This window comes from Epilithonimonas sp. (assembly GCF_032054305.1).
In the GTDB taxonomy this organism is placed as follows: domain Bacteria; phylum Bacteroidota; class Bacteroidia; order Flavobacteriales; family Weeksellaceae; genus Epilithonimonas.
Window position 1 is genome coordinate 115,343 of sequence record NZ_DAMBSX010000005.1, and the last position, 230,686, is coordinate 346,028.

A 230,686-nucleotide genomic window follows, 5' to 3' on the forward strand; every position below is an offset into this window, starting at 1 on the left:
GACACAATTCTTGGTGGAATAATGAAATCTTCCAGTTATTCAAAAAACACCAATGGATTTTTTGTGGCGTTAGTTTCCCAGGAAAAATCCCGGAAGATGTTATTGTTACGAATTCTAGAGTCGGATATTATCGTCTTCACGGAAAACCAATTCTTTATAAATCGCTTTATTCAGAAGAATTTTTGGATAATCTGGTTAAAGAAATCAAAGCAGCAAATCAAGAGTTTTATATTTATTTTAATAATACTTGGGGAACTTCTGCCATAGAAAATTCGTTATATTTAAAGAAAATTTTAGATTAAAATGAAAAAACTGGTTGTGCTTTCCGGCGCAGGAATTTCGGCAGAAAGTGGGATTAAAACGTTTCGAGATTACAATGGACTTTGGGAAAATCATCGCATTGAAGATGTAGCTTCGCCTGAAGGTTTTGCACGAAGTCCGCAATTGGTTTTGGATTTTTATAATGCCAGAAGGCAGCAATTGAAAGAAGTAAAACCCAATGCGGCTCATAAATTGCTTGCTGAATTGGAGGATTTTTTCGATGTTCATATCATTACACAAAATGTGGATGACCTTCACGAACGGGGCGGTTCAACAAAAATCATTCATCTTCACGGCGAACTGACAAAAGCAAAATCAATCAAAGACGACAGCGAAATCGTTGATTATATTGATGACATTAAGGTTGGAGATTTACACCCAGACGGTTCACAACTACGTCCGCACATTGTTTGGTTTGGAGAAATGGTTCCTGAGATGGATAATGCGATTGAGATTGCTTCTAAGGCAGATCTGTTTCTGGTCATTGGAACATCTATGCAGGTTTATCCGGCTGCGTCGGTTATCCGATATGTTCCTGAACATTGTGAAATTTTCGTCATCGATCCGAATATGGAAAATCCAAATGCTTTCACAAAAAACGAAAATCATTTCAAAACTTCTGCAACAGATGGAATGAAACAACTTATAGAAATTTTAATCAAAAAATATAAATAATGCAGGTAGAAATCAGAAAACTAAACATCGATGATTATGATGAATTGGCAGAAGCAATGCAAAAAGCTTATCCCGATATCGATGATAATGTCTGGAGCAAAAGGAATATCCAAAAGCTGACTTCTATCTTTTCAGAAGGACAAATCTGCATCATCGTTGATGGAAAATTAGCAGCAGCGGCTTTGTCGATTTGTGTTAATTACGAGCTTTACGGCGACCAACATACATACGATGAAATCACAGGAAACGGAACTTTCAATACACACAGTAATATAGGAAACGTACTTTATGGGATTGAAGTCTTTGTGGACCCAGAATTCAGAGCATTGAGGTTAGGGCGAAGATTGTATGACGCAAGAAAAGAACTCTGCGAAATATTGAATTTAAAATCCATCATTGTGGGTGGCAGAATCCCGAATTATCATCTTTACAGCAAAGAATTATCCCCGAGAGAATATATTACTAAAGTTAGAAATAAAGAAATTTATGACCCGGTTTTAAGTTTTCAGATTGGGAATAATTTCTCGCCCGTCAAAATCCTGAAAGGTTATCTGAAAGGCGACTCTGAGTCCGAAGAATATGCAGTTCTGTTGCAATGGAACAATATTTATTACACTGCGAAGAAAAACACAATGCAGGACAGCGTGATTCGACTGGGTTTGGTTCAATGGCAAATGCGACCGTTAAAGGATTTGGAGGACTTTTACAAACAAGTTGAGTTTTTTGTGGATGCTGTGGCAGGATATCAGTCAGATTTTTGTTTGTTTCCGGAATTGTTTAATACGCCTCTACTCGCGCCTTTCAATCATATGAATGAACGGGAATCAATGGAAAAACTATCTGAACTAACCGAAGAAATCAAAGAAAAAATCTCTGAATTTGCTGTCAGTTACAATGTGAATATCATTTCCGGAAGTATGCCGATTTTGGAAGAAGGAAAATTATACAATGTTAGTTATCTGCTTCACAGAGACGGAAAAATTGATGAATACCGAAAAGTCCACATCACACCCAACGAAAAGAAATATTACGGAATGACTGGCGGCAATGAAATAAAAGTCTTCGATACAGATTGCGGAAAAATTGGAGTCATTATCTGTTACGATGTTGAGTTTCCAGAATTACCGAGATTGCTGGCTGACCAAGGAATGAAGATATTATTTGTTCCTTACCTCACAGATACCCAAAATGCTTACACTCGCGTTAGACATTGCGCTGCCGCAAGAGCGATTGAAAATGAATGTTATGTTGCTATTGCTGGTTGTGTTGGGAATCTGCCGGGTGTAAATAATATGGATATTCAGTACGGTCAGGCAACGGTTTTCACACCTTCGGATTTTGCTTTTCCGTCTAATGCAATCAAAGGCGAAGCCACGCCAAATACGGAAATGACGATTATTGTGGATGTTGACCTTAATCTTTTAAAAGAGCTTCATTATAACGGTGCGGTAAAAACAATGACCGACAGAAGACAAGATCTGTATGATGTGATTTTGAGAAATCAGATTTAATTTTTTGAGGTATTTAACTTCAATCAGATTTAATCATCTAATTTTGTAAAAAATATATTTAATGAAAAAGAGCTATTTAATTGCTGCAGGATTACTATTTTCAATTTCTACACAAGCACAGTTCGGTGACCTTTTAAAAGTTGTTAAAGATAAAACAGGTGTTGACCTTTCTCAACCGAAAGTTCAGACTCCAACTACTTCTACTAATACAAGTACAACTACAAATTCCACAACCAATTCCAATGTCAATCTTGGTAGTTTAACCTCTTCTCAAATCTCATCCGGTTTAAAAGAAGCTTTAAATATCGGAGTGAAAGAAGGTGTCCAAAAATTGGGCGTTACAGACGGCTTCTTTAAAAATGAAGCTGTAAAAATCCTAATGCCTGAGAAATTAAGAAAAATCGAAACCACGCTTAGAAGTTTAGGGATGGGAAGCTTGGCAGACCAAGGTGTTAAATTACTAAACAGAGCTGCAGAAGATGCTGTAACAGAAGCCACTCCGATTTTTGCCAACGCCATTACTTCAATGACGATTACCGATGCAAAAAATATATTACTCGGAAGTAACAATGCTGCGACCAATTATCTACAAACCAAAACTCAAACTCAGCTTTTCACAGCTTTTAAACCAAAAGTTCAAGCTTCTTTAGGAAAAGTTGGTGCGGACACGGTTTGGAAAAATATCATTTCAAAATACAATACTTTCACCGGACAAGCTGTTACTACTGATTTAAACGAATATGTAACCACAGAAACCATCAATGGCGTTTTCAAAATGGTGGCGGAAAAAGAAACCGGAATCAGAAATAATTCTGCACTTAGAACGACTTCGCTTTTGGAGAAGGTTTTTGGAGCTGTTAAGAAGTAGATAAGTTAGAGAGTTAGAGAGTTAGAGAGTTAGAGAGTTAGAGAGTTAGAGAGTTAGAGACAAAATTAAAAATTCGCAGAGTTAACACTTTGCGAATTTTTTCATTCTTAATTATTCACTATTAATTAGAATTGCATTTCAGGGATTTCTCCTTCAATAATTAATTCAGCTTCTGTAGCTTTCACAATATCTTCAACAGAAATTCCAGGCGCTCTTTCCAGAAGCTTGAAACCTTTATCTGTTATTTCCATAACCGCTAGTTCAGTGACTACTTTTTTGACACAATTAACACCTGTCAAAGGAAGCGTACATTGTTTCAGAATTTTGGATTCGCCGGCTTTGTTGACGTGCATCATCGCTACAATAATATTTTCTGCAGAAGCGACTAAATCCATTGCACCACCCATTCCTTTTACCATTTTACCCGGGATTTTCCAGTTAGCAATATCGCCGTTCTCAGAAACTTCCATCGCACCAAGAATTGTCAAATCCACTTTCTGGCTTCTAATCATCCCGAAACTAAACGCTGAATCAAAGAAAGAACCTCCCGGAAGAATTGTAATAGTTTGCTTTCCTGCGTTAATCAAGTCTGCATCTTCTTCGCCTTCGAAAGGAAATGGACCCATTCCCAAAACGCCATTTTCACTCTGGAATTCCACAGAAATATCCTCTGGAACATAATTAGCAACCAAAGTCGGAATCCCGATTCCAAGGTTGACATACATCCCGTCTTTCACTTCTCTTGATATGCGTTGTGCGATTTGTTCTTTTGTCAGCATAGTAAAATGTTATACCGCAATATATCATTATTTCACGTGATAGAAAAATGCTTTTTCTTTCACAGTAAATATTAATAAAACAATCAGATTTATATCAGTAAATTTGCGATTCTAAATTATGAAAACATTATTACATTACCTCAAACCACACAAATGGCTGATTATTGTCTCGTTGGTTTTAGCTGCTATAAATCAGGTATTTTCATTATTTGCTCCAGCAATCACAGGAAATATTCTTGACCAATTGGTAACACATCCACACTTTTTCGACAAAGAAAAATCCATTCCCAGAAATCTGAATCAATTCCTCTATGGAACCGACATTTATCACGGTGCATTTTACTTTTTAGCTTTGTTAGTTGCAACTGCAATGGTGAGTAGAATTGCAAAAGCGTTTCAGGATTACGCTGTGAATGTCATTACTCAAAAATTCGGGGCCAATATTTTCACAGATGGATTACAACATTCTATGGCTTTGCCTTATCAGGAATTCGAAGACCAGAGAAGTGGCGAAACGTTGTCGATTTTGACCAAAGTTAGAGAAGATTCGGTGAAGTTTATTACTAATTTTATTAATGTCTTTTTTGGGATTTTAGTAAGTATCATTTTCGTTTCGATTTATGCGATTCGATTGCATTGGTCGATAATGCCGGTTTATATTGTCGGGATTTTCCTGATTGCATTTGTAACGAATCTTTTAAGCAAGAAAATCAAGAATATCCAGAAAACGATTGTTATCGAAACTACAAGTTTGGCTGGAAGTACGACAGAAAGTTTAAGAAACATCGAAATTGTAAAAAGTTTAGGTTTGACGAAGCAGGAAATCAACCGTCTGAATAACAATACTTACAAAATCCTAGGACTGGAACTGAAGAAAGTAAAAAGCATTCGTTCATTGAGTTTCATTCAGGGAACAATGGTTAATTTTCTTCAACAATTGATTACTTTGACGCTTTTATATTTGATTTTCAGAGATGTTGTAACGCCAGGACAATATCTATCATTGATGTTCTACGGATTTTTCATTTTCGGTCCGATGCAGGAAATCGGGAATATCATTATTTCTTACCGAGAAGCCGAAGCATCGTTGCGAAATTTCGATAATCTGATGAAAAAGTCAGTTGAAGAAAAACCACAAACGCCTAAACAAATAGGTTCAATCAATGAGCTGGAATTCAAACACGTTTCTTTCAAGCATCAATCGGCTCAATATAAAGCGTTGAATAACATTTCATTTGATGTAAAAAATGGAGAGACGATTGCATTTGTTGGTCCGAGTGGTTCTGGAAAAAGTACGTTGGTTAAGTTGCTTGTTGGATTGTATCGCGCTCAGGAAGGCAATATTTTTTATAATCACATCAACGGAAAAGAATTTGACTTTGATGAACTGAGAAACCAAATCGGATTTGTAACTCAGGACACACAACTTTTCGCAGGAACTATCAAAGAAAATCTCCTGTTCGTCAATCCAAACGCCAGTGAAGAAGACATCGAATTGGCTTTGAAAAAATCAAGTACTAAAACTTTATTGGAACGTGCTGAAAAAGGAATCGAAACTGTCATTGGCGAAGGCGGATTGAAGTTAAGCGGTGGCGAAAAACAAAGAATTGCAATTGCAAGAGCTTTATTGAGAAAACCAAACCTTTTGATTTTTGATGAAGCGACTTCTGCTTTGGACAGTATTACCGAAGAAGAAATCACTTCAACCATCAAAGAAATTTCTCAGCAAAAAGAGCAAATCACAGTTCTAATTGCCCACAGATTAAGCACAATTATGCACGCAGACCGAATCTATGTTTTAGAACGCGGGCAAGTCATAGAAACCGGATCCCACGAAAACCTGATTGCAGAAAAAGGCTTGTATTATGCAATGTGGAGACAGCAGATTGGGGAGAGGAAGTCTTAAAATTCTTTTTAAAAAATAGAAAGTTTTTTAGACTAAAAAATACTTATAAATTTACAATTCAACAATCTTTAACAATTTGAAATGAAAAAAAAATTATTTTTAATATTTTATTTTTTTTTATTAATTTCTTGTACCGATGACAAATGGATAGTTAACCCTGAAAATAGATTTCTAATAGAAAATAAAATTGATACTATCAGATATAAAACTTATGAACAACTATTAAGAAATGGAGAAATAAAAAAGATATCTACTTCTGACAGCATCGGTGATAATTATGTTCACTTCCGAATTCCATTAGTTTCTGAGGATGGTTTTTTATTTATAGAAAAAAAGCACGATAAGGATAAAAATCAGAATGTTATTATAAAAATCAACAAAAATGGAGTGATTCTAGACTCAATACTAATCAATAAAAATTCAGCAATCATTAATGATTATATTATTGAAAAAAATGTCTATTGCAGTTGGTTTTTAGACAATGATAAGATGTATAAAAATCTTGAAAATATTAATTATTTCTCGAAATCAGATACAACTAAAATAAAAACTCTAATAAATAATCTCGAAGAAAATAACTTTTCTATTTACATAAATTCAGATTATTCTGATGAAAATAAGATTGACACATGCAATTATATTATTTCATTTAAAAACAATAAACTTATTAAATATAATTATTCAAAAAACATCAAACCAGAATATTTTTTGAAAACCAGCAGTGAAAAATCAATACATATTGATACTAAATTAAGAACTATAAACTCAATTAAATCTGAAAATTTATTTACAATTGATAATTTTTATGCAAATTCAATTAATAGATTTATACGTGGAAATAAAATAAAATTTAATCTTTATATTAATGGAGGAGGCTTTCCACCTTGTGAAAAGTATATAGGCACTTATTTCATATCTTTATCAAATCAGTCAAAATTGGGATTGAAATTTAATAATGTATCATTATGTAATAATGATGCTATAAATGATTTTGCAAAAAAACACGAAGTTTATACAGAAGATTTTTTAAACTTCTATCTAATTAATATAAATCAAGTAAATTGGGCAAACCCATTTTTTTTCATAATTAATAAATAACTTAAAAATATTAAAATTATAATATTAATTAATACATCTTTCTCACAGTCCTCTGTTCTATCCTCTTCTCATAATTCTCGCCTTGGAAAATCCTTTGAACCATAATTCCGGGAATATGGATTTCGTTCGGGTCAAGTTGTCCGGGTTCTACCAATTCTTCTACTTCAGCAATCGTAATTTTTCCCGCTCCTGCCATTGGAAAATTAAAATTACGAGCCGAACCCTTGAAAATCAAGTTTCCTGCGTGGTCGCCTTTCCAGGCTTTTACGATTGAGAATTCAGCGTTGTAAGCGTGTTCCAAGATATGAGGTTTTCCGTTGAAATCTTTGACTTCTTTACCTTCCGCAACTTCTGTCCCAAATCCTGCTGGTGTGTAAAATGCAGGAATCCCAGCTTGTGCCGCTCTGCATTTTTCAGCAAGTGTTCCTTGTGGTGTCAATTCTACTTCCAATTCGCCGGACAACATTTGTCTTTCGAATTCGGCGTTTTCTCCAACGTAGGAAGAAATCATTTTCTTGATCTGCTTTTTCTGAAGCAATAATCCCAAACCGAAATCATCAACACCTGCATTGTTTGAAATACAAGTCAAATTGTTTACGTTTTTCTTTACCAATTCTGAAATACAATTCTCAGGAATCCCGCAAAGCCCGAATCCACCAAGCATTATCGTCATTCCGTTTTCTATATCTTTTACCGCTTCCTGAGCGTTTTTCACTCTTTTATCAATCATAAAACTGAGTTTCTTTTTGTTCAATTTGTTGGTTTATAAATATAGAAAAATCCGTCTATTGGACGAAAGAAAATAGAGAAAAGATGAGAGAATGATATTGTTGGAAGTAAAAACCACAAAAGAATTTTGTTACTTAATTGACAAATTTCTTTTATAAAAAGGCTTCGACTCCGCTCAGCCTGACAATCCGTTCAAGCAATGTTTGGTTCGTTAGTATTAGAAATGTCACACTGAGCGGAGTCGAAGTGTTTAAGAATAGAATTGAGAACGTAGAATTGCACGCAGCCCGACTTGAGCGGAAATCCTTTTTTGCTTATACTTAAGTTCTTTTTAATCTGAAATCTTATGCAAAAAAGATTGGGAGCGGAAGGCGGAAATAGCTGCCCAAAATATTAATCACAAAAAAAGCCATACACCAAAAATGTATGACTTTTCCCTAACAATTTTAAACTTTTATCGGTTGTCTATTGTAACGCTCACCGGCATTACATAAGATGTTGCTATCATTTTTTGACTCAATCTGTCCATATCGACTTTGTAAAGCAAATGTGACAAAACGTTTTCGATTTCCTTGCTCACGTTTTTACAGTCGCCTTTGGCGTGCACGTTGGTGATTTTTCCTTCTTCGGAAAGACTAAATCTTACGTCGGAATTCACGATTCCTTCTTTGTAATCCTGATTAGTAAAGTCGAAATTGTCTTTCAACAATTTCCTTAATTCTCCGAAACCGTCTCCTGAACTCAGGATAACTTCTTGTATTTTGTTGTCTGTCGTTTGAGCTTTTACTAAGGTTAGCGTTCCTAAAAATCCAAATAAAAATATTGATAACGCTAGCATTTTCTTGTTCATAATCAATTGATTTTAAGTTATTACTTATTTAATGTTACGACAAAGTTACGTAAATTTATATTTAATTAATATTAAATTAACATTGAGTGATGAAATTTAACATTAAAAAGCAAAAAAGGATTTTGAAATTCAAAATCCTTAATGTATGGTTTATTTATTTTGTCCTGGAGCGAAAGGCTTTGCAGACTTGGTCCCATAGATTTTTTTGGCTTGTCCTGGTGGCATTGGTTTAGTACCGTGTCTTGGATGTTTTGGAGGCTTTGGCGGTCTAGGTGGTGCACCGCAAGCTACAAAACTTAAAGAAAAAATAATTGTTGCCAAATAAAATTTAATTGATTTCATAACTTTTTCTTACAGAATCACAAATCTGATACCAATTACATTTCTTTTTTCAAAAACTTAGCTGTCAAACTTTTTTTAGATTTAATCACTTCTTCCGGTGTTCCTTCTGCAATGATTTGTCCACCATGTTTTCCACCTTCCGGACCGACATCAATGATATGGTCAGCGAGTTTAATTACATCCATATTATGTTCGATGATGATGAATGAATTTCCTAATTCTACCAACTGAGTGATTGCTTCCATCAGAATTTTCACATCTTCAAAATGAAGTCCTGTAGTTGGTTCATCCAGGATATAAAGTGTATTTCCTGTTTGTTTTTTAGAAAGTTCGGTTGCTAATTTCACACGTTGTGCTTCTCCTCCACTCAAAGTTGTAGATTGCTGTCCAATCGTGATATAACCCAAACCAACATCTTTCAGAGTTTTTACTTTGTTAAAGATTTTCGGAATTGGCTGGAAGAATTCAACAGCTTCATTAATTGTCATATCGAGAACATCAGAAATTGATTTTCCTTTGTAACGAACTTCCAAAGTTTCCCGGTTGAAACGTTTTCCGTGGCAGGTTTCGCAATGAACATAAACATCTGGAAGAAAATTCATTTCAATCACTTTCAAACCGCCTCCCTGACAAGTTTCGCATCTTCCGCCTTTGACGTTGAAAGAAAAACGTCCTGCTTTGTAACCACGGATTTTACTTTCCGGCAATTCAGCGAAAAGATTTCTGATATCCGTGAACATTCCCGTGTAAGTCGCAGGATTGGAACGTGGTGTTCTTCCGATCGGACTTTGGTCAACATCTACGATTTTCTCGATATTGTCAATTCCTTCAATACTTTTATATGGCAAAGGTTCTTGGATTGCTCGGTAAAAGTGACGGTTCAGAATCGGGTACAAAGTTCCGTTAATCAAAGATGACTTTCCACTTCCGGAAATCCCTGAAACAACCACTAATTTCCCTAACGGAATCGTCAGATTAACATTTTTAAGGTTATTTCCAGTCGCACCTTTCAGAACAATTGATTTTCCGTTTCCTTTTCTACGTTCAGCCGGAATTTCGATTTTACGTTTTCCCGTGATATAATCGGCTGTAATGGTGTTAGCTTTGGTAATATCTTTCGGATTTCCCTGCCAAAGAATTTCTCCACCGAATTTTCCGGCTTTCGGACCAATATCCAAAACGTGGTCGGCTTCCATAATCATATCTTTGTCGTGTTCTACAACTAAAACCGAGTTTCCAATATCACGTAATTCTTTCAGAGACTTAATCAACCTTTCATTATCACGCTGATGCAAACCGATTGAAGGTTCATCCAAAATATAAAGTACATTTACCAATTGAGAACCTATTTGAGTTGCCAAACGAATCCTTTGAGATTCTCCTCCAGAAAGCGTTCTAGAACTTCTGCTGAGACTCAAATAATCTAATCCAACATCCAAAAGGAATTGTAATCTGGTTTCGATTTCTTTTAGAATTTCGTGAGCAATCAATTTATTTTTATCACTGAATTTATCTTTTACCTCCGCTAACCAATCTTTAAAATCCAATAAAGACAAACCGTTAACTTCTGCAATATTTTTTCCGTCGATTTTGAAACTCAGACTTTCCTGACGAAGACGCGCGCCTTTACAAGTCGGACAAGTTTCTTCTGTTGTGAAATTTCGTTCCACTAAAACCGCATCATAATTTTCTCTTTCCTCAACAATATCTTCAAGAATTTTGACTAAACCTTCGAAGTTGATTTTTATTTTTTTCGAAATTCCGGCGTGTTTCAATTCTTTAGTAACATCACTGCTGTAACCATAATAGATGTATTCCAAAGCTTCTTTCGGAATATCTTTGAACGGCGTTGTCAAACCTAAATCAAAAACTTCAAGAATCGATTTGATTTGAGACAGAATCCATTTGTTGGATTTGATTTGTTCCAAAGGCAACAATGCACCTTGGTTTATGGATAATTTATCGTTTTCTACAAAATAATCTGTATTTACTTTTTTAATCGTTCCAAGACCTTTGCAAGTCTCGCAATGTCCTTTCGGAGAGTTGAAAGAAAAGGTGTTCGGTTCCGGCAAAGCCAAGGAATCTCCCGTAGAATCGTCCATCAAATTCTTACTAAAAAAATGAACTTCATCCTGTCCCATTTCTTGAATCGCGATGATTCCTTCTCCCATTTCCAAAGCTGTTTTCAATGATTTTGACATTCTCGCTTCAGAAGCATTTTCGCCGATAATCCAACGGTCGATTACAACCTCAATATCGTGGGTCTTGTATCGGTCTAATTTCAAATCGTATTCGATGTCTTGCAAAACACCGTCAATCCTGGCTTGTGAATATCCTTTTTTGGAAAGATGAATGAACAATTCGTGGTAATGTCCTTTTCTGGAACGCACAACCGGAGCCAGAAGATAAACTTTTTTCCCTTTGAAGTTATCTTTGATGGTTTCCAGAATTTGTTCCTCAGTATAACTTACCAAACGTTTTCCGGAACTCAATGAATAAGCATCTGAAACTCTTGCAAACAAAAGCCTCAGAAAATCATATAATTCCGTAATTGTTCCAACGGTTGAACGTGGATTCTTGTTCGTGGTCTTTTGTTCGATGGCAATAACTGGCGACAAACCTTCAATTTTATCAACATCCGGACGTTCCAATCCACCTAAAAACTGCCTTGCATAAGCCGAAAACGTTTCGATATAACGGCGTTGGCCTTCGGCGAAAATCGTATCAAAAGCTAAAGAGGATTTTCCGCTTCCGGAAAGTCCTGTGATAACGACCAATTCGTTTCTTGGGATTTTTACAGATATATTCTTGAGATTGTGTTCTCTAGCACCGTAAACTTCGATAAAATCCTGATTATCTTTCATTAGATTATTCTCATTCTGGGAAAACGCAAAAATACGGAAATTAACTCGTTTTTTAATCATCGCAAAGGCGCCAATTTTTGAAAATTAATAATATTTAGAAAGGCACAAAGTTTATCTTGGCGACTCTTAACAATGATAAAAAATAAAATATTTTGCGCCTTTGCGATAAAAATCAAACGTAAGTTTAATAATATTTAACATTGTTTTTTAGGGGATAAAACTTGAGCTAAAACTATCTTTGCAGTCTGAAATAAATTAAAAAATGAATAGTATTTTATCAAGATTCGTGTTCACAGTTTGTATTTTATCATCGCTTTACTCTTTCGCTTGGGGATTGACAGGACACAGGATTGTGGCAGAAATCGCACAACATCACTTGAGTTCCAAAGCTCAAAGAAATATCAAAAAATTGTTTGGAGACCAGAAAATGGCTTATTATGCTAACTGGCCGGATTTCATCAAATCTGATACAACAGGCGTTTGGAAAGAAACTTCCGCTTGGCATTATGTAAACATTAATCCACAAAAGAATTTCCAGCAGTTGAAAGATTCTTTATCTGTTCAGAAAGCACCGAATCTTTATACTCAAATCAGAATTTTATCTGACAAAATCAAGGATAAAAATGTTTCTGAAAAAGATAAAAAAGAGGCTTTGATTTTTTTGATTCATTTGGTTGGAGACCTTCATCAACCTTTGCACGTTGGGAGAGCCGAGGATTTGGGTGGTAATAAAATCAATCTGACTTACTTTGGACAAAACACCAATCTGCATTCACTTTGGGATTCCAAATTGGTTGATGACCAAAAATATACTTACACCGAGTTTGCGAATCTTCTCGACATCAAATCAAAAGATGAAGTGAAACAAATACAAAGCGGAACATTGGAAGAATGGTTGTTTGACAGTCATAAAATTGCGAATTCAATTTACTATCAAACGCCGAAAGATTCTAAGCTAAGTTATGCATACAATTACCGTTTTGAATCTACACTAGAAAGACAGTTGCTTTACGGTGGTTTGAGACTGGCGAAAGTTCTGAATGATATTTTCGGATAGAATTTTAAGTCTAAATATAACATAGAAAGTCCTTTTAAAGTTTAAGCTTTGAAAGGATTTTTAGTTTTGAATTGCACGCAGCCCGACTTGAGCGGAAATCCTTTTTGCTTATACACAAGTTCTATTTAATCTTAAATGGTCTGCAAAAAAGATTGGGAGCCCTTCGACAAGCTCAGGATAAACTGCAGGCGGAAATAGCTGCCCAAATAATTATTAAATCAACCAAGGATATTTGTGGAAAATGCCGTCGAAAAGCATTGCTAAAATTCCGAAGAAAATCCATAATCTAAGGAGATTCAGAGATTTGAATTTGTCATTTTTTTGATTTCGAAACAACATAAAAACGGTTCCAATAATGACAAGTGTTGTTACTAAAAAATACCACGCCATTATATTTTTGAATCCAATTCCGACGCTTAGAATTATAGAAATTGCCAACGCAATTATCAGAAGAATTAAAAGGATTGAGCGTGTATTTTGGAATCCAATTCGGTTAGGAATGGTGTCGTAACCGAACATTTTATCGGCGCTTTTCGTCAGTGTATCTTTCGTAACATCGATTATGAACAACATTAGAAAAAGGAAAATAGCCAGAAACAAAATCTTGAGCGAAAATGTCTGGTAATAAATCAACATTCCGAAGAACGGATAAAGCGTTAACGATACAAAAGTGAAATTGTTAAGAACGATGATTTTGCTGAGTTTATGGCTGTAAAACCACATCAGAAACTGATAAATCAGGAAGAAAACAAAAACCCTGTGCGACACAAAAAATGCCAATCCAAGCGACAAAGCGTTGAGAACAACATAAGCCGTGAGGAAATATTTTTCTTTCAAAAAGTTCTGTAATCTGGAACGGAAAGGCTTTGTTAGTTGGTCTTTTTCTTTATCATAAAACCGATTGATAATTCCGCCAGCCAAGATGCTGAGAACGGAACAAATAATAATCGAGTGAACTTTGTAATCAAAAACGAAATTCCTGAAACTTTCTTCTCTATTGAAGAGGAAAAACGTTGAAACATAAAGCGCAAAAAGGAGCAGAACCGCCACAAAAAAACGAGCGCCCAAAAGAAAACCCATCAACTGAGAAATACGGTAAAGAGCATTTCGTGAAGTCGGTGTTACTTCGTTTGTCATTGTTTCAATTTATTATAAAAAGCCTTTCAAAGTTAGACGATGAAAGGCTTATATTACTTTAAATATTTATTTTAAAATCTGTAAATCACTTCTTTGTGGAATCCTTCCAGCATCTCTTCCGCTTTTGCATAATCTTTTGCAAAACCAAGAATGTAACCTCCACCTCCGCTGCCGCAAAGTTTAAGATAGTAAGCGTTTGAATCCAGACCTTTTTTCCAAACATTGAAAAGATTTTCCGGAATCATCGGGCGGAAATGCTCGTAAGCCCAAACCGATAATTTCTTAAGATTACGGAAAAATGGATTCATATCTTTTTTCAGGAAAGCATCTATACAAGCGTTGTTATAACGGATAAATTCTTCTTTCAGAGTCTTACGGAAACCTTCATTCTTCAATTTTTCAAAGAAAATCTGAATCATTGGTCCAGTCTCGCCAGTTATACCAGAATCGATCAAGAAAATAGCGCCTTTGCCCAATTCTTCTTTCGGGATAGCAACTTTGTCCACACTTTCTTTACTTTCTATCAGAATCGGAAGGTTCATAAAGCAAATCAATGGGTCAATTCCTGAACTTTTTCCGTGGAAATAACTTTCCAATTCTCCAAAAATCACTTTCAGGTCTTTAAGTTCGTCTTTTGAAATCGTTTCAGGATTTCTTTTTATAAGAGAATATTTTTCGAAAATCGCTGCTACCAAAGCGCCAGAACTTCCAACACCATAACCTTGCGGAATATTAGAATCAAAGAATAAACCTTTTTCAATATCATTTTGGAAAGATTTAACATCCAGCTGATAGTCGGAAGGCAATTCTAAATCTGAAAGATATTTGGAATATTTCTCCAAAGATTGGTTTGATTTTTTTTCAAAATCGTTATCCAACTCTGAGAATTTCAATGTTCCTTTATAAAAACTGTAAGGCAAAGTAAGACCTTGAGAATCCTCAATGATGCCGTATTCGCCGAACAAAAGAATTTTTGCGTAAAATAAAGGGTTGGTCATATCGTGTTTTGATATTACAAATTTACAAAATATTTTCTTTCAAAAATTATCAATTTTAATACCGAAAATTTAAATTTATATTAATTATTCAAAATTAATCTTTGGGCGGAAATAATTTCAGAAAACCTTCATAAACACTTTTATGCAAAATGGTCGCGTGATCGTCGTCGGTCATTAATTTATATTCTAATTTTAAATTCTTTTTTCCGGAATTTTTAAGAATCTGATATAATCCGTCCGCTTCTTTTACCATCATCGGATGTTCTTGCTTCCCGACAGAAATATAAACGAATCGCTCGTCATCTTTCTGTTGAGAAATCAGTTCCGCAGCATTGTTGTATAGACTTTCGTCATCCCACCAAAGACTTGGACTAATGATGAAATAGTGCGTGAAAAGCTGTGGTTTATTCAACAAAATTTCTGTGGCAACCAATCCACCTAACGACTGACCAATTACATATTTCGTTTTATCCGTCTTATAATTCTTATCAATGTAAGGCTGTAATTCTTCCTCAACAAACTGAATAAATTTATCCGAATGTCCCGTTGTAGGATAATCTTTCTGCAAATCTTTCAAATCTGTATGAAAGGTGAAATCTCTTTTTCTATCGACATTCTCAATCCCGACAATAATAAAATCAGGCATCTTAAATGACAGATTGAAAAACTGCTGAAGTCCGACCATATGAAGAAAATCCTCGTTCATACTTCCGTCCAGAATATAAATTACAGGATAAGCTTTCGTCTTATCATAATTCTGAGGAAGATAGATATTCAGTATTCTTTTTTCCTTCAGAACCTTAGAATCTAAAGTTACCTTTTGACCGATTTTCAAATCCTCAACAACTGGTTTTTGAGCACTTAAAATCGTAAAAAGAAATAAAAATGTGAAACTTAATATTTTCAAAACAACTGTTATTTTGTATTATTTTTAACTTTAAGAAAACGAATAAATACCAATCCTAAAGCAAAGAAAATACTCATTGATAATGCCGCGAATCGCATATTATTGTAATGTTCAATCAATGTAGCAAAGATGAATGTTCCCAAAATAATTGCCAATTTTTCCAAAACATCATAGAAACTGAAATACGTCGTATTGTCCATAGAATCTGTCGGAAGTAATTTGGAATAAGTCGACCTAGACATTGCCTGCAAACCACCCATTACCAGACCAATAACAGCTGCAACACCGTAGAATTGATACTCTACATTTGGATTTTCTTTGTTAAGATAATAAGCTGCAAGACAAGCGCCGATCCACATTGCAACAGTGATACTAATCACATTTTTGTTCCCGATTTTCTTAGATAACCAGGAAAAGAATAATGCGCCAATAATTGCTTCGATTTGAATTAATAATAAGGTCATTATCAATTTATCCTGAGCCATATTGATTTCACTCTTTCCAAATAATGTTGCCATCAGGAAAATCGTCTGCATCCCAACACTGTAAAAGAAAAAGCTGGTCAGGAAATATTTCAGGTTTCTGTCTCCAAAAAGATGATTTCCAACCTTGAATAGTTCTTTGAAACTTTGTTTTACAATATCAATATAGAAGCTAATATTATCTTTGAAAACCTCAACAAAACCACCTTGTTCAGCGTGACTTTTGAAGATATTTTTATAATTAAGCAACACCAAATCTTTTGGCAATTGCTCCTTAACTTGACCAAATTGAGGTAAATGTTTGAATGTATATTGTGAAAATCCAAACCACCAGGCTCCTGTCAATAAGAAACTAACTCTTGTATAAATCGCTGCCTGTTTTGGTGTTTCTGCACAAACCTGAATCAAAACCAAACAAATCACCACTAAAATCACAGAACCGATATAACCGTAAACATAACCTTTTGCAGATAATGAATCCTGCTTGTCCGGCGATGCAATATCCGGTAAAAAGGAATTATAAAATACCAAACTTCCCCAGAATCCGACACTCGCTGTCACACTAAATAATAGCCCTAGCCAAACGGTTCCCATTCCTGTGAACATCGCTAATCCCATACAGGAAGTTGCTCCCAGATAACAGAAAAACTGAAGGAATGATTTCTTATTCCCAATCGTATCGGCTAAAGACGATAATATCGGCGATAATAAAACCACAATCACGAATGAAAGCGTCAATGAATAACCATAAACCGCATCCGGCTGATATTCTTTCCCGAAGATTTTAATTAAATTTCTTACAGGAACTTTTATCCATTGTCCCGTTTCTTTCACATACTCATCTTTTTCATAAGCAGTTGTAAGAATCGAATAATAAATTGGGAAAATGGTAGATGTAATTACCAGTGAATAAACCGAATTGGCCCAATCATATAATGCCCAAGCGCGCATTATTTTTGGGTTATTTTTGATTGAGTTTTCTGTGGTCGTTGTTTCTATTTCTGACATTGGAAATATATTATTTAGACAAAAATAAAAAAAGGAATCACATTAATGAGTAAAAAGTTGATTCCGATAAGAATTATTTAATACAAAACCCTTTCAAAGTTCAGAACTCTGAAAGGGTTTTCAATATTTATAATCAAGAATTATTGTAAATTCTCAATAACAATCGCTGTTGCGCCACCGCCACCATTACAAATCGCAGCTGCACCGTATTTTCCGTTGTTCTGTTTTAGAACATTAATCAAAGTTACAATGATTCTTGAACCAGAACTCCCAAGTGGATGTCCCAGCGATACTGCGCCACCGTTAACATTCACTTTAGAATCATCTAAACCAAGGATTTTGTTATTTGCCAAACCAACAACAGAAAACGCTTCATTGAACTCGAAGAAATCAATATCATCTTTTGTAAGATTAGCTTTTTTAAGAGCAATTGGTAAAGCTTTAGAAGGTGCCGTTGTAAATTTTTCAGGTTCGTGAGCTGCATCAGCATAAGAAATGATTTTGGCTAACGGTTTCAATCCTAACTCTTCAATTTTTTCTTTTGACATCAGAATCAATGCAGAAGCACCGTCATTCAATGTTGAAGCATTGGCTGCTGTTACTGTTCCATTTTCTTTCTGGAAAACCGTCGGCAAAGTTGGGATTTTATCAAATTTTACTGCTTTATATTCTTCATCTTCTGAGAAAATAACTGGCTCTCCTTTTCTTTGAGGAATAATTACAGGAACAACCTCATCTTTAAATTTTCCAGCTTCCCAAGCTGCCGCAGACCTTTTGTAAGACTGAATTGCAAAAGCGTCCTGCTCTTCTCTTGTAATGTTATATTCAGAAGCACACATTTCCGCACAAACGCCCATATGAACTTTGTTGTAAACATCGGTCAAGCCGTCTCTCAAAAGTCCGTCCTGCATTTTGATGTCACCCAATTTCACACCGTTTCTTCCGTCTAAATAATGAGGAACACTTGACATATTTTCCATTCCGCCTGCTACGATAACATCCACATCGCCAGCTTTAATTGCCTGAGCTGCCATTGTTACGGCTTTCATTCCGGAAGCACATACTTTATTAATGGTTGTAGAAGGTGTGTGATTGGATAAACCTGCACCTAAAGCAACTTGTCTTGCAGGCGCTTGTCCTAAATTCGCCTGCAAAACATTGCCCATATAAATTTCCTGAACCAAACTCGGGTCAAGGTTGATTTTGTCTAAAGCTCCTTTTACCGCAGCAGTTCCCAATTGTGTTGCAGGAACTCCCGACAGGCTTCCCATAAAACTTCCTATTGGCGTTCTGACCGCTGATACGATGAATACTTCTTTCATAATATTTTTAATTTTTTATTGTATTGATATTTTTTCTTGATGCAATTAAAATTAGAGTGACTCCCAAGAATTCGATGAACCAGCCCCACGATAATTTCACGATTCCTGCAAATGTAGATTGCCAAGACTTGAACGGTAAAAAGCTGAAATAATCTAAAGATTTTAGCTTAACAGCAACAATTGTGAAAACAAAAAGCACTATCATTAGAAATGCCATTATTTTCACGAATTTATTTTTGCCAATTAGAATGAAAACCAGCGTCAATAAAGAAAATCCCCAAACCGCCATCGCAAGTGTGTTATCGACTTTCCAATAATTCCAGTTTCCAACGATTGGAATATGAACCAGCGGCAAAAAACTGCCTGCCACAACCAAAAACAAACCGATTAACTGTAAATTTTTCATTCTTAATTCTTGTTCACCAATGTAAATAAAAATTCTTGACTTGCAAAAATGAATTAAGAAGATTTTAAAACATCACTTTGTCATTCCGTAGGAATCTCAGCAGTTTAGATTCCTACGGAATGACAAACATTCTGAATATATTATTCAACAAAAAAAGCATACTTAGTAAAAAGTATGCTTTTAATAAGAAAATAGTGTATAAGAATGTTCTATGAAAATTTAAAAATCAATATTGGCAATTTCGATTCCGATTTGGATTCCGTTTTTGTTTGGTAGATTGGCTTTGTTATTAAAAATTGGGGTAAAATCTTTTTTGATGAATAAGTTAACGCCACCATAGCCCAAACTGAATTTCCCTCCGAATAAGAACGCATTCACACCGTCGTCCAGAGTGTAATCGTACTTTTGGAATTTACTTCCTTCATCATAATACTTCACTTTGACAATACTTCTCGTATTGATCCCCGCATAAGCTCCTACCCCAATTTTCCACATCTTTTTTCTGACATCCAGATATTGTTTACCGTCGTAATCGGTATATTTTGGATTGAGGTAAAGCTGAAATTCTATCGGTAAAGTCAAATAAACATTTCTGAGTTTGGAACGTTTCAATCTGCCTTCTTCAAAATTCTCAAGAAACAACTGCGAATTTTCCTGCACAAAAACCTGCGGACGTTTCGGCATATAGGTGTCGGTTCTGTAGGCTAAACCATATCTTATAAACCAAGGACTTGTAAAAGTTCCCAGCTGACGGTCCGTTCTGAACTGAACTTCAACACTGTGCGAGTTCCCGATTCTCATCTCAGAATCATTCTCAAAAGGGTTGAAACTGCCTTTGTCCTTTGTAAGATTGGCAAATGCATAGCCAACGCTCAGCGTACTGCTTTTCAGATATTGCGCAGGAGATTTTCCGCTTTTTCTGATAGTCAGTCCCGAAGTGCTGAAAACAAAAACGTCTTTTTTTCGTAAAGTATCAAGTTTTGTATTATAAACCGAATTGGCAACTGCTGTTTTTGTAATATCTTCCAATTGCTGACGCTCGTTCTCAATTTTATCATTGATAATAGCCTCGTATTTTTTTGAAACTGTTTCTTTCTGAGCAATTTGCTCCGCTTTAGTTATCTTTCCGGAAAAAAAAGCTTCATCGATTTTATCCGTCTCCGTTTTCATATTAGCTTTCTCTGTTGATACGATTGAATTAACTTTCTCAGTATAAGATTTCATTTGATTATCAAGCGTAGTTTGTGCTGTAGCAAAGCCTGAAAGCATTGCTAAAAGTAGAATTTTGACTTTCATAATAGTTTATTTAGTTGTTATAGAATCTTTTTCGTAGAGTGTAATTCCAAAGAGTTTAATGCGTTTTGGATTAGGGAAATCAGAGTCATTTTTTGATTTTATCGTATTGATTCCCATTGCAGATTTTGGGGTCTCAATTTTGGCTTTGTCGATTTCTACTCCGAAAAGTAAATCCGACGAAGACACGTATTTTACTTTCTCTCTTGGTTTTTGAATATCAGTTTGAGCCAATTGCTCTTCTGGTGTAGGAACAATCTGAGGTTCTTCTTTTTTTATAATTAATTCTTTTTCAGAAATTTGATTTGAAACTGACTTTTCTTTATTAAATGATTGATTGCCTTTTAAGCTTTCAACCACAAACTTTTGATTATCAGAATCCGAAATTGAATTAACTGGATTTGATTTTACAATTTCAACATTTCCTGATTGTTCTGATGGAATTAAAGCTTGATTATCACTATTTTCAGTCTGATTTGCAAATTCCTGATTTTCATTAATATCAGTTTTATGATTAATCATCAGAAAACTTCCACCCAGACCAATCATCAATAAAATAACCGCCACATAACGTAACCAAATTATTTTCGGCTTCTTCTCCTTCGCAGGAACTTGGTCGAGTTTCTCTTCCAATCTGTCCCAAAGACTGTCAGAAATTTTCATTTCCTGTTGTTCGTATTTAGATTTCAGATTCTGCATTTTGTTTGGTGTTTTGTTGTTGATTAAAATAATCTTTCAGCCATTTTTTCGCTTTGCTAAGTTGGCTTTTGCTGGTTCCTTCGGAGATATTCAGGATTTCTGCAATCTCCTGATGCTTCTTTTCCTCAAAAACCGAAAGATTGAAAACCAGTTTGTAACCAATCGGCATTTCTTTGAAAATCATATCCAAATCAATGTCTTTAGCAATTTCGTCTACATCATCAATCTGTTCAGCAATCGAATCTTTAAATTCAGTTTCAGCATACAAAATGTGTTTGGTTTTCCGAATAAAATTAATCGAATCATTCACCACAATTTTCCTCAGCCAAAACGGAAACAATTCATAATTTTTACAATCTTCCAACTTCGTAAATGCCTTGTAGAAAGCATTCATCAAAACCTCTTCCGCATCATCCCTATTGTTAATGTAAGAATTCGCGACCGACAACATTTTTCTAGAAAACATCTCGAACAAACTCTTCTGAGCCAGCCGGTCATTTTTCTTTGCTTTGGAAAAGATATGTTGTAAATCTCGATTCATTTTCTCTTTCTGACTATAAGACGACAAAAATCCGAAATGGTTGCCTCAATTTTCTCAATAATTTAAATTTATTTTCCAACCAACTGATTATCAATAGTATAAAATTCGGTTTAAAATCTAAAGTTTATAACTTATAATTTAAAGTCTTTCTTCGTATTTTTGCAAAAATTAAAACAAACGTGGTAAATACAGACCAAGTAAAAGATATACAATCCAGGATAGAAGACCTTCACAAATTTCTCGGCATCGAGAAAAAGAAAATCGAGATTTCCAACGATGACGAGAAAACTGCTGCACCAGAATTTTGGGAAAAACCAAAAGAAGCCGAAGTGTTCTTGAAACAACTCCGTTCCAAGAAAAAATGGGTGGAAAGTTATGAAGAAATCAATTCTCAGTTTGAAGATTTACAAGTTCTTTTAGAATTCGCAAAAGAAGACCCAGATTCTGAAAAAGAATTAGATGAAACTTTTCCAGAGTTAGTCGAAAAAATCGAAAACCTGGAATTTAAAAATATGCTTTCTAACGAAGGCGATGAATTATCTGCAGTTCTTCAAATCACAGCTGGAGCTGGCGGAACCGAATCTTGCGACTGGGCAAGTATGTTGATGCGTATGTATACAATGTGGGCAGACAAACAAGGCTACAAAATCCGTGAACTGAATTTCCAGGAAGGCGATGTTGCGGGCGTAAAAACTGTAACCTTAGAAATCGAAGGTGAATTTGCCTTCGGTTATCTGAAAGGTGAAAACGGCGTTCATAGATTGGTAAGAATCTCGCCTTTTGACAGTAATGCTAAGCGTCATACGAGTTTCGTTTCCGTTTATGTCTATCCGTTGGTGGATGATACGATTGAAATTAACATCAATCCTGCTGATATTAGTTTCGAAACAATGCGTTCTTCAGGCGCTGGTGGACAAAACGTAAACAAGGTTGAGACAGCGGTTCGTCTTCGTCACGCTCCAACAGGAATTATCATTGAAAACTCAGAATCTCGTTCTCAGCTTCAGAATAAGGAAAAAGCAATGCAACTTTTACGTTCCCGGCTTTATGAAATTGAACTTGAGGAACGAATGAAAGCCAGAAATGAAATCGAAGCCGGAAAAATGAAAATCGAATGGGGTTCTCAAATTCGAAATTATGTGATGCATCCTTATAAATTGGTAAAAGATGTACGTTCAGGATATGAAACCTCTGATGTAGACGGTGTAATGAACGGAAACCTTACGCCTTTCTTAAAAGCTTATCTGATGAATGAAGGGCAAGGTTCTGTAGATGAACTGGATGAATTGTAATAAACATCTGAATTGCAGCAGCCCGACTTGAGCGGAAATCCTTTTTACGTAACGAAGTGAGGTGAAAAGATTGACTCCGTCGAACCACTTCGTTAGGTTTGGGAGCCCTTCGACAAGCTCAGGATAAACTATAGGCAGATCAAGCTGCCCAAATTATATTTAAAAATAAAAAGCCTCAGAAAATTCTGAGGCTTCGATTTTATATTTCTGTATTGAGGTCCCAATTTTCCAGATAGTCGTTGACGTGTTTCAGGAACATTCCGCCTAAACTTCCATCCACTACTCTATGGTCATAAGAGTGTGACATAAACATCTTCTGACGAATGGCAATTACATCTCCAAATTCAGTTTCTATAACTGCAGGTTTTTTCACAATTGCACCAACGGCCAAAATAGCAACCTGAGGTTGAGGAATAATCGGTGTTCCCATCAGGTTTCCGAAAGTTCCAACATTGGAAATCGTATAAGTTGCGCCTTGCGTATCAGCTGGCGTCAGTTTTTTATTTCTTGCTCTATAAGCCAAATCGTTGATTGCTTTTGCTAATCCAGATAAACTTAGTTGGTCTGCATTTTTAATCACAGGAACAATCAGATTTCCATCTGGAAGAGCCGTTGCCATTCCGATATTGATATTCTTTTTCTTGATGATTTTATCGCCATCAACAGATACATTAATCATTGGGAAATCCTGAATTGCCTTCACCACCGCACGAATGAAAATCGGCATAAACGTCAGTTTTTCACCATCCCTTTTCTGGTAAGAATTTTTGTTGGCATTTCTCCACGTCACAACATTCGTCACATCAGTTTCAATGAAAGAAGTCACGTGTGGCGAAGTATGTTTGCTGTTAACCATCGCATCTGCAATGATTTTACGAACTCTATCCATTTGGATGATTTCGTCGCCGTCATTGATTTGGAGAGCTTGAGGGTTTGAGGGCTTTGGATTTGATATTGGAGCAGTTTCTTGTTTGGAAGAACTTTCTAACTCTCTAACACTAAAACTCTCCGACTTAGAACTTCTGTTCTTCACAAATCCAAGAATATCTTCTTTGGTAATTCTACCTTCCAGTCCACTACCTTTTATAGTTTTAAGTTCAGATTCAGAAATTTTCTCTTCCTGAACAATAGATTTAACCAAAGGTGAAAGATATAGATCTGAATTTTGATTACTATTTGAACTAAAGTTATTTGACAATGGTTCTTCAAGAGTATTGATAACTTCCGGCTCAGGCTGAACGATTTGGTCTTTTACGGCTTCGTAAGACTTTGGTTCCGGTGCTTCTGAATCCGAAGAACCGCCTTCTGTTTCCAAAATTGCAATGGCTTCACCTATTTTAGCAACTTCATCTTTATGTTTAAGGATTTTGATAATTTTCCCCGAAACCGGAGTCGGAACATCAGAATCGACTTTATCTGTTGCAATTTCCACCACAGATTCGTCTTCTTTTATAAAATCGCCTTCATTAAAGATCCAGCTGATAATTGTCGCTTCCATAACTCCTTCGCCCATGCTTGGGAGCAATAGTTTATATTCTGCCATTTTACACTTTTTTGAATTTTCCCAAAAGTACATTTTTTTTTATTAATTATATAATTCTATTATTTAAAATTTATACGACTGATTTTTTTATAAATTTGATAATCAAAATTTTTAGAATTATACAATGAATATCTACTTAAGCGCAATTATCCACATCAAAGAAAACTCCATAATGGACGCTATTGAATTATTAAAAAAACTAGTCATCGAAACCCGCAAAGAAAAAGGCTGTATGCAGTATGACCTCTTCGAAGACAATAGAAATAAAGGAGTATTTTTCATTCACGAAAATTGGGAAACCAATGAGGACCTTCACAACCATCAGGTTTCTGAACATATGATGAAATTCCGTGAAAACATTGCCTCATTATTAGAAAATCCAAATATAGTTTATGTTGGAAACAAACTTTTTTAATTTAAAAAATAATCAATATTTAAGTTAAATATTTACCAAAAATTCAAAATATAGAAATTTATTTATATTTATTACATAAAAAAGGTTTTTTTTCAATATTTTTGCTAATCTCAATTTTAAATCTAATTTATAAATTTCAATATGAAAATAAATCAACTCAGTAAATGTGCTGGCTTAGGCGTTTTCTTTTTATTTGCCAATGTAGATGCACAATCTAGTAAACAACTGATAAGTAATTTTATTAAAGAAGATGTTAGTTTTCGTAATGTTGCAACACCAGAGTTCAAAATTCTGAATGAGGACAAGTCTGCCAGTTTAAGTTCCGACATTGTGAATGTTCAGCAATATCATGGGAACACGCCCATTTATAAATCTCTGGCCAAAGCAGTAATAAGAGATAACAAAGTCATTTCTTTCAATAACAATTTTCAAAAAGCGAATCTTACTGTTATTGCAGACAAAATAGATAAATCAGAAGCCCTTTCTACTGCACTTCGGGCGCTAGACATCAAAGAAGGAAATTTTGAACTTTTGGACCAATCCAATGAAATAGTCAACTCTGATGATGATAAAGTAGCTAACATTCGTTTCTTCTTTAGCAAAAATAATAGTTTGATTCCAGCTCAGTTATTCTTTATCAACAGTACAAAAGAGAACAAACACTTTTCTGTTTTGGTAAGCCTGGCAAATGGTGAGATCCTTGAAAAGAACAACATGGTTATCGAGTGTAACTTCGGTGATGCAGATCATTTCAGCCAATCAGAAGATAATTCGTCTCATTTATTGAGTCACCTAAATAGCAATCTTAACTCCAACAAAGCAAACAACCCAAAAGCAGCAACCAATGCCAGCTATAATGTATTTGCATTTCCTGTAGAAGCTCCTACTTTTGGATCAAGATCTATTGTAACAAATCCTTGGGATCCAACTGCCTCACCAGAAGGCTGGCATTCTAATGGAACCTCAAACTTTACCAACACCTATGGCAATAATGTTTTGGCTTATGTTGACAACAGTGGAACTAATACAGCAGGTTTCTCACCTGTGAGTAGCACAACAGGAAGCCTTACTTTCGATTTTCCTTTTGCAGAATCCCCGACATTAAGCCAGTACGAAAACAGAGCCTCGACTGTAACCAATCTTTTCTATGCGAATAACATGGTTCATGATATCATGTATAAATTTGGATTTACGGAAGCTACAAGAAATTTCCAATCTAACAATTTTGGGAAAGGAGGTGCTGGAAACGATGCTGTAAGAGCAGAAGCTCTTGATGGAAGTGGTTACAACAATGCCAATTTCAATTCAGGATATGAGATATTGAACAGTAACGGATCATATACTACACAAGCTCCAAGAATGCAAATGTATTTATGGAATTATTCCGTTCCGTTAAAACAAAGATTATTCTATACAGATCCTGTACTTGCGACCAGACCAGCTGTTAACACAGGCTCCGCCAACTTTGGAAAACAACTGATGGAAACAGGAATCACTGCAGATATCGTAATACCTTCTGTAGCAACAGGCTGCACAGCTCTTACCGCAGGCAGTCTTACTGGTAAAATAGCAATGGTGAACACTACAAGCTGTGCCTATAATGTGAAAGCTAAGACTGTACAAGATGCCGGAGCTATCGGAATGATCGTTCATAGAACAGCTTCTAATACGGTTACAGACATCAGTGTTGCAAACGTCACAAATGTATCTATCCCTTCTATAATGATTCCTAAGGATGAAGGTGACTTTATAACCTCAGAACTTAACGCCGGCAGAACAGTGAATGTTAATCTAAAAGACTTAGCTGTCGGTTACAAAAACTCTAGTTTTGATAACGGAGTAATCATACACGAATATGGACATGGAATCTCCAACAGATTGACAGCGCAAGGATACAGCTGCTTAACAAACTTGGAACAAATGGGAGAAGGATGGTCAGATTTTTTTGCCTTAATGTTGACCAATACACCTAGTTATACTTCTACTACAGGAAGAGGAATTGCTACATATTCTGCCAATAGCGCTCCCACAGCTTTGGGAATCAGAAGTTACCGATATACCACGGATATGAACGCCAATCCATTCACTTATGCCTATACAAACAGTACAGGTGGACAACCACACGCAGTAGGACAGATCTGGGCTACTATACTTTGGGATCTTCATTGGAAAATGGCTGAAAAATACGGATACAATTATGATGTGACAGCTGACCCTAACTCTGGGAGTGCAAAAACATTACAACTTGTAATGGATGGCTTAAAATTACAACCTTGTAATCCCGATTTCGTTTCGGGAAGAAATGCAATTCTTCAAGCTGCAGATTTAGCTGGGGGAGCAGACACTTGTCTTATATGGGAAGTATTTGCAAGAAGAGGTTTAGGCGTTAATGCTTCCGCAGGAACTGCAGCAAGTATTACCGACCAGGTGGAAAACTTTGCTGTTCCTGCCAACTGTATACTTGCAACCGAAGACATTGCAAAAAATAAAGCTTTTGGAATCTATCCTAATCCTGCAAAAGGAGAATTCTTCATCAAAGCAGCACCAACTGTTGGTAACGAAACTATCAAAGTGGAAGTTCTTGATATGAACGGAAAACTGGCAAAATCTCTTGAAAGAAAGAAAAACAGCTCTGATTCTATCTCCACAAAAGGACTTATCAAAGGGACTTATCTTGTAGTAATTACAGAAAACGGAAAATCTAATGCAGAGAAGTTAATCGTAGAATAACTCTCTAATATTCTAATATTACAAAACCTTTTCAGAAAAATACTGAAAAGGTTTTTTTTATGATTTTCCTTAACAAAATTTATCATTTCAAAAGTTTGGTATCAATATTGAAAAAGTAACTTTGTTAAAAATTTAATTATAAAAATAAATGAAGAATTATTTAAAGACATTTTTGACTTTAAGTTTTGTGGGAAATAGTTTTATTGCCTACTCTCAGACCATTGATACTAAATCCAAGACAATTTTAGATGATATAACTAAAAGCTATAAGAGTAAAAAGAATTCTTATTTCAAATTCTCTTACTCTACTGGAAATGGTAAAACAAATCAAAACCAGACCGGGATTTTCTACTCGGACAATACGAGATATAAATTGAAAATAATGGGAACTGAGCAGATATTTGATGGCAACAAGCTTTACAATATCAATGATGATGACAAAGAAATCACCATCTCAAAAGCCAATGATGACCAAGTTCATTTTTCCCCGTTAAGCTATTTGGATTCATATAAAAAAGAATATAATGTGAGCTACTCCGGGAAGAAAACAATTAGTGGAATTCCGGTAGATATAATTAAAATGACCCCAGTAAAGGCTAATGGATTGAAAAGTGTTACCTTATATGTCAATTCTCCTCAGAAAAAACTGATCAAGCTCGAACAACTTTCTACGAATCATGAAATTGCGGTCATAACAATTAGCAATTATAAAGAAAACCAAACATTATCTCCTTCATTATTTAGTTTCGATAAAAATAAATATCAAAATTACCTGATAACTGAATTATAAATAAAAAAATGCATTACGCTCGTAATGCATTTTTATTTTATTTTTTCATTTTATATTCGCTTGCGCCAGGATAAGGTTGCAGGTAACCTAAATTCCAATTGGATTGCAACAAAGATTCTACGAAAAGGTCGTCTCTATATTTATGAGGGTCATAAGGTGTTTTCAAACTTACATCAGCAATATTGCCTTTCACATTCCACCAAAAAGCGCTCCAGCCGCCTCTCAATTCTTTGATGATCTCATAAACAGTTTTTCCAGTTGCACGATTCATTAATTTAGCAAAAACCTGTCCTTCGGAAGTTGTCAATCCTCTCAATTGTTTCTCATAGCTTGCCGCCAATTCGGTTTGCCTTTTTTTAATGTATCTGCTTCTGTCAGAACCTTTCATGTTAGCACTTTCTTTCTGGATATCACGATATTGTTCCAACGCAGCTAAAAACAATGGATAAACGCGATTCAGTTTTTTATTCAGGAAAAAATAAAAATTTCTATCCAATTGATTATTGAAGTGCGGATTAGCCCTTAATGTCAATTCATCCATTACGATTACTTGTTCCCCATTTATCTTATATATCTTAGCCTTTTGAGCCTCGTCATAATAATATTCGTTTCCATATTCATCCTTTTTCAATTTGTTTTTTGGAATATCATCAAAAGATTTTATCTGCAAAGTATCTTGTTGTGAAAAGCAAAATACACCAACAAACAGAAAAAGAATTGGAATCAATTTATTAAAAATCATTACTTTTACTCGCATAAATCATTAACAAAATTTAACATCAAAAACCATTCCTTTTATATATGAAATTCGAAGAGAAATCAATTAAATTTTTAGAAGAATATCTTAACACTGCTTCCCCGACTGGTTATGAACATAATGGACAAAAAATCTGGATGGATTATATCAAGCCTTATGTTGATAAAATTGAAGTCGATAATTATGGAACAGCTTACGGAATAATCAATCCGGAAGCAGATTTCAAAGTTGTTATAGAAGCACATGCTGACGAGATCAGTTGGTATGTCAATTATATTACAGACGATGGATTGATCTACGTTATCAGAAATGGAGGCTCTGACCAAATCATCGCACCATCGAAAGTCGTAAACATCCATGGAGAAAAAGGCATCATTAAAGGTGTTTTCGGCTGGCCTGCAATCCATACAAGGAGTGCCAACCAAAATGAGCCAACGCCAAAAATCGAAAATATCTTCATCGATTGCGGAGCAACTTCCAAAAAAGAAGTAGAAGAATTGGGAATTTTCGTAGGTTGTATGATAACTTACCCAGATGAGTTTTTTGAACTGAATGACAGATATTTTGTTTGCAGAGCTTTGGATAACAGAATTGGTGGATTCATGATTGCCGAAGTTGCAAGACTTTTGAAAGAAAATAAGAAAGAATTACCTTTCGGATTATATGTTACCAACTCTGTTCAGGAAGAAGTTGGACTTTATGGCGCAGATATGATCGCTGACACCATCAAACCAAACATTGCCATTGTGACAGATGTGACCCACGACACAACCACGCCAATGATCGAAAAGAAAAAAGAAGGTGACCAAAAATGTGGTGATGGACCTGTGGTTTTCTTTGCTCCAAGTGTTCATCACACGATTCGTGAGTTGATTATCGATACAGCAAAAGAAAAAGAAATCCCTTTCCAAAGAGCTGCTGCCAGCAGAGCAACAGGAACAGATACAGACGCATTTGCTCATTCCAATGGTGGTGTTCCAAGTGCCTTGATTTCTCTACCTTTGCGATATATGCACACAACAGTGGAAATGGTTTCAAAAGAAGATGTTGCCAACGTTATCAAATTGATCTACGAAAGCCTTCTGAAAATCAAACCAACAATGAAACTGAAATACCATTAAAAAAGAGTCAAGAAACAAGAACCTAGAGTCAAGATTAAATATAATGCACAATTTCGAGAAATTAATTTTTTGGCAAAAATCAATTTCATTAGCAAAACAAATTTACGTACACTGTAAAGACGTTAATTCTGATGAAAAATTTGGATTAATTTCTCAAATCAAAAGATGTGCAGTTTCTATCCCATCAAATATTGCCGAAGGTTCTGGCAGGAACAGCAACAAAGAATTCAATCACTTTTTGGGAATTGCTTTAGGTTCAGCATTTGAATTACAGACACAATTAATATTAGTAAAAGAATTAAATCTCCTTTCAGAAACGATTACCGAACAGCTTCTGAAAGAATTATCTGGAATTCAAAAAATGATATACACTTTTAAAAATAATCTAATAAAGTCTTGAATCCTGATTCTTGACTCTAAAATCTAAATAAAAATGAAAAACAAACTTATAGCACCATCGCTTTTGTCCGCAGACTTTGGAAATCTGCAACGGGATATCGATATGCTAAACAATTCCCAGGCAGATTGGCTTCATGTAGATGTGATGGATGGGCGTTTTGTCCCAAATATCTCTTTCGGGTTTCCAGTGATGAAAACAGTTCAGCAACACGCCAAAAAATTCGTGGATGTTCATTTGATGATTTTGGAGCCGGAAAAGTATGTGGAAGAATTCATAGATCATGGAGCAGACTTGGTTTCCGTGCATATCGAAGCTTGCACGCATCTTCACAGAACCATCCATTTGATTCAGAGCAAAGGTGCAAAAGCAGGCGTGGTTCTCAATCCCGCAACGCCAGTTTTGATGTTAGAAGATATTATTGCAGACGTAGATTTGGTTTTATTGATGAGTGTGAATCCGGGATTCGGCGGTCAAAAATTTATCCCGAATACCTATAAAAAAATCAGCGAAACCAAAGATTTGATTTTGAGCAACAATTCTACCGCATTAATCCAAATTGACGGCGGTGTGAATCTCGACAATGCATCCAAACTTTTCGAAGCTGGCGCAGACGTTTTGGTGGCTGGAAACGCCGTTTTCTCTTCAGAAAATCCTGAGAAGACGATTGAATTATTGAAGATTTAGGAGCTTAATCCCGCTGTCCACTATATCTTTTTTGTCTTAGACATTTTGTCATCGAAAGAAAATTTTCAGCAAAGACAAAAAAGGATGCCGTTCCCATCGGGGCTATTTAGAAATTATCACCAAAAAATAGGCTATCAGTTTTGATAGCCTATTTTATATTTGATTTTTCAGAAGAAATTAGAAAATCTCTCTCCCTGAAAAATGAAATTGAGCCTCGATAAGAGCATTCTCGTCAGAGTCAGAACCGTGAACAGCATTTTCTCCGATGCTTCTTGCGAAAAGTTTTCTGATAGTTCCTTCAGCAGCTTCAGCAGGATTTGTAGCACCAATTGTAGTTCTGAAATCTTCTACCGCATTATCTTTCTCAAGAACCGCAGCTACAATAGGTCCAGAAGACATAAAATCAACTAGTTCTCCATAGAAAGGTCTTTCAGCGTGTACCTCGTAGAATTTTTTTGCATCAGCAACAGTAAGTTGCGTCAATTTTAAAGCTTTGATTTTAAAACCAGCCTCGCTGATCTTTCCAAGAATCGCTCCAATGTGTCCATCCGCTACTGCATCTGGCTTGATCATGGTAAAAGTGATTTTTCCTGACATTTTTTAATTTATTTTTTTAAGAGTTGCAAATTTACAATATTTTTTACTTATTTTTGCAAACGGAAATTCTTTTTCAAAGAGTCGTTTTTTCTGGCACAGTATTTGTTACTTTAATTTCGATTCTCATGTTTAATTTGAGTTTTCATGGTTATTAGTTTTTACCCCAACTTCGGTTGGGGTTTTTTGTTTTTAAAAATTATATGGCGTAAAAAACCGCCAAACAAATAATTTGTTTGGCGGTTTTTATTATAATTGATTTAAATCAATTTGATATTTATCACGCTTTCGATCAGCGAATTGCAGCAGCCCGGCTTGAGCGGAAATCCTTTTTTGCTTCTACTCGATTTCTATTTATCTGAAATCTTCTGCAAAAAAGATTGGGAGCGGAAGACGGAAAAAGCTGCCCAAACCCTAACGAAAGGTTCGACCAAGTCAAATATTAGTCACCTTGATCTACAAATGCCAATTCATCTGGATTTTTCACTGGATATTTTTCTGTAAAACATCCGAAACAATGATTTGGCGAACCTAAAATATTAATCAGATTGTCGACACTTAGAAATTCTAAACTGTCAACATCCAGATATTTTCTCAATTCTTCTTTGTTCATATTGGCAGAAATTAAGTCATCCTTTGTCGGAGTATCAATTCCTAAAAAACAAGGCGCAATGATTGGAGGAGAAACACTTCTAAAGTGGATTTCCTTCACACCTGCATTTTTCAGAATCTTAACCAGACGCTTGGAAGTAGTTCCACGAACGATAGAATCATCGATGATCACCACTCTTTTATCCTTCATCTCAGAAACGATCGGATTGAGTTTCAGATTTACAAAATGTTCTCTCATCTCCTGAGACGGAATAATAAACGAACGCCCAATGTAACGATTCTTGATTAAAACGGGTCTAAAAGGAATACCTGAAGCCTTGGAAAACCCGATCGCAGCGGGAACTCCAGAATCTGGAACTCCAATCACGATGTCTGCATCTACAGGCGCTTGTTCCCAGATTTTCATTCCAGATTTCTCACGAACTTCGTGAACATTGATTCCTTCCAATGTAGAATCTGGTCTTGCAAAATAAATATATTCGAAAGCACAGATCTTGTTGACACAATCATCCTTAACCAAATAAGACTGCAAACCTTCTTCATTATCGCTTGTATAAACAATTTCACCAGGCAAAATATCACGCACATATTGCGCTCCTACTCCATCCAGTGCACAACTTTCCGAAGCTACAACAAAGGTATTTTCATCAATCGCACCTAAAACCAAAGGTCGAATTCCATTGAAATCTCTGAACGCAAAAAATTTGTTTCTTGTAATCCCAACTACAGAATAAGCACCTTCAATTTTTTCCATCGTTGCTTTTATTGCGCCACGAAGTCCAAGGTCAAGATTTTTTTGAATCAATCTTAAAATTACTTCAGTATCAGAAGTGGCACGGAAAACCACACCTTCTTCTTCTAATTCTTTTCGAAGTTGCTTGGCATTGGTCAGATTTCCATTATGAGCGATTGATAATATGATCTGGTCATATTCGTTCTTTGCAAAAAATGGCTGGAAGTTGTATTTCTTTTTATCTCCCGCAGTCGTATATCTGGTGTGACCAATAACTGTACTTCCCATAAACTGCTCCGGCTCTTCTATCGTTTTGAAAACGTCTAAAACCAGACCTTCATCTTTTACAGAAAGTATTTTCCCGTTATTTCCAACGGCAATTCCGCAAGCTTCCTGACCACGATGCTGCAAAGCAAAAAGTCCGAACTGGGAAAGCGAAAATGTATCTTGGGTTTCTATAGAATGTAATCCGAAAACGCCACATTCTTCCTCCATTTTGTCGAAAGGATAATGTTCATCCTTTTCTTCTCTGGAAAGATGTTTGGTGTCTTCGAATTCCTGATAGCGATTTTGAAATGCGTATTTCGGTAACGTGCTATATTTTTGAAATTCTAAATCCATTTTTATTTGATCTCGGATTTTATTTTTCTAAAGCTGTTTGTAATCTATTGTAAATCTCGACATAAGCCTCCGTGATTTCGCCCAAATCTCTTCGGAATCTGTCTTTGTCAAGCTTCTTCATTGTATCCTTGTCCCAAAGTCTGCAAGTGTCGGGAGAAATCTCGTCTGCCAAAACAATTTTGCCGTCGGAAGTTTTCCCCAATTCGATTTTGAAATCGACAAGAATCACATTGGCCTTATCAAATAAAGCAATCAATAATTGATTGATCTTATCTGTTAGGGCATACATCTCATTCAGTTCTTCATAAGTTGCTGCGCCAAGAAAAACAGCGTGATGGTCATTGATCAGTGGATCTCCCAATTCGTCTTTTTTGTAACAAAGGTCAAAGATAGTTACCGGAGATTTTAAACCTTCTTCTACGCCTAATCTCTGAGCCATACTTCCAGCAACGTAATTACGAACGACCATTTCCAACGGAATGATATCCACTTTTTTCACCAACTGCTCTCTGTCATCCAATTTTGAGATGAAGTGCGTTGGAATTCCATTTTCGATAAGATAACCAAATATTAGTGTAGAAATCGCATTGTTCAGTTCGCCCTTTCTATCGAACTGTCCGCGCTTTTGTGCGTTGAAAGCCGTAGCATCATCTTTGTAACGTACAACGACTTCGTCAGGTTTATCGGTAGCGAAAACCTGTTTAGCTTTACCTTCATAAAGCATTTCTTTCTTTTGACTCATAATTACTTTCATTTTTTTAAACGGAATTTGCCACGAAGCAATTTCCATTTAAACTTTTTTACTATTAGATTTATGCACAAATTTACGAATTTTATATTTCTTTTTTATAAAATTATAAATTCAGTAATAATTATTGATTAACACACACTTGTTAGGTATTGATATTGATAAAACCAAAGCATTAAATTTAATTTATGACACAAACTTTTGGCGAAAAAGTGATTGACTTCAATCTTAATTTAAAATATTCCGGCTTGCTTCCAGATGGATTCCGAGTTTTGAATCCTTATTTGGATAATCCCGAAACTTTGGATGTGATGCAACAATTTTATCACAAATATTATAATGATTCGGAAATAAGGAAATTCATCATCGGAATCAATCCAAGCAGACACGGCGCTGGAGTGACTGGAGTTCCTTTTACAGACACGAAACGGCTGAGAGACATCTGCGGAATCGAGATGAAATCAGCCTACACTCACGAGATTTCTTCAGTCTTTATATATGACATGATTGAAGCATTTGGAGGTGCGGAACTTTTTTACCAAAATTTTTATATCAACTCTCCTTTCCCTTTGGCAATCATTAGAAAAACAAAAAAAAACAAATGGATCAATGCGAACTATTATGATGACAAAACTCTCTTCGAAATGGTAAAGGATTTTATGATTGATTCTCTGAAAAAACATATCAGTTTAGGAATCGATACTTCGAAGGTTTTTGTTTTGGGAAAGAAAAATGCAGATTTTATTCAGAAATTGAATCATGAAGCAAAATTGTTTGACGAGTTGAAAATATTGGAACATCCAAGATTTATACAACAATACAAATCGAAAGAGAAGCAACTGTATATTGACAAATATATTCTTACCCTTAACAATTTTGACAAATAAAAAAGCATTTCAGAGTTGAAATGCTTTTATAAATTATTCTCAATGAATTTACTTCTTAATAAACTTGACTGATTTTCCATCGATATTCAGAATATAAGCGTTCGGAAGAAAAGACTGAACATCAATCGATTTTTGATTAACGAAAGGATTATTGATTTCCTTTATAAGTTTACCGGAAAGGTCATAAATCTTCGCCGATTTTGCTTTACTGATTTCTCCATTCACATTAAGCTGGCTGACAACCGGATTTGGATAAATGCTGAAATTTATATTTTTATTTACAATATCACTTACAGCTAAAACGCCTAAACCCTGGCAATAATCTGACGAATAACTTGTCCATTCGTTGATATCAAAAGTAGCTGTTGGATTGGTAATTTCTGACTTTCTGTAAAGCGATTTGTTGGCATTGGAATTATCTTGACCTTTGATACCAATCGCATCAATAGTTCCTGACTTATAAGATAGATCCACATAATTACTTCCCGAAAAAGTCAGAGAAGGCGCAGCAGTTACAAATTTAGCACTCGAATTATTGAAACAACTAAAGTTCGCATTTGGATTGATGACAACAAAACTTTGGTTATTTTCTATCTCACCTTCCAATTCAAATGGCTCTCCAAAATAATAAGCCGTTCCTTTATATTGTATATATAATTTGTAACCTTGAAGATTTATCTTGTGACCAGTTCTATTGGCAATTTCAAACGCTTTATTATTACTCGTTCCTTCCAGATATTTTACAATTTGCAAATCTTTCGCAAAAACATCATTTGCCAAAGTTGTAACACTCATTGTATTACTCTGCGAACTTTCCAGATAAGCATTATCATAAGCTTTTACGGTAAAATTATAAGTTGTATCTGGCGTCAAATGGTCGATTGAAACCGTAGTTGCCTTAGATTTAGCGACTAAAACTCCATCTTGATAAATATTATAACCCAAAACATCATTTTCCGGACTTGCTTGCCAGTTTAGGTTGATGAAATAAGCAGAATTTCTTTCCAAAGAAAGTTGAGATGGTGCAGAAGGCGCAACATTATCAGATGTCTGATTCCAAATCAAACCAACCCATTCCGGATGGTCGATGAATGGATTTCTATTTTTTTGAATATTGAAAACCGAGTTATTTCTATCAATTTCTCTCTGAGAAACCGGGTCTAATTGATGCCAATTCAATAACATCGCAACGTACCAATTTTCGTAAGCTTTCTCTTCCGTTCCGTCCAAAGGATTTTGGTCTTTTGTCGGGTCAGCCGCATTCGTAGTGAAATTGAAGCTTCCTAATTTCCCCTCATATCTCACAGCATAATAAAGTAAACTTCTCGCAATATCACCTTTGAACTCGTCAATCGGTTCAAAAACCCTTCCTGTATAAGTTGCATTCGGTGTTCCGTTAGAAGCTTGTTTTGAGCCGTTTGTAAAACTATAATAAACTGTAGAACCAGCTTTTCCATAAGGATAATTACTCCTCAACTGATTGATTCTCGCATCTGTAGGAACTACAAAAAACAAATCAGAATACATTGGGTAAGCACTATTGAAGGAACTTTGCGGCATCATATGCTCACGATTCCAGCCAAGACCTTCCGCATTTGCACTTCCTATAATATTGCTAAGCGTGTAATGATAAGCCGTAGTTCCTGTGGGATTATTGGAATAAATATCTAATAAATAAGTCGAATTACTTGCATCATAGTCATAGTATTTATCGATATCAGTCTGTCCGTAAAGCGTTTTCAAATCATCGTAATGATAATTATAAGTCTTGGTCGAAATGATATCGTGAAGTTTGCTCTTCAAAGCATAACCGGAAAGATTCTCTGTCCCAGAATAATAACCTTCCGGAGCTTGTGCGGATAGAATAGCAGGAAAAGCAATGATTGCGAATATGTATTTTTTCAGCATATCGATATTTTTAAATAGCGGGTCATAAAAATATCATTTTTTCATAATATATGGCCTATTATTTTAAAATTGATTGTTAATAATTATTTACATTGATTGACTCAACAAAAAATCCTCTTCGAAAAGAGGATTTAAATATTTTATATAATTGGAAATTTATTCACCAACAATAATATTATGAAGGGTCACTTTTAAACTTTCTAATTGTTCTTTTTTCGCATCTAATTTATCAAATGTATCTTTTAATAAAGGATTTTCGCGAGTTGGAGAATTGAAGAAAGCCAAATTATTTTCCAATTGTACCACTTCTGATTCCAAATCAGCAATTTGATTTTTTATTTTTCTGGCTTTGTCAGTCAATTGATTTTCAGTAAGATTCTCTTCTTTCAAATCAAACTCATTGATTTTATTGAGTTTCAGTTTCTCTCTCAGTGTTTTGTTGAATTCTGTATTGATAGACAATTTATCTTTAGGAACTTTCCCAATCGCATTCCAAGAGTTCTTAATAGTTTCAATTTTTTCTACAGCTCCTTCTTCATTATTCAAGGCTTTCAACTCTTCAAGAAGCGCTTTTTTGTTCTTATAATTTTCCTTCCAGTTATCGCCTGTAGCGTTATTTTTATCTCTGTAATTTTTGAAAAAGGTGTTGCAAGCATCACGGAAATCATCCCAAACTTTGTTCGCCTGACTTCTAGGAACGTGACCAATTTTCTTCCAGTCTTCCTGAAGTTTTTTGAAAAGCGGAACCACGATGTCCCAATCTTCCGAATTCATATTGTCCTGAGCAGTTTTTATCAAACCTAATTTCTCTTCAAGATTATGAACCTGAGAACCTTTCAAATTCTTATAAAAATCATTTTTAGCGGTGTTGAAATCTCTCAAAACTTGCTTAAAGTCCGTCCAATTTTGATTAGACAACTTTTTAGGAACTGGTCCTAATTTCAAAAATTCTGCACGCAATTCTTCTACTCTTTTTATGGCTTGTTGCCAGAAAGAATGATTAATATTTTGAGGAGCTGAAAGTGTTTTCAATTCTTCAATCACCCTATTTTTCTTATCAAGATTTTCCTGTTGTTCAGATTCCAAAACTGCGATCAATTCAGATTTTCTCTCGTGGATCTTATTGGAGATTTCTTTGAACTCTTCCCAAGTTTTCTCACGGAACTCCTCTGCAACCGGTTCAGCTTCTTCTTTCCAAAGCTTGTGTAGATATTGCAATTCATTCAACGCTTTTTGAACCACTTTTTCGTCCAGCAATTCTTTCGCTCTTGAGATGATATGTTGTCTTTTTTCAAGATTATGAGCAAATTCCTGCTCAAGATATTCCTTATTCAAATCCAACATCTCATTGAACATTTTCAAATGATGGAAATAATTATTATTAAGATTTTTGAATTCAGATTTTGCAACCTGACCGGCATTTCCCCAAGCTTCCTTCACTTCTCTTATCGCTTTGAAAAGATTAGTTCCCGGTTCAGAAGTGGTATAAAGATTTTTCAATCTTTCGATAATTGTCAATCTTTCTTCAAGGTTTTTCTGATGTTCAGCTTCCTGAGATTTATGGAATTTGTCTTGCTTTTCTCTATAAATATTGATCAGCGCAGACAATTTGGAAGATTCTGGATGATGATTGTCAAAATGTTCTTCAGGATTGCCTTGTTCCACAAAATCGTGTTTTTTATCTTCGAGTTCGTCGGCGATCTTGTGATTCGCCTGCTCTCTCAAAGCATTGAATTGTTTAGAGAACCGATGTGCATCATCTTTGTTTACGATAGATTCCATCTCGGCCAAAGTTTCTTTCAAAGATAGATTTGAAAAATTTTCTTCAGTAACTTCGATTTCCTGATGTTCATTGGCTGGAGTTTCTAATTCTGAATTTTGTTCTACCGATTCTTCTTTTACTGATTGATTTTCAGTAGAATTGATTTCAGAATTAAGATTTTCGTTCTCAGGATTTTCGTTTTCAATACTCATAACAAAGCAAATTAATTGACAATAACAACTTTTAAATGCACTAAATTAACTGCTTTTGCAGAAAGCACCAAATATAAATTCCAATTTTCTCAAAAAAACATTAAATATTCACTAACAATTTCATCAAAAATTTAAAAATCAACAATTACTTGACAAAGGCTTTTTGATGTCGTATCTTTGCACCTCGCAAAAAATTAATATCAGGCATTGCCTGTCCTAAAATAAAATCCGTAAATTTTATGAAAACATCTGATTTCAATTTCGATTTGCCAGAAGAACTATTGGCAGAACACCCCACAGAAAACCGTGACGAAGCAAGACTAATGGTTCTTGACAGAAAAACTGAGACTATCGAGCACCGTCTTTTCAAAGATGTCATCGAGTATTTCGACGAGAAAGACCTTTTCATCTTCAATAATACCAAAGTTTTTCCTGCAAGATTATTCGGGAACAAAGAAAAAACCGGAGCTAAAATCGAAGTTTTCTTGTTGAGAGAACTTGATGCTGAAACTCGTGTTTGGGATGTTTTGGTTGACCCAGCCAGAAAAATCAGAATCGGTAACAAATTATTCTTCACAGAAGACGAATCTTTGGTTGCTGAAGTTATTGATAACACGACTTCCAGAGGTAGAACATTGAGATTCTTGTTTGATGGTTCTTACGAAGAATTTCGTGCAAAATTGACAGAACTTGGAGAAACTCCACTTCCGAAATACATCAAAAGAGACGTTGAGCCAGAAGATGCAGAAAGATATCAAACAATCTATGCTAAAGTAGAAGGTGCTGTTGCTGCTCCAACTGCAGGCCTTCACTTCTCAAAACATTTGATGAAAAGATTGGAAATCAAAGGAATCGATTTTGCAGAAATCACACTTCACGTTGGTTTGGGAACTTTTAATCCAATTGAAGTTGAAGATCTGTCTAAGCACAAAATGGAATCTGAAGAAGCAATTATCGATGAGAAAAATGCAGAAATCATCAACAGAGCCGTACAGGAAGGACGCAGAGTTTGCGCCGTTGGAACAACTACGATGAGAGCTTTGGAAACTTCTGTTTCTTCTAACAAAAAGATTTCGGCTTACAGAGGTTGGACTAACAAGTTCATCTACCCGCCTCACGATTTTGGTGTTGCTAATGCAATGATCACCAATTTCCACACGCCTAAATCTACTCTAATTATGATGATTGCAGCTTTTGCTAACAAAGATTTCATAATGAGAGCTTACGAGGAAGCTATCAAAGAAAAATATAAATTCTATTCTTACGGAGACGCAATGTTGATTCTTTAAGATCTGAATTTTTTAAAAAATAGAATGCACAACTTTTACGGTTGTGCATTTTTTTATGTCTTATATTTTATCTAATTTCATCCTATGAAAGCACTTTCTTTTTTAGCATTATTATCCATCACATTTTCCTGTTCACAAACTCAGGAAAATTTTTCCACAATCAGTTCTTTACCGAAAAAAATAAAAGAAGCTTCGGCTTGTGAAATATCGAAAGCTTCGCCGTTGATCTGGACTATTGAGGACAATCATAATCATAATGTTCTTTTTGGGTTTAATGAAAAAGGAGAATTAATCAAGAAAATTACTATTTCTAATGTCGAAAATAACGATTGGGAAGATCTGACTTCGGATGATGACGGCAATATTTATATCGGTGATTTTGGCAATAATGATAATGAACGACAAAACCTGGCCATTTATAAGATCAACGCTTCGGATTTGAATAAAGATGAAGCGAAAGCCGAATCTATTGTCCAGTTTTATTATCCCGAACAAACCGATTTTCCGCCAAAGAAAAAAGACCGCATTTTTGATGTAGAGTCATTTTTTATTCATAACAACAAATTTTATCTTTTCACAAAAAACAGAAGTTCTAAGTTTGATGGGACAACGGTTCTTTATGAAGTTGACAACAATTCAACGCAAAAATTACCTGCTAAAAAAACAGGAAGCTTTGTCACTTGTGAACAATTTAATCATTGCGCAGTTACAAGTGCAGACATCAGCCCGAATAAAGATAAAGTTGCGATTTTAAGTTCCGACAAAGTCTGGATTTTCACCAATTGGAAAGGCAATAATTTCTTCTCCGGAAATGTTGAAAAGATTGAACTGAACCATCATACTCAGAAAGAAGGTCTTTGTTTCAAGGATGAAAACACCATTCTAATGACTGACGAAGGTGACAAAAAAATTACAGGAAATCTTTATCAATTGAAGTTAAAATAATTTAGTTTCATTTGGATAAAATTCTTCTTGTAAACGAATAAAGCAACATATCCGTAAGAACTTCCTACCTTTTTCTGTAGTCATTTTTCAACAAACCTTCAAACTCGAAATTACAGAATTCCGCAACTTTTTTGCTGGCGATATTGTCTGGTGCGATTTTCATAAAGATTCGAACCATATCTTTTTCATTCATACAGAAATAACGAAATGCTTCCAAAGCTTCATAAGAATATTTGTTACCAGAAAAATCATTGAAAATAAAATAGGCCAACTCACCTTTCGGAACCGACCAATCGATTTCTCTGATAGAAAGATGTCCAATCAATTCATCCGATTCTTTGAGAAAAATCCCGAAATAAAAACCTTCATTCTTTTGGCAACTTTCAATCTTCTTTTGGAAATATAATTTTGCTTCTTGCAAAGTTTTGGTGGCACTCAGAGTTTTGGAAAAGTAATCTTCCAAGTAAGTTTTATTGTTTTGAAATTTAGTATAAAATTCTTCTACAAAATCTAATGAATAGGGTTTCAGAATAAGACGTTTGGTTTCTATCATCTTACTATTTTAAAAAGTTCCGCCAATTCCAATCACCAATCTTCCTCCGTCAGAAGAATTGAAATAAGAAGCATTGAGAGAAATTGCATCAACCGCATTCAACCAAAATCCACCACCGTAAGAGTTGTGCCATTTGTTGGAACTTTCGTTCGGATTCCAAACTCTTCCTAAATCAAATCCACCAAAAAATCCATAACTCAAAGGTAAGATCGAGTTCTTGATCTTCCCGATTTCATACTTCAAATCCGTAGTTTGAAATAAAGAATTCTTACCATAAAAACGATTGAACCGGAAACCTCTCAAATCATTATTCCCGCCCAAAGTTGACATCTGATAAAATTCGTAACCGTTTCCTAAAAGCCATTTCGCTTTCACATAAGAGGACCAAACCAATCTCTTATTTGTTGTTAAATAATGTAAAAATCCAAGTCCAGTTTCGAGCGAAGTATAGTTTCTGTCGGTATTTTCAAGATTCATATTGTAAACTGCTCTTACATCGAATTTCATTCCCAGTTTCGGATTGGCTTTGTTGTCATAATTTTCATAATTAAAAGAAACATCCGCTCCACCAAATTGCTTTGAATGGAAAACATCCTCGTTCACTACATTTGGCAAAGAAATATAACGGTCAGCAGTTCTATCGATTTTTAGAACTTCATATTTCAGTTTTGCTGAGAATGTTGACGCATTTTTATTCCAATTAATAGATGGAGAAAACACAAATTCTTTCGCTCTCACATTGGTAAATCGGTTTCCAAACTCTTCATTCAAATTGACTGTTTCGTTCCCTATTCCGTAGAAATTTCTGATGTAATGCGAACTTGTAACTCTCGCATCCAAACCATAAAACCAACCGCCTGTCAGTTGCGGAAAAATCATTTGATAAGAAAATTCATAACCTTTGGTTCCTGTAAAATAATTGGCTTTTAACTGATGTTTTTGAGAAAAAGGATTTTGCACAAAATTGTTCACAATATAAGTTCCGACAACGCCAAAAGAAAGTGCGTCATCCGGGTTGAAACCAAGATTTGGCATTACCAATGTACTGTTATATTTTGGCTTTTTGTAATTATATTGATTAACGTCATAATCGTCGGTTAAGATCACATTAGCGTTTCCTTTATTTTCAAAGTTATTTTTTTTGCTTTTGTAATCGTAGATTCTCAAGTTCTTAGCATTAGAAACGGTATATTTATCTTCATCCAAACCTCCTAATAATCTAACTTTGATGCTCGATTTTGATTTTCCATCCACAATAAATTCATCATCATCAGAAAGCGCATAAATCCAGATCTCTTTGGTTTCTTTTCCAGAATAGATCTTGGAAGATTCCAACTCTTCACCTGATTTTTTCAAACGATAGATTTTGACTTCGGTCTCGTTGTTTGGTAATCTTGTGACAACAATTTTATCCTTTTTATCTGTTCCGGTCAGCATCACTTTTCTTTCCAAAAATTTAAAATATTCTGAAGCATATTTTTTCAAATCGCCTTTACGAACCAACAATTTTTGAATCAGATCTTCTGAAACTTTATCCTGAGTTTCTTTTGGAAGGTTTTCAAATGCTTTTCTGATGTCATTCTCAGTTAAATTGTTTTGAATAAAATCCGCAACTTCCAGCCAATCTTTCTCACTAGAATTTTTTGTAAAAGCCAGATCCAAAGGATAAGGTTCACGATTGAACCACTTCACATCTTTGATTTTTTCATCAAATCCCTGCATATGTCTCAAATCCGGAATCCTCATTAATAAAGACAAAATCAATCCATCATATTTAGAAAATGCCTGGTCTCTGTCTTTCGGAATCGGGCTGTAAATCACGTCTCCGTTTTCCTTTTTCGCTTCAAATTTCCATTGGTCGTGATGTCTGTCCCAATCGCCAATCAGCATATCGAACAAACGTGCTTTAATCCAAGATTTTTCATCTATTTTATACTTTTCGTCCTTGGCAAGATTCAGGATGACCTCGTCTGTTCCGATAACTTTATTTGGGTTTTCATCGGTTTCCATTGGTCGGTCTTCGAGATAATATAACTCGTCGCCAAAAGTCTCATTGAAGTTTTTCAAAGTCTTCTGTTTCGGAATGTAAAAAAGTTCTGGTGTTGTATGACGAATTCCCAATTTATCTGACATTTCACCGATTGCCAAAGGTGTGTAAGGATGAGAAGTTGTATAAAAATCCAGTAGAAATTTATCCGCATAACTCCCGTCAAAATCATCTACAACGTATTGATTTTTAAAAGCAACAGCCTGCAAAAATCTAACACCACTTTTTTTAAGTGCTCTGATGACATATTCATTTCCGGTTTTGGTTTCCAAACGAAGCGATTTGGTTTGATGTCCACCTCCTGCTCTATCGGTTTTCACTCCACCAAAAAGCGTGTCCAAAGCCAGATTTTTCACATTGATCTTTTTAGAATAATAATCTCTGTAATGTTTTCCCCAAAGAAATTCGTAGAGTTTACTTTTCTTCGTCATTGATGAATCATAGATTGAAGCTTTCGTATATTCCGAGAAGTTTTTCGGATAATCTTTGGAAGTTTTTCCCTCTGTCCCAAGAACCGTTTTTCGGAACAACAATTCTGATTTTTGCGGATTAAGATTATAAAAACTCACTTCCGCATTTCCGGATTTTGAAATTTTCAGTTCAGCATAACCATTCTTTCCGAATGAAAAATCATTTTCTTTAACTGCTTTTGCAGATTCGGTTTTAGAACCTGCACCACTGATAATTTGTCTGATGTCACCTTGCTCGATATATTGCAGATTATGGTCGTGGCCGGAAACTACAATTACATTTTTTCGCCCGCCAATCAAAGTTTTGAGTCTATCTGACAAATTTTTATAATTCTGATTGCTGTTATCCTGATGTGTGATTCCGCCGGTAGCTCTTGTCAAATTAATAAGTGAACCTAAAACCGGCAAAGGAACTTTATTTTCTAAAGGGAAAATCTGCTTTTCCCAAGAATAATATCCGCCGTGAGAACCTTGTGTAATCAAAGGATGATGTGTTGCAACGACGATTGTTTTGTTTTGATTTTTATTAAGCTGGTCTTCGAACTCTGTGTAAAAATCTTCTCGGGTTTTGATGTCACATTTTTCATTGATATTCGGATTTTTGTTCCAGTCTGCTAAAACCCATTCTGTATCAATTAAAATCAACGTCAGCTTTTTGTTGATTTTTCTGGTTTCAATTGGACAACCATTTCTTGGAGCAAAAGTATTTTTGTCTCCGAATTTTTCTGTGACATAATCTTCTTCACGCTTCAGACCTTTGATTCCGTTGTTGTACCAATCGTGATTTCCTGGAATAAAAATCGTTTTTCCTTTGAATTGATTGGACAATGAGATTTGATTATCCATTTTTTTCTCAGCCAAACTCCGGTTTTTATCATCTTTTTTCGGCATTCCTGCTGGATAGATATTGTCGCCAAGAAAAATAAGCGTACTATTCTCAGAAGCCTTGGACAGTGAATCTTTCAAAATATTCATATTATGGAAAGCTTCATCTTTGTCAAGATTTCCAGCATCACCAAGCAAATAAAATGTATGAATAATGCTGTCTTTTATGGTTGAATTCTTTTCAAATTTTTTGGCATTATTTCCATAATCAGCTTGTTGAACTGCGCAGGAAATCGTAGTTAATGAAATTAGAAAGAAATAATAGATGTTCTTCATTTTTATATGTCGGCACTTCGCGCCTTTATTAGATTCTTTATGGGTTTTCTACCGATATTTTGGTGCTTCGAACCTCGATTTTTAGGCAAGACAATAAAACTTAAACAAAGTCAGTTTAATGTTTTTAAATAAATATTGATAAAATTACTGAAACTCTAACAATATTTAACAAAATTAAAAATTTAAAAGCCATTATACTTTCTTAAATTTGTTTTAAATTGACTTTATGGATATTTTGAAAATCTCGGAAGATTACGCAAGAAATTTGCTCAAAGATAAATTATCTTCTGTTTATACTTATCATAACCTTGACCATACCATTCAAGTTGTGGATAAAATAAAAATTCTTGCAAAAGAAGAAAACATCGAGCCGGAAGATACAGAAAATCTGATTTTGGCAGGCTGGTTTCACGATTTGGGTTATGTTGACGATGCAGACAATCACGAGGAAGAAAGTCAAAAAATAGCTTCTGATTTTTTAAGACAACATCAGTTTCCCGAAGAAAGAATTGCGAAAATCGGTGAATTGATCTTGGCAACTGACAAATTCTACAAACCAAAAAATCATCTGGAAGAAGTCATAAAAGATGCGGATCTTTATCATTTGGCTTCGGATGATTATTTCAGGATCTGCGAAAATCTGAGACAAGAGATCAAAGAGGTCCATCATCAGAAATTCAGCAAGCAGCAATGGTCTGAGCTTAATATTGTTTTCTTTTCGAAACATCAGTTCTACACCAAATTCGCCAAGGAAAACTGGCAACCGATAAAGGAAAAAAATGTGGATAGAATTCTTTCCAACATTCAAAATCTGAAAGAAGAAAAAAAGAAAAAAGCTTCTGAAGATAATGACAAAGCACTTCTGAACAAGAAAAAACTGGAAAAACTGGAATCGCCGGAGCGTGGTATAGAAACGATGTTCCGTGTGACGCTGAACAACCATACAAAATTGAGTCAAATCGCTGACAGCAAAGCCAATATTTTACTTTCGGTAAATGCGATCATTATTTCGGTAGCGTTATCGACTTTGATCCCAAAACTGGATGCGCCGAGCAATTCGCATTTGATCATCCCCACTTTCATCATGATAATGTCGAGTGTTGCCTGTATTATTCTGGCAATAATGTCGACAAGACCAAAAGTTTCCAGCGGAACGTTTACCAGAAAGGAAATTGAGGAGAAAAAAGTGAATCTTCTCTTCTTCGGCAACTTTTACAAAATGCCTCTGGAAGAATACCTTTGGGCCATGAAGGAAATGATGGCTGACCGACAATATCTCTACGATACCATGATAAAAGACCTCTATTATCTTGGAATTGTTCTGAACAGAAAATATAAATTACTACGATTGACCTACACGGTTTTCACTATTGGGATCATTGCTTCTGTAGTAGCTTTTGTGATTGCTTTCAGAAGTGTGACAATATAAGATCACTCAGAGCCAAAAGACACAAGTCCCTCATTGATAGCATATTTCATAAGTCCTACAATCGATTTTGTCTTGGTTTTGATGAATATATTCCTTCGATGGGCTTCGACAGTTCGTTCGCTAATGAATAGCTTTTCTCCGATCTGCTCATTACTGTATTCCCTTGCAATAAGTTTCAGAACCTCAAGTTCTCTTGCGGAAAGAAGAGGTTTTGTTTCTTCTTTATGATCCATGAACTCATCTGGGCTCATCAGATTGTCCATAATAATATTTTGCGCACTCGGACTGAGATATTTTCCGTCTCTGTAAACGATTTTCAGAGCATCTACAACTTCGTGCATATTTGTTCTTTTCAGAACATAGCCAGATGCGCCGGCTTTTATCATTTTGGAAATAATGGAGATATCATCGTGCATTGTAAGTGCGACCACCTTTATCTTGGGATATAGTTCCTTTACTTTTTTTGTGATTTCTATTCCCGAAGAATCCGGCATATTGACATCCATCAAGATGACATCAATGTTATTAGTTTCCAGGAAAGTCACTGTTTCCTGCATCGAAGTGGCACCCGCTACAAAGGAGATACTTTCCTCATCTTCCAGAAGAGACCTAAGACCTTCTATCATCAGTTGATGGTCATCCACAATTAAAACCCTTATTTTTTCGCTCAACATATTTTTATTCGATTGGGATTAGAATACTTATGATCGTCCCTCTATTCAATTTAGAATCAATATCGATCGTGCCGTTCAGATTTTCTATCCAAGATTTGATATGTGACAATCCAAAGCTGGATTTATCCCTCAACGATTCTGTATCAAAACCCTTTCCATTATCTTCTGCCATCAAAGTGATCTGATGATTGTCCTGCGCTACCTGGATGAAAAGCTCAGAAGCCTCTGCGTGTTTTATTGTATTATTCACGATTTCCTGCAATGTACGGTAAAGTACATTTTCTATCAGGTCATCTAATTTATGATTAAGTCCAAAGGTATCAAAACTCATTTTCAGTTTATTACTTTGATTGACCCTGTCCGAGATGTTTTTCAAAGCACCTTTCAGTCCTTGCTCCGAGAGAAGTGATGGTGCAAGATTGTGGGAAATGTTACGGACTTCATCAAAGGCATCATTAATACTTTCCATCAAGGAATTCAGGAGTTCATTCTTTTTTTCATCGGAAATATCTTTTCGTTTTTGAAGGACGCTTGCATTGAGCCCTGCAAGAGAAAGCAGATAACCCAAGCTATCGTGCAATTCCCGTCCAATCCTTTTTCTTTCCTGGACCTCTGCTTCCAGAGCAGCATTGGATTTTTTCTTCGTCAACTCGATAATTGTTTTCTGGAGTTTGACCTTTTGCTTGTTTTGATGATTTCTGTATAAAAGATATAAACCGCCGAAGATCATTAAGAACATTAGAGACAGAAAAAACAACCAAATATTTTTGTTACTGATTGCCAATTCCTTTTTTTCCAGTTCCAGTTGCTGCATTTTGTTGAGCTGATTGAGATAATCGACCTCTACATCATAGATCTGGTTGACAACCGTATTATTATTAAGCTCTTCTTTGATTTTGACGTGGTTTTGATATTCTTTCAGGCTGGCTTGGAAATCCCCTTTCTTTTCATAGATGCTGGAAAGAAGCTGATGCGCATCGGCCTTCAGTGACTGGCTTTTTTTATCAATGGAAACCCGCATCACATCATTAGCATAGCGTAAAGCCTCTTCTATTCTATTCTGTCCAAGCAAAACTCTGGATATCCCAACTTTTGAAACCGCAAGCAAATTGATCAAATTTGCCTTTTCTGCAATATGAATACTTTTGGAATAGGTTTCATACGCTTTATCCAGATTATTCTCCGTAAGAAACATGTTCCCCATGATCTGGTAAGACACACAAGTGCCGTAGATATTCTTCGTCCTTCCCGAAAGATAAATGGAACGATTCAGATTTTCCAAACCCAGCTTCATTTTCTTTTTGGAAAAATTACAGATGGCGATATTATTAAGAATAGTCGAGGCCAGAATTGTGTCTTTATTGGAATTGCTTGCATTGAGCGCTTTTTGAAAATAGTTCAATGCTTTTTCCTGATTATTCAGATTGAGATAGGTAAGCCCGATATTATTAAGAGTTCCCGTTTTTTTCTGTTGATTACCAGCCAGATCATAGTTCTCCAGGGCTTTTATAAAATAGATATAGGCAGAACGGTAATTTCCAAATTCGTTATAAATAGTTCCCAAGTTGTTGTTCAGATTGGCAATCTCGTAGTAAAAATCAATCTTCTCTGCCAAATCCAGCGATTGTTTATAATACTTTATCGCTTCGGAATAATTGGTCTCAAAAGCATATGAAGAGCCAATGTACTTTAGACAGATAACTTTTGATCTTTCATCTTTGGGAGAAATCGACTGTAAGATCTTGTTGGATTTTTCACGGGCAAGCGATGGATTCTCATAAACCAATTTGTGGATTTCTTCAAATTGTTTTTTGAACGGTTCCGAGAGATTCTGCTCATTCTTTTTATCCGAAGAATGACATGACACCATGAAGACAACCAATAAAAAAGCTATGATTTGAAAGAAAAGAAAATATCTTTTATTCTGCTGTTTTTTATATATTTTGATTCGATTCATTTTATGTCAGTTCCAAAAAAGCCATACAAATATGAGGTTTAATCCTGGAATTAATTCCATTTTCCATCGATTGACACATAAAATAAGTGGCAGTACTTATTTTATTATCAAAAAATTAGCACAAATCCCGAATTGTTTTAGAAAAATTTATGAATTTAATTTGTAAAACATTAATCACATAAAAAATTGTAATTATGAAGAAAATTTTTACTTTATTATCAGCTTCACCATTTTTTTTGTTGTTCTGTGGAAATATCTATGGCCAGCAAACGATCTATTCAGAAAATTTCAGCTATGCGCCGGGTGGTATTCCAGCAGGTTGGGTGATAGATGCCGAACAACCACCGGGATGGTCTATTAATAATTCTCAAATCTCCGGCGGTACAGCCCCCGAACTTTATATGACATATGGTATGCAGGTTGGGCTTAGCCGTTTGATCTCACCTAAAATTGATATTACAGGACATAAGCAGCTTGCTATATCTTATGACCAGTATCTTATCAACTTTGCAGGTGATGCCGGCGAAACTATTGGTATAGATGTCACTTTTGACGGTGGACAGACATGGCAACCGCTTTGGGAAAAGCCCTTAGGCGTACTTAATATTCCACAGGATAGATTTACATATTTTGTAACAGCACCGGAAAATGCTACTCAGATGCAATACGCCTTTCGTTATGATGGCAATAATTTCTTCATCAATGGCTGGGCAGTGGATGATGTAAAAATTGAAGATGTCGCCAACAAGGACCTTCTAGTAACCAATATAACAGGAAATAACGCTATAAATGCAGGCAAACCGGCCATGTTTGTGGCAGAAGTTACAAATGGAGGCAAGGAGGTACAGAGTAATTACACCATTAAACTTAAATCTAATGATGGAACCGAGCTGGCAAGCACATCCGGAGAACCAATTAATTTTGGGGAGAAATCTCATATCATTCTAAATTGGACACCACAAAGCAGCGATATTTCCCAAAAAACAATTTATGCTGTTGTAGAAAGTACAGACGATGTGAATCCAGGTAATAATCAGTCGAGAACTCTATCCGTGAACGTTCTGAAAGATGATATCAAAAATGTTCAGATTGGCAACGGTTCATTTGCTTTGCAACATTCTATTCCCTTCAATTTTTTCACACATTATAGTCTGGGACAGACCATGTACACGTCGCAACAAATAAATAACAGCAATTCAAAAATCACGGGAATCCAATACACCTGCCAATTTGATGAAGATAACAATGATATCCCTATCCAAGTTTATCTTGCAGAAACAGATCAAGAAGACCTTTCTTCTGACTGGCTTGACCCGGCATCATTTACACTTGTTTATAACGGAAAAATGAATTTCAAAAAAGGATTCAACAATCTTTATATCCCGTTGGAGACAGAATTCAATTACACTGGAAAAAATTTGGTGGTCTATACTAATAAGAGTCACCCGCAAATGGTACTTTGGTCAACTTTTATAAGTACATTCTCAGAATCGCCGATCTACTCCAGATACAGCGACAGGGATGATGAACCTTTTGATGCAATGAATCCTCCACAAGGCTATCCTGTACTTTACACACCAAACATAACACTTTTTTATGCTGATGGGACCATGTCCGTAATCGATGACAGTTCAAAATCTGCATCTGTACAAGTCTATCCGAACCCTGTGAAAGACATTTTGAATATTAGAACTGAACAGAATGAAAAAGTTCAGGAAATCCGAATAATAAATGCTGCAGGACAGCTTGTATCCCATAAAATCTTTGGCAACGAAAAACCAGAAGTGAATGTAAAAGAACTTAATGCCGGATTCTATCTGATCCAGATTATTACTTCCAAAGGAATAACTGCTAAAAAGATCTTGGTCGAAAAATAAAAATTGCTTTTTGCTATCATAAAAAAACAGATTGCTCTGACAATCTGTTTTTTTTACATTTATCCTTATATTATCTCAAATACAAAATGGATAATGAAATCCGTTAGATCTCCTCAACAAAATCATAATCCACATCCTTCGTATCATAATTCACCGCAACACGCAAAGCCCGTAAACCATTGATGCCCTGCAGATCTTCAACTTCCAATTCTTCGATTGCTGAAAGTAAATTTTGATTCTGAAGGATTTTTATCAATTTCAGATATTCTTTACGTTCCTTATCCTGAGAATAAATGATGCTGATCTTCCCTGGTTGAGTGATGCGTTCATCAGAATTTTTAATTAAAGATTTATCGATACGTTTTTTAATCATTTCGTAGCGCGCATTGTAGCTTCCATCCACATCAAAACGTTTTTCATCCATTCTGAATCTGATGCTGATTGGCGTGCTGTAAACCAAAATCAAAGACGAGACCTCCAAAGAATAATCAAGCGTATCTTTGTATTTTTTGTACTGTAATTCACTTTCGCAAATCACACGCAATTGCCATAATCTTAGATTTTCAAGGAAAATTGAGTCGTAAGTCAAATCCGGTTCAATAGACGAACCAATGTACATATTATGCTCAACGCCATCCGTTTTGAAACGCTCGTAATAGAAAGGAAATCTGTGCTGTTGTTCTTCCTGACGCTTGTCCAGAATATCCGCTAAAAACTTGTTAATGGAAGACAAGCTATCATCAAATTTCTTTCTGAAGTTATAAACCAATTCGGTTTTAGAATCCAGCTGTTTGTGATAATCGGTTACGATTTGATTGTAATTAACATTTTGAAGTTTAATAGATTCCAACAGCGGATGAACTTCCTGATGAATAAAATTCTGAACCTGACTTTCTGTATCGGCGCGCAGATCTTTGCTCAATTTTTTTTGAAATTGAACTAATTTTTCATTGATCTCAGTCAAATCATTATCAGAGATCAGATTTTTGAAAACATCAGAAATCAGCATCAGATTGATTTCCAGATCTTTTTTGATGGCCAGATTTCTGGAAACCGAAGAATTTCTAATGTCGGTTTGTCCAAAAAGTGGCGTCAGATTCTCGAAAGTGATTTTTCGGTAAGGCAAATCAAATTCCTCTCTGTAAAAACCGATGTGACGTTCCGCTTCTTGTCGGAATTTCCAATAAACACTTGGGTGTATCGATGTGTACTCTCTTTGAATAATTGCTTGGATTCGTGTTTCGATGCCGTCATAAAGTCTGTCCATCGTATCTTCCAGATATGGCATTACGATTTCCATTTTTTGAGCATTGATGCTGTTCAGCATTTTCTTCCTTGAGACTAATTCGATAATCCCGAGAATTTTTTTATCCTTGATAATCGGTGCAAAAATCGCACTTTTGATGCCCGCTTCGTAGAAATGTTTCGCCATCTGGCTATCCGGAAATTCTCTGTAAGTCCTTTCTATATCAGAAATGCTGAAAAATCTCTTGGATTCTACCAGTGTGTTGAAATTTTTCTCACAAAGCAGTTCGTTCTTACAATCCTGCGAGTTTTCCAACAGAATATAGCTTTCAATCACGCTATTGATAGGACTTCGGACAAATTTATTTTCATCGTGATTAATAGATGTAAAGCCAACTTCCAGATCAGAAACCTGAAAAATAGAGCGGAAAACTTTGTTGAGTTCTGGCTTAAGGTTTTTGTCGTCCTCCAGATTTATCAATTTACTTTTAAGGTTGGAAATGGCGATCTCTGTGGTTGCATCAAAGAAATTAACGACAGCAAAACCTTTCAGTTCCCAACTTTCTGGCGGAAATTTTTCTTTCCATAGTTCATAATCTTCAAAATTATCGAGCAATTCTGAAATTTCTTCCGGTGTTAATCTTTTGAAATTCTCCAATGCATTGACGTCCATAAAATCAGCGTTGGTCAGAAATCTATAATGCTTGACCACACCCTCTTCATTTGGAATATCAAATATAAACGGCATCGAAACATTCAGCGGAACATCATAAAAATCATTCAGGATGATGCAACAGCTCATTACATAAAAGCGATGCGGGTCCATATCTTTGATGATCATATCGAAATTGTCACCTGCTTTTTTGATAATCGTTTCAAAACGTTTTGTAGGATTGAAAAAGAAATTATAAAAAGGAAAACTGATGGCTTTGATCTCATTTTCCGTCAACATTGGAGGGAAAAGGTCACGGAGAAGTTCTTTCATCAAGACCTCATTTTCCTCGAAAAAATCAAGATTGCTGATACCATTCAAGAGTTCTGGAAATCCTTTGGTCTTATCCAAGATTCTCTGATGTGAAAGCGCATATTCTGGATTACCGGAAGCTTCTGCTTCCATTTTCTGGATGAGTTTTTCGAAGGAAAAATTCAATATAAATGGGCTGTCGTAAAAGGCTTGGAACTTCATCGGGTAAAAATCAATGCAAATGTAAGAATTAGGAATATATTAATAAAGTCGATTTAAAATTCATAATACTTTAATTCTATTCGATATTAATTACGCTACATTTCGTAACAAATTATCAATGTAAAACTTAGCATTAAAATTATTATTTCAAATTTACAAATTTTAAGATTATTAGATATATCTATCGTTTCATTAGCCGATTTCAAAATTGTTACAATAACCGTATCTTTGCAAAAATTTCCCAAAGACATTGAAAGATATCCGCACCTTTTCCCTCGACCAGTTAAAAGACCATTTCAGTACAATTGGTGAAAAACCTTTTCGTGCAAAACAGGTTTATGATTGGCTTTGGAGCAAAAATCTGCATTCTTTTGATGAGATGACGAACCTTTCCAAAGATTTGAGAGAAAGTCTGATGCGTGATTTTTTCATTAATCCAATCGCCGTTGATCTATTACAAAAATCGACAGATGGAACGATAAAAAACGGCGTGAAATTACACGACGGTTTAATGGTAGAATCGGTTCTGATTCCGACAGAAAGCCGTTCTACAGCTTGCGTTTCCTCACAAGTTGGATGCTCTCTGAATTGCGAATTCTGTGCAACCGCCAAACTAAAAAGAATGCGAAATCTGGAAGTTGCAGAAATCGTGGACCAAGTCGCGTTGATTGACAGACAAAGCAAAGAATATTTTGACAGACCGCTCACAAACATCGTATTTATGGGAATGGGCGAGCCGATGATGAATTACAAAAACGTTGTCGAAGCCATTCATAAAATCACGAAACCGGAAGGTTTGGGAATGTCGCCAAGAAGAATCACGGTTTCCACATCCGGAATTCCGAAAATGATAAAAATGCTGGCCGATGAAAAACTGAAAGTGAAACTGGCACTTTCTCTACATTCAGCCATTGAGCATAAACGCAACGAAATAATGCCTTTTTCTGAAAAATTCCCATTGACCGACATTATGGATTCGCTTCAATATTGGTATCAGAAAACCGGTTCTCCAGTCACTTTTGAATATTGCGTCTGGAAAGGAATCAACGATGGTGACGAGGATATCAAAGCTTTGATCAAATACTGCCGACAAGTTCCGAGCAAAGTAAACCTTATCCAGTATAATCCAATTGGTGAAGGAAAATTTGACCACCGAAGTATTGAAGCCGAACAAAAATATGTTCGTGAACTAGAAAAAGCAGGAATCACGATTGTGGTTAGAAAAAGCCGTGGCGGCGATATCGATGCGGCATGTGGACAATTGGCAAACAAATCAGCCGAATAACGAATTGTTATTTTAACAATTACAAAATATTGAGCATAGAAATAGATTGTATATTTGTTAGACAAAGAAAAATAATTTCCCTTTATCAATAACCTGACAAACTAATAAAATGGAATTCATTTTTGGTGAAAACGCATTGGAAAGTGTTTATGTTTGGGCAATCCCGCTTCACGCCACAGTTATCCTGACAGAGATGATTTACAGCCATGTAATGGAAGCCCAACTGTACAGCAGGAAAGACCTGGCGACCAATATTTATCTTGCGTTGATGAACTTCGGATTAGATCTGCTAATGAAGGTGTTTGCGATGGCCGTGATGTTCTTCTTTTACCGATTCCGTATTTTTGACTTTAATATTTCTACTTGGTATTATTGGGTTTTATGTTTTTTGGCAACGGATCTGGCTTATTATTTCCATCATTTGGCAGACCATCGTTCACGTGTATTTTGGGCAGTTCATATCACGCACCATAACTCAGAATATTTTAATCTGACGACAGGTTTCCGAAGTCCGGTTTTTCAACCGCTTTATCGCTATCTTTTCTTTTCGCCATTGGCCTTTTTAGGGTTTGATCCATGGACAATAATGGTTTGTTATGCCATTGGCCAGGTCTATGGAACCTGGGTCCATACACAAGCCATCAAAAAAATGGGCTTCTTTGAATATATTTTTGTGACGCCTTCGCATCACCGGGTTCATCACGGTTGCAACATCAAATATCTGGACAGAAATATGGGAATGGTTTTTATTTTTTGGGATAAATTGTTCGGAACTTTTGAACCGGAAGACCCGAATGTTCCCGTAAAATTCGGGATATATCCAAAGATGCCGGATGATGGCCCGATGACTACCCTACTCTATGAATGGCGAAAAATCTGGAAAGACCTGAAACAGCCGAACCTGACCATCAGTGACAGATTCAATTATATTTTTAATTCTCCTGGCTGGCGGCACGATGGCACCGGAAAGACTGTAAAACAATATCAAAAAGAATATTTTGCAAAGAAAAAGAAAGCCGAAAATCGGTCTTAATTCTGTAATTATCCAAGCCTTTCAATTTTGAATTTTAATCAAATGAAAAAATTATTTGTCATTCATTTTTTGTTGATCTCACTTTTTGGATTTTCCCAGAAAATTAAAAAACTCGATATCAAAAAATATAAAATTGCTATTTTGAGCGACTCACTGCGAGAATCTTCCGGACTGACAAATATGGATGGAAGATTATTTTCCTTTAACGATAGTGGTAACACCAGCGAAATTTTCGAAATAAAACCAGGCAGCTCGCACATCGAAAAAACTTACAAAACTGGTCTTAAGAACATAGACTGGGAAGCGATGACCAATGATGGAGAAAATTTCTACATAGGAGAATTCGGGAATAATCTGGGAACGAGGAAAGATCTGAAAGTTTACCGGATTGCCTTTAGAAATGATTCTTTGATGCTAGATTCTATTAAGACCATCCCGTTTTTTTATCCTGAGCAAACTGATTTTACTCCGAAAAACATCAATAATAATTTTGATGCGGAAGCAATGATTTTCCTTGATGGCAACATTCATCTTTTCACAAAGGAATGGGTTACGAATACAGTTTCTCATTACGTCATCGATAAAAATCTGACAGAAAATCAGCCGGCGCAAAAACTGGAAAATTATGACACAGGATTTGTTGTGACGGATGCTTCTTTTTTTGATAATAAATTATACGTTGTTGGTTATACCAAAAATGCTTCGGTTTATATGATGATTTTTGAGAAAGATGAGGTAGGAAATCTCTTTTTCAACAAACCTGTAAAAAAGTATTCTTTAGGTAGAGCTTACAATGTCGGACAAATCGAAGGAATTACGGCAACTGAAAAGGGAATTTACATTTCGGGAGAACGATTCAGTATTAAAATTAAAAAAGTGCCTCAAAGTCTTTATTTCATTCCGTTTAAAGGTTTAGAATAATTATATTTGTAGAATAGTAAAATTGGATGTAAGATATCATAATTTGAATATTAAGCATTATCTGATGCTTCGATATTACAGAATTCTTGATATTTTTACAAAGGTTTTTCCGGTGAGACGATAGACCAAACCCCAACATAGCCCCGATTGCAGTGAAAATCCTTTTTGTTTTTCTCCGGATAACAAAAAGATTGTAACGGAAAGCGGGTTAGTAAAGTGAATCAAGTGTCAAATCGTCTTGCTCCAAAAATATAATATCTAAAAGCGAACAGTGGCAAATACAGTAGAACTAATCAAAGCTCCGATTTCTGACGAAATGAAACTTTTTGAACAGAAGTTTTATGAATCGATGAAAAGTAATGTTGCTCTGCTGGATAAGGTTACGCGTTTTATTGTGACGACTAAAGGGAAACAAATGCGTCCTATGTTTGTTTTTCTCTGCGCAAAACTGGTCGGAAATGTGAACGAAAAAACATTCCGTGGCGCAAGTATGATCGAGCTGATCCATACGGCGACTTTGGTTCATGATGATGTTGTGGACGAGAGTTTTAAGCGCAGAAATTTCTTTTCTATCAATGCACTTTGGAAGAATAAAATCGCTGTTTTGGTAGGCGATTATCTGCTTTCTAAATCGGTTTTACTTTCTACGGATAACAAGGATTTTGATTTACTTTCCGTGATTGCAAGGACGATTCGGGAAATGTCGGAAGGCGAATTGTTGCAATTGGAAAAAGCCAGAAAACTTGATATTACCGAAGATGTTTATTACGAGATCATCCGTCAGAAAACAGCAACTTTGATTGCGGCATGTTGTGAAGTTGGCGTTTTATCTAATGGTGTAGATGAAGCGACTGCGAAAAAAATGCAAGAATTCGGGACTTACACGGGAATGGCTTTTCAAATCAAAGATGACCTTTTTGATTATCAGACCAGCAATATCATTGGAAAACCTGTGGGAATCGACATCAAAGAACAGAAGATGACCCTGCCTTTGATTTATACTTTGAAAAACGCAAGTCCTGAAAATTATAAAAAATATTTCGGAACGATAAAGCGTTATAACAACGATTCTAAAAAAGTTCGCGAATTGGTAGAATTCGTAAAGTCTTCCGGAGGAATGGATTATGCTATCCAAACCATGAAAGATTATCAGCAAAAAGCTCTTGATATTTTAGCCGAATTTCCTGACAATGAAGCTAAAGAATCTTTGAAACTGATGCTGGATTATGTTATCAGCAGAAAGCTTTAATTCTTATTTTTCTTCTTCCCGATATTCCAAAATATCCGCAGGCTGACAATCCAAAGCTCTGCAAATCGCTTCCAACGTACTGAAACGAACCGCTTTTGCCTTTCCTGTTTTTAGAATAGAAAGATTGGAAAGGGTTAAATCTACTTTTTCCGACAACTCATTCAATGACATTTTTCGTTTTGCCATCATCACGTCCAGGTTTACGATAATTGGCATAACTTAAACTGTTAAATCGTTTTCTTCCTGCAATTCTACGCCTCTTTTGAAAATCTGAGCAATAATGTAAATAATAGCTCCGGTAAAAATAAAGGCTTCACTATCTACCCAAAACTGGTTTAAGCTATCCGGAACAGAACCGTGGTGATTTAAATTTTTAACAAACTGTCTGGCAATGTAGCTTATAAATCCTATTGAAAGGGTATAATAACTAATTAATGAAATTTGTTTTGCCACAAAAGCACTGAAAGGTTTTGACAAATTCATTTTATGCATTAGCCTAATCACTGTGTAAAAAAGCACAGCTTTTAAAATTGAAATGATTAAAATAAGGCTGTAAACGCTAAAAAAATTGTATCTACTTTCTTTATACATTTGAATTAAATCTAATTTTTGATAAAGATTTTTGATAATCTCAGGATTATAAAGATGGAAAACGAAATTTACTATTAATCCTCCCGCCTCAATAGACAAGCCGACGAATATTATCCAAGCTATGGCATATAAACCCCAAAATATAAATCTGTTTGTTTTTGACATTTTTTAGTTTTAAAGATTATTCAAATGTAATAAATATTTATTGATAAACAATAAATATTTTATCTTTATCAGATAATTTAATTTTTAACAAAGTTAAATTTCAGCAAAGTCTTTTAATTCCGTAATTTTGAAATATGAACAATTCGCCACTTGCCGAAATCCTCCGCCCGAAAACTTTGGACGATGTTTTGGGACAAGAACATCTCACAGGAAAAAATGGGACAATCAAAAGAATGTTGGAAAACGACACTCTCAATTCACTCATTTTCTGGGGACCTCCGGGAACGGGTAAAACGACCCTTGCCGAAATCATTTCTGAGAAATCCGGAAGAAAATTTTATAAACTTTCAGCTGTTTCTTCTGGCGTAAAAGATGTGAGAGATGTGATTGATGAGGCAAAAAAGCAGAATCTTTTCTCTGGAAAAAGTCCGATTCTGTTTATTGATGAGATCCATAGATTCAATAAATCTCAGCAGGACTCTTTGCTTCACGCCGTTGAAAAAGGATGGATTGTTCTGATTGGCGCAACTACAGAAAATCCAAGTTTTGAAGTTGTATCGGCTTTGCTTTCACGTTCGCAGGTTTATATTCTGAAAGCTTTGACTTTTGAAAAGCTGGAAGAATTAGCAGACATCAGTGTTTCAAAATATAACGAGATCAACAATACCAAATTCTTTCTTGATGAAAAAGAAGCTTTTATCCAATATTCCGGAGGTGATGCGAGAAAACTCATCAATTCGATAGAATTGGTTCTGAATCAATTCAGATCGGCTAAGAAAAATAAGATTTCTAATAAAGATGTCTTATCTGTTCTTCAAGAAAACATGGCTTTGTACGACAAAAATGGAGAGCAGCATTACGACATCATTTCAGCTTTCATCAAATCTATGCGTGGTTCCGACCCAAATGGTGCTGTTTATTGGTTGGCGAGAATGTTGGTCGGTGGAGAGGACATTAAATTCATTGCAAGAAGAATGATGATCTTAGCGGCAGAAGATATTGGTCTAGCCAATCCAAATGCGCTTATAATGGCGAATAATTGTTTCCAGGCCATCAATGTCATCGGAAATCCGGAAGCAAGAATCATCCTAAGTGAAACCGCAGTTTATCTTGCCGTGTCTCCAAAAAGCAATTCGACTTATAATGCGATCAATGAAGCAATGGCTTTCGTCAAGAAAACCGGTAATCTACCCGTTCCTCTTCATCTCAGAAATGCACCAACCAAACTGATGAAAGACCTGGATTATGGAAAAGACTATCAATATGCCCATTCCTATGAAGGTAATTTTGTTGATCTAGAATTCCTACCAGAAGAAATCAAAGGAACTGCATTTTATCAACCAGCAAATAACTCTACAGAGAAAAAAATAAAGGAACAGCTCAAAGACAAATGGGGCGACAAGTACGAGTCTTGATAACCAATCGTTAAATATTCCTAAAAAATTCTTTTGTATCGGTGGTTTCGGAATGTTTTAATATATTTGCGACTCACAGATAGATATGGAACATTTTGAAAGTTGGAAAGACTTGCTTAACCCAGAATTTTACATCAAATTAGGTGGATTTTGGCTGATTTTATTCATTATTTTTGCAGAGACAGGATTATTTGTCGGTTTCTTTTTACCAGGCGATAGTTTGCTGTTTATTTCCGGGATCTATGCTGTTAAGATCATAGACACCACTTTTGGTTCTACAGGCTCAGATTTCCTGGACACCACCATTCTTGCTACTGCGGTTTCAATTGCTGCAATCATCGGAAACGAGATTGGCTATTGGTTCGGTTACAAAAGCGGACCATTGTTGTACGAGAGAAAAGACACTTTTCTTTTCAAGAAAAAATACCTCTTCAAAGCACACGATTTCTTCGAAGAACACGGAACTGTAGCAGTGATCTTGGCAAGATTCCTTCCGATTGTAAGGACATTTGCACCAATCGTGGCCGGAATCGTGAAAATGGATAAAAAGAAATTTTTCTTTTATAACATCATAGGAGCCATTTCCTGGTCATTCTCGATGATTTTTGCAGGTCATTATCTGGACAAATTATTTATGGACCAATTCGGGATCGACCTTAAAACGAAACTTGAATTAATTGTTCTTGTGATTGTTTTGGTAACAACACTTCCGATCATCATCAAGTTTTTCTTTACCAAAGACAAAGAAAGACCAACAGAGGAATAATTTTTGATAAAAATATTGAAACAACATATAAAAACCGGAGCTAGTTTCCGGTTTTTGCATTTAAATCCAAATATTAAAATGAAAGTATTTATCAACAAAAGGATTCCACAGATCGGAATCGACTTACTCAAAGACAATAATATCGAAATCATAACCCCACAAACAGTCAATCCGTCTCACGAAGAATGGCTGGAAAACTGCAAAAAAGCAGACATCATCCTGAATGTTGGGAAAAACAAATACGATAAATATTTCTTTGACAATTGTCCCAATATAAAAGCCATTTCATTATTCTCTGTGGGATTCGACCAGGTTGATATTGCCGAAGCTACAAAACGAAAAATACCTGTTGGAAACACACCAGATGTTCTCAGCAGAGCAACATCCGATGTTGCATTTTTATTAATGCAAATGGTTTCCAGAAAAGTCAATTATAACATCGAAAAAATAAAATCAGGAAGTTGGAAAGACTTTGATGCTTTGGAAGAATTGGGGCAAGAATTGTATGGAAAGACTTTGGGAATTTTAGGTTTAGGAAGAATTGGTTTTGAAATGGCTGAAAAATGCAAAGCCGGTTTTGAAATGAATATCATTTATCATAATAGAAGCCACAATGAAACTGCGGAAAAAGAATTGGATGCTAAATATGTTTCTTTTGATGAATTAATTCAAGATTCGGATATCATTAGTATTCATGCTAATTATACGCCAGAGCAAGCAAACCTTTTCAACCAATTGGTTTTTGAGAAAATGAAACCTAATTTGATTTTTATCAATACAGCAAGAGGCGGTTTCCACAATGAAACAGATCTATACGAAGCTTTGAAGTCAGGAAAAATCTGGGGTGTGGGTTTGGACGTTACCAATCCTGAACCTATGAGCAATGAAAATCCTCTACTTCAACTTCCGAATGTCTGTATCTTACCGCATATCGGGTCTGCCACAATAGAAGCCCGAAACGGAATGTCAAAATTGGCTGCAGAAAATGTCATCGCTTTTTCTCAAAATCAGCCAATGCCGAATTGTGTGAATCCTGAAATTTATCAATAGTTAAAATTGGTGCTTGGAATCATATTTGTTTATAAATCATCAACACTAAACAAAATATTATGGCACCAGAAGACAACATCAACGAACAAGACAGAAATCTAGAAGAACTCGACTATCCAAAATCAGAAGATATCTTTATCAGAGAAAAACATATTCCTTTGGATGATGGGAATCCAATCTTTAATACAGAAATAGATGATGACAAACTAGACAAAGGATTAGACATACCAGGAATCGAGGACGATGATGGGATGGAAGAGATTGGGTCAGAAGACGAAGAAAACAACTATTGGAGTACAAGCGACAACGATGACGACCACGAAGAACAAAACGATGATGTTCTTGGATAAAAAACAAAAACCTTACTGAATTCAGTAAGGTTTTTTATTTCTAGTTTTCGAAGATTGTGGATGGTTTTTTATTCTCATCAATAGCGACAAGCGTAAAATCACCTGAAACAGCTTTTTCTCGTGTATCGGCATACATCTCTTCTATGAAGATTTCGATATTAACCTTTACGCTGGTATTTCCTACATATTTAACTCGACCAATGAGCTCCACCAAAGTATCTGCAGGAATTGGTTTCTTGAAATCTATCCTGTCACAGCTTACTGTCACAAAAGATTTTCTGGCAAAACGAGTTGCGGTCATAAAGGCGACCTCATCCATCATTTCCATTACTTTTCCTCCGAACATTGTATTATGATGATTGGTCGTATTGGGAAAAACAACTTTAAAAACCCTTGTTTCGGAGTTTTTAATTTTATCCTCGTAATTCATTTATTTTGAGAGATTAAAAATTAGACATTTGAAATGAATCGAAATTTGGAATAACCTATTCATTTTTTTGTTCTGCAAAGATAATCCTTAATATTGATAATACTTTCCTCGAAATATCCATCCAGCAACAAAAAAACAATTTTCAGATAAACTATTCAAAGTGCTTGTCAAATAGGATTAATAGAATATAAAAAGTTTTTACTTTTAATTTCGAGAATCAAACATTTTTTATAAACGATTTAAAAGACTGATTTTTAAATAAGAAAGAGCAAAATTTATTATTTATAAAAGAATAATAAAAAAAATAATTTACATTTTTATTTCAAGGTATTATTTTTGATTATTCCGTAACAATAACACATTTCGATGAAGATATTTACTAAAATATGTTTATATGAGAAATGTTTTATCAATATTATTCTGGTTATCCAGTATTACAATATTTTCTCAGACATCTTTACAGGTTGTAGTAACTGATACTTCAGGCAATGAGAACTTTCATGTGAGTTGTACTCATGATCTTGATTCCAATGGCTGTTTATTACTCAATGTAAAATATCCTGAAATCAATGCGACAACAGGATATGATGTAACTCAAGAAAACTACACTCTACCTATCCCTATAAATCAAGGAACAGCCCTTAATGCAAATTATGACGATCTTTTTGCGACCAAGTTGGACCTTCCTTTCAAATTTTGCTTTTTTAATCAGTCATTCGAATCTCTTATCGTAGGATCCAACGGTATGGTAACTTTTGACCTTAGTCAACTTGGGAAGATCAACTACCCAAATGTCGATTGGACCAATCCAAATCCAAACCTTCCAAAAAATTCTATATTCGGGGTTTATCATGATATCGTTTTTTCTTCCGGAGATTCGTCTGAGATCTATTATTCGGTCATTGGAACAGCTCCCAACAGAAGATTTGTTATCAGTTTCTACAACGGGCGGGTTACCGGTTGTACAGACAGGTCATCGTCTCAGATCGTCTTGCATGAAACAACTAATATTATTGATGTTTTTGTTGAGAAAAAAGACCTGCCGTGTCCTACAAGAAAATTTGAGAATGCAATGATTGGCGTCATGAATGGTGACGGAACCATCGGGGTTTCCCCCTCAAATAGAAATACAGGTCTTTGGCAAGCTTATCAGGAAGCATGGAGATTTACCCCACAAGGTAATGCAATTGTTCCAGAAGTAACTTGGACGGACTCTTCCGGACAAAATGTAAGTTCCGGAATCCAAGCCACAGTCTGTCCAACACAGAATGAAACCTATACTGCCAATGTAAAATTCAACATTTGTGGAAGTGATTTTATAACCTTGAAGGATGATTTTGTCATCACCTTTGACCCCACATATCCTGTAGCTAAAAATTATACCCAGAACTATTGTGGAACAACTTCCCAAAATATCAATCTTGACGATTTCAAACCTAATATAACATCGCAGAATCCCACCAACTTCACTTTTACCTATCATGAGAGCAGAGCAGATGCTCAAAGTGGGCAAAATGCAATACCTGCAAACTATACACTTACCGCAAACAAGATTTTTTATGTAAGAATTCAGAACCCCAGCATTCCTACTTGTTACAGAATTGCGGTCTTGACATTAAACTTTCTCTCGAAGAATCTGGTAAAGGACACGGTAGAAATTTGCGATACCAACAATGATGGTATAGAAAAAAATTATAATCTCAGTTTGATTAATAAAGAACTATTTCCATCCGGAACAACCAATATTTCTTATTACCTTTCAGAATCAGATGCAGAAAACAATATCAATCCTATAACCAATATCGATATCACAACTTCCACCATCGTCTGGTTGAAGGTCAGCACAACTGGTTGTACATATGTCTTAGGACCATTGAAATTTAAGTTTAAACCTGGGGTCAACTTGAATTCGCCAATCGATTTCTCTTATAGTATGTGCGATATTAATGATGACAATACAGAACCCTTCAGTTTTGATGTGATCATCGGTCCTCTTATTTCCAATGACCTGGGTGTCGTCTTTAAAGCTTACCAGACCTATGCTGCAGCATTTTCCGGAACGGGAACAACCTTAAAAACAATTAAAGAAGGCCAATACAAGGTATACATCCGAGTCGAAATACCAAATGGCTGCTTTGCCATAGCAGAGGTAAATATGGATGTGACCTTCACAAAAGTTGAAGTTAAAAAGAAAGATGTCTATATCTGTTTCAATGGGACAGATGATATCAGCGTAGATCTTTTGACATTGTCTTCAGATATGCTGATATCTCCTTCAAGCGTACCGATCATATCATACCATTCTAACATGCAGGATGCTTCTTCCTCCCTTAATCCTATTCCAACAAATCAAACGATCACGGAGGATGGAAATTTTGTTACAAAAACTTTTTATGTACGATTTGAACAGTCTATTGATTGCTATACGATAAGGCCTATCAATATCCGTCTGGTTCACCCCATCATTTTTAATTCCAACGTAATGGCATGTGATTTTGACAACGACAATACGGAACTTGTACAGCTGGCACAATTTACACCCGCAATTATAGGAACTCAAACTGCCACTACACAATTCTACGATACATTGCAAGATGCACAAAGCGGTTTACGCCGAATCACCAGTACCACAGTTAATGGCACTAAACAGATATTTGTAAAAATCACCTCTTACGGCTGTTCGGAGATCTATCCTCTTAATATAGGTCTAACCTCTACTCCAATAGTTAATTCTGCCGTAAATATCGATATCAATAATATCTGTGACAATAATAACGACGGCACAGAAATATATAACCTGCAACTAGCACAGCCTCAGATTTACTCTGGATCAGACGTTACCTATACTTATTACAGATCTTACAATCCTGTAACCCATGTTTTTTCTGACATTATCAATACCCCCGACCGTTTTCCTGTACCGGGTAACGCTACAGTGTATGCCCGGGTAAAGTATAATAGCAACAACTGTTTTTCTGCTGCGCAGATCAATATCAAGATGTCTTTTTTACCTCCAGTAGTTTTGAACAGTGCGGTTTTGAATAAATGCGACCTTGATTTTAACCTGAATGAAACTTTCCAGCTGAATGATGCTATCCCGCAGTTATTCAACGCTTCAGAAAATGTACAACCTTTGTCTGATATGCAGGTCTCATATTATAGAACAGCTGCACAAGCCAACATCGGCGATCCTGCAAATCAGCTGGGCAATACCTTTACAACCAATATCTCAACCGTAGAGGTATGGGCCAGATTTGAGTCTAAAACATTGGGTTGCTATTCTACGGCTCCCATCAAACTAAACACCTATCTTCCACCTAAGGCCATTAATTCGACCATTAGGGTCTGTGATGAAAATCTGGATGGAAACTACGAAGTCAATTTGATGAATTTCACCAACCAAATGGTCGATATACCCAATGCTATCAACACTTTCACATTCTACCCAACTTTAACCGATGCACAGAGAGAAACAAATGCTATTACTGACCCGCAAAATTATATTTCAGCCCCTTTGCTAAGACCGATTTGGGTGAAAGTACAAAACATACCTGGTTGTAATGATATTGCGAGAATAGATCTGGTACAAGCCAATAAAATCAATATCCAAAATACAGTTCCTTATCAACTGGTGGTCTGTAAGGATGGAGATTCGGGAATTGCTAATCTAAGCCAGTTTGAACGTCAGATATATCCCGGAGCCGGAGCAAGCTTTTTATATTATCCTTCTTTACCTGATCTATATGCCGGAACCAATGCTATCACCAATCCGACGGATTATTCATTCAGTTCAATGACCGGACCCAATATCATTTATGTTAGAGTGGGTACTCCGGGACTTTGTCCTGACAAGGCAGAGATTCATCTGTCGATAAAACCGGCACCAGAGTTCGATATTCCTACACAATATATATGTCCGGGCGATAAGCTGGATTACACCGTATCCGTTCCGGGCTTTACCATCAAAAGCTATGTCTGGACAAATCCCGCAGGTCAGGTCATAGCAAACAATACTCCCAGCATTTCTGATATCGGTGAAATTGGCACATATAAACTTACTGTAACAGCTGACAACGGATGTTCCTACACTGACACTTTTGAACTCACATATTATGACGTCCCAGTCATAGAACGCCTGGAAGCCAATGGTAATACTTACATCATATTCGCATCAGGGTCCAAACCTATCCTATATTCGATGGATGGTGTTACTTGGCAGACTGAGAATATTTTTACCAATCTGCCTGTAGGAATCCAGACTTTTTATGTAAAGTATGAAGGCGAAGATTGTATAGTGAAACAGCAAGGTGTCATTCTCAACATCCCGAACGTCATCACGCCCAACGGCGATGGCTACAATGATCAATGGACCATCAGGAATCTTCATGTCTTCGGTGGCAAACCTACTAATGTCAAAATATATGACCGTTTCCAGGTCTTGGTTTTTGAGCAGAGCAGCAATACCGAGATTATTTGGGACGGCAAGATTCGGGGTCGAGTGATTCCTACGACCTCATATTGGTACATCATCACATTACCTGATGGCCAGCAGTTTACGGGCTGGATTGTTTTGAAGAACCGTTTAAACTAATATTGTGCAGGTTTTTAATGAAAGCTTTTGTTAATGTTTTGCATTTTGAATATCTTTAAAACCACAAAACAAACTTTAAACATTGAACCTTAAACGATAAATTTCAATGACATTCCAAGAACAAATACAACAGGGAATTCCAAACGAATTACCTCAAGCAAAACCATACGACCCAACCATCAATCACGCGCCTAAACGTAAAGAAATCTTAACGGATGAAGAGAAAAAACTTGCTCTGAAAAACGCCTTACGTTATTTTGAACCGAAATTTCACGCAGAATTGTTGCCTGAATTCAAGGAAGAACTGGAAAAATACGGAAGAATTTATATGTACCGATTCCGTCCGGATTATGAAATGAAAGCGAGAGACATTGCAGAATATCCTGGAAAATCGGAGCAGGCAAAAGCGATCATGCTGATGATTCAGAATAATTTAGACTATGCGGTGGCGCAACATCCTCACGAACTGATCACTTACGGTGGAAATGGTGCGGTTTTCTCCAACTGGGCGCAGTATCTTCTGACGATGAAATATCTATCTGAAATGACTGACGAACAAACTTTAACCATGTATTCCGGTCATCCGATGGGGTTGTTTCCTTCGCACAAAGATGCGCCGAGAGTTGTGGTGACGAATGGAATGATGATTCCGAATTATTCTAAACCTGATGATTGGGAGAAATTCAACGCGTTGGGTGTTACTCAATATGGACAAATGACGGCGGGAAGTTATATGTACATCGGTCCGCAGGGAATTGTTCACGGAACTACGATTACGGTTTTAAATGCTTTCAGGAAAATCAATAAAGAACCGAAAGGCGGTTTGTTCGTAACCTCAGGTTTGGGTGGAATGTCGGGAGCTCAGCCGAAAGCAGGAAATATTGCAGGTTGCGTGACCGTGATTGCAGAAGTCAATCCGAAAATCACCAAAATCCGTCACGATCAGAAATGGATCAATGAAATTCACGAAAATCTGGATGAATTAGTGACAAGAGTAAGAAAAGCTCAGAAAAATAATGAAACGGTTTCTATAGCTTACCTTGGAAATATTGTTGAGGTTTGGGAGAAATTTGATGCAGAAAATTTAAGAATCGATATCGGTTCAGACCAGACTTCGCTTCACAATCCCTGGGCGGGCGGTTATTATCCGGTCGGACAAACATTTGAGGAATCAAATACAATGATGGCAGAAAACCCTGAATTATTCAAACAAAAAGTTCAGGAAACCTTGAGAAGACACGCTTCCGCCATCAACAAACACACAGCAAAAGGAACTTATTTCTTTGATTATGGAAATGCTTTTTTACTGGAAGCTTCAAGAGCCGGAGCTGATATAATGTCTGAAAATCCTACGTTGGGAAGAGAGTTTAAATACCCAAGCTATGTTCAGGATATTATGGGACCGATGTGTTTTGATTACGGTTTTGGGCCGTTCCGTTGGGTTTGTACTAGTGGAAAACAGGAAGATCTGCAGAAAACAGATGAGATTGCCTGCAACATTTTAGAGGAAATGATCAAGAGTTCTCCCAAGGAAATTCAACAGCAGATGAAAGACAATATCACGTGGATCAAAGGAGCACAGGAAAACAATCTGGTAGTCGGTTCACAGGCGAGAATTTTATATGCCGATGCGGAAGGGAGAATGAAAATCGCAGAAGCCTTCAACAAAGCCATTGCCAGCGGAAAAATCGGGACGGTTGTTTTGGGCAGGGACCATCACGATGTTTCGGGGACGGATTCGCCGTACAGAGAGACTTCCAATATTTATGACGGCTCGAGATTCACGGCAGATATGGCGATCCATAATGTGATCGGTGACAGTTTCCGTGGGGCGACCTGGGTATCCATTCACAACGGTGGTGGCGTTGGTTGGGGCGAGGTGATCAACGGTGGTTTCGGGATGTTGCTCGATGGAAGCGATGATGCCGACAGAAGATTAAAATCGATGCTGTTCTGGGACGTGAACAACGGAATTTCCCGACGAAGCTGGGCAAGAAATGAAGGTGCTGTTTTCGCCATCAAAAGAGCAATGGAAGCTGAACCGAATTTGAAAGTAACATTACCGAATTTTGTGGATGAGAGTTTGTTTTAAACGTCATTGCGAGGAGGAACAACGAAGCAATCTGTTGAATTGATCATGATAACTCCAATAGATTACTTCGCTTTACTCGCAATGACAGAACATAGAAAAACCTGCCTCACAGCAGGTTTTATCTTTATTATTATATCTTACTATATCTTTGCTCACGGATTACAAATCCACGAAATAGAGTCCAAACCTGAATCTTTCCATATAAATTATGTTTAGAATCCTGCGGAATGACAAACTGTACGGGAATTAATTGATATTTTTGAAATATTGAAAATACCTCTAAACAATCAATTAAACTAATACTACAGAGATGAAAATATTTAAGCTTCCATTTTTAATATTTCCGGTATTAATTTTTGCTCAAAATAGTCTTCCAGATTTATATCTAAAAAATGGAATTGATAAGAATAATGATGTACAAAATTTATTAAAGCTTAAAAAGAACGAAATCTCAGTTTCTTTTTATACGAACGGAGGTCTGATTCCTGAATATCTAATCGACAATTTTATATTTAAGCAGAACAACCGTGTGGTACATCAAAAAGCTAAAATATTTTACAAAAAAGGGGGAAAATATCAGAACAATATTATTAATATTTCCAAAGAAAAAGAAGATGAGCTAAAAAAAATAATCAATTCCGATTTATTCTCAACATTTTCAAAATATTCTCAAGCGGACTTTCAGTATTCGCAAAATAATCATCAGATTTGTGCTAAGGGATATATTGACGATGCACCCGAAAACTTTATAATGATTATACAAAACGGAATGCAAAGCACAATTATGGTTTATTTGCCAAAAAACAACATAAATTGTAGTACTAAAGATTCTCCTTTGATGAAGTTTATAGAACTACATCGATTATTCGGGATTGAGATAGAAAGATAATATAAATCAATATGAAAAAACTAGGGATCATAGGCTGTGGCTGGCTAGGAACACACATTGCAGAGAGGGTATCAGACCAATACGAGATCTTTGCAACTACAACCACGGAATCTAAAATAGAAGATCTACAATCGAAAGGTTTCAACTCTACTCTAGCCAACTTCCCGGACAAATTGGATCCTGAAATGAAAGAATGGGATATGGCGTCACAGCTAGATGCGATCATCATCAGTGTTCCGTTTTCGGGAATCCGAGGGGCACAGATCTCTATGACAGAAAAACGACAGAACCTGTTAAACTTTTTGGGCGATTTTAAAGGTCAATTATTTTTGATGAGCTCAACTGGTGTTTATCCTCAAACTGAGAAAGAATTTACCGAAGATGATCAGCCGGCAAAGGAAGTGGAAAGCGAACAATTTATTTTGGATAAATTTCCTCAAACCAACATTTTAAGATTAGCCGGATTGATGGGTGACCAAAGGCTGTTGAAGAATTATAACATCTCCAATCTCGATCAGTTGGTGAATCATATTCACTATAAAGATATCTGTTCGGTTTTTGAAAAGATGCTTGAGAATAATTCCCAATCCAAAGTTTATAATGTCGTTGCACCCACCCATCCGAATAAAGAAGAAGTGATCAATTCCCAAAAAGGACTTCCCTACTCCGGTGAACGAACAACGAAAGGCAGAATAATCTCTCCCGACAAATTGATCAAAGAATTGGATTTTGAATTTCAGTATCCAGATCCGCGGTATTTTCATTTATCCTAATGATAGAAAATATAGATTTTTGATTGACAATTATTTCTATCTTAGCATAATGCAACCGATTGCGCAAAATCGCCATTCATGAAATCAATACTTCTATTAATATTAAGTTTAGCAACCGTATCTTGTTCTGCTCAGAAAAAAGATACGTTGGCTGATAAAGTGTTATTGTATCAACTTCCAATCGGTGGTTGGGGAAAACAATTGGGAACAAAAGCTGTAGATTACAGCTTACCTATCGATAAGGATTTATTAATTAAAATAAAAGCTTCGGGAGATGACCACGCCACGATAGATAACAATGCAACCTCAAAAGAAATTACGATTCTTATCAATGCTTATAACGAAACCAAAAATTTGACTTATCTCAAATCGGCTGAAAAAGGAATCGCTTATCTTCTTAACATGCAATACCAAAACGGAGGTTTCCCTCAATATTATCCCAACTCTGCTATCTACCGAAAACAGATCACTTATAATGATAATGCAATGATCAATGCGCTCAGCATTTTATACAATGTTGCAGAAGGCAAAAACGGTTTTGATGTCGCAGACCCAAAATTGAAGGAACAATCCAAAATCGCTGTCACAAAAGGAATAGATTGTATTTTGAAAACCCAATATGTTCAAAACGGAAAATTAACAATCTGGGGAGACCAATACAACGAAGTAACTTTGAAACCGGAAAAAGCCAGAGCTTTTGAACCTGCATCTTTAGCCAGCGCAGAATCGGTAAGTATTGTTAAATTTTTGATGATGCAACCTACTAATCCTGAGATAGAGAAAGCTGTAAATTCCGCAATCCAATGGTTCAAAGCCAATAAAATCGAAGGTTACAGCTATAATGTTGTAAAGAAAGACAACAAAGCCGTGAGAACTTTGCAGGAAGATAAGGATTCTGTGATCTGGGCAAGATTTTATGATCTGGAAACCAACAGACCAATCTTCGGCGACCGGGATGGTAGCATCAAATTAAATTACAATGATGTCTCCGAAGAAAGAAGAAATGGTTACAGCTGGTACGTGGACAGCCCACAAAAACTAATCGACAAAGATTACCCGACTTGGTTAGCAAGGAATCATTTGGCTGAATAATTTTGCAAGAATTTTTATTTGGAATCATTCTTGAACCTTTTCTGTAAAAATCGTTCATTATGGAAGCAAATACAATCAAAACCATCGCAAAATACGGATTAGGTGCCATGTTGATTTCTGCAGGAATCGGACATCTCACCTTCGCCAGAAAAGAATTCCAGGCACAGGTGCCGGAGTGGGTTCCATTGGAAAAAGATGACACCGTGGTCTATTCCGGCATCGTGGAAATCGCAATGGGAACAGCCATCATCGCAGCGCCTAAGAAATACGAATCATTGGTAGGCAAAATAGCAGCAGGATTATTCACGGCCGTTTTCCCTGGAAATTATACCCAGTACAAAGAAAGAAGGGATGCTTTCGGTCTGGATACTGACAACAAAAGATTTGCAAGACTATTCATGCAGCCGTTGTTATTACTTTGGGCTATAAAATCTACTGACAATAAATAAAGCAGGTATAAAAAAAGTCTTCGACTCCGCTCAGACTGACATCTTTAGCAAACGTATTAGAAGTATCATGCTGAGCGGAGTCGAAGCACCTGTAATATATTCAAATCAAAACTCAACTCTATGTTGGGTTTTCTTGATTTTCGCATAGAATAAATCTATGTTAACAAACACCAAGAATCAATCTTTATCTCTAAATTTATACTTCGAAAAAATCGAATTTAATTTCACATTAAATCAAAAACTATGAGTTCAGCACAAACCTATTTCAACAACTTATTCAAATCAGAAAACGAAATCCCAGAAGAATATAAAGTTCCGGTGATCCATCAGAGAGAATACCTTCTTAATGGAGAACTCGTCCAATGGAGCGGTGATGTTACCGAAATTTATTCACCAGTTTGTATCCCAACAGAAAACGGACTGGAAAGAAAACTTTTAGGCAGCATCCCGAATATCGGACCACAGGAAGCACTTGATGTTTTGGATGCCTGCGTAAAAGCCTACGACAACGGACTTGGCGAATGGCCAACAATGTCTGTAGAAGGCAGAATCAAATGTATGCAGAAATTCGTTTATCTGATGATAAAAGAACGTGATCTGGTCATCAAATTATTGATGTGGGAAATTGGGAAAACCTTGCCCGATTCTACGAAAGAATTTGACAGAACTGTAGATTACATCAATCAGACTATTGACGCTTTAAAAGACTTGGACAGAGAATCTTCCCGTTTCCAACAAGCGGAAGGGACGATTGCTCAAATCAGAAGAGCGCCACTTGGTGTTGTTCTAAGTATGGGACCATTCAACTATCCACTGAATGAGATTTTCACAACGTTGATTCCTGCCTTGATCATGGGAAATACGATTTTGTTCAAATTACCAAAATACGGTGTTCTCGCACATTATCCTTTATTGAAAGCTTTCCAGGAAGCCTTTCCAAAAGGAACAGTGAACACACTTTACGGAAAAGGCTCGGAAATCATTACGCCAATTATGGAAAGCGGAAAAGTGAATGTTCTGGCCTTCATCGGTTCCAGCAAAGTGGCGAATGGCTTGAAAAAACTTCATCCAAAGGTGAACAGACTGAGAGCAATTCTTAGCCTTGATGCGAAAAATGCAGCAATCGTTACGAAGAATGCCAATTTAGATGTTGCAGTCAGCGAATGTATTTTGGGTTCATTATCATTCAATGGACAACGTTGTACAGCTCTTAAACTGATATTCGTTCAAAAAGATGTGGCGGAAGAATTCACCCAAAAACTTTCGGCAGCCGTTTCTGCAATGAAAGGCGGATTACCTTGGGAAAAAGAAGTTAAGATCACTCCACTACCAGAAATCAACAAACCTCCTTACCTGAAAGAATGTCTGGACGATGCTTTATCAAAAGGCGCAAAAGTCCTGAATGAAAATGGCGGTCATAATGAAGCATCATTCTTCTTCCCAGCAGTTGTCTATCCTGTAAACAATGATATGAAATTGTATCACGAAGAGCAATTCGGGCCAGTGATTCCTGTTGTTCCATTCGAGAGCATAGATGAGCCTATCGATTATCAGGTGAATGCGGACCACGGCATGCAAGTAAGTATCTTCAGCGAAGATGCTTTGGAAGTTTCTAAATTGATCGATCCGTTTGTAAACTTGGTGAGTCGTGTCAATATCAACTGCCAGGCTCAGAGGGGTCCGGACGTTTTTCCATTCACAGGAAGGAAAGACAGTGCGGAAGGGACGCTTTCTGTTTTTGATGCGCTTCGTTCTTTCTCCATACGTTCACTGGTCGCGGCAAAAGTGACCGATTCCAACAAGGAATTACTGAACACCATCGTGAGAGACCATGATTCCAATTTCCTGAGCACAGATTATATTTTTTAATAGACTCCAAGATGATAGACTAGAAGAAAATAGACTTTTTTATAGCTGATAAAATCCGCAACCACCAATTGCGGATTTTTTCATCCATTTAACACTAAAAAATTGCTAAAATTTTGGAATCGATTTCAGTATTGCTTTTTTTACAGTATTTTTGAAGTCTAAATTTCTGAATTGAAAAAATTAGATAAATATATCATCAAGACCTTCTTCGGTCCTTTCTTTTTTATTTTCAGTGTATTGTTCTTCATTTTCATTGTGAACATTATCTGGACACAAATGTCTCAGCTGACGGGAAAAGGTCTTACGTACTGGGAGATCATAAAACTGCTTTATTATCTTGGGATGAATGTTGTGAGCATGGTACTACCTCTTACAATTTTACTTTCCTCAATTATGACATTCGGGGATTTTGGTGAGCGTTATGAACTTGCTGCTATGAAAGCTGCCGGTATTTCTCTGCTAAGGGTCATGATGCCCTTATTGATCACCGTTTCTTTTCTCGCAGGGATTTTATTTTTCTTTTCCAATAATGTGATTCCTGATTTTCAGCGAAAAGCAAAGAACATGCTCTTCAATATCGTATCTTCCAAACCGGCGATCAATTTTACACCTGGTGTTTTCATCGATCAGATATCCGGATATTCTGTAAAATTTGATAAAATATATGGCGAAAAAGGAGAAAAACTGGAAGGCGTCTTTCTTCATAAAAATGCTAGTATTTATGATGACCAGCGAACCATTATTGCCAAAAGTGGAAAATTTGCTCCAGCTGAAGATAGAAATTATCTGAAACTCCTTCTTTATAACGGATATGTTTTTGAAGACAATATCACCAACAAACCATATGAGGAAAGAAAAAAACAGCCTAATCAGTCAATTAAATTTGATACGCTTGTTTACCATTTTGACATTAGCGAACTGATCAATAATGCTATCGAACAGGAAAAAATCACAGATGACTACCGCTTCCAAACTTATAATGAGGTGAACGAAACTCTTGTGAAAAATAGAAAAGGAAACGTTGCATCTTTGAACTCCATCACTTCTCCTGTTATTTCTCAGACCAATAGTTATGTGGAATATATCGATAAGACCAAGTCCAAGGAAAAAATAAAGGAGCCTTATAAAATTGACACTTTAAAATCAGCAAAAAAACTTGAGGTACTCTATTCTGCCTACAATAAAATAGACGCTTTGAAAAGTAGTATAGAGTCCAATGAGAATGCAATCAATGATACTATAAAACTTCATAATAAGATCGTGATCTATCAGCAAAGAATCGTTTCTTATTCCTTTACATGTATCATTTTCTTTTTGATCGGAGCCAGTCTGGGATCAATAATTAGAAAAGGAGGTATGGGATTACCCGTGATCATCGCTATTGTTATTTTCATCATATTCTATGTTTTGAATTTATCTGTAGAAAATCTCTCATGGAAGGGAACAATGAATCCTTATTTTGCAGCATGGTTACCGAATCTTGTGCTTTTCCCCTTCAGCGTCTGGTTAACCTACAAGGCTCTTACGGATTCTCAGGTGTTTGATGTGGAAAAATACAAAGCTCTTTTCAAACCAATCATTGAGAAGTTCTCAAAACCAAAAGAACATGAGCGATATCAATAACTAAAAAACTAAAGTAAATAAACATCTTATCAAGATTATTTTCCTTATCAAAAGGAACTGATTTTGATAAGATTTTTAGTTCAGTTGAAATTCTAATCTCATTCTAATCTCTCTAATTACATTTTAATTTCTTTCCAAAAGCTTTCTAATTTGGTCATAATAGTTTTGTATCATCAAAAAGTTACAAATCACTAAAATCATAAAGTTATGACCAAGACCATTTTAATAGCAACAGATTTTTCACTGGAATCTTTGGATGTACTTAAAAAAGTTTTAAAAAATAAAACCGATAAGAATGATGAAAACCAATATAACATTCTTTTGGTTTCTGGGTATGATATGGGAGACTCTATCAGAGACCTTTTATTTACAACCAAGAGTTCTGTTTTCAGCAAGATCAGACCACAGGAGTTTTGCGATGCTTACAGCATTATCAATAACAAATATCCGAACCTGATCAACAAGATAACTTGCGACATCTTCACGGGAAATTTCCAAAGAACATTCAACAATTTTATAGAAGCAGCAAATGTAGATGAGGCCTATTATTCAACTTCAACAAGCAAGAATCTAAGCAAAAATCAGTTTGAGATCACTACTTACCTAAAGAAAAACAAACATGTTGAAGCTCAAGAAGTGGTAATTGCAACAACAGAATTCGTTCCGGAAAAAGGAAGATTGGCTGAAGTTTTCTTATAGGAATAATTAAAAAATCTGTATTTAATTAAAAAAACAAATAAAATGTTAAGAAATTATAGTAACAGCAGAACGTTGGGAGACAACATCAGACTGGGGACGCTGACTGCATTCACTGCAGGAACTATAAATATAGCATCTCTATTGATATTTCTCTCATTTACGTCCAATGTGACAGGACATTATGCGATATTCGCAGCAGAAATCAGCCAGGGAAACTGGACCCAGGTTGCAGTAGTGGCTTCATGGATCTTTCTTTTCTTCTTTGGAGGATTTGTGGCCAACTTAAGTGTCATCAACTTCAATAAGAAAAGTAAATATTTCGCCCATGCATTGCCGATTGTTTTGGAAATCCTTTGTCTTTTGGCAGTTGGAATCTACGGACAGTTCTATTACCAAAAAACCTTGGGAGAAACCGAAACCCTGGTAGCATTGATGCTTTTTGCAACAGGTCTACAGAACGGATTGACTGCCAGTATCTCAAACTTTTCGGTAAAAACAACACACCTTACAGGGACGACCACTGATCTGGGAATCTTATTCTCGATGTTTACTCAGAAAAAATTCAGAAAAAATCCTGAACTGATAGCAAGGGCAAAACTATTGATGAGCATTATGCTTGCCTATGTTTTAGGGGCTGTGTTCTCCGGGTTGACCTATTACCAACTTGAATTCCGAGTATTTTATGTGATATCCATCTGTTTGTTGGTCGTCATTGGTTATGATTTTTATAAGATCAACATCAGGCACTTCCGTACAGAATATAGATATTATAAAATTTTTCACAAACCAACCTTTATTGCCTTCTTATATTATAAAATCCATAATAAAGAAGAAGAAAGAACAACTAGTGTTGGTAATAATGCAAGACCACAAACCAAACTTGCCTTTGGAGAAAAGTAGAAAACACAATCAATATATCAATTTTTTGTAATAGTTCTTTATTAAAAAACCGCCAGAGAATTTCTTCGGCGGTTTGTTTTAATTTATATTGGTAATCTTTCAATTATTGTTCAACCCAAGTATGGTTTTCTCCGGCTAACTCGCCAAGATATTTTTCTGCATCCATTGCTGCCATACAACCACTTCCTGCAGCTGTAATTGCTTGTCTGTAATGGTGGTCCTGAACATCACCTGCTGCGAAAACGCCCGGAAGATTGGTTCTTGCAGATTTGCCTTCTGTGATGATATATTCGTTTTCATCTAGGTCGATTTGTCCTTTGAAAATCCCAGTATTTGGTTTATGACCAATCGCAATGAAAATTCCGTGAACATCAATTGTAGAAATTTCGTCTGTTAAATTATTAACAACTTTAGCTCTTTCTACCAAAAAATTTTCACCTTCAATTCCGATTAATTCGTGGTTATATTTCACTTCGATGTTAGAAGTGCCTAGGACTCGGTCAACCATAACTTTTGAAGCACGGAAATGGTCTTTTCTCACCAATAGAGTCACTTTGTTACAAATCTTAGAAAGATAAGTTGCCTCTTCTGCCGCTGTATCTCCTGCTCCAACTACAATTACATCTTTTCCTCTGTAGAAAAATCCGTCGCAAGTTGCACAAGCCGAAACACCGCCACCAGCATATTTTTTCTCATCAGCTAAACCCAAATATTTCGCAGCAGCACCTGTAGAAATAATGACACTTTTCGCCAAAATCTCACGAGAACCTGTGCTCAATTTATGGATTCCACCTCTTTCCTTGGCAAATTCTACTTTGGAAATCATTTCGTAATGAACTTTAGTCTCGAAACGTTCTGCTTGCTTTTGAAGATGAAGCATCATTTCCGGTCCTGTAATTCCATCCGGATAACCTGGGAAATTTTCTACTTCAGTAGTGGTTGTTAATTGTCCTCCAGGTTCCAGCCCTGTAAAAAGTTCAGGTTTAAGACTTGCTCTTGCTGCGTAAATTGCCGCTGTAAAACCAGCTGGTCCAGAACCTACAATGACGCAGTCTAAGATATTATTTTCCATTTTTATGATTAAATTATTTTATTTTTAAGGATATAAATTGATTCAAATTTCTTGTCGAAATTGGAGTTTTCAAATATAATTTCTTTGTTTTAAATCGAGTACAAATTTCGGGAATTAATTATTCAAAACCTATCTAAACTGTCAATGCGATTTATATGGATGATAAATAATTAATCTTTCTAAAAACCACCCCGTCAAAAATTTCTTTGAAATTTTCGCCACCCCTCCACTAAGAGGAATTTTTAAACTGAAACTTTCAGTTCATCGACTTTTATGATTTTATAAACCATTTCTTTATAGATTTCCTCATCTTCCATTTGTCTTACACCAAGACCTTTCGATTTCAAATCCATTTCACGAAGAATGGAAATCACTCTGGTCGCATGCTTCAAAGGATAAAATCTCGCCGCTTCCGAATAATCTTTGATAGCATAGGGATTCACACCCATTGTTGAAGCAATCGTCTGAGGCGATTGTCCTGACAAAGTATGATAAATAATGATATTGGAGAAGAAGTTGTATAGCGCACCAAAAGCCATTTGAATAGGATTCGATTTTTTGTTCTTTCCCATATAATAAGCGATGCTGAAAGCTTTTGCTAGGTCTTTCGTCGCTAATGCTTTCTGAAGTTCAAAGATGTTGAAATCTTTGCTGATTCCGATATGTTCTTCAATGATTTTTCCGTCTAGGATTGCACCGTCTTTCAGAACGATTTTCAGCTTGTTCAATTCATTAGCAATTCTGGAAAGGTCATTTCCAAGATATTCCGCTAAAAGGTGACTGATGTTGGGCGCAGATTTGATTCCCATTACAGACATCTCTCCTTGAATCCACGTTGGAAGCTGATAATCTTTCATCTTCTCACTCGTGAAAAGCATTCCGGATTTGGCCAAAGTTTTTGCTGCTTTTTTTCTAGCGTCTAGCTTTTTGTGTTTATGAGCAAAAACCAAAATGGTAGAAGGAACAGGATTATTTAGATAAGTTTCCAAAGCTTTAGATTCCTCTTCATTCAGTTTCATATCTTGTGCTTCTTTCACAATGATGAGCTGCTTGTCTCCCATCATAGGATATTGTCTTGCCAAAGAGAGGATCTCGAGATAACCTGTATCACGGCCATAAGCAATGGTTTGGTTGAAAGCTTTCTCTTCATCCTCCAAAACATCCTGCTCAAAATGCTTGACAGCCAAATCGATATAAAAAGCCTCGTCGCCCTGAAAAAAATAAACTGGTAATAGTTCTTTATTTTTAATATTTTTGAGGATAATATCTATTTCTTTCATCTTAAAGTATGCAGGTTCCGAAGCTAAATTTTGAAAATGAGTTCGATTTCCAAATCAAACAAGACAAAGATACATTTTTTATCTATGATTTGGTAAGGAAAAGCTGGCTCGTACTCACGCCGGAAGAATGGGTGAGACAGCATTGGCTCCATTATTACAGGTTTGTAAAAAAGAAAAATCTATCGTCATTAATCCTTGAAAAAAAGCTTGAACTGAATGGAACGACAAAGCGAATCGACCTTTTGATCACAGAGAAAGCAAAACCAAAAATATTACTGGAACTCAAAGCTCCGAGTATTGCTTTGAAAGAAATCCACTTTGAGCAAATTGCTCGTTATAATAGCTTAATTGGCGCAGAACAAATCATCATCAGTAATGGATTACATCATATTTTTGCTGAATTGACGGAAAATGGTTACCAGTTTCGGAAAACGATGGAATAATCTTAATAATAATGGTTTATAATTTTGGAATAAGTATTGATTATGACTAATCTGCATATAATACTTAATTCAAAACTGAATGACTGAAAAAACTACTCAACCATCTAAGCTAAAAAAAACATTGATGATTATCGGCGGCATTATTCTTTTGCTGCTGTTGATTTTTCCTTTTGCGCTGGACTTTTACCTGAAAAGAAAATTACCAGATCTCATCAATGACAAAACAGCTTATAACTTGAAGTTAGACGATTTTAATCTGAGTTTATTTTCAGGCGATTTGACTGCTAATAATATTTTCATTAATAATAAAAACGCTAAAGATTCTACAGTTACACAAATCAATGGAACTGTAAAAGAATTAAAAATCAATGATTTCAATATTTGGAAAGCGCTTTTCAAAAAATCTTATCACTTAAAAAATCTGGTTTTATCTGACCCAAATATCACCTTAATTTTTGCTCCAAAAAAGGACAAAAAGAAAACAAACTCTAAAAAAACAGATATTAAGTTAGAGAATATTATCATCAGTAATGGCAATGTGAAAATTCTTAATTCTCACAAAAAATCAATTTTCAATGGACAAAATATGAATATCAAACTCACAGATATTCAGCAAAGTGAAGATGATTCTAAAATCCCGATTGCTTTTAAGGAATTCAAAATCGATGCACAAAATGTAATTATCACTGCTAACGATTTTTATCAAATCAATGCCGAAAAAATCTCAGCAAAAAATAAAACGCTGGAGATTTTGGGATTTCATCTTAATCCGATTCAGGATGCTAAAAATTATAACGCCAAGAATATTTTCGATTTCGCTTCTGAGAAACTTTCTGCTAAGAATTTTATCATCAACCAAGATTCTTTGATTGTTGATGAAATCGATTTTGTGAAACCTGATTTGAAAGTAACTTCGACCGGAAAAAAAACGGTTGAGGAAAAAGCGGACAAAAAAAAAGAAATGAATCTGAAAATCGGTTTGAAGAATATCAATTTCAATCAAGGAAAAATACTGGTTTTACAGTCTGACTTGCAAAAAACGGCTTCTATTGACAACTTCAATTTCAAACTCAGTGATATTGTTTTTGATAAAAAGACGGTGAAGGAAAAAATCCCATTCAGATTCACGAATCATAATATCGAAGCCGAAAATATTTATCTCAAAACAGACCAATTTCAAGCTTTAAAAATCGAAAAAATCAAATCTGAAAATCAAGATATTACGATTGACAAATTTCAGATGCTTCCTATTGGAAAAAGTAGTCACAAGGATATTTTTGACATCAAAACTGATAAAATTTTAATCACAAAAAATCAGTCAAAATATATCGGTCAAAAACTGAATCTCAATTTCGCAGGAATCGATGTTGTGAATCCGAAAATCACAATCTATTCTTCAAAACATAAATCTGACAAGAAAAAGAAAGCAGAAACAACGCCCGATTTTCAAGCTTTAATTGGGAAATTCAATATTATCAATGGTCAATTCAGACAATATTCTGATGGGAAAGAAAAATTATCTGTCGCGAAATTTGATGTGAATTTGAATCAAATAAAATCAGATAAAAACATCCTCAAACAAGATATTCCGTTCGAAATCAAAAGCCGATTGATTACAGCAAAAAACATCAATCTGGATGCAGGAAAACATTATCATTTGAAATTAGCTTCACTTAAAAATTCAGGCAAACAAACCGATTTACAAAATTTTGAATTTCTTCCAAAATATTCCAGAAAAGCCTTCAGCAAAGTGATTGCAAAAGAAGAAGATCTTTACACCATCCGGACAAAACATATTGCGATTACGGACAAAGATTCTAAAATCGGAACAAATACGATTATCAATCTGGACAAAATCATCATCAATAATTTAGACTGTAATATCTACCACGACCTTGCTCCGCCCGATGATAACGCTGTGAGATACTTATTCAGCAAAAAATTGAGAAATATAAAATTTCCGCTTTTTGTCAATCAAATTCAGATTCGGAATTCGGATTTGACTTATGAAGAAGATGCCGAAAATGCGAATAAACCTGGAAAACTGACTTTTGATGACTTCAATGCAACCATCAAAAATGTGAATAATACGAAAATCAAAGGTTTGCCGACTTTAATCACAGTTGATTCTGATTTCAAATTTTATGGAACTGCGCCAACGACTGTGACCTGGAAATTTGATGTGAAAGATTTAGATGATAAGTTCACAATTGTTGGAAACATACAGAAGTTATCGGCTGATAATGTGAATCTTTTTGTGCGACCTTATTTGAATGTGACTTTGGATGGAAAAATCGATTATGTGAAGTTTGATTATTATGGTTCTAACGCAGGAATTGCAGGAAAATTCTATTTTAAATACAAGGATATGTACGTAAATTTCCTCAACAAAAAAAACGGAAAAGAGCGAAAAATCCTTTCGACGGTTGCCAATTGGTTTGTAAGAAACGAATCGACCGGCGAACCGGAACACGTCAATATCGAGAAGAAACGCGAGCCAGAAAGAAGCTTTTTCAATATGCTTTGGCAAGGGATCATGGAAGGCTTGAAGAAGTATGTGATCTAGTTTTTCAACCACAAAGTTGAAAAGGAGTTTCACAAAGTGCACAAAAAATTAAACAAAATTCGTGTTCCTTGTGTTAAAATATTTCCTTAAAGGTTAAAATCCCTCTTCGGATTGAAAAGATAGATCAAAAAGAAAAACAAAACGGAAACCGCCAAAAAGTATTGGTAATAATGAACCGCAGATTGTGAACTTATTGTAGTCGTTGTAGAACTTGAGGATCTGTGAAGTTCACTGATAAGATTATTAATGGCATTATCAAGATCATTTCCGTCGAGATAATTGCCTCCAGTTGAATTAGCGATATTTTTAAGCGCTTTGGTTTGTAACTTTGAAACAACAGTTTCTCCATACATATCAGATTTATAGCCCATCAATTGTCCGAAATAATATTCTGGAATTGGCGCGCCTTCTTCTGTTCCTACACCAATTGTCGTCACTCTTATTCCTTCTTTTTTTGCCAGATTAATTGCTTCGTCCTCGTGACCTTCGTTGTCTTCACCATCACTTATTAATACGATATTCCGGGAACCTTTGGTGATATTTTTGAATTTTTGAGCAGCAATTTGGATTGGTTTCAGAAAATCTGTTCCTTGGTTTTGGATAACGCTGGTTTCGATTCCTGAAAGATAAGTTTCGGCGGCAGAATAATCACTGGACAAAGGCATTACCGAATAAGCATCGCCTGCAAAAACAATGATTCCTACTCTATCATTCGTCATCTTTTGAAGAGAATTGATGATGATATTTTTCGCTTCGTCCAATCGGCTTGGCTGGATATCCTGAGCATTCATTGAGTTAGAAACATCCAAAACGAAAATCGTACTACTCACATTTTGCTGCACACTGATTTCTTCTTTTCCTCCCAAAAGGTCGATAATAGAAAATATCAAAAATAAAAATCCTAATAAATATAAAATCGGAAACAGCTTTGCAAATCCAGAAGTTTTCTCGAACAAGACATTCTGAAATCTATCTTCTGCAAAAACATTTCTTCGTTTGCTTTTCCAACGGATATAATGAATAATGAAGTAACCAATGACAGGCAACAACAGAAGCAACAACAGATACCAGTAATTTCCCAAATACCAATTCATCAGCTTAATTCAAAATTTTAAAAATTACCCATCTCAACAACGCATCCAGCAATAGAATTGCTAAAGCTATCCAAAGAAAAATTCTGAAATATTCTTCATAATTATACAATTTTGAAGTTTTGACATCGGATTTTTCCAATTGATTAATTTCATCATAAACATTCTGAAGACTACTGTTGGAAGTTGCTCGGAAGTATTTCCCTCCAGTCAGTTGTGCGATATCAATCAACGTATTTTCATCAATTTCAGTCTTTTGTTCTGTGAAAACAATGTCTCCAAAAATATTGGTTCCCGTTGGAAACGCAGCAAATCCATTGCTTCCAATTCCAACTGTATAAACTTTGATACTGTTATTTTTTGCTAATTCTGCGGCGATTTGTGGAGGCATTGCATTCAGAACGGTGTTCACGCCATCGGTCATCAAAATGATGATTTTACTTTTGGCTTTGCTTTTTTTCAAATGATTGACAGCAACTGATAAACCCTCACCAATTGCGGTTCCTGGTTGTAATTCGAGAGGATTTAATTGATTTAACTCATCAATAGCAACTTGGTGGTCGGTTGTCAAAGGAACTTTGGTATAAGCTTCTCCCGAATAAGCCACCAAACCAATCCTGTCATTTTCTCTTTTATTAACGAAATCAATCGCGATTTTTTTCAATGCTTCCAATCTGTCCGGGTCAAGGTCTTTCGCCATCATACTCAAGGAAACGTCCACAGAAAGCATAATGTCAATTCCTTTGGACTCATCTCTGTCTTGAGAAATTGTGTAAGTTCTGGGTCTTGCCAAAGCAATAATCAAAGCTGAAAGAATAAGATATTTCGAAATCTTCAGAAAAGTCATCACGAGCGAAATGTTTCCGCTCGGTTGCATATTCTTTACCGAAGGCACAGCAATTCCTCTACTCTTTTTCTTGCCCGAATCCAATATCAATAATGGAATGAACAAAATAAAAAGCAGTAAAAACCACGGACTATAAAACTCGAAATTCACGGATTAATTATAAATGATGATTGATAAATGATTTTATTTAAGTTTTCTAATTTTAGATTTGTCTGCATCCGAGAGTTCTGCAACAGAAACATTCCGAAGATTCTCAGCTTCCACATCTTTCGTAGAACGTTTTACAAAATCTCTGATTTCTGTAAAATCTTTAGCCATTAATTCCTTTGTAGGAATCGTTTTCGCAAATTTTACAAGGTCACCACGCAAGAATATATCTTCCACGATTTTTTCATTCTCCTGAGAAATCGCATTCGTATTTTTCATATAATCTATCAAATCGTCCGTCAGCAAAACATCTGCCGGAATCTGATATTGTTTGGTGATGAAAGTTCTTGTAATATCAATCAATTCGACATAGAAAGCACGGAAATTTTCATTCTCGATATAATTTTTCTTTCTGAGTTTTTCCAAATCTTTCAAAGTCTGATTCGTAGTAACAATCGGGCTCGATTTGCGTTTTCTTCCATATTTTATAATGCCGATAATTAAAACAATAATTGCAATAATCATCAATGCGACAAGAACGTAAAATTTATACAAATCCCAGTAATCCTGGACATTCAGTTCCACTTCTTTGTTCTTCATAATGTCATTGATCTGGTCACCTTTTTTGGCTGTATTAATGACTTCAACTTCGTAAGGAATGGTTTTCAGGATTTTACCTCCGACTTTTACCTGAATTTCCGGTATCGTAAATTTCCCTTCCTGAAAAATCGCAAATTTCACAGAACGCAGATAGATATCTTTTTGTTTGGCAATACTGTCATTGATCATTTCGAAGTGAAAAGGTAACAATTCATTTCTTGGTGAAGCCTGAACATCTTTTCCACCCAAATCCAAAATCTGAATTTTAAAAACCGCAACTTCGCCTAAAGCCAAAGTCGTTTTATCCAGATTAGATGACAAAGTTTGACCAAATCCAAAAGCAGAAATGAAAACAAAAAGCGGAAGAAATAATTTAAACAATTTATAAGGCATCGATGTGCGTGATTCTAAAATTTATTTTCTGAAATATTGATACAAAAATTTACTATAATCGTCAGAAGTATTGATATCTAAAAAATGGGCTGATGAATTTTCGAATTCTTCCTTGATGTGCATCATTTTCCGTTTTTGCTGTTCCGCAAATTCATAACGCCACCTTGCGCTGGAAGTATTCGCCCAGACTTGCTTCCCGGTTTCAGAATCACGAAACAATGTGTAACCAATATCCGGAATCTCCATATCTTTTTCGTCAAAAACCCGAAGTCCCAAAACCTGATGTTTTCTTGCTGTGACATTCAGGATTTTCTGGTCAAATTCGTCCTCGAAATCAGAAAAAACAAAAACCAGAGATTTTCTTTTGAAAACACTCATCATATAATTGAAAGCCGAATTTAAATCTGATTCGGCAGGAACATACTCTGCTGACAAAATATTACTTACAATCGACAAAACGTGTTTTCTACCTTTCTGCGGTGGAACGACTTTCAGAACTTTGTCAGCGTATAAAATCAATCCGACTTTATCGTTATTTCCAGCAGCCGAAAATCCTAAAGACGCACAGATTTCTGCAACATATTCTCTTTTCAGCTGGGTTTTGGTCCCATAATCCATCGATGCGGAAATGTCTACAACCAACATCATTGTTAGTTCACGTTCTTCTTCCATTACTTTCACGAATGGTTCGCGGAAACGCGCTGTTTTGTTCCAGTCAATTCGTCTTGTGTCATCTCCGAACTGGTATTGCCGAACTTCTGAAAATGTCATTCCCTGGCCTTTGAAAGCGCTGTGATATTGTCCCATAAGCGATGCTTCCGTTTTCTTTCGAGTCCGGATTTCTATCTGCTTTACTTTTTTGACGATATCTTTTATCTGCATAAATGGTTGATAGTTGTCGGTTGTCTGTTGATAGTTTTCAGACATCGAAATTTCTCCGACAACTGACAACCATCAACTAACAACCTGTTTAAGGTGCTTGGACCTTACTGAGAATTCTATTTACGATTTCGTCCTGAGTCACTTCTTCCGCTTCTGCTTCGAAGCTCAATCCGATTCTGTGTCTCAACACATCTTTTGCAATTTCTTTCACATCTTCCGGAATCACAAATGCTCTTCCTTTGATGAAAGCATAAGCTCTGGATGCAATTGCTAAGTTGATACTTGCTCTTGGTGATGCTCCGAAACTGATGTAATTTTTAAGTTCAGACAATCCATATTTTTCAGGATAACGTGTTGCGAAAACCATATCCAGAATATATTTCTCGATTTTCTCGTCCAGATAAATCTGATTGATAAGTTTTTTAGCTTCAACAATTTGTTCAAGATTAACGACTTGTCTGATTTGCGGAATATCCTGTGTAGAAATCATTCTCATTACCTTTCTTTCGTCTTCAAACTCAGGGTAATCTATTTTACACTTCAGCATAAAACGGTCGGTTTGTGCTTCCGGTAAAAGATAAGTTCCTTCCTGGTCAATCGGGTTTTGAGTCGCTAATACAAGGAAAGGTTTTGGCAAAGGCATTGTTTCATCGCCAATCGTCACTTGCTTTTCCTGCATTACTTCAAGAAGTGCGGACTGAACTTTTGCCGGCGCACGGTTAATTTCATCAGCCAAAACGAAATTAGCGAAAACAGGACCTTTTTTTATCGAGAAATCGTTGTCTTTGACATTATAGATCATTGTCCCCACAACATCTGCAGGCAACAAATCCGGTGTAAACTGAATCCGTGAAAACTGTCCGTGAACAGCTTCTGCCAAAGTTTTGATTGCTAATGTTTTTGCCAAACCGGGAACACCTTCCAAAAGAACGTGGCCATTTCCCAGAAGTCCTATCAAAAGACGGTCAATCATATATTCCTGACCGATAATAGCACGGTTGATTTCTTGTTTTAGAATATTAAAAAAGTAATTCTGTTCTTTTACTTTTTCTGTAAGCTGTCTGATATCTTCTGCTTGATTCAATTCTGACATAGTTGATCTTAATAATTGGTAAATTTCATATAAAAACCCGCAACAGCAAACACAACAATTGCTAATCTTGCGTTAAATATTTGTTAAAAGCATGGAGGTTGCAGGTTTAAGGATGGAAGTTACTTTGCAACTGCTTTAGTTTTTGCTAATAAATGTGGATAATTTGTCGTTTATTTATAATTAATATAACTTTGAACTAAATAAAGCTTTATTCAAAAATGAATTATCATTTTGCCAATCATAGACAGGTCAGAAAAAACCTGCTGAATATTTTACAAAACACATCCGAAAAGGACCTGCTTACAATTCCCGATGGATTCAATAATAATATCTACTGGAATATCGCCCACTGTATTGCCCAACAACAATTGTTATGCTATTATCTAAGTGGAAACCAATTCAGGATCGATAAATATTGGGTAGAAACTTACAAAAAAGGAACTTTTGCCAATGTGGATGTGAAACCATCTGAAATGGAGGATTTAGCTTATCTACTCATTGAAACGTCAAAGATTCTGATGAAAGATTTTGACAATGACTTCTTCCCAGATTATACGCCATATTCCACAAGTTTCGGAATCGACCTGAAAAATATCCAGGATGCAATCATTTTCAACAACATGCACGAAAGTATCCATTACGGTTATATCCTTGCTCAGAAAAGAGCATTAATTGGAGAAGGATTGAGTTTATAAGTGATGATTTAAAATGATTTCAATGAGTCTGCGATTTATTTTTCCGATTTTAATTTTAACGATTTTATCATTTTCAAAGTCAGAAAATGACAGATTCAAATATTATCAGCCAATCAGTAAAACTCAAGAAATCGAGGTTTTTTATCTCACCTGGTCAGACACCAACTTGCCCAATTTCATAAAAACATCGGATTACAAAAAGTATATTGACAAGACGGAGTTGATCGATCATTGTTTTTATGTCGACTCCAAAGACCCGGAAAAAAGAAAGTTCAAAATTCCTGTGACAACGGATAAACTGATCAAGAAAATTCCGTTGACATTAAAAGGAAGACTCTACAAAACGAAACAGTTTGATGAGACTTTCCCTACTCCATTATTCGAAGATCTGAGAAAAACCGGCGATTTGAAATTTAAAACTGATGAGTTTCTGGTTTTTGTTTTGGATTAAGAATCAAACCCGAAAAATCACAAAATTTATAATAAATATTTGATTTTTTAGGATTTTTCCTCTCAAAACATTTCTTTTTGTTCTTACCAAATTGACATGAAAGTTCCTTTTTGTGACTTTTGTGATTTAAACTTTACAATTTTATTAAGATAAAACTAATCTCAAAAACCTTACTTTTGCAAAACAAATTTTTATAAATGAACGAACAGAAAAAAGATGATTTCATCTTCGGATTAAGGCCTGTGATGGAAGCTCTGGAAGCTGGTAAAACAGTCGACAAGATCTTTATTCAAAATGCTTTACAGGGCGAGATCTACATCGAACTAAAACAACTTCTTGCAAAACATAATCTGCGTCCCAACTATGTTCCCGTAGAAAAACTGAATCGTTTTACTAGGAAAAACCACCAAGGTGTAGTGGCCTTCATTTCTGATGTTCCGTTCTACAAAATTGAAGATGTTTTACCTCAACTTTTCGAGGAAGGGAAAACACCTTTCATCCTGATTCTTGACAGATTGACCGATGTCAGAAATTTCGGTGCGATTTGCAGAACTGCAGAATGTGTGGGAATCGATGCTATTTTGATTCCGGAAAAAGGTGGCGCACCAATTAATTCGGATGCTATCAAAACTTCGGCTGGTGCTATTTATAACATCAAGATCTGTAAAGAAAAGAACTTGGCGCATTCGGTCGATTTCTTACAACAAAGTGGTATCAAAGTTTTCTCGGCGACAGAAAAGGCGCAGAAATTGATATACGATGCAGACTTCACAGAACCGTGCGCAATAGTGATGGGAAATGAGGAAACAGGAATTTCCAAAGAAGTGCTTCATCATTCCGATGAAAAAATAAAACTTCCGATAGAAGGTAAAACCCAGTCTCTGAACGTCTCTGTAGCGTGTGGCGCAATTCTTTATGAAGCCGTGAGACAGAAGATAATCAATAATTAAAAATGAATAATTAATAGATCAATCAATTTAGCTTTATTCATTTATCAAATATCATTTATGAAAAAAATAACAGCGCTTGCGCTAATCGCAATAACATTAACAGCTTGTAAAAAGGAAACCAAAACCGTTACAAGAGTTGACCCAAAAACGGGAAAAACAGAAACCGTAACCATAGAAGTTTCTCCGGAAGAAGCTGCAAAACCAAAAGCTATTGCTGACAGCAGTGGGATTTATAAACAGAAATTCATTCTGGAAAAAGGAATAACTTATCCTTTAGTTTCTTATCAGAGAGAAATTCAGCAGCTAACTTCGCCTGATGGAAAAACAGTTTCTGGAACTAGTGAAACAACAGACGAAATGTCTATAACTGTAAACGATTTCAAAGATAATATCTATGATCTGACATTGAATATGGTTGGAAAAAGAATGTCAACAACAGCTAATGGAAAAACAGTTGCCATCGACACCAAAAAAGAGGCTCCAAAAGAAGAAAATCTAAGAATGGATTATATCGTGAGCAAAGGTTTGGCAGGCAACAAACTGAATGTAAAGATGGACGTTTATGGAAATATCAAATCCATTACAGGTTTTGAAGCTGTTCAAAATAATCTAAGAAAATCAATTGCTGGAACTGTAAAAGATACCAAGCAACAGGATGCTTTTGTAGAAAGCTTTAAAGCTGGTTTCAACGAAGAAATGATGAAGGAACAATTGAGTAAAAACCTTAAATTGATACCTTCAAAAGGTGCAAAAATCGGAGAAAAATGGACCACTTCTGAGGATATCGACCCAAGCGGAAAATTGAAACAGACTTTGACTTTCACTTTGGTAAAGGTTGAGGATGGAAAAGCAGAGATCAGTGTAACTGGTGTAATTCCTACTAAATCTGATAAACAGAGTCAAAACGGAATGACTCACAGTATGACTATGGGCGGTTCTGAAAGCGGAAAGATCATCATTGACGAAAATACAGGTTGGCTTCTGAATCAGAATCTTTCTGTGAAAACCAATCAGAAAGAAACTTTGTCAGACGGAAAACAGACACAAAGTATGACGAAAAACTCTACAACGTCTATCATCATTAATCCTTCTTACAAATAAAATCAGGAAATGAAATACATTTTCGAATTCATATTAGCAACTATTATTATATTCTTTGTTTGGAATATTTTGAAAAGATTGTTTTTCAATGCATTTTATAAGAACTTCCCAACATTGAATCCTAAAAATCAACAGCAAACCAACACTAAAAAAATGCCTAATCAAAAGGTAAAATGGGATGCGGAAACTGTAGATTATGAGGAAATAAAGGAAGAGAAAAAACCTTAGTTTTAATCTTAATTAAAATAAATACAAAACCTTTCAGATTTTTGAGTCTGAAAGGTTTTTTAATATTAAATTTGGAATTCGAAAATTTAAAGCAATCATTGTATGTTCAAAAACAACAAAAATCTAATATTCGTTCTTGCAAGTCTTGTCATTTTCATTTTGCTGGCGGTAGTTTATGCCAATCCTGTCATCTCAGGAAAACGATTGATGCAGCACGACATCGTATTTTACAAAGGTGGCGCAGAAGAATTGTTACAATACCGTGCAAATAATGACAAAGAAACCTATTGGAGCGATGCAATGTTCGGCGGAATGCCGACCTATCAGACGGGAGCACAATTCCGCGGCGATGTCATCAAAAAAATAGATGATCTGTTTTTGTTCCTTCCAAAACCTGCGAATTATTTATTCTTATTATTTGCCGGATTTTTCTTTTTGGGAATGGTCGCCGTTAGAAATTGGAGATATGCTTTATTAGGCGCAACATTCTTCGGATTATCCACTTATTTCTACATTATTATTGCGGCTGGACACAATGGAAAGGTTCATACGATTGCTTATTTCGCACCACTTTTAGCCGGAATCATACTCGTCTATTTTAGGAAAAAATATATTCTTGGCTTCATTGTCACAGCGCTTTTTGCTGGTTTGCAGATTTGCGCCAATCACCCTCAGATGACTTATTATCTATTCCTTGGACTTGGGTTTTTATTCTTGTCCGAATTGATAAGAGCCATCAAAGGAAAAATCGAATGGAAACATTTCCTGATTTCGTCAGGATTGGTCGGAGTGGCAGTGATTATCGGTGTTGGAATGAATTCCCAAAGAATTATGGCGAATGCAGAATATGTGAAAGAAACCGTTCGTGGAAAGCAAATCCTTAACACAAGTTCTCACACTGCCGGAAAATCTGGGATGGACAAAGAAAGCATCACAATGTGGAGCTACGGAAAACTGGAAACCCTTAACTTATTTATTCCTAGATTAATGGGTGGAGGAAGTCAGGAACAAGGTTCGGACAAAATGATGGAAAAAGTACAGGAACTGGCTCAGGAAAACATCAAATCTCAACAGGAATACGATATGATGACGAGAGGTTTTGGAAGCCTGACTTATTGGGGCGACCAACCGAGCACATCCGGACCTGCTTACCAAGGTGCAGTAGTTTGTTTCTTGGCAGTTTTAGGATTTTTCTTTGCCGGAAAAAAGTACAAATATTGGATTTTAAGCGCTTCGATTTTAACCATCTTCTTAGCTTGGGGAAGCAATTTTGCTGTTCTTACAGATTTCTTCATTGATTATGTTCCAATGTATAATAAATTCCGTGCACCATCTTCTATCTTGGTGGTTGTAGAATTTTTGTTTCCATTAATTGCGATTCTTGGATTGTACAAATTCTTTACTGATGAAAATATAACTGAAGAATATAAAAAGAAAATCTTGCTTTACGTTTCGGGAACAGTTCTCGGAATCACATTGATTTTGACTCTTTTCGGAAAAGGAATTTTAGGTTTTTATACGGCTAATGAGAAAACTTATCTTCCGCCATTCTTACTGGATTATTTGGTAGGTGAAAGAGCATCGATGTTTCAAGCCGATGCAATCAAAGCGATTGTTTATGTTTTGATTACAGCAGGCGCATTATTTTTAGGATTAAAGAAAAAACTGAATATCAATATTGTTTTATTAATTATCGGATTCGTGAGTTTGTTTGATCTTTGGACGGTTAACAGACGTTATTTGAATGATGATAATTTCGTCGATAAAACTTTTGCTGATTCTCCTTTCCAGACAGAAAATTCGGAATATCTGATGAGCAAAGCGGGCAACGATTCTTTTATTCAAAGTCTTTTGCAACAGACTGAAGTTAACAAAGCTTTACAAACGATTGCTGAAAAAGATAAAGACCATTACAGGATTTTCAATAACATTCTATCAACTTTCAGCGAGACAAATACGTCTTATTTCAAATCTTCGATTGGTGGTTATCACGCTGTAAAATTGAGAAGATATGATGACCTTATCAACAAATATTTCTCGACAACCGACCAGGTGAAAACGGTTAGAATCCTGAATATGCTGAACACCAAATATTTCCTCGTTGGCGACCAGCAAAAACCAGAAATCACTCCAAATCCTGAGGCCAACGGAAATGCGTGGTTTGTTTCTGACATCAAATTCGTGGACAATCCAAACGAAGAACTGAAAGAAATAGGAAATGTTGACACCAAAAAAGTGGCAGTGATCTCCAAAGATGACAAAGCTTATTTTAATGGAAAAAATCTGGTGAAAGACTCAACGGCGTTTTTGGATTTGAAAACGTATCAACCCAACGAATTATCATTTGAATCATCTTCTAAAACGCCTCAATTAGCAGTATTTTCAGAAGTTTATTATCCATACGGCTGGAATATTTATTTGGATGGAAGCAAGGTAGATTACATCAAAGCGAATTATCTTTTGAGAGCGCTTTATGTTCCTGCAGGAAAACATAAAATCGAAATGAAATTCGAGCCGGCTGTTATAGAAACTGGAAAATTATTTTCTTTAATCAGTTTTGGATTGTTTGTTTTGTTGAGTTTGGTTGGGATTTATTTTTTGGTAAAGGATTCTCGGAAGTCTGAGGTTGCGGAAGCTTAACAGAACTTAAAATTTAATCAGGTGAAAAATGAAAAGTATATTTTCAGAAGATTTGTTGCCGGTTTCATCGACTATTCGATTATTTTTTCTCTAACTTATTATTACATCTATAATTTTGGCAGTTTAAATGATGAAGGAGCATATACGGTAAATGGAATCAAAACCTTACCTATCCTATTTTTTTGGTTTGTATATTTCTGTATTATCGAAACATATTTCAGTTCTACATTAGGAAATTTCATTGTCAGACTAAAGTCTGTTGATTTACAAACTGAAAATAAAATTACTTTGAAACAATCCTTCTTAAGACATATTGTAGATTTTTTAGATATGTTCTTTTTTGGATTGGTAGCAATAATTATAATCAAAAATTCAGACGAAAGTCAACGGTTAGGAGACTTACTTGCAAAAACAAAAGTTGTAAAAGACCAATAAATCATTAATAAATATGATAATTTTAAAATTAAGACAACTTGATTGAGTTGATTAATTTTTTGCCTATAATACCAAATTTTGGTATATTTGAATTATAAATAAAATCATTATGGCAAAAAATACATCCATCTTATTGGGAGATTATTTTGACAGTTTTATTAACCAACAAATAAAAAGTGGAAAATATTCTTCTGTAAGCGAAGTGGTAAGAGCAGCTCTTAGAACTTTTGAACACGAAGAAAATAAAAAAGAACATCTGATTAAAGCTCTTGAAGAAGGCGAAAATTCTGGATTTGTAAAAGATTTTGAACCGGAAAATTTCTTAAAAAGTCTTCACAAAAAATATCTGACTAAATAATGAATTATTCCATTAGTGAAAAAGCTCAAAATGATTTAGAAAATATTTGGTATTATACTTTTTTTGAATGGTCGGAAGAACAGGCCAACAAGTACTATCGTCAAATTATTTCAGAAATAAATAATTTATGCATTAATCCTAAATCTGGTAAAGATTTTAACCACATCAGAAAAGATTATTGGAAAGCAAAAGCGCAATCACATTTTATTTTTTATAAAATCAATGAAGAAAAAAATGAAATCGAAATTATCCGGATTCTTCATCATCAAATGGATATCAATTCGAGATTAAACGATTAAAAACAAAAAAAGCAACCCAAAATTGAGTTGCTTTAATTTTTTGCGTGAGCTTGGAATTATTTTCTGATTCCTAATTCAGCGATAATTGCTCTATATCTGTTGATATCTTTTTTCTTCAAATAATCTAAAAGAGCTTTTCTTTTACCTACTAACTTTACAAGAGATCTTTCTGTGTTGAAATCTTTGTGGTTAGCTTTCAAGTGCTGAGTCAAGTGGTTGATTCTAAAAGTGAATAGAGCAACCTGTCCTTCAGCAGTTCCTGTGTCTTGTGCAGATTTACCGTGCTTTGCGAAAATTTCTGCTTTTTTTTCTGTTGTTAAATACATTCCAATATTGTTTAATGATTATTATGTAATTCGGGTGCAAAGATAGGATTATTTTTCGAATTAGAAACCATAAATCAAAAATTACCGCCTCTCTTTTATCAAATAACTTTTCACCAATTCAAAATCCGCTGGAAATTTCGCAGATTGCTTTTCTTTTCTATTAAATGCTTCCAATTTTTCTGGAATTTTAACTTCCTTTTTCAGAACATCTTCCACAACTTCTACAAACTTCGCAGGATGAGCCGTTTCTAATAAAACTCCAACAAAATCTTCGCCTACTTTGTTATCCTGAATATTTCGACTGTGCTCAATATAAACTTGGTCGAAGGGTTTTCTAAATTTTCCTAATCCCAAATAAGCAACTGCACCGTGCGGGTCAAGCGTATAATCAAATTCGTTTCTAACTTCTCGCATTGCAACTTTTGTTTCTTCATCGGAAAAAGAATATGATTCAATCTCTTTTTTAAATTCTGCAACATCATTATTGAACAAGCTTTTCATCCTTTCAAAATTACTTGGATTTCCTACGTCCATTGCATTACTAATGGTTTGCTTAGAAGGTTTTGCTTCATAATTTCCTGTTTCTAAAAACTTTGGAACTACATCATTTTCATTGGTCGAAGCAATGAATTGATGAACTGGCAATCCCATTTTCTTAGCAAAAAGCCCGGCTGTCAAATTCCCAAAATTCCCGCTCGGAACAGAAAAAACAATTGGTTTTCCTAATTTTTTAAGTTGCGCAAAAGCCCAGAAATAATAAAATGACTGTGGAATCAATCTCGCAATATTAATACTGTTAGCTGATGTCAAAGTGAATTTTTGATTCAGTTCCTCGTCGGACAAAATTTGTTTGGCCAAAGCCTGACAATCGTCAAAAGTGCCATCGATTTCCAACGCTTTGATATTTCCGCCCCAAGTCGTCAGTTGTTTTTCCTGCAACGGACTCACTTTTCCTTTCGGATAAAGAATATAAACTTCGATTCCGGGAACGCCGAAAAACCCCGATGCAACAGCACTTCCCGTGTCGCCGGATGTTGCGGCAATCACTTTCATTGGTTTTCCCTCCGAGAAATAAGACATCATTCTCGCCATAAATCTTGCGCCAACATCTTTGAAGGCCATTGTTGGCCCGTGAAATAATTCCAGAGAGTAAATATTTTCCGATATTTTCACCGCTGGAATTTCAAAATTCAAAACTTCATCGATGATTTGTTTTAAATTTTCGTCCGAAATAGAATCGCCGAGAAATTCCCTTGCTACACGGAAACCGATTTCCTGCAATGTTAGATTTGGCAATTGTTTAAAAAATTCAGAATCTAATTTTGGAATATATTCCGGCATAAAAAGACCTCCGTCATCTGCCAGACCTTTCAGAATAGCAGTTTTTATATTGGTTTCTTGTTGTTGTCTTGTTGATATGTATTTCATTTTTGGTTGGTTGTTGTTGGTTGACAGTTTATGGATTTGCATTTGATTTTTAAAGTTCTTTTGTCATTCCGTAGGAATCTCCGCGGTCTAGATTCCTACGGAATGACAAAATTGTGTTTGAGAAAAAAACTTGTTTTACGTTGAATCTGCAGCCCGACTTGAGTGGAGCTCTTTTTGTTATTGCGATTGTACAAAAGTGCAACACATTGCTTCACTTCGTTCGCAATGACAAAAAAGCGGGAACGGAAGGCGGATTAAGCTGCCCAAATTATTTTAATTAATAACTCTCGCGCCTTCATCATTGATTCTGGTTACAAACGCTTCGCTTTCTATATTTTTCTGATTAAGTAATTCTTTTATTTTCAATGAAATTTCTTCCGCTGTTCCTTTGTTTTCACACAAGGCAAAAACCGAAGGACCGGAACCTGAAATCCCAAAACCAATTGCGCCATTGTCCAAAGCCAGCTGTTTCATCTCATAAAAATACGGAATTAACATTGCGCGAACTGGCTCTATGATGACATCTTCCATACTTCGGCTTACTAAATCCAAATCGTTGGTGCAAAATCCAGCAATCAAACCTGCGACATTTCCCCATTGCTGGACAGCAGATTTCAAACTGATTCTTTCCTTGATGATTTTCCTCGCCTCGCCAGTCGGAACATCCACGTGCGGATGAACAGAAACCACCGACAAATCTTTTGGATAAGACAATTTCAGTGCATCCAACGGTTCGTAACTTCTTACTAAAACCAGACCGCCTAAAAGTGCGGGCGCAACATTATCGGCGTGTGCATTTCCGCAGGCGATTCGTTCGCCCTCCATTGCAAGTGGCAACAATTCTTGTTTTGAATAGGGTTTTCCCATTAATTCATTAATCGCTACCAAAGCTGCAACACTGCTGGCTGCGCTGGAACCCATTCCGCTGTTAAGTGGCATTTTTTTATACAATTCGATATCGATTCCTTGGTTGGAATTTATTTTTTCGAGAAACAATCTGATGACGTGGGAAACCACATTTTTCGCTGGGTCTTTGGGAAGTTTTCCGCCATCGCCTTCGATTGTTGTGATGATGATTTGATTGGAATCGTTCTTTCGCAGGATGATTTCGTCGCCTGGTTCTTCTATTGCAAAACCGAGAATATCGTAGCCACAAACTACGTTTGCGACAGTTGCGGGAGCGAAAACTTTTATAGAATCCATTTTTATAATTGATAAATGATGATTGATAAATGATTTTTATTAAAACGATGAATTGCAATCAACTATCAATTATCGTTTATATTTTATGATTTACTGTGCTGTAACTCTTACCAAATCTGCAAAAACACCGGCAGCCGTCACTTCCGCGCCTGCGCCCGGACCTTTTACAACCAACGGTGTATTTTTATATCTGGAAGTCGTGAATGATATGATATTATCACTTCCCGACAATCCGAAAAACGGATGATTAGCATCTACAATCTGAACCTCGATGTTGATTTTCCCGTCTTCCAAAACACCAATTAATCTCAGTTTTCTGCCCGAATTTTCAGCTTCATTTTTGAATGATGAAAAGTAAGATTCGTGTTTTTCAAGTTCGTCATAGAATGCAGGAATGGAGTCTGCTTTGAGGCAAGCTTCGGGAAGGAAATCTTTGATGCTGACATCTGACATTTCCAATGGCAAGCCAATTTCTCTTCCGAGAATCAGCATTTTTCTGGAGAAATCCATTCCGTTCAGATCGTCTCTCGGGTCTGGTTCTGTATAACCTAATTCCTGGGCAGTTCTTACAACCTCAGCAAAAGTTTTATCGCCAACGTAATTATTAAAAATGTAAGAAATCGTTCCTGACAGGATGGCTTCGATTTTCAGGATTTCGTCACCGGAAATCCAAAGGTCATTCAGCGTTTTGATAATTGGAAGTCCGGCGCCGACATTGGTTTCATATAAGAAATTGACATTATTCTTTTTCGCCAGTCTTTTAAATTTGCTGTACTGCTCGTATGAAGACGAATTTCCTTTTTTGTTGCAGGTAACAACTGAAATATTATTGCTGAATAAATCAGGATAATGTTTCACAATATCTTCGCTGGAAGTATTATCAACGAAAACTAGATTCGGTAAATTTTTATTTGAAATAGAATTTATAAAATCTTTCAAATTTGCTTTTTGAGAATTTTCACTTTTATCTTCTGAATCAAAATTAGATTCGGGATTGTCAAATATCTGCATTTTTCGGCTGTTGGTAATTCCTACAACATTGATTTTGATCTGATGATTTTCAGCTAAATTCTTTTTCTCTCTTTCCAATTGTCGGAACAATTCTTTCCCGATATTTCCTGTTCCTGCGAACATCACATTGAAGGTTTTTACAGGTGAAAGTAAGAGTGAATCGTGGACAACATTAAGAGCTTTTGAAAGTTCATTTCTTTCAATCACGGCAGAAATATTAAGTTCTGATGAGCCTTGTGCAATCGCAATAATATTGATTCCGTTCTTGCCCAAAGCACTGAAAAACTTTCCGCTGATTCCTCTCGTTTTCTTCATATTCTCGCCAACAACAGAAATAATACTTAATTCATTATCGAACTGCGGTTCATCGATTTTGTTGGAATTGATTTCAAATTCAAATTCTTCATAGATTGCTGTTCTTGCTTTTTTCTCGTCATAAAAAGCAATGACAAACGAAATACTGTGCTCCGAACTCGCCTGTGTAATCAGTATAACATTAACTTCATATCTCGCCAAAGCATTAAACAATCTTCCACTGAAACCGCGCATTCCAATCATTCCGTTTCCGGTAATATTGATGAGACAGGTTTTCTCAATCGAGACAATTCCTTTGATAAGACCTTTGGAAACTTCGGATTTCTGGTGAATCAAAGTTCCTTGACTTTCCGGCTTAAAAGTATTTTTAATATAAATCGGAATCTGACTTTCAATCGCCGGAATCATTGTTGGCGGATAAATCACCTTTGCACCGAAATATGACATTTCCATCGCTTCCTGATAACTGAGTTCAGGTTGAGAAAAAGCATTTTTCACCAATCGCGGATCGGCAGTTAGAAAACCATCAACATCTGTCCAAATTTGGATTTCGGAAGCTTTCAAACCTGAGCCTAAAATCGCCGAAGTATAATCAGAACCTCCTCTGCCTAAAGTTGTTGCATCATCATTTTTATCTTTAGCAATAAAACCTGTTACCACATAAATTTGATTTCCAAGCTTCCAATTTTTGAGATTTTCATTTGTTTTTTTTGAATCGACATTGGCATTTCCGAAATGAGAATCAGTTGAAATCAATTCTCTCGAATCTTGGAAAACTGCAGGAAAATTTTCGGATTGTAAGAATACAGAAACAATCTTGCTCGACATCTGTTCCCCATAAGAAAGCAGCCTATCTTTGATTCTATCTGATAATTCGCCCAGATTTTTGACACTGAATAAAATATCCTCAATCTCATTGAAACTTACTTTTACCATCATCAATAATGGATTCTGAGCCGTTCTTGGCAATAATTCCGAAATAATCTGATAATGTTTTTCTTCCGCAGATTTCAGTATTTCAGAAAAATCGTTTTGTTTCAAAGCTTCTTCTGATGCTGATAAAAGCGAATTGGTAATTCCTGACAAAGCAGAACAGACGACAATTAAAGGTTCGTTTTTGTTAAATTCTTTTCCAATGATTGATTTTACATTTCTCAATGCTTCTACACTTCCGACTGAAGTTCCTCCAAATTTTAATATTTTCATTCGTTATATTTTAAAAACAAAAAAGCCTTTCTGAATTCAGAAAGGCTTTTGTTAATTATCTAATTTTCACAATATCACAAACACACCTTTCTGCAGCTACTAATTGTAGTTGTTGTAGAAATCGTTGTTGTGGTTGTAAAATTCATTATCATTATGTAAATCTTTTACGAAAGTATGAAAACATTTCTCATCTGCAAATTTTTATTCAACAATTTTTGATTTTTATTGAATATTTGATATAAGCTTTGTCGGCGCATATCCAAACTGCTTCTTGAACGCAAAAGAAAAATGCGACAAATTTTCAAAGCCAATTTCATAATAGACATCAATAGGTTTCCTGTTTTTTTCGGCAAGTTCATAATGTGCCAATTCCAGACGTTTTTTAGTCAGCCATCTTTGAGGCGTAGAATTAAATGCTTTGTAAAAATCTCTTTTGAAAGTCGTCAAACTTCGACCCGTCAAATATCCGAATTTCTCCAAGGACATATTGAACATAAAGTTCTTCTCCATAAAAGTCATCAGATCAATTTTTCCCGGTTCTTCAAAATTATTAAGAACAGAATCTATGTTTCCATCAATCGTCCTGAGAATATTAATTGCTTCATTGATTTTCAGCAACGCAATATTTTCCGGGAAATTATTTTGCATTTCGAAATACGGAATCAAAGAATTCAAACAGCTTTCCAATAGTGGATGTTTCTCGAAACTGATAATTTTTTCCGTTGTAAACTTTGACTTTGTATGATTATCCTTATAAAATCCCCTAAGCTTTTTAGCTGACAAATGCATTGCAACCGCTTTGTGAGGCAGTCCGTCTTTTGGATAATTGATTATCGTCGCTAGCTGATTTCTTGGAATCAAAAAAGTGCTTCCTGCGCCGAAAATAAAACTTTCGTCCGCCTGAATAATTTTGGTTTCGCCAGAAATCAACCAAACTAGCAAATGGTCTTCAAATGCAGTTTCTGTCTTGAACAACTTGCCTTCGTAACAGGAAAGTTTGATTTCCGGGTTGATATAATTAACTTGATAATCCATAATGCTTCTCACACAAAGTTACAAATATCAATTGATGTCAAATGGAATTCCTGTCATTTCTTCGCTCAATTTCCATAATCTTTTGGCGTTGCTTTCATCCAAAGAATATGTTTTGATTCCACCGATAATTTTCACATCGGAACTCAACTCCGCAACATCAACATTTTCACAATAGACTCCTCCCAAATCATTAAGTGAAGGACTTGTCGCACACCAAACGGTTGTTGCAGCACCTTGGGGAATGGTTTTCAGAGAAGCCTTAACTTCCGGTAAAAGATTACCCTCGGAATCAACATAACCTAACTTTTGAAATAAATCCAAAGGTGCTTCTCTCCCTAATTCCGTTTCGCCGACTGCGCCCGGACACAGAGCATAACTTCTGACATTAAATTCTTTTGCACGATTGTCCAATTCCATTGAGAAAAGATTAACTGCAGTTTTCGATTGTCCATATCCAAGCAATGTTTCATATTCTCTATTGAGGAAATTCGGGTCTTCAAAATTAAAATCAGAGAATTGATGTCCTCCGGAAGAAACATTCACAACTCTTGCTCCTTCTGCTTTTTTTAATGCAGGCCACAATCTTGCCGTTAACTGAAAATGAGCCAGATAATTTACAGCCAATTGAGATTCGAAACCACGATCATCTCTACGAAGCGGAACCCACATGATTCCGGCATTATTAATTAATAAATGAAGCGGTCTTTCTGACTTTAAGAACTTTTTTGCAAACTTATCAATCGAGTCAGGATTTGCTAAATCTAATTCTTCTAATTCTATATTAGCAATTCCAGCCAGATTTCTCTTTGCTTTTTCGATGTCTCTTGCAGGAACAATTATAGTTGCTCCAGCTTTTGATAATATCTTAACTGTTTCTAATCCAATTCCAGTATTTCCTCCTGTTACAATTGCGATTTTTCCTTCGAGATCAATTCCTTTGATTACTTCTTCTGTTGTTGATTTTGCATTAAAGCCAGAATTAATCGGCTTTTGTAATGTGCCTTGATAATTATTCATTATTTAAATATTTATTGAAGCAAAATTAGAACAGAAAATCATCAACAATTTTGTTTAAACGTCTTATTTAGGTTTGTTTAAACGTCCTAAATTAAGATAGTTTTGAAAATAATTAATATTAGTGAAATTCATAAATTAAAATTTTATTACTGATAATCAATATATTAAGTTTTATTTTAGAAAATATTTACTACTTTGTATTGCATAATACCATTCTATTTACATATCTTTGCAATGTAAAGTTAGAGAAGCGGGTTCGAAGTTGACTTAAAACTTAAAGAAAGTAAGAACATTAAACTTTACAATTATTTGAATTTAAACCAAACAATTAATATGAATACCGAGAACACAAAGGCGCAAATGCGTAAAGGAATTCTGGAATTCTGTATTTTGAGTCTGATCCAGCAACGCGAAATGTATGTTTCCGATCTGATAGAATCTCTCAAAAAAGGAAAACTGGATGTAGTGGAAGGAACTCTTTATCCTCTCCTTACAAGATTGAAAAACGGCGAGTTCCTCGCTTACAGATGGGAAGAATCTACAAGCGGACCGCCAAGAAAGTATTATCAGATCACTGAAAAAGGAAGTCTCTTCCTAGCAGAATTACAAACTACCTGGCAGGAACTGACAGACTCTGTGAACCAAATTACAAAAAACTCTCACTCTCAAAACTAATATTATGAACAAGACATTATCTATAGCACTCGCAGGGTTCTCTTTTATGATAGATGAACAGGCTTATATCAAGCTCAGCGATTATCTGAGTGCCTTGAGAAATTCTCTAGACGCAGCAGAAGCAGACGAAGTAATGCACGACATTGAAATCCGAATGGTCGAGATTTTCAAAGAAACACTTTCCAAAAGAGATGTAATCAATGATTCTGATGTTGAAAAAGTAATTGCTCAAATCGGAACACCTGAACAAATTGATGAGCAGGAAGAAGCTTATTTCTCTGAAGGAAAACAAAATAAATCAAAATCTTCTAGCAGTTATTCTTACAGCAGCAATTCTCAAAAACAAATGTTCCGTGACCCGGAAAGACAAAAGATTGCCGGTGTTTGCGCAGGTTTAGCGGCTTACTTTGGAATGGATATCACATGGATGAGATTGATCTGGGTTGGCGCATTTTTGTTCCTTTGGGTAGCTCCAGGCTCATCATTCTTAGTAGTAATTCTGTATTTCATCCTTTGGGCAGTTTTACCAAAAGCAGAATCAGCTTCTGATTTTTTGAAGATGAAAGGAAAACCTTTGAACTTTGACAACTTAAAGGAAGAATCCAGCAAAATAGTGCAGTTTGCCAATGAGACAACGACTAGAGCAGGAGAAATCTATAATGAGAACAAACCAAAAGTTGGTTCTGCAGGCGATTCTCTCTTGAAGGTTCTGAAATATTGTCTTGCTGTTTTGCTTTCACTAATGGCAGCAGGTTGTTTCATCGGTTTGTTTGCAATGATGTTTGCTTATGGTTCAGACAAATTCGGGATGGATAATAATCTTGGATTCTATCTTGAGGAGAACAACCTTGGTTATCTGTTGCTTGCGATTGCAGCTTTACCAACCATTATTTTCGGAGTAGCATTCTTATTATTAGCAATCAAATTATTCTCTCCAAAGACAAAGTTCAATTATGTTGGACCAGTTCTAGGAACATTAGGAATCATCTGGATTATTTTGATCGGAGTTTTGGCTGCGAGTGCATCGAGATTCAACTTCAGATATAGCGGAGATAATCAAGATTATGAAAACGTATCGATATCTGCTCCAAATGACACTATCTATCTTGATAGCAAAAAGGTAAATATCCCTGAGAACTTCAATACTTATTTTAATAATATCTATTCTGATAAGGCGACAATCTACAAAAGAGATTACCCAAGTGTGGAAATCACGAGAAGAGACGATATAAAAACGCCTTACATCATCATCAAAAAAGAAGCAGAAGGTTACAACCAACCTCTTAAGATGAAAGTTCCAGTGGAAATCAGAGGTAACAGAATTCTTCTTCCAAATTATTTTGAGTATCCTTATGAATACAGATTCAGAGATTACAGATTGGATTATGAGTTGGTAGTTCCTTCAAAAATGAAAATCATCAACGAAAAAGAATACGAGATCAACACTCGCGGCGATGATGGAGAAGATGAAGACGACCACGAAAATGACAATTATAATAGTAATGGAATCACAGTCGAGAAAAACAAAATCAACATCAACGGGACGACTATCGAATATAATTCTGATGACAACGACTCTGTAAAAATCAACGGGAAAAATTACTCCAAAGATTCTGCAGATGTGGTTTTAGAAAGAATGAAAATTGACCAGCAGGTGAAAAAAAGCTTCAAAGATATGAACATCAATATCAAAGATGGCAAAAAAGAAATCCATATTAAAACTAACTAAAAATTGAGAGTGGATTAGTTGAAAAGCGGATAAAAAGTTTTCGGACTTCCGCTTTTCTCCTAGTTCTTCTAAATCGCACCAACTCACAAAATATTAATATGAAAATCTATACAATTTTACTTTTGATATTCTTCACCACTTTATCAAAAGCGCAAACGCATCGTTTCATTTACGAGTACAAATTCAAACCAGATTCTTCTGCCACAGATTACAGGAATGTAAATATGGCTCTCGATATCAATCCAAAAGATGTAAAATTCTATCATTATGAGAACATCATCAATGATTCTCTGAACAAAAAAGGAGGAAGAAACTACAATTGGAATGGAACACCAGCTGTAAAGAGAAATAAAAATTCCTATCAGAACACCAATTACGAAATGATGATGGATTACTTCTCTTATACAACCGAAGATAAAATGGATTGGAAACTGGAAAACGAGACCAAAACCTCAGGACAATATACACTTCAAAAAGCCACGACTGATTTCGGGGGAAGACATTGGACAGCTTGGTTCTGCAAAGATGTGAACATCTCAGAAGGCCCATACAAATTCCGAGGATTGCCAGGATTGATTTTCGAACTGAATGACAACAAAGATAATTTTATCTTCAAATTGGTAAAAAGTCAAAAACTGGAAAAAACTTACGATACATCGGATTTCCTTGAAGTTTTCGGAGGTAAGAAACCATTGAACGTAAAAATCGCCGACCTTCACAAAATGATGCTTCAGTTTTACAATGACCCGATGAAAGAACTGAGAGAAAAATTTGATGATGTCCCACCAGGAACTTTCCAGGTTGGAGGAACCAAAATCACAAGCAAAGACCAGTTCAAAGAAATGGCAAAAGTTATGCAGAATCACATTGCAAAAAATTACAATCCTCTGGATTTGACCAATGCAGTGAAATATCCTGTAATGAATTGATAATTTAATAAAACTTTAACGCTTTAATTATTCATGAAGCAAAATTATTATTAAATTTGTTCAAGAAATAAACTTCTAATTACAAAAAACTACAAAAATGATACAATTAGTATTAGAAATCGCAATCAAGATTGTAGATTTCATCAGCAACCTGTTTTGAGACGCAAAGAATACTTAGATATTTCTTAAGAATAAACATATTTTGTAAATTTGTAAAGTATAACCACTAGGTTATACTTTTTTTTATGAAATCGCTCGTCATCAAATAATACGAAACTCAGTTTGATAGATAGCGATTACGTATGGCAAATAAAAACAATGAAAAGCCGCATATGAAAAAAATCTTAGCAAAAATCATTCTTAAAATCATTGGATGGAAAGTTGTCCTTCAAGGCGATGCAGATAATCTTGACAGATGTATTCTCGTAGTTGCCCCTCACACCGATAATAGCGAATATATCCTTGGAAATCTGGCTTATTGGGCATTAGGGAAAAAACTAAAAGTTATTATCAAAGATGCTCATACAAAAGCGTGGTATGGTGGAATTGTGAAAGCAATTGGAGGAATTGGAATAGACCGTTCCCAGAAAAATGATTTGATCAATTTTGTAGCGAATGAATTCAAAAAAGATGATTTCAGTCTGGTAATTACGCCGGAAGGAACAAGAAGTTGGGTTCCGAAATGGAGAAAAGGTTTTTACAATATGGCCTTGGCTGCAAAAGTTCCAATTGTATTAGCTGGTGGAGATTACAAAAGGAAAACGATCAATCTTGGTTACAAGATTCCTTATGAAAAATTGGAGACCCATACTTTTGAGGAAATCATGGAGGAAATCCAAAACTTTTATATCGAATATGATATTACGCCTAAACATCCTGAAAACTGGAATCCGCAGATCTATTAATCTCTGTTAAATGTCTTAGTCTGTTATAGAATCAATATATCAAGCTTTAAATTTAAGTAAATGGACGAATCAAAAAAAATAGAAATATTAGACCAGCTCAACAAAGCGAGTAAAAACACACTGGGGGAAACTCTAGAAATCACTTACACCGATGTTTCTGATGACCACCTTACAGCTACAATGCCTGTAAATTCTCGTGTTCATCAGCCTTACGGAATACTTCATGGTGGTGCAAGTTGTGTTTTAGCAGAAACACTGGGTTCTTGTCTTTCACTTATTAATCTGGACACTTCAAAATTTGTTCCTGTTGGGACGAATATCAATAGCAATCACTTGAGAGCAAAACGGGATGGAGTTGTTACGGGAACTGCAACTTTTATCCGCAAAGGAAATACCATGCATGTTTCTCAAATCGAGATCCGTGATGAGAAAGGTCATCTTATCAATCACACAACCATGACGAATAACATTGTTCCAGTCGGGAAAGTTTAATATTTTTGTTAATGCTCATTTTCAAATTACCCGATAACGACCAATTTTTCTCTGTAGATAATGCTTCAGGCGTCAACGTTTCTTTTGTAAGTTTTGACACTAAGACAATTTTAGATTTCAAAGGAAATATCAAAGCAATATCCAAAGACGACATAGAAAATCTAAATGTTTCTCCAAAAAGTAAAAGTTCTTTTATAGAAATCGCTAAAGAAACACCTGAATCTTATGCCCTGAAAATCTCACAAGCTCAGGATTTTATTGAGAAAAATGAGCTAAAGAAATTGGTTCTTTCAAGAAGAAAACTTTTGATGTATCTTGATATCGATGCTCAGAAAAAGTTATCAATGACAAAGAGTTTTTTGAAATTTTGCAACAGCTATCCTTCAGCATTTTGTTATTTATTTGAAAAAAATGGAGAGATCTGGATGGGCGGTTTTTCAGAAGCATTAGGCAAATTTGACAAAAGAAATAATTCTTTCGAGACGATGAGTGTCGCAGGAACTCTTGCTGTAGAAGAAAACTGGACCGATAAAGAAATCGAGGAACAAAAAGCAGTTACAGAATATATACAATCTATTCTGAAAAAATTCTCATCCGATCTGAAAGTGTCTTCCACAAAAGATATGATTTCTGGAAATATCAAGCATCTCAAAACCGATTTTTCTGCCGAGATAAGTCCGGAAAGTTTGGATAAAATCATATCCGAACTACATCCAACTCCGGCTGTTTGTGGCTTTCCGAAAGAGCTTTGTGCACAGGGAATAAAAAGTATCGAACATTTTAATCGCGAATTTTATGCCGGATACATAAAAGTTGAAACTGAAGATTTTATTTATTATTTCGTAAATCTCCGTTGTGCCAGCTTCTTTAAAAATTATGCTTTTCTCTTTGTCGGCGGCGGAATCACTTTGAAAAGCGACGCTCAAAAAGAGTGGGAAGAAACAGAATTAAAATCTCTCGCTATCCATAATAATCTTGTATTCGAATAAAAAGTCAAAAAAAGCTTTCTTTGAATATTTCTTTTGCTACCTTCAATCAAAATGATTGAAGCTTTTTTTTTAAATCACATAACAATACCACCAATTAACTAAAAACTATTCATTAAAAATGAATTATATATATTAATTTATTATTTTTACAATAAATAAAGAAATATGAATCAGCTTTTGAAATTACTTTTAACAGGAATTTTGATTCTAAGCTTTCTAAGTATGCCATATCTTTTTTACAGATTGGCCGGCTATATGTTGTTCACCGGATTTAGTTGGCTGGCCTACGATTCTTTCAATAGAAGAGATCAAATAGATATCAAGATATTTGTAATATTGGTGATCATTTATAATCCTTTCCTGCCGTTACCTTTTCCTCATATTTTATGGCTGATTATAAATACGATCGTGATCATAGGCATGATCTTGAATATCCTGTTTGCAGAAGAAAATCCTTACGACAATAATTTCACAAAAAAAGATGACCATTAAGTCATCTTTAATTTTTAGTTTTTATTATAAACCGACCTGTATGGTAAAGGAAGAATTGTTCCTTACTTTCATTTGTGTCGCAGCAACCTCGGTTCCCTTTACTTTTAAAAATAAAGTTATATCTGAAGATTTTAAATAATCCATTAATTCTATATCAGCAATAGGAGTGAAATTAAGAGAGGTTTTACTCACATTATTTTCAACAGTTGCAATCTCTTTCTCAGAAAGATTAGGGGTTTTAATAAACAATTTGGCACTTGAAACTTTGTCTAAAAGAATATCCTCATCTGAAGATGAAAGATGGTCTATACTAAAACTTGACAGCTTTGCAGATTTCAAATTATTGATTGATAACGCAGGAAATTTTTCTTTAATTTTTGTTTCGATATCAAGATTCAAAGGCATTTCCGGAAATACTACTTCCTCCGTTGAAACCGCAAATGGAATCTGGGTTTCAGTACTTGTAATAATTGCTATCGGGACATCAATATTTACATCATTTATTACATCTTCTTCTTTACTACAGCTATTGATAGTGATCATAGCTATAGCAATGGAGAATATTACTGTTAAATTTAAGATCGTCTTTTTCATAATTTCTTTTTCACACTTATTATCATCGACACATTATATGCATCGAAATTTAATGATTAATGTTTTTAACATCAGAAGGCGAATGCTCATGTCTGAAAAATATAGCAAACAACACAGCTATCACTAAAGAATATAACGCAAAATATAGCCAAATATGTTGCCAGTCTTTCACAAATACAACATTTGATAGTGTCCCGTCTGCATTGACTACAGAATTGAAAGAATTTTTAAGAATACCCAAGAAAGTAGAATCATTTGGAGAAGTCTCCAAATATGCAGATAGGTCTGATGCCGTTGTAAATTTAAGTGTAAAGAATTTATCGATTGCCCAACCAGCAATATAACTTCCAATCACAGCACCAAAACCGTTGGTCATCATCATAAATAGACCTTGGGCAGAAGAACGGATCTTTTTATCCGTCGTAGTTTCCACGAAAAGAGAACCAGAAATATTGAAAAAATCAAAAGCCATCCCATAAACAATGCAAGAAAGTATGATCATCCAAAGTCCTGTTACCGGATCTCCATAAGCAAAAAGTCCAAATCTAAGAACCCAGGCCAGCATACTGATCAACATTACTTTTTTGATACCAAATTTTCTCAAGAAAAAAGGAATCGCCAAAATAAATAAGGTTTCCGAGATCTGGGAAATAGACATAATGATTGTAGATTTCTCTACAACTATAGAATTGGCATACTTTGGAAAATGAGCAAACTCACTCAAAAAAACATCGCCATAAGCATTAGTTAACTGCAACGCTGCTCCTAATAACATCGAGAATAAAAAAAACAGCGCCATTTTATAATCTCCAAAAAGCTTAAATGCATTTAATCCCAATTGCTCTGAAAGAGGGGCATTTTTATCAATTAATTTTTGAGGAGGACATTTAGGCAAAGTCAAAGCATACAAGCCCAATAAAACCGCAACACCACCAGCAATATAGAATTGCCCTTCCGTAGATTTGTTACCCGTAAGATTCGTGATCCACATCGCAACAATAAACCCAATTGTTCCCCAAACCCTAATTGGTGGAAAATCTTTCACAACATCCAAATGACTGTTTTTCAGAATCGTATAAGAAATAGAATTGGTCAGGGCAATAGTTGGCATATAAAAGCACATTGCGACCAACATTATAGAGAAAAATGAATTAGGCGTTTCAGAATGTGGCAAAATGAAAAGCACTATTCCATATAAAATCTGCAAAACAGAATAGATTCTCTCAGCATTTACCCATCTATCTGCAATAATTCCCGTAATGGTTGGCATAAAGATAGAAGCAATCCCCATTGTTCCGAAAACAGCACCAAACTGCGTTCCATCCCAATGCTTTGTTCCGAACCAGAAGTTCGCCATCGTTATCAGCCAAGCTCCCCAAACAAAGAATTGCAGAAAGCTAAGTATAGTCAGTCGTAATTTTAGACTCATATCTTAAAATTGATATTTAATTTAATTTTATTATTCTATCTTTTTATTTCTTCTTTTGATCTCCTCCTGCAGTCTAAGAGCTGTATCATAATCTTCTTCCCTTACAGCATCAGCCAGCAATTGATCCAACTCTTCCGAGGATATTCCCGATAGATCATTGAAATCTGAAACCTCATCAGAAATCAGATCTTCATCTCCAACTTTTGGCTGTTCATCCAGTTCCAATAAAATCCCCGCCTCATTCAAAACTTCAGAAGTTGTGAAAATAGGTGCATCAAAACGAACAGCCATCGCAACAGCATCAGAAGTTCTTGCATCCAAAATCAGTTCTTCTTCTGTTAACGGATTCTTGAAATTAATATTGGAGAAGAAAACGCCATCTTTAATTTGATAAATGATAACAGACTCTAATTTAAAGCCTGTATTTTTAACGAATTGTGTAAACAGATCGTGCGTCAAAGGACGTGGTGGATTGATGTCCTTTTCTAATCCTAAAGAAATGGATTGTGCTTCAAAATTCCCAATAACAACAGGCAATTTGACCGATGTTTCTTCATGTTCCAACAACAGCGCATAAGCTCCCGATTGGGTTTGGCTGTATGAGATCCCTCTAATGATCAATCTTTTATAATCCATTTAGCAAATATAAAATTTTTTGTTAATTTTCATTTAGGATTTGTCGATTTTTACATTGTTTGCGTTATAAAATCATTAAATAATTCAGTATTTCGGTTTCAGTATCCTTAAAGCGTTGAATTGCAGCAGCCCGACTATCTCAATTGTTTTTATTTTTTTATTTTGAATCGTTGAACCACTTCGGTAGGTTTGAATGGAAATCCTTTTTACGCGACGAAGTGGAGTGAAAAGATTGGTAGCCCTTCGACAAGCTCAGGATAAACTACAGGCAGATTAAACTGCCCCAAACCTAACAAAGAGGTTCGGCGAAGTCAAATAATGATACTTATTAAAGTGAAAAAACCTGAATCAATGACTCAGGTTTATATTTTTATTGAAAACTGAATTAAGCTTTCAAAGCTTTGATTTTCTCTGTTAGTGCAGGAATAATTTGGAAAGCGTCGCCCACTACTCCATAATCTGCAGATTTGAAGAAAGGAGCTTCCGCATCGTTATTGATAACAACAATCGTCTTGGAACTGTTAACTCCCGCCAAATGCTGAATGGCTCCGGAAATACCCACTGCAATATAAAGATTGGGAGAAATAGCTTTTCCTGTCTGCCCAACGTGCTCTGTGTGAGGTCTCCACCCGATATCAGAAACTGGCTTTGAACAAGCTGTAGCCGCTCCAAGAACATTAGCCAGATCTTCAATCATTCCCCAATTTTCCGGACCTTTCAAACCTCTACCAGCAGAAACTACGATTTCCGCTTCTTTAAGGTCTAATTTACCCGAAGATTGTTCGTGATTAATGACTTTAGTATCTTCATTAGCAATGCTCAATTCTTTAACTTCTTCTGAACCTGAAGATACATTTTCTTTAACACCAAAAGCATTTTGAGAAACTGTTACTATAACGCCGATCGCATCAGCTTTTGCATGCATAAAACCTTTTCCAGAGAAAGCTTTTCTCTTAACTTGGAAAGGCGAAGTACTTTCTGGAACATCGATCACATTCGTAATCAATGAATAATTTTTCTGAATTGCCAACATTGGTGCTACAGAAGATGCATCTGTTGTATGAGGGAAAACGATGATATTTCCGTCAGCAATTTGGTTAACTGCTTCCGCATAAGCTTTAGCACTGAAGTTCTTAAGACCTGCATCTTTTATATTAACTACTTTATCTGCTCCATATTTGTAAAGCAGATCCGGGGAATCTGTTGGGTTGATAGAAATTGCAGTTACTGCATCTCCAGTTTTTGCTGCAATAGCTTTTGCATAAGAAACAGCTTCAAATGCTGCTTTTTTGTAAACTCCGTTTATATTTTCTGCGTATACGAATACTGCCATAATTTTAATTTTTAGGTTGTAGGATTAAGGTTTTAGAGGAATTAGACAAAAAGTAATTTATTAATCACCTTTTACCTAAGGCCTAACATCTCTAGATTACTTTCGCTTCTTCGTGAAGTAATCTTACCAACTCATCTAGGTTATCAGCAGAAATTAATTTCACAGCCGCTCTTGGAGCAACACTGTCAAAAGAAACCGCTTCTACTTTCACTTCAGAATTTGAAGGTTCTACAACATTAAGAGGCTTTGTTCTTGCAGACATAATTCCTCTCATATTCGGGATGATCAAGTCTTTTTCGTCTACCAAACCTTTTTGTCCTGCAACAACTGCTGGTAACTTAACAGAAATAGTTTCTTTACCACCTTCGATTTCTCTAACTGCAGTAGCTTCTGAACCATTAACATCTAATCCAACACTTGCATTAACGAAAGCGTAATTCAATAACTGAGCAACCATTCCAGGAACAGCTCCACCATTATAATCGATGGATTCTTTTCCTGTAAGAATCAAATCATAACCACCATCCTGAGCTACTTTTGCAATTTCTTTAGCTACAGAATAGCTGTCTTTAGCTTCCGCATTCACTCTTACAGCATCATTTGCTCCGATTGCCAAAGCTTTTCTGATAACTGCTTCTGTTCCTGAATCACCAACGTTTACAACTGTTACCGTTGCACCTTGAGACTCTTGTAATTTTATAGCTTTTGTTAAAGCAAACTCATCTAAAGGATTAATGACCCATTGGATTCCATTTTTATCAAACGCAGATTTGTCTGCTGTAAAGTTAATTTTACTTGTAGTGTCTGGAACACTACTGATACAAACTAATATTTTCATTTTATTGTGATATATTTTGTTATATGAACTTCGCTAATTTATATAAAAAATACTATGCATGCATAATTTATTATTATTTATTAAATAGCTTTCTGCAACGCCTTACTAATCGGGTATTTAGAAGCTTTACAAATAATTTAGCCCGTAAACACTGGTAATTTTATAGAAATCAGCTTGCCGTTTTTATTAAGTTAATAGAAGAAAATTTAAAAATCAAATTTGAAATTAGCTTATTTTGCTTTTCAAATAGTACAGGTTCCGCCGAAATTTTGAATTGAATCAAGGATGATTTTATTCTAAATCTAATTCAAAATCAACAAGCCTTATCAACAGGGCATTTGCAGAGGTAGTAAAAAAGGTCTTGATGTTTTAATGAAAACAACTTGACCTTTTCACAAAAACATCAAGACCTTTTTATAGAAACAACTTGACCTTTTCTTGTTTAAATTGAGAGTGAAATTTTGATTACTTTTTAACCTGACTTGGTCTTACTTCGATTTTACTTGGCAAAACACGTGGATTCATATTCAACAAATCAAGAATCAAATTCCCTATATCTTCCGGCTGGATTTTCCATTCGTCTTTTTCTGATGGAACATTGCCATTGAAATGCGTGGCCACAGAGCCTGGCATTATGGTTGAAACTTTGATGTTATATTTTCTAAGGTCAATCATTGCCGCTTGTGTAAAACCTACAACACCAAACTTCGAAGCGTTGTAACCTGATCCATTTTCGAAGAAGTTAGTTCCGGCGAGACTTGCAATCGTGATGTAATAACCCTGCGATTTTTTCAGTTCTTCAACCGAAGCTTTCAATGTGTAGAATGCGCCTGTCAAATTGGTTTCCTGCATGGCGTTCCAGTCTTCTATCGTCAATTCGTCAACGGGTTTGAAGACACCTAAACCGGCATTGGCAATTACAACATCCAAACTTCCGAAATTCTGAACAATCTTTTGAACAGCAACTTCTTCATCCTCGTAATTCCTAACATCAGAACTTACTCCGAAAACACTTTCAGAAATCACTTTAAGCTCAGAAACCGCTTTATCAACATCTTCCTGTTTTCTTCCACTGATAGCTACTTTGTGACCGTTTTTCAATAATACTTCTGCAATTCCGAAACCTATTCCTTTGGTTCCACCTGTGATATAAATAACTTTTGACATATGTTTTTTTTGATTTAATATTAATAAAAAAGACAGCCTAAACTGTCTTTACTTTTTTATCCTTTTGCATAAAACTCAAAGAAATAAGGGATGCTTTCGATTCCTTTATAATAGTTATATAATCCGTAATGTTCGTTTGGTGAATGAATCGCATCTGAATCCAGACCAAATCCCATCAAAACAGATTTAGCGCCAAGAACTTTCTCAAACAAAGATGTGATAGGAATACTTCCACCACTTCTGTAAGGTAAGACTTCTTTCCCGAAAGCTTTTTCCATTGCTTTTTTAGCAGCTAAAAATTCTTTGGTGTCACTTTCCAAAACATAAGGCATTCCGCCGTGGTGTGGTGTCACTTTTACTTTCACACTTTTCGGAGCAATCTTTTCGAAGTATTTTGTGAATTTCTCTGTAATTTCTTCCGGTGTTTGATTTGGCACGAGTCTCATTGAGATCTTCGCAAAAGCTTTGGAAGCAATCACCGTTTTCGCTCCTTCGCCAGTGTAACCGCCCCAAATCCCATTCACATCCAAAGTTGGTCTGATAGAAGCTCTTTCCAAAGTCGTGTAACCTTCTTCTCCTTGGATATCATTAAGATTGATAGATTTTTTATAAGCTTCCGGGTCGTCCTTCAGCTTATTCATTTCCTTTCTATCTTCATCGGAAACAATCAGAACATTGTCGTAAAAACCGTCAATTGTGATGTGTCCTTTGTCATCAATCAACTCGCCAATCATTTTTGACAAAACGTTGATTGGATTCGGAACAGCACCTCCATAAAGTCCGGAATGCAGGTCACGATTCGGGCCTTCTACTTCGACCTCAACATAACTCAGACCACGCAAACCTGTGGTAACGGTCGGCTGCTCATTAGAATAAATATGCGTATCAGAAATCAAGATTACATCGCAGCTCAATTTTTCTTTATTATCTTCAAGGAAATCTGCCAAACTTGCAGAACCCACTTCCTCCTCTCCTTCTATCAAAAATTTGACATTACAAGGCAGAGAATCGGTTTTCATCATCGCTTCGAAAGCCTTGACGTGCATGAAGAATTGTCCTTTGTCATCTGCAGAACCTCTTGCGAAAATGGCACCTTCCGGATGAAGTTCCGTCGTTTTCACAACCGGCTCGAATGGGTCACTTGTCCATAATTCTAAAGGATCAGCCGGCTGAACGTCATAATGACCATAAACCAAAACTGTCGGCAAGCTTGCGTCAATAATTTTCTCTCCGAAAACAATCGGATAACCTTCGGTTTCAAGAATCTCTACATTATCTGCTCCAGTAACTTTCAGATGTTTTGCTACTTCATCCGCACATTTTAGAACTTCTGATTTATAAGCTGGATCTGCGCTGATGGAAGCGATTCTAAGGATATCGAATAATTCATCAAGGAAACGCTGTTTGTTCTCTTGGATGTATTGTTGTGTATTACTCATTTTTATTATTAATGATAAATGATTGATAAATGATTTTAAACTTGTCAAAGATGAAAAAGTAAGGTTCGTAAAAATAAAAAATGTCCTGCAAACGCAAGACATCTTTTATTATAATATTTTTATAAAATTCTTATTAATGTTCAGCTTTGTGAGCTTCTTCTGTCGCTGGTTTTGCTTCAGGTGTTGCCACTTTTGCAGAATCTGCTACAACAGCCTGAGAAACAGTTTTCGTAGAATCTGTAGTTGGATGATAGGTTCCGTGAGGTGCATTTGGGTCATCGTATCTTACGACATCTCCTTCTTTTTTCAAACGTCCTTTGTTCCCACCTGCAGGAATGTCACAAGAAATAACTAAAAGAGCAGATGCCAACAATATCACAGATTTTTTCATTCTTATAAATTTAATGGTTCAAAAGTAGTAAAATTGAGATTTTCTGCAAAATTATTTTTTGTAAAATATACATTGAGAAAAGTAATATATAATCAATATAAAGTAATTGATAACTTTTTAACAAAAAAACCTGACTCAAATGAATCAGGTTTGTTACTTTATTTTTTCCTTTCGAGAACTTCGTCCACCATTCCGAATTCTTTGGCTTCGGTAGATGTCATCCAGTAATCTCTGTCAGAGGCTTTTTCTACCCACTCGTAAGTTTGACCAGAATGTTCTGAAATGATGTCATACAATTCTTTTTTCAACTTCAACATCTCTCTCAAATTGATCTCCATATCAGAAGCTACACCTTGTGCGCCGCCTGAAGGTTGGTGAATCATCACTCGAGAATGCTTCAAAGCAGAACGTTTCCCTTTTTCGCCTGCTACCAAAAGAACAGCGCCCATAGAAGCAGCAATTCCGGTACAGATCGTTGCTACATCCGGCTTGATGATCTGCATAGTATCGTAGATCCCTAATCCTGCATAAACGCTTCCTCCTGGAGAATTGATGTAGATCTGAATATCCTTCGCTGAATCTGAACTTTCCAAGAATAATAATTGTGCTGTAATGATGTTCGCAACCTGATCATCGATACCTGTTCCGAGGAAAATGATCCTGTCCATCATCAATCTTGAAAAAACATCCATCTGTGCAACGTTCATTCTTCTTTCCTCCATGATGTAAGGTGTAAGATTGGTCGGGTTGAACATTCCCATATATTGATCGGTTACCAAACCGTTGTTTCCCATATGTTTTACTGAGAAATCTCTGAATTCTTTTTTGATGTCCATATTAAATGTGGTTATTTTTAAATCTGTATTGAGTTTGCAATTTCTATTCCTTTGCTAAAGTAGGACTTTCTGTCACAAAATACGGAATAATTCACTGTCCAATTTATTCTTTAATTGTGTCAGAAGGATTATTTGTTGATAAATACGAGTATTATCTTCCTCATCGCTGAGAGAATTTTTGAAGTCATTGATCAATTTTACAACATATTCTCTTTTGTGCCTTAGAACAATATCCGAAACCAGCTTTGGAAGAACTTCTTCTTCTGAGCTGAAATAGATATTGAACTTGTTCCAGTTGCTCGTATGATAGTTTTCTATGAGTGCATTCGCTAATTTACCTGAAATTTCCTCATCCATCATATTGAAGAAAAAACTACCCGATCTTATTTCGTTTTGAAGAATACCTTCTTTGATCTCGGAAATAATTGTTCTATGAATATCTAATTGAATCTCGCATTCATCTTCTTCTAAATGATTCAGAATCTCCTCTATCACCGTGATCTTATAATCATTGCCTTGGGTATCTTTTCTGTCCAAGACAAAATCGCCGTATTTCAGCATCAAATCAACCAATTTTTCTTCCTGAAGTAAAAGTGGATTGATAGTAAATTCAGTTTGCTGAACGATTTCTAATTTTGGAGTTATTTTTTTTTCCTCGAATTTAGGTTTCGATTCTTGCTGTTGCGTAACAGTGGTCTGAATCTGAAGTTCATTGAACAAACTTTGCTCGCTCAACCCAAATTTATTCGAAACTTCTTTCAGATAAACCTCACGTTTCAAAGCATTCTGAACAAACGCAACCGATTTTACAATATCACGAATGGATTCTGCTTTTCTGATCGGATCATTGCCTGCATCTCTAAGTAAAATTTCAGCTTTGAAATCGATGAAATCTTTCGCTTCTTTATCAATGAAATTCTCAACATATTCCTGCGGATGTTTTCTTGCAAAAGAATCCGGGTCGTCGCCATCCGGGAAAAGAAGAACACGGATATTCATTCCTTCTGCCAATAACATATCAATGCTTCGGAAACTGGCTTTGATACCAGCTTTGTCACCATCAAAAAGAATGGTTACATTTTCCGTCAATCTTTTTATGAGTTTGATCTGTTCCGTTGTCAAAGACGTTCCAGAACTTGCCACAACATTTTCAATTCCACTTTGATGAAGTGAGACCACATCCATATAACCTTCCACCAAAAGGCAGAGATTCTTTCTGGAAATGGATTGCTTGCTCTGATTCAGGCCATAAAGAACATTGGATTTGTGGTAGATCTCAGTTTCCGGAGAGTTGAGATATTTGGCCGTTTTGACATTATTCTTGAGAATCCTCGCGCCAAAACCAAGAACTCGACCAGAAAAACTATGAATCGGGAAAACAACCCTATCACGGAATCTGTCAATTCCCGAAGGTGTATTTTCCGGAAAAATAGATAGCCCTGATTTTTCTAGAATTTCTTTGGAATAGGCTTTCTCCAAAGCAAATTCCGTAAAGGCATTTTTCTTTTCGGGCGAATAACCTAATTGGAATTTCTTAATAATATCATCCCGAAGTTCTCTCTCTTTGAAGTAAGAAAAACCAATCGTTTTGCCTTCCTCAGAATTCCAAAGCTGGTCCTGAAAAAAATCGTTCGCAACTTCGTGGATCTTGTAAAGAACATCACGTTCTGTCTGCGCTTGTTTTTGTTCTTCAGAGTATTCTTTTACATCTTCCTTAATTTCAATTCCGTACTTTTTTGCTGCATGGCGAAGAGCTTCCGGATAGGTGAAATTCTCTATTTCCATCAGGAAGGAAATAGCAGTTCCTCCTTTCCCAGTTGAGAAATCTTTCCAGATCTGCTTACTTGGGGAAACGACAAAACTTGGCGATTTTTCCTCATGAAAAGGACTCAAACCCTTGAAGTTGGATCCAGCTCTTTTCAGTTGAACATATTCACCAATAATTTCCTCTACACGGATGGTAGAAAATATCTTGTCTATGGTCTCTTTAGTAATCACGATGTAAATTTAGAATTTTAAAATCTGTGCACAAAAAAAATCCCTGCTTTGGGATTTTATATTTGAAATTGATCAAAGAAATCAACCATTAGAACTTCTCACACATCATTGTATAAAAATATTGTAATGATGGAGTTGTACGCATTATTCTAGGAAGCAATGTCACCCTGTAAAGATTGTTATCTCCGGGATATGTGATATAAATTTCGTTCAAAGTGTTATAGATCCTTCCGGAATTGTCCAGAGAAACCCAATTGTTGGCCACATCGAATTCTGCAGCGATATTGGTCGTCACAGTATTATCACCATAAAAAGAATTGGCTCCCGAATTTTCTTTATGAATCCTGTTAAAATAAACTATTACGTTAGAAGATGGAGCCGTTGACAATCTAAATTGAGGTTCCGGACCTGTGTTGAATCTTAATTCGAATTTTCCACATTGCATTACTCTATCAGTATCGGGTGCATTAGAAAAAACGACCACTTTTTTATTTTCCAGGAAAACACTTTCGATCTTTTCTTTAACTATTTCTTTCGGGACAATGCCTATTTCACCAGAAGCATTAGCAACCATGATCTGGTTATATTGTGAATCATTACTCTTATCTGTAATAGTTGCCACACGGAGGTTTCCGTTCACATCCAAGGTTTTTTCCGGTGATGCTGTTCCAATACCCACTTGCGAAAATACCAATACGGAACATCCCACAAGAATCACACTGATTATCTTTTTCATATTATAAGTTCTGTATATAGAATTTTTCACAGATTAAACTAAATGTATTGTTTGTCGGAGTATTTACCAGTTTGGACAATGTCAACCTATAAAGATTATTTTGCTTTGGAAGAATAATTGTATAGATCCTGATGGTATTGTTAGAATTGAAATATTCCGGATCCAGCATTTGATATGTGGAATAATTGGAAGTTGTAAAATTCACAGTATCATTAAAATAATTATAATAAGTACTTGTCCATCTTTTTATACCGTAATCCAACTCAAATGCTGTCGTATTAAGAGACATGAAAATATTATCACTATTTAATTTGATCTCTGCAAGATTGGAACTATTGATCCTAAAGGTCATATTACCACAACTGCATTCTCTGTTATCGTCTGCAGCTGCCGCATTGTAGATACTACGCTTAACCTCTACATTGTTTACGTCTGACTGCATGAAGGATTCAGCTGTCACGTCATCTACATTTCCATTATTTCTATCCGCGGATAAGATCATCGGATAATTGGCATTACCAGATACATTTGGAAGTGCGGTCACCCGCACATCTCCATTAACATCCAGTTTACGTGTAGGGTTTTCCGTATTGATGCCAACATTTTGGCTCTGATACATCGCTGATATACTGATAAATAAAAACAGCAACAATATATTTTTTTTCATAGTTTAGAATTTTTCACAAGTTGCTGCAAAATCCCAGCTAAGAACAGTTGGTATACCTACTTTCTGTCTTACTCTGTAAATCGTGAGTCTGTAAAAATTAGGGTCATCGGGATATTGGAAGTGCATAACATTCTGTTCAGAATCCGCAACATTAGCTTCTGCAAACTCTTGCGGAACATTATAATTTTCTGGTGTGAATACGAACGGTGTTGCTGCAGAATCATTAGAAGCGTGGCCTTGAAAAAATTGGAACCCATTACCATCCCAATTCTGCTCCATGCTCATAAAAATATCAACCGAAGAAGCAGGCTCATCTACCAATCTGAATTTAATTCTGGAATCCGAACCCGAGTCAAAAAGAAAATAGAATTTTCCACATTTAAGGATTTTACTTGGATTTCCATTTTCAGTAATTTCATTAAATAACTGACTATAAGCCTCTTTATTAGCTTCATCCGGATCTGAGCCAGTTGGCAAAAGGTTCGATTTTGTTGTATAATCAATATTCCCATCCTGATCTTGTACCAGAATACGGTCATAGTCAGCCTTATCAGATTCGTCGTTCAATTGTCTAATCCTCAAATCGCCTACAACGTGCAAAGTTCTAGTTGGCGTGGACGTATTGATACCCACCTGAGCATTAATAAACAAAGGGAAAAAAACAATCCCAATGCGGAGAATAAATTTTACACCCATACAGTATTACATTAATTACTATAATAACCTATTACTTTTCAATTATATAAATTAATAATAAATTATTAATGCAAAAGTAAAAATATAATTTAAAATAATTATAAATAATTAAAAAAATTAATATCAACTTAATTTGGAGATAATGATAATTAGAAAAGCAGTAAATAATACATAGTTTTGCAAAAAAAGATTATAAATGAAATTCAATATCAATACACTTCCGGAATGGGATAATGTTGTCAATCAAATTATTCCAAACCTCCAACATAACATTCTTCTTCTTAAAGGAAATCTCGGCGCAGGAAAAACGACTTTTTCTCAGTTTTTACTTAAAGAATTGGGAAGCTCAGACGAAATCTCATCTCCAACCTATTCAATTGTGAACGAATATGATACTCCAAAAGGAAAAGTATTTCATTTCGATTTGTACCGATTAAAATCTGTGGAAGAAGCGTACGATTTCGGAATTGAGGAATATCTTGATAACGGATTTTTGTCAATTATAGAATGGCCTGAAATCTATCTGGATGAACTAGAAGGTTACAATTTTCACGAAATGACCATCACCAATACAGAATCCGGCAGAGAAATAGAATTTAATTAACTGTACCGTAAAATTGTTTTATCTTTGTTCTTTATTTTGATTAACGATTCATTTTCATGAGCAGTACATCCACCATATTTACGCCTTTTACAGAGGAAGAACTGATTCCTAAAGAGGAAAAATTAGAAGTTGTAAAAAAACAGGGTAAAACATTCAGCATCGGGATCCCAAAAGAAACTTGCCTGAACGAAAAAAGAACATGTATCATTCCGGATGCGGTTCAGATCTTGGTAAATAATGGACACAAAGTCATCATAGAAAGTGGCGCGGGAGAAGGTTCGCACTTTTCGGATATTTTATATTCCGAAGCTGGAGCTGAAATTACAAACGACCCAAAAGTCGCTTTTTCTCAGGACTTAGTTCTGAAAATAAATCCACCGACCGAAGAGGAAATCGATTATCTGAGACCGATGACTTATCTCATTTCGGCTTTGCAGATCAACCTTCGAGACAAAGATTATTTTTTAAAATTAGCTTGCAAAAAAGTTAATGCGATTGCGTTTGAATTCATATTAGATGAATACAAACAATTGTCTTTGGTAAGATTGATTGGCGAAATCGCTGGAAGTGTTTCCATCCTTTATGCATCAGAACTTTTGGCAATGTCCAACGGCTTGATGCTTGGCGGAATCACTGGTGTCCGTCCTACAGAAGTTGTGATTTTAGGAGCGGGTATTGTGGGCGAATTTGCAACAAAAGCTGCCATTGGATTGGGAGCAAGTGTCAAAGTTTTTGATAATTCATTGTCGAAACTTCGAAGACTTCATACGATGGTCGACAGCCGTGTTCCGACATCTGTCATCGACCCAAAAGAATTGACGAAATCCCTCAGAAGAGCCGACGTTGTCATCGGCGCTTTGCCAAGATTGAACCTTCCACCGATCGTTACTGAAGATATGGTCATGAAAATGAAAAAAGGAAGCGTCATCATTGATATTACAATCGATAATGGAAAAGTGATTGAAACTTCTGAACTTACAACAACTGAAAAACCGTTTATTGTAAAACACGACGTCATCCATTGTGGTTTACCGAATTTGACTTCAAGAATGCCGAGAACGACAACGAAAGCTGTAAGTAATTTCTTTTTGAGCTATCTCCTTGGTTATGATGAAGAAGGCGGTTTCGAGAATATGCTTATTCATAAGAACGAAATCAAACAATCTCTTTACATGTACAAAGGAAGACACACGAAACAGTTGATCTGCAACAAGTTCGACCTTCCTTACCACGATATCAATCTTTTGATTTTCTAAATCTCATTAATGTTAAAAAAATTAAAATTCTACACTATCGGTCTGATTCCAGGATTGTTGATCGTATTTTTCATACTTAATCAAAAAGGTACGAGCTGTTCGTATTTCCCGAATGATAGAGTGATTGCGGAAACTTTGACCAAAGATCTCATCTATTCTCCAACTTTCAAAACGGAAATGGAGCTCAACAAAATCTCAGAACAATTCTTGAAGGACAGCATTATCGCTGGTGGAAAAATCGACTTTGACAGAAGCAAAGCCCAAGAAAAACCTTGCCCAAAATACGTTTTGGTTTATCCAAAAAACAATCCAAGAATCGAGGTTAATTATTCTAAATGCAAGGAAAACGCAGAATTTACAGAATTGAAAAAAATAAAATAGATATTTTGCTAAATCTTGATTTTAATTCTAATTTCTAAAATCTAACTTCTAACATCTATTTTTATGTCTGGCAAAAATCTCCTTCTACCCGATTACCTTTTATTTGGTGGGATTTTCGCCATCTTTTTTTTGCTGGTTTTAAGTTTTTTTCTCTACGGAAAATACAAATCTTCAAAAGCAAAAAACAAGCTTTTAGAAGACAATTACAAAGCAATTGAAAACAAATTGGACGATGTTCGTTTGGAACATATTGAGACCAAACTCAATCCTCATCTTTTCAAAAACATCCTGAATTCGGTTCAGTCACACGCCTATCAGACTTATATTTCGCTGGATAAATTGGCGAGTATTCTGGATTATATTCTTTACGAAAGCAGTAACAAATTCGTCAGCCCAAAAGAGGAATTGAACTTCGCAATGAACCTCATAGAAATCAATAAAATTAAAATCAATCCATTATTCGATTTTAGAATCAAGACAAAAATCAATAAAGAAGATTCAATTTATCTGGAAAAAGTTTTTGCGCCTTTGATTTCTGTTGATTTGATTGAGAACGCCTTTAAACACACTGATTTTCTGGCACAGGATTCTTTCATTTCTGTTAATCTGGTTTTAGATGGCGGAAAATTTGAGATGAAAGTCTCGAATAAAATCTCAGAAAAAACACCTTTACAAAAAGAAAACAGCGGATTCGGAAGCAAATCTTTTGACCAACGATTAAAGCTGATCTACAAGAATCATTACAAGCTGACAAAAAGTATTGTGAATGATAATTTTGTAGCCCATTTAACCATTAATCTTTCAGAATTTTATGATAAAATGCGTTATTCTGGACGATGAATTGTTAGCGATCAGTTATCTCAAACTTCTCTGCGGACAGATCGAAGATATCGAAGTTGTGAAAGCTTTCAACAATCCAAAAATATTCCTGCAAGAAATTGACAACATTGACTGCGACGTCTGCATCCTCGACATCGAAATGCCCGGAATGAATGGACTTCAAGTCGCCGAATTAATCAAAGACAAAAAAATCATTTTCACAACCGCTTACAAAGAATATGCAGCCGAAGCCTTTGATTTGGATGTTGTGGATTACGTGAGGAAACCAATCCAGAAAGAAAGATTGGTTCAGGCTTTTGAAAAGGTCGCAAAACTTCTGAATGAAAAACCTAAAAAACAGTTTTTGGAATGGAACACCAATCTTGGAAGATCTAATATTTCAATCGATAATATTGTGTTTATAAAAACCTCAGAAATCGATAGTCGCGATAAGGAATTGACCTTAAAAAACAATTCAGAATTGATCCTCAAAAATCTAAGCTTCAAACATTTGTCAGAATTATTACCTCAGAAAAATTTTGTTCAGATCAACAAGAAGGAAATGGTAAATATAAAATTCATTAAAGTTTTTTCAACATCAGAATTGATCCTGAATCTTAGCTCACCCGATGGAAATCCTATAAAGCTGAGCGTCAGTGAGGTTTTCAGAAATCAAATTGCTGAGAAACTATCAAAATAGTTTTTCATTACAAAATTCCGCCATTTCATTACATTTCTCTATCCGCCATTGATTTTATATTTAAAAACTTCCCAATTTTGCATCTTAGAAATCTGTAAAATCTAAGTTAATGATTATGGCAAAGTACAGGAATATTATATTTTACATTGCGACCATTTTGTTTTTCTCAGTCCTGATGTACTGGTTTCTCATTGAAGGAAAAACACTTGAGATTGGCGAAAATATCGCTATCCAAAATCCTACGGGAACAATGTGGGATAATTTTGTGGATTCATTCATGACCAATCTTCATCATCCGCTGGCGCTTCTGCTCGCTCAGATCATAACCATTATTTTTGTAGCAAGACTTTTCGGCTGGATTTGTATGAAGATGAAACAGCCTTCCGTCATTGGCGAAATGATTGCCGGTATTGTTCTCGGTCCTTCACTTTTAGGTCTTTATTTCCCCGAATTTTCAGCATTTCTTTTCCCGAAAGAATCGTTAGGAAATCTCCAGTTTCTTAGTCAGATCGGTTTGATTCTGTTCATGTTCATCGTTGGGATGGAACTGGATTTGAGTGTTCTCAGAAAAAAAGCGCACGACGCGGTGGTTATCAGCCACGCCAGCATCATTATTCCTTTTGCATTAGGAATCGGATTATCCTATTTCATTTATAAAGAATTTGCGCCAGACGGCGTTCAGTTCAGCTCGTTTGCCTTGTTCATCGCTATTGCAATGAGTATCACGGCATTTCCGGTTCTCGCCAGAATCGTTCAGGAGCGGAATCTTCACAAAACAAAACTTGGAACCATCGTCATCACTTGCGCCGCGGCCGATGACATCACAGCCTGGTGTATTCTGGCAGCTGTAATTGCCATTGTGAAAGCGGGTTCTTTCGCCAGCTCCATCTACGTGATCTTGATGGCAATTGCTTACGTTTTTCTGATGATAAAGATTGTGAGACCTTTTCTGAAAAGAATTGGCGATTTGCAGGCAGGAAAAGGAATCATCAATAAATCAATTGTTGCGATTTTCTTCCTAACTCTGATCATCTCAGCCTACGCAACCGAAGTTATCGGCATTCACGCCTTGTTCGGTGCTTTTATGGCCGGTGCGATAATGCCGGAAAATGTGAAATTCAGAAACCTTTTTATTGAGAAAGTGGAAGATGTTGCACTGGTACTTTTATTACCATTATTCTTTGTGTTTACGGGGCTCAGAACACAAATCGGATTGTTGAATGATACACATCTTTGGATGACAGCGGGCTTGATCATTGTGGTCGCTGTAACTGGTAAATTCGTAGGAAGCGCTTTGACTGCAAAATTCCTCAGAATCAATTGGAAAGATAGCCTCACCATCGGTGCATTGATGAATACCCGAGGTTTGATGGAACTGATTGTCCTCAACATCGGTTATGATCTAGGCGTTCTAAGTCCTGAGATTTTTGCAATGATGGTGATAATGGCTTTGTTCACAACGTTTATGACCGGACCTTCGTTAGATTTCATCAATTTTATCTTCAAAGGAAAAAGATCAATGACTGATGAAGATACTGGCGAGAACAATGCGAAATACAAAGTTCTTCTCTCTTTTGAAAATCCCGAATCCGGAAGCAAATTGTTGAAACTGGCACATAATCTGACACAAAAAATGAAAGGCAACAAGAGTTTGACCGCGATGAACATATCGCCCGTCAACGAGCTTCACGCCTTTGATGCCGAGAATTATGAAAAAGAATTATTTTCCAACGTCATCAATACTTCCCAGGAACTGAAGCTAGAAATCACAACACTTTTCAAAGCTTCGACGGATATCGAGAATGATCTGGTAAACATCACCAACAGAGGTCATTATGATTTGCTTTTGATAATGCTGGGAAAATCGATCTATGAAGGAACCTTACTCGGAAAACTGCTTGGTTTCACAACTAAAATCATCAATCCGGAAAAATTACTCAATACGGTAAAAGGGAAATCTTCCATTTTCAATACTTCTCCTTTTGATGATTTCACGCTGAGTATTTTGGATAAGACCAATACACCGGTTGGAATTATGGTCGATAAAAACTTTGAAAGCGCAGACAAGATCTTCATTCCAATTTTTGATCTCAGCGATTTTTATTTGGTTGAATATGCCAAGCGATTGATCAATAACAATGATTCCCAGGTCATCATTTTGGATGCCGCAGGACAAATCCGTAAGAATACAGAAATCCGTGAACTGATACGGAATATAGAACATATCGCACCAAATCACATCACACTTTATAACGAGAAAACAATCGAGAAAGAGTTTTTGGAATCTCAGGACCTGATGTTAATCAGCAGCAAAAGCTGGAAAAGCCTGATTGACACAAAAAGTCTTTGGTTATCTGATATTCCATCCACTTTAATTGTTTCGAATCCATAATTTTTTTGAATTTTAAGAAATTAATTTCTATCTTCGTTTTGTGAAAACAACAAACAGAACATATTATTACGCAATTCAAGCCCTGAAATAGGATTAGGATTCGTATGTAGAAATATCAAAACCTCGTCCTGATGACGGGGTTTTTTGTTTAAAAAAACTATTAGAAAAATATTAAGATGAAGATAGGAATTATCGGAACCGGACTGATCGGCGGTTCCATCGCACTGAAGTTAAAAGAGAAAAAATTCACAGAATTTGTTTACGGAATTGACCAAAATGAAGAAAATCTAAACACAGCTCTCGAACTCAACATCATTGATGAAAAAGCGGATTTTGAAGCAGGAATCAAGAATTCAGGATTAATTATCATTGCTATTCCGGTAGATTCGGCCAAGAAAATATTACCTGATGTTTTAGATTTGATCAATGAAAAACAGGTCGTAATGGATGTTGGCTCTACGAAATCTGGAATTGTAGATTCTATCAAAAATCATCCGAATAGAAAACGTTTCGTGGCTTTTCACCCAATGTGGGGAACGGAGAATTCTGGACCAAACGCTGCAACCAAAGACAGTTTTACAGGAAAAGCAGCCGTGATTTGTAACAAAGAAGAATCCGACGAAAATGCTTTAGAAATTGTAGAAAAGGTTATTGAAGCTTTGGAAATGCATCCAATTTATATGAATGCTGATGCACACGATATTCACACGGCTTATATTTCTCACATTTCTCATATTACATCTTACGCATTAGCCAATACTGTTTTGGAAAAAGAACGTGAAGAAGATACAATCTTTCAATTAGCAAGTTCCGGTTTTTCAAGTACAGTTCGTCTAGCAAAATCTCATCCCGAAATGTGGGTTCCTATTTTTCGTCAAAACAAAGAAAACGTTTTGGATGTTTTGAACGAACATATCACACAGCTCAGAAAATTCAAATCGGCGTTGGAGAAAGAGAATTTTGATTATTTGGAGGAATTAATTGTGAATGCTAATAAGATCAGGGGGATTTTGGATAAATAATACTAGAACCCGATTTTTTTCGAAGAAATAGAAAATATATTTTCAAGCTCATTTTTCTTAGCCTGAAAACCATTGTGATCTAAAACTTTCATTTTTCTTAACCAGACTATGTTATTTAATTGATTTTCGTAACTTATATTAGGATTGATAAATCCATAATTATTCATTAAATATTCATCTCTTTTTTCAAAGAGTTTCTGAATGAATATATTAACCTCATCTTTATTAGGACTTTTTTTAATAATTTTGATAGAATTGTTATTTGATAGATTTATTCTCCAATAATTTTCCATTGTAACAATACCTATAACTAAAAAAACAGTCGCAACTAAAGTCCAAAATATTTCAGCATATTCTTCTATGTTATCTCCATTAAACCTTTCATATAACAACCCTAATGAAAGAAGATAAAAAAATCCAGAAATAATAAAAAGAAGTAAGCTATTTTTAAACACACCAAATTTATTTGGAAGTATATTTTCAAATGGAATATCCATTTCGTCTCTATTTCCAAAGGATTTCCAAGCAATATTTAATTTAGAATCATCAAATTCTAAGGTTTGCTTTCTAATAAAACTTCTTTGAGATAGTTTAACACTCATACATCAATTCTATTTATCAAACTGATTGGGATGTAATTTCTTAATCTCATCTACAGTTCCTAGCACTTTATCTTTCAATGAATCTTGATATTTTTGCAATTTATCAGAAACCTCAGAATCAGAAATTCCAATGATTTTTGCAGCAAGAATTCCGGCATTGGCAGCGCCATCAAGAGCAACTGTAGCAACAGGAATCCCGGACGGCATTTGTAAAATCGATAAAACCGAATCCCAACCGTTGATGGAATTGCTGGACAAAATCGGAACGCCAATCACGGGCAAAGTGGTACAACTGGCGACCATTCCCGGAAGATGCGCCGCGCCGCCTGCGCCTGCGATAATGACTTTTAAACTTCTTTCTTTCGCAGTTTTAGCGTAATCAAACATACGTTCCGGCGTTCTGTGTGCAGAAACGACTGTTAGTTCGTAAGGGATTTCAAGTGATTTTAGAAAATCTGCTGCTTGTTGCATAATTGGCAAATCGCTTTGGCTGCCCATTATTATTCCTACCATTTCATTTTTATTAGATGTTCAAAGATAAAGATTTATGTGCAAAACCGAAGTTTTTAGAATACCTTTGTCACTTATATTTTCAGCTTTGAATTCCAAAACCATTATCGCTATTTGCATTGTCGCCATCGTTTGGGGAACCACTTTCCTCGGTATCAAAATAGGTGTAGAAACTGTTCCGCCTTGGTTTGTTGCGGGCTTTCGTCAGTTTTTAGCATCATTGATTTTGTTACCTATTCTGATCTACACCAAAAACCTGAAATGGATTGGCTGGAAAAACTTCAGAATTCAAACCACATTGGCTTCATTGATGTTGATTGGCGCCAATGGTTTGACAACGGTTGCCGAGAAAGAATTGACCAGTAGTTTAACATCATTGATCAGTGCACTTTCTCCGGTTTTTATTTTTATCGGAAGTATGATTATCGGAATGGAAAAATTTACTTTTAGGACTTTGATTGGGCTATTGATGGGATTTTCTGGCATTCTATTTATTTTCTGGGACGGAATCGATGACTTGATAATTCCGGAATACAGAAATGGATTATTAATTCTGATTTTAGCCATATTTTGCTGGGCAAGCGGAACAATTTACACGAAAAAGCTGCACGTTCAAAACAACAATCTTTTCTTGAATCTCTTTTATCAGTTCGCTTGGGCAGGAATTGTTCAGTTGATTTTTGCATTCACGTTTTCTGATACGCTTGATGTTTCAGCTTGGTCTGTAAAAAGTATTTCTGCGATTGTTTATTTGGCAGTTTTTGGTTCTGTTTTGGCTTTTTATGCTTACAATTATTTACTTAAAACATTACTTCCGACGCAGGTTTCCATTCTTTCTTATGTCAATACGATTATCGGTATTTTTCTGAGTTGGCTGATTTTAGGAGAAGTGATTTCTGCGAAATTCATCATTGCAACATTTTTAATTATCAGTGGTGTCTTCATCATCAATTATAAACCAGGAATGCTGAAAGGCAGATTCAAATAGCAAAAAATTAATCATTCGTAAAAAGTGGCAATTAAATTGATAAGTTAAATTTATAAACAACATTTATAAATTTCTTACTATGAAAAAATTAATGATTACAGCTTCCGCTACTATTCTACTGTTCTCAACATCTTGTACAAAACAGGAAAAAACGGTTGTAACAGATAATAACAATGATACAGTCGCTGTCGTAACTTCAGAAACGAGAACACTAACTGAAACCGAAGCGAAAGCAAAAGTAGACAAGGCAAAAGCAGATTTGGACACAGCGATAAAAAAGGGTGACAAACAAGCTGAGACTGCTGCCAGAAAAGCTTTAGAAGATGCTAACACTGCTTGGAATAATGCAAAAATTGCTATTGGAAATGCGGCTCAAGATGTGAAAGAAAGTGTTGACAACGCAGTTGACAAAACAAAAGTGGCAGCGCAAGATGCAAAACAAGATATGAAAGAAGCTGCGAACAATGCCAAAGATGCTACAAAAAAGGCAACCGAAGACGCAAAAGATGCTTACAATAATACTTTGGAAAAAGCAAAAGCGAAATAAATTAAAACATAAAAACGGTCAGAGATTTCTGACCGTTTTTTTTATGCGATGACTTTAACTAAAGATTTTATTTGAATTAATTTCGCCATCAATTCCTCCCTGGAATCTGCCAGAACATTGATATGCCCCATTTTTCGTCCTGGTTTTGTTTCGGTTTTTCCGTAAAGATGGACGTAGGTTTTTGGTAATTTCAATACTTCTTCCAAACCTTGGTATTTCACTTTTCCAGAATAATTTTCTTCACCAACAAGATTCAACATTCCTGAAAATCCGAAAGCCTCCGTATCGGCCAAAGGAGAATTGGTTACGACTCTGTAAAACTGCTCAAACTGTGAATTTGAATTTCCTTCTTGTGACTGATGACCAGAATTATGAAGTCTTGGTGCCGTTTCATTCACCCAAATTTTTCCGTTTTTATCCAGGAACAATTCTATAGCAAAAAGTCCTGCAGAATCTGCACTTTTGATGAATTGGTTGGCAATCACATCAATCTGTTTCTGAGTTTCATTAGAAATATCAGCCGGACAAATATTGAAATCGAGAAGATTCAGCTTTGGGTCGGCAACCATTTCTGTCACGGGAAAAGTTTTGATTTCTCCATTCTCGTTTTTAGCAACAATTACTGACAATTCTTTGTCGATATCAACCAGATTTTCCAAAACAGATTCCTGCGTCCAAAGATTTCTCCAATCATCGTTTGAACGAAGCAATTGAACGCCTTTTCCGTCATAACCTCCTGTATTCAGTTTTTGAACAAATGGAATTTGGATTTTTATTTCATCTTCACTTCCATCCATAATTTCGAATTCTGGGGAAGGAATTCTGTTTTCCTCATAAAATTGTTTCTGAAGGATCTTTTGCTGAATAATTTTGATGATTTTAGAATTCGGAACCACTTTTATGCCTTGATTTTCCAGTTCTTCCAGTGCATCTGCATTCACGTGTTCGATCTCAATCGTCACAACATCTTTGTCTCTTCCAAATTCCAAAACCGTATTATAATCATTGAAATCTCCTCTTGTAAAATGAGAAATATTGGCACAAGAACATTCTGGATTTGGATCTAGCACATAGAATTCGTCATCATATTTTAATGCTTCCTGAATGAACATTCGCCCCAATTGTCCACCTCCTAAAATTCCGATTTTCATTTTTTTTACTTTCTTTTTATTTTTAGACTTACTTTACTTTTTACAATTATCTTTTCTTCTGGTATCGATAATGTATTGGATTTTCCATTCGTTATTCGATTTTACCAATTGAAAGGAATTGACACCACAATGCGAAAACTGACCTTTATAATAAAACTCATAAGACGTCCAAGCCGAAGCCAGATTTCCATCAATCAAGATATTTGAAAATGTGATTCTTTCATCCAGACTTTGCTTTTCAGCATTGGAGATACTTACTGCAAAATCATTAATATTTTCATTTTTGACTTCTCCAGTTTTGGTTATCGTCTGTAAAACAGCATTTTTAGAAAATGATTTTTTAATTAAGACAGAATCAGAAGTTTTCATTCCATTAAATAATTGATTGATTGTCGATTTAATTAATTCTTCTTCAGGTTTTTGAGCTAATAAAAACGAAGAAACAAAAACAAGAATCAGAGAAGTTATTTTCATAATTATTTGATTTTAAGGTAACCGATTTTCATCACATTTTCCTGATTTTCAACACCTGATTTTTCAAGAATAATTGAATATTTTTCTTTGGTTTCTTCTGATAACAAGTCATTGATATTATAAATATCATCAATATCAACACCGTGCTTATCATCGATATGGCTTACAGCATTTACGAAACCCATTGTTCTGTAAAATTCGGTTTGTTTCACCCTTTTAACGACATCGCTGAGAGATTTCCCAATCATTAGGTGCTGCTGGTGAAATTCCTCAAAATATCCTGGTTTATAACCGCCCAGATTGATGAAAAATAATTGATCGACTGACTTTTCAGGAATTTTATCAATGATTTTCACTTCAAAACCATCGGCAAAACGGACTTCCTGATAGCAATCGATATGGATTTTTGTATCTGCCCAAAAACTCTTCATCTCTGGAATAAGGTCCTCAAAATTTTCTGCAATTCCAAAAAAAACGTCGTGCTGTTCAATATTTCTGCCTTTTGGTGTTGCGCCTAAAATAACATAGAATAATTTCATTCTGAGAAAATGTTTCACAAAAATACTTAAAATAATACGTAAATCAAATCTTCAAAATAAGCTCTGTCAAAGAGAGATAAAACGTCAATTCCTACAATGTTAATAGGCTATATATGAATTAATTATTTAAAAAAATGTCACTATTTGCAGGGAAAAATATTTTTCAAAGTTTTATATTTGCCCAATGTCAGAAATCATAATTCTATTTATTGGAGCTATCGCAGCCGGATTGATGGGTTCTCTCACAGGTTTGGGCGGTGGCGTTATCATTATTCCTTTACTGACGTTAGGTTTCGGGGTTCCAATGCATTATGCGATTGGAGCATCTCTCATTTCGGTTATCGGAACATCTTCCGGAGCAGCAGTTGCGTTTGTGAAAGAAGGTTTTACGAATATGCGAATCGGGATGTTCCTGGAAATTGCGACAACCGCTGGAGCAGTTTCCGGTGCTTTGATCTCAGGATTTCTGAACCCGAATACAATCGGGATTATTTTTGCGAGTATTCTAATTCTGACCGTTTTATTAAATCTAAAAGGAAAACCAGACCATCAGGAAGAACTGATCAAAGGAAGTTTGGCCGATAAGCTTAAGCTTTACGGGACTTTTCCAGATAAAGACGGCATCAAACATTATGCTTCAAGAAATACGATCCCAGGATTTTTGATGATGGTTTTTGCAGGCGCAATGTCCGGTCTTTTAGGAATCGGTTCCGGTGCTTTGAAGGTTTTGGCGATGGACAATATGATGAAATTACCTTTCAAAGTTTCTACAACAACCAGTAATTTTATGATTGGTGTAACGGCTGTTGCTGGCGCTTTGATTTATTTTCAAAGAGGGCAGATTATTCCTGTTATTGCTGCGCCGGTTTTGATTGGTGTAGTTGTAGGAAGTTTTATTGGTTCAAAAACTTTGATGATTTCCAAAACGAAGAAGCTGAAAGTATTTTTCGCAATCGTAATCACTATTCTTTCAATTTATATGATGTACAACGGTATCAATAAAAATTTCCATTAATGAGAACAAGACCATTTACAGATGTTGACCTAAACCGTTCTGTTGGAAATCTACTAAGATTGGGGGTGATCCTCTCTGTAGCGACTTCTCTGATTGGTTTTATCAAGCTTTTTTCGGAAGGTTTTGTGATGCCTAAAAAGTACAAAATGCTGGATATGGGAAATTCTTCTGAGAAAGTCTGGGGGAGTTTTTGGGATTCGCTTTGTAAAGGCGAAGGAATGGCAATCATCCAATTGGGAATCTTGCTTTTAATTCTCACGCCATTAGTAAGGATTATTTTTGCATTAATTGGTTATCTGAAAGAGAAGGATTATACTTATGTTATAATATCAATGATTGTTTTAGCGATTATGACCGTGAGTTTTCTGACTGGTTACGCACATTGATTATAAATGATAATTGATAAATGATTTTAAAAGTCTATCATCTATCCGTCTATTATCTCAGAGATCTAATTTTCATAAAACTCCAAAGGCAAATCGTCCGGATCCGAAGTGAAAAAGAATTTCTTATCGGTAAATTCATCGATTCTGATTTCTTCGCAATCCAAACCTTTTTGTATTAATTCATTCCTCTTTTCCCCAACATTCTCAACCGAAAAAGCGAGATGACGAAGTCCACAACTTTCTGGTCTTGAAGGACGTTTTGGCGGATTGGGGAAAGAAAATAATTCAATAACGTAATGGTCTCCGATTGCTAAATCCAGCTTGTAAGACTGTCTTTCCTCACGATAAACTTCACGAATGATATTAAGTCCTAAAACTTCTGTATAGAATTTTTTGGAAATCTCATAATTTGAACAAATAATGGCGATATGGTGGATTTGCATAGTTTAAAATGTACTAAGTACAAAGTATTTTTATTTCGATTCCTCTCTCAATTTTTCCAAGTAATCATTTTCCAATTCTTTCAGATACTTAAAATAATTTTCTTTATCCATAAACACTTTTGGATTATAAGCATCTCCTGATTTACGTTTCTCATGCAAATCGAACTGACTTGCGTGCGAAGCAACCCATAAATCGAAATCTATTTTTTTCATCGCATCCAAAGTATAAGCATAATCTTTTTGCATATCAGGATAAGCGTGAACATCAGAGAATTTGTGGTCGATGATGATGGATGGCATATTCGCAATCAAAACCTTATAAGTTCTGTCTTTATCTTTGGTTTCGAATATAAAACTGCAGGAACCTTTTGTGTGACCGGGGTGATGAAGCAAAGTCAAAGTCGTATTTCCTAATTTGATTTTATCATTATTTTTCAAAAGAAAATCAGGCGTTAATGGTTTGAATGTCACACCATATTTTCCCAATTCGTAGTCAGATTTCCCGCCGGATTTCAGTTCTGCTAATTCAGCTTCGTCAACATAAAGTTTTGCGCCGGTTTCTTTTTTGATATCAGCCATTGCGCCCATATGGTCAAAATGCGCTTGAGTCAAAGCCAGGATTTTGATGTCTTTATATTTGAATCCTAACTTCTCAATATTTGCTTTGATTTGCGGATAAGAATCGGCTAAACCTGTATTAATAAGGATATTCCCTTTGTTCGTAACAATAAGATAAGACGCCAGATCATAAGTCCCGACATAATACAAATTCCCCACAATTCTGAAAGGCTCATAAGGTTGAGACCATTTTTCAGGATTATTTTTTGGTTCTGTAACGGTTTGTGCATTTCCGAAAAAGGAAATGATTAGTAGAAATAGTATTGTGAATTTTTTCATAATTAATAATATTGATTATCCACAATTTTGTCATTCCGGAGGAATCTCAACAGTCTAGATTTTTCCGGGATGACAAACTATATGGTTATTTAAAACTGTTGCTGAAATAAATGATTCAAAAAATCCAAATTAGGATTCTGAATTCTTATTAATTCCAATTTTTTATTTCTAGACAAATCCTTTATTTCCTTTTCACGTTCAATTGCCTGCTGAATCCAGCCAAACTTTTCATAATAAACTAAAAATTCAATATTATATTTCGCTGTAAAACTATTTGGATTTGTCTTAGTTTTATGTTGATGTAATCTTATATGAAGATTATTTGTTACACCTGTATAAAGAACCGTTCTGTTTTTATTGGTCAAAATATAAACGTAAAAAGTATAAACACCTTCCGGAAATTCAATCATTTGTGTTGTGTTTTTATTAAGTTTATCGTTATTCCGTAGGAATCTAAAGCAGGGCTATTCTGTGTCGAGATTCCTCCGGAATGACAAATTTTGTGGTTTTAAAACCTCATCACATCTCTCACTACTCCACCTTTCTGGGTCAATGGAATCAGTTCTGTCTTGATAAAATCTGTGATTCTGTCGTTGTCGATATCATTCGGGAAAAGTAAATGGACATTCGCGCCGGCATCCAGTGTGAAGAATAATGATAAACCGGTAATTCTCCTGAAATCCCAAATTTTATTGATGACCTCCAGAGTTCCTGTTTTCATCAGGATAAAAGCCGGATTGCTCATCATCATCATTGCGTGTAGTGTCAAAGCTTCGTGCTCAACCAATTTGATGAAACCTTCCATATCGCCGGATGAAAGAATCGTTTTCAGTTTGGTAAAATTCTCGTGAGCTTCCTGGAAACGTCTTTCAGCATAAGGATTGGTGTTCATTAAGCCGTGACCAACGGTTGAAGAAACCGATTTCTGACCTTCGTGAATCAATAAAACCCAATCATTGAAGTTTTTGAAAATCGGATGAATCTCATCATTATTATAAGGAACAGCAAACAAATCTGAACTACCTTCCACTTCTTCAGTTTTTCCCCAAACTACCAAACCTTCATAAAGACTTCTGCAAGCGCTTCCGCTTCCTAATCTTGCCAAGAAACTGGCTTTTTTGTTGCTAATTGCTGGTTGTCCTTCGACTCCGCTCAGGATGACATCATTGTCGGTTGTCAGGCTGAGGCTCTCGAAGCCTTCTTTATTTGAAAAAATGCCGTCAAGATTCATCAGACATTTGGCGATCGCTCCGAAACCAGAAGCTGAACTTGCAATTCCAGAACTATGCGGAAATGTATTTTCAGTTTTGATGATGTATTTTCCTTTCAGAATCCAAGGCAGATATTGCTCGATGTTTCTGAAATATTTTTCAATTTTCTCTGCGAATTTTTGTTCTTCATTTCCTGCTAAAAAAGTCTGTACAGAAAATTCTTCTCCAGCAAAAAACTCCATTGTCGTATTGGTTCTGCAATGATTCAGAGTATAGCTGATACTTGGATTGGCAGGAATTTGATTTTCGTATTTTCCCCAATATTTGATGAGTGCAATATTGGAAGGACAGCTTGCGGAAACGTGTTGATTGGATATCTGGAATTGGGAATTTCCCAAAAATTCTTGAGTCATAATGGTTGGCTTTTGGCTTTGGCAAATTTAAAATAAAATAGTTGTTTATGGGAATTTTGAACGCAAAGTCCGCAAAGATTTTTTGAAATTATTGAAAACATTTTTTAAGGTTCACAAAGGCGCTTCGCTTATCAAAGAATTAATATCATATTTTGAATTTCGTATTCTGTAACATTTTTGTCTTTTTTAAACTAATTTTGTGAGGTTTTAAAAATCGGTTGATAAGAAAGACAAAACCTCAACATAGCCCCGATTATAGTGGAAATCCTTTTTGTTTTTCTTCGGAAAACAAAAAGATTGCAGCGGAAAGCGGGTTGAAAAAGTGAACCAAGGGACAAATCTAGTTGCTCCTAAAAATAAAAAATATCTGTATGCTGAGAGCAGAAAATATCAAAAAAACATACAACGCCGGGAAGAAAATTGCGCTTCAGGACTTTTCTATTGAAGTTCCTACCTCGAGTATTTACGGACTTCTTGGACCAAATGGTGCCGGAAAAACGTCGTTTATCCGAATCATTAATCAAATTACTCAAGCTGATGAAGGAGATGTCTGGATAGACGGCGAAAAACTGAATCCGGAACATATCAAAAACATCGGTTATATGCCGGAAGAACGCGGTCTTTACAAGAATATGACGGTGGGTGACCAACTTTTGTATTTTGGAGAGCTTAAAGGAATGTCCCGACAGGAAGCGCTTTCGCAAGCGAAATTCTGGTTCGAACAACTGAATATCGACCAATGGTGGAAGAAAAAACTGAGCGAACTTTCCAAAGGAATGGCACAGAAAATCCAGTTTGTAGTGACGGTTCTGCATCGTCCGAAACTGTTGATCCTGGATGAGCCTTTTTCTGGTTTTGACCCTGTAAATGCAAACCTTATCAAAGACCAAATCATCCGTCTGAAAAATGAGGGAACGACCATTATCCTGTCAACGCACCGAATGGAAAGCGTAGAGGAAATGTGTGATTTTGTTGCGCTGATCAACAATTCTAAGAAAGTTCTGGACGGGAAAGTTTTTGATGTAAGGGAGAAATTTAAACAGAATGTTTTTTCTGTAGTTTTGTCTGATGTGAATTCTGAAAATCTGGAAGAACTGACGCGGAAATACCAAATCGAAACGATAGGAACGGCAAATGGTTTGTTCAATTTTGAGTTGAAAAATACCGAGAATCAAAACATTCTTCTTCAAGACCTTCTGAAAACCGGAACGATACGAACCTTCAACGAGAAAATCCCAAGTATGAACGAGGTTTTCATTAATGCAGTGAAGTCATAATTGGTAATTGATTTTGTTTGAACGCAAAGCTCGCAAAGTTTTTTTGACAACTAAATGGTTTTAAGGTTAGCAAAGGCTCTTCGCTCAGCAAAAGTTCATTTTTTTTAATCTTTAAATTTTATAATGAAAAATATATTCCTCATAACGAAAAGAGAATTTCTGACACAGGTTAAGAAAAAATCTTTTATTATTCTGACACTTCTTGCTCCGCTGATGATTATCGGATTCGGTGCTTTGATTGGTTTTATGTTCAAGGCCAATGAAGCGGAATATAAATTCGAGGTGGTTGACAAAAGCGGAATATTCGCAGGCCAGTTGAAATCTACGAAAGATATTACCTACACTTTTGTTCCTACCAAAACGGAAAATGCCTTGGTTAAAAACCTGAAAGATTTGAAAGGTTCGGACGGAATTCTCATTATTCCAGAACTGAAAGACAAGAATTTTGATGCTTTGGAAAATGGAACAAAATTATTAACTAATAAAAAAATTGGTGTTGACACGAAAGTTGCCATTTCTACCGACCTTAGCAACATTCTGAAAAAGGAAAAAATCAAAATGCTTGGCATCTCGGAAGACAGAATCGTGAATCTTGATAAAAGCTTCAAAATCATCTCTCAAAATGTAACGGAAAGCGACCGACCAGAAAGTGATATGGCTTTCGGAATCAAGACAGCACTGAGTTTCGGATTGATGTATGTCGTTTTTATGTTCATCATTATCTATGGTGTCAGAGTAATGCGAAGCGTTTTGGAAGAGAAAAACAACCGGGTGGTGGAAATCATCATCTCATCTATAAAGCCTTTTGAGCTGATGATGGGAAAAATCTTAGGCGTGACTTTGGTGGCTTTGACTCAGTTTATTATTTGGATTGCGATGTCTGTGACTGCAGCTTTTTTCCTTAATACAGGATTTGCTGCAATGCAGAAAAATATTCCTGCTGAACAAAGTGAAATGATGAAAAATATGGATTTTCAGCAAATTGCTACAGAAGTTTCCCATATTCTTTTGGATATGAATTACGTGGGTATTATCTCGGTTTTTGTATTTTTCTTTTTGTTTGGATACATCTTTTACAGCTCTATGTACGCGGCGATTGGAAGTGCTGTTGATAATGAAACCGAAACGCAGCAATTCACGATGTTTGCGATTGTTCCGCTGATGTTAGGACTTTACGGAAGTTTTACGATTATGAATAATCCGGATGGACCAATGGCGTTTTGGTTGTCCATCATTCCTTTTACTTCGCCGGTTGCGATGATTGCGAGGATTCCGTTTGGTGTGCCGCTTTGGGAGATTTTGTTATCGATTTTTCTATTGATTGCGTCTACTCTACTGATGGTTTATATTGCGGCAAAAATCTATAGAGTCGGGATTTTAATGTATGGGAACAAAGCAACTTTGAAAGAAATTTGGAAGTGGATTAGGAGTTGATTTTCTTCATTAATAAATTTTCATTTTATTTGTGGAAAATTATTATCGTGAAAAAACTTATTTTATTTGTGTTAGCTTCATTAGTAATTATTTCTTGTAGGAAAGATGACGAGGAAAAATCAGAATCAATAATTGTCGGAACTTGGAAAACCATTGATTATAGAACTATCTCAGGAAAAGATGGGTCAATTATTTCTGCCAATACAATTCCTGACACTGATTGCATCAGAAAATCAAATTATAAATATAAGAATAATGGAAAGTTCATTGGAGAGTATTTCCGTGATTCGCAAACTGGGAATGTGGAAACACTAGTTTTTCTGAAGAAATGGATTATAGCTATAATGAACAAGCCAAAACGATAACTTACAAAATAGACGGTTTAACTCAAGAAACTATAAAGGTTCATTCTCTTGACAAAACAGAAATGCAAATTCTTGTCGATGAAAATATGGACCACAATTCTGACGGAATTCCAGATAAAATACTGAGAATATATACTAAATAATAAAACTAAAGACGCCTAAGAAAATTCTGAGGCGTTTTTTCATTTAATTTTCCGTCTTTTATAATTCAAAATCAAGTTTTATTTAATCACAATTTTCTGAGAATGACTTTGTTTTTGATTTTGGATTGTAAGAATATAGTTCCCTTTAGAGAAGCATCGAACGTCAATAGTTGTTTTGTTGATATTATTTACATTTTGAGAATAAACAACTTTCCCTGTCATATCGACAAGAATGACAAAGAACTCTCTGGAAAGTGGGCTACTAAGAGAAATTGTAATTTTATCCGAAGCAGGATTTGGATAGATCCTTATGGAGTTTTTCAGTTCATCTTCCTTGGCATCTAAGGTCAAATCAGCTTGTACATTCTTCCATATCTTTGCTTTTGAATCTTCCATCCCAACCGCGTAACCCACTTTGACATTACTGAAATAGATGGATGAAATATAAGCATTATGATTTTGTTGATACTCTTGGTATCCATTTTCAGGACTGTAGGTCATTCTTACCAGACCTCGCGGGCCACATCCGCACATCGTTTGTTCTTCAAAAATACCCCAAACAGTATTTTCATTGATGGAAAAAATACTTTTTATATTATGTATAGAGCCATAGCCTAATCTTACAAAATTGTTGCCTCCATCTGCTGTTTTGTAAAAACCATTAGTATAATAAAAACCAATATCTTTATTTATAAAATTAAATGGAGAATAATAAGGTTCAATAATTTCCACCCAGTTCTTACCACCATCTTGTGTTTTTAAAATTTTATTTAAGTAAGTATAAGGAGTATAAGAACTTGTCGCATAGCCTATTTCTTCATTAAAGAACTGTATATCATAGAATTTTGCCTGTGCATCATTTCCATTAACCTTTTCCCAGGAATTACCCCCATCATTACTTTTAAGTAAAACAGTTTTAGAGTTGGAATCTATGCAGGATAGGAAAATTAGATTTTCGTTCACACAGGACAGAGAATATATCGAACTAATATTATCTAAAGTAATTGACGACCACGTTTCGCCTCCATCGTTTGTTTTCAGTAATTTTCCACTAGCTTCGATTATGTAGCCAATATTAGATGTAGGAAACTGAATTTTTCCCAAATCTTGCGTTGTACCAGAATTTTTCTGTTGCCAAGTTGTACCACCATCTGTTGTTTTGAGTATAGTTCCGTTATTGCCTACAACAATCACATTATCTGGTGTAATAGCATAAACATCTATGAAATTTGAAGCTGTTATATTACCAACATTTTGTTCAATCCATTGTGCTGAGCAATTAAAATTGAAAAACCAGAATGCAAAAAGTGTTAAAATAGTTTTCATTAGATTTAGTTTTCATAAATATAATGAAAAATACAATTCAAATTGAAAAAATTCTAATTGTATTTATGAAAAATCAAAAAAAGAGAATCATACCGATTCTCTTTCAATTTATTTCTTTCTCTTAGCTTTAGATTTTGCCTTTTGTTGCGCTCTGTTGGCTCCAAATTTCTTAGGCGCTTTTCGCTTGCTAGGACCTCCAAGATTGACTTTCTTGTTCTTGTCTTTTTTCTCGTGGAAAGCCGATTCTCCTTCGTTGAGTTTTGCGGTTGTCAGGAATTTCATTTTAACATCGTCCTGTTCAGAAGCGATTTTCACTTTAGAAATGGTTACTTTTTCTGGGAATTCAGATTTTGAAATTTCTTTATCCATCAATAATTCGATGTCAAGAAGTTGTGCTTCTTCTTTTTTGGTAAAGAAAGTCACAGCAATTCCATCTTTGTCCGCACGTCCGGTTCTACCGATTCTGTGGATGTATTGTTCGGGAACTTCAGGAACTTCGAAGTTGAAAACGTGTGAAATATCCGGAATATCGAGACCTCTCGCCATAATGTCCGTAGTAATTACGCCACGCAATTCTTCATTCGTGAATTCCTGCATTACTCTCAAACGGAAATTCTGAGATTTGTTGGAGTGAATAACACCAAACTCGTCTGGAAACTCAACATTTAGTTTTTCGAAGATTAGATCTGCGTGTTTTTTATTATTCGCAAAAATCAAAATCTTCTCAAGATTATCCTCAGTTTTCAGAAGATGAATTAACAAATTGAGTTTTGTATTGAAATTATCTACTGGAATTGCAGTCTGTGCAATTTTTTCCAAAGGTGTTCCCGACCTTGCCAAAGAAATCTCTACTGGAGACGCAAAATATTCATTCAATATCTCGTCTAGAGCTTCGGTCATCGTTGCAGAAAAAAGGATATTCTGTCTTTTCTCCTTCATCATTTCGAAGATATGCGTCAATTGCGGACGGAAACCGAGATTCAGCATTTCGTCGAATTCGTCGATGATCAGTTTATTAACTTCTCTTAGAGAAATCGCATTATCAATTGACAAATCCATTACTCTTCCCGGAGTCCCCACCAAAATATCGCATCCCTCATTGAACAACAATTTCTGTGTATTGATGTTTTTTCCACCATAAACTCCGATAACTCTTGCAGTGATGTTTTCCGTCAGTTTCTCAAGAACTTCTGTTACCTGAACCACCAATTCTCTTGTAGGGACGAGAACCAAAACCGTTGGATTTCCCGTTTTGTTATACTTCCAAGTTTTGAGAACAGGAAGCAGATAAGCCAAAGTTTTTCCTGTTCCGGTTTGTGCAATTCCCATCACATCACGTCCTGAAAGGATTGGTTTCAAGCTTTTTTCCTGAATTGGGGTCGGTTCAAATAAATCTAAATCGGCCAGAACATCAAGAATTTTTTCCGGTAAATCGAAATCTGCAAAAGTGGTTTTCATCCGGCAAAGATATGGATTTTGAAATCAAGGGAAGATTATGAATTAATAGTTAATCACTTCTGATATTTTTCACCACATAGACACATAGAATAAAATCAAAAAGTTAAAAATAGAAATCTATTTATCCTTAAATCAAAACTCTGTGCCTATGTGGTTATGAATATTAAGATTTCTGCTCTTCCTTCAAAATAATCCTAAAAGTTGTTCCTTTTCCCACTTCTGATTGGGCAATTCTCACATCGCCTTTGTGATATTCTGACACTACTCTTTTCGTCAAAGACAATCCTAATCCCCAACCCCGTTTTTTGGTGGAAAATCCAGGTTTGAAGGCATTTCGGATTTGCTGTTTTGTCATTCCGCAGCCTGTATCGGTCACGTCGATATAGATATTTTTATTTTTTTTATAGAGTGAAAGTTCCAGTTTGCCTTCGCCTTTCATTGCATCAACCGCATTTTTTACAAGATTTTCAATAACCCAGCTCATCAGAATCTGACTGTGTGGAACTAAAACAGGTTCGTAGGTTTTCCTTAAAGTAAATTCAACTTTGGTAGAAATTCTGGATTTCAAATAATCATAATTCTGCTGAACAGTTTCACTGATATCAAAATCATTGAGCGTAGGAATCGAACCAATTTTTGAGAAACGTTCAGAAATAGTCTTCAGTCGGTTGACATCCATTTCCAACTCCCTTACCCCCAAACCATTCTCGTCTTCGAGCTTCATGATCTCGACCCAGCCAATCATGGATGAAAGTGGCGTTCCGATCTGATGTGCTGTTTCTTTTGCTAAACCTGCCCAAACGAAACCTTCGTCAGTTTTCTTTAACAATCGTAAAAACCAAAATGAAAAAACGAGATATAATGAAATAAACAATGCTAATAAAAGAGGATAATATCGCAGATAATTCATCAAATCAGAATTATCATAATATAAATACTGGTTATTGAAATCCGGCAACTGAATCTCGAAAGGCGGATATTTGCTTTCCATCTCAGACATTTTGGTCCGCAGTTTGGTTTTATCGACCAAAATATCTTCGGAAATTCCCCGGCTTTCTAAAACTTCTCTTTTTTTATTGGTTAGAATGATTGGCAAATCCTCGTTCTCACTAATCACATAAAGCGCCAGCTCATTGAATCTTGGATCCACATCGCTATCCTGAAGATAACGCATTGCTGTAGCCAAGGATTTGATCCTCTCGGTTTCTTTACTTCTAAGATGCTGAATGAGGAAATTGGATGAAATAATAATTCCTGCTACGATGGAAGTCAATATAAAATATACGACCCAGCTATTGATACGTTTCAGAAAATTAAGACCTTTCATTATTGCTTATAAAACGGCAATTTAGGAATTTATTGTAAAACTAGATGATAGATAATAGACTTTTAGACGATAGACTACAAAATCAAAGATTAATGTTGATATTTGTATTTGATTAAATTTTAGAAAATGATAACAATTCAGAATAATCAACTAAAAGCAACTTTCAACGAACTCGGAGCAGAATTGACTTCTCTCATCAATCTCGAAACCGGAAAAGAAATAATGTGGAGTGGAAACCCCGATTTTTGGGGCGGACAAAGTCCCGTTCTCTTTCCGACAGTTGGTGCTTTGAAAAATGAACAATATATTTTTGAAGGCAAAACTTACGAATTACCACGCCACGGTTTTGCAAGAAGAAGAACTTTTGATATGAAAAACTCTTCTGAAAACGAAGTTATTTGTGAATTGAAATCTGATGAAGAATCTTTGAAAATCTATCCTTTCGAATTCAGTTTGAAAATCAAATATACTTTGGTTGAAAATAAACTGAATGTTTCTTATCAAGTGAAAAATCTGTCAGAAAAAGAAATGTATTTTTCTTTAGGCGCACATCCGGGATTTGCAATCGACACAGAAAATGGTTTAAAGTACAACGATTACGAAATTGCTTTTTCTGATGATGAAAAACTGGGAATCCATCCTTTAGTTGATAACCTCATCAGCAATGAAAATCAGACAATAGAACTTGACAATAAAACTTTGCCTTTGTCTTACGAACTATTTTCAAAAGACGCTTTGGTAATGACCACAATGAAAAGCCGAGAATTGATTTTGAGAAATAATAAGAATAATCATAAAGTGATTTTTTCATTTTCGAATTTTCCTTATTTCGGGATTTGGGCTGCGAAAAATGCAGATTTTGTTTGTCTGGAACCTTGGCAAGGCATTGCAGATTTGGAAAATCACAATCAGGAATTGACGGAGAAATTTGGAATTTTGAAGCTGGAGAGGAATGAAGAATGGAAAGCCAAGTGGGCGGTTGATATTGAGTAATTAAAATAAAAAAATGTCAGAGATTTTCTGACACTTTTTTAATAAATTTTCTAAAGTGTTTCCTTCAACCAGTCAAAGAATTCTCTTTGCCAAACCAAACCGTTTTGCGGATGCAGCACCCAGTGATTTTCGTTCGGGAAATAAAGAAATTTGGTTTTAAGGCCTTTTAGTTTTGCAGCTTGGAAAGCTTCCTGACCTTGCTCATAAGGAACTCGGAAATCTATTCCACCTTGGATAACCATAATCGGTTTGTTCCATTTGTCTACAAAATTACTCGGATTAAATTCTGAATAAGCTTTCGGAGTTGGTTTCTGCCAATAGTTTCCACCTAAATCCCAGTTAGCAAACCAAAGTTCCTCTGTTGTTCCATACCAAGATTTCATATCAAACAATCCATCATGCGCAATAAAAGTCTTGAATCTATTTTCGTGAACACCAGCCAGCATAAACACAGAATAACCGCCGTAACTCGCTCCGACAGCCGCTACTCTGTTTCCATCTACATAAGGTAACGTTTTTGCAAAATCGGTTGCTGACAAGTAATCTTTAATCGGTTGTCCGCCCCAATCGCCGCTGATTTCTTCATTCCATTTCACCCCCCAGCCAGGCATTCCTCTTCTGTTTGGTGCTACAACAATATAACCATTGGCTGCCATCAAAGCGAAATTCCATCTTGTGGAGAAAAATTGAGTCAATCCAGATTGTGGTCCGCCTTGACAATAAACTAAAGTTGGATATTTTTTATTCGGGTCAAAATTCGGTGGATAATGGAACCAAACGCCCATTTCTTTTCCGTCCGTAGTTTTTACCATTTTCAGTTCAGATTTTCCCTGAACTAATTTTGAGTAATTATCTTTATTAATATCAGTAATTTGTTTCAAAGAACCTTTAGAATCAACCTCAAACAAATCTGCACTATGATTGATATCGGTTTTTGTTACCCAGAGTTTGCCTTTATTTTCCAAAACAATATCATTGATATCAAAATCACCTTTAGTGATTTGTTTTACTGTTTTGTTTTTAACATCAACCGAGAACAATTGTTTAGTTCCTCTGAAAGCCGAAGTGAAATAAATCAATTTGGAATCCGAAGCCCATTTTACATCGCCTGTTACACTTTCGTCCCAAGCTTTGGTCAAATTAGTTTTTGCTTTGGACTTCCAATCCATAATCACAATGTCATTTTTGTCTGCTTCGTAACCATCTCTTTCCATAGAGTTCCAAAGCAGAAATTTCCCATCATTACTGAATTTTGGATTCACATCGTAGCCCATCATTCCTTCCGTCAGATTAGTCGTTTTTCCGGAAGCAAGATTGTAAGCAAAAATATCTGTGTTGGTACTTTGAGCATATTCCGCACCTGATTTTGCCTTCGTCACATAAAGTAATTCCGAAGAATCCGGACTCCAAACAAAGTCTTCTGCGCCGCCAAATGGTTTCTGAGGCGAATCAAAAGCTTTACCTTCCAACAAATCTTTCGCTTTGTCTGCAGATTCAGAAATATTGACCACAAAAACGTGATTGTAAGAACCTTCGTTCCAGGCGTCCCAATGACGGTGGTTAAGGTCTGTGTAGATTTGTGCCGTTGTTTTTGGTAAGTCTTTGTATTTATCTTTTCCTAAAAGGTTTTCAATATGAACAGCTTTACTAAATGCTACTTTTTTTCCATCCGGAGAAATCACAATATTATCAACTTCGCCAACATTATAGAATTCTGACCAAGTTTTACCAGAATCTTTGGACAAGAAAATCTTATTATTTTCAAGAGCATAGATTCCATTATTATCCCATTGAATCAAGCTTTTCTTTCCTATATCAATTTTGGTGGATTTTCCGGAAACATCTAGCGAGAAAGTTTCGGAGTTAGATTTTTCTGTTTTAAGGTCAGTTTTGCTGATTTTATAGATCAGAGAAGAATTATCCGGAGAAACCGACTGAACACCAAGGCGATTAAGTGTCCACATTATTTCCGGGGTCATTACCTGTTGTGCATTCATCATAAAAGGCGCTGCAACTGCTACAGCAAGAATCTTTTTAAGTTTCATTATATAAGTAATTGATTTTGAAAAAACTCGGACGAAGTTATTAAAATATTATGTAAGTTTGAGGATAATCAATTAAAACTAATCCCTATGAAAAAACTTCTACTCTTTTCTTTTCTGATTGTATTTCAATCATTTTTTTGTCAAATAGAGTTTGGACCATATAATTACACAAACTATAGTCCTCAGCCTTATGATGCCACAATCACAGGAAGTGGAACAATTTATTACACAACAGATGGGACAGATCCATCTACCAGTTCTCCATCTGGAATTAATCAAGTAAATGTTCCGATCAACCAGAATATTATCCTAAAAGCGAGATTAGGAAATGGTCAAATATTTTCTAGGAAATACTTTGTAGGAGAAATACCAACAAAGGTAATGTATTTCAAACCACCTGCCAGTTGGAATCGTACTTGTTCATATATGAATTATGTACAACCTGAAACTATGGTAGATTTTTTTGGACCAGGAAATTTAATGACTGCCGTTTGTGAAGGTTGGTACAAATCTGCTTTTGCTTTTTATGAAGCTTATGTTAGCTTTAACAATTGTAATATTGTTTCATCACCAATCTACCAAAGTGTTAATGTATTAACAGAAGACACCATCTTTTATGATTATTCCATAGGTCCAATTTCTAATCCACCAACTTGTCTGTTAGCAGTCACTGACCCTTCAAAAAAATAGCTGTTGTAAAGATCTTTCCAAATCCAGTCCAAGATTTTGTGAATATAGAATCTGATAAGAACTTTATCTCTTACGAAATAATCGATGAGAATGGAAAATCGATTCTTAGTAAGGATTTCAAAGGAAGTAAAATTGATATTAGCAATTTGAAGACGGGTGTTTATTTTATCAAATTAAAATCATTAAGCAACGAAACTAACGTTGTGAAATTTATTAAGAAATAAGTTTTCTGTTATTGATTTAAAATCCATATATTTGCGCTTCAAAATTTATTATTAAGACAATACTATGAGCACAATATTTACGCTGTTTATGATTCTAATTATCATTGCTAGCATTTTATTAGTTATCATCATTATGGCGCAAAATCCAAAAGGAGGTGGTCTTTCCGGAACTTTCGGTGGTGCATCTGCTGCTAATTTCGGGGTTCAAAGAACCAACGACTTTATGGAGAAAGCAACCTGGACCTTGGGAACAACGATCGTTGTTTTGATCTTCCTAAGTATCATTCTTACAGGAAAGCCATCTCAAGTAGCCCCATCAATCCCTACTCCTGTGAAATCTGAAGCGCCTGTTAAAAATGTGCCGGTAAAACAAACGCCAGAGAAATAAATAAAATTTTTATTTTAAAATATCAATAAAGGCTTCCAGATCTTGGAAGCCTTTATTATTTACGAGCTAATATTTTTTAAGAAAATTTGTTCTCATCGAAACATTTTTTCATCAGCAGTCGGAAACATTCTTCCATCTCGTCTGAAGCTCTGCAGATAGCATTTTCCAACATATTCCTGACCTGTTTTTCGGTGACTCCGGCTTCTGTCCAGCTTTTTCCGGAAGTATGAGAATTGAGGATAAATGGCATTATCCTATCAATAGCGCAGGCAAAAATGGCGTCCGGGGTTTTCTCTTCTTCGAACTCTATCCAGAGATCATAGAATTCTGAAGAAAGCGGTTCATCTAAAATGCCGAATATATTTTTCGCGGCCAGTTTTTCTCTTTCGAATTTCCCTTTCATCCCTTCTTCATCAAATAGAAAAGTATCGCCGGCATCGATCTCTACCAGATCATGAATGGACAACATTCTCATCACCCTTAATAAATTGATGTCTGCATTGTTTTTGGCGTAAGGAAAGAGGATCTGAGCCAATATGATGATCTGCCAGCTATGTTCTGCTGTATTTTCTCTTCGGGAATCGTCTGCGTTGTAATTTCTTCTCTGTACATTTTTCAACGCATCGACTGCCAGGATGAAATCTATTTCTTTCTGTATCTTCATTTTTAATCTTTGTAATAATCTTTGATCTTATATTTTTTTGATCTACTTGACCATTTATTATTGATGAGATTTCTTGTAGTAACGGTCACATACTCTCCTCCCATTGCATCTTCTTCAAGCTCATAGACTTTCTGCAATCCTTTCTTGGGAATTACCGCATACTCTGTCGTGATATGCCAGCAACAACGGATTTTGCAAAAGTGATGATACGCTTGCGCTTTTGGTCTGTCTGGAACATCCCGAGATTTTCGTAGGCCAAAGCGGTTAATTCTTCACTGGGAACAAATTGTTTCCTGGTGGAATTGTAAACGTAAATATCATAAGAAGGTCCGCCATAGCCGCTTTGATTTCCGTTTCTTACAGCAATATCTTCTGTGTCATCAAAATTAAAATCGTCAAAGATCAGCGGGCTCTGCTCATTGTACAACTGGATAACATTGACGCTTGGCTTTTGATCTTCGTTCAGATAAAAATAGAGGTCTTCCGATGTTAAGGTCTGGAACACTTTTCTTGTTTTTTTATCTATCAGCTCTATGGAGCCTTCTCCGCTGCAGGTGTCACCCTCACAGGTCTGAACGGTGACCTTTGCATCGAATTGTTTTGAGCCGTTCCTGATCTCGAACTGATGTTGGGCCAAATACAATTGACCGACCATTAAGAATATGAATCCGATATTTTTTTTCATATGTAGATTTTATTATTTCAAAGGCCATATGCAATCGCTGTAATCTTCATTGATGTTTGCGTTTGCAAATCATGGCGATTTCATTGCATAGCTTTTATAATTCTGTTCCCGATACTACTTCGTAAGGTTCTTTTCCTACTTCGAAAATTCTGGTTGTTTCTGTACCCTCAACGGTAATTTTATCATCAATTCTCCTGATCCAGTTTCCTTCCCTTAGCCCGATAACTTTGATATCGTTTTGAGTAAGGAATTCTCTGATTCTGGTTTCTCTGGTTTCTCCGTTATGTTTGATTTCCGGATTGGGATCGAGATAGTGGGGATTGATGTTGAACGGAACGAGCCCCATGCAATCGAAACTTGGCGGATAGACAATCGGCATATCATTGGTGGTTTTAATGTTAATACCGCCAATGTTGCTTCCTGCGCTGCACCCGAGATAAGGTTTTCCTGATTCTATGTTTTGTTTCAGGATGTTCATCAATCCTAATTCGTGGAGTGTTTTAACGAGGAGAAATGTGTTGCCTCCGCCCGTGAAGAATGCTTGGGCAGAATGAATGGCGGCTGCTTTGTCCTGAAAATCGTGAAGACCTCTCACATTGATATTGATCTTTGAGAAAAAGTCTTTGGCTTTGGTGGTATAATCTTCGTGGGAGATGCCACCGGGTCTGGCAAAGGGGATGAAAAGGATCTCATCAATCCCGTTATAAAGCTTTTCCAGTTCGGGTTTGAGATATTCGAGATATTGTCCGCCATAGAGCGTGGATGTGGATGCGAGGATGATGTTCATATCGATAGTTGTCGGTTGTCTGCAAATTTCGGAATTTTTGCAATGGTATTTCTGTTTTCCATTGTAAAAATAATTTCTGCGGATATTATAATTCTTTTTGAGTATATGATATTTCTTTCTGCAGATATTATATTTCTCTCCGCTGATATCATATTTCTTTCTATAGAAGTTATATTTCTCTATGCGGATATTATATTTCTTTTCGCAAGAAGTATGATTCTAATGTTGACTGTCCATATTCTTTTCTCAAAAAAAACCTGCAGAGGACCTGCAGGTTCAAAAAAATTTGATTTGATATGAAGAAAAAAGAAATTTTTTCTGTTTGGGGATTAGTTCCCAGCGTCAGCAGGCGTGAAGCTTGTAAGACCCGTCCAGCCTTTTGCCCAATCTGGCAATGAAGTTCCACTTCCTGCACCTGTAGCCGAAGTATTTGTAGTAAATACTCCTGATAAATCTGGATTAGTAACTGTATCTGAAGTTGAAGTTGACCATTTCCAGTTTGTTCCAATATTTACAAAACTAATATTCGTCATGTAAGAACCTGATTTAAACCAATCGTGTGTTCTCATTGTTTGGAAATCAATCCCTGTAGAAAAATTAGCAAGTACTACGTTATCAAATTTACCGTTTGTTCCAGCTCTCAATTTCAATGCTTGAGATTCTGATCCTTTTGTATTACCAATTAGAGTGAAGTTTTTGATTGTAGGATTAGAAGCACCATTACCAAAAGTTGTATTAGGATCTGTATCTTGTGTATCAGCTTCTATACCTCTATTTCCCGGTTCAGTAGCATTAAGATATTCTTTCTTTCTTGAAGCATAAACATATTCTGCAGTTCCTTGCCATCCTTCTGTCCAGTCAAAACTATCATCTCCAACACCTAAAAGCACCAAGTGATCAGCGTTCACGTTACCTCCAAAGAATTCTACTGCATCATCTGCACCATCAGTCACATATACATAAGATACCTTCGTTCCACTACCTACACCAAATAAAGAAAGTCCGTTGAATTCTTTTTCTGGGTTGTATTTGTAACCACTATGTTTAATTACTACATAAGAGATAGACCCTGAGTTATCCGTTTTATCTGTCCCTCCATAAATTTTATCTCCTAACTCTGAAGTGGATGTTCCAGAAGCACTTCTATTACTTGGCGCTTTTCCTAATACAACAATACCTCCCCAAGATCCTGGGATCGGATTAGCTCCTTCAAAAACAACTGGTGCAGATGCTGTACCGTTGATAAACAATTTTGATCCTCTCTCTGCCATTAGATAATTTGCACCCTCGCTTACAACGATTTTGGTTCCTGCAGGGATTGTAAGTGTAGCACCGTCCAAAACAGAAAGTTTACCTGTTAATTTATAAGTCTTAGAAGCATCCAAAGTTAAATTAACACCAGCTGGTATCTCACCTTTCCAATCATTTGGATTGGCATATGCTTCCGGGTTGGTTACTACAGTTTCATCATCATCACTGCTACAAGACACATATACTGTAGATACTGATGCCATAAGCGTTAAGCAGAAAGCTGCTTTTAAAAAGTTCTTTTTCATAAGTCAATTTTATTAGATTATTTATTATTAAAATTTATAAGATAAGTTGAGACCGATTTGTCTTCCTTTGGTATAGCTCCTGTGTGTAAAACTACCTGCCTCATTTATTTGCTCTACTTTGTTTTCTGAATTGATCAAGTTTCTTGCTGTTACACCGATACCAATTTGTTTTAAATTAAATTTGATTGTTGTATCCAAAAGATGAATCGGGTTTTCATAAAAATTACCTACTTTGTTTGTACCCAGGGCAAATAGACTTTTCCCAACGTAAGAATAAGTAACTACAAAGTCTACAGAATTACTTTTTTCATAACCAAATTTTTGGTTGTAGCCTAAGTTTACATTGGCTAAAAAATCTGCTACACCTTGAACATCGTCTTTCTGTTGACCGCTGAAAGTAATCACCTTTTCTTCATTTTCTTTAGCAAATTCTGCCTCTGATTTTAGCTTCTGCTGAGAGTGCATATAAGTTCCGTTAAGGAATGTGTATAATTTAGAATCACCCCATTGATAAATATCCTTTCTAATTTCCATCTCTGCTCCAAAAACATATCCCCAATTTGCAATATTGAAGTAGGTCATATCACTGGAAGCTGCCGTAGAATAGGTTGTTCTTGCAATTGGATTCTGGATATATTTCCCAAACGCAGTGACTGAGAAAATCTCACCAGCCCTTGGAAACACTTCCCATTTCAAATCAAGATTATAGTTATCTGATGGATATAGATTGGGATTACCATAAACATTGGTTGTTACATCATAATATGCAATCGGAACCAATTCTTTTGGCTGAGGCAATGTATAAGTTTTGGATGCAGATAATCTTAAGTTTTGTCTATCATTAATGCTGTATTTTGCATTAAGAGCTGGTAAAAATTTATTGTATAATTTGTTCTTTTTACCAGCTCTGGAAATGATGTCATTCCACTTGCTCTCGATGTTAACATAATCATATCTTCCACCTAGCTGAACAATAAACTTGTCACTGAATTTATAATCCAAATTCAAATAACCAGACTGAATGTTTTGTGTGAAATTATAAAAGAAAGGAACAAACTTGTTACTTGGATCCTGGAAAGTTCCGTAAGTAAAGTTAGAATCATTCAATGCATTAATGAATGCATCAATATCATTAGGATCTACTTGTGAAGAATAGCCTACTCTATTGATACCAATCGTTGTGTTATTGAATTTTCTTTCTTTATGAATCGCATTATATCCAACATTAACTTTTAGATTATCAAATTGTTTTGAAACATTCAAAAATCCATTAACCGTGTTATCTTTCAAATCATCAAAATAACGATGGTTATTTACGATACTTCCTGTATTAAGTATAAGGTTTTCCGCATCTATTGTACTTTGCAGTCTATCTGGTCTTTTGCTATTAAGAATATTATATCCCAATCCCCAATCGGCAACCCAAGTATCACCTATTTTATGGTTACCGTATAATTGGTTTATCAATGTAGATGTTATCTTATTATCACCTCTATTTATAAAAACATCAAGACCAATCTCTCTCATATAACCTTTGAAGAAACGAGCATCTTGTTCTGATGAATGAATAAAATTAGATGTGAAGCCAATCTTATTTCTAGAATTCAATTTATAAACTAAGTTCAACAAAGCTGTTGTATTCGTATTATAAACATATCTTTCAGAATTCAATTCTTTGATTGCGTCGCCGTTGGAATCAAAAAAACCTTCTTTTCCTTTGCTGTATGTATAGTTATTTTCAAAACCAGCATAAGCAAAGACAGATAGTTTGCCCAATGAGAATCCTGTTTCAAAATCCATATTGGAATTAAAAGGATTATCTGCAGTTTTGAAATTCCATTTCGTATTGAAAGGATATCCTGATTTGTTGAACTTTGATTCTTTATATCCAAAAAATCCAGGATTACCATCTTGTACTCGGAAAGTCTTGTCGAAAGTCTGTAGATTAACAGAACTACCCATTCCTACTTTGAAGTAAGGTTTCCCAGAATGTTCTTTGGAAACAATATTGATATTAGCACCACCGAAGTCTCCAGAAAGTCTTGGATTATAAACCTTATCCAGAGAAACGTACTCTACAATTGAGGTTTTAAAAATTTCGAGATTAATATTTTTAAACTCAGGATTATCGGATGGAATGATTAATCCATTCAATGTCGTAGAGTTATATCTATCTCCTAAACCTCGGATCACTATCTGCCCGCTACCTTCTTGTTTCTGAGTTCCGGTAGCTTTCGTAACAGCAGTTGCCACATCCCCAATACCTTGCTTTTCTAATTGAGCAGCTCCTACTCTTTCTATCACTTCCACAGATTTTCTCTGAGTAGCAATGATGTTGGATTCAGTCCCTTTTTTAGAAGTTCCGATAATCTTCACTTCATCGATTTTCTTTTCACCCTTTACAGTATCTTGGGTAGATTGCGCCAACAAAACTGTGGTTGACATACAAAGAAACAAAGCACTTATGCTTATAGTTTTTGTTTTCATTTTTTTACTTTCCTTTTTCTTCGTTGCCAAAGAAATGATATGGAAAGCAACCAGAATGTATAAGAATTTTTAAATAATCTTTAATTAAGCATTACGAAAAACGTTATTATGTTAAATTAAATTGAACAGGTTAATAGTTTTTAAAAATCCGTTCATTTATTGTTAAATTTGCAATAGATAATTTTAACTGAAAAAATCGCCTAAAACAGTCAAACCTTCTGATATCAATGGTTTACAGTTTTAATTGGCAATTAACATTAGAAAATTCCCAAAATCGACACTCAAAATGGATTTTACACAAGCAATAGAAATTTTACGATCCGGCGGAACCATACTCTATCCTACTGATACCATTTGGGGAATTGGTTGTGATGCGACCAATCCGGAGGCCATCAAAAAGATATTCGACATCAAAAAAAGAGAGCAAAACAAGTCTCTCATTATATTAGTAGAATCCGAAAAGCGATTGCAGGACTTGGTGGATGTTCCTGAAATGGCCTGGCAAATCATTGATTTGAGCGAGAAACCAGTAACCATAGTTTATGAAAACCCAAAGAATCTTCCCAAAGAATTATTATCAGAAGATGGAAGTGTAGGCATCCGAATCGTAAAGAATGATTATTGTAAAAAACTGATCACAAAACTCAACAAACCTTTGGTTTCGACATCAGCTAATCTCAGCGGGCAAAAATCCCCAATGAAATTCAGCGATATCTCAGACGAAATCAAAAAATCGGTTGACTATATAGTAGAAGACAATCAGGACAAAGTTTCGGAATTTTCCGGTTCGTCTGTCATCAAAGTATGGAATAATAACCAGATCAAGATCCTTCGCGAATAACAAACCGGCGGATGACCTTTTGCAAGACCATCCGCCGGAAAAATAAACTATGAAAAAAAACTACTTTTTTGTATTTACCATAATCTCAAAAAGAATACCGCTTGTATTTTCATAGCAAAATGTCTGATTTCTAATTCTCCAAGTAACATAAAAAGACAAAAAGTCCTGATTATCAGAAAATAAGGTAAAATTTAAAAACAATTATCTTTGCCGTTGAATTAGAAAATTTTTTGTTTCGTCAGTTCGAGTAAAAATTAATTGTAATGCTAATGGAGATTAATTTTGTATCGAGAACTAGGTCAAATGACTTCTCGATACGCCCCGATAAATCGGAACTACTCGACGTGACGAATGTACCAATTCATTTGAAATCATAAAATGTTCATAAACCTTAATCAAAATAAGAACCTCAAACTTTTCAAAGTCATTTCTGAAGTTGCCGACAGAAACGGACAATCTATTTATGCAGTTGGCGGATTTGTAAGAGATTTGTTGATGCAAAGAAAAGCACCAACAGACATTGATTTCGTGACTGAATCCAGCGGAATAGAACTCGCAGAAAGTATTGCACAAGAAATTGACCCAAAAACAAAAGTAGCGGTTTTCAAAACCTACGGAACGGCGATGTTTCGTTACAAAGACCTGGAACTTGAATTTGTGGGCGCCAGAAAAGAAAGTTACAGCAAGGATTCCAGAAAACCATCTGTCGAAATCGGAACAATTGAAGATGACCAAAAACGCAGAGATTTTACGATTAATGCGATGGCGATTTCTCTCAACAAAGATAATTTTGGAGAATTGATTGACCCATTTGGCGGAATGCAGGACTTAACAAAAAAAATCCTTAGAACGCCTTTGGAACCGCATCAGACCTATTCCGACGATCCTTTGCGAATGATGAGAGCCATCAGATTCGCAACAACTTTGGATTTCGAAATCGAAGAAAATTCTTTGAAAGCCATCAAAGAAGAAGCTGAAAGAATGAAAATCGTTTCTATGGAACGTATTATGGTTGAATTCAATAAAATAATACTTTCTGAAAAACCATCCAAAGGTTTGAAATTATTGGAAGAAACGGGACTTTTAAATTATATTCTCCCAGAACTTACCGCTCTGAAAGGCATTGAAGATATTGACGGACAAACGCATAAAGATAATTTTTATCATACCTTGGAAGTGGTTGACAATATTTCGCAAAGTACAGATAAGCTTTGGCTGCGTTGGTCAGCGTTGCTTCACGATATTGGAAAAGCACCGACCAAAAAGTTTGTTGAGGGAATTGGCTGGACTTTCCACGGTCACGAATTTCTGGGTTCGAAGATGATAAAACCAATTTTCAAACGTCTGAAACTTCCTCTAGGAGGAGAACAAAAATATGTTGAAAAATTGGTAAGAATGCATGCAAGGCCAATTGCACTAATCACCGACGATGCTTCTGATTCTGCATTGAGACGATTGCTCTTTGATTCTGGGGAAGATATGGAGGACCTTTTCACACTTTGCAAATCGGATATCACTACCAAAAATTATTCTAAGCAAGCCAAATTCAAAAAGAACTTCGAATATGTGGCGAAGAAAATAAAAGAAGTCGAAGAAAAAGATCAAGTGAGGAATTTCCAGCCACCAATTTCAGGCGAAGAAATCATGGGAATGTTCAACCTGAAACCTGGAAGAGAAATCGGAATTCTGAAAGAAAAAGTGAAAGAAGCTATCTTGGAAGGCGAGATCAAAAATGATAAAGCTGAAGCGAGGGATTTTGTTATTAATGAAGCTAAAAACTTAGGTTTAAAGTTAGTTTGATATGAATAAGACAGAATTGATTAAACTAATCAATCAAAGACTCTCCGATAAAATCAACAATTTCGAAAAGCTAATTGCTGAAACCCGAGCTTCTAACAACGATACAAAAAGTTCAATGGGCGATAAGTATGAGACGGGAAGAGAAATGCTACAACAGGAAATCAACAATCTACAGGTTCAATTGAATGAAGTTCTGAAACAGCAGGATTTTTTAAAAACAATTCTCGTAAAATCTTCTTATAAAGCTGAAAAAGGAGCAATTGTAAAAACAGAAAGAGGTTTATTTTTTATCTCTGTTTCTTTAGGCGAAATCACTTTTGAAAATCAAAAAATCATTTGTATTTCTCCTGAATCTCCATTAGCAAAAGCAATGAATGGGAAATTGAAAGATGAAACTTTTTCTTTGAATAATATGAATCAGAGGATTATAGAAATTTTGTAAACCGCCCCTCCAAAAAGAGAGGAATTTACAAACTCTTTCCACCAATATATTCCATCAAAGAATCCTTGTAGTTAGGAGCGATGGCGATTTGTTCTTTTCCTATGACGATGTGATTTCGTTCGATTGCTTCAATTTTATCGAGAGCGATAATGTAAGAACGATGAATCCTCATAAAATTTTCAGAAGGCAATTCTTCTTCCAGCTTTTTCAGACTCATCAAAGTAAGAATCGGTTTTGGATTGTCTTTCAGATAAATTTTCACATAATCCTTCAAACCTTCGATATAAAGGATTTCGGAAAAATTGATTTTAATCTGTTTATATTCTGATTTTACGAAGAAAAATTCTTGCTTTTTTTCGGGTTTTACGATTGAAACAGATTGCCGAGATTCAAAATAATTTCGGGCTTTTGTGGCAGCAATTAGAAATTCATTATAATCGAAAGGTTTCAATAGATAATCCAAAGCATTCACTTTGTAACCATCAATAGCATATTGGTCAAAAGCGGTCGTGAAAATCATGCGACTATTTTGAGGAAGCAGTTTTGAAAATTCCAGACCTGTCAAATCCGGCATTTGAATATCTAAAAAAAATAAATCAACATCTTTATCTTCTTCCAAAATTTGCATCGCTTCAATTGCACTGTTGCATTTGGCTTTCAGTTCCAGAAAAGGTGTTTTCAGAATATAACTTTCGATTAAGTTCAAAGCCATTGGTTCGTCGTCGGCAATTAGGCAGGTTATTTTTTTCATCTTAATTCGTTTTCAATTTCACTTCTGCAATGTACATTCCTTCGTTCAGGCAAGAATGGAACTCGTGTTTTTCGGGATAAAGCAAGTTAAGTCTTTTTTTCAGATTTTCGATGCCAATTCCAGAACCGCTTTTGTCCGTATCCGTTTTTGGAAAATTCGAATTGGAAGCCGTGAACTGAATTTCATCTTCGATAACTTCCATTTTAAAACTAATATCCGAATGTTGAGTTGCAGAAACTCCGTGTTTAAAAGCATTCTCAACAATCGAAATAAACAACAATGGAGCAACTTCCAAACTCGGAATGTTCGTTGGAAAATTAGTATAAACTTTCGTTTTATCATTGAGTCTCAGCGACATTAAATCGATGTATTTATTCAGAAAATCAATTTCTTCCGAAAGGCTGATTTTATCAACATCTGTTTTATATAAAAGATGTCGCATCAATTTACTCAAACTATGAATGCTTTGTTTCGCTTTTTCAGAATCAAAATCAATCAAGGAATAAATGTTATTTAAAGAATTAAAGAAAAAGTGCGGCTGTAACTGATATTTCAAATGTTTAAGTTCAGACTGCAGTTTGATATTATCCGCTTCGATCTTCATTTCTTCTGCTTTCTGCATTTTTTTACTGGCATTAATAGCAATCGAAAACGCAACAGGAATCAGATAAATCAGGAAATCGAAAAAGTAACGCATTCCGTCTGGTGGACGTTTTCCCAGCATTTTTGGTCGGTCTGGTTCGAGTAATTCGAAAATCTGACCTTTTACAAAAATTAATAAAATCAATAACAAAAAATTGGATGCAAAAAACCACAATTTTTTATCCTCAAAAAGCCATTTGACAATAATAAAATAATTGAGATAAAATATAATCGCAAGGAAAAACAACTGCAACCAAAAGTGCCTGAAAATCGCACTCCAATCCGTCTCCGAACCAATGGTGAACGCCGCAGGAAGGAAGAACAAAACCAGCCAAATCAAAAGATGAAGGCTGATTTCGAGGTTTTTATTTTTTAGGTTTATCATTTTTAAATTAGATTAAAAAATTGCAGGTTAGAATTTTTTTAAATTTGTTAAAAGCTCTCGCAGATTATGCAAATTTCGCAGATTTTCAAATATTGCCATCTGCGAAATCTGTTAAATCAGCGAGAAAATAACTTAAATAAATTCAGACACATCGTTGATTTTTTAAAACTTGAATTTATTCAAACCCTTAAAAATATTGGATTTGTGAAAGTTTTCAAGAAGTGAATTTAAGATTTTTTCCAGCATAATTCTTTTTCATTTTTAAAATTACTAACAACTATCAACCAAAAAACATCAACGATTACTCGTATCTCAAAGCGTCAATCGGGTCACTCTGCGCCGCTTTTCTCGCAGGATACCAACCGAAGAAAACACCTGTAATTGTACAAACTACAAAAGAAATCACAATTGAACTCGCTGTAACACTGACCGGCCAGCCTGCAAATTGTTTGATACAAAATGTAGAAATCAAGCCAATCAAAACACCAAGTACTCCACCTGTAATGGAAATTAAAACTGATTCTATCAAAAACTGCATCAAGATGTCATTTCCTTTCGCTCCAATCGCCATTCTCAGACCGATTTCTTTGGTTCTTTCTTTTACGGAAACGTACATAATATTCATAATTCCGATTCCGCCGACCAATAAGGAAATACTCGCAATCGCAACGAGAAGAATCGTCAACATTTCGCTGGTTGAACTGAACATCGAGATAATCTCCTGCTGAGAAGAGACATTGAAATCGTTGTCTTCATCAGATTTTATCTTGTGCTGATTTTCCATTATGGATTTGATTTCATTCACCGCGTTTTCAGAATCTTCCTCACTTTGAGAAGAAGCCACAATCGACTGAAGGTAAGTCTGCGCCAAAACTCTTTTCTGAACCGCCGTGTAAGGCGCAATAATAATGTCATCTTGGTCTTGCCCGAATGTGTTTTCGCCCTTTTCCTTCAAAACGCCAATCACTTTGAACGGAATATTTTTGAAACGAATCATTTTCCCAATCGGATTTTCATTCGGGAAGAGATTTTCCTGAACGGTTTTCCCGATAACGGCCACTTTTGTATACGATTCAATATCGTCTTCTGTGAACATAGAACCTTCATCTACGCCCCAATCTCGGATTTTCAAATATTCCGGAGAAGCTCCATAAATAGAAGTTGGCCAGTTGTTGGAACCTGCGATACTTTGTCCGCTTCCGTTGACCAATGGTGAAATTTCTTTGATGAGTTTTGCTTGAGATTTCAGAGCGTTGTAATCTACTAAAGTCAAAGTCTGCATCGCGGAAGGGTCGGAACGAACGCCGCCCATCATTCCTGCTCCTGGACGAATTGTGATGAGATTGGCGCCCATACTGGAAATATTCTTTTTGATGCTTTCTTTGGAACCTTCTCCAATTGCCAACATCGCGATCACGGAAGCCACACCAATGATGATTCCGAGCATTGTCAACATTGCTCTGGTTTTGTTGAGGAGAATGGCTTTCCAGGCTATTTTTAATAAATTGTTGAAATTCATTTTCTTGATTTTTGGTTTAATAAAACTTTTTGCAAACCTGACTTCTTCATTATCATTTCATTGTCTGGTTCATTTTTTTCTGCTTCATTGCATCTGCATTTTCGTCTACATTTTTGGTTTGCAAAAAGTTCATAACATTAATTCCTCTTCATTTTTTTAAACTATGATTGAACTATCATTTTAATTTTTAAAACTTTCTGCAAACCTGACTTCTTCATAATCATTTCATTATCTGGTTCATTTTCCGGCTACATTGCTTCCGCATTTTCATCAGCATTGTAGGTTTGCAAAAAGTTTACTTCATTAATCCATCTTCATTGATTTCTAAATATATCTGAACAATTTTATTATTTCGTTGAATCGCTCGCAGCCCGAATTGATGATGTATTTTTTATTCTTTTTTATTGAATCATCGAACCACTGCGTTAGGTTTGAGCTGAGTGGAAGGCGGATTAAGCTGCCCAAACCTAACGCAGTGGTTCGATGAAGTCAAATCATTATTCTGCTTTTGGAAGTTTTAATAATTCTTCTTTGGCAATCAGTCGGTTTTCTACGGCTTTGTCTTCTTTAATTAATCCGTCACGCAAAATCACAGTTCGTTTGCTGAATCTCGCAATGTCGTCTTCGTGCGTTACAAATCCAATCGTGATTCCTTGGTCGTTGAGTTCCTGAAAAAGATTCATCACTTCGTAAGACGTTCTGGTGTCGAGATTTCCGGTCGCCTCGTCTGCCAAAAGAATTATCGGATGATTAACCAAGGCTCTCGCAATAGCAACTCTCTGCTGTTGTCCGCCTGAAAGCTGACTCGGAACGTGTCCCATTCTGCTTTCCAATCCGACTTGTTTCAAGGCTTTCACAGCGCGCTCCCTTCTCTCTTCCGCCGACACTTTGGAATTGTAGAGCAAAGGCAACTCTACGTTTTCCAGTGCGCTGGTTCTAGCCAATAAATTGTATGATTGAAATATGAATCCGATTTTGGTATTCCTGATTTCCGCCAGTTGGTTTTTGTTTAAATCTTTGACCAAAACACCGTCCAGTTCGTAAGTTCCTGAAGTTGGCTGGTCGAGACATCCCAAAACATTGAGGAATGTTGATTTTCCCGAACCGCTGGTTCCCATAATCGTCACAAATTCGCCTTCGTTGATAGTCAAATCGATACCTTTCAAAGCGTGAACGATTTCGTCGCCCATTCTGAATTCGCGTTTCAGGTTTTCTATTTTGATGATGGGTTTCATTTCTTTAGGTTTTTAGATTCAAGAACCAAGATTTTAGACTTTTTAATTTCTCGCTGATTTAACTGATTTTGCAGATTTTAAATAAATTCATTTTGGAAAATCTGCTGAATTTGCTTGATTTGCGAAATATTTAATTAAAACAAATTTTAATTCGGTGGACCTTGGTTTGAACTTGATTTTTTGTTGTTATTGCTTGGTCTTTTCGGCATAAACGGACTGCTTCCGTCGGATTCTGATTTTGCAACCGTTTCTGTTTGTTCTTCCAGTGAGGTTACGATTTGTTCACTTCCAGTTAATCCGCTTTTTACTTGGATGTTAATTCCGTCATTGATTCCGATTGTGATTAATTTCTGGGAAAGACTACCGTCGTTATTTTTAATCCAAATGTATTTTTCTTTGTTTTTTCCGGTTTTGATTTCAGGAATTTTTGCTGTGATTTGGTTTTGTTGATAATATTTCTGCAAAGTTTCTGTATCTGGACTGAAAGCTACTGCTGCAGCCGGAACTGTATCTATATCTTTTAATTCCTGAGTGAAAATCGTGATGGTTGCTGTTAATCCAGGTTTCAATTTTTGTTCGGGATTATCTGCGTCGATGATTACGGTGTAAGTCACAACATTCGATTCTGTAGTTGCCGACAAACGAACCTGACGAACACGACCGCTGAATTCTTCCTGTGGATAAGCATCAACCGTGAAACTTACACGCTGACCAACTTCAACACCGCCTATATCAGCTTCATCTACATCTGCTTCCACCTGCATTTTTGTGATGTCTTTTGCAATTGTAAATAAGGTCGGAGTCGTCATACTTGCTGCTACAGTTTGGCCTTCTTCCACTTCTCGGCTTAGGATAATTCCGTCAATCGGAGCATAAATATTGGCATAACTTAAATTGGTTCTTGCCTGCGCCAAAGCCGTTTTTCTCTGACTTACCGTTTCCTGAGAATTTTTAACCTGATAAGCCGCCTGTTCGTAATCCGCTTTGCTAATCACTCCAGATTTGTACATATTGTTTTGACGGTTGTAATTCTGCTGGTAATAATTCAGTTCGTTGAGCGATGCATTATATTGTGCCAAAGCATTGTTCACAGATTCCTGAAGATTGGTTTTGTCCAATTCTGCCAAAAGCTGTCCCTTTTTCACGGGAGAATTATAGTCTGCATAAATATGATTGATAATCCCCGAAACCTGCGTTCCGACATCAACTTGGTCCACGGGTTCCACCGTTCCGGTCGCGGTAACAGAAGTTGTGACATTTTGTTTGGATAATTTCACAGTTTGAACCGCGATATTCGCTTTTTTCTCTGTCGTAAAATATTTGTATCCGAAGAATACGACAATTGCTGCAACAAGAACAATAATGGAGTTTTTGAAGTATTTTTTATATTTTGAATTCATAGCCTTAATATTTGATTCTGTTACTTTATTAATTGGCTGTCAATGTTTTTCCCTGATAGAAATTCAATAACTGCGTGTATAAAACTGACATATATTTTGATTGCAAATACGTTTGTTCGTTGGTCAGATAAGTGTTTCGGCTCACTGATAATTCTGTTGTGGTCAAACCTCCGAATTCATATTTTTTACTGGCTAAATCATAAGCCAGTTTTGCATTATCTCTCGCTACTTTCGAAGATTTTTGCTGAGCCTGATTCGCGATTGCATTCTGCCAAGCCGTTTCTATCGAAGAATACAAAGTTTTGCTTGCACTGATTTTGTCTAATTTATTTTGTTCGATATCGATTTGAGCTAATTTGACATTCGTATCATTTTGCTTTTTCGAGAAAATCGGAACATTCAACGATAAACCAACGGACTTGTTGAAATTGTTTTTAAACTGATTAAAATAACCATAATCCTGTGTGCTTGTGTAACCTGTGTTCAGTCCTGCGGTGGCGGAAAGTGTTGGTTTGTAGCCTGCTTTAGTGATTTGAAGTGCTTTTGCAAGAATTTCATTCTGAGAATCATAAATTTTCAAATCCGGAAGGTTTTCAATCGCCTGAGCAAAAACTTCTTGCTTATCCGGAATAGATTCCATCAAATCACTCAACGGCACTTTATCAATTTGAAAATCAACGCTTGGGTCAAGTTCCAATAATTGTTTTAATTTTAAAACCTGCTGATTGTAAAGATTTTCGGTATTCACAACCGTGTATTGATTCTGTGCATCCTGAGTTTCAACATCAGCCAAATCCAATTTTGAAATCGCTCCGTTTTTATATTTGGTTTGAGTTAATTTCAATTCCTGAGCTGATGAATTCGCTGTGTATTTTGCACTTTCAATTCCTTCATAATAATATAAAGACTGGAGATAAGCATTCAGAACATTCAAAACGATACTGTTTTCAGCCTGTTTTTGATATAATAAAGACTGGTCGAGAATCATTTTGTTCTGTTCGATTTGAAGATTCAGCTTATTTCCCTGATAAATCGTCATATTTCCACTCAATCCAAAACTATTTGACAAAATATTCTGATTCACAAATGAACTCGTAATCGGGTCGATACTTGAACCGTTCGTCACACCAAGAGAAGCTGAACCATAAATCGTCGGAAGTTTATTATTCTTCTGCTGTTGATAATTCAACGAAGCAGTCGTCTTATCCAAAACCGTTTTCTTTACGGTAATGTTGTTTTTTACAGCGTAATCTAGACAATCCTCAAGCGTCCATACTTTTTGAGCCGGAGCAAGGATTCCGATGAAAAGCGCTATGATGATGTATTTTTGCATTGTTCGTCTGTTTTACGGGAACAAAGTTGTTGTATATAGAAAATAATATCAAATCTATTAGACGAACCAACGGATTTCATAGAAGAAAACCAAGATTCTTCCGACAGCGAATTTCATCATTGATTCTAAAAGAAACATTTATGAAATAATTAACGATTGAGGAGTTTCGCTTGCATCATTTTTGTAGTTTCAGATTTATAATTAATACAATAATTTATTATGAAAATTCTAGACAATAAAGTAGCTTTGGTTATAGCAGGTTCAGGAATTGGACTAGCGATCGCAAAATTATATGCTAAAGAAGGTGCAAAAGTTATCGTTTCCGACATCAATGAAGAACACGGAAAATCTGCAGTTGAAGAAATCAAATCGGAAGGCGGAGAAGCGACTTTTGTAAAAGCAGACACTTCAAACCCTGAACAAGTGGAAGCACTTGTGAATGCCACAGTCGAAACGTACGGAAGATTGGATATTGCCTGCAACAATGCGGGAATCGGCGGCGAACAAAAACTAACAGGAGATTATAGCATCGACAGCTGGAAAAAAGTCCTTGACGTGAATCTTGACGGTGTTTTCTACGGTTGCAAATATGAATTAACCCAAATGGAAAAAAATGGCGGCGGAGTTATTGTTAACATTGCATCAATCCACGGAACAGTTGCAGCTCCACTTTCTTCGGCCTATACGACTTCAAAACACGCAGTCGTTGGTTTAACCAAAAATATTGGAGCAGAATACGGGCAGAAAAATATCCGTTGTAATGCAGTTGGTCCAGCTTACATCGAAACACCACTTTTGGAAAGTGCAAGCGGCGATATGAAAGAAGCTTTAATTTCTAAACATCCAATGGGAAGATTGGGAAGACCGGAAGAAGTTGCGGAATTGGTTTTATTCCTAAGTTCGGATAAATCATCTTTTATGACTGGAGGATATTATTTGGTTGATGGCGGTTATACAGCAGTTTAAGATTAAAATAAATTAAAATATTGAAGCATTCACATTTTTTGTGGATGCTTTTTTTGATAGAAAATCGAAATCGTATTGATATGGATAACTTTAGGTTTGAAATGAAGATTTTAAGATTTGTTTTTTCTAAATTTGAAGCTGATAATTTTTCGCAATGCAAAACTACCTTGATTTACTTCAGCATATTTTAGATAACGGAACCGATAAAACCGACAGAACTGGAACTGGAACACGCAGTGTTTTTGGTTATCAGTTGCGTTATGATCTGTCGAAAGGATTTCCTTTGGTAACAACAAAAAAGGTTCATTTGAAGTCTATTATCTATGAATTGCTTTGGTTCATCAAAGGCGATACGAATATCAAATATTTGACTGATAATGGTGTTTCTATATGGAACGAATGGGCAGATGAAAACGGAGATTTGGGTCCGGTTTACGGTGCACAATGGAGAAGCTGGAGCGGAGCCGACGGAAAAGTCGTTGACCAATTCTCTGAAGTGATTGAGCAAATCAAAAAAAATCCGGATTCCCGCAGATTAATTGTTTCCGCTTGGAACGCTGCGGAAATCCCGAATATGGCTTTGGCACCTTGTCACGCTTTGTTTCAGTTTTATGTAGCTGATGGAAAATTGTCACTTCAGTTGTACCAAAGAAGTGCAGATGTTTTCTTGGGAGTTCCTTTTAACATTGCAAGTTATGCGCTTTTATTGATGATGGTTGCACAGGTTACAGGACTAGAAGTTGGCGATTATGTTCATACTTTTGGTGATGTTCATATTTACAATAATCATTTTGAGCAAGTTCAGAAACAGCTTTCGAGAGAAACAAGACCTTTACCAACAATGAAGCTGAATCCAGAAGTCAAAGATATTTTTGATTTTGATTTTGAAGATTTTACTTTGGAAAATTATGACCCGCATCCGGGAATTAAAGCGCCGGTGGCGATATAAGTCTTTTAAATAAATTGATTAACTTTGATGAAAATCACTTTAAGTATGGAAATTAGAATAAGTTTAGACGAATATGCAGATATTCCTTTCATCAAAAAACTTTTGTCACAGATAAAAGGAGTGAAGAATGTTGAGATTGCTGAAGATGAAATAGCGGATGAAGAATATAGTAATCTTTTAAATAAAGTTTTAGAAAAAAGTATTCAACAAGCTGACAAAGGCGAAATCAGAGAATTAACACCTGAGTTATTGAATGAAATTTTCAAATAATGGAAATCAGATTAACAGAAGTTGCTTTAATTTCTTTACAAGAGATTTATGATTTTTTGAAACTAAAGTGGACACCAAAAGAGGTTCAAATAATGAGAAATGACATTGAAAGATTCATTGAATCATTTGACTTAAATGTTATTAAATATCCTTATTATAAAAATTCACAGATTCAAACTACTCTAATTGGAAAAAAGCAGGTTACAATATTTTTTAGACAAATTAATCCTCAAACAATAGAAGTTCTTTTATTTCATGCCAATAAAAAGAATCCGGAACTTTTAAAAAAAATTTTAGATTTATAAAATCAGATAAGTGAAGTCTAAACCTTCGCTTTTTTTTGTAACAATTCTTTAAAATCAAATACTTATAAAACTTTAAAATAACATCGATTATAAATTCGGAAGAATGAAAAAAATATTCATTGCTGCACTTTTTCTAGGTGCAATTTTTAATTCAAACGTTGCTTTTGCACAGACAGAGACTTCTGGCAGAAACGTTCCTTACAGAGCTACTCATACCAAAACGACAGAACTGAAACATACCAAACTGAAAGTCAGTTTTGATTATCAGAAAGAACAAATGAATGGCGAAGAATGGCTGACTGCAAGTCCGTTTTTCTATGCCACCAACGAATTGGTTCTTGATGCAAAAGGAATGGTGATCCACGAAGTAGCTTTGGATAAAAACGGTTCTAAGTCGCCTCTTAAATTCGATTATAAAAATGATGAGCTGAAAATAACGCTTGATAAAACTTATCAGAAAAACCAGGATTACACTGTTTACATCAAATATACAGCACGTCCAAATGAAGTAAAACAAGAAGGAAGCAAAGCAATCAGCGATGCGAAAGGTCTTTATTTCATCAATGCGCAAGGCAAAGACCCGGACAAACCAACGCAGATCTGGACACAAGGTGAAACAGAATCTTCATCCGCTTGGTTCCCAACAATTGACAAATCCAATCAGAAAACAACTCAGGAGATCTATATGACCGTTCCTGATAAATATGTCACACTTTCCAACGGAATTCTGAAAGATTCTCAAAAAGAATCCGGCAATATGAGAACCGACCATTGGATAATGGATAAGAGACATTCTACTTATCTTTTCTTCATGGGCGTTGGAGAATATGCAGTTGTAAAAGACAAATGGAGAAACATCCCTGTTGATTATTACATCGAGAAAGAATATGAACCTTATGCAAAACAAATCTACGGCAATACGCCAGAGATGATTGAGTTTTTCTCTAAAAGGCTTGGTTATGATTATCCTTGGGCTAAATATGCCCAGATCTCCGGAAGAGATTATGTTTCTGGTGCTATGGAAAACACGACTGCGACGCTTCACGGAAGCGACATTCTTCAAAAGCCTGGACAATTAATCGATGAAAATAAATGGGAAGATACCATCGCTCACGAATTGTTCCACCATTGGTTTGGAGATCTTGTCACGGCTGAAAGCTGGAGTAACTTGACGGTTAACGAATCTTTTGCCAACTACTCCGAATATCTTTGGAATGAATATAAGTACGGAAAAGACCAAGCTGATTATCATCAGATGGAAGATGTGAACCATTACATTCACAATCCTGCAGATTTCAAAAAAGATTTGGTAAGATTTGATTATGCTTCTCGTGAGGATGTTTTTGATCTTGTGACTTATCAAAAAGGTGGCGGCATTCTTCATATGCTGAGAAACTATCTTGGTGATGATGCCTTCTTTGCCGGGATGAATGATTATCTCAAAACTTACGAATATCAAAACGCAGAGGCTCATCAATTAAGATTATCATTCGAAAAAGTGTCTGGGAAAGACCTGAACTGGTTCTTCAACCAATGGTATTTTGGAAGCGGGCATCCAAAATTGAGCTATACCTCAACTTATGAGCCTGTAAAAAAACAAGTTACCGTTGTTATCAATCAGTCTCAGGATCAGCCTTTCGAATTTCCTTTGGCAATTGATGTTTATGACAACGGAAAACCTAGCAGAAAACAAGTTTGGGTAGATGCAAAGGCGAAAAACACTTTCACTTTTGATTCTTCTAAAACACCTGATCTAATCAATATCAATGCAGACGGAATTCTAGTTGCGGATGTTACTGACACCAAAACGCCTGAACAAAGTTTCCTTCAGTTCACAGGATCTAAAGAATACAAGAGCAAATCCATCGCTCTAAGCAATATCAAAGAAGATGCTGGAAAAAACCCTGCAGCTATCAAATTATTTGCAGCAGCTCTAAAAGACCCATTCTTCAGAATCAGAGAAAAAGCTTTGGAACAGATCGATTTAACAATTCCTGAGCAAGCAAAAGCTTTAACTGCAGAGGTTGAAAAACTAGCTTCCAACGACCCGAAAACTTTGGTCCAGGCAGCTGCGATCACAGCTTTGGCAAAAACTAGAAATGCTAAATATAGTTCTATCTATGAAAAAGGACTGAATGCCGTTTCCAATGCCGTAAAAGGTTCTTCGTTAGCAGGGATTGCAGAACTTGATCCATCCAAAGCAGTTACAGCAATCGAAAAGATCGATCTGGATGGCGCATCGGATGACCTGATATCCAAGTTGCTTCCTCTTATCGTATCAAAAAAGATAGAAAAGCAGATGCCTGCAATAGGACAAACAGTTGCCTTCTACCCTTTCATCAAATTCCAGGACCCGGCTCTTGGTAAATCTGCAGAGGAAGGTTACAATTGGATCATGTCGTCTGATAATCTGAAGGCTACTGAGAAAGTAACCAAAGTTCTGGTTCAGGCCAAATCCCAGATGCCGGACAATCCACAGATCAAAATGATGATCAGCCAGATGCTGAAAGACGGGCTGAACAAAAAAATGGAAGTGCTAAAAGCCAATCCAAATAGCCCGACCATACACCAGCAGATCGATGCGATCAACAAATCCATCGAAGCTTTCAAATAATATATATCAGGCGTATGAAACATTACCCCATATAAGGTCGAAGCTCTAAAAGTCATAATATAATACAAACAAAAACCATCTCAAATGAGATGGTTTTTTATTTTGAGTAAAGCCTAAAATCCCACAGACCAAATACAACAAAAAAACACAAATGGCATGAATGATTACTAACCAAAACTGTATGATCTGTGGGAAAATTTAACCAATCTAGGCCTTCTTCTGGAAAGTGGCCAGCTTCAGGGCATCTTTGATCATCTTACCCGGGCGGAAGACCGCTTTCACGCTCTTGATGCTGGCTGCGTTTACATCTTTTTCTTTGTCTGCTCCGGTACTGGAACCACCGGCCTGTAAAGTGAAGTACTCCCCTACATAGACGATCTTGCCATCTGCAACATCTTCTGCGATCTTGGAGAATGTACTTTCTAATACTGCAAGGATATCTGCCTTGGAAACTGTGGACATTGTACCGGCATGTTTTGCAAGGTCGTTGAGGGTGGTCTTGCCATCGCCTACGATATTGGCATAATACTTTGCTGGTGCGTCTAAATCTCTTGGGTTTTTACGTGGGACAACGTTGAATTTAATTGACATCTTTTCGTGTTTTTATTAAAAATTAAAACTTATATAATAGAATAAAAGTATAAAATTTTATCATAACAAAAAGCTAATATTGTTGATTATTTCAATCTGTAGATAAAAATCTACAAATCATTTAAAATCCTCAAGTTGTTTTAACCAAAACCTCTTGACCTTTTTACAAAAACAACTTGACCTTTTTAGTAAAACATCAAGTTGTTTTTAAACACCTCAGCAGATGCCCTGTTTATGAGGGTTGCAGAAAGGTATTTTTTGCGCTAAATTTTTGACTGTTTTTTATCATTATCAATAAAAAATCCCTTAAGCTTAGTGACTTAAGGGATTATGTATCTACAACTCTTCCAAAGGATTCCAGAAGAGTTTCTTGAAATCTTTGACTTTTCCACTTTCCTGAACAACAACATTTTCTTTTTCAAGCCTTTCCCGAAAAGATGGAACAGACAATTTCCCGGAACTGCTTATGACGCGATGAGCGGGAACATCTTTTGGGCAACCTCCCATTGCATTACCAACGTGACGGGAATGATTGGGATACCCCACCGCTTTTGCAATAGCTCCGTAAGTGGACACTCTTCCTTTTGGGATTAGTTTTGTGACTTCGTAAACTTGCTGTTTAAATAGTTCGTTCATTTTATTATTTAAATTAAAAATAATTATCTCGCTGATCGAGCAAATTTAGCTGATTTTAAATTTGCTTAATCTGAAAAATGCGCGAGACTTATGAATTCAATTAAAATTCTAATAGCTTAAGTTTCAATTGTACCCCGAAGTTATCTTTGAAGTTGCTTGTTGCATAATAACCTACTCTATAAAACAATCCCAAATTGAATCTTGAGCTCAGGAAATTATTATACTCGAATCCAACTTCCTGATATAGGTGGTCCAATGGAGAGAAGTTCTCTATCTGGTGGTATTCGGGGTGTTTCATATCACCAATCACCCCTCTGTAAATAAAATCAAAGCTGGAAGTATTCTTCCCAAAACTTTTGAAATACCAAGGAATACGGTGCGAAATATAATAACCTGCAAACTTATCATTGAAATATTTCCCCGCAGTCATTGTAGCAAAACCAAGATAACTGGTCAAAGAGAAATTGGACAGAATCCCCGTGCTGCTATTGCCATCCAGACCGCCCATCTCGAATAGATGCCAGATCGGTGCCTTTCCCAGGTAATAGCCTCCGAAAGCTCTTGTCTGCGTCATTCCCAAAGATGTTCTGAACTGATGTGTGTACAAAACATCAAAACGACTGTAATTGAATTCCCCGCCTAAACTTTTATACCCTTGTTCATAATTGAAGAAAACCTCCGGGAAGTTCTGCTCAAAGGTATATTTACCTGTCGGCGTCATTATGTTCCTATTATTAGGAGAAAACTTGATTGTTGCTAATGAACTGAAGTTCTCGAATTTTCTGGACATTCCCATAAACTCATAAGGATAACCCGATTCCTCGTTTTGCTTTTTGGCAGAGACGTTTAATGTCAACGAATTGCTCAGATCCACTTCATAGCCAAACCTGAATCCGTCAAACTTATAGTATTTATCATTCTGGATAGACATCCCATTATTGTTTATCTGCATCTTGGCATTCCAAAGATTCTGACTGAATCTCCCCGAAGCCATTACATCATTGAAATACTCGAAACGGAAAAAAGAGTTTCTTTCCAAGGTGGTTCTCACATCCACACCTGCTCCATATTTGAAACCCCGGTCTTTGAAACCATAAGCTAAATATACATCTGGAGAAATATATTTATTAAACTTCTCATTCAGTTTGAAGCTTGCACCTGGCCGGAAACCTTCGTATTTGTTATATCTGGTTTGCAATGGACTTATATCAACCATTCCAACAGTAAACTTTGCTCTTAGTAGCGATGTAAGAACTCTGACTTTTCTGTCCAATGTATATTTTTTACCCAAGCTATCTACTTTTACATAAGTCAGTTTTTCCCTTGCCGTTAAACTATCTGTTCTATATTGATTGAGGAGTGAGCCGTCTGCATTCTTCACGCTCATCGTATAACCACTGAACTGTGAAGCCTTGAAGTCGACAGGTGTCTGAAAATCAAAATAATCGGACTTCATATAAGCATAGTTTCCAAATCTTTTGATTTTATCTAACCGTTCTTTCTTTTCTTCGGCAGTTTCATTTTCCTTTTTCTCAACAGTGGCGAATTCGGAGACGCCCATTTTTATTTTAAGATTTTCTGTCTTCAGGAACCATTTGTTATTGATCGGTACCCAGACTGAAGTTATGCTACCATCGGTTTTGACTTTACTATTGCTTTCAATCTTTTTAATGGCATAAGTATCTTTATCGATGTACAGATAACCATTATATTTTCTTCTGTTGACAGGGACTTTATAATCTACCTGACGGAAGCGGATGACGTAATTGTCTCTCCCATCTATTTCAATAGAATCTGTCAGGAAATAACGGTAGAGGCTTCTGTTCTCCGGCAAGATCTCTCTTGGGATCTTATCTCTGTTGGAACGAAGGGCAAGCATTTCGTAAACAGGATTTTTTAAACCGGAGATCCTATTATCCAGTATATTCGTTTTTTCGCCATACTTCTTAGAATATAAAAACTGCATCGCACGTTCCCAAAGAAACAGTTTGCTATCTCTGGCAATTCCCATCATCTGCTCTCCTTCTATAGAGTCCTTGATTTCTTTTTCCTTTTTAGGCAACTTGCGACTCGAAACCCTGGAAAGAGAATCTTGTCTGGCGTTGTAAAAACGCGTGTAATCTTTTATACTGTCCTCGTCCACATCAAAAGACATTTTTTCATAAGATTTATAGGAATAAGAATCTAAAGAATTAGGCGAATTGTTTTTGAAACTTTTGAATACCTTATCAATGATAGCCAAAGCTCTCGGATCACTTTGATTGCTCAGAACCACGCCTTTTATCTCACTGGCTTTGATATTCTCACGATCCAGACCGATTTCCATTACCTTGTCCACCACCACCTCGTCGCCAATATAATTATCAATTTCCACATCTACTTTTGCACATTTGGTTGTAAAAGTCACGATTCCTTTATCATTCGTCTGTCCCAATAATTTATCATTACAATAGACTTTTGCACCTTTGATCGGCTTTTGATTATCAGACCTATAAACCGTGAGCGTACTTTGAGAAAAAAACAGAGATGTATAGAAAAGAAAAATGAATGGAAAGATCTTATTCATAGTTTGGTTTTATTAAGTAGTATGATAGTTTTCTGAAATGTTACTAAATTGTTTTTCCTAAATTTAAAAATAATTTACACAAATTACCTCATATAATATCGAGCCAAAGTTATTTCAGCCAATAAAAAAGCATCTCAATTATAACAGAGATGCTTATATAAATAAATTTGTGATATGATTACTTTAACTCAAAGTAATTTAAGTTTGCATTCCCAGCTTCGAAGTACAATCTTAGTTTGTTTTCTCCGGAATTGAGGCTGATATTATTTACAGAGACTGTCTTCCAAACATTTTTACCTGTAGGTGGTAGCTTTACAGCACCCAGATCTTCGCCATTTTCTGTTTTGATAATTAATTCGGAATCTTTGCCAGAATCATTATTATACCTGAAAGTAGCTGTGTACTTTTTAGCCTGATTGCTTTTGACAGTATATTGTAGCCACTCTCCTTTCTCCGTTTTCCCGACATAGAATCCATTGTTGATCTTATCGTTACAGGCATAGATATCAACACCATCATTTCTCATTTTATTTCCGGAGTTCCATTCTGTGTGATTTCCTGTGCTTACCCAAAGATCTTGAAAATCATTATCGGAATACGCACTTCCAAATCTTCCCAAATCATATTCTGTAGCGAATATTCTTCCCGGCGCAATGTGGTTTTTATAAGGTTTCGTAGCTTCATCTGTTACTTGACGGAACATTGCATCGATGACATCTTTTTTGACTTGGACATTTTCTATTTTGTAATTGTCTGCGATTTTCATCAAGGCTTTTTTAGCGAAATCTTTTGTAGGTTTCTGCCCTCCGTTTTTCCAATAATTAAGAAGTTTTTTATATTCCGGTGTGATCTTCACATTCGTTACACCTGCTATATTGTCAATTTTTTTCATTGGCCAATAAGCATAACCGATGTTATTTTTCAATAATAGCTGATTGAGTTCCGTAAACCATACATTCGAGTTTTCCCCTGTTTCGCCTAACCAAACCGGAACGTTCAGTTTTAGTCTTGTATTTACAATATTCTGGATAGCGTCTTGCGAATTGGTTGTCCAATATTTATGAAAACTCAGAACAATATTATCATCCCAAAGTTTTGGTAAACCGTTGTAATTATTTCCCCAGCCATTACCTTCAAGAATGATAATATGGTTTTTATCTACTTCTCGAATCGCATCAGAAATCTCTTTCTGAAGTTTCCAAAGTGGTGCATTGGACATCTCGTCCGTTCCGTTTTCATTTTTTCCTGTGAAGCCGTAATTAGGTTCATTGATCATATCATAACCTGCGATCCATTCTTTGTCTTTGTAACGTTCAGCCAGTTTTTTCCAAAGCGCAATTGTCTTTTTCTGATTCTCTTCGTTGTCCCAAAGATTAGGTTTTGATTTGTCATTATCGGAAATATTAGCATCGTTTCCTTGTCCGCCAGGCACCGCGTGCAGGTCAAGAATCAAATAGATTTTATTGTCCTCGCACCATTTCAAAAGATTATCCGTCATTTGGAAACCTTCTTCCAGCCAAGTATTTTGACCTTTCACAGGTTCTTTTTCGATTGGCAATGTATAAAGATTGTAATGCATCGGAAGTCTGATGGAGTTGAATCCCCATTTTGCTAAAGAATCGATATCTTTTTTGGTAATTCCATTTTTGAGATAAGCTTTATAGAATTCGTTTTTTCCATCTTCGCCTGCAACTTCTGCAATCTTTTCTTTGATTTGATATTGTGGTCCGGCAAAATCAGCCGTCTTCAGCATATAACCTTCCTGAAGCATCCAACCGCCCAATCCAAGACCTTTCAGATAAACATTCTCTCCTTTTGAATTAACAATTTTTTGTCCTTGAGATTTCAAAAAACCCTGACACGTCCCAAATTGAGACAATAATAAAGCGCAAAATACAGCAGTTTTTATCATAAATTCATTTTTAACTAAGATAATACTATTTTGTTAACGAACAAGAAATTAATTTGAAAGCACTTTTCAAAATAAAAACCCAAACTATTAATCAATAATTCGGAGTAGTATATAAATGCAAATATTTCTGAATTAATTAGAGAATTTCATATTCTGGATTCGAACTGCGTTTAGTATTGCAAGTAACGCCACGCCAACATCTGCAAAAACGGCTTCCCACATATTTGCCAATCCGCCAGCACCAAGAATTAGAACAATTACTTTCACCCCAAAAGCCAAAGCGATATTTTGATAAACAATTTTCTTTGTCGCTTTTCCGATTTTGATGGCGGTTGCAATTTTCGAAGGCTGGTCTGTTTGAATCACAACATCAGCAGTTTCAATCGCTACATCAGAACCTAATCCGCCCATCGCTATTCCAACATCGCTCAAAGCTAAAACCGGCGCATCATTAATTCCGTCTCCAACAAAAGCGACAACTTCTTTTGGATTGTTTTTAAGATTTTCTAATTTCTCGACTTTTCCTTCCGGAAGCAAGCCTCCAAAAGCAGAATCAATTCCTAATTTTTTAGCAATATTTTGAGTAAGAGAATCTTTATCTCCGCTTAACATTACCGTTTTGATGTTATTATTTTTCAATTGATGAATTGCCAATTCCGAATCTTCCTTAACTTGATCAGAGATTGTGATGTAACCTTTATATTCGTTATCAATAGCTAAAACAACCGTTGTTTCTACAATTTCTTCCAAGAATTCCGGATAATTGATGTTAAAGGTTTTCAGCAATTTTGTATTTCCGGCAAGAACTCTTTGCTGGTTGATAAGTGCTTTGATTCCCTTTCCAGAAATCTCTTCTACAGATTCCGGAATCTGACCAGAAGGATGGAACTCTGAAACGGCTTTTGCAATAGGATGTGTTGAGTGGCTCTCGACCGATGATAAAATAGACAGAAAATCTTCTTTCGAAATATTTTCCGGAACGATATCCTGAACTTTGAAAACACCTTTTGTCAACGTTCCCGTTTTGTCCATCACAACAGTTGTCACATTGGCGATAATATCCAGAAAGTTAGATCCTTTGAACAAAATCCCGTTTCGGGAAGCTGCGCCAATTCCACCAAAATATCCCAACGGAATTGAAATAACCAAAGCACAAGGACAAGAAATAACCAAGAAAACCAAACCTCTGTAAAGCCAATCTCTGAAAATATAATTCTCAACAAAAAGATACGGAACAAGCGTTACCAAAAGTGCCAAAAAGAAAACAATTGGCGTATAAATCTTGGCAAATCTTCTGATGAATAATTCGGTTTTGGCTTTTCTGGAACTTGCATCCTGAACCATTTGGAGAATTCTGACAATCGAGCTATTTTCAAATAATTTGGTTGTTTCTATTTCGATGACTTGGTCAAGGTTCAGCATTCCGGCAAGAACTTCATCGGATTTTTGGATAGATGAAGGTTTGCTTTCACCTGTCAATGCTGATGTATTGAGACTAGCTTTTTCAGATAATAAAATCCCATCCAACGGAATCTTATCCCCGACTTTCACTTGAATTTTTTCTCCGATTTTGACCTCATTGGGAGAAATAGTTTTCCAGTTTCCATCTCGGAAAACAGTGGCTTCTTTTGGACGAACATCCAATAGTGATTTGATATTATTTCGAGCTCTGTTTACAGCAGATTCCTGGAACATTTCGCCAATTGTGTAAAACAGCATTACAGCAACACCTTCCGGAAATTCGCCAATAGCAAAAGCGCCGATTGTTGCAATTCCCATCAAAGAAAACTCATTGAAGAAATCTAATTTCTTTGCCAGCTCAAATGCTTCTTTGAAAACCGTGAACGCCACTAATATATAAGACACAAAATACCATCCGAATCTCAGCCACACATTATTGGTAAACCAATCAGCTTTAATCCAGAAATCTAAAATAAGTCCGGAGAAAAATATAACGAGACTGATAATCAATCCTGCTTTTGAACTGCTGTGAGAATGGTCATGGTCGTCGTGATCATGCTGATGAGAATGTTGCTTATGATTGTCTGTCTCGCAACATCCGCTACTACAATTCGCCATAATTTGTAATGTTTCTAAACAAAGTTAAGGGAAATAGTTTGTAATTGATGCTTTATGTAAAAGGATTTAACGCAAATTGCGTAAAGTTTTTTGTTCTTTATTGAAATATTTTTGAGGTTCGCAAAGGCGATTTGCTCAGCTAAGAAATAAAGAGTTGTTTTTTCTCGCAGATTATGCGGATTTTGCAGATTTAATGCACAATATTGTCATTCCGTAGGAATCTAAACTGTCTTTATCAATTTTAGCTGAGATTCCTACGGAATGACAAAGTACACGTTAATTTTATTCTGATGACAAAACGTTAATGTACGGACGAAACCCATAGCCCCGATGGGAACGGCATCCTTTTTTGGCGTTGCGGGGAAATGTTGTAAAGATGGCTTCAGTTCGTTCGCAATGCCGAAAAAGATATAGTGTACAGCGGGATTAAGCTCCAAATAAATTTGATGATGTCTAATCTTACATATAATTAATACCTTTGAAAAAAATTTAAAATGGGTGTAGCGGATTTATTATTGAAAAGAAAAAAAGAACTGGCTGAAAAAAATCTGAGAGATGGTCAGGATTATTTGGTTGAAAACGGAAAAAGAGAAAGCGTAACGACTTTGCCAAGTGGCTTGCAATTCGAAATTCTTGTGGAAACTGAAGGCCCAAAACCAACGGCAAAAAGTACAGTAAAATGCCATTATCACGGAACGACCATTACAAGTAAAGTTTTTGACAGCTCTGTAAAACGTGGAAAACCAGCTTCTTTCCCTCTGAACAGAGTTATCAAAGGTTGGACGGAAGGTTTACAGCTGATGTCTGTAGGGAGTAAATTCAGGTTTACAATTCCACCGCATTTGGCTTATGGACAGCAGGAAGTTAGCAAAGAGATTGGTCCCAACAGTACTTTGGTTTTTGATGTGGAGTTGCTGGAGATTAAATAAGTGAAATTTAATTCTCAGATTGTATTGCAGTTATGAAAATTATTTATATTTTTGCAACCTGTTAATCAACCTCTGACGAAGGACGTGAATGTTGCTTAGCTTGACAAAACAAATTTTTTATTATAAAAAATGGATTTATTAAAGTACGTACAAGATAAGTACATTACGAAAAAAGAATTCCCAGAATTCAAAGCCGGTGACACCATCACTGTGTACACAGAAATTAAAGAAGGTAACAAAACTAGAACTCAGTTCTTCAAAGGTACTGTTATCCAATTGAGAGGAACAGGTCTTACTAAAACATTTACTATCAGAAAAATGAGTGGTGATGTTGGTGTAGAGAGAGTTTTCCCAATCAATATGCCTGCACTTCAAAAAATCGAAGTTAACAGACAAGGTAAAGTTAGAAGAGCTAGAATCTACTATTTCAGAGACCTTAGAGGTAAGAAAGCTAGAATCAAAGATAAAGCTTACGGAGGTAAGAAATAATCTTGAGACTTTCTCAAAAAATATAAAACCAGCAAATGATTTTGCTGGTTTTTTGTTTAAAAAAAATAATCGATTTCAAAATTTGAAAGCGATTTTATTTTAGATAATTCCTAATTCTTTCCCTACTTTTTCAAAAGCTGCAATAGCTTTGTCCAAATGTTCTCTGGTATGAGCTGCAGATAGCTGAACTCTAATTCTCGCTTTACCTTTAGGAACGACAGGATAGAAGAATCCAATTACGTAAATTCCTTCTGCTAAAAGTTTTTCTGCCATTTCCTGTGCTAATTTTGCATCATAAAGCATTACCGGAACAATTGCTGCATCTCCATTTGGAATATCGAAGCCTTTAGCCTTCATTTCTTTTCGGAAATATTCTGCATTTTCCATCACTTTATCTCTTAATGATGTATCAACAGAAATCATATCCAAAACTTTAGAAGCCGCACCAACAATTCCCGGCGCCAATGAATTGGAAAATAAATAAGGACGAGAACGCTGTCTCAACATATCGATGATTTCCTTTTTTCCCGAAGTGAATCCACCCAAAGCACCACCCAAAGCTTTTCCTAAAGTTGAAGTAATGATATCTACTCTTCCAATCACATCATTTGCTTCGTGAGTTCCACGACCTGTTTTCCCAATAAATCCTGTTGCGTGAGAATCATCAACCATTACTAAAGCATCATATTTATCCGCTAAATCACAAACGCCTTTTAAGTCAGCTACAATTCCGTCCATTGAGAAAACACCGTCAGTCACAATGATTTTGAATCTGTGATTTTTCTCGGAAGCCGCAATTAATTGTATTTCCAAATCTTCCATATTATTGTTCTTGTAGCGGTATCTTGCAGATTTACATAATCTCACTCCGTCGATAATAGAAGCGTGATTCAGCTCATCGGAAATGATAGCATCTTCTTCTGAGAATAATGGTTCGAAAACACCTCCATTCGCATCAAAACAAGCGGCATAAAGAATCGTATCTTCCATTCCTAAGAAATTAGAAATCTTAGCTTCCAAATCTTTATGAATATCCTGAGTTCCACAAATGAAACGAACGGATGACATCCCATAACCGTGAGAATCGATTGCATCTTGCGAAGCTTTCATCACTTCCGGATTATTAGATAATCCCAAATAATTGTTCGCACAAAAGTTCAAAAGCTTCTTTCCAGCTACTTCTATCTCCGCACTTTGCTGCGATGTGATGATTCTTTCTTTTTTGAAAAGTCCGTCGTTTTCTATGTTTGTTAATTCGTTTGTGATGTTCTCAAGGAATTTTTGTGATATCATTTTTATTGATTTTCGATTTTAACAAAAATAAAAAAAGCGCTGTAATAAAGCGCTTTTTTGTGATGTTTTTAACGTTTGGAAGAAATTCAAATTTAAACGCAAAGTCCGCAAAGATTTTTTTAAAATATTGAAAACATTTTTAAGGTTCGCAAAGACACTTCGACAAGCTCAGTATAAACTACAAACTCACCAAAGATTTGAATTATTTTAATCTTTAATAATTTTAAGTGATTGATTATTGAATTTCAAAATATAAGTTCCTTTGACCATGGTCGAAATGTTGATTTCGGAATTGGAATCTGTAACACCTTTTTTGATTAATTTCCCATCAACTGAAAATAGTTCGTAATCTGCTGATTTTGCCAAACCAGAAATTTTGATGAAAGATTTTGCAGGATTTGGATAAACACTGATATTTTTTTGATCAATATCATCAACTGCAAGATTGTTATCTTTAATTACTGTAGAACCTCTAGTTATGATCTGATTTTCATAATTGAATGCAACACTTGTTACCGTGAATCCAACATCTTGTGTAAAATATTGATTATTAGAAGTATGATTTAACACAAAATAAGCAGTTTGTCCCCCAGAACCTGAAACTTTGATTGGCAAAGGCATTTCAAAAAAACTCACAGTAGAACTACTTCTTGTCTGCCCAACTCTGAACGTCAATTGCTTGGTATCTGTATTTTGCATCCATCGAATCTGATAAGTTGGATAACCCTCTCCATAGATCCAATTATTAAAAAAATCCGTAAAATCTCTTCCTGTATAAGTGTTCAGAAAATTTTTAAAATCCGGGGTCTTTACATAATTATAGATAAAAGCTGGATTGTTCTGATAGGCTTTTAACATGGCATAAAACTGATCATCACCAAGAATCCATTTAATCATCCTTAATACAAAACCTCCTTTCGAATACGATAATCTCCCATTGAATATCCTGTAAAAATTAAGATCACTGTCCGGAATATAAACACTTCCACCCGGATCGCTGGTAATATAATCTATTTCATTAGCTAAATAGCTTTGAAAAACATTAGGCGTCATCATAAGTTTTTCATAGGTAAGATGTTCACCAAATGTTGCAAAGCCTTCGTTAAGCCAAATATCGTTCCATGCACCACAAGTAAGTTTATCACCAAACCATTGATGTGCTAATTCGTGTGCGATAAGACCTTGTCCAAAATTGATCATCGAGGTCATTGTCTGATGTTCCATTCCTCCACCCCAATTAAACTGCATATGCCCATATTTTTCATTTCTGAAAGGATATGGTCCAAAATTATTTTCGAAATTTTGCATACAGCTTGGTGTCCAGTCCAAACCATATTGACTATTTGCATCCGCTGCAGTTGCAGGATAAAGATAATTTATAAATGGAAAACTACTTTCTGACGTAGTAATTGTAGAATTAACTTTGGTATAATTGGAAATTCCTAAAGCAAAAAGATAAGCTGCAATTGGATAATTGGTTTGCCAATAAGTCAATTTTTTTCCATTTCCCAAAATGGTTTCAGACATCAATTTTCCATTGGAACCAACCGTATATTGTGCTGGCGTGGTAATTTTTATGTCCATTTTTTCTATCTTATCATTCATACTTTGCTTTGTTGGCCACCACTCTCTTGCTCCAAAAGGTTCAGACAGTGTTGCCAAAATTGGGTCACCAGCGGGGGTAAAATCTGCTGAAAAAGAATCAGCGCTTGCATCTGGAATGCCACTATACGTAATTGACAATGAGTCTGTGGTCTGAGCAACTAAAGAAGATGGAAAATTGATTTTGATCTCATCTGTACTCAACTGCTGAAAGCTTAGATTTTGCCCATGGTATTTTACATTGGAAACAGTCAGATTATTAGCAAGGTCAAAATAAATATCAGAAGAATTCGCCAACATCTTGAAATGAGATGTCATAGTTCCCGAAACATATTGTTGTGTCGGATCCAGATCCAACTCCAGCCTTACATATTGCAGATCATAATTCAGAGTATTCGGATTAACATTAACATCCAATGCAGACCTTGATGCGGCTTTCATTTCTGATTCTATCAAACCATTCCTATCAACATTACCAAATTGTCCGAAAACAGTATTAATTGTTAAGAAAACAGCCAATAATTTATAAAAATGTTTCATTTTATTCAAATATTTTAATTCAAAGCTACAAAAAAACTCACAAAAATTATGAGTTTCTTAATTTATAAAAAGATTAGTTATTGTATCAATAAATAGATCTGGTCAACAGATACTTTAATCAATGCTCTCTTCTTGTTTTTAAAGACATGTGGTAGACCTTATCCCGAAGTTTTCGTATTTTTCCGACAGGCTGCAATTCAGCAAGGTGACAATATACATAAGTGCACTTAGTCCACCTTTGGTGAACTGCTTTTAAAAGTGATAACTAAAAAACTGACTATCATCTGTCAATCTAGCAAATATGTCAATGTATAAAAGCTTGATATTCTAATTCAGGCAATTGTGAGATTCTTTCCAAACCCTCCATTAAATCTCGGTTATTGCTACAGAAGCCAAATGGCACCAACTAAGACAATTGGTGCCATTTTTTGCCATCATATTTTAGAATTATCAAATCCTCTGATTCATAAATCTTTCAATGTTTTCATTCTTAAGTTTTGGATTCGCTCCGCTATAGCTCGCTACCAAAGCTCCAACTGCACTCGCAAAATCAAGAGCGGTGTCAGGATTTTTATCGGATAACAATTTAGCAATAAGACTAGCAAGAAATGAATCGCCTGCTCCAACGGTGTCAGCTACTTTTACCGAATAACCGCCGTGTCGATAGATTTCACCTTCCCATAATAGCAATGAGCCATGTTTTCCTAAAGTCACACAGATCGATTTTGTATTGGTTTTTTCTGAAATGAAACGGATATTCTCTTTCAGATTATCAGATTTAAAACCTAATTCTGAAGCTATTTCCAGAATTTCCTCATCATTGAATTTGATGAAATCTGCTTTGTACATCAATTGTTCCAGAAGTTCTGTGTTATAAAAAGGCTTTCTCAGATTCACATCAAAAACTTTAAACATTTCAGGGTTAGAATCCAAAAGACTGAAAAGCGTACTTCTTGAGACATCATTCCTGCAAATCAAACTTCCAAAGAAGAAAACATCTGCATTTTTCACAATATTAGTTAAATCATCATTCAATTCGATAAAGTCCCAGGCTGATGGAAATTTGATTTCGTAGGTTGCCGAACCGCGGTCATTCAATGTCACCTGAACGATTCCCGTTTCGTAATTTGGTGTTGTAACAATTCCGCTTGTATTAATTTGATTTTCTTTGAGGTAATCGCAAATCATTTTTCCGTCTTCATCATTCCCAACGGCACTTATCATAGAAACAGAAAATCCGAATGAAGCTGTTCTCAATGCCAAATTGAGCGGTGCACCACCAATTTTTTTTTCATCACCAAAAACATCGAAGAGCACTTCTCCGTAACATACTGCATTTATTTTTTTGTTAAGGAACATCAATTTAAGGATTTTTGATATTAATATTGCTGAATGAACTGTCTGAACCAAAAATACTCCATTTTTTGTTAACGACATCGTACACCCGGTTGCTGAAGGCGATTTTATCATTCACATAAACCACGCAAACATCATTGCTGATGAAAACCGTCACATTATAATTGGTTCCCGAAATTCCTGATAGCGGATAAGAATCGACATAATCTTCGCTTCCGCCATTCATTACATAGCTTACAATTCGATTGCCAGAAGGTTCAAATGAAATTTTAAAGCCATTTTTCCCTTCATCATCCTGAGCCAGAATCATTCCTGATTTCCCACTCGCAGAAGCATTCAATGTAAAGCTGATTTCATTGGCTTTCTGAAGTTTACCGAATGTCACCCGGGAATTGGCAGACAGATTGAAACTATTCCCGTTCTGAGAAGCATTCCCGGTGATTTTATCCACAGAAAGCGAAGCACTTTGCCCGAAGACAGATGATAGGGCAGAAATAGATTTTACCGCCAAAGTTCCATCCGAATTCTGAACCAGTTTGTGCGTGACAAGATTTCCTGCCCAATCCTTTCCTCCAGTATTACTTTCAGGAACTTTTCTGGCAGTCCAACCCACAATATATCGGTCGGTATTGTCTGAAACAGTTTTTGCGGCATAGAAATAAGAGCCGTCCAGTTTATCGTTTACAGGAGTTGTCCACGGTCCGCTTGGTGAGGAAGCGATTCTGTAATGCATTCCGCTGTTGTTACTCCAGTTTTCTGAGAAGACAAGATACCAGTAATTGCCCATTTTGAAAAAGTCGGGACATTCCAGCATAAGATAATTTTCTGATGAAGTTGTTGTGTAAATCGGGTTTTCCACAGTCCAATTACCACTTGCAGGATTGGTTGTGGTAAATTTCAGCACTACCGCTTTTTTTGCCGAAGTCTGTGCAGAAACTAGCATCCAGTATTTTCCGTCTTCTGCATTGAAAAAAACGTGCGGGTCACGAAATTCATAATCGTAATAACCAGCCGGAGCAGTGATTTTAAAATTCTTTGCTTTCGTCCAGTTTTTCATATCGGTACTTGTTGCCAGAAGTACACTTTCTCTTGGATTGCTCGATAAAAATGAAGCAATAGCATTATGTCCCGTGTAATAGTAGTAATAAGTATTCCCAACTTTTACCAGGCTTCCCGTTCCTACTCCAAAATCCGGTTCAGAAGATGTTCCGTACGGAATCTGTCTTCCCTGATAGGTAAAATCCTTAAAATCAGTCGTCTCGAAGCTGTGAATGTCGTGAAATCCCTCACCTGCAGGCTTGGTTTTGGCATCGTGCAGGAAAAATAAGTGAAATTTTCCGTTCTCATAATAAGGCATCGCATCGCCTACATAACCAGCTGTGTAATAAGGATTATTTTCTCCCATCCATTGGTTAGGCGGTTGCGGAAAGATATTGGTCTGTCTGAAAATCTCATCCTGACTCAATTCCGTAATCGAATCTTGGCTCTGGCAGGAAAAAATCGCCAAACCTAATATTGCCGTTAAATATATTTTTCTGATTGTCATTGGTTCTGAATTAATTGGTTACAAGATAATTGAGACTGTTCTCTGTCAGTTTTTTGATATTATCCAGGAATCCGTTCGGCTGGCTTGGGGTTCCGTTTGATGTTTCGTTGTACCAGTCGTAAGCACCCATTGAGATAGTGATACACTTTTTATTGACAGTTCCTCCAGGAAATTCGGCAACTGCAACACGTCCATCCAACGTGTTGTCCCAAGCTTCACTGGCAAGGTTGTTTCCGCCTGTTTGATTTCTCCATCCGGCGCCGTTCACATAACCGCCCCAATCCGGCAGAAACCACCACGCAGTGTGATTTAGTCTGAATGTTCCTTTCTGAAGAAAATTGGCTTTCCCGGATTCGTAGGTTTGTAATCCGTCGAAAACAGGGTGCGTTTCGTTTCCTTTGAAGGAAATTCCCCAATCGTTATTGGCATCTATAAATCCGTTCGGTGGAAAATCGCCAAAAACGTTATTCGGACCTTTTCCGGAAGGCACAATTCCCAAAGTATCTACATATTGAGCAGCAAATCCAGTTAATAGAATATTTCCGCCAGCATTCAGATAGGTTTTGATTTTGGAAGTTACATTAGCATTCAGCGCATCGCCTGGTAAAGCGGTTGCCGAATCAAAATGCCACCACAATACATCAATTCCGGTTAATTTGGCTGAGCCATTAGAAATATCGTTAATCGAAATATAAACTGCACCAGAATATTTCCCGAAAAGCCAGTCCGAAGCAGCGATTTCATCAGGATTAGTCAATCCCGTTCTTGTTGCTGCTGTTCCTAGAAATGCAACGGTTGGACCTGAAACCGGTGTTATTACTTTTGCCGTATAGATTTCAGTCAGATTCGAATTGGAAACCGTAAACTGAACAGGATTGCTAAAATTAATCGTTGTTCCCGACGCTGGATTGATGCTTACACCGCTTGCCATTTCTATTACAGGTTGCAATGTGGTAAGATCAGTTCCTTCCGGCATTGTGAGCGAGACACTTTTGCTCAAATGATTAATTGTTGCCGATAATCCATTGATTTTAAAACTGATAATCGGAGCCCGAGCCTGAACTGTCACCTGATAATCTTTGTAGATATTTCCATTCTTCACCCGGTATTTTATAGGTTGTGAAAAATTCTGCACCGTTCCCGAAGTCGGAGAAATTACCGAACCTTGTGGAATTTCAATGGTTGGTAATAATGTGGTTACACTCGTTCCATATGGCAGTGTAACTGTAATTTTATCATTCTGATTATCAATTTCTCCTGAAACTCCGTTTACTTTAAAGGAAGATACATTCACGGAAACATCGGTCACCAATCCTTCTTCCATCTCACTTTCGCAAGACAAAACCAATATTGCAGAAATCAGCAACATCAGGGTTATTTGAATTTTATTTAAAATTGTTTTCATATCAATTGAATTTTAATAACCATTATTCTGTTTATAAACACCTTGGCTGAAGTTGATTTGAGCCAAAGGAATCGGGCAATATTCTTCAATGCCGTGGTCGAAGCCCGCCTGGGAATAGTAAGAACGTTTTGTTTTTTCACCGGAATAATAGGTGTTCATCGTGCTTGCCGTAACGCCCCATCTCACAAGGTCGAAGAAACGGCTGCCTTCCATAGCAAATTCCATTCTGCGTTCCCAACGTAAAGCTTTTCTGGCGAAATCCTGATTCCACGTGCAGTTCACGCCCGGCTGATATTGGCTGATAAGATTGTTTGAAGTATAACTTCCGGTCAAAACCGTACTGTTTGCGGCACGCTGTCTCACCTGGTTAATCAATGGTAAAGCGGCATCTTGCTGTCCTAATTCTATCAAAGCTTCGGCTTTCATCAGCAAAACATCAGAATAACGGATGATAATTCTGTTTTTGGAATTGCCATAGAACGGGTCTACATTCACGGTACAGCCACATCCGACAGGTACATTTTCCTTTAATGAAGCGTAATAACCATAAGTTCCCGGACTTCTGTTCCAGCTTTCCTGATAAATTTTGGTTTCCTCATATTTCCACGGCAATCCAGGTAAAGCAACGGTGTGGTATAATCTCGGGTCAACTTTGTAATTATCAAGCTGATTATAATTCAAATCTGTGTCATTATAAGTATCGAACATCGGCAAACCTTGAGGCGTTGTTTTGAAAGCATTTACCAGATTCTGACTTGGCTTATGAAAATCGCAACAACCCAAACCTTGCGGCAATGAGAGAACATCGCCATAATTCAGCCTTCCGAAAAGCGTTCCGTCATTGTCTGAATATTGAATAGAGAAAACCGACTCCGAGCCGTTTTCGTGCGTTCCCGGGAGAAAATTATAACCAAAATCTGATTCCAAAGTATAATTTCCGATGACCTGATTGGCCGCATCAATAGATTTTTGAAGCGTTGTCGGATTGATTTGAGTTACCGTATAATTATCGTCCTGCTCATAAGCCTGATACAATCTCACTTTTGCCAAATATGCGAAGGCCGCACTTTTCTTCGGTCTTCCGACTTCGGATTGTGTTGATGGGAGATTCGCTGCTGCAAATTCAAAATCGGAAGCAATGGCATCCCACAATTGCTGGTCAGTTTTCGCACGGTTGGAAATTTTAGGATAATCGTCAATCGGCGTGTTTTCATCTACATAGGGCACATATTTGAAAAGTTCTTTCAGTAAAAAATAGAAATGACCTCTAACGAATTTCATCTCAGCAATCCGTTTCTGTTTGTTCGGATATTGCGCATCAGAAAGTTGGTTCAAGGCCGCAATCGCTTTGTTGCTTCTTCCGATTCCGACATAATTAAGATACCAGAGACGGTCTAATTCACCAAAATCTGAACGTATGTTATTGGAGATTTCAAAAAAGTGAAATGCCTGAATATCATTGGTTCCGCTTCCGCCTTTGTAGGCATCGTCCGAGCGTACATTTCCATAAGGCCAAAGACTAAAAGGCGTATCATAATGGTCATTTCCCATAGAAGCATAAGCCGCTATGACAAAACCATCCACATTCTGAGGCGTCACCACATCGGCTTCGGAAAGAACTCCTCTTGGTTCATTATCCAAAAAATCGTTGCAGGAAACTGTTCCCAGTAAAAATGCACAGGCTATTATTAGAAGTATATGTTTTTTCATTGTTTTAATATTATTTTTGATTTTTTTGTCTCTCGCTGATTTCGCAAGTCGAGCTGATTTTTTTAATCAGTTTCATATGGATAATCTGCTAGAATTTATTCAAATATTATAGTGATAAATTAACTCCAAAATTGAACGTCAACGGAAGCGGATAACCGAAAGCGGGTGTTTCCGGGTCGATGCCTGTGAAACTTTTGGATTTGATGGTCAGAAGATTCTGTGCACTGATATAAATTCTGAAATTTGTGATTTTATACTGTTCCAATACGTTTTTCGGAATCGTGTAACCTAGTTGTAAAACTCTTAATTTCAGATAACTTCCGTTCTCCACATAATAGGATGAAAATCTTGATTCTGCGTTGCTGTCTACCGTTGTTAATGCCGGAATATCAGAAGCTGAATTCTGTGGCGACCACGCATTGAGCAACCTTGTTCCTTTGTTGGAACCCACATCATCTACGCTCCAAAAATCGGTCTGGTATTTTTTGGAATTGATGACATCCACATCGCTGATGCCTTGCCAGAAGGTTGATAAATCGAAGTTTTTGTAGGAGAAATTAAGATTGATTCCATACATAAATCCCGGATTCGGATTTCCTATCCACGTTCGGTCTTTGTCGTCGATAATTCCATCACCATTCAAATCAGCATAACGGATTCTTCCTAAACCTTTGCCCGGTTGCGTTGCAGAATTATCAACTTCGGACTGTGTTCTGAAAAGTCCATCCGCAACATAACCATACATTGAATTGATTGGTCTTCCGAGGATATTATCTGTTGTACCATTTCCACCATAATTGTTAATAACAGATTGAGGTAATTCGGTAATGGCATTTCTGTTCATTGAGAAATTCCCCGAAATCTCGTAGCCAAATCCACCTGTAGTTTTGTCTTGATAACCCAAAGCGACCTCAATCCCTTTGTTTTCCATAGAAGCACCATTTATCCAGCGGTTTCCGCCTTCGCCAATCACACCGAGATAAGGAGGCAATACAAGAATATCTTTGGTGTCTTTTTTATAAATATCTACACTTCCCGTTAGTTTTTGGCTAAAAAATCCGAAATCCAAACCTAGGTTGGTTTGTGTAGTGGTTTCCCATCTCAAATCGTCATTTTTAGTCTGAGTTGCGATGAAACCCGAAGGCAATAAGCCACTTCCTACTCCCGAAATATCGTAAGCTGTTCCGTAAGAAGTTGCCCAGGTTGGATTTCCGCCTGCATAATTGGCAATGTAAAGCGAATACACCGCCGAGTTGCTGATTTCCTGATTTCCAGTTTGTCCCCAACCTGCTCTCAGTCTTAAATCTGAGAAAAACGGAATCACTTTCTCCGCAAAATCTTCTTTGTTGATTCTCCATCCCGCAGAAAATGCAGGGAATGTTCCGAAACGGTTGTTTTTTCCAAATCTTGATGAGCCGTCATAACGTACCGTGGCAGAAAATAAATATCGATTATCATAATCATAAGAAAGCTTCCCGAAGTAGGACAGCAAGCTGTAATAAGTAGAACTTCCGCCATTAAAGGCATCGCCTGTTCCTGCATCAGGATACATATAATCTGGTGTTTCTATCAGAAATCCTTCTTTTCTGAGCCAGGTATTGTTGTAGATATCTTTGTACATTTCCATTCCGCCCAGCAAATCGAAGTGGTGATTTCCTGCTTTTGCGGAGTATTGCGCCGTGTTGGTCCAAGTCCATTTTTCAGTATCCGACTGGTCGATGTTTACTGCATTGGTTTTGTTCTGAAGATATCCGGAAACATAGCTTCTTTGCAACATTCTTTTATAATAGTTGGAAAAATCGACCCCGAAACTTGATTTCAAAGTCAGGTTTTTCACTGGTTGCAATTCTGCATAAACATTACCAAAAAAACGCTGGTAACGGTAACCGTTGTCTTTGTTGTATTCCAAAAGACGGGCAGGATTCTGACGGTCGTTCATTCCGCCAACCGGACCGCCCCACCCGATTCCGTCCACCGTATGAACAGGAATAATCGGCAAGGCTCTCAAAGCAGGGTCCAAAACGCCCGGGTCCATCAGTTCATTGGTTTTGGTATATGTGAAATTTTCTCCGATTTTCAATTTACCATCGAAAAAATTATAAGACGTATTCACACGGGCAGACAATCTCTTGAAATTGGTCAGCTTCACGATACCATCATTGTCATAATAGCCCATCGAGAAATAATAAGAACCTTTGTCGGAAGAACTCGAAGCCGCAACATCCAAAGAATTGGCAACGCCGATCTGAGAAACCTCATCATACCAATTGGTATTGGCGGATTTGATGGTTTTCGCCGCATCCAAATATTCAGGAACGAAACTGTTGTACAAGGTTGGAACACCATTCTGAATGCCCCAATCAAAGTTATAGCTCAGATTATTTAAATTCGGGTTCAGACCGTCGTTGATATTCGCCTGCCAAAGAACTTGCCCGAACTGTTTTGCATTTAGAACTTCGGTTTTTTTTGCGTATTGCGAAAAGGCGGTGTAATAATTCAAGTCGATTCTTGTTTTGCCTTTTTTTCCTTTTTTCGTAGTAATGATAATCACACCATTCGCCGCCCTTGAACCGTAAATACTTGCCGACGAGGCGTCTTTTAAAACTTGCATCGATTCTATATCTCCGGAATTCAGCTCGTGCATTCCGGCTTTTGTGGGAACGCCGTCTATCACGTAAAGCGGGTCTGTATTGTTCAGAGTTCCAACACCACGGATAAGGACTTTGGTATTCCCACCGGAAGGCGAACCATCCGTGGAGATATTGACACCAGCGACTCTACCTTGTAATGATTTGATGGGATTCGGTTCGCCTTGTTTGTTCAAATCTTTCATCTCAACAATAGAAACAGCACCAGTAATGTCGGCTTTTTTCTGCTTGGTATATCCAGTCACTACAACCTCGTCAATATTCTTTATCTTATCAGCGGCAAGAATAATATTGAGAATAGTTCTCTCATCTACAACTACTTCCTGAGTGGAATAATCAGGATAAGTAAAAACCAGCGTGTTTCCTTTCTGCAAATCATTGATTTGGAATGCGCCGTTGCCGTCAGTAGTTATACTTGCTCCCGTTTCGGAAACTGTAACGGTCACACCGCTCAGAGGTTTTTGATTAGGAGAAAGCACTTTGCCCTTCACAATTTCCTGCGCAAAAATGTAGGAAAACGGAAGAAGACAAAGGGCGATTGCCATTTTATATTTCTTCATATGATATAGTTTTTATTTGATATTAAGCTGATAAGCATTGAAATCTAAAGAACTTCCATTGGTGTCTGTCGATAAAGTCAGTTCGGAGAAATTTTCGTTAGGGAAGAAGATTTCTGTCAGGACTTTTTCGCCGTCGTTGAAGAAGATTTCGATGGAAGTTTTGTCGAGTACCAATTTCAATTTGGCATTCCCATAAATTCCGTTCAAAGGTGCTTTGGTTATTGGTGTTGCGTAGTTTTTCCCGAATTCTGTTTTCCCAGATTTTGAGCGGTCTGTGAACAGTTCTTTCGTTTTGTTATCAATCCCAAAAAGAACTTGCTCTCCTAAAGTATTTTTCAGTGCGAAAGTGTAATTTCCTTCCTTCATCTTTTTAAAATCTAAATCTATCACTGCTCTGCTGAGATTGATTTCAGATTTGGTAATCAATTGATTTTTGGATTGTAAACTTATTTTTTTAGTTATTGGTTTTCCCTGATATTGTTTCAGCTGAGCAACGGGAATATTTTTAAGAATATATCCTTCCTTTGTTTTTCTGAGTGAAACCTCCCTTGCCACGGTCATACTGCTGCGCCAGGCTTCCGTAGGAACTTCCTGCGCATATTCCCAATTGCTCATCCAGCCGATGATGATTCTTTTATCCTGAGGAACATTGTCAAACGAAACACTGGCGTAATTGTCTTTACCCCAATCCAGCCACACGGCTTTTTCTCGCTGAAGCTGCTTGGTGAAAAGGTCATCTATTTTAAATGTTTTGCCATCAAAATCTCCAATAAAATATTGACCTGCAGAACCATTATTAGGACCACCCGGATTGATGTTGACAATCAGAACCCACTTTTCCTCATTTGAACCTTCGACTTTCAATGAGAATAAATCAGGACACTCCCAAACACCGCCGTGACCACCCAACTCTTTCCCGAATTCGGATTGGAAAGTCCAGTCTTTGAGATTTTTTGAGGTATAAAAATGCGCTCTGTCCTGCGCTGCCAAAACCATCACCCATTGTTGTCTTTTGGCATCCCAAAAAACTTTCGGGTCACGGAAATCACGGATTCCAGGATTTTTGAGAACTGGGTTTGAGCTATATTTAGTCCATGTTTTGCTATTGTCGAGAGAATAGGCAATTCCCTGAGATTCTACATCAATTTTTCCGTCTTTTTCACGGTTGGGATTGTGGTAGGTGTAGATTGCAACCACAGGATTATTTTTGGAATCTCCAAAACCGGAAGTGTTGTTTTTGTCCACGACTGCACTTCCTGAAAAGATGTAACCCAAATCATCCGGATAAAGTGCAATCGGCTCTTCTTCCCATTTCACGAAGTCTTTGCTGGTTGCATGTCCCCAATGCATAGGTCCCCATTTGTTGCCATCGGGATAATACTGAAAAAAGAGATTATAAACACCATCTTTATAGTAGAGTCCGTTTGGGTCATTCATCCAGCCTTTTTTTGGCGTGAAGTGAAAATTGGGGCGGTAAAGCTGTTCTTCCGATAATTTTTGTGCATTGAGTCCTGAGTGGTAGGTCGCAGCGATAATTATTGTTGATATTATTTTTTTCATTACGATTATTTTTTTGATTCACGCAGATTTTGCGGATTTGGCAGATTTTAATTTTTTTGGTTGAGTTTGACTTTTTTCGATTTTTTTGAACCTGATCAAGTTTTCATTCAGACATGTAAGGGAGTCAAAATATTATTTTTTATGACAAGTCTTGTTTTATACCGAATCCCGCAGCCCGACCTGAGTGGAGCTCTTTTTCTGGCATTGCGGTGTTGGATACTTCTTTTTGAAAACTAAACTTGCTTCGCAATGCCAGAAAAAAGCGGGAACGGAGGGCGGATAAAGCTGTCCAAATAATTCTCTTTTAAATTATTTCTCGCAGATTTGGCTGATTTTGCAGATCTTTTTATTCTTTCGTTAAGGTTTTGCTCAATTTTTCCAAGGATACGCCTTTGGTTTCTGGCATCATAAAAATGACGAACAGCAACTGGAACACCATTGCAATGGTAAAGGCTAAAAAGACCGTTCCAGCGCCAATTGTAGAGAATAAGGCTGGAATGAGGGACGGAATGACCGCTGCCAAAACCCAGTGTGTGGAGCTTCCGAATGCCTGTCCTGATGCACGGAGATGATTTGGGAAAATCTCGGAAATGAAAACCCAAATCACCGTTCCCTGACCGATAGCGTGCGAAGCGATGAACAGGAATAAAAATATAGGAATTGCCAAACCTGTCCAATTGAAATAGAACGCCATAGATACGAGTCCTAACGAAATAATATACCCGATGGAGCCAATAAACATCAATGTTTTTCTGCCCACTTTGTCGATAAGGTTGACGCCTACCAAGGTAAAAACCATATTCACAATGCCAATCCCGATGCTGCTGAGCAGTGCAGTTTTCTCGCCCAAACCTGCTTCACCAAAAATTCTTGGTGCGTAATATAAGAATGCATTGATTCCCGACATTTGGTTGAAAAATGCAACTAGGAAAGCCAGCATCAATGGGAAACGGTACTTTTTCATAAAGATATTTTCCTTTGGCGCATCGGCGTGGTCGTCTTCCATCTGAGCGATAATGGCTTCGGAATCCTGGTCTGGACTCACGATTTTCATCACTTTTTTGGCTTCTTCTATTCTGCCTTGTGAAACGAGCCATCTCGGACTTTCCGGAATGATGAAAGCGCATAGTGTGTAAATTGTTGCCGGAATGGCCTGCACTCCCAACATCCAACGCCAATCGTTATCGCCAATTCCGCTGAGTAGATAATTGGATAAAAAGGCCACTAAAATCCCCAGAACAATATTGAACTGATATAGCGAAACCAATCTGCCACGGTCTTTTGCCGGCGCAATCTCGGAAATGTATGCCGGTGCAGCTATGGTTGAAGCGCCAACGCCCAAACCGCCCATAAATCTGAAAAATGCAAATATATAAGGGTCATTCGATAATGCTGAACCGATAGCCGAAAGTGCATACAAGACGCCAATTGTTAAAAGTGTTTTTTTGCGTCCGAATTTGTTGGTCGGGATTCCGCCGAAAATGGCGCCGATAACGGTTCCCCACAACGCCATTCCCATCACGACCGCTCCGTGGAACGCATCTGAGCTGTGCCAAAGTGTCTGTAGTTTTTTGTCTGCTCCGGAAATCACCACGACATCAAAACCGAAGAGAAATCCTGCCAAAGCAGCGGTAACGGACCACAATACAATTTTATTCATAAATAGAACTTATTAATTTGTTTGTGGCTAATATATCCTGAGATGGTAATGGAAAGGTCTAATTATGTAACAAAATATTTCGTCAAGGTTAATTATTTGTTAACTTAATATAAGTTTTTGATAATCAGAATATTAAAATTAAATCATTTTGTTAAATTATAATAATGCTTCAAAAATGTAACATGAATCTACGGAATTGTTACGTTGTTTTTGGAGATTTTCAGGTGTTTGAACGAATGTTGATGTGGCTGCGTTGACCGGATTTGAAACCTGACAAAATAAAAAAAGCAATAACCTATCTATTGGGTTGTTGCTTTTAACCTAAGTTCGATTAATGTTATTAAATGTAAGAAATTAATTTTGGCTACGCCGACCACTTCGTTGATTTCAACAATAATTAAATATCAATAGGACTCAGGTTACATTTTATTAAATATACATAACATTCCGAACTTCACTCAAAACCATCACTCCTCTCCCACACTCTTCCTAAACACATTGGGCGATACGCCAAACTTGTTTTTAAAAACCGTGGAGAAATAATTCGGGGAAGAGAATCCTGTTTTGTAGGCGATTTCGGAAATGGTGAGTTCGGGATTTTGGAGCATCGATTTGGCCTGCTCCAGACGGATATTGCTGATATAATCGCTTACATTGACATCAAACATTGCTTTAATCTTTCTGTAAAGCTGGATTCGTGAGATATTAAGAAGGTCGGCAAGATTTTCTACGGAAAATTCGGCATTGTCGATATTGGCTTGGATGATTTGATTCAGTCTATTAACAAAAGTCTGTTCAATGCTTCCGAATGATTTACTGTCCACGATTCTGCCGATATTGTTGGTGTAATAATAACGTAGTTTTTCACGGTTGTAAAGTAATGCTCTCAAAGACTGAATGAGAATTGGATAACTAAACGGCTTAGTCAGATAAAGGTCGACACCTGATTTCAGTCCCTGAATATAAGATTCTTTATTGTCCAAAGCTGTGAGCAGAATCACCGGAATATGCGATGTTCTCAAGTCATTTTTCAGGATTTCGCAGATTTCAAAACCATTTTTGCCGGGAAGGTTGACATCGCAAACAATGATATCGGGAATTTCGTTCAATGCTTTGTCAATGGCATCTGTTCCATCAGAAACTGTCACGTCGAACTCAGAATTCAGTTTATTGCTGAGGAAAAAAGATAAATCTGAATTATCTTCAACTAAAAGCAAAGAATAACGCTCAGATTGATTTTCCGTATCGGATGGATAAATCTCACTTTCTGTTTCTGTAAAAACCGAATCTTTTGCCAACGTTTCGGCATCCATCACGCCTGGCTCTTTGACCATTTGGTCTTCGTTAAAATGCTTATTTCCCTTATAGAGACTAATGACAAATTCTGTTCCCTGAAAAGAACTGACCTCAATCTTTCCCAAATGAAGCTCTACAAACTGACGGCTAAGATGTAACCCAATTCCCGAACTGTTTTTGCGGTTGTTGGAGCCTTTGAAATAAGCTTCGAAGACATTTCCGACTTCTTTCTCAGGGATTCCGATGCCGTTATCTTTAAAAGTGATGACTGCCTGATTGCCTTTTTCCAGAATCGTGATTTCAATTTTACCATTATCCGGTGTGAATTTGAAAGCATTTGATAAAAGGTTGAAATACACTTTGTCCATCAGGTTTCTATCAATATAAAGCTCAAGATTTTTGTTGGCAGAATGAATTTCAAATTTTATATTTCGCTTCTTAGCTTCATTTTCAAAATCTCTGAAAATACCATAAGTGAAATCATAAATATTGGTTTTTGAAACCCTTAGATTAAAAGTCTTATTTTCTATTTTCCTGAAATCCAAAAGATTATCTACCAAGCGAAGCAGACGGTTAGAATTTTTATTGATAAGTTCAATTTCATAAGACGGCTTTGTCCCTTTACTTTTAAATGTATCTTTCAGCGATTCCAACGAACTTAAAATAAGTGTTATCGGTGTTTTGAACTCGTGTGACAATCCTGTAAAAAAGTTGACTCTCGCTTCGTTGCTTTGTTTCAGTTCATCGGCAATCATTTCAATCTGATTCCTCTGTATGGTGATTCTTTCATTGGTTAAAGTGAGTTGTTTGTTTTTTATTTTAATGGCGTAAATCAGGTAAATCGCATAAGCAACGAGACAAAACATTAATATCAAAAGAACAACAGACCAGCGAAACAATTCTTTTTGGGAAGAATAGAGTTCGGTTTGTTTTTTTACAGCATTCACCTGATTTTCTATCACACCCTGTTGCTCAATAATTTTGTCAAACTGATTTCGCATAATCTCCGCATTCAACCTATCAATGACGGTTGTGCTTAATTTGATTCGCTTAGGCAAGGTCTGTCCGTTGTAGATTTTGATAGCCGATTCGATTGCCTCTGCTCCACCCGTTGGATAAAGCAAAGTAGCGTTCAGTTTTCCATCTAAAACCATCTGGATTCCGCCATCTTTAGTGTTCAGACCATCAACACCGATGAATTTGATTTGATTTTCTACGCCTCCATTTCTCGCGACCTGCCAAGCTTGGGAAGCCAGTTCATCATTAAACGCAAAAACATACAAGCTTTGATTTCCCAGCGAATCCAGCGTTTTCCTGAAAGCCTCTGTCGGAAGACCTTTGAAGGTTTTTATCAACTCGGTATTGGGATTATTTTTGATAATTTGCTCGAATCCTAAACTTCTTTCAACCGTTGGAGAAGAGTTGTCATCTCCTTTTATTTCGATGACTTTTTTCAGATTTTTAGAGTCAGAAAGAATATATTGCGCTGCTTCTTTTCCAATTTCAATATTATCTGCACCGATGTAAGTGGTATATTTTGAGGAGTTTATTTTCCTATCAACTAAAATCACCGGGATTTTTTTTTCAAATGCTTTCTCTACAACGGGAATCAGTGAATTAGGTTCAATGGGAGAAATAATGATGATATCTACTCTGCTGTCAATCATTTTCTGAATATCCTGAATCTGTTTTTTAACAGAGCCTTCCGCCTTCCTGATGCTCAATTGCACCTCGGAATGCAAAGATGCCTGAATTTCCATTGCGTGGTTCATCGACTGTCGCCAAGGATGATTTCCCAAACCTTGCGAAAATCCGATATCGATTTTGTCTGATTTTTCGGAATCATTTTTACACGCTGAAAGAACCATCAGCATTAAAAATAATGTTGTGGAAATCTTTGAAAAACCAAGAGCGCTGAAAATTTTCTTTGTGGACATATTAACACAATATTAATAAAGATGTTTTACACCCGCAATTTTTGGTGAAGCTAATTTGTCTTTATTGATTGTCAAGACCTTTCAATCGTAAAATATGAATGTTACAATTTTATAAGTACTGTAACATCGGTATAAAATTGTGAAATAATTCAAATCGCATAGTACTCAAAAAACACCGATGGATAAAGCTTTTTGTATTGAATTTCATCTTTCAAAACAAATTCTAATCATTTTGAACAATAAGTGAAATACCCAGCTCTGCTTTGCGGATACATTTGGAACAGAAGAGATGAAAATTCATTTAAAAATCATCTCGAAGAATTATAAACATTCAAGAAAATAATACAAACCTTAACTAAAAAATTATGAGAAAACTTTATCTAAGCCTCTTTGCAGGATTAATGTTTGCAAATGTAAACGCGCAAATGAAAAAAATAGCTTTCATTGGACAAGCCGATATTTATAACAGCAATATCCCGACTGCCAGCGATGGATTAACCTACGACGATGACAGAGCGGCGGCAGTTTGGTTTATGGAAACTTTCGTTCCTGCACATTCTTCCAATATCACGGGAAGTTATTTTTCGTTTCAGGATGTGGCAGAAGGTGCAGACATCAGCGGTTACGACGTGGTCTGGATACAGAGCGATGGCGCAACTTACACAGAAAGATTGAATGAATGGCCAAGAGGAACAACCGAAGGAAATGGCGATAAACATTGCATTTTGAGTGAAGCAGGTTTCCAATGGAATGGGCCATGTGGACAACTGGAAGACGATTTTATGTGGAAAATCAAGCAGTTTTATAAGTCCGGAAAGAAACTTCTATTAGGAAATTTTGCTGGAAAAGGACTTGAAGTTTTTGGGGTTTTCGATGGGCTTAATAATCCTTGGGAATACAGACCGAATCAGTCATTTGGTGACACAACCGCAAATCCGGCAAACTCATCGGGAGCTTGGGGAACCAATTGGAGTGGAAATCAGACTCCAATTCTTCTGACGGGAATCAGCACAAATGCAGTAAGTTGTGCCAATACATCCCAAAGCATCGAATTTTTGGGAGCAGGTACAGAAAAGAAAAACCGGGCCCTGCAATACAACCTGAATTGGGGTAGAATCTATGACGATGCTGGCGGTACAGGCTCAACATTAGAACAAAGAAGACAAATGTTCCAAAATATACTGAACGCAGAAATCCTTTTGGAAAATTGTGATGGAACGGAAATCCAGGCAGCGAGATTCAATCCGAGGAATTCTAGTGACGGGACGATTATCTGGTATGGTTCAGGCGTTTATGACTGGTATGCGCCAAGTGGAAGTAATCAATATGTAAAAAAGCTGACAGAAAATACACTACTCTATCTTGCCGGAGGAGAATCTATGCTTTCATCGACAGATTTGCAGGGAAAACAGAAAATCGGCATATATCCTAATCCTGTATCAGCAATCCTGAATATCCAGGCAGATGAAAATGTGAACAGCGAAATCTACGATATGAATGGAAGAAAGATAATATCTTCCCAATCTAAAACTATCCCAGTTGACAAGCTGATTCCGGGAAATTATACTGTAAAGGTTAAAGCCGTAACATCTCATAAAACCTTTAAGTTAATTAAGAAATAAACAAATAAATAGCTCCACTTTAAGACAAGTAGAGCTATTTTTATCTATCTGAAGATAGTGAAAGCTATTTATTGATAATCAATTTGCTGCTGAAATTAAGACCAATTCCATCACCGCTTATAAGGTAAGTGCCGTTTGACAGACCTGACGTATTTACAGGCTCATTGGCATTTGAATCAATAGTTTGTTCATCTATTTTCTTTCCGGATAAATCAAATATAGAAACTTTGATTTTACCCAATATCTTCACGCCATTCGTTTTTATGAAAACCTCTTTATTTGCAGGGTTCGGATATATTGTAATTTTCTTACTGGTAACTACTTCAGCTGTTCCAAGAGAACATTCCGAAGGAACGGTGAAATCTTCAACCTGATCGGATATAGCATTTGGCAATGTTCCCCTGGTAAGACCAGTTTTGGCATTAAATCCTAAACCTCTTCTTGCAAATGTCTCCCAGATCATACATTTGTTCTCTCCATTGTTTAGATCGGCATCAGCTGCTATAATAGCATCCCTGCCACTTACAAAATTCGGATAGCAACCCTGTATCTTCATTGCTTCCATTACCACTTTGACTACTTTTCCGCTTCCTGAGTCCGGATTATTGGCTATATCATTGGAAAAGCCATATTTTTCTGCGAACTTCCAATGTAGGTCCCACAACATGGTTGCCCAAATAAAACCTACTCCGTGAACATCTACGTAAAGGCTTCCGCCACCAGCATCTAAATATTTGCCATTAGTATCACCATAGGTATAGTCATTGATTGAAAAATCAGGCGAATATTTTGCGGGTCTTATACCTGGTCCATTGGCGTTTTGATTGGCAACGAATGACCCTGTAGACCTTGGCTGGGCTGCCGTTGCATCTGCTTTATTGGTTACCATCAAAGCGAAAAAGTCTGACCAGCCTTCTCCCATCTGTTCGTTGGCGTAGCTTGTGTTAAGGCAGCTGTAGCCATTTCCTGTGCTTCTTGTGGATATTCCGTGGGTGTATTCGTGGGCTATAACGCCATTATCCAAACTACCGTCGATATCGAAAGTGTTATATTTTAAATTGGCATTGACAGTTGTTCCATTTTCAATTTTGGACTTTATCAATTCCCCTTCCTCGTTATCAATCAATATTCCCGGTATAGTTACAGTACCGTCTGTACCGCTCATATTAATAATGGTTTGCGATGGCGTAGGATTATATATGATAACACCTTTTGCACCTTTGTCCTGCGCTTTTTTGAATTTAACATCAAAATTGCAGGCTCCTCTTTGAATGAGCGCTAATTTCCCGGTAAGATCTGTATTGGTCAGATTAGTACAACCATCTGCAGGTGTAGCTATTGCAACATCTGCCGTAAGTGGCGAGTTTGTTGGAAAAGCACCTCCAAAATCAACATTGTAGCCTGCAGCAGGTTTTCTCCCGACCATATCGGTTGGCGCATTATAACTTAACAAATAGCCATAACGCCAGAGATACATCTGCATTCTTGGTGAAAATCCATCCTGAGGTGTAGCGAAATTGGCATTGTTCAACGATGCGCCATCTCTGGCTTCCGACAAGACAGGGTCAAAATCTGTATAAGGCTCACCTTTTCCAAAATTGTTTGACTGAAAGTTACGTCCGGCCTCATCAAATCCATAGCGGTAAAATATGTCGTGCATTTTATTCGTCACATAGAACAAGTTGGTAATAGCTGCATTTGTGTACGTATCCGGTGATTGGCTAAGATCCAGAGGGAAATCAAATAATTTCTGCGAACCTCCATTGGCACTTGCCCCGAAAGCATTGGAGCCGTTCAGGTCGGTATAGGCATAGGCATTATTTCCGCGGGTGATATTGTATGATTCATCACCGTCATTTTGCCAACCCAATGGAGAAGCATCTAAAAACCAAGGATTGACTTCCAAAGTCCGTTGCCCGAAATTGGGTGATTCTACAGGGAATGCATAAACACGATAAGACGCATTGTCTTCAAGAAAACAATAATTATTGGACTTTTCAGAAACTGTTTCATTTCCGGACTTATGCGATACCACATCTAACTGATGTTCAGTAGAATATTTATGATCATGGAATTGACATGATACTGTGAGGTTCGTTTTTTCGATAACTTTTCCTGTGTTGGAATCTACAATAATATCCCAGTAGTTATTGGTTCCCTTCTCGAAAAAGTTGAGGACATAAGACAATTGAAGACCACCTTTCTCCGTAGGAAAATATACTAATTTAGAAGTAACCGTATTATTTTTTCTCCCTTCAAAGGTATAGTCGCTTATATCACCATTCAGTTTTCCAGAAGATAAAACAGAAGAAAAATCTTTTTTAACGTCAAATGACGCTCGTCCCACAGATATATTTTCCGGAACTGACATAAAATTGTCAGAGATATACTTTACCGAATTTTCACGAATCAATACGGACGATATAGCCCCATAGATCGGCACACCACTGTAAGTCTGCTGAATATTGATTATTGTTCCCTCAGAATTTTTTCTTTGAGACGTGTGGATAATGTCAAAGGTTTTTCCAAATGTTGTTTTACCGGCTGCAAGATGTTGTTCAATAATATTCCTGTCATTGCTTTGGGCATTTGCATAGCTGCCGGCCATCAGTGCAATTGCTGCTGCTGTTACTCTAATTGTATTTTGTATATTCAATTTCATTAGATATATGCTTATTTTTTTATGATTTTTTGCGATGATACCACACCCGCAGAATCTGTAACCTTAACGACATAATTACCTATAGGCAGATAACTCATATCGACCATTTTTGTATTCCTGTAACCGGCAACCATTTGCCCAGCTGTATTGAAAATACTGATCTCCTTTGCATTATTTTGCAGATACAGATAATCTGAGGTAGGATTTGGATAAGCGGAAAACTTTACTGTATTACTTATTTCATTAGTAGCTAATATATTACTACAATCCGTAGCATACACTGCGGTAGCATCCTTTTGCCAAAGCTGTTGTGAAGAGCTGTATGTAACATCATCTACCTGTATGCATTTCAGGTTTGGGCTATTTATGGCAAAAAAACCGATAGCATTTGTATTATTACCATTTTTAACATTGATGAATTTCATCTTTTGGTTTTCAACAGCGTTGACGTATATGAGAGCGGTATTTTTACTGGTATCAACCTCTGTTAGCTGCGAATAACTAGCATAAAAGAACTGTAACATATTGTGCGGTGTGAGGTCAATGGTCGTAATTCCTGTACTATCCATAACAAACGACCTTAGGAATTTAAGCTTGCTGATGTCAATAGAAGTTATAGGATTGGACTGTATCATAAAGGTATCCAATAATGTATTATTCGACACATCGAGCTGCTGAATTGCATTAACGCCTAGATGGAGATACGTCAGCCTGGTATTTTTACTGACATCCAGCGAAGTCAGATGATTGGCACCCAGGTTTAACTCTGCAAGCCTTGGATTTTTTGTTACATCGATGCTCGACAAATTGTTGGATGCCATGAAAAGATATGTAAGCATTGGACATTGGGTTACATCTATAGTCTCAATAGTGTTGAACATTAGGCTTGCATACTGCAAGTTCGGATGCTGCCCCAATAGAACCTGAGTCAATGCCACATTGTTTTTAATGTCCATATTTACAAGTTTGTTATTCGTTCTAAGGTCTAGACTTCCAATATTTGATCCTTCAACAAATAATTGTGTCAGTTGTTTATTGTTTGAAAGATTTACATTACTGACAGGTGATTTATTAAATGTGAGTGATGATATATTTTTAAAATACTCTATTCCGGTAACATTGTTGATCTTTTGAGTAATAATTAAACTTCCAGTGTAAGCCTCAGCTTCGCTCACCTGTATCTCACCGTCATTGTTGGCATCTATGCTAGTATAAAGCAGTATATATTCGAGAAAATTTTCATCCGGGAAATTAACGACCTGAGCATTTAATTTCGCCATGCCGCCACTAATCAGGACTAAAAAAATTAATATTGATCTTTTCATTATTTTACAATTATTTTATTTGTATTGACAGTACCATCAATAGTCTTTGTGACAAGAATATAATTACCTTTTGGTACGTTTAGCTTTAATTTACTATTTATGATATTGCCATCTTTCTTTATAAGACTTCCTTTTACATCATACAGATCGTAAGAGCCTTTCTCAAAACCGTTAAAGAATAATTCACCGCTTGCAGGATTGGGATAAATGCCAATTTCTTTCTTGTTGTGATTTTCAACACTAAGTGTAGGCAGTTCTATCTTATAGAGTTCCTGTCCTTGCGCTACTGTAAGTTTGGCCGAAAGGTAAAGTGCGCCGTTATACTCTTCCATTTTACCTAAGACAAAGTTTGTATATCCTGGTTTTAGCTCCAATGTCATTTTGGTTCCGTCCGTCGTACCATCGCTTTCCCATAGTCTGGCTTCTCCTGAACCATCACTTGCCAAAAAATATAGCTTTCCATTCAGCTCTGTTAGATTGACAGGATTCGATGCCGCCGAACCTGGATTAACATCTTTTACCAGTACAGTTCCGTCCTCAGTTCCGTCTGTTACCCACAGCTCATTCCCATTAGTACCATTGTTAGCAGCAAAAAACACTTTGCTCCCAACTTGTCTGAAATTACCTGGAAACGAACTTGATGTACCTGCATTGATATTTTTGACCTGTATTGTTCCGTCGGCCGTTCCGTCGGTCTTCCAAAGTTCAAATCCCGCAGTATTGGAACCCGCTGTAAAAAACAATGTATTATAAGCGCTGCTGTAAAAAAAATTCTGAGGATTTGAGGTGGAGTTCGGATTGATCACCTTTAAAAGTGATACGGTATTTCCGTCATAAGCGTAAATCTGATAATTATTTGTTCCGGATGTTGCAGTAGCACCTGTAATGATTTTTCCATTGACCGCACCCATTTGACCGTTTATCAAAACGGGCGTGTCAATTTCTGTAACTGTACCTTGAGAAAAATAGGATAATTTGTTGTTTTGCCTAAAAAATATTTTCCCTTCTGCCACAAGAAAATTTGAAGCTGTACCCATTCCTGGCGCCACCAATGTAGCACCAGCAGTACTGTCATAAGAGTACAGACCAGTAGTTCCTAATAAAGTCTTAAAGTATAGCTTATTATCATAATTAAGAAGTGAGGTCGGCAATGAGCTTGGTGTTCCCGGATTGAGGTCAACCACAAGATCTGTTCCTCCGGAAGTTCCGTCTGTTGACCAAAGCTCCGTACCATAATTGGGGTTATTGGCATTGAAAAAGAGTTTTCCACCGTACTTTAAAAATTCGGCAGGCGTAGAAGGGTTTGCGCCTGGATTGATATCTTTTAGTAATGTAATGCTCTGTGCACTGACAACATTGCCCAAGAACAACATTAAAATTATTTTCTTCATAATTTCTAATTTTTTAAATTATTGTATAATCACTTTTTCAGAAGTACTTACCTTCTTATCTTCAGATGTGATCTTTAAAATATAAGTTCCCGGTAAAGTCTGCAATGAAATTTTGTTATTGTTAAATACACCATTTTTTATAAGCTTTCCAGATGGCTCATAGAGATTAAAACTTCCAGACTTCAGATTAGCAATGTTTATTTCACCTTTTGAAGGATTAGGATAGATATTAAGCTTTTTGGCAGAAGCAGAAGAAACTGCAAGTGTTTCTGACGCAAGGTTGACCTTGTACAACTCTATACCAACTTGGTCAGTAGAAGTTATCCTTGCTGAAACATATAGATTATCATTATACACAAACATACCGGAGCCTGTTGCTAAAGTTGAGACCATTTTCGTCCCACTTTCAGTTCCATCAGTTTCCCAAATCTGTTTGTCACCTGTTGTACCACTCATAAGAAAATAAAGCTTATTCTTAAAGACAACCATTTTTTCAGGGAAAGAACTTCCTGAACCAGGAGTTAAATCTTTAAGCATTTGAGTGCCTTGTTCGGTGCCATCCGTTACCCAAAGTTCGGTACCTGATGTAGCTCCGTCCGACGCAGAAAAATATACTTTGCCGTTATATTCTACAAAGTTACTAGGACTGGATCCCGCTGTTGCGCTAAAGGTGTTGATATCTTTGACTATTATTGTTCCTTCATTGGTTCCATCCGTCATCCACAACTCTGCTCCGCTCCCACCATTGGCGCTAAAGAAGGTTTTCCCCAGAGATGTGCTGTAGAAAAAGTTATTAGGATATGCTGTAGCGGAAGGATTAATCGTTTTTAAATTACTAAACGACGTCCCGTTAAAATCAAAAAGCTGATACCATGTAGGAGTGGTTGAAGTTTTGGATTGCGCATTTGCAATCAATTTTTCTCCCACGCTTCCAATGACCATCACATTGGTGTCATCATCTGCAACAACTGCCTGAGAAGTTTCATCGAGGTAAAAAAGCCTTTGAGTATTGGGCGTTACAGCACTGTTGGTGGCTTTGAAATAAAGTCTGTTCCCTACTTTTATCAAATTAGCCGCAAATTTTGCTGTTGTAGATACTGTCTTAAGACCATCAACACTGTCATATGAAGCAAGTGCTCCGGAAACATTGCTTCCATTGACAACAAGAGTCGCAGTGAAATAGAGTTTGTTATTAAACGCAAAAAGATTGGTTGGCCCAGATGAAAACGCACCCGGATTGGCATCCACAACCAGTTTTGTTCCGTCACTGGTGCCATCCGATTCCCAAAGTTCAGTCCCAACTGCGGAACCTGTAGGAGTATAAGTTGCACTAAAATAAAGTTTGCCGTCAAGGACTGCAAAATTAGTTGGTACCGAATTGGCTGTACCAGGATTTATATCTTTTACTAATGTAAAAGTAGTCTGTGCTGTTAAAAGTCCCCCTAAAAAAATTGCAAGAAAGTTGATTTTTTTCATATTGATAATTGTTAGTAAACCTGTTGATTCATTTGAAAAGAACCAAGAAAAATTATCTGTAAGACAACGCTTATTGCAGATTAATTATCTTGAAACTTCAGACCTCTAAATTATCATTGTAAAAGCTATTATCATAGGGATAGACTGTCACAATTATCAAATTTGAATAAATATGAAAGTATAAATCTATATGTAAAGTACTGTATTAATTATTGTTACTTTTAAATTTTACGATTTTTTATATAATCCCATCTTTCTTCAATTTATGATGAGAAAAGACAACAACAAATATGAATATTATAAGAAATATTGATAATATACCCAGATTTCGCATCCACATTGAATTACTTTTTTCTGAGAAATTTTTGTCATAAATGTTCTCTAAACGTGAAATTGTTTGATTTTGCGATTGTAAAATTTCTCTGTTATTTTGATTATATTTTTCAAAATAATACAGATAAGATTTGGAGTCATTTCTCCAGTAACTGCTCTGTGCTTTTAATTTATAAAAAAGGCTTGTAAGTTCTGCATCGTAATGATTGAATTCATTAATATTAACGCTCTCCAATATTTTGTAAGCAGCATCATATTCTTTTCTTTTTAGATAGATATCAGCCAAGCCTAAGGACGCATAATATTTATTATATCCGATACCGCGTGTATCACCATTCAGGATTGACCTATAGATACTTTCGGCTTCTTTTGAATTTCCAAGCGCTTCCAGACAAACGGCCTTTTGAATATCTATCAATAACTTGTTCGTTACCACAACCTTTTCGTACGGAAGCTTATTATATACCTCAAGTGCCTTATTAAAATATTTAACCGCAAACTCACAATTAAGTTCATTTTTGAACACAATACCTTTAACATTGTAAACATTGCCTGTGATAAATAGAAGACTCTGTGGCAGATGAACTGTGTTTATCAGGTTCTCCGCATCATCCAGATTCTTTTTAGCATCAGTATTCATATTAAGCTGCTGATACTGATTACCTAGCATAGAAAGAAAACGAATCTGATTGATGGTATCGTTTTTCTCCTTAGATAATCTAATTCCCAGACCGGAATTATTAATGACCTGGCTAATATCTCCCAAAACCATCTGGGCATTAACCAATTTGGATAGAGCCTTGATTTTATCGTTATAATTCCTAGCTTCTGCGAACGCCTTCTCCGATATTTTCGCCGATTTTTCAGGATTACTGAACAGGAGGTCGGTTGCAAGTTTCAACTGTTTATTTTCAGTCGTTTGTGCAAAAGCTGTTAGACATACAAACAAAAACAATATGTTAAGTAACCTTATCATTCGTTCAATTTTTGAAGAAATTCCGTTGGAGAAACATTCATCCTGCTTTTAAAAACCGTGGTAAAAAGACTGTGTGAGGAAAAACCACATTCATCGGCCAGATAACTCACTTTATACTTTCTATATTCCAGATTTTCATTGATTTTATCAACTATATAATCAATTCTGAGATTATTGATATAGGAATTGAAATTCGAGTTTTTGTGCTTGTTGATGATTTCAGAAAGATAGGTCGGATTCGTGTCAAACTGTTGTGCCAGCATCTTCAGAGAAACTTTTTTCTGAATATATTTCTGACTTTTCTCAAACTCTTCCAACTTACTCAAGATCCTCTTCTCAGTCTTATCGGGAATAACAAAACTTTTAGGATCTTCCTCTTCAGTAACAGACACTTCTGCTCTCTTTTTCTTGATTCTATAAAAATAATAGATTGCTATTGCGCAGATTAAAAAAAGAAAAATTACAATACAGATATTTCGAAATAAATCATTCTGTGACTCTAGCTTTTCTTCATTTGCTTTATTGATATGGTTAACAAGCTTCGCTCTTGCCACCGCTCTTTTGGCATTTTGATCTTCTACTATTTTAAAGTAATATCTGTTAATATGGTCTAAATTGGCGAATTCTCCCACACTTGCCGAGGAAATTGCCAGGTTTTTGAAAAAATCCACCTTAAGACCGGCATTGGAAAGGTACACGGCAGAATTCTGATATTTCTTCAAAAGATCGAATGCTGCCCGAGCATTATTTCGTTTCAAATAGATTTTCGCAATATAATTATCCGCCAATATTTTGTAATAAATATCCGAATCCGATTTATTGATTAAAGATAAGGCCGAATCCAAAGCGATTTTCGATTCCTGATTATCTTTTCCCAATATTTCTGCAAGCCAAATATTAGCCTGGATCAAACTTGCATCATTATTTTTTCCTTTGTCGTTTTTAATGACAGATCTTAAAATCGCCAACCGCTCGTCCAATGTAAAAATTTCGAAACTACTATTATCAAGAGCTAGTTCAGCAAAAGCACCGCCTTTCAAGTACTTGGAATCCTTAAGATTTTTTCTTACAACAGCGAGCTCTGTTTTAAGTCCTAAGGTTTGGCAGACCTGTCCATAAAGACATTGATATTGGAAGAATTTTTCTGAATCTTTGTCTACTTCTGCTATATTCTTCAAAGAGAACAGTTCGGTCAGAGCCTCCTCATAATCGCCTTTGAGAAACAGAAATTTTATATTTAGAATTTTGGATTCGTACGGTGATATTTTGGAATAGTATTTCAGTAATTCTTCTACATTACGATTTTCATATTGCATCTTATCAAGAATTTCTTCCCTAAGAATTCCGACATCATTTTTTGTTTGTGAGGTATAAAAGACACAGAAAAAGATACACAGAAATCGCAAAATGCGGCCTGCAGCGAAAAACACTATTACCTTCTTAATTCTGTCCATCATATTGGTCCACAAAAATACGCAATTAATTTATTAAAGTACTTTCTCCTACAAGACAATTAGAAGATGAATATATTGTTTGCTAAGCTTATTAATTTTATGAAGATTCAATAAAAGTTTCATAAGAAAAATAACTTGCCAATTACCGACGTACTATCGTCGTAATAATTAAATTTTTCCAAAAAAGGAAAATGATACATACTGATTTCGCGCCTGCAGATCACTACATTTTATGCTTAGAAAAAGAAAAATTCACCAACTAGGTATAAAAAACAGTAATTGACCTGATAGAAGGTAACCTATTGATAACCGCACAGGATGAATTTCAACGAGTTGAAGACTCGAATATTATATCTTGGTCATTTTTTTAAATTTATGAAAGAAGAAAAGATTCCAGAGAATCATTTCGTAGCCGTAAACTGTGTCTTCAATCGGAATCGTTAAAACTCTGAGGCCTATAAAATCCTTGGGACTGTAGTTAACAATTGGTGAATCAAGCCCGGTTCCTGTGAGAATCCCATTGACGGTTAAAAATCCGGGCATCAGAATAAGATAAATGAATGATGCTTTACCTATCCATTTTACTTTTAAAACAAAATACAGAACTGTTAAAGTGATCGCTGTTGTCAAAAAAGTAACGAACGAATAGATCTTTTCTTTAAAAATTATGGTTAAAATCAGACATGAAATAATTGAAATAATGACAAAAACCTTTTCAATGGAGGGTTTCCAGTCGAGTTTGAAAAAATGATCCAAGCAATAATACGTAAAAACACATGAAAAAGGAATGCATACAAAAAATAGCAGTTCCTCGACCGGAAGTCCGAAAAGTCGTATGCCGATCAGGTACTGATCATTAAACCACCAAACGCCATTGGCCGTAAACCAAATATCCCACGCAATGAAAAAGAGAGCAACAATGATCGATGAAAACGAAAATGCTCTAAAATGTCTGTGAAATTTAATCTTTGGATGAAAAGAAAAAATAAAACAGATGATTATCGTGAAAAAATTAATTGCCAAATACGTGTACTGCCACATCTATGCTTTATTTTTATTGAAATACATTTTGAAATATTTGACAGGAACCCATAGGAATCCAAAACATTCACCATGCTCTTTTCCCGTGTGCTTGTGGTGCTGTTTGTGCCCCCTTCGAATCGCCAGCAAATATGGATTCTTTGTGTCCTTCAATATCTTGAATCGCTGATGAATAAAAATATCATGAACAAAAAAATACGCCATTCCATACAAGGTGATTCCCATGGCGATGTAGAAATAGGCATTGAAACCATTGATCGTTCCATAATACATCAAGGCAATTGTCGGAATGGCAAAAATGGCAAAAAAATAATCGTTTCTCTCCATTTTCCCTACATTGCTGTGGTCGTGATGGTCACGGTGCAATGTCCACAGCAAACCGTGCATAATGTATTTATGTATAAGCCAGGTGATCCCCTCCATTACTAGGAATGTAGCTAAAACAATCAGAAAGTTCATATTACTTTTTATTAAATGTTTCTTCTAAAATTTTAAAACGATAATCGAAGATATTTTTCAATTTATTCTTTACTATTATCTGATGGGCAAATTCGCCCAAAAATCCCAGCGGAAGCTCATACGTCACAGTGTCATTCATCAGAACACCTTTACCATTTGGAATAAATTCATGGAAATGCTTCCAAAGCTTAAATGGCCCTTTCTTCTGAAAATCTGTAAAACTTTGCTGAAAACTAACCTGCGTAATTTCTGTCTGCCAATCCAATTTAATTCCAAAAAGCGGAGATACGTAATAGTTGATCAGCATTCCTTCATAGATCTCGTCATTACCTAATTGAGTCCTTACTACGAAATTCATGTCTTTCGGGGTTATTTCCGATAGATTATTCGCAGAGGAAAAGAATTTCCAGGCTGTTTGTATATCGCAGTTAAGCTGCTGCTGTCTTTGAAGTTGATGTACCATTTTTAAATTCGAATTGTTTAAAGAAAGGACATTTTATACTGAAGATAACTGCTCATCATCAATGAAAATTTCTTTCCGTTTGAGATTCTAACCCTCTGATTGATAATTGCATTGGCTGAAGTTTTTTTGATCTTTTTGAAAAGTGAAATATAATAACGATATGCCAGATAAACTCCAAATCTTGAAGAATTAGGAAGTTTTTTGACCCCTTCCAGAGCTTCTCTAAATTCATCCTGAATTTCCTGCTCTATTTGAGATTTTATAACTTGATCAAAATATGCGATGTCCACATTAGGAAAATAAGTTCGTCCCAGAATCTGGTAATCATCTTTCATGTCACGCAGAAAATTAACTTTTTGAAAGGCAGAGCCCAGTTTCATTGCAGAAGGTTTTAACTTCTCATACATCTCTTTATCGCCATCGACGAAGATATAAAGACACATCAGCCCCACTACTTCAGCGGACCCGAGAATATATTCCTTATAAAGGTCAGAGTCATATTCTACTTTATGCAGGTCCATTTCCATACTGTTAAGGAATTGATAGATCAGTTGCACATCGATATTGTATTTGTGAACAGTCTCTTGAAAGCAGTTAAGAATCGGATTCAAAGAAATCTTCTCTGAAAGCGCCTGATCGGTCTGCTCACGAAATTTCAGTAAAAGTTCCTTTCTGTCAAAATCATGAAAACTGTCCACAATCTCATCTGCCAGACGCACATATCCGTATATCGCATAGATGGGATTTCTGATTTTGGACGATAAAGCCATAATCCCAAGGGAAAAGCTTGTACTGTACTGTCTTGTAGTTTCCCTACTTATCTTATATGAAAGATCGTCAAATAGTATTTTCATAGTTTAAATATTTTATGGCTTCTGTTGCTGCTATTTTCCCTGAGATGATGGAAGGCGGAACTCCAGGGCCAGGAACGGTAAGCTGGCCGGTATAGAAAAGATTTTTCACCTTTTTATTTCTGAGTGAAGGCTTCAAAACGGCAGTTTGGTTCAGCGTATTGGCCAAACCGTAAGCATTTCCCTGATAGGCATTATAATCCTCTTTGAAATCACTGATGCAGTAACTTCTTTTATATTCTATTTTAGACAAGAGGCCTGATGATCCGGTGTGTTTTTCCAGTCTTTCTATCATTTCGAGAAAGTATCTTTCCCGTGTTTCTTCATTATCTTCGATGCCTATTGCGACAGGCATCAGAAGAAATACATTTTCACAATTTTCAGGGGCAACATTTTTATCGGTTTTCGAGGGACAACAAGCATAAAACAATGGTTTTGTGGGCCATTTTTTATCTTCGTAGATTTCCGAGGTGTGAAGTTCCAGATTGTTTTCAAAAAATAAAGTATGATGTTTGAGATCAGGGATTTCTTCTTTAAAACCTAAATAATATATCAGGCATGAAGGAGCAAATGTTTTCTTTTTCCAATAATCTTCGTTATAATTTCTATATTTTTCCTGAATTAATTCTTCTTCGGTATGATGGTAATCTGATGAGGCGATAACGGTATCAAAATCCATTTCCATTCCATTGAAAGAGATCGAACTTGCTTTTCCTTTCTTAATTTTAATTTCATCGATATTAGAATTTAAATGCATTTGGACACCTTGTTCCTTGGCAATTTCAGACATGGCTTCAATGACTTTATAAAAGCCTCCCATCGGATACCAGGTTCCAAGCTTGTAACCTCCATAATTCATTAAGCTATATAAGGCCGGAATATCCTTCGGAGCAGCTCCAAGAAAAATCACTGGAAACTCCATCAGCATGATCAGCTTCGGATCTGAAAAATATTTCCTTACAAAATGATGGAAGTTGGATAGAAGGTCTAATTTCAAAGCACTTTTTGCAATTTTAGGAGAGATAAACTCAAACCAGGAATGGCATGGTTTTGTCACGAAATCCTTCATTCCCACTTCATACTTATATTGGGCATCCCTCATGAAGTCGTCTAGCTTTTTTGATGCACCTTTCTCTGTTTTTTCAAATAGATCTCTCATATCTGAATAAGCTTTAGGAACTGCCATGATTCCGTCTGTAAAAACCATTTCGAACTGTGGATCTAATGAGATCAGTTCATAATAATCAGAAGTTTTTTTCTCAAAGTCCCTGAAAAAATCATCGATTATGTCCGGCATCCAATACCAGCTTGGCCCCATATCAAACACATATCCTTTTTCGGTTGTGAACTGTCTTGCCCTACCGCCAAGACTGCTATTTTTTTCAAAGATATGAACTTCATGACCGCCTTTTGCCGCATAAGCCGCTGCTGATAATCCTGAAAATCCTGAACCTATGACCGCAATTCTTTTTTTCATATTAGTTTTTAAATGAATATTCTTCATAAACAGTCCTTATAAGATCTCGGGGTTGGATATTTCTGGAAAATATAGGATAATGAAAACGGTCGAGCTTATTTAAAATCCTGATAAGTTCCATTTTCTCATGTTGGTTGAGATCTCCGGTAACTATTTGGGTCGCTTTCCGAATCTTTCCCATATGTTCTTCCAGCATAGATAATCCCTTATCGGAAATACTGATCAATCGTTTTCTCTTATCTACATTGGATTCTAATTGTTGAATAAATCCCTTTTTAATCAGTCTGTTAATGATCAACATGCCTACCGGTTTTTCCTGAATATTTTTTTTGATCAAGTCTGTCTTCGACATACCACCAAACGCTTTCAGGTTGATAAGGTAAATAAAGTCTTCTTGCGTTACAAAGTCTGAATCTGAAATAGCTGACCTAGAATAGGTTTTAGCATATTTGCTCAAATGCAGCAACAAAGTGGTGATAGCACTTTCCGGTGTCCTTCCGCTTTCCTTGCCTTCCCAATATGGCTCACTACTTTTATTTTTAATTTTCTTGTCTTCTGTATCACATATCCAGGATTTAAAACCGTTAATATCATTTGGATAAGACATATTCGTATTTTCCTGTGCGAATTGCTCCAACAATTTTATGGAATCCAACGCCATCTCATAATTCATAGTAACAAAATATTAGTTTATTAATATTCTTTATTTTTTTTAAAAAAGTATATTAATAAATCAAATGCATTAATTATGCCAAAAGACTTAGAGCCTATTCATTTCCGGCAACATTAGCGTGGACAGAAATCGTTTTGCTGTCATTTTAAAATAATGAACCGATGCTTTAAATTCTTGCATCATATATTCGGTTTCAGGATTATTCGTCAGTTTAAAATAGAACGATTTATCCTACTTTAATTTTCGGTAAATCTGAAAGACTTAACTCTCTTTACAATCATATTTTAAATAAAAAAGTTGCACTTCATTGTATTTTCGATACAAATGTGCAACCTGATCTAGTAGAAATTATAAAATTCCAATCTGTTTTTGTATTGTTAATCAAAGCAAAAATTCAATATTCATTTAATTTTCATTGTTCCATTTTTGAATCTCTCACTTGCTGTCTGATAATAAGAAATCGTTTCGGAAACCTGTTCATTATTCTTAGATCTCACTTCTGATAAAGATTTATCCGATCCGGAAACAGCAAATTGTTTTATTCTTTTTCTGTCATCAATTTGAGTAAAAACATTACCCTTCAGCATTCCCAAAGTTCTGTAATTACCTATGAAAGCCCGTTCATCGCCGATTTTGGTTTGATTGATGTCTTTTCCATATAAACTTGTATTGTAATTCCAACCTAAATATCCAAATAATGTCGGCATAATATCAATCTGAGAAGTCAGTCTTTCAATTTTCTGAGCTGGGTGGTCCAGATTGTAAATAATTGCCGGAATATGATGTTTTGCGATATTAATTTCCCATTTTCCAGCACTGCTTGCGCAATGGTCCGCAACAATTACAAAGACCGTATTTTTAAACCAAGGTTTTGACTTTGCATCATTGATGAATTTTCCTAAAGCATAGTCCGTATATTTCACGGCACTGTTTCTTTCTCCCTGCGGAAGGTCGATTTTTCCGGCGGGAAAAGTGTATGGTTTATGATTGGAAGTCGTCATTACAAACTGGAAAAACGGTTTGTGTTCAGCCGTGCTTTTATCAGCATATTTTATGGATTGCCGGTACAAATCTTCATCACAAATTCCCCACGCATTTTCAAAACTCACTTCTTTATCTTCTATCTTGAATCTTTGAGTTTTAATATTGTCAGACAAAGGATTTCCCCTGTCTCTATCAACAATGTCGAAACCTTGCCCACCAAAAAAATTATTCATATTATCAAAATATCCATCACCCCCATAAATGAAATAAGGTTTATAGTTTTTGGCTCCCACTATGGTCGAAATCGAAAATAGACCATCATTGTTTGGCCTTCGGACGATACTGTTACCCGGAGTTGGCGGAACTGATAACGTTAATGCTTCCATCCCGCGAACGGTTCTGGTTCCTGTTGCATAAAGATCTGTAAAGAATACACTTTCTTTGGCGAGTTTTTCATAATTAGGGGTCAAATTATCTTTATTTCCAAATGTGCTCAAAAAATCAGCACTGAAGCTCTCTATTGCAATCAGAATAATATTTGGATCCTTTTCCTGACCGCCTTTCGTTACTCTGGAAATATCGTCAGATCTTAAAGACATATAACTTTGATTGTTCTGTATCAAATTGGTTTTTAAAATTTTATAAGCTTTTCTGTCTGATAATTTCGGATAAAAGGTTTCGTAATCCAATTCATTGGACCTGAAGGCTGAAACAAAAGAAAATGCACCATTTTTACCCAACTCATTAATAACAAGATTGTTGCTGAAATCTGCCTGCTTATTTTTCATTACAAGTCCTAAAACAACTGAAATCATGACGAAAGGGATTAGATATTTAAAACGAATTGAAATGGAACTTTTATCTGAAAAAGTGTTTTTGAAAACATTACATTTTTTCAAAATGAAAATCGTACCCACAATCAACCCCACTAAAACAAATGCAACTACCGGTAATGGATAAGATTGATTGATATTTTCTACAACTTCATAAGTGTAGATCAGATAATCAACTGCTATAAAATTGAAGCGAACTCCAAATTCATCCCAGAACGGAATCTCCGCTAACAGACTGAAATAAATAATGATAAGAATCAAAGTCAGATAGAAATAAGTAAATATTTTATCGAATAATGATCCGATCCATCGTTTCGGGAGAAGCAAAAGATAGACGGCATATAAGAGAACAAACATAGAACCTATGGTCAGGTCAAAAATAAATCCTGTAAAAAAAGCCCTTATAAGGTACAATAGATTAGAATCTACATTTTTTATCGTCCAAAATAGAAGAATTATCCTGATCAAAAATGAAAGCAAAAGATATAGACTTAATATACTGAATAGTGTGGAAAAGCGTCCTTTGAAAGGCTTTGCAAGTTGATCGGATATTTTTTTACGATTCATAATTCAAAATATGAACAGCAATTATAGCGTCCGATTTTGAATAAATTTTGAATTCTTAAAATTGAGCTCTATTATTTTGGAAAACATCAATCTTTCAATAAAGATATTCTATTATGGATTTGGAAAATAATCCTGTATTATTTGCAGAGACACTTTACGGTATTAGAAGAATTTTAGACCTTTAGAATTTAAAATTTTAATTCTCTGAAAGACGAATATTCAATGTTTAGAGTTATTAAAATCCTGGCCTAAATAAGTCTAGAAATGCAGGCGCAGAAAGATTCAGAAAATCAACTAGGAAATGAGATAAAATGACCCATCTTAAGCTATTGGTCTTCCTATAAGTAATTGCCCAGACAATACCCATTACAAAAGTTGAGGTGAAGATCTCATAGCCACGGAACAATTCGGAATTGATTCCAAACACAGCATGATTGGCTGAAAATATTAAGCTTGTAAACAAAATCGACAAGACAACATTCCACTTTTTTGTGTGGTCACTTAAAAGTCCTCTCCAATAAAATTCTTCCAGCCACGGGTTAACCAGCGCCAAAATAATCCATGGAATCCAAATGCTCCAATCTGAAAGTAAGTAATTATATTTCAAGAAAATAGGTAGAGGAATCAATCCTATTATTATAGCTACGATATTCCATCCCCAATTTTTATTCGAATACTTTAACCAATTTCTAATAGAATCGTTTTGGCCATACCTTAAAATAAAAAACAAAAATAAAATCCATTCGATCAAAATAAGAGGAATGAATGACCATTTCCCAATCAATTTACCAAAAACAATGGCTGTTATTATATTTACAACAATGATAATAAATGGAGAAATGATTACAATATTTTTAGAATTTGGATTCATGGATTCGTTTTTTTTATAAAATGCTATATAGCAAACAAATATAGAAATACTTCACTATTTTCAAAGTAATTGATATTTGAATAAAACATTAAATTTTTTATACAGATGGTTTTCATAAAGATAGCTAAGAATCAAAAGATTTTTAATTATTTTTGATAACAAGACTACTCCACAATTTCATTAATAAAATGTTATGAAAATTGCCAAATTATCAAAATCGTTTAAACTCATGCGATGGAAGGAAGCTTTAGCAATTATAGTTTTACTGCTGGCCTTTGTTTTTTTCAGAAGCGAAAGACACGAACTTTCATCGATTGGTCCTCAATTAAAAAATTCAAAGATTGAGTGGATTTTCATTGGAGTTCTTCTGGTTTTCATTTATGTTTTTCTCCAGGGTCTGATGTATGTTATGAGTTTCCGAAGTGTTCAACTCAATGTCAGACTTTCAGATTCAATAAGTTTATTCCTGAAACGGAATCTTCTTAGTATTTTTCTTCCCGCAGGTGGCGTGAGTTCTCTGGCCTATCTTCCCCGAAATATCAGGATCAAAGGATATAGATCTTCCAAAATCCATCAAGCAAGCGCCATCTATGGTTTTGTTGGTTTTCTGACGGTGCTTATTGTAGGCGTTCCTTTGATCTTATATGCAGTTTCTGTTAATAAGGCCTTTGACAATAGCTGGTTTGGAATTTTTTCGTTATCCGTTTTATTATTAATATTTTATGGGATTTTTATATCATTCAGAAAAAAGAATTTTCTCTATCGGTTTATTGAAAAAAGATTTCCGAAGATCATTAATTCTCTTGATGAAATATTCAATAACGAAATTGATAAAAAATACTTTTGGTACACCGTTGCAGTATCAGTAATAATTGAGTTTTGCGGCGTTTTTCATTTGCTGATCGCCATGTATGCTTTTGGCGTGGAAGCATCGTTCACTGCAGCTGCTATATCCTATGTTATCTCAATATTACTGATGATTGTCTCACCTTTTTTGAGAGGATTAGGAGCCGTTGAATTTTCACTGACATACATTCTCGCTAAATTTGGATATCATCACACAGAAGCTTTAGGCGTTACATTACTTTACCGTTTTTTTGAATTTTGGCTGCCTTTACTTTTAGGAATTATTGCTTATCTCTGGAGCGGTAGAAAACTATTTGCCAGATTATTACCTGTTATTATGATATTCTTTTTGGGTATCATCAATATTCTTTCTGTTATTACACCAGCATTGGCCAGTCGTTTATCTATCGTGAAAAGTTATCTGTCACAGGATTTCATTCATATATCCAAAATGTTCACGCTTTTGTCGGGGATATTATTGCTAATAACTTCAGCAAACCTATTTAAAGGAAGTAAACGAGCCTGGTACTTTGCTTTATTTCTTACAATCGGTTCGATTATTTTCAATCTCATAAAAGCTTTGGATTATGAAGAAGCTCTTTTTGCGTTGTTCACTTTTGGATTATTGATTTACAGCCGCAAAGAATACACTTTTAAAGTCAATAGAATTTCGTTTCAACGTGGATTCAGTTGGTTTTTAGGAATTTTCGTGAGTATTTTTATTTTCAATTATCTGAGTTTCTACTTTATCGATAAATCTCATTTCGGGATAGATTTCACAAAGAAAGAAGCGCTTTATTACACATTACACACTTTTCTTTTGTTCAAAGATTCCGGATTGATGCCACATACAGGTTTTGCAAGAGATTTCCAGCAATTGAATTATATTTTGGGAATTGTTTCCTGGCTTGTTCTGATTCTTTCATTTTACAGAACAAATAAATTGATAGAACAAAGCGATGTAGAGGATCATAATGCCGCAGAAAATCTCGTTGAAGAATATGGAACATCATCATTGGATTATTTTAAACTGACCTCGGACAAACAATTATTCTTTTCAGAAAACCGTGAAGGATTTTTGGCATACAGAATAGCTAATGGATTTGCAGTGATTCTGGAAAGCCCCGTTTGTGCAGAAAGAGATAAAATCAGTCTGATTGAAGAATTTGAAGATTATTGTAAAAATAATGGACTGAAAACATCTTATTATCGGGTTGGCGAAAGTGACCTTGCTTATTTTACAACTTTCAAGAAAAAACATTTATTCATAGGTCAGGATGCTATCCTTGATACTGAAAAATTCAGTTTGACAGGCAAAGACAAGAAATCTATCCGAAACGGGATCAATACCCTGGAAAAATCAGGATTTGTAACGGAAATAAAGTACGCGCCACAAGATGATGGAATTCTGGATAAAATCGAACAGGTTTCAGATGAATGGTTAAAGGAATTCGATAAAAAAGAAATTGTCTTTGCCGAAGGGATGTTTAAAAGAGAAGTTGTGAAAGAACAGGATCTGATCATCATTTCTGATGAAGAAGGAAACTGCGTCGCTTTTCTCAATATCATCCCGCATTGCGCACCGGACGAATGCAGTTACGATATGATAAGAAAAACAGAAAAAGCGCCTAATGGCAGTATTGATGCTTTAATCGTAAAACTTGTTGAATATGCAAAAGACAAAAAACTACAATTCATCAATATGGGAATGACACCAATGGCAGGATTGGATGAACCTAATAATACTGCAGAAGAGGTATTGAAATTCGCTTACCAAAGAGTTGGAAGTTTCAAACATTATCAAACCCTTAGAAATTTTAAAGAAAAGTATGCTGATATTTGGGAAAACAAATATCTGATCTATAATAATGACTTAGATTTATTACAAATTCCAACAGTATTAAACAAAGTGATCAAACCGTGAAAAAAATAGTAAAACCAACAGCAATCATTCTGAGTTTATTAGTAATAGGATTCACTATCCTCAAACTGACATCTAATAGTGATTTTAAGGTCGCAGAATGGAACTTTCATTCCGACAAACCGATTATTTTCTATATCAGTGGAGACTCCGGATTTAATACTTTTTCAAAAGGCATGGGAGACAATTTGCACGCTTTAGGATATGATGTTTTCGCTCTGGATACAAAATCCTATTTCTGGGAATATAAAAACCCAAAAAAAGCCTCTCACGACATTGAAAATTATATTAAAAAGCAATTGAAAGGTCGAAAAAATCAACAAGTTATCATTGTCGGATTTTCTTTTGGTTCAGAGGTCGCTCCTTTCATTTACAATAGATTTAGTAGCGATTTGAAAAGTAAAGTACAGAAAGTATTTATTATCGGACCTACGACAACCAATAATTTTAGAATTCAATATATCAATGATGATGAAGCAGATTCACAAAACCTTTTGGTAATTCCTGAAATCAATAAAATGGGAAATGTTCCGGTAATGGTGGTTCTGAGTGATGACGAGTTTACAGCTTTTCCCTATAAACAAATTACTCTTGGGACAAATTATCAAATGCAACATATCGCTGGAGACCATCATTACGGAGGAAATACAAAAATGCTGGCTGATTTTATAATTGAAAATATAAGATAAAGATATATCCCTTTTTATGAGGTACAAACAAAAATTCGTTGGTTTTAGAATTTGCTACTAGGTCAAATCTGCTTCAAGCGCTCCTCTTCCAGATCGATCTGGAACAACTGTTGTCGTATGATTTCTTCATTTATTTTCTGATCTTTGTTCAACTCTGTAAGATACTCACGCTGAATCTCCAACATTTCGATAAAAATCGCTTTCGATCTGTCATTCATCCAGCTATCATCCGTAGCTTTTGCACGTTCTTCCCAATGTCTTAAAAAAATTTCCAACCCAACATTATCTTTCAATTCGTTTTCATATTTGGATTTCAGGAATTGATGAATATGCTGCTTCAGTTCTTTTTTAATTTTCTTTTTAGTTAACAGTTCATCCTCTTCAGCAAAAATATTATCAAAAAATTTGGTCCGTTTTATAATATAAGGTAAAGTAAGACCCTGAACCAAAAGCGTAAGCAAAATCACTACAAAGGTGATGAATAGTATCAAATTCCTGTGTGGAAAAGATTCCCCATTACTCAAAGTTACCGGAATTGCCAAAGCCGCCGCCAATGAAACGACACCTCGCATCCCTGTCCAGCCCAACATCAGAGGCATCATCCATCTTCTCGTTCTGGAATCAGCATGAGGTTGTACGCTTGGTCGGAAAATCAAAGTGGCGACCAATGCCGCATAAGAACTTATCATCCTTGCTGCTATAAGAATAGCAGTAACTAAAACACTGTAACTTATAGCTGTTTCCAAGGGAATCCGATCTTCACGAAGTCCATCTATGATCTCTGGAAGCTCCAATCCAATAATAAGAAAAACAACACCATTCAAAATAAATATCAAACTTTCCCAGACACTATATGCGTGAATCCTGCTGGTGCTATTCAAAAACTTCAGCCTTCTTGCTGACATAAATAATCCCCCGCTTACAACCGCCATCACACCAGAACTATGGAATTGTTCTGCAACCCAGTACATCAAATAAGGCTCTATGATCGTAAGCGCAATATCAGACGGTGCGTCTGTGGGAAGAAATTTATGTGCCTGAACAAATGACCATCCCAGGAGCAAACCTATTCCAACACCGCCAATCACCATCCAAAAAAAACTTAATGTCGCATCCTGCCAAATGAACTGGCCTGTCCCCACCGCAACTAAAGCGAAACGAAAAATGATCAATGATGAAGCATCATTCAAAAGACTCTCACCTTCCAAGATCGTGGATAACGACCTTGGTATTTTTACAAATCTTGTGATAGCGCCTGTACTCACAGCATCTGGTGGAGAGACGATCCCTCCCAGCAAAAAGCCTAAAGCAATCGTAAATCCCGGAATAAAATGATTGGCAACCAATGCAACAGATAAAGCCGTAAAAAAGACCACCAGAAATGCAAAACTCCCAATAATCCTCCACCATTTTTTCATTTCTTTAAATGAGATCTTCCAAGCTGCTTCAAAAAGCAAAGGTGGGAGGAAAATAAAAAAGATAAGATCAGGGTCTATTTTAATAACCGGCAATCCAGGAATAAAGCTTATCAGCAATCCTCCAACAACCAATAATACAGGATAGGCTATCTTGAGTTTTGCGGCCCACATATTCAGGAGAACGATTATGGCGACCATCGCCAAAAGAAAAGGTAAAATAGTATGCATTTGATCTTTGTGTCTAATACACAAAAATAACAATTAGAATGACTTATCTAAACCATAATCTTCAAAAGGAAAAAAACCATGATATCCATCATATGAAATTATTGATTCCACAATAATTTAACTTTTTTTATATAATATCAAAAACTTCGACACTGATTTTCATCATCATTTAGCAACCTAACAAATGTCATATCTGTTTTTTCATTAATCTTTGATGCAAAAGCAATATTTATTGATAAAAAAACAATTATTTAAAAGACAAAATCAATAAGTATTATTTAATTTATTTATCGATTCCTTAATCACTAGACAAAATAAGATTTTTGTCATTTCAAAAAAATAGCTTTATTTTTATTATCATCATACCTTTGACCTATCAAAATTGAATAATATATAATTACAACAATTAAATTTTATTAAAATGAAAACAACGAAAAATCTAATTAAAACTGTTTTAACTTTTGGAGTTTTATTAATGACCCAATTGACAAATGCACAAAAATTATCCATCCAAAGCTCTAATATCAAAATAGACGGCACCTCTACTTTGCACGCTTGGGATATGACCTCTAAGCAATCTGTATTCTCCGGAACAGTTGCAGGAAATGCTATTACAAATGTAAGATTTGTTATGAAAGCCACCTCATTGAAAAGTAATGAATCCGGGTTAGACAAAAACGCCTACAAAGCTTTGAACACAGAAAAATATCCTGACATCGTTTTTACAGCCGCATCTATACCTACAAGTGGAACTGCAACAATAACAGGTAATTTGACCATTACAAATGCTACAAAAGAAGTAAAAATCCCAGTAACAGTAACTAAAAACGGAGACAACTACAATATCAAAGGAACGACTAAGATCAAAATGACAGCCTTTGGCGTAACACCTCCAAAATTGATGATGGGAACCATCAAAACCGGTGATGATCTAACGATTACTATCAATGTTACCGCAACTAATTAATTATTAAACTATTAAATATTCTGTTATCATGAAAAGAAATCTATTAAAAGCCAGCTTCATCGCTGCTTTAGCAATCACAAACCTTGGTTTTGCACAAGAGTACCAATTGGATAACTTTAACCCTAGCGACAAAAGATCTATCAATGCCTTTGAAGCAAGAAAGGATTCTGTAACAACGTTTGATCATCTAAGAGTTAAAATAGGAGGAGCATTTGCACTACAATTTCAAGGACTAAGCCACACGAACACAGCAGCTCCTGTTCTTAATTCAGCTGGCGTCAATGCAAACCAATTGTTTAAAATCAGTAATAATTTCAACCTTCCAACAGCCAACTTAGATGTAGATGTGGCATTATATGACGGTGTTAATTTACACTTACGCACATTCTTGTCTTCCAGACACCACAATGAAACTTATGTAAAAGGAGGATATCTGCAAATTGACAAGTTAGATTTTATTAAGAAAGATTTCCTTAAAGATGTCATGAAGTACGCAACAATCAAAGTTGGACAAGATGAGATGAACTATGGTGATGCCCATTTCAGAAGAACAGATAATGCTTATTCCCTTACCAATCCATTTATTGCAGGAAACCTTCTGATGGACGCTTATGCCACTTTTCCTTTTATGGAAGTATATTACAGAAGGGACGGTTTCATAGGAATGGTTGGAGCTTCTAACGGAAGATTGAACCAAACTGCAACCAGTGGAACAGCACCTTCAGTATATGCGAAACTAGGGTATGACAAACAGATCAATAAGGACCTAAGAGTAAGATTAACCGGATCTGTCTACAATAATGCCAACAGCTCAAGATTGGATTTCTATAATGGGGACAGAGCGGGTTCTAGATATTATTTCGTTCTGGAAAGTGCCTATGCATCTGGTACCAATGGAGCTAATACAGGAGCAGCCACTTTAAACTCAGCCAAAGTAGTACCAGATTTTGTCAATAAAATGACCTCAATTATGATCAACCCATTTCTACGTTATAAAGGATTGGAATTCTTCGGAACTTATGAAATGGCATCCGGTAGAAACCTGACTGAAACAGACAGAAGAACCTATAACCAATATTCAGCAGAATTACTTTACCGTTTTGGAAAAGAAGACAGCTTCTATTTTGGAGGACGTTATAACCAGGCAGATGGTAAACTAATTACAGGAAATGACATCACTGTAAAAAGATACAACATCGGCGGCGGTTGGTTCATGACAAAAAATATTCTTGCGAAAGTTGAATACGTCAACCAAAAATATGACGGATACGCTACAACAAGCATCTATAATGGAGGTGAGTTCAAAGGATATATGATAGAAGCGGCCATAGCTTTCTAATATTCAGTTAACAGGAGCAGAGGAAGCTTACCGGTTTCCTCTGTTTTTAAAAACAAAGATTATGAAACTTTTATATTTGCTTTTCGGTTTTTTCTCACTTTTCACATTTGCCCAAGGAAATTTTGTTCAAATCAATGGCAGCACAAATGTCAACAAGTTTCAATGTACCAACAACAAATTCAAAGCTGATGCAGGAGGTTATACCTTCTCAGAAAAAAACCTTCCAAATATCGTTTTAAAAGTCACAGACTTCGATTGTGGAAACAGAATGATGACCAAAGATTTTCAAAAGATCCTAAATGCGGAAAAATATCCGAACATGACCATCAAGTTTATCAGCTTCACCAAAAACCAAGGAGGCATCAATGCACTGGTAGAAGTAAAAATGATGGATCAAAGCAAAAGATACAATATCGAATTCGATATAGAAAACAATAAGCTGATCGGGAGAAAGAATGTAAAATTCAGTGATTTCAATATCACACCCCCGAAAAGAATGGGCGGAATGATCGTTGTAAAAGACGACCTGGATCTCATCTTCAGCTTAGCAACAAAAATTTAAAAATCAAACCAATAACTTTTTTCATATAATTAGATTTTTCAGTGTCGCAGTGCCAAGGGCTAGAAGTGGTATTGCGAATCGAGGAACTTGCAGACTCAGCTGCAGGTTCCTTTTTTATCTGAGCGTCTTTATCAGTCTGCAGTTTATCCTGAGCCTGACGAAGGAAAGACATATAAAAAATCAATTTCTGAAAGAAATTATCCAACTAAAATTTTCACCTTACAATCAACTTTACAACATCATTTCAAATTCGTAAATTTGCAATGTGAATATCAATCAAGCAGACCTTAACGAATTAGAATTTCCGGAACTTCTTTCGGAAATTGCACCTTTCGCTTACTCGCCGAAAACGGCAGACAAAATAATGGAACTTCATCCGATGGAAATAGACGAAGCAGAAATTTCCTTAAAGAAAACTTCGGAATTCCTGACGAGTTTTGAAAGTTCCAATGCCATTCCGTTTGATGAATACGAAGACATCGAAGAGGAACTGAAACTAATGTTGATCGAGAATTATCGATTAGAAAACAAATCGTTCATCAAAATCAAAACGATTACGGAACAAATCGGGAAATTGCAAAAATTCTTTCCTCAGCTTTCAGAAGCTTTTCCAACACTTTTGGAAGAAGTAAAAGACTTAGAATTTCGAAAAGAAATTATTGATAAGGTTGACAAAGTTTTCAACCGATTCGGAGATGTCAAAAGCGAAGCCTCTGCTGTTCTGAAAACTTTGAGAACAGAAATCCAACACGCCAGAAAAGCCGTTGATGAGAATTTCAATCGTTCTTTAGCTACCTATTCCGAATTTTTAGAAGATATACGAGAAAGCATTATTGATGACCAAAGAGTTTTAGCCGTAAAATCTGGTTTCAAAAAAAGAGTCAATGGTAGAGTTTTAGGAATCTCTAAAACCGGTTCTATTACTTTTATGCAGCCTGAAAGTGTAGTGAAACATTATTTCAAACTGAAGGAAAATCAGGAAGAAGAGAAAAAAGAAATCGATAAAATCCTTAGAAAATTAACGGCAGAACTTTCGGAATTTCAGCCTCAGCTTTCGGATTATCAGACTTATATCTTTGATCTGGACTTAATCCGAGCAAAGGCAAAATTTGCAGAAAAAGTCAACGGAATTTTACCAAAAATCAACAGACATCAAACTCTTCGTTTGAAAGATGCATTCCATCCATTGCTTTGGATTCGAAATAAAAATGAGAATAAGGAAATCTATCCCCAATCGTTAACTTTAACAGAGCACAACCGAATTATTTGTATCTCCGGACCAAACGCCGGTGGAAAATCCATTACGTTAAAAACTGTCGGATTGTTACAATTGATGATTCAGAGTGGGATCTTGGTTCCTGTTCATCCAAAATCCGAGATGTTTTTCTTTGAAAAGATCATGACCGATATTGGAGATAATCAATCCATAGAAAATCATTTGTCAACCTACTCTTCCCGATTGAAAAAGATGTCTGGAATGATCCGTGAAGCAGATAACAAAACCTTGCTTTTGATTGATGAATTCGGAACTGGTTCTGACCCAGAATTAGGCGGTGCCTTAGCGGAAAGTTTCATGGAATATTTCTATGACAAGAAAAGTTTCGGAATCATCACAACGCATTACACGAACATCAAACTGGTTGTAGAAAACCTTCCCGCAGCAACCAATGCAGCAATGCTTTTTGATGAAAGAACACTTGAACCACTTTATAAATTGGAAATCGGACAAGCTGGAAGTTCTTTTACTTTCGAAGTGGCTGAGAAAAATAAGATTCCGAGATTCATCATCAAGAATGCCAGAAAAAAGGTAGAGCACGACATTGTTAATCTTGACAAAACGATCGTGAAACTCCAACAGGAAAAATTCGAGGTTGAAAAACTAAAATCCGATCTCTCGGAAAAACGAGATTCGGTAGAAGATAAACGTGACAATCTTCAAAAACTGAATGAGCAGCTGCAGCAGAAGTTATTCAATTTCCAAAAACTGTATGAAGAAGAACACAGAAAACTGCAATTCGGAAACAAGATCGAAACCTTTATCGACAGTTATGTTAAAGGAAAATCCCGAAAAGATGTGGTGAAAGATTTTGTGAAAATCCTCGAACAGGAAAAATTCCGAAAACTGGGAACCGACAAAGATGAGACAAAACGTCTTCAGGTGGTAAAACGTAAAATCACACAACAACTTAAAAAAGAAGAAGTCATCGAAAAAATTGCGGAAACCAATGAAAAACTAGAAGAAAAACGAAAAGCAGAACGTGCTGTCTGGATGAAAGTCGGTCAACGCGTCCGAATCGCCGGAAGCACAAGCGTTGGCACGATTGAAAAGATTTCGAAAAACAAAGTGATTGTCAATTACGGAACTTTCAAAACTACAATTGACTCCGGAGAATTGGAGAGAATATAAAAAAGCGCAGATCGATCTGCGCTTTCTTTTTAAATTTTTTTGTTTACAAAAAGCTGATATGCCAGATAGATCAATGGCAAGGCCATAACTCCAAGATAAACTGCGTTTTGCATTGCAAATTCGGGATAAATCGCA

The 230,686-nt window shown here is 36.0% G+C and carries 201 protein-coding genes (2 of these 201 cut by a window edge); 90 read left to right on the forward strand and 111 right to left on the reverse strand.

The window, feature by feature from the left end; translation table 11 throughout:
- The 4 genes from RTX21_RS11885 to RTX21_RS11900 form a co-directional block, all read left to right on the forward strand.
- Positions 1 to 302: the 3' portion of a DUF72 domain-containing protein gene (locus RTX21_RS11885; RefSeq protein ID WP_312767934.1), read on the forward strand. It extends 433 nt beyond the left edge of the window; 302 of the gene's 735 nt are visible here — the last part of the coding sequence; its start codon lies off the left edge, out of view; the stop codon is at positions 300 to 302.
- Between the two features lies 1 nt (position 303).
- Complete coding sequence (locus RTX21_RS11890; RefSeq protein ID WP_312767935.1) at positions 304 to 996, forward strand: NAD-dependent deacylase; 693 nt, start codon at positions 304 to 306, stop codon at positions 994 to 996.
- Entirely contained in the window at positions 996 to 2,507 is a 1,512-nt protein-coding gene (locus RTX21_RS11895) for a carbon-nitrogen hydrolase family protein (RefSeq protein WP_312767936.1), read from the forward strand. The genes RTX21_RS11890 and RTX21_RS11895 overlap by 1 nt, the downstream gene beginning before the upstream one ends.
- Before the next feature lie 61 nt (positions 2,508 to 2,568).
- The gene (locus RTX21_RS11900) at positions 2,569 to 3,375 is read left to right on the forward strand and encodes a DUF4197 domain-containing protein (RefSeq protein ID WP_312767937.1); all 807 of its coding nucleotides are present in this window, start codon (positions 2,569 to 2,571) and stop codon (positions 3,373 to 3,375) included.
- Between the two features lie 125 nt (positions 3,376 to 3,500).
- Here the strand turns inward: RTX21_RS11900 and RTX21_RS11905 are convergent, their stop codons facing one another.
- Positions 3,501 to 4,154 (reverse strand): CoA transferase subunit B, encoded by a 654-nt coding sequence (locus RTX21_RS11905; RefSeq protein ID WP_248877435.1) that lies wholly within the window; start codon positions 4,152 to 4,154, stop codon positions 3,501 to 3,503.
- 118 nt (positions 4,155 to 4,272) lie between these two features.
- On the opposite strand from RTX21_RS11905, the gene RTX21_RS11910 reads away from it, so the two are divergent.
- Together RTX21_RS11910 and RTX21_RS11915 are read left to right on the forward strand one after the other, a co-directional pair.
- Positions 4,273 to 6,060 carry an ABC transporter ATP-binding protein gene (locus RTX21_RS11910; protein WP_312767942.1) on the forward strand — a complete coding sequence of 596 codons (1,788 nt, stop codon included), beginning with the start codon at positions 4,273 to 4,275 and terminating at the stop codon, positions 6,058 to 6,060.
- A gap of 81 nt (positions 6,061 to 6,141) precedes the next feature.
- A complete protein-coding gene (locus RTX21_RS11915; RefSeq protein WP_312767944.1) occupies positions 6,142 to 7,158 on the forward strand; it encodes a hypothetical protein in 1,017 nt (338 codons plus the stop codon).
- 28 nt (positions 7,159 to 7,186) lie between these two features.
- On the opposite strand, the gene RTX21_RS11920 is transcribed toward RTX21_RS11915, so the two are convergent.
- The 4 genes from RTX21_RS11920 to uvrA form a co-directional block, all read right to left on the reverse strand.
- Complete coding sequence (locus tag RTX21_RS11920; RefSeq protein WP_312767946.1) at positions 7,187 to 7,888, reverse strand: CoA transferase subunit A; 702 nt, start codon at positions 7,886 to 7,888, stop codon at positions 7,187 to 7,189.
- A 453-nt stretch (positions 7,889 to 8,341) separates the two neighbouring features.
- Positions 8,342 to 8,737, reverse strand: coding sequence for a hypothetical protein (locus tag RTX21_RS11925; RefSeq protein ID WP_312767947.1), 396 nt, complete (start codon positions 8,735 to 8,737; stop codon positions 8,342 to 8,344).
- A gap of 150 nt (positions 8,738 to 8,887) precedes the next feature.
- Entirely contained in the window at positions 8,888 to 9,079 is a 192-nt protein-coding gene (locus RTX21_RS11930; protein WP_312767949.1) for a hypothetical protein, read from the reverse strand.
- Between the two features lie 35 nt (positions 9,080 to 9,114).
- Positions 9,115 to 11,943 carry an excinuclease ABC subunit UvrA gene (gene uvrA / locus RTX21_RS11935; protein WP_312768477.1) on the reverse strand — a complete coding sequence of 943 codons (2,829 nt, stop codon included), beginning with the start codon at positions 11,941 to 11,943 and terminating at the stop codon, positions 9,115 to 9,117.
- A gap of 262 nt (positions 11,944 to 12,205) precedes the next feature.
- Between uvrA and RTX21_RS11940 the strand changes: the two genes are divergently transcribed.
- On the forward strand, positions 12,206 to 13,000 hold the full coding sequence (locus tag RTX21_RS11940) for a S1/P1 nuclease (RefSeq protein WP_312767951.1): 795 nt from the start codon (positions 12,206 to 12,208) through the stop codon (positions 12,998 to 13,000).
- Positions 13,001 to 13,213: 213 nt separating this feature from the next.
- On the opposite strand, the gene RTX21_RS11945 is transcribed toward RTX21_RS11940, so the two are convergent.
- The 9 genes from RTX21_RS11945 to RTX21_RS11985 form a co-directional block, all read right to left on the reverse strand.
- Positions 13,214 to 14,137, reverse strand: coding sequence for a UbiA family prenyltransferase (locus RTX21_RS11945; protein WP_312767952.1), 924 nt, complete (start codon positions 14,135 to 14,137; stop codon positions 13,214 to 13,216).
- A gap of 71 nt (positions 14,138 to 14,208) precedes the next feature.
- Positions 14,209 to 15,135, reverse strand: coding sequence for a mevalonate kinase (locus RTX21_RS11950; protein ID WP_312767953.1), 927 nt, complete (start codon positions 15,133 to 15,135; stop codon positions 14,209 to 14,211).
- Positions 15,136 to 15,229: 94 nt separating this feature from the next.
- The gene (locus tag RTX21_RS11955; RefSeq protein WP_312767955.1) at positions 15,230 to 16,042 is read right to left on the reverse strand and encodes an alpha/beta hydrolase-fold protein; all 813 of its coding nucleotides are present in this window, start codon (positions 16,040 to 16,042) and stop codon (positions 15,230 to 15,232) included.
- A gap of 8 nt (positions 16,043 to 16,050) precedes the next feature.
- Complete coding sequence (locus RTX21_RS11960; protein WP_312767958.1) at positions 16,051 to 17,532, reverse strand: MFS transporter; 1,482 nt, start codon at positions 17,530 to 17,532, stop codon at positions 16,051 to 16,053.
- Between the two features lie 140 nt (positions 17,533 to 17,672).
- The gene (locus tag RTX21_RS11965; RefSeq protein WP_312767960.1) at positions 17,673 to 18,854 is read right to left on the reverse strand and encodes an acetyl-CoA C-acyltransferase; all 1,182 of its coding nucleotides are present in this window, start codon (positions 18,852 to 18,854) and stop codon (positions 17,673 to 17,675) included.
- A gap of 7 nt (positions 18,855 to 18,861) precedes the next feature.
- Positions 18,862 to 19,260: a hypothetical protein gene (locus tag RTX21_RS11970; RefSeq protein ID WP_312767962.1), complete on the reverse strand. Its 399-nt coding sequence runs from the start codon at positions 19,258 to 19,260 to the stop codon at positions 18,862 to 18,864.
- A 219-nt stretch (positions 19,261 to 19,479) separates the two neighbouring features.
- Positions 19,480 to 20,556 carry a hypothetical protein gene (locus RTX21_RS11975; protein WP_312767965.1) on the reverse strand — a complete coding sequence of 359 codons (1,077 nt, stop codon included), beginning with the start codon at positions 20,554 to 20,556 and terminating at the stop codon, positions 19,480 to 19,482.
- A 6-nt stretch (positions 20,557 to 20,562) separates the two neighbouring features.
- Positions 20,563 to 21,252 carry a hypothetical protein gene (locus RTX21_RS11980; protein WP_312767966.1) on the reverse strand — a complete coding sequence of 230 codons (690 nt, stop codon included), beginning with the start codon at positions 21,250 to 21,252 and terminating at the stop codon, positions 20,563 to 20,565.
- A complete protein-coding gene (locus tag RTX21_RS11985; protein WP_312767968.1) occupies positions 21,233 to 21,793 on the reverse strand; it encodes a sigma-70 family RNA polymerase sigma factor in 561 nt (186 codons plus the stop codon). Before RTX21_RS11985 ends, RTX21_RS11980 begins: the two co-directional genes overlap by 20 nt.
- A 179-nt stretch (positions 21,794 to 21,972) precedes the next feature.
- Between RTX21_RS11985 and prfB the strand changes: the two genes are divergently transcribed.
- A complete protein-coding gene (prfB, locus tag RTX21_RS11990) occupies positions 21,973 to 23,085 on the forward strand; it encodes a peptide chain release factor 2 (protein ID WP_312767970.1) in 1,113 nt (370 codons plus the stop codon).
- A gap of 199 nt (positions 23,086 to 23,284) precedes the next feature.
- Here the strand turns inward: prfB and RTX21_RS11995 are convergent, their stop codons facing one another.
- Positions 23,285 to 24,628: a dihydrolipoamide acetyltransferase family protein gene (locus tag RTX21_RS11995; RefSeq protein WP_312767971.1), complete on the reverse strand. Its 1,344-nt coding sequence runs from the start codon at positions 24,626 to 24,628 to the stop codon at positions 23,285 to 23,287.
- A gap of 124 nt (positions 24,629 to 24,752) precedes the next feature.
- On the opposite strand from RTX21_RS11995, the gene RTX21_RS12000 reads away from it, so the two are divergent.
- From RTX21_RS12000 to RTX21_RS12010, 3 genes are all read left to right on the forward strand, one after another.
- On the forward strand, positions 24,753 to 25,043 hold the full coding sequence (locus RTX21_RS12000; RefSeq protein ID WP_312767972.1) for a putative quinol monooxygenase: 291 nt from the start codon (positions 24,753 to 24,755) through the stop codon (positions 25,041 to 25,043).
- A gap of 141 nt (positions 25,044 to 25,184) precedes the next feature.
- Complete coding sequence (locus tag RTX21_RS12005; RefSeq protein ID WP_312767973.1) at positions 25,185 to 27,773, forward strand: T9SS-dependent M36 family metallopeptidase; 2,589 nt, start codon at positions 25,185 to 25,187, stop codon at positions 27,771 to 27,773.
- Between the two features lie 148 nt (positions 27,774 to 27,921).
- Entirely contained in the window at positions 27,922 to 28,563 is a 642-nt protein-coding gene (locus RTX21_RS12010; protein WP_312767975.1) for an outer membrane lipoprotein carrier protein LolA, read from the forward strand.
- A 37-nt stretch (positions 28,564 to 28,600) separates the two neighbouring features.
- Here the strand turns inward: RTX21_RS12010 and RTX21_RS12015 are convergent, their stop codons facing one another.
- Positions 28,601 to 29,305: a DUF4294 domain-containing protein gene (locus tag RTX21_RS12015; RefSeq protein WP_312768479.1), complete on the reverse strand. Its 705-nt coding sequence runs from the start codon at positions 29,303 to 29,305 to the stop codon at positions 28,601 to 28,603.
- 59 nt (positions 29,306 to 29,364) lie between these two features.
- Here RTX21_RS12015 and RTX21_RS12020 point away from each other — a divergent pair, with 59 nt between their 5' ends.
- The 3 genes from RTX21_RS12020 to rpe are packed head-to-tail and all read left to right on the forward strand — an operon-like array spanning position 29,365 to position 31,525.
- The gene (locus RTX21_RS12020; RefSeq protein ID WP_312767977.1) at positions 29,365 to 30,441 is read left to right on the forward strand and encodes a M42 family metallopeptidase; all 1,077 of its coding nucleotides are present in this window, start codon (positions 29,365 to 29,367) and stop codon (positions 30,439 to 30,441) included.
- A 43-nt stretch (positions 30,442 to 30,484) separates the two neighbouring features.
- The gene (locus RTX21_RS12025) at positions 30,485 to 30,841 is read left to right on the forward strand and encodes a four helix bundle protein (protein ID WP_312767979.1); all 357 of its coding nucleotides are present in this window, start codon (positions 30,485 to 30,487) and stop codon (positions 30,839 to 30,841) included.
- A gap of 33 nt (positions 30,842 to 30,874) precedes the next feature.
- Complete coding sequence (gene rpe / locus RTX21_RS12030; RefSeq protein WP_312767981.1) at positions 30,875 to 31,525, forward strand: ribulose-phosphate 3-epimerase; 651 nt, start codon at positions 30,875 to 30,877, stop codon at positions 31,523 to 31,525.
- Positions 31,526 to 31,702: 177 nt separating this feature from the next.
- Here rpe and RTX21_RS12035 read toward each other — a convergent pair whose 3' ends face one another.
- The 3 genes from RTX21_RS12035 to purC all read right to left on the reverse strand — a co-directional run bounded on the left by RTX21_RS12035 (position 31,703) and on the right by purC (position 34,827).
- Entirely contained in the window at positions 31,703 to 32,122 is a 420-nt protein-coding gene (locus RTX21_RS12035; RefSeq protein ID WP_312767983.1) for a nucleoside-diphosphate kinase, read from the reverse strand.
- A 439-nt stretch (positions 32,123 to 32,561) separates the two neighbouring features.
- Positions 32,562 to 34,085, reverse strand: coding sequence for an amidophosphoribosyltransferase (gene purF, locus RTX21_RS12040; RefSeq protein WP_312767984.1), 1,524 nt, complete (start codon positions 34,083 to 34,085; stop codon positions 32,562 to 32,564).
- A gap of 19 nt (positions 34,086 to 34,104) precedes the next feature.
- Positions 34,105 to 34,827 (reverse strand): phosphoribosylaminoimidazolesuccinocarboxamide synthase, encoded by a 723-nt coding sequence (gene purC, locus RTX21_RS12045; RefSeq protein ID WP_312768480.1) that lies wholly within the window; start codon positions 34,825 to 34,827, stop codon positions 34,105 to 34,107.
- 194 nt (positions 34,828 to 35,021) lie between these two features.
- On the opposite strand from purC, the gene RTX21_RS12050 reads away from it, so the two are divergent.
- Positions 35,022 to 35,720: an SMUG2 DNA glycosylase family protein gene (locus RTX21_RS12050; protein WP_312767985.1), complete on the forward strand. Its 699-nt coding sequence runs from the start codon at positions 35,022 to 35,024 to the stop codon at positions 35,718 to 35,720.
- Positions 35,721 to 35,768: 48 nt separating this feature from the next.
- Here the strand turns inward: RTX21_RS12050 and RTX21_RS12055 are convergent, their stop codons facing one another.
- Positions 35,769 to 37,628: an endonuclease gene (locus RTX21_RS12055; RefSeq protein WP_312767987.1), complete on the reverse strand. Its 1,860-nt coding sequence runs from the start codon at positions 37,626 to 37,628 to the stop codon at positions 35,769 to 35,771.
- A gap of 156 nt (positions 37,629 to 37,784) precedes the next feature.
- On the reverse strand, positions 37,785 to 39,602 hold the full coding sequence (locus RTX21_RS12060) for a DUF349 domain-containing protein (RefSeq protein ID WP_312767989.1): 1,818 nt from the start codon (positions 39,600 to 39,602) through the stop codon (positions 37,785 to 37,787).
- A 239-nt stretch (positions 39,603 to 39,841) separates the two neighbouring features.
- Between RTX21_RS12060 and queA the strand changes: the two genes are divergently transcribed.
- Both queA and RTX21_RS12070 read left to right on the forward strand, forming a co-directional pair.
- Positions 39,842 to 40,891: a tRNA preQ1(34) S-adenosylmethionine ribosyltransferase-isomerase QueA gene (queA, locus tag RTX21_RS12065; RefSeq protein ID WP_312767990.1), complete on the forward strand. Its 1,050-nt coding sequence runs from the start codon at positions 39,842 to 39,844 to the stop codon at positions 40,889 to 40,891.
- Positions 40,892 to 40,975: 84 nt separating this feature from the next.
- Positions 40,976 to 41,836: a hypothetical protein gene (locus RTX21_RS12070; RefSeq protein WP_312767992.1), complete on the forward strand. Its 861-nt coding sequence runs from the start codon at positions 40,976 to 40,978 to the stop codon at positions 41,834 to 41,836.
- A gap of 64 nt (positions 41,837 to 41,900) precedes the next feature.
- Here the strand turns inward: RTX21_RS12070 and RTX21_RS12075 are convergent, their stop codons facing one another.
- Together RTX21_RS12075 and RTX21_RS12080 are read right to left on the reverse strand one after the other, a co-directional pair.
- Positions 41,901 to 42,389: a GNAT family N-acetyltransferase gene (locus tag RTX21_RS12075; protein ID WP_312767994.1), complete on the reverse strand. Its 489-nt coding sequence runs from the start codon at positions 42,387 to 42,389 to the stop codon at positions 41,901 to 41,903.
- A 9-nt stretch (positions 42,390 to 42,398) separates the two neighbouring features.
- Positions 42,399 to 46,067: a metallophosphoesterase gene (locus RTX21_RS12080; protein ID WP_312767996.1), complete on the reverse strand. Its 3,669-nt coding sequence runs from the start codon at positions 46,065 to 46,067 to the stop codon at positions 42,399 to 42,401.
- Positions 46,068 to 46,293: 226 nt separating this feature from the next.
- Here RTX21_RS12080 and RTX21_RS12085 point away from each other — a divergent pair, with 226 nt between their 5' ends.
- Positions 46,294 to 47,496 carry a Pycsar system effector family protein gene (locus RTX21_RS12085; protein ID WP_312767998.1) on the forward strand — a complete coding sequence of 401 codons (1,203 nt, stop codon included), beginning with the start codon at positions 46,294 to 46,296 and terminating at the stop codon, positions 47,494 to 47,496.
- Positions 47,497 to 47,498: 2 nt separating this feature from the next.
- Here the strand turns inward: RTX21_RS12085 and RTX21_RS12090 are convergent, their stop codons facing one another.
- The gene (locus RTX21_RS12090; protein ID WP_312768000.1) at positions 47,499 to 48,170 is read right to left on the reverse strand and encodes a response regulator transcription factor; all 672 of its coding nucleotides are present in this window, start codon (positions 48,168 to 48,170) and stop codon (positions 47,499 to 47,501) included.
- A 4-nt stretch (positions 48,171 to 48,174) separates the two neighbouring features.
- Positions 48,175 to 50,127, reverse strand: coding sequence for a tetratricopeptide repeat protein (locus tag RTX21_RS12095; protein ID WP_312768002.1), 1,953 nt, complete (start codon positions 50,125 to 50,127; stop codon positions 48,175 to 48,177).
- A gap of 194 nt (positions 50,128 to 50,321) precedes the next feature.
- On the opposite strand from RTX21_RS12095, the gene RTX21_RS12100 reads away from it, so the two are divergent.
- A complete protein-coding gene (locus RTX21_RS12100) occupies positions 50,322 to 52,004 on the forward strand; it encodes a T9SS type A sorting domain-containing protein (RefSeq protein ID WP_312768003.1) in 1,683 nt (560 codons plus the stop codon).
- Positions 52,005 to 52,107: 103 nt separating this feature from the next.
- Here the strand turns inward: RTX21_RS12100 and RTX21_RS12105 are convergent, their stop codons facing one another.
- Positions 52,108 to 54,435: a GAF domain-containing protein gene (locus tag RTX21_RS12105; protein WP_312768006.1), complete on the reverse strand. Its 2,328-nt coding sequence runs from the start codon at positions 54,433 to 54,435 to the stop codon at positions 52,108 to 52,110.
- A 250-nt stretch (positions 54,436 to 54,685) separates the two neighbouring features.
- Here RTX21_RS12105 and rlmN point away from each other — a divergent pair, with 250 nt between their 5' ends.
- The 4 genes from rlmN to RTX21_RS12125 all read left to right on the forward strand — a co-directional run bounded on the left by rlmN (position 54,686) and on the right by RTX21_RS12125 (position 58,923).
- The gene (rlmN, locus tag RTX21_RS12110; protein WP_312768008.1) at positions 54,686 to 55,720 is read left to right on the forward strand and encodes a 23S rRNA (adenine(2503)-C(2))-methyltransferase RlmN; all 1,035 of its coding nucleotides are present in this window, start codon (positions 54,686 to 54,688) and stop codon (positions 55,718 to 55,720) included.
- 109 nt (positions 55,721 to 55,829) lie between these two features.
- Entirely contained in the window at positions 55,830 to 56,753 is a 924-nt protein-coding gene (locus RTX21_RS12115) for a sterol desaturase family protein (RefSeq protein WP_312768010.1), read from the forward strand.
- Between the two features lie 42 nt (positions 56,754 to 56,795).
- Positions 56,796 to 57,674 (forward strand): hypothetical protein, encoded by an 879-nt coding sequence (locus RTX21_RS12120; RefSeq protein WP_312768013.1) that lies wholly within the window; start codon positions 56,796 to 56,798, stop codon positions 57,672 to 57,674.
- Between the two features lie 271 nt (positions 57,675 to 57,945).
- Positions 57,946 to 58,923 carry a polyprenyl synthetase family protein gene (locus RTX21_RS12125; protein ID WP_312768015.1) on the forward strand — a complete coding sequence of 326 codons (978 nt, stop codon included), beginning with the start codon at positions 57,946 to 57,948 and terminating at the stop codon, positions 58,921 to 58,923.
- A 3-nt stretch (positions 58,924 to 58,926) separates the two neighbouring features.
- On the opposite strand, the gene RTX21_RS12130 is transcribed toward RTX21_RS12125, so the two are convergent.
- Together RTX21_RS12130 and RTX21_RS12135 are read right to left on the reverse strand one after the other, a co-directional pair.
- Complete coding sequence (locus tag RTX21_RS12130) at positions 58,927 to 59,139, reverse strand: helix-turn-helix transcriptional regulator (RefSeq protein ID WP_312768016.1); 213 nt, start codon at positions 59,137 to 59,139, stop codon at positions 58,927 to 58,929.
- A 3-nt stretch (positions 59,140 to 59,142) separates the two neighbouring features.
- The gene (locus tag RTX21_RS12135; RefSeq protein ID WP_312768018.1) at positions 59,143 to 59,679 is read right to left on the reverse strand and encodes a DUF2975 domain-containing protein; all 537 of its coding nucleotides are present in this window, start codon (positions 59,677 to 59,679) and stop codon (positions 59,143 to 59,145) included.
- A gap of 134 nt (positions 59,680 to 59,813) precedes the next feature.
- On the opposite strand from RTX21_RS12135, the gene RTX21_RS12140 reads away from it, so the two are divergent.
- From RTX21_RS12140 to RTX21_RS12155, 4 genes are all read left to right on the forward strand, one after another.
- Positions 59,814 to 61,094, forward strand: coding sequence for a replication-associated recombination protein A (locus RTX21_RS12140; protein WP_312768019.1), 1,281 nt, complete (start codon positions 59,814 to 59,816; stop codon positions 61,092 to 61,094).
- A gap of 85 nt (positions 61,095 to 61,179) precedes the next feature.
- The gene (locus tag RTX21_RS12145; protein ID WP_027382625.1) at positions 61,180 to 61,860 is read left to right on the forward strand and encodes a DedA family protein; all 681 of its coding nucleotides are present in this window, start codon (positions 61,180 to 61,182) and stop codon (positions 61,858 to 61,860) included.
- Between the two features lie 78 nt (positions 61,861 to 61,938).
- A complete protein-coding gene (locus RTX21_RS12150) occupies positions 61,939 to 62,910 on the forward strand; it encodes a D-glycerate dehydrogenase (protein WP_312768020.1) in 972 nt (323 codons plus the stop codon).
- 59 nt (positions 62,911 to 62,969) lie between these two features.
- Entirely contained in the window at positions 62,970 to 63,260 is a 291-nt protein-coding gene (locus tag RTX21_RS12155) for a hypothetical protein (RefSeq protein ID WP_312768022.1), read from the forward strand.
- 40 nt (positions 63,261 to 63,300) lie between these two features.
- On the opposite strand, the gene RTX21_RS12160 is transcribed toward RTX21_RS12155, so the two are convergent.
- Positions 63,301 to 63,690 carry an acyl-CoA thioesterase gene (locus RTX21_RS12160; protein WP_312768023.1) on the reverse strand — a complete coding sequence of 130 codons (390 nt, stop codon included), beginning with the start codon at positions 63,688 to 63,690 and terminating at the stop codon, positions 63,301 to 63,303.
- A 394-nt stretch (positions 63,691 to 64,084) separates the two neighbouring features.
- Here RTX21_RS12160 and RTX21_RS12165 point away from each other — a divergent pair, with 394 nt between their 5' ends.
- The 10 genes from RTX21_RS12165 (at position 64,085) to RTX21_RS12210 (ending at position 78,667) form a co-directional block, all read left to right on the forward strand.
- Positions 64,085 to 68,281 (forward strand): T9SS type B sorting domain-containing protein, encoded by a 4,197-nt coding sequence (locus RTX21_RS12165; protein WP_312768026.1) that lies wholly within the window; start codon positions 64,085 to 64,087, stop codon positions 68,279 to 68,281.
- Between the two features lie 106 nt (positions 68,282 to 68,387).
- The gene (locus RTX21_RS12170; RefSeq protein ID WP_312768027.1) at positions 68,388 to 70,373 is read left to right on the forward strand and encodes a urocanate hydratase; all 1,986 of its coding nucleotides are present in this window, start codon (positions 68,388 to 68,390) and stop codon (positions 70,371 to 70,373) included.
- Positions 70,374 to 70,683: 310 nt separating this feature from the next.
- Positions 70,684 to 71,262 carry a hypothetical protein gene (locus RTX21_RS12175; protein WP_312768029.1) on the forward strand — a complete coding sequence of 193 codons (579 nt, stop codon included), beginning with the start codon at positions 70,684 to 70,686 and terminating at the stop codon, positions 71,260 to 71,262.
- An 11-nt stretch (positions 71,263 to 71,273) separates the two neighbouring features.
- Positions 71,274 to 72,035, forward strand: coding sequence for a hypothetical protein (locus RTX21_RS12180; protein ID WP_312768030.1), 762 nt, complete (start codon positions 71,274 to 71,276; stop codon positions 72,033 to 72,035).
- Positions 72,036 to 72,113: 78 nt separating this feature from the next.
- Complete coding sequence (gene pelA / locus RTX21_RS12185) at positions 72,114 to 73,127, forward strand: pectate lyase (RefSeq protein ID WP_312768032.1); 1,014 nt, start codon at positions 72,114 to 72,116, stop codon at positions 73,125 to 73,127.
- A gap of 59 nt (positions 73,128 to 73,186) precedes the next feature.
- Positions 73,187 to 73,576 carry a hypothetical protein gene (locus RTX21_RS12190; RefSeq protein WP_312768034.1) on the forward strand — a complete coding sequence of 130 codons (390 nt, stop codon included), beginning with the start codon at positions 73,187 to 73,189 and terminating at the stop codon, positions 73,574 to 73,576.
- A 243-nt stretch (positions 73,577 to 73,819) separates the two neighbouring features.
- A complete protein-coding gene (locus RTX21_RS12195; protein WP_312768037.1) occupies positions 73,820 to 75,445 on the forward strand; it encodes an NADP-dependent glyceraldehyde-3-phosphate dehydrogenase in 1,626 nt (541 codons plus the stop codon).
- A gap of 171 nt (positions 75,446 to 75,616) precedes the next feature.
- Positions 75,617 to 77,068 (forward strand): LptF/LptG family permease, encoded by a 1,452-nt coding sequence (locus RTX21_RS12200; protein ID WP_312768039.1) that lies wholly within the window; start codon positions 75,617 to 75,619, stop codon positions 77,066 to 77,068.
- Positions 77,069 to 77,275: 207 nt separating this feature from the next.
- Positions 77,276 to 77,767: a hypothetical protein gene (locus RTX21_RS12205; protein ID WP_312768040.1), complete on the forward strand. Its 492-nt coding sequence runs from the start codon at positions 77,276 to 77,278 to the stop codon at positions 77,765 to 77,767.
- Positions 77,768 to 77,809: 42 nt separating this feature from the next.
- Positions 77,810 to 78,667, forward strand: coding sequence for a YoaK family protein (locus RTX21_RS12210; protein WP_312768041.1), 858 nt, complete (start codon positions 77,810 to 77,812; stop codon positions 78,665 to 78,667).
- 103 nt (positions 78,668 to 78,770) lie between these two features.
- On the opposite strand, the gene trxB is transcribed toward RTX21_RS12210, so the two are convergent.
- Positions 78,771 to 79,739: a thioredoxin-disulfide reductase gene (gene trxB, locus RTX21_RS12215; RefSeq protein WP_312768042.1), complete on the reverse strand. Its 969-nt coding sequence runs from the start codon at positions 79,737 to 79,739 to the stop codon at positions 78,771 to 78,773.
- Positions 79,740 to 79,981: 242 nt separating this feature from the next.
- Positions 79,982 to 81,019, reverse strand: a complete 1,038-nt coding sequence (gene holA / locus RTX21_RS12220; RefSeq protein ID WP_312768044.1) for a DNA polymerase III subunit delta — start codon at positions 81,017 to 81,019, stop codon at positions 79,982 to 79,984.
- An 8-nt stretch (positions 81,020 to 81,027) separates the two neighbouring features.
- Here holA and RTX21_RS12225 point away from each other — a divergent pair, with 8 nt between their 5' ends.
- Complete coding sequence (locus RTX21_RS12225; RefSeq protein WP_312768046.1) at positions 81,028 to 81,462, forward strand: type I restriction enzyme HsdR N-terminal domain-containing protein; 435 nt, start codon at positions 81,028 to 81,030, stop codon at positions 81,460 to 81,462.
- A 79-nt stretch (positions 81,463 to 81,541) separates the two neighbouring features.
- On the forward strand, positions 81,542 to 84,028 hold the full coding sequence (locus RTX21_RS12230) for a hypothetical protein (RefSeq protein WP_312768048.1): 2,487 nt from the start codon (positions 81,542 to 81,544) through the stop codon (positions 84,026 to 84,028).
- An 86-nt stretch (positions 84,029 to 84,114) separates the two neighbouring features.
- On the opposite strand, the gene RTX21_RS12235 is transcribed toward RTX21_RS12230, so the two are convergent.
- The 5 genes from RTX21_RS12235 to RTX21_RS12255 form a co-directional block, all read right to left on the reverse strand.
- Positions 84,115 to 85,122: a VWA domain-containing protein gene (locus tag RTX21_RS12235; RefSeq protein WP_312768051.1), complete on the reverse strand. Its 1,008-nt coding sequence runs from the start codon at positions 85,120 to 85,122 to the stop codon at positions 84,115 to 84,117.
- 4 nt (positions 85,123 to 85,126) lie between these two features.
- Positions 85,127 to 86,116 carry a VWA domain-containing protein gene (locus RTX21_RS12240; RefSeq protein ID WP_409414979.1) on the reverse strand — a complete coding sequence of 330 codons (990 nt, stop codon included), beginning with the start codon at positions 86,114 to 86,116 and terminating at the stop codon, positions 85,127 to 85,129.
- A 33-nt stretch (positions 86,117 to 86,149) separates the two neighbouring features.
- Entirely contained in the window at positions 86,150 to 87,094 is a 945-nt protein-coding gene (locus tag RTX21_RS12245; protein ID WP_409414980.1) for a BatD family protein, read from the reverse strand.
- A gap of 33 nt (positions 87,095 to 87,127) precedes the next feature.
- Entirely contained in the window at positions 87,128 to 87,988 is an 861-nt protein-coding gene (locus RTX21_RS12250; RefSeq protein ID WP_312768481.1) for a DUF58 domain-containing protein, read from the reverse strand.
- 88 nt (positions 87,989 to 88,076) lie between these two features.
- The gene (locus RTX21_RS12255) at positions 88,077 to 89,081 is read right to left on the reverse strand and encodes a MoxR family ATPase (protein WP_312768059.1); all 1,005 of its coding nucleotides are present in this window, start codon (positions 89,079 to 89,081) and stop codon (positions 88,077 to 88,079) included.
- A gap of 218 nt (positions 89,082 to 89,299) precedes the next feature.
- Here RTX21_RS12255 and RTX21_RS12260 point away from each other — a divergent pair, with 218 nt between their 5' ends.
- The 9 genes from RTX21_RS12260 to RTX21_RS12300 all read left to right on the forward strand — a co-directional run bounded on the left by RTX21_RS12260 (position 89,300) and on the right by RTX21_RS12300 (position 96,238).
- Complete coding sequence (locus tag RTX21_RS12260; RefSeq protein WP_312768061.1) at positions 89,300 to 89,776, forward strand: DinB family protein; 477 nt, start codon at positions 89,300 to 89,302, stop codon at positions 89,774 to 89,776.
- A gap of 22 nt (positions 89,777 to 89,798) precedes the next feature.
- On the forward strand, positions 89,799 to 90,227 hold the full coding sequence (locus tag RTX21_RS12265) for a hypothetical protein (protein ID WP_312768063.1): 429 nt from the start codon (positions 89,799 to 89,801) through the stop codon (positions 90,225 to 90,227).
- A 197-nt stretch (positions 90,228 to 90,424) separates the two neighbouring features.
- Positions 90,425 to 91,177: a 23S rRNA (guanosine(2251)-2'-O)-methyltransferase RlmB gene (gene rlmB / locus RTX21_RS12270; protein ID WP_312768064.1), complete on the forward strand. Its 753-nt coding sequence runs from the start codon at positions 90,425 to 90,427 to the stop codon at positions 91,175 to 91,177.
- 57 nt (positions 91,178 to 91,234) lie between these two features.
- Positions 91,235 to 92,278 carry a DUF6263 family protein gene (locus RTX21_RS12275; protein ID WP_312768066.1) on the forward strand — a complete coding sequence of 348 codons (1,044 nt, stop codon included), beginning with the start codon at positions 91,235 to 91,237 and terminating at the stop codon, positions 92,276 to 92,278.
- A 9-nt stretch (positions 92,279 to 92,287) separates the two neighbouring features.
- Positions 92,288 to 92,506: a hypothetical protein gene (locus tag RTX21_RS12280; RefSeq protein WP_312768067.1), complete on the forward strand. Its 219-nt coding sequence runs from the start codon at positions 92,288 to 92,290 to the stop codon at positions 92,504 to 92,506.
- A gap of 102 nt (positions 92,507 to 92,608) precedes the next feature.
- Positions 92,609 to 95,146 (forward strand): YfhO family protein, encoded by a 2,538-nt coding sequence (locus RTX21_RS12285; protein WP_312768069.1) that lies wholly within the window; start codon positions 92,609 to 92,611, stop codon positions 95,144 to 95,146.
- Between the two features lie 21 nt (positions 95,147 to 95,167).
- Positions 95,168 to 95,581, forward strand: a complete 414-nt coding sequence (locus tag RTX21_RS12290; RefSeq protein WP_312768071.1) for an RDD family protein — start codon at positions 95,168 to 95,170, stop codon at positions 95,579 to 95,581.
- Positions 95,582 to 95,690: 109 nt separating this feature from the next.
- The gene (locus RTX21_RS12295) at positions 95,691 to 95,939 is read left to right on the forward strand and encodes a type II toxin-antitoxin system ParD family antitoxin (protein ID WP_312768073.1); all 249 of its coding nucleotides are present in this window, start codon (positions 95,691 to 95,693) and stop codon (positions 95,937 to 95,939) included.
- On the forward strand, positions 95,939 to 96,238 hold the full coding sequence (locus tag RTX21_RS12300) for a type II toxin-antitoxin system RelE/ParE family toxin (RefSeq protein WP_312768076.1): 300 nt from the start codon (positions 95,939 to 95,941) through the stop codon (positions 96,236 to 96,238). Before RTX21_RS12295 ends, RTX21_RS12300 begins: the two co-directional genes overlap by 1 nt.
- Positions 96,239 to 96,294: 56 nt before the next feature.
- Here RTX21_RS12300 and rpsO read toward each other — a convergent pair whose 3' ends face one another.
- The 6 genes from rpsO to RTX21_RS12330 all read right to left on the reverse strand — a co-directional run bounded on the left by rpsO (position 96,295) and on the right by RTX21_RS12330 (position 103,779).
- The gene (rpsO, locus tag RTX21_RS12305; RefSeq protein ID WP_072999133.1) at positions 96,295 to 96,564 is read right to left on the reverse strand and encodes a 30S ribosomal protein S15; all 270 of its coding nucleotides are present in this window, start codon (positions 96,562 to 96,564) and stop codon (positions 96,295 to 96,297) included.
- A gap of 81 nt (positions 96,565 to 96,645) precedes the next feature.
- Positions 96,646 to 97,992 (reverse strand): threonine synthase, encoded by a 1,347-nt coding sequence (gene thrC, locus RTX21_RS12310; protein WP_312768082.1) that lies wholly within the window; start codon positions 97,990 to 97,992, stop codon positions 96,646 to 96,648.
- A 273-nt stretch (positions 97,993 to 98,265) separates the two neighbouring features.
- Entirely contained in the window at positions 98,266 to 99,195 is a 930-nt protein-coding gene (locus RTX21_RS12315) for a homoserine kinase (protein WP_312768083.1), read from the reverse strand.
- A 90-nt stretch (positions 99,196 to 99,285) separates the two neighbouring features.
- Entirely contained in the window at positions 99,286 to 101,727 is a 2,442-nt protein-coding gene (thrA, locus tag RTX21_RS12320) for a bifunctional aspartate kinase/homoserine dehydrogenase I (RefSeq protein ID WP_312768084.1), read from the reverse strand.
- Between the two features lie 222 nt (positions 101,728 to 101,949).
- Positions 101,950 to 102,762 (reverse strand): AraC family transcriptional regulator, encoded by an 813-nt coding sequence (locus RTX21_RS12325; RefSeq protein ID WP_312768085.1) that lies wholly within the window; start codon positions 102,760 to 102,762, stop codon positions 101,950 to 101,952.
- A gap of 27 nt (positions 102,763 to 102,789) precedes the next feature.
- Entirely contained in the window at positions 102,790 to 103,779 is a 990-nt protein-coding gene (locus RTX21_RS12330) for an SDR family NAD(P)-dependent oxidoreductase (RefSeq protein WP_312768087.1), read from the reverse strand.
- A gap of 333 nt (positions 103,780 to 104,112) precedes the next feature.
- Here RTX21_RS12330 and RTX21_RS12335 point away from each other — a divergent pair, with 333 nt between their 5' ends.
- The 7 genes from RTX21_RS12335 (at position 104,113) to RTX21_RS12365 (ending at position 109,990) form a co-directional block, all read left to right on the forward strand.
- Positions 104,113 to 104,454, forward strand: a complete 342-nt coding sequence (locus RTX21_RS12335; RefSeq protein WP_283417446.1) for a PadR family transcriptional regulator — start codon at positions 104,113 to 104,115, stop codon at positions 104,452 to 104,454.
- 4 nt (positions 104,455 to 104,458) lie between these two features.
- Entirely contained in the window at positions 104,459 to 106,183 is a 1,725-nt protein-coding gene (locus tag RTX21_RS12340) for a PspC domain-containing protein (protein WP_312768093.1), read from the forward strand.
- Positions 106,184 to 106,281: 98 nt separating this feature from the next.
- Complete coding sequence (locus tag RTX21_RS12345; RefSeq protein WP_312768095.1) at positions 106,282 to 107,112, forward strand: GLPGLI family protein; 831 nt, start codon at positions 106,282 to 106,284, stop codon at positions 107,110 to 107,112.
- Positions 107,113 to 107,444: 332 nt separating this feature from the next.
- On the forward strand, positions 107,445 to 108,017 hold the full coding sequence (locus RTX21_RS12350; protein ID WP_312768097.1) for a 1-acyl-sn-glycerol-3-phosphate acyltransferase: 573 nt from the start codon (positions 107,445 to 107,447) through the stop codon (positions 108,015 to 108,017).
- Positions 108,018 to 108,077: 60 nt separating this feature from the next.
- Entirely contained in the window at positions 108,078 to 108,509 is a 432-nt protein-coding gene (locus RTX21_RS12355; protein WP_312768098.1) for a hotdog fold thioesterase, read from the forward strand.
- A gap of 11 nt (positions 108,510 to 108,520) precedes the next feature.
- Entirely contained in the window at positions 108,521 to 109,498 is a 978-nt protein-coding gene (locus RTX21_RS12360; protein WP_312768099.1) for a chorismate-binding protein, read from the forward strand.
- A gap of 165 nt (positions 109,499 to 109,663) precedes the next feature.
- Entirely contained in the window at positions 109,664 to 109,990 is a 327-nt protein-coding gene (locus tag RTX21_RS12365; protein ID WP_312768101.1) for a DUF6804 family protein, read from the forward strand.
- A gap of 24 nt (positions 109,991 to 110,014) precedes the next feature.
- Here the strand turns inward: RTX21_RS12365 and RTX21_RS12370 are convergent, their stop codons facing one another.
- The 13 genes from RTX21_RS12370 to RTX21_RS12430 all read right to left on the reverse strand — a co-directional run bounded on the left by RTX21_RS12370 (position 110,015) and on the right by RTX21_RS12430 (position 122,750).
- The gene (locus tag RTX21_RS12370) at positions 110,015 to 110,584 is read right to left on the reverse strand and encodes a hypothetical protein (RefSeq protein ID WP_312768103.1); all 570 of its coding nucleotides are present in this window, start codon (positions 110,582 to 110,584) and stop codon (positions 110,015 to 110,017) included.
- Positions 110,585 to 110,633: 49 nt separating this feature from the next.
- Positions 110,634 to 112,013 (reverse strand): nucleoside permease, encoded by a 1,380-nt coding sequence (locus RTX21_RS12375; protein WP_312768104.1) that lies wholly within the window; start codon positions 112,011 to 112,013, stop codon positions 110,634 to 110,636.
- Between the two features lie 30 nt (positions 112,014 to 112,043).
- Positions 112,044 to 112,649, reverse strand: coding sequence for a bifunctional nuclease family protein (locus RTX21_RS12380; RefSeq protein WP_312768106.1), 606 nt, complete (start codon positions 112,647 to 112,649; stop codon positions 112,044 to 112,046).
- 385 nt (positions 112,650 to 113,034) lie between these two features.
- Positions 113,035 to 113,982, reverse strand: a complete 948-nt coding sequence (locus RTX21_RS12385; protein WP_312768107.1) for an electron transfer flavoprotein subunit alpha/FixB family protein — start codon at positions 113,980 to 113,982, stop codon at positions 113,035 to 113,037.
- A gap of 91 nt (positions 113,983 to 114,073) precedes the next feature.
- A complete protein-coding gene (locus RTX21_RS12390; protein WP_312768108.1) occupies positions 114,074 to 114,820 on the reverse strand; it encodes an electron transfer flavoprotein subunit beta/FixA family protein in 747 nt (248 codons plus the stop codon).
- Between the two features lie 465 nt (positions 114,821 to 115,285).
- Positions 115,286 to 115,987 carry an SDR family oxidoreductase gene (locus RTX21_RS12395; RefSeq protein WP_312768109.1) on the reverse strand — a complete coding sequence of 234 codons (702 nt, stop codon included), beginning with the start codon at positions 115,985 to 115,987 and terminating at the stop codon, positions 115,286 to 115,288.
- A gap of 56 nt (positions 115,988 to 116,043) precedes the next feature.
- Positions 116,044 to 117,426 (reverse strand): dipeptidase, encoded by a 1,383-nt coding sequence (locus RTX21_RS12400; RefSeq protein WP_312768110.1) that lies wholly within the window; start codon positions 117,424 to 117,426, stop codon positions 116,044 to 116,046.
- Between the two features lie 133 nt (positions 117,427 to 117,559).
- Complete coding sequence (locus tag RTX21_RS12405; RefSeq protein ID WP_312768112.1) at positions 117,560 to 117,817, reverse strand: hypothetical protein; 258 nt, start codon at positions 117,815 to 117,817, stop codon at positions 117,560 to 117,562.
- Positions 117,818 to 117,975: 158 nt separating this feature from the next.
- Positions 117,976 to 118,653, reverse strand: a complete 678-nt coding sequence (gene clpP / locus RTX21_RS12410; protein ID WP_312768113.1) for an ATP-dependent Clp endopeptidase proteolytic subunit ClpP — start codon at positions 118,651 to 118,653, stop codon at positions 117,976 to 117,978.
- 72 nt (positions 118,654 to 118,725) lie between these two features.
- On the reverse strand, positions 118,726 to 120,651 hold the full coding sequence (dnaG, locus tag RTX21_RS12415) for a DNA primase (RefSeq protein WP_312768114.1): 1,926 nt from the start codon (positions 120,649 to 120,651) through the stop codon (positions 118,726 to 118,728).
- Between the two features lie 88 nt (positions 120,652 to 120,739).
- On the reverse strand, positions 120,740 to 121,387 hold the full coding sequence (locus RTX21_RS12420) for a hypothetical protein (RefSeq protein ID WP_312768118.1): 648 nt from the start codon (positions 121,385 to 121,387) through the stop codon (positions 120,740 to 120,742).
- A gap of 1 nt (position 121,388) precedes the next feature.
- Entirely contained in the window at positions 121,389 to 122,054 is a 666-nt protein-coding gene (locus tag RTX21_RS12425; RefSeq protein ID WP_312768119.1) for a hypothetical protein, read from the reverse strand.
- Between the two features lie 3 nt (positions 122,055 to 122,057).
- The gene (locus RTX21_RS12430) at positions 122,058 to 122,750 is read right to left on the reverse strand and encodes a hypothetical protein (protein WP_312768120.1); all 693 of its coding nucleotides are present in this window, start codon (positions 122,748 to 122,750) and stop codon (positions 122,058 to 122,060) included.
- Between the two features lie 196 nt (positions 122,751 to 122,946).
- Here RTX21_RS12430 and tsaE point away from each other — a divergent pair, with 196 nt between their 5' ends.
- The 7 genes from tsaE to RTX21_RS12465 all read left to right on the forward strand — a co-directional run bounded on the left by tsaE (position 122,947) and on the right by RTX21_RS12465 (position 129,924).
- Positions 122,947 to 123,354 carry a tRNA (adenosine(37)-N6)-threonylcarbamoyltransferase complex ATPase subunit type 1 TsaE gene (tsaE, locus tag RTX21_RS12435; RefSeq protein ID WP_312768123.1) on the forward strand — a complete coding sequence of 136 codons (408 nt, stop codon included), beginning with the start codon at positions 122,947 to 122,949 and terminating at the stop codon, positions 123,352 to 123,354.
- Positions 123,355 to 123,410: 56 nt separating this feature from the next.
- A complete protein-coding gene (locus RTX21_RS12440) occupies positions 123,411 to 124,610 on the forward strand; it encodes an alanine dehydrogenase (RefSeq protein ID WP_312768124.1) in 1,200 nt (399 codons plus the stop codon).
- A gap of 9 nt (positions 124,611 to 124,619) precedes the next feature.
- On the forward strand, positions 124,620 to 124,991 hold the full coding sequence (locus RTX21_RS12445; RefSeq protein WP_312768126.1) for a hypothetical protein: 372 nt from the start codon (positions 124,620 to 124,622) through the stop codon (positions 124,989 to 124,991).
- 63 nt (positions 124,992 to 125,054) lie between these two features.
- Entirely contained in the window at positions 125,055 to 125,831 is a 777-nt protein-coding gene (locus tag RTX21_RS12450) for a histidine kinase (protein WP_312768127.1), read from the forward strand.
- Positions 125,803 to 126,510 carry a response regulator transcription factor gene (locus RTX21_RS12455; RefSeq protein WP_312768129.1) on the forward strand — a complete coding sequence of 236 codons (708 nt, stop codon included), beginning with the start codon at positions 125,803 to 125,805 and terminating at the stop codon, positions 126,508 to 126,510. The genes RTX21_RS12450 and RTX21_RS12455 overlap by 29 nt, the downstream gene beginning before the upstream one ends.
- Positions 126,511 to 126,625: 115 nt before the next feature.
- The gene (locus RTX21_RS12460; RefSeq protein ID WP_312768132.1) at positions 126,626 to 128,902 is read left to right on the forward strand and encodes a cation:proton antiporter; all 2,277 of its coding nucleotides are present in this window, start codon (positions 126,626 to 126,628) and stop codon (positions 128,900 to 128,902) included.
- Positions 128,903 to 129,078: 176 nt separating this feature from the next.
- Complete coding sequence (locus RTX21_RS12465) at positions 129,079 to 129,924, forward strand: prephenate dehydrogenase (RefSeq protein WP_312768134.1); 846 nt, start codon at positions 129,079 to 129,081, stop codon at positions 129,922 to 129,924.
- Between the two features lie 2 nt (positions 129,925 to 129,926).
- Here RTX21_RS12465 and RTX21_RS12470 read toward each other — a convergent pair whose 3' ends face one another.
- Together RTX21_RS12470 and purE are read right to left on the reverse strand one after the other, a co-directional pair.
- Positions 129,927 to 130,526 (reverse strand): hypothetical protein, encoded by a 600-nt coding sequence (locus tag RTX21_RS12470; protein ID WP_312768136.1) that lies wholly within the window; start codon positions 130,524 to 130,526, stop codon positions 129,927 to 129,929.
- Positions 130,527 to 130,535: 9 nt separating this feature from the next.
- Entirely contained in the window at positions 130,536 to 131,039 is a 504-nt protein-coding gene (gene purE, locus RTX21_RS12475) for a 5-(carboxyamino)imidazole ribonucleotide mutase (protein WP_312768138.1), read from the reverse strand.
- 34 nt (positions 131,040 to 131,073) lie between these two features.
- Between purE and RTX21_RS12480 the strand changes: the two genes are divergently transcribed.
- Both RTX21_RS12480 and RTX21_RS12485 read left to right on the forward strand, forming a co-directional pair.
- The gene (locus RTX21_RS12480) at positions 131,074 to 132,024 is read left to right on the forward strand and encodes an EamA family transporter (protein ID WP_312768139.1); all 951 of its coding nucleotides are present in this window, start codon (positions 131,074 to 131,076) and stop codon (positions 132,022 to 132,024) included.
- 79 nt (positions 132,025 to 132,103) lie between these two features.
- Positions 132,104 to 132,571: a hypothetical protein gene (locus RTX21_RS12485; protein WP_312768141.1), complete on the forward strand. Its 468-nt coding sequence runs from the start codon at positions 132,104 to 132,106 to the stop codon at positions 132,569 to 132,571.
- 41 nt (positions 132,572 to 132,612) lie between these two features.
- Here the strand turns inward: RTX21_RS12485 and RTX21_RS12490 are convergent, their stop codons facing one another.
- From RTX21_RS12490 to RTX21_RS12500, 3 genes are read right to left on the reverse strand one after another with little or no spacing between them, the layout of a single operon-like run.
- Positions 132,613 to 133,722 (reverse strand): 5-(carboxyamino)imidazole ribonucleotide synthase, encoded by a 1,110-nt coding sequence (locus tag RTX21_RS12490; protein ID WP_312768144.1) that lies wholly within the window; start codon positions 133,720 to 133,722, stop codon positions 132,613 to 132,615.
- 33 nt (positions 133,723 to 133,755) lie between these two features.
- Positions 133,756 to 134,196 carry a nuclear transport factor 2 family protein gene (locus RTX21_RS12495; RefSeq protein ID WP_312768147.1) on the reverse strand — a complete coding sequence of 147 codons (441 nt, stop codon included), beginning with the start codon at positions 134,194 to 134,196 and terminating at the stop codon, positions 133,756 to 133,758.
- A gap of 2 nt (positions 134,197 to 134,198) precedes the next feature.
- Positions 134,199 to 134,735 (reverse strand): DUF1543 domain-containing protein, encoded by a 537-nt coding sequence (locus RTX21_RS12500; RefSeq protein ID WP_312768150.1) that lies wholly within the window; start codon positions 134,733 to 134,735, stop codon positions 134,199 to 134,201.
- Positions 134,736 to 134,919: 184 nt separating this feature from the next.
- On the opposite strand from RTX21_RS12500, the gene RTX21_RS12505 reads away from it, so the two are divergent.
- Both RTX21_RS12505 and RTX21_RS12510 read left to right on the forward strand, forming a co-directional pair.
- On the forward strand, positions 134,920 to 135,750 hold the full coding sequence (locus RTX21_RS12505) for a sulfite exporter TauE/SafE family protein (RefSeq protein ID WP_312768151.1): 831 nt from the start codon (positions 134,920 to 134,922) through the stop codon (positions 135,748 to 135,750).
- Positions 135,750 to 136,136 carry a DUF1634 domain-containing protein gene (locus RTX21_RS12510; protein ID WP_312768152.1) on the forward strand — a complete coding sequence of 129 codons (387 nt, stop codon included), beginning with the start codon at positions 135,750 to 135,752 and terminating at the stop codon, positions 136,134 to 136,136. The genes RTX21_RS12505 and RTX21_RS12510 overlap by 1 nt, the downstream gene beginning before the upstream one ends.
- Positions 136,137 to 136,201: 65 nt before the next feature.
- On the opposite strand, the gene RTX21_RS12515 is transcribed toward RTX21_RS12510, so the two are convergent.
- From RTX21_RS12515 to RTX21_RS12530, 4 genes are all read right to left on the reverse strand, one after another.
- Positions 136,202 to 136,579: a VOC family protein gene (locus tag RTX21_RS12515; protein ID WP_312768153.1), complete on the reverse strand. Its 378-nt coding sequence runs from the start codon at positions 136,577 to 136,579 to the stop codon at positions 136,202 to 136,204.
- Between the two features lie 30 nt (positions 136,580 to 136,609).
- A complete protein-coding gene (gene bla, locus RTX21_RS12520) occupies positions 136,610 to 137,476 on the reverse strand; it encodes a subclass B3 metallo-beta-lactamase (RefSeq protein WP_312768154.1) in 867 nt (288 codons plus the stop codon).
- An 89-nt stretch (positions 137,477 to 137,565) separates the two neighbouring features.
- Positions 137,566 to 137,886, reverse strand: a complete 321-nt coding sequence (locus RTX21_RS12525; protein ID WP_312768156.1) for a GIY-YIG nuclease family protein — start codon at positions 137,884 to 137,886, stop codon at positions 137,566 to 137,568.
- Positions 137,887 to 137,984: 98 nt separating this feature from the next.
- A complete protein-coding gene (locus RTX21_RS12530) occupies positions 137,985 to 139,100 on the reverse strand; it encodes a diphosphomevalonate decarboxylase (protein WP_312768158.1) in 1,116 nt (371 codons plus the stop codon).
- A 371-nt stretch (positions 139,101 to 139,471) separates the two neighbouring features.
- On the opposite strand from RTX21_RS12530, the gene RTX21_RS12535 reads away from it, so the two are divergent.
- The 3 genes from RTX21_RS12535 to RTX21_RS12545 all read left to right on the forward strand — a co-directional run bounded on the left by RTX21_RS12535 (position 139,472) and on the right by RTX21_RS12545 (position 142,176).
- On the forward strand, positions 139,472 to 140,377 hold the full coding sequence (locus tag RTX21_RS12535) for an ATP-binding cassette domain-containing protein (protein WP_312768161.1): 906 nt from the start codon (positions 139,472 to 139,474) through the stop codon (positions 140,375 to 140,377).
- Positions 140,378 to 140,500: 123 nt separating this feature from the next.
- Positions 140,501 to 141,811: an ABC transporter permease gene (locus RTX21_RS12540; RefSeq protein ID WP_312768164.1), complete on the forward strand. Its 1,311-nt coding sequence runs from the start codon at positions 140,501 to 140,503 to the stop codon at positions 141,809 to 141,811.
- A gap of 47 nt (positions 141,812 to 141,858) precedes the next feature.
- The gene (locus tag RTX21_RS12545) at positions 141,859 to 142,176 is read left to right on the forward strand and encodes a hypothetical protein (protein ID WP_312768166.1); all 318 of its coding nucleotides are present in this window, start codon (positions 141,859 to 141,861) and stop codon (positions 142,174 to 142,176) included.
- A 221-nt stretch (positions 142,177 to 142,397) separates the two neighbouring features.
- Here RTX21_RS12545 and RTX21_RS12550 read toward each other — a convergent pair whose 3' ends face one another.
- From RTX21_RS12550 to RTX21_RS12560, 3 genes are all read right to left on the reverse strand, one after another.
- Complete coding sequence (locus tag RTX21_RS12550) at positions 142,398 to 143,645, reverse strand: YCF48-related protein (protein WP_312768168.1); 1,248 nt, start codon at positions 143,643 to 143,645, stop codon at positions 142,398 to 142,400.
- A 108-nt stretch (positions 143,646 to 143,753) separates the two neighbouring features.
- Positions 143,754 to 145,103, reverse strand: a complete 1,350-nt coding sequence (locus RTX21_RS12555; protein ID WP_312768171.1) for a DEAD/DEAH box helicase — start codon at positions 145,101 to 145,103, stop codon at positions 143,754 to 143,756.
- A 163-nt stretch (positions 145,104 to 145,266) separates the two neighbouring features.
- Positions 145,267 to 146,430: a HAMP domain-containing sensor histidine kinase gene (locus tag RTX21_RS12560; protein WP_312768172.1), complete on the reverse strand. Its 1,164-nt coding sequence runs from the start codon at positions 146,428 to 146,430 to the stop codon at positions 145,267 to 145,269.
- 126 nt (positions 146,431 to 146,556) lie between these two features.
- Here RTX21_RS12560 and RTX21_RS12565 point away from each other — a divergent pair, with 126 nt between their 5' ends.
- Positions 146,557 to 147,423 (forward strand): aldose 1-epimerase family protein, encoded by an 867-nt coding sequence (locus RTX21_RS12565; protein ID WP_312768174.1) that lies wholly within the window; start codon positions 146,557 to 146,559, stop codon positions 147,421 to 147,423.
- A 50-nt stretch (positions 147,424 to 147,473) separates the two neighbouring features.
- Here the strand turns inward: RTX21_RS12565 and RTX21_RS12570 are convergent, their stop codons facing one another.
- Positions 147,474 to 149,468 (reverse strand): S9 family peptidase, encoded by a 1,995-nt coding sequence (locus RTX21_RS12570; protein WP_312768176.1) that lies wholly within the window; start codon positions 149,466 to 149,468, stop codon positions 147,474 to 147,476.
- Positions 149,469 to 149,555: 87 nt separating this feature from the next.
- Here RTX21_RS12570 and RTX21_RS12575 point away from each other — a divergent pair, with 87 nt between their 5' ends.
- From RTX21_RS12575 to secG, 3 genes are all read left to right on the forward strand, one after another.
- The gene (locus tag RTX21_RS12575; protein ID WP_312768179.1) at positions 149,556 to 150,158 is read left to right on the forward strand and encodes an FN3 associated domain-containing protein; all 603 of its coding nucleotides are present in this window, start codon (positions 149,556 to 149,558) and stop codon (positions 150,156 to 150,158) included.
- 11 nt (positions 150,159 to 150,169) lie between these two features.
- On the forward strand, positions 150,170 to 150,382 hold the full coding sequence (locus RTX21_RS12580; protein WP_312768482.1) for a T9SS type A sorting domain-containing protein: 213 nt from the start codon (positions 150,170 to 150,172) through the stop codon (positions 150,380 to 150,382).
- 64 nt (positions 150,383 to 150,446) lie between these two features.
- Complete coding sequence (gene secG / locus RTX21_RS12585) at positions 150,447 to 150,770, forward strand: preprotein translocase subunit SecG (protein WP_312768181.1); 324 nt, start codon at positions 150,447 to 150,449, stop codon at positions 150,768 to 150,770.
- 76 nt (positions 150,771 to 150,846) lie between these two features.
- On the opposite strand, the gene RTX21_RS12590 is transcribed toward secG, so the two are convergent.
- From RTX21_RS12590 to RTX21_RS12615, 6 genes are all read right to left on the reverse strand, one after another.
- On the reverse strand, positions 150,847 to 151,434 hold the full coding sequence (locus RTX21_RS12590; RefSeq protein ID WP_312768183.1) for an HD domain-containing protein: 588 nt from the start codon (positions 151,432 to 151,434) through the stop codon (positions 150,847 to 150,849).
- Between the two features lie 2 nt (positions 151,435 to 151,436).
- Complete coding sequence (locus RTX21_RS12595) at positions 151,437 to 151,571, reverse strand: hypothetical protein (protein ID WP_312768184.1); 135 nt, start codon at positions 151,569 to 151,571, stop codon at positions 151,437 to 151,439.
- A 14-nt stretch (positions 151,572 to 151,585) separates the two neighbouring features.
- Complete coding sequence (locus RTX21_RS12600; RefSeq protein ID WP_312768187.1) at positions 151,586 to 152,119, reverse strand: XAC2610-related protein; 534 nt, start codon at positions 152,117 to 152,119, stop codon at positions 151,586 to 151,588.
- A gap of 94 nt (positions 152,120 to 152,213) precedes the next feature.
- Positions 152,214 to 152,906 (reverse strand): dipeptidase PepE, encoded by a 693-nt coding sequence (gene pepE / locus RTX21_RS12605; RefSeq protein WP_312768190.1) that lies wholly within the window; start codon positions 152,904 to 152,906, stop codon positions 152,214 to 152,216.
- 329 nt (positions 152,907 to 153,235) lie between these two features.
- Positions 153,236 to 154,462: a hypothetical protein gene (locus RTX21_RS12610; RefSeq protein ID WP_312768191.1), complete on the reverse strand. Its 1,227-nt coding sequence runs from the start codon at positions 154,460 to 154,462 to the stop codon at positions 153,236 to 153,238.
- Between the two features lie 27 nt (positions 154,463 to 154,489).
- Positions 154,490 to 156,949: a TonB-dependent receptor domain-containing protein gene (locus RTX21_RS12615; RefSeq protein ID WP_312768192.1), complete on the reverse strand. Its 2,460-nt coding sequence runs from the start codon at positions 156,947 to 156,949 to the stop codon at positions 154,490 to 154,492.
- Between the two features lie 286 nt (positions 156,950 to 157,235).
- Here RTX21_RS12615 and RTX21_RS12620 point away from each other — a divergent pair, with 286 nt between their 5' ends.
- The 3 genes from RTX21_RS12620 to RTX21_RS12630 all read left to right on the forward strand — a co-directional run bounded on the left by RTX21_RS12620 (position 157,236) and on the right by RTX21_RS12630 (position 160,032).
- Positions 157,236 to 157,790 (forward strand): L-threonylcarbamoyladenylate synthase, encoded by a 555-nt coding sequence (locus RTX21_RS12620; protein ID WP_312768194.1) that lies wholly within the window; start codon positions 157,236 to 157,238, stop codon positions 157,788 to 157,790.
- Between the two features lie 378 nt (positions 157,791 to 158,168).
- Positions 158,169 to 159,590, forward strand: a complete 1,422-nt coding sequence (locus RTX21_RS12625; RefSeq protein ID WP_312768196.1) for an HD domain-containing protein — start codon at positions 158,169 to 158,171, stop codon at positions 159,588 to 159,590.
- A 1-nt stretch (position 159,591) separates the two neighbouring features.
- Positions 159,592 to 160,032, forward strand: a complete 441-nt coding sequence (locus RTX21_RS12630; RefSeq protein WP_312768197.1) for a hypothetical protein — start codon at positions 159,592 to 159,594, stop codon at positions 160,030 to 160,032.
- A gap of 25 nt (positions 160,033 to 160,057) precedes the next feature.
- On the opposite strand, the gene RTX21_RS12635 is transcribed toward RTX21_RS12630, so the two are convergent.
- The 6 genes from RTX21_RS12635 to RTX21_RS12660 form a co-directional block, all read right to left on the reverse strand.
- Positions 160,058 to 160,783: a LytTR family DNA-binding domain-containing protein gene (locus RTX21_RS12635; protein ID WP_312768200.1), complete on the reverse strand. Its 726-nt coding sequence runs from the start codon at positions 160,781 to 160,783 to the stop codon at positions 160,058 to 160,060.
- A gap of 1 nt (position 160,784) precedes the next feature.
- Positions 160,785 to 161,810: a sensor histidine kinase gene (locus RTX21_RS12640; RefSeq protein ID WP_312768202.1), complete on the reverse strand. Its 1,026-nt coding sequence runs from the start codon at positions 161,808 to 161,810 to the stop codon at positions 160,785 to 160,787.
- Positions 161,811 to 162,111: 301 nt separating this feature from the next.
- Complete coding sequence (locus tag RTX21_RS12645) at positions 162,112 to 163,329, reverse strand: ABC transporter permease (RefSeq protein WP_312768204.1); 1,218 nt, start codon at positions 163,327 to 163,329, stop codon at positions 162,112 to 162,114.
- Positions 163,330 to 163,826: 497 nt separating this feature from the next.
- On the reverse strand, positions 163,827 to 164,564 hold the full coding sequence (locus RTX21_RS12650) for an ABC transporter ATP-binding protein (RefSeq protein ID WP_312768205.1): 738 nt from the start codon (positions 164,562 to 164,564) through the stop codon (positions 163,827 to 163,829).
- 146 nt (positions 164,565 to 164,710) lie between these two features.
- Positions 164,711 to 165,964, reverse strand: a complete 1,254-nt coding sequence (locus RTX21_RS12655) for an efflux RND transporter periplasmic adaptor subunit (RefSeq protein ID WP_312768207.1) — start codon at positions 165,962 to 165,964, stop codon at positions 164,711 to 164,713.
- Between the two features lie 28 nt (positions 165,965 to 165,992).
- Positions 165,993 to 167,297, reverse strand: a complete 1,305-nt coding sequence (locus RTX21_RS12660) for a TolC family protein (protein WP_312768209.1) — start codon at positions 167,295 to 167,297, stop codon at positions 165,993 to 165,995.
- Between the two features lie 219 nt (positions 167,298 to 167,516).
- On the opposite strand from RTX21_RS12660, the gene RTX21_RS12665 reads away from it, so the two are divergent.
- The 5 genes from RTX21_RS12665 to RTX21_RS12685 all read left to right on the forward strand — a co-directional run bounded on the left by RTX21_RS12665 (position 167,517) and on the right by RTX21_RS12685 (position 172,401).
- Entirely contained in the window at positions 167,517 to 168,263 is a 747-nt protein-coding gene (locus tag RTX21_RS12665) for a glucose 1-dehydrogenase (RefSeq protein ID WP_312768211.1), read from the forward strand.
- Between the two features lie 154 nt (positions 168,264 to 168,417).
- Positions 168,418 to 169,212 (forward strand): thymidylate synthase, encoded by a 795-nt coding sequence (locus RTX21_RS12670; protein WP_312768213.1) that lies wholly within the window; start codon positions 168,418 to 168,420, stop codon positions 169,210 to 169,212.
- Positions 169,213 to 169,257: 45 nt separating this feature from the next.
- Positions 169,258 to 169,482, forward strand: a complete 225-nt coding sequence (locus tag RTX21_RS12675; RefSeq protein ID WP_312768214.1) for a hypothetical protein — start codon at positions 169,258 to 169,260, stop codon at positions 169,480 to 169,482.
- Positions 169,482 to 169,787: a hypothetical protein gene (locus tag RTX21_RS12680; protein ID WP_312768215.1), complete on the forward strand. Its 306-nt coding sequence runs from the start codon at positions 169,482 to 169,484 to the stop codon at positions 169,785 to 169,787. Before RTX21_RS12675 ends, RTX21_RS12680 begins: the two co-directional genes overlap by 1 nt.
- 103 nt (positions 169,788 to 169,890) lie before the next feature.
- Positions 169,891 to 172,401 (forward strand): M1 family metallopeptidase, encoded by a 2,511-nt coding sequence (locus RTX21_RS12685; RefSeq protein ID WP_312768217.1) that lies wholly within the window; start codon positions 169,891 to 169,893, stop codon positions 172,399 to 172,401.
- A gap of 207 nt (positions 172,402 to 172,608) precedes the next feature.
- On the opposite strand, the gene RTX21_RS12690 is transcribed toward RTX21_RS12685, so the two are convergent.
- The 5 genes from RTX21_RS12690 to RTX21_RS12710 all read right to left on the reverse strand — a co-directional run bounded on the left by RTX21_RS12690 (position 172,609) and on the right by RTX21_RS12710 (position 180,185).
- Positions 172,609 to 172,992 (reverse strand): DNA-binding protein, encoded by a 384-nt coding sequence (locus RTX21_RS12690; RefSeq protein WP_312768218.1) that lies wholly within the window; start codon positions 172,990 to 172,992, stop codon positions 172,609 to 172,611.
- Between the two features lie 336 nt (positions 172,993 to 173,328).
- Positions 173,329 to 173,628, reverse strand: coding sequence for a methylated-DNA--[protein]-cysteine S-methyltransferase (locus RTX21_RS12695; protein WP_312768220.1), 300 nt, complete (start codon positions 173,626 to 173,628; stop codon positions 173,329 to 173,331).
- Positions 173,629 to 173,728: 100 nt separating this feature from the next.
- Positions 173,729 to 176,194: a hypothetical protein gene (locus RTX21_RS12700; protein ID WP_312768223.1), complete on the reverse strand. Its 2,466-nt coding sequence runs from the start codon at positions 176,192 to 176,194 to the stop codon at positions 173,729 to 173,731.
- A gap of 178 nt (positions 176,195 to 176,372) precedes the next feature.
- A complete protein-coding gene (locus RTX21_RS12705) occupies positions 176,373 to 178,106 on the reverse strand; it encodes a cellulase family glycosylhydrolase (RefSeq protein ID WP_312768225.1) in 1,734 nt (577 codons plus the stop codon).
- A gap of 132 nt (positions 178,107 to 178,238) precedes the next feature.
- A complete protein-coding gene (locus RTX21_RS12710; protein WP_312768227.1) occupies positions 178,239 to 180,185 on the reverse strand; it encodes a heavy metal translocating P-type ATPase in 1,947 nt (648 codons plus the stop codon).
- Positions 180,186 to 180,679: 494 nt separating this feature from the next.
- On the opposite strand from RTX21_RS12710, the gene RTX21_RS12715 reads away from it, so the two are divergent.
- Positions 180,680 to 181,114, forward strand: a complete 435-nt coding sequence (locus tag RTX21_RS12715; RefSeq protein ID WP_312768230.1) for an FKBP-type peptidyl-prolyl cis-trans isomerase — start codon at positions 180,680 to 180,682, stop codon at positions 181,112 to 181,114.
- A 129-nt stretch (positions 181,115 to 181,243) separates the two neighbouring features.
- Entirely contained in the window at positions 181,244 to 181,603 is a 360-nt protein-coding gene (gene rplS / locus RTX21_RS12720; protein ID WP_089770508.1) for a 50S ribosomal protein L19, read from the forward strand.
- 99 nt (positions 181,604 to 181,702) lie between these two features.
- On the opposite strand, the gene kbl is transcribed toward rplS, so the two are convergent.
- From kbl to RTX21_RS12770, 10 genes are all read right to left on the reverse strand, one after another.
- Positions 181,703 to 182,896, reverse strand: a complete 1,194-nt coding sequence (gene kbl, locus RTX21_RS12725) for a glycine C-acetyltransferase (RefSeq protein ID WP_312768232.1) — start codon at positions 182,894 to 182,896, stop codon at positions 181,703 to 181,705.
- Between the two features lie 207 nt (positions 182,897 to 183,103).
- On the reverse strand, positions 183,104 to 185,038 hold the full coding sequence (locus RTX21_RS12730; protein ID WP_312768235.1) for a M1 family aminopeptidase: 1,935 nt from the start codon (positions 185,036 to 185,038) through the stop codon (positions 183,104 to 183,106).
- A 450-nt stretch (positions 185,039 to 185,488) separates the two neighbouring features.
- On the reverse strand, positions 185,489 to 186,397 hold the full coding sequence (locus RTX21_RS12735) for a carbohydrate kinase (RefSeq protein ID WP_312768237.1): 909 nt from the start codon (positions 186,395 to 186,397) through the stop codon (positions 185,489 to 185,491).
- A gap of 4 nt (positions 186,398 to 186,401) precedes the next feature.
- Positions 186,402 to 187,940: a glycoside hydrolase family 32 protein gene (locus RTX21_RS12740; protein ID WP_312768239.1), complete on the reverse strand. Its 1,539-nt coding sequence runs from the start codon at positions 187,938 to 187,940 to the stop codon at positions 186,402 to 186,404.
- Between the two features lie 10 nt (positions 187,941 to 187,950).
- Positions 187,951 to 189,345 carry a DUF4960 domain-containing protein gene (locus RTX21_RS12745; protein WP_312768241.1) on the reverse strand — a complete coding sequence of 465 codons (1,395 nt, stop codon included), beginning with the start codon at positions 189,343 to 189,345 and terminating at the stop codon, positions 187,951 to 187,953.
- 12 nt (positions 189,346 to 189,357) lie between these two features.
- Positions 189,358 to 191,055 carry a RagB/SusD family nutrient uptake outer membrane protein gene (locus tag RTX21_RS12750; protein WP_312768243.1) on the reverse strand — a complete coding sequence of 566 codons (1,698 nt, stop codon included), beginning with the start codon at positions 191,053 to 191,055 and terminating at the stop codon, positions 189,358 to 189,360.
- A 106-nt stretch (positions 191,056 to 191,161) separates the two neighbouring features.
- The gene (locus RTX21_RS12755; protein ID WP_312768245.1) at positions 191,162 to 194,263 is read right to left on the reverse strand and encodes a TonB-dependent receptor; all 3,102 of its coding nucleotides are present in this window, start codon (positions 194,261 to 194,263) and stop codon (positions 191,162 to 191,164) included.
- A 12-nt stretch (positions 194,264 to 194,275) separates the two neighbouring features.
- Positions 194,276 to 195,823, reverse strand: a complete 1,548-nt coding sequence (locus RTX21_RS12760; protein WP_312768247.1) for a glycoside hydrolase family 32 protein — start codon at positions 195,821 to 195,823, stop codon at positions 194,276 to 194,278.
- A 346-nt stretch (positions 195,824 to 196,169) separates the two neighbouring features.
- Positions 196,170 to 197,483 carry a sugar porter family MFS transporter gene (locus tag RTX21_RS12765; protein WP_312768249.1) on the reverse strand — a complete coding sequence of 438 codons (1,314 nt, stop codon included), beginning with the start codon at positions 197,481 to 197,483 and terminating at the stop codon, positions 196,170 to 196,172.
- Positions 197,484 to 197,950: 467 nt separating this feature from the next.
- A complete protein-coding gene (locus tag RTX21_RS12770) occupies positions 197,951 to 200,716 on the reverse strand; it encodes a substrate-binding domain-containing protein (protein ID WP_312768252.1) in 2,766 nt (921 codons plus the stop codon).
- A gap of 425 nt (positions 200,717 to 201,141) precedes the next feature.
- On the opposite strand from RTX21_RS12770, the gene RTX21_RS12775 reads away from it, so the two are divergent.
- A complete protein-coding gene (locus RTX21_RS12775) occupies positions 201,142 to 202,338 on the forward strand; it encodes a DUF4960 domain-containing protein (protein ID WP_312768255.1) in 1,197 nt (398 codons plus the stop codon).
- 64 nt (positions 202,339 to 202,402) lie between these two features.
- Here RTX21_RS12775 and RTX21_RS12780 read toward each other — a convergent pair whose 3' ends face one another.
- The 14 genes from RTX21_RS12780 to RTX21_RS12845 all read right to left on the reverse strand — a co-directional run bounded on the left by RTX21_RS12780 (position 202,403) and on the right by RTX21_RS12845 (position 220,174).
- Entirely contained in the window at positions 202,403 to 205,000 is a 2,598-nt protein-coding gene (locus tag RTX21_RS12780; protein ID WP_312768256.1) for a T9SS-dependent M36 family metallopeptidase, read from the reverse strand.
- 11 nt (positions 205,001 to 205,011) lie between these two features.
- On the reverse strand, positions 205,012 to 206,325 hold the full coding sequence (locus tag RTX21_RS12785; RefSeq protein ID WP_312768257.1) for a T9SS type A sorting domain-containing protein: 1,314 nt from the start codon (positions 206,323 to 206,325) through the stop codon (positions 205,012 to 205,014).
- Complete coding sequence (locus RTX21_RS12790; protein ID WP_312768258.1) at positions 206,325 to 207,716, reverse strand: ELWxxDGT repeat protein; 1,392 nt, start codon at positions 207,714 to 207,716, stop codon at positions 206,325 to 206,327. The genes RTX21_RS12785 and RTX21_RS12790 overlap by 1 nt, the downstream gene beginning before the upstream one ends.
- A gap of 18 nt (positions 207,717 to 207,734) precedes the next feature.
- Complete coding sequence (locus RTX21_RS12795; protein ID WP_312768260.1) at positions 207,735 to 209,192, reverse strand: ELWxxDGT repeat protein; 1,458 nt, start codon at positions 209,190 to 209,192, stop codon at positions 207,735 to 207,737.
- 238 nt (positions 209,193 to 209,430) lie between these two features.
- Positions 209,431 to 210,501, reverse strand: coding sequence for a hypothetical protein (locus RTX21_RS12800; protein ID WP_312768262.1), 1,071 nt, complete (start codon positions 210,499 to 210,501; stop codon positions 209,431 to 209,433).
- The gene (locus tag RTX21_RS12805) at positions 210,498 to 211,817 is read right to left on the reverse strand and encodes a helix-turn-helix transcriptional regulator (RefSeq protein WP_312768263.1); all 1,320 of its coding nucleotides are present in this window, start codon (positions 211,815 to 211,817) and stop codon (positions 210,498 to 210,500) included. Before RTX21_RS12805 ends, RTX21_RS12800 begins: the two co-directional genes overlap by 4 nt.
- 486 nt (positions 211,818 to 212,303) lie before the next feature.
- On the reverse strand, positions 212,304 to 212,996 hold the full coding sequence (locus RTX21_RS12810; protein ID WP_312768266.1) for a lycopene cyclase domain-containing protein: 693 nt from the start codon (positions 212,994 to 212,996) through the stop codon (positions 212,304 to 212,306).
- Positions 212,997 to 213,455, reverse strand: coding sequence for a sterol desaturase family protein (locus RTX21_RS12815; protein ID WP_312768267.1), 459 nt, complete (start codon positions 213,453 to 213,455; stop codon positions 212,997 to 212,999). It abuts the gene before it with no gap.
- A gap of 1 nt (position 213,456) precedes the next feature.
- Positions 213,457 to 213,918 (reverse strand): SRPBCC family protein, encoded by a 462-nt coding sequence (locus RTX21_RS12820; RefSeq protein ID WP_312768268.1) that lies wholly within the window; start codon positions 213,916 to 213,918, stop codon positions 213,457 to 213,459.
- 17 nt (positions 213,919 to 213,935) lie between these two features.
- Positions 213,936 to 214,772: a phytoene/squalene synthase family protein gene (locus RTX21_RS12825; RefSeq protein ID WP_312768269.1), complete on the reverse strand. Its 837-nt coding sequence runs from the start codon at positions 214,770 to 214,772 to the stop codon at positions 213,936 to 213,938.
- Positions 214,756 to 216,246, reverse strand: a complete 1,491-nt coding sequence (locus tag RTX21_RS12830) for a phytoene desaturase family protein (protein ID WP_312768270.1) — start codon at positions 216,244 to 216,246, stop codon at positions 214,756 to 214,758. Before RTX21_RS12830 ends, RTX21_RS12825 begins: the two co-directional genes overlap by 17 nt.
- Before the next feature lies 1 nt (position 216,247).
- Positions 216,248 to 216,919, reverse strand: a complete 672-nt coding sequence (locus RTX21_RS12835; RefSeq protein WP_312768272.1) for a MarR family winged helix-turn-helix transcriptional regulator — start codon at positions 216,917 to 216,919, stop codon at positions 216,248 to 216,250.
- Between the two features lie 401 nt (positions 216,920 to 217,320).
- Complete coding sequence (locus tag RTX21_RS12840) at positions 217,321 to 219,303, reverse strand: LTA synthase family protein (protein WP_312768274.1); 1,983 nt, start codon at positions 219,301 to 219,303, stop codon at positions 217,321 to 217,323.
- A gap of 235 nt (positions 219,304 to 219,538) precedes the next feature.
- A complete protein-coding gene (locus RTX21_RS12845) occupies positions 219,539 to 220,174 on the reverse strand; it encodes a CPBP family intramembrane glutamic endopeptidase (protein WP_312768275.1) in 636 nt (211 codons plus the stop codon).
- Between the two features lie 193 nt (positions 220,175 to 220,367).
- Here RTX21_RS12845 and RTX21_RS12850 point away from each other — a divergent pair, with 193 nt between their 5' ends.
- Both RTX21_RS12850 and RTX21_RS12855 read left to right on the forward strand, forming a co-directional pair.
- Positions 220,368 to 222,944, forward strand: a complete 2,577-nt coding sequence (locus RTX21_RS12850; RefSeq protein WP_312768276.1) for a phosphatidylglycerol lysyltransferase domain-containing protein — start codon at positions 220,368 to 220,370, stop codon at positions 222,942 to 222,944.
- Positions 222,941 to 223,630, forward strand: coding sequence for an AcvB/VirJ family lysyl-phosphatidylglycerol hydrolase (locus RTX21_RS12855; RefSeq protein WP_312768277.1), 690 nt, complete (start codon positions 222,941 to 222,943; stop codon positions 223,628 to 223,630). Before RTX21_RS12850 ends, RTX21_RS12855 begins: the two co-directional genes overlap by 4 nt.
- 62 nt (positions 223,631 to 223,692) lie before the next feature.
- Here RTX21_RS12855 and RTX21_RS12860 read toward each other — a convergent pair whose 3' ends face one another.
- Positions 223,693 to 225,276: a Na+/H+ antiporter gene (locus RTX21_RS12860; protein ID WP_312768279.1), complete on the reverse strand. Its 1,584-nt coding sequence runs from the start codon at positions 225,274 to 225,276 to the stop codon at positions 223,693 to 223,695.
- 421 nt (positions 225,277 to 225,697) lie between these two features.
- Between RTX21_RS12860 and RTX21_RS12865 the strand changes: the two genes are divergently transcribed.
- The 4 genes from RTX21_RS12865 to RTX21_RS12880 all read left to right on the forward strand — a co-directional run bounded on the left by RTX21_RS12865 (position 225,698) and on the right by RTX21_RS12880 (position 230,551).
- The gene (locus tag RTX21_RS12865) at positions 225,698 to 226,243 is read left to right on the forward strand and encodes a YceI family protein (protein ID WP_312768282.1); all 546 of its coding nucleotides are present in this window, start codon (positions 225,698 to 225,700) and stop codon (positions 226,241 to 226,243) included.
- 28 nt (positions 226,244 to 226,271) lie between these two features.
- The gene (locus RTX21_RS12870; protein WP_312768284.1) at positions 226,272 to 227,582 is read left to right on the forward strand and encodes a hypothetical protein; all 1,311 of its coding nucleotides are present in this window, start codon (positions 226,272 to 226,274) and stop codon (positions 227,580 to 227,582) included.
- Between the two features lie 61 nt (positions 227,583 to 227,643).
- Complete coding sequence (locus RTX21_RS12875; protein ID WP_312768287.1) at positions 227,644 to 228,144, forward strand: YceI family protein; 501 nt, start codon at positions 227,644 to 227,646, stop codon at positions 228,142 to 228,144.
- Positions 228,145 to 228,409: 265 nt separating this feature from the next.
- Positions 228,410 to 230,551, forward strand: a complete 2,142-nt coding sequence (locus RTX21_RS12880) for an endonuclease MutS2 (protein WP_312768289.1) — start codon at positions 228,410 to 228,412, stop codon at positions 230,549 to 230,551.
- Positions 230,552 to 230,580: 29 nt separating this feature from the next.
- Here RTX21_RS12880 and RTX21_RS12885 read toward each other — a convergent pair whose 3' ends face one another.
- Positions 230,581 to 230,686: the 3' portion of a rhomboid family intramembrane serine protease gene (locus tag RTX21_RS12885; RefSeq protein ID WP_312768291.1), read on the reverse strand. 533 nt of this gene lie beyond the right edge of the window; only the last 106 of its 639 coding nucleotides appear in the window; the start codon falls outside the window, past its right edge; its stop codon occupies positions 230,581 to 230,583.

Excerpts from the sequence above, each read along its gene's own strand:
- RTX21_RS12080 (WP_312767996.1), bottom strand. The coding sequence starts at position 46,067 with ATGAAGAACATCTATTATTTCTTTCTAATTTCATTAACTACGATTTCC.
- RTX21_RS12255 (WP_312768059.1), bottom strand. The coding sequence starts at position 89,081 with ATGTCAGAATTGAATCAAGCAGAAGATATCAGACAGCTTACAGAAAAA.
- RTX21_RS12090 (WP_312768000.1), bottom strand. The coding sequence starts at position 48,170 with ATGTTGAGCGAAAAAATAAGGGTTTTAATTGTGGATGACCATCAACTG.
- pelA (WP_312768032.1), top strand. The coding sequence starts at position 72,114 with ATGAAATCAATACTTCTATTAATATTAAGTTTAGCAACCGTATCTTGT.
- RTX21_RS12285 (WP_312768069.1), top strand. The coding sequence starts at position 92,609 with ATGTTCAAAAACAACAAAAATCTAATATTCGTTCTTGCAAGTCTTGTC.
- RTX21_RS11890 (WP_312767935.1), top strand. The coding sequence starts at position 304 with ATGAAAAAACTGGTTGTGCTTTCCGGCGCAGGAATTTCGGCAGAAAGT.
- RTX21_RS12850 (WP_312768276.1), top strand. The coding sequence starts at position 220,368 with ATGAAAATTGCCAAATTATCAAAATCGTTTAAACTCATGCGATGGAAG.
- RTX21_RS12260 (WP_312768061.1), top strand. The coding sequence starts at position 89,300 with ATGAATTATCATTTTGCCAATCATAGACAGGTCAGAAAAAACCTGCTG.
- RTX21_RS12385 (WP_312768107.1), bottom strand. The coding sequence starts at position 113,982 with ATGGCAGTATTCGTATACGCAGAAAATATAAACGGAGTTTACAAAAAA.
- RTX21_RS12835 (WP_312768272.1), bottom strand. The coding sequence starts at position 216,919 with ATGAATTATGAGATGGCGTTGGATTCCATAAAATTGTTGGAGCAATTC.
- RTX21_RS12025 (WP_312767979.1), top strand. The coding sequence starts at position 30,485 with ATGCACAATTTCGAGAAATTAATTTTTTGGCAAAAATCAATTTCATTA.
- RTX21_RS12735 (WP_312768237.1), bottom strand. The coding sequence starts at position 186,397 with ATGTTCCTTAACAAAAAAATAAATGCAGTATGTTACGGAGAAGTGCTC.
- RTX21_RS12690 (WP_312768218.1), bottom strand. The coding sequence starts at position 172,992 with ATGTCAATTAAATTCAACGTTGTCCCACGTAAAAACCCAAGAGATTTA.
- RTX21_RS11945 (WP_312767952.1), bottom strand. The coding sequence starts at position 14,137 with ATGACAAACGAAGTAACACCGACTTCACGAAATGCTCTTTACCGTATT.
- RTX21_RS11995 (WP_312767971.1), bottom strand. The coding sequence starts at position 24,628 with ATGGCAGAATATAAACTATTGCTCCCAAGCATGGGCGAAGGAGTTATG.
- RTX21_RS12740 (WP_312768239.1), bottom strand. The coding sequence starts at position 187,940 with ATGACAATCAGAAAAATATATTTAACGGCAATATTAGGTTTGGCGATT.
- RTX21_RS12405 (WP_312768112.1), bottom strand. The coding sequence starts at position 117,817 with ATGAAAAAATCTGTGATATTGTTGGCATCTGCTCTTTTAGTTATTTCT.
- RTX21_RS12380 (WP_312768106.1), bottom strand. The coding sequence starts at position 112,649 with ATGGATTATAAAAGATTGATCATTAGAGGGATCTCATACAGCCAAACC.
- RTX21_RS12430 (WP_312768120.1), bottom strand. The coding sequence starts at position 122,750 with ATGGGTGTAAAATTTATTCTCCGCATTGGGATTGTTTTTTTCCCTTTG.
- RTX21_RS12710 (WP_312768227.1), bottom strand. The coding sequence starts at position 180,185 with ATGGCGAATTGTAGTAGCGGATGTTGCGAGACAGACAATCATAAGCAA.
- queA (WP_312767990.1), top strand. The coding sequence starts at position 39,842 with ATGAAAACATCTGATTTCAATTTCGATTTGCCAGAAGAACTATTGGCA.
- RTX21_RS12480 (WP_312768139.1), top strand. The coding sequence starts at position 131,074 with ATGTGCAAAACCGAAGTTTTTAGAATACCTTTGTCACTTATATTTTCA.
- RTX21_RS12555 (WP_312768171.1), bottom strand. The coding sequence starts at position 145,103 with ATGAAAACCACTTTTGCAGATTTCGATTTACCGGAAAAAATTCTTGAT.
- rpsO (WP_072999133.1), bottom strand. The coding sequence starts at position 96,564 with ATGTATTTAACAACAGAAAAAAAAGCAGAAATTTTCGCAAAGCACGGT.
- RTX21_RS12695 (WP_312768220.1), bottom strand. The coding sequence starts at position 173,628 with ATGAACGAACTATTTAAACAGCAAGTTTACGAAGTCACAAAACTAATC.
- holA (WP_312768044.1), bottom strand. The coding sequence starts at position 81,019 with ATGAAAGAAATAGATATTATCCTCAAAAATATTAAAAATAAAGAACTA.
- purF (WP_312767984.1), bottom strand. The coding sequence starts at position 34,085 with ATGGATTTAGAATTTCAAAAATATAGCACGTTACCGAAATACGCATTT.
- RTX21_RS12830 (WP_312768270.1), bottom strand. The coding sequence starts at position 216,246 with ATGAAAAAAAGAATTGCGGTCATAGGTTCAGGATTTTCAGGATTATCA.
- RTX21_RS11960 (WP_312767958.1), bottom strand. The coding sequence starts at position 17,532 with ATGTCAGAAATAGAAACAACGACCACAGAAAACTCAATCAAAAATAAC.
- RTX21_RS12840 (WP_312768274.1), bottom strand. The coding sequence starts at position 219,303 with ATGAATCGTAAAAAAATATCCGATCAACTTGCAAAGCCTTTCAAAGGA.
- RTX21_RS12535 (WP_312768161.1), top strand. The coding sequence starts at position 139,472 with ATGCTGAGAGCAGAAAATATCAAAAAAACATACAACGCCGGGAAGAAA.
- RTX21_RS12630 (WP_312768197.1), top strand. The coding sequence starts at position 159,592 with ATGAATAAGACAGAATTGATTAAACTAATCAATCAAAGACTCTCCGAT.
- RTX21_RS12575 (WP_312768179.1), top strand. The coding sequence starts at position 149,556 with ATGAAAAAACTTCTACTCTTTTCTTTTCTGATTGTATTTCAATCATTT.
- RTX21_RS12130 (WP_312768016.1), bottom strand. The coding sequence starts at position 59,139 with ATGCCAATTATCGTAAACCTGGACGTGATGATGGCAAAACGAAAAATG.
- RTX21_RS11910 (WP_312767942.1), top strand. The coding sequence starts at position 4,273 with ATGAAAACATTATTACATTACCTCAAACCACACAAATGGCTGATTATT.
- RTX21_RS12265 (WP_312768063.1), top strand. The coding sequence starts at position 89,799 with ATGAGTCTGCGATTTATTTTTCCGATTTTAATTTTAACGATTTTATCA.
- RTX21_RS12760 (WP_312768247.1), bottom strand. The coding sequence starts at position 195,823 with ATGAAAAAAATAATATCAACAATAATTATCGCTGCGACCTACCACTCA.
- purE (WP_312768138.1), bottom strand. The coding sequence starts at position 131,039 with ATGGTAGGAATAATAATGGGCAGCCAAAGCGATTTGCCAATTATGCAA.
- RTX21_RS12135 (WP_312768018.1), bottom strand. The coding sequence starts at position 59,679 with ATGTCAAAAACAAACAGATTTATATTTTGGGGTTTATATGCCATAGCT.
- RTX21_RS12660 (WP_312768209.1), bottom strand. The coding sequence starts at position 167,297 with ATGCAAAAATACATCATCATAGCGCTTTTCATCGGAATCCTTGCTCCG.
- rlmB (WP_312768064.1), top strand. The coding sequence starts at position 90,425 with ATGAACGAACAGAAAAAAGATGATTTCATCTTCGGATTAAGGCCTGTG.
- RTX21_RS12680 (WP_312768215.1), top strand. The coding sequence starts at position 169,482 with ATGGAAATCAGATTAACAGAAGTTGCTTTAATTTCTTTACAAGAGATT.
- RTX21_RS12685 (WP_312768217.1), top strand. The coding sequence starts at position 169,891 with ATGAAAAAAATATTCATTGCTGCACTTTTTCTAGGTGCAATTTTTAAT.
- RTX21_RS12810 (WP_312768266.1), bottom strand. The coding sequence starts at position 212,996 with ATGTGGCAGTACACGTATTTGGCAATTAATTTTTTCACGATAATCATC.
- RTX21_RS12235 (WP_312768051.1), bottom strand. The coding sequence starts at position 85,122 with ATGAATTGGTATTTGGGAAATTACTGGTATCTGTTGTTGCTTCTGTTG.
- RTX21_RS12570 (WP_312768176.1), bottom strand. The coding sequence starts at position 149,468 with ATGAAACTTAAAAAGATTCTTGCTGTAGCAGTTGCAGCGCCTTTTATG.
- RTX21_RS12230 (WP_312768048.1), top strand. The coding sequence starts at position 81,542 with ATGACTGAAAAAACTACTCAACCATCTAAGCTAAAAAAAACATTGATG.
- RTX21_RS12515 (WP_312768153.1), bottom strand. The coding sequence starts at position 136,579 with ATGCAAATCCACCATATCGCCATTATTTGTTCAAATTATGAGATTTCC.
- RTX21_RS12560 (WP_312768172.1), bottom strand. The coding sequence starts at position 146,430 with ATGAAAGGTCTTAATTTTCTGAAACGTATCAATAGCTGGGTCGTATAT.
- RTX21_RS12315 (WP_312768083.1), bottom strand. The coding sequence starts at position 99,195 with ATGGATTCTATAAAAGTTTTCGCTCCCGCAACTGTCGCAAACGTAGTT.
- RTX21_RS12000 (WP_312767972.1), top strand. The coding sequence starts at position 24,753 with ATGAATATCTACTTAAGCGCAATTATCCACATCAAAGAAAACTCCATA.
- rplS (WP_089770508.1), top strand. The coding sequence starts at position 181,244 with ATGGATTTATTAAAGTACGTACAAGATAAGTACATTACGAAAAAAGAA.
- thrC (WP_312768082.1), bottom strand. The coding sequence starts at position 97,992 with ATGAAATACATATCAACAAGACAACAACAAGAAACCAATATAAAAACT.
- RTX21_RS12460 (WP_312768132.1), top strand. The coding sequence starts at position 126,626 with ATGGCAAAGTACAGGAATATTATATTTTACATTGCGACCATTTTGTTT.
- RTX21_RS12370 (WP_312768103.1), bottom strand. The coding sequence starts at position 110,584 with ATGAAAAAGACGATCTTAAATTTAACAGTAATATTCTCCATTGCTATA.
- RTX21_RS12715 (WP_312768230.1), top strand. The coding sequence starts at position 180,680 with ATGGGTGTAGCGGATTTATTATTGAAAAGAAAAAAAGAACTGGCTGAA.
- RTX21_RS12670 (WP_312768213.1), top strand. The coding sequence starts at position 168,418 with ATGCAAAACTACCTTGATTTACTTCAGCATATTTTAGATAACGGAACC.
- secG (WP_312768181.1), top strand. The coding sequence starts at position 150,447 with ATGAGCACAATATTTACGCTGTTTATGATTCTAATTATCATTGCTAGC.
- RTX21_RS12705 (WP_312768225.1), bottom strand. The coding sequence starts at position 178,106 with ATGATAAAAACTGCTGTATTTTGCGCTTTATTATTGTCTCAATTTGGG.
- RTX21_RS11925 (WP_312767947.1), bottom strand. The coding sequence starts at position 8,737 with ATGAACAAGAAAATGCTAGCGTTATCAATATTTTTATTTGGATTTTTA.
- RTX21_RS12395 (WP_312768109.1), bottom strand. The coding sequence starts at position 115,987 with ATGTCAAAAGTTATTTATATCACAGGTGGAACCAAAGGAATAGGTTTC.
- RTX21_RS12790 (WP_312768258.1), bottom strand. The coding sequence starts at position 207,716 with ATGAAGAAAATAATTTTAATGTTGTTCTTGGGCAATGTTGTCAGTGCA.
- RTX21_RS11895 (WP_312767936.1), top strand. The coding sequence starts at position 996 with ATGCAGGTAGAAATCAGAAAACTAAACATCGATGATTATGATGAATTG.
- RTX21_RS12745 (WP_312768241.1), bottom strand. The coding sequence starts at position 189,345 with ATGAAAACAATTTTAAATAAAATTCAAATAACCCTGATGTTGCTGATT.
- RTX21_RS12495 (WP_312768147.1), bottom strand. The coding sequence starts at position 134,196 with ATGAAAATAACTTCTCTGATTCTTGTTTTTGTTTCTTCGTTTTTATTA.
- RTX21_RS12655 (WP_312768207.1), bottom strand. The coding sequence starts at position 165,964 with ATGAATTCAAAATATAAAAAATACTTCAAAAACTCCATTATTGTTCTT.
- RTX21_RS12345 (WP_312768095.1), top strand. The coding sequence starts at position 106,282 with ATGAAAATCTATACAATTTTACTTTTGATATTCTTCACCACTTTATCA.
- RTX21_RS12280 (WP_312768067.1), top strand. The coding sequence starts at position 92,288 with ATGAAATACATTTTCGAATTCATATTAGCAACTATTATTATATTCTTT.
- RTX21_RS12845 (WP_312768275.1), bottom strand. The coding sequence starts at position 220,174 with ATGAATCCAAATTCTAAAAATATTGTAATCATTTCTCCATTTATTATC.
- RTX21_RS12355 (WP_312768098.1), top strand. The coding sequence starts at position 108,078 with ATGGACGAATCAAAAAAAATAGAAATATTAGACCAGCTCAACAAAGCG.
- RTX21_RS12365 (WP_312768101.1), top strand. The coding sequence starts at position 109,664 with ATGAATCAGCTTTTGAAATTACTTTTAACAGGAATTTTGATTCTAAGC.
- RTX21_RS12295 (WP_312768073.1), top strand. The coding sequence starts at position 95,691 with ATGGCAAAAAATACATCCATCTTATTGGGAGATTATTTTGACAGTTTT.
- RTX21_RS12795 (WP_312768260.1), bottom strand. The coding sequence starts at position 209,192 with ATGAAAAAAATCAACTTTCTTGCAATTTTTTTAGGGGGACTTTTAACA.
- RTX21_RS12180 (WP_312768030.1), top strand. The coding sequence starts at position 71,274 with ATGAAAAAACTAGGGATCATAGGCTGTGGCTGGCTAGGAACACACATT.
- RTX21_RS12780 (WP_312768256.1), bottom strand. The coding sequence starts at position 205,000 with ATGAAATTGAATATACAAAATACAATTAGAGTAACAGCAGCAGCAATT.
- RTX21_RS12300 (WP_312768076.1), top strand. The coding sequence starts at position 95,939 with ATGAATTATTCCATTAGTGAAAAAGCTCAAAATGATTTAGAAAATATT.
- RTX21_RS12750 (WP_312768243.1), bottom strand. The coding sequence starts at position 191,055 with ATGAAAAAACATATACTTCTAATAATAGCCTGTGCATTTTTACTGGGA.
- RTX21_RS12635 (WP_312768200.1), bottom strand. The coding sequence starts at position 160,783 with ATGAAAAAAATAACCTGCCTAATTGCCGACGACGAACCAATGGCTTTG.
- RTX21_RS12140 (WP_312768019.1), top strand. The coding sequence starts at position 59,814 with ATGAACAATTCGCCACTTGCCGAAATCCTCCGCCCGAAAACTTTGGAC.
- RTX21_RS12525 (WP_312768156.1), bottom strand. The coding sequence starts at position 137,886 with ATGATTGAATTTCCGGAAGGTGTTTATACTTTTTACGTTTATATTTTG.
- RTX21_RS12050 (WP_312767985.1), top strand. The coding sequence starts at position 35,022 with ATGACACAAACTTTTGGCGAAAAAGTGATTGACTTCAATCTTAATTTA.
- RTX21_RS12035 (WP_312767983.1), bottom strand. The coding sequence starts at position 32,122 with ATGTCAGGAAAAATCACTTTTACCATGATCAAGCCAGATGCAGTAGCG.
- RTX21_RS12530 (WP_312768158.1), bottom strand. The coding sequence starts at position 139,100 with ATGACTCAAGAATTTTTGGGAAATTCCCAATTCCAGATATCCAATCAA.
- RTX21_RS12550 (WP_312768168.1), bottom strand. The coding sequence starts at position 143,645 with ATGAAAACTATTTTAACACTTTTTGCATTCTGGTTTTTCAATTTTAAT.
- RTX21_RS12005 (WP_312767973.1), top strand. The coding sequence starts at position 25,185 with ATGAAAATAAATCAACTCAGTAAATGTGCTGGCTTAGGCGTTTTCTTT.
- RTX21_RS12665 (WP_312768211.1), top strand. The coding sequence starts at position 167,517 with ATGAAAATTCTAGACAATAAAGTAGCTTTGGTTATAGCAGGTTCAGGA.
- RTX21_RS11900 (WP_312767937.1), top strand. The coding sequence starts at position 2,569 with ATGAAAAAGAGCTATTTAATTGCTGCAGGATTACTATTTTCAATTTCT.
- RTX21_RS12160 (WP_312768023.1), bottom strand. The coding sequence starts at position 63,690 with ATGAATTACGAGGATAAAATTAAAAACTCCGAAACAAGGGTTTTTAAA.
- RTX21_RS12145 (WP_027382625.1), top strand. The coding sequence starts at position 61,180 with ATGGAACATTTTGAAAGTTGGAAAGACTTGCTTAACCCAGAATTTTAC.
- pepE (WP_312768190.1), bottom strand. The coding sequence starts at position 152,906 with ATGAACATCATCCTCGCATCCACATCCACGCTCTATGGCGGACAATAT.
- RTX21_RS12815 (WP_312768267.1), bottom strand. The coding sequence starts at position 213,455 with ATGAACTTTCTGATTGTTTTAGCTACATTCCTAGTAATGGAGGGGATC.
- RTX21_RS12860 (WP_312768279.1), bottom strand. The coding sequence starts at position 225,276 with ATGCATACTATTTTACCTTTTCTTTTGGCGATGGTCGCCATAATCGTT.
- RTX21_RS12625 (WP_312768196.1), top strand. The coding sequence starts at position 158,169 with ATGTTCATAAACCTTAATCAAAATAAGAACCTCAAACTTTTCAAAGTC.
- RTX21_RS12865 (WP_312768282.1), top strand. The coding sequence starts at position 225,698 with ATGAAAACAACGAAAAATCTAATTAAAACTGTTTTAACTTTTGGAGTT.
- RTX21_RS12225 (WP_312768046.1), top strand. The coding sequence starts at position 81,028 with ATGCAGGTTCCGAAGCTAAATTTTGAAAATGAGTTCGATTTCCAAATC.
- RTX21_RS12470 (WP_312768136.1), bottom strand. The coding sequence starts at position 130,526 with ATGAGTGTTAAACTATCTCAAAGAAGTTTTATTAGAAAGCAAACCTTA.
- RTX21_RS12020 (WP_312767977.1), top strand. The coding sequence starts at position 29,365 with ATGAAATTCGAAGAGAAATCAATTAAATTTTTAGAAGAATATCTTAAC.
- RTX21_RS12800 (WP_312768262.1), bottom strand. The coding sequence starts at position 210,501 with ATGATAAGGTTACTTAACATATTGTTTTTGTTTGTATGTCTAACAGCT.
- RTX21_RS12055 (WP_312767987.1), bottom strand. The coding sequence starts at position 37,628 with ATGCTGAAAAAATACATATTCGCAATCATTGCTTTTCCTGCTATTCTA.
- RTX21_RS12820 (WP_312768268.1), bottom strand. The coding sequence starts at position 213,918 with ATGGTACATCAACTTCAAAGACAGCAGCAGCTTAACTGCGATATACAA.
- RTX21_RS12455 (WP_312768129.1), top strand. The coding sequence starts at position 125,803 with ATGATAAAATGCGTTATTCTGGACGATGAATTGTTAGCGATCAGTTAT.
- RTX21_RS12565 (WP_312768174.1), top strand. The coding sequence starts at position 146,557 with ATGATAACAATTCAGAATAATCAACTAAAAGCAACTTTCAACGAACTC.
- RTX21_RS12335 (WP_283417446.1), top strand. The coding sequence starts at position 104,113 with ATGAATACCGAGAACACAAAGGCGCAAATGCGTAAAGGAATTCTGGAA.
- thrA (WP_312768084.1), bottom strand. The coding sequence starts at position 101,727 with ATGAAAATATTAAAATTTGGAGGAACTTCAGTCGGAAGTGTAGAAGCA.
- RTX21_RS12590 (WP_312768183.1), bottom strand. The coding sequence starts at position 151,434 with ATGAAGATACAGAAAGAAATAGATTTCATCCTGGCAGTCGATGCGTTG.
- RTX21_RS12070 (WP_312767992.1), top strand. The coding sequence starts at position 40,976 with ATGAAAGCACTTTCTTTTTTAGCATTATTATCCATCACATTTTCCTGT.
- RTX21_RS12450 (WP_312768127.1), top strand. The coding sequence starts at position 125,055 with ATGTCTGGCAAAAATCTCCTTCTACCCGATTACCTTTTATTTGGTGGG.
- RTX21_RS12175 (WP_312768029.1), top strand. The coding sequence starts at position 70,684 with ATGAAAATATTTAAGCTTCCATTTTTAATATTTCCGGTATTAATTTTT.
- RTX21_RS12100 (WP_312768003.1), top strand. The coding sequence starts at position 50,322 with ATGAAGAAAATTTTTACTTTATTATCAGCTTCACCATTTTTTTTGTTG.
- RTX21_RS11970 (WP_312767962.1), bottom strand. The coding sequence starts at position 19,260 with ATGAAAAATTTACAGTTAATCGGTTTGTTTTTGGTTGTGGCAGGCAGT.
- RTX21_RS12095 (WP_312768002.1), bottom strand. The coding sequence starts at position 50,127 with ATGAATCGAATCAAAATATATAAAAAACAGCAGAATAAAAGATATTTT.
- RTX21_RS12770 (WP_312768252.1), bottom strand. The coding sequence starts at position 200,716 with ATGTCCACAAAGAAAATTTTCAGCGCTCTTGGTTTTTCAAAGATTTCC.
- RTX21_RS12490 (WP_312768144.1), bottom strand. The coding sequence starts at position 133,722 with ATGAAAATCGGAATTTTAGGAGGTGGACAATTGGGGCGAATGTTCATT.
- RTX21_RS12060 (WP_312767989.1), bottom strand. The coding sequence starts at position 39,602 with ATGAGTATTGAAAACGAAAATCCTGAGAACGAAAATCTTAATTCTGAA.
- RTX21_RS12785 (WP_312768257.1), bottom strand. The coding sequence starts at position 206,325 with ATGAAAAGATCAATATTAATTTTTTTAGTCCTGATTAGTGGCGGCATG.
- RTX21_RS11975 (WP_312767965.1), bottom strand. The coding sequence starts at position 20,556 with ATGAAAGTCAAAATTCTACTTTTAGCAATGCTTTCAGGCTTTGCTACA.
- RTX21_RS12360 (WP_312768099.1), top strand. The coding sequence starts at position 108,521 with ATGCTCATTTTCAAATTACCCGATAACGACCAATTTTTCTCTGTAGAT.
- RTX21_RS12250 (WP_312768481.1), bottom strand. The coding sequence starts at position 87,988 with ATGCAGATAAAAGATATCGTCAAAAAAGTAAAGCAGATAGAAATCCGG.
- RTX21_RS12615 (WP_312768192.1), bottom strand. The coding sequence starts at position 156,949 with ATGAAAACAAAAACTATAAGCATAAGTGCTTTGTTTCTTTGTATGTCA.
- RTX21_RS12870 (WP_312768284.1), top strand. The coding sequence starts at position 226,272 with ATGAAAAGAAATCTATTAAAAGCCAGCTTCATCGCTGCTTTAGCAATC.
- RTX21_RS12165 (WP_312768026.1), top strand. The coding sequence starts at position 64,085 with ATGAGAAATGTTTTATCAATATTATTCTGGTTATCCAGTATTACAATA.
- RTX21_RS12115 (WP_312768010.1), top strand. The coding sequence starts at position 55,830 with ATGGAATTCATTTTTGGTGAAAACGCATTGGAAAGTGTTTATGTTTGG.
- RTX21_RS12465 (WP_312768134.1), top strand. The coding sequence starts at position 129,079 with ATGAAGATAGGAATTATCGGAACCGGACTGATCGGCGGTTCCATCGCA.
- RTX21_RS12500 (WP_312768150.1), bottom strand. The coding sequence starts at position 134,735 with ATGAAATTATTCTATGTTATTTTAGGCGCAACACCAAAAGGCAGAAAT.
- RTX21_RS12340 (WP_312768093.1), top strand. The coding sequence starts at position 104,459 with ATGAACAAGACATTATCTATAGCACTCGCAGGGTTCTCTTTTATGATA.
- RTX21_RS11915 (WP_312767944.1), top strand. The coding sequence starts at position 6,142 with ATGAAAAAAAAATTATTTTTAATATTTTATTTTTTTTTATTAATTTCT.
- RTX21_RS12105 (WP_312768006.1), bottom strand. The coding sequence starts at position 54,435 with ATGAAGTTCCAAGCCTTTTACGACAGCCCATTTATATTGAATTTTTCC.
- RTX21_RS12375 (WP_312768104.1), bottom strand. The coding sequence starts at position 112,013 with ATGAGTCTAAAATTACGACTGACTATACTTAGCTTTCTGCAATTCTTT.
- RTX21_RS12640 (WP_312768202.1), bottom strand. The coding sequence starts at position 161,810 with ATGATAAACCTAAAAAATAAAAACCTCGAAATCAGCCTTCATCTTTTG.
- RTX21_RS12440 (WP_312768124.1), top strand. The coding sequence starts at position 123,411 with ATGAGCAGTACATCCACCATATTTACGCCTTTTACAGAGGAAGAACTG.
- RTX21_RS12120 (WP_312768013.1), top strand. The coding sequence starts at position 56,796 with ATGAAAAAATTATTTGTCATTCATTTTTTGTTGATCTCACTTTTTGGA.
- RTX21_RS11980 (WP_312767966.1), bottom strand. The coding sequence starts at position 21,252 with ATGCAGAATCTGAAATCTAAATACGAACAACAGGAAATGAAAATTTCT.
- RTX21_RS12155 (WP_312768022.1), top strand. The coding sequence starts at position 62,970 with ATGGCACCAGAAGACAACATCAACGAACAAGACAGAAATCTAGAAGAA.
- RTX21_RS12485 (WP_312768141.1), top strand. The coding sequence starts at position 132,104 with ATGAAAAAATTAATGATTACAGCTTCCGCTACTATTCTACTGTTCTCA.
- purC (WP_312768480.1), bottom strand. The coding sequence starts at position 34,827 with ATGAGTCAAAAGAAAGAAATGCTTTATGAAGGTAAAGCTAAACAGGTT.
- uvrA (WP_312768477.1), bottom strand. The coding sequence starts at position 11,943 with ATGAAAGATAATCAGGATTTTATCGAAGTTTACGGTGCTAGAGAACAC.
- RTX21_RS12540 (WP_312768164.1), top strand. The coding sequence starts at position 140,501 with ATGAAAAATATATTCCTCATAACGAAAAGAGAATTTCTGACACAGGTT.
- RTX21_RS12210 (WP_312768041.1), top strand. The coding sequence starts at position 77,810 with ATGTTAAGAAATTATAGTAACAGCAGAACGTTGGGAGACAACATCAGA.
- rpe (WP_312767981.1), top strand. The coding sequence starts at position 30,875 with ATGAAAAACAAACTTATAGCACCATCGCTTTTGTCCGCAGACTTTGGA.
- RTX21_RS12675 (WP_312768214.1), top strand. The coding sequence starts at position 169,258 with ATGGAAATTAGAATAAGTTTAGACGAATATGCAGATATTCCTTTCATC.
- RTX21_RS12275 (WP_312768066.1), top strand. The coding sequence starts at position 91,235 with ATGAAAAAAATAACAGCGCTTGCGCTAATCGCAATAACATTAACAGCT.
- RTX21_RS12755 (WP_312768245.1), bottom strand. The coding sequence starts at position 194,263 with ATGAAGAAATATAAAATGGCAATCGCCCTTTGTCTTCTTCCGTTTTCC.
- RTX21_RS12350 (WP_312768097.1), top strand. The coding sequence starts at position 107,445 with ATGAAAAAAATCTTAGCAAAAATCATTCTTAAAATCATTGGATGGAAA.
- RTX21_RS12825 (WP_312768269.1), bottom strand. The coding sequence starts at position 214,772 with ATGAAAATACTATTTGACGATCTTTCATATAAGATAAGTAGGGAAACT.
- trxB (WP_312768042.1), bottom strand. The coding sequence starts at position 79,739 with ATGGAAAATAATATCTTAGACTGCGTCATTGTAGGTTCTGGACCAGCT.
- RTX21_RS11950 (WP_312767953.1), bottom strand. The coding sequence starts at position 15,135 with ATGACCAACCCTTTATTTTACGCAAAAATTCTTTTGTTCGGCGAATAC.
- RTX21_RS12085 (WP_312767998.1), top strand. The coding sequence starts at position 46,294 with ATGGATATTTTGAAAATCTCGGAAGATTACGCAAGAAATTTGCTCAAA.
- RTX21_RS12015 (WP_312768479.1), bottom strand. The coding sequence starts at position 29,305 with ATGATTTTTAATAAATTGATTCCAATTCTTTTTCTGTTTGTTGGTGTA.
- RTX21_RS12650 (WP_312768205.1), bottom strand. The coding sequence starts at position 164,564 with ATGAAACCCATCATCAAAATAGAAAACCTGAAACGCGAATTCAGAATG.
- RTX21_RS12150 (WP_312768020.1), top strand. The coding sequence starts at position 61,939 with ATGAAAGTATTTATCAACAAAAGGATTCCACAGATCGGAATCGACTTA.
- RTX21_RS12195 (WP_312768037.1), top strand. The coding sequence starts at position 73,820 with ATGAGTTCAGCACAAACCTATTTCAACAACTTATTCAAATCAGAAAAC.
- RTX21_RS12010 (WP_312767975.1), top strand. The coding sequence starts at position 27,922 with ATGAAGAATTATTTAAAGACATTTTTGACTTTAAGTTTTGTGGGAAAT.
- kbl (WP_312768232.1), bottom strand. The coding sequence starts at position 182,896 with ATGATATCACAAAAATTCCTTGAGAACATCACAAACGAATTAACAAAC.
- RTX21_RS11905 (WP_248877435.1), bottom strand. The coding sequence starts at position 4,154 with ATGCTGACAAAAGAACAAATCGCACAACGCATATCAAGAGAAGTGAAA.
- RTX21_RS12775 (WP_312768255.1), top strand. The coding sequence starts at position 201,142 with ATGAAAAAAATAGCTTTCATTGGACAAGCCGATATTTATAACAGCAAT.
- RTX21_RS12645 (WP_312768204.1), bottom strand. The coding sequence starts at position 163,329 with ATGAATTTCAACAATTTATTAAAAATAGCCTGGAAAGCCATTCTCCTC.
- RTX21_RS12620 (WP_312768194.1), top strand. The coding sequence starts at position 157,236 with ATGGATTTTACACAAGCAATAGAAATTTTACGATCCGGCGGAACCATA.
- RTX21_RS12505 (WP_312768151.1), top strand. The coding sequence starts at position 134,920 with ATGTCAGAAATCATAATTCTATTTATTGGAGCTATCGCAGCCGGATTG.
- RTX21_RS12170 (WP_312768027.1), top strand. The coding sequence starts at position 68,388 with ATGACATTCCAAGAACAAATACAACAGGGAATTCCAAACGAATTACCT.
- RTX21_RS11920 (WP_312767946.1), bottom strand. The coding sequence starts at position 7,888 with ATGATTGATAAAAGAGTGAAAAACGCTCAGGAAGCGGTAAAAGATATA.
- RTX21_RS12730 (WP_312768235.1), bottom strand. The coding sequence starts at position 185,038 with ATGAAACATTTTTATAAATTATTGGCTGTTTTCTTAACAATTAATACT.
- RTX21_RS12400 (WP_312768110.1), bottom strand. The coding sequence starts at position 117,426 with ATGAGTAATACACAACAATACATCCAAGAGAACAAACAGCGTTTCCTT.
- RTX21_RS12420 (WP_312768118.1), bottom strand. The coding sequence starts at position 121,387 with ATGAAAAAGATAATCAGTGTGATTCTTGTGGGATGTTCCGTATTGGTA.
- bla (WP_312768154.1), bottom strand. The coding sequence starts at position 137,476 with ATGAAAAAATTCACAATACTATTTCTACTAATCATTTCCTTTTTCGGA.
- RTX21_RS12325 (WP_312768085.1), bottom strand. The coding sequence starts at position 102,762 with ATGGATTATCAAGTTAATTATATCAACCCGGAAATCAAACTTTCCTGT.
- RTX21_RS12805 (WP_312768263.1), bottom strand. The coding sequence starts at position 211,817 with ATGCAATATGAAAATCGTAATGTAGAAGAATTACTGAAATACTATTCC.
- RTX21_RS12330 (WP_312768087.1), bottom strand. The coding sequence starts at position 103,779 with ATGAATAATTATCAAGGCACATTACAAAAGCCGATTAATTCTGGCTTT.
- RTX21_RS12700 (WP_312768223.1), bottom strand. The coding sequence starts at position 176,194 with ATGAATAAGATCTTTCCATTCATTTTTCTTTTCTATACATCTCTGTTT.
- clpP (WP_312768113.1), bottom strand. The coding sequence starts at position 118,653 with ATGGACATCAAAAAAGAATTCAGAGATTTCTCAGTAAAACATATGGGA.
- RTX21_RS12600 (WP_312768187.1), bottom strand. The coding sequence starts at position 152,119 with ATGAAAAAAAATATCGGATTCATATTCTTAATGGTCGGTCAATTGTAT.
- RTX21_RS11930 (WP_312767949.1), bottom strand. The coding sequence starts at position 9,079 with ATGAAATCAATTAAATTTTATTTGGCAACAATTATTTTTTCTTTAAGT.
- RTX21_RS11965 (WP_312767960.1), bottom strand. The coding sequence starts at position 18,854 with ATGAAAGAAGTATTCATCGTATCAGCGGTCAGAACGCCAATAGGAAGT.
- RTX21_RS12075 (WP_312767994.1), bottom strand. The coding sequence starts at position 42,389 with ATGATAGAAACCAAACGTCTTATTCTGAAACCCTATTCATTAGATTTT.
- RTX21_RS12425 (WP_312768119.1), bottom strand. The coding sequence starts at position 122,054 with ATGAAAAAAAATATATTGTTGCTGTTTTTATTTATCAGTATATCAGCG.
- RTX21_RS12205 (WP_312768040.1), top strand. The coding sequence starts at position 77,276 with ATGACCAAGACCATTTTAATAGCAACAGATTTTTCACTGGAATCTTTG.
- RTX21_RS11940 (WP_312767951.1), top strand. The coding sequence starts at position 12,206 with ATGAATAGTATTTTATCAAGATTCGTGTTCACAGTTTGTATTTTATCA.
- RTX21_RS12445 (WP_312768126.1), top strand. The coding sequence starts at position 124,620 with ATGTTAAAAAAATTAAAATTCTACACTATCGGTCTGATTCCAGGATTG.
- RTX21_RS12765 (WP_312768249.1), bottom strand. The coding sequence starts at position 197,483 with ATGAATAAAATTGTATTGTGGTCCGTTACCGCTGCTTTGGCAGGATTT.
- RTX21_RS12875 (WP_312768287.1), top strand. The coding sequence starts at position 227,644 with ATGAAACTTTTATATTTGCTTTTCGGTTTTTTCTCACTTTTCACATTT.
- RTX21_RS11985 (WP_312767968.1), bottom strand. The coding sequence starts at position 21,793 with ATGAATCGAGATTTACAACATATCTTTTCCAAAGCAAAGAAAAATGAC.
- RTX21_RS12510 (WP_312768152.1), top strand. The coding sequence starts at position 135,750 with ATGAGAACAAGACCATTTACAGATGTTGACCTAAACCGTTCTGTTGGA.
- tsaE (WP_312768123.1), top strand. The coding sequence starts at position 122,947 with ATGAAATTCAATATCAATACACTTCCGGAATGGGATAATGTTGTCAAT.
- RTX21_RS12190 (WP_312768034.1), top strand. The coding sequence starts at position 73,187 with ATGGAAGCAAATACAATCAAAACCATCGCAAAATACGGATTAGGTGCC.
- RTX21_RS12610 (WP_312768191.1), bottom strand. The coding sequence starts at position 154,462 with ATGAAAAAGAACTTTTTAAAAGCAGCTTTCTGCTTAACGCTTATGGCA.
- RTX21_RS12390 (WP_312768108.1), bottom strand. The coding sequence starts at position 114,820 with ATGAAAATATTAGTTTGTATCAGTAGTGTTCCAGACACTACAAGTAAA.